This is a genomic window from Mucilaginibacter kameinonensis (genome assembly GCF_003675385.1).
Lineage (GTDB): Bacteria > Bacteroidota > Bacteroidia > Sphingobacteriales > Sphingobacteriaceae > Mucilaginibacter > Mucilaginibacter kameinonensis.
On record NZ_RCWZ01000004.1, the window covers coordinates 980,414 to 1,159,670 of the forward strand.

At 43.1% G+C, this 179,257-nt stretch carries 135 protein-coding genes, 2 tRNA genes and 1 pseudogene (1 of these 138 only partly in view); 50 read left to right on the forward strand and 88 right to left on the reverse strand.

From position 1 onward, the window contains the following. The 4 genes from EAH55_RS22440 to EAH55_RS22455 all read right to left on the reverse strand — a co-directional run. Window positions 1–2,058, reverse strand: partial view of a tetratricopeptide repeat protein gene (locus EAH55_RS22440; RefSeq protein WP_121811609.1) — the 5' portion only. 1,281 nt of this gene lie to the left of the window's left edge; 2,058 of the gene's 3,339 nt are visible here — the first part of the coding sequence; it begins with the start codon at window positions 2,056–2,058; its stop codon lies off the left edge, out of view. Between the two features lie 14 nt (window positions 2,059–2,072). After that, complete coding sequence (locus EAH55_RS22445) at window positions 2,073–3,431, reverse strand: sugar porter family MFS transporter (protein WP_121811610.1); 1,359 nt, start codon at window positions 3,429–3,431, stop codon at window positions 2,073–2,075. Window positions 3,432–3,551: 120 nt separating this feature from the next. Continuing rightward, window positions 3,552–5,513 carry a glycoside hydrolase family 97 protein gene (locus EAH55_RS22450; RefSeq protein WP_121811611.1) on the reverse strand — a complete coding sequence of 654 codons (1,962 nt, stop codon included), beginning with the start codon at window positions 5,511–5,513 and terminating at the stop codon, window positions 3,552–3,554. After that, the gene (locus EAH55_RS22455) at window positions 5,510–6,544 is read right to left on the reverse strand and encodes an aldose epimerase family protein (RefSeq protein ID WP_208644906.1); all 1,035 of its coding nucleotides are present in this window, start codon (window positions 6,542–6,544) and stop codon (window positions 5,510–5,512) included. The genes EAH55_RS22450 and EAH55_RS22455 overlap by 4 nt, the downstream gene beginning before the upstream one ends. Window positions 6,545–6,773: 229 nt before the next feature. Between EAH55_RS22455 and EAH55_RS22460 the strand changes: the two genes are divergently transcribed. Together EAH55_RS22460 and EAH55_RS22465 are read left to right on the forward strand one after the other, a co-directional pair. Next, window positions 6,774–7,670, forward strand: a complete 897-nt coding sequence (locus tag EAH55_RS22460) for an AraC family transcriptional regulator (protein WP_121811613.1) — start codon at window positions 6,774–6,776, stop codon at window positions 7,668–7,670. A gap of 49 nt (window positions 7,671–7,719) precedes the next feature. Then, window positions 7,720–8,253 (forward strand): DUF6886 family protein, encoded by a 534-nt coding sequence (locus tag EAH55_RS22465; protein WP_121811614.1) that lies wholly within the window; start codon window positions 7,720–7,722, stop codon window positions 8,251–8,253. A gap of 338 nt (window positions 8,254–8,591) precedes the next feature. Here the strand turns inward: EAH55_RS22465 and EAH55_RS22470 are convergent, their stop codons facing one another. The 5 genes from EAH55_RS22470 to EAH55_RS22490 all read right to left on the reverse strand — a co-directional run bounded on the left by EAH55_RS22470 (window position 8,592) and on the right by EAH55_RS22490 (window position 19,336). Then, window positions 8,592–9,803 carry a DUF5000 domain-containing lipoprotein gene (locus tag EAH55_RS22470; RefSeq protein WP_121811615.1) on the reverse strand — a complete coding sequence of 404 codons (1,212 nt, stop codon included), beginning with the start codon at window positions 9,801–9,803 and terminating at the stop codon, window positions 8,592–8,594. 20 nt (window positions 9,804–9,823) lie between these two features. Continuing rightward, window positions 9,824–11,050 (reverse strand): DUF4959 domain-containing protein, encoded by a 1,227-nt coding sequence (locus EAH55_RS22475; protein ID WP_121811616.1) that lies wholly within the window; start codon window positions 11,048–11,050, stop codon window positions 9,824–9,826. 53 nt (window positions 11,051–11,103) lie between these two features. Continuing rightward, window positions 11,104–13,023: a RagB/SusD family nutrient uptake outer membrane protein gene (locus EAH55_RS22480; protein ID WP_121811617.1), complete on the reverse strand. Its 1,920-nt coding sequence runs from the start codon at window positions 13,021–13,023 to the stop codon at window positions 11,104–11,106. A gap of 21 nt (window positions 13,024–13,044) precedes the next feature. Then, window positions 13,045–16,332, reverse strand: a complete 3,288-nt coding sequence (locus tag EAH55_RS22485) for a SusC/RagA family TonB-linked outer membrane protein (protein ID WP_244228301.1) — start codon at window positions 16,330–16,332, stop codon at window positions 13,045–13,047. Window positions 16,333–16,870: 538 nt separating this feature from the next. Then, the gene (locus EAH55_RS22490) at window positions 16,871–19,336 is read right to left on the reverse strand and encodes a TonB-dependent receptor domain-containing protein (protein WP_121811618.1); all 2,466 of its coding nucleotides are present in this window, start codon (window positions 19,334–19,336) and stop codon (window positions 16,871–16,873) included. Window positions 19,337–19,736: 400 nt separating this feature from the next. Here EAH55_RS22490 and EAH55_RS22495 point away from each other — a divergent pair, with 400 nt between their 5' ends. Genes EAH55_RS22495 through EAH55_RS22505 form a run of 3 tightly spaced genes read left to right on the forward strand, consistent with a single transcriptional unit; the run spans window position 19,737 to window position 22,070 of the window. Then, window positions 19,737–20,870 carry a sensor histidine kinase gene (locus EAH55_RS22495; RefSeq protein WP_121811619.1) on the forward strand — a complete coding sequence of 378 codons (1,134 nt, stop codon included), beginning with the start codon at window positions 19,737–19,739 and terminating at the stop codon, window positions 20,868–20,870. After that, entirely contained in the window at window positions 20,867–21,607 is a 741-nt protein-coding gene (locus EAH55_RS22500) for a LytR/AlgR family response regulator transcription factor (RefSeq protein WP_121811620.1), read from the forward strand. The genes EAH55_RS22495 and EAH55_RS22500 overlap by 4 nt, the downstream gene beginning before the upstream one ends. Window positions 21,608–21,647: 40 nt before the next feature. Beyond that, the gene (locus EAH55_RS22505; RefSeq protein WP_121811621.1) at window positions 21,648–22,070 is read left to right on the forward strand and encodes a DUF1801 domain-containing protein; all 423 of its coding nucleotides are present in this window, start codon (window positions 21,648–21,650) and stop codon (window positions 22,068–22,070) included. A 163-nt stretch (window positions 22,071–22,233) separates the two neighbouring features. Here the strand turns inward: EAH55_RS22505 and EAH55_RS22510 are convergent, their stop codons facing one another. Continuing rightward, the gene (locus tag EAH55_RS22510; protein WP_121811622.1) at window positions 22,234–23,676 is read right to left on the reverse strand and encodes an aminotransferase-like domain-containing protein; all 1,443 of its coding nucleotides are present in this window, start codon (window positions 23,674–23,676) and stop codon (window positions 22,234–22,236) included. Between the two features lie 91 nt (window positions 23,677–23,767). Between EAH55_RS22510 and EAH55_RS22515 the strand changes: the two genes are divergently transcribed. From EAH55_RS22515 to EAH55_RS22570, 12 genes are all read left to right on the forward strand, one after another. Then, a complete protein-coding gene (locus EAH55_RS22515; RefSeq protein ID WP_121811623.1) occupies window positions 23,768–24,235 on the forward strand; it encodes a GNAT family N-acetyltransferase in 468 nt (155 codons plus the stop codon). A 5-nt stretch (window positions 24,236–24,240) separates the two neighbouring features. Continuing rightward, entirely contained in the window at window positions 24,241–25,443 is a 1,203-nt protein-coding gene (locus EAH55_RS22520) for an aminotransferase class V-fold PLP-dependent enzyme (RefSeq protein WP_121811624.1), read from the forward strand. A gap of 275 nt (window positions 25,444–25,718) precedes the next feature. Then, window positions 25,719–26,576, forward strand: a complete 858-nt coding sequence (locus tag EAH55_RS22525; protein ID WP_121811625.1) for a helix-turn-helix domain-containing protein — start codon at window positions 25,719–25,721, stop codon at window positions 26,574–26,576. 67 nt (window positions 26,577–26,643) lie between these two features. Further along, window positions 26,644–27,216 (forward strand): DUF417 family protein, encoded by a 573-nt coding sequence (locus EAH55_RS22530; RefSeq protein ID WP_121811626.1) that lies wholly within the window; start codon window positions 26,644–26,646, stop codon window positions 27,214–27,216. A gap of 20 nt (window positions 27,217–27,236) precedes the next feature. After that, window positions 27,237–27,776, forward strand: a complete 540-nt coding sequence (locus EAH55_RS22535; RefSeq protein ID WP_121811627.1) for a carboxymuconolactone decarboxylase family protein — start codon at window positions 27,237–27,239, stop codon at window positions 27,774–27,776. A gap of 14 nt (window positions 27,777–27,790) precedes the next feature. Further along, window positions 27,791–28,192: a nuclear transport factor 2 family protein gene (locus tag EAH55_RS22540; RefSeq protein WP_208644907.1), complete on the forward strand. Its 402-nt coding sequence runs from the start codon at window positions 27,791–27,793 to the stop codon at window positions 28,190–28,192. Between the two features lie 107 nt (window positions 28,193–28,299). Then, complete coding sequence (locus EAH55_RS22545) at window positions 28,300–28,902, forward strand: DUF1684 domain-containing protein (protein WP_121811628.1); 603 nt, start codon at window positions 28,300–28,302, stop codon at window positions 28,900–28,902. 485 nt (window positions 28,903–29,387) lie between these two features. Beyond that, window positions 29,388–29,987, forward strand: coding sequence for an RNA polymerase sigma factor (locus EAH55_RS22550; RefSeq protein WP_121811629.1), 600 nt, complete (start codon window positions 29,388–29,390; stop codon window positions 29,985–29,987). A 73-nt stretch (window positions 29,988–30,060) separates the two neighbouring features. Then, on the forward strand, window positions 30,061–31,002 hold the full coding sequence (locus tag EAH55_RS22555) for a FecR family protein (protein ID WP_121811630.1): 942 nt from the start codon (window positions 30,061–30,063) through the stop codon (window positions 31,000–31,002). Between the two features lie 121 nt (window positions 31,003–31,123). After that, window positions 31,124–34,474: a SusC/RagA family TonB-linked outer membrane protein gene (locus EAH55_RS22560; protein ID WP_244228303.1), complete on the forward strand. Its 3,351-nt coding sequence runs from the start codon at window positions 31,124–31,126 to the stop codon at window positions 34,472–34,474. A gap of 26 nt (window positions 34,475–34,500) precedes the next feature. Beyond that, on the forward strand, window positions 34,501–36,039 hold the full coding sequence (locus EAH55_RS22565) for a RagB/SusD family nutrient uptake outer membrane protein (RefSeq protein ID WP_121811631.1): 1,539 nt from the start codon (window positions 34,501–34,503) through the stop codon (window positions 36,037–36,039). Window positions 36,040–36,173: 134 nt separating this feature from the next. Further along, on the forward strand, window positions 36,174–37,520 hold the full coding sequence (locus EAH55_RS22570; RefSeq protein ID WP_121811632.1) for an alkaline phosphatase family protein: 1,347 nt from the start codon (window positions 36,174–36,176) through the stop codon (window positions 37,518–37,520). A 176-nt stretch (window positions 37,521–37,696) separates the two neighbouring features. On the opposite strand, the gene EAH55_RS22575 is transcribed toward EAH55_RS22570, so the two are convergent. From EAH55_RS22575 to EAH55_RS22595, 5 genes are all read right to left on the reverse strand, one after another. Continuing rightward, a complete protein-coding gene (locus EAH55_RS22575) occupies window positions 37,697–38,701 on the reverse strand; it encodes a basic secretory protein-like protein (RefSeq protein ID WP_121811633.1) in 1,005 nt (334 codons plus the stop codon). Between the two features lie 15 nt (window positions 38,702–38,716). Further along, a complete protein-coding gene (locus tag EAH55_RS22580; RefSeq protein WP_121811634.1) occupies window positions 38,717–39,670 on the reverse strand; it encodes a hypothetical protein in 954 nt (317 codons plus the stop codon). Window positions 39,671–39,739: 69 nt separating this feature from the next. Continuing rightward, window positions 39,740–41,557: a RagB/SusD family nutrient uptake outer membrane protein gene (locus EAH55_RS22585; protein ID WP_121811635.1), complete on the reverse strand. Its 1,818-nt coding sequence runs from the start codon at window positions 41,555–41,557 to the stop codon at window positions 39,740–39,742. A gap of 19 nt (window positions 41,558–41,576) precedes the next feature. After that, on the reverse strand, window positions 41,577–44,735 hold the full coding sequence (locus EAH55_RS22590) for a SusC/RagA family TonB-linked outer membrane protein (RefSeq protein WP_244228305.1): 3,159 nt from the start codon (window positions 44,733–44,735) through the stop codon (window positions 41,577–41,579). 51 nt (window positions 44,736–44,786) lie between these two features. Continuing rightward, window positions 44,787–45,338 (reverse strand): discoidin domain-containing protein, encoded by a 552-nt coding sequence (locus tag EAH55_RS22595; protein ID WP_121811637.1) that lies wholly within the window; start codon window positions 45,336–45,338, stop codon window positions 44,787–44,789. Window positions 45,339–46,027: 689 nt separating this feature from the next. On the opposite strand from EAH55_RS22595, the gene EAH55_RS31310 reads away from it, so the two are divergent. Beyond that, window positions 46,028–46,231, forward strand: a complete 204-nt coding sequence (locus tag EAH55_RS31310; RefSeq protein ID WP_244228307.1) for a hypothetical protein — start codon at window positions 46,028–46,030, stop codon at window positions 46,229–46,231. 98 nt (window positions 46,232–46,329) lie between these two features. Then, window positions 46,330–46,914, forward strand: a complete 585-nt coding sequence (locus EAH55_RS22600; RefSeq protein WP_244228318.1) for a dienelactone hydrolase family protein — start codon at window positions 46,330–46,332, stop codon at window positions 46,912–46,914. A 54-nt stretch (window positions 46,915–46,968) separates the two neighbouring features. Here EAH55_RS22600 and EAH55_RS22605 read toward each other — a convergent pair whose 3' ends face one another. From EAH55_RS22605 to EAH55_RS22620, 4 genes are all read right to left on the reverse strand, one after another. Next, complete coding sequence (locus EAH55_RS22605) at window positions 46,969–47,238, reverse strand: DUF4342 domain-containing protein (protein ID WP_112573530.1); 270 nt, start codon at window positions 47,236–47,238, stop codon at window positions 46,969–46,971. An 82-nt stretch (window positions 47,239–47,320) separates the two neighbouring features. After that, the gene (locus EAH55_RS22610; protein ID WP_121811638.1) at window positions 47,321–48,439 is read right to left on the reverse strand and encodes a Gfo/Idh/MocA family protein; all 1,119 of its coding nucleotides are present in this window, start codon (window positions 48,437–48,439) and stop codon (window positions 47,321–47,323) included. 129 nt (window positions 48,440–48,568) lie between these two features. Next, the gene (locus tag EAH55_RS22615) at window positions 48,569–49,816 is read right to left on the reverse strand and encodes a dipeptidase (protein WP_121811639.1); all 1,248 of its coding nucleotides are present in this window, start codon (window positions 49,814–49,816) and stop codon (window positions 48,569–48,571) included. 221 nt (window positions 49,817–50,037) lie between these two features. Continuing rightward, window positions 50,038–50,433 (reverse strand): DoxX family protein, encoded by a 396-nt coding sequence (locus tag EAH55_RS22620; RefSeq protein ID WP_121811640.1) that lies wholly within the window; start codon window positions 50,431–50,433, stop codon window positions 50,038–50,040. A 234-nt stretch (window positions 50,434–50,667) separates the two neighbouring features. On the opposite strand from EAH55_RS22620, the gene EAH55_RS22625 reads away from it, so the two are divergent. The 3 genes from EAH55_RS22625 (at window position 50,668) to EAH55_RS22635 (ending at window position 53,366) form a co-directional block, all read left to right on the forward strand. Then, window positions 50,668–51,564: a helix-turn-helix domain-containing protein gene (locus EAH55_RS22625; RefSeq protein ID WP_121811641.1), complete on the forward strand. Its 897-nt coding sequence runs from the start codon at window positions 50,668–50,670 to the stop codon at window positions 51,562–51,564. Window positions 51,565–51,652: 88 nt separating this feature from the next. Then, window positions 51,653–52,558 carry an oxidoreductase gene (locus EAH55_RS22630; protein ID WP_121811642.1) on the forward strand — a complete coding sequence of 302 codons (906 nt, stop codon included), beginning with the start codon at window positions 51,653–51,655 and terminating at the stop codon, window positions 52,556–52,558. Between the two features lie 142 nt (window positions 52,559–52,700). After that, on the forward strand, window positions 52,701–53,366 hold the full coding sequence (locus tag EAH55_RS22635; protein ID WP_121811643.1) for a DNA alkylation repair protein: 666 nt from the start codon (window positions 52,701–52,703) through the stop codon (window positions 53,364–53,366). Window positions 53,367–53,445: 79 nt separating this feature from the next. On the opposite strand, the gene EAH55_RS22640 is transcribed toward EAH55_RS22635, so the two are convergent. The 6 genes from EAH55_RS22640 to EAH55_RS22665 all read right to left on the reverse strand — a co-directional run bounded on the left by EAH55_RS22640 (window position 53,446) and on the right by EAH55_RS22665 (window position 62,934). Next, window positions 53,446–54,348, reverse strand: a complete 903-nt coding sequence (locus EAH55_RS22640; protein WP_121811644.1) for a metallophosphoesterase family protein — start codon at window positions 54,346–54,348, stop codon at window positions 53,446–53,448. A 23-nt stretch (window positions 54,349–54,371) separates the two neighbouring features. Then, window positions 54,372–56,126 (reverse strand): RagB/SusD family nutrient uptake outer membrane protein, encoded by a 1,755-nt coding sequence (locus tag EAH55_RS22645; RefSeq protein WP_208644908.1) that lies wholly within the window; start codon window positions 56,124–56,126, stop codon window positions 54,372–54,374. A gap of 24 nt (window positions 56,127–56,150) precedes the next feature. Beyond that, complete coding sequence (locus tag EAH55_RS22650) at window positions 56,151–59,558, reverse strand: TonB-dependent receptor (protein ID WP_162997002.1); 3,408 nt, start codon at window positions 59,556–59,558, stop codon at window positions 56,151–56,153. 247 nt (window positions 59,559–59,805) lie between these two features. Further along, window positions 59,806–60,960 (reverse strand): FecR family protein, encoded by a 1,155-nt coding sequence (locus EAH55_RS22655; protein ID WP_121811646.1) that lies wholly within the window; start codon window positions 60,958–60,960, stop codon window positions 59,806–59,808. A gap of 82 nt (window positions 60,961–61,042) precedes the next feature. Beyond that, entirely contained in the window at window positions 61,043–61,615 is a 573-nt protein-coding gene (locus EAH55_RS22660; RefSeq protein ID WP_121811647.1) for an RNA polymerase sigma-70 factor, read from the reverse strand. 176 nt (window positions 61,616–61,791) lie between these two features. Further along, a complete protein-coding gene (locus EAH55_RS22665; RefSeq protein ID WP_121811648.1) occupies window positions 61,792–62,934 on the reverse strand; it encodes an alkene reductase in 1,143 nt (380 codons plus the stop codon). Window positions 62,935–63,111: 177 nt separating this feature from the next. Between EAH55_RS22665 and EAH55_RS22670 the strand changes: the two genes are divergently transcribed. The 3 genes from EAH55_RS22670 to EAH55_RS22680 all read left to right on the forward strand — a co-directional run bounded on the left by EAH55_RS22670 (window position 63,112) and on the right by EAH55_RS22680 (window position 67,259). After that, window positions 63,112–64,584: an aminotransferase-like domain-containing protein gene (locus EAH55_RS22670; protein ID WP_121811649.1), complete on the forward strand. Its 1,473-nt coding sequence runs from the start codon at window positions 63,112–63,114 to the stop codon at window positions 64,582–64,584. A gap of 337 nt (window positions 64,585–64,921) precedes the next feature. After that, window positions 64,922–66,106 (forward strand): alginate lyase family protein, encoded by a 1,185-nt coding sequence (locus tag EAH55_RS22675; RefSeq protein WP_162997003.1) that lies wholly within the window; start codon window positions 64,922–64,924, stop codon window positions 66,104–66,106. A gap of 229 nt (window positions 66,107–66,335) precedes the next feature. Continuing rightward, complete coding sequence (locus EAH55_RS22680) at window positions 66,336–67,259, forward strand: S1C family serine protease (RefSeq protein ID WP_121811651.1); 924 nt, start codon at window positions 66,336–66,338, stop codon at window positions 67,257–67,259. 10 nt (window positions 67,260–67,269) lie between these two features. Here the strand turns inward: EAH55_RS22680 and EAH55_RS22685 are convergent, their stop codons facing one another. From EAH55_RS22685 to EAH55_RS22705, 5 genes are all read right to left on the reverse strand, one after another. Further along, window positions 67,270–67,668: a nucleoside deaminase gene (locus EAH55_RS22685; RefSeq protein WP_121811652.1), complete on the reverse strand. Its 399-nt coding sequence runs from the start codon at window positions 67,666–67,668 to the stop codon at window positions 67,270–67,272. An 80-nt stretch (window positions 67,669–67,748) separates the two neighbouring features. Next, on the reverse strand, window positions 67,749–68,621 hold the full coding sequence (locus tag EAH55_RS22690; protein WP_121811653.1) for an alpha/beta fold hydrolase: 873 nt from the start codon (window positions 68,619–68,621) through the stop codon (window positions 67,749–67,751). A gap of 117 nt (window positions 68,622–68,738) precedes the next feature. Further along, window positions 68,739–69,299 (reverse strand): TetR/AcrR family transcriptional regulator, encoded by a 561-nt coding sequence (locus EAH55_RS22695; RefSeq protein ID WP_121811654.1) that lies wholly within the window; start codon window positions 69,297–69,299, stop codon window positions 68,739–68,741. A 202-nt stretch (window positions 69,300–69,501) separates the two neighbouring features. Continuing rightward, on the reverse strand, window positions 69,502–70,704 hold the full coding sequence (locus tag EAH55_RS22700) for a PQQ-dependent sugar dehydrogenase (RefSeq protein ID WP_121811655.1): 1,203 nt from the start codon (window positions 70,702–70,704) through the stop codon (window positions 69,502–69,504). 99 nt (window positions 70,705–70,803) lie between these two features. Further along, window positions 70,804–71,481: a MarC family protein gene (locus EAH55_RS22705; protein ID WP_208644909.1), complete on the reverse strand. Its 678-nt coding sequence runs from the start codon at window positions 71,479–71,481 to the stop codon at window positions 70,804–70,806. Between the two features lie 246 nt (window positions 71,482–71,727). Between EAH55_RS22705 and EAH55_RS22710 the strand changes: the two genes are divergently transcribed. Then, window positions 71,728–72,132, forward strand: a complete 405-nt coding sequence (locus tag EAH55_RS22710) for an ester cyclase (protein WP_121811656.1) — start codon at window positions 71,728–71,730, stop codon at window positions 72,130–72,132. A gap of 52 nt (window positions 72,133–72,184) precedes the next feature. Here EAH55_RS22710 and EAH55_RS22715 read toward each other — a convergent pair whose 3' ends face one another. Further along, entirely contained in the window at window positions 72,185–72,640 is a 456-nt protein-coding gene (locus tag EAH55_RS22715; RefSeq protein WP_121811657.1) for an SRPBCC domain-containing protein, read from the reverse strand. A gap of 337 nt (window positions 72,641–72,977) precedes the next feature. Here EAH55_RS22715 and EAH55_RS22720 point away from each other — a divergent pair, with 337 nt between their 5' ends. Continuing rightward, window positions 72,978–74,183, forward strand: a complete 1,206-nt coding sequence (locus EAH55_RS22720) for an acyltransferase family protein (protein ID WP_208644910.1) — start codon at window positions 72,978–72,980, stop codon at window positions 74,181–74,183. Between the two features lie 133 nt (window positions 74,184–74,316). Here the strand turns inward: EAH55_RS22720 and EAH55_RS22725 are convergent, their stop codons facing one another. Next, window positions 74,317–74,796, reverse strand: coding sequence for a hypothetical protein (locus EAH55_RS22725; RefSeq protein WP_121811658.1), 480 nt, complete (start codon window positions 74,794–74,796; stop codon window positions 74,317–74,319). Window positions 74,797–74,903: 107 nt separating this feature from the next. Next, window positions 74,904–74,977 (reverse strand) — tRNA-Asn (locus tag EAH55_RS22730). Between the two features lie 320 nt (window positions 74,978–75,297). Here EAH55_RS22730 and EAH55_RS22735 point away from each other — a divergent pair. Both EAH55_RS22735 and EAH55_RS22740 read left to right on the forward strand, forming a co-directional pair. Next, a complete protein-coding gene (locus EAH55_RS22735; protein WP_121811659.1) occupies window positions 75,298–79,626 on the forward strand; it encodes a cache domain-containing protein in 4,329 nt (1,442 codons plus the stop codon). Window positions 79,627–79,766: 140 nt separating this feature from the next. Next, on the forward strand, window positions 79,767–80,333 hold the full coding sequence (locus EAH55_RS22740; RefSeq protein ID WP_121811660.1) for a dihydrofolate reductase family protein: 567 nt from the start codon (window positions 79,767–79,769) through the stop codon (window positions 80,331–80,333). A gap of 67 nt (window positions 80,334–80,400) precedes the next feature. Here the strand turns inward: EAH55_RS22740 and EAH55_RS22745 are convergent, their stop codons facing one another. The 6 genes from EAH55_RS22745 to EAH55_RS22770 form a co-directional block, all read right to left on the reverse strand. Further along, window positions 80,401–81,924 carry a glycoside hydrolase family 32 protein gene (locus EAH55_RS22745; protein ID WP_121811661.1) on the reverse strand — a complete coding sequence of 508 codons (1,524 nt, stop codon included), beginning with the start codon at window positions 81,922–81,924 and terminating at the stop codon, window positions 80,401–80,403. Window positions 81,925–81,943: 19 nt separating this feature from the next. Next, window positions 81,944–83,545: a glycoside hydrolase family 172 protein gene (locus EAH55_RS22750; RefSeq protein ID WP_121811662.1), complete on the reverse strand. Its 1,602-nt coding sequence runs from the start codon at window positions 83,543–83,545 to the stop codon at window positions 81,944–81,946. A 69-nt stretch (window positions 83,546–83,614) separates the two neighbouring features. Further along, window positions 83,615–85,336, reverse strand: coding sequence for a RagB/SusD family nutrient uptake outer membrane protein (locus tag EAH55_RS22755; RefSeq protein WP_121811663.1), 1,722 nt, complete (start codon window positions 85,334–85,336; stop codon window positions 83,615–83,617). Between the two features lie 11 nt (window positions 85,337–85,347). Then, window positions 85,348–88,467, reverse strand: coding sequence for a SusC/RagA family TonB-linked outer membrane protein (locus EAH55_RS22760; RefSeq protein WP_121811664.1), 3,120 nt, complete (start codon window positions 88,465–88,467; stop codon window positions 85,348–85,350). A gap of 24 nt (window positions 88,468–88,491) precedes the next feature. Next, window positions 88,492–89,391, reverse strand: coding sequence for a carbohydrate kinase family protein (locus EAH55_RS22765; RefSeq protein WP_121811665.1), 900 nt, complete (start codon window positions 89,389–89,391; stop codon window positions 88,492–88,494). 11 nt (window positions 89,392–89,402) lie between these two features. After that, on the reverse strand, window positions 89,403–90,728 hold the full coding sequence (locus EAH55_RS22770; protein ID WP_121811666.1) for a sugar porter family MFS transporter: 1,326 nt from the start codon (window positions 90,726–90,728) through the stop codon (window positions 89,403–89,405). A gap of 327 nt (window positions 90,729–91,055) precedes the next feature. On the opposite strand from EAH55_RS22770, the gene EAH55_RS22775 reads away from it, so the two are divergent. Next, window positions 91,056–93,827 carry a substrate-binding domain-containing protein gene (locus EAH55_RS22775; protein ID WP_121811667.1) on the forward strand — a complete coding sequence of 924 codons (2,772 nt, stop codon included), beginning with the start codon at window positions 91,056–91,058 and terminating at the stop codon, window positions 93,825–93,827. Window positions 93,828–93,965: 138 nt separating this feature from the next. On the opposite strand, the gene EAH55_RS22780 is transcribed toward EAH55_RS22775, so the two are convergent. The 21 genes from EAH55_RS22780 to EAH55_RS22880 form a co-directional block, all read right to left on the reverse strand. Next, window positions 93,966–95,195, reverse strand: a complete 1,230-nt coding sequence (locus EAH55_RS22780; RefSeq protein WP_121811668.1) for a DUF4998 domain-containing protein — start codon at window positions 95,193–95,195, stop codon at window positions 93,966–93,968. An 18-nt stretch (window positions 95,196–95,213) separates the two neighbouring features. Then, on the reverse strand, window positions 95,214–96,446 hold the full coding sequence (locus tag EAH55_RS22785) for a DUF4959 domain-containing protein (RefSeq protein ID WP_121811669.1): 1,233 nt from the start codon (window positions 96,444–96,446) through the stop codon (window positions 95,214–95,216). Between the two features lie 46 nt (window positions 96,447–96,492). Next, entirely contained in the window at window positions 96,493–98,406 is a 1,914-nt protein-coding gene (locus EAH55_RS22790; RefSeq protein WP_121811761.1) for a RagB/SusD family nutrient uptake outer membrane protein, read from the reverse strand. A 16-nt stretch (window positions 98,407–98,422) separates the two neighbouring features. Then, a complete protein-coding gene (locus EAH55_RS22795; protein ID WP_244228309.1) occupies window positions 98,423–101,938 on the reverse strand; it encodes a TonB-dependent receptor in 3,516 nt (1,171 codons plus the stop codon). Between the two features lie 188 nt (window positions 101,939–102,126). Continuing rightward, on the reverse strand, window positions 102,127–103,281 hold the full coding sequence (locus EAH55_RS22800) for a FecR family protein (RefSeq protein ID WP_121811670.1): 1,155 nt from the start codon (window positions 103,279–103,281) through the stop codon (window positions 102,127–102,129). Between the two features lie 133 nt (window positions 103,282–103,414). After that, the gene (locus tag EAH55_RS22805; RefSeq protein ID WP_114939122.1) at window positions 103,415–104,005 is read right to left on the reverse strand and encodes an RNA polymerase sigma-70 factor; all 591 of its coding nucleotides are present in this window, start codon (window positions 104,003–104,005) and stop codon (window positions 103,415–103,417) included. A 225-nt stretch (window positions 104,006–104,230) separates the two neighbouring features. Then, window positions 104,231–105,814: a glycoside hydrolase family 43 protein gene (locus tag EAH55_RS22810; protein WP_121811671.1), complete on the reverse strand. Its 1,584-nt coding sequence runs from the start codon at window positions 105,812–105,814 to the stop codon at window positions 104,231–104,233. A gap of 13 nt (window positions 105,815–105,827) precedes the next feature. After that, a complete protein-coding gene (locus EAH55_RS22815) occupies window positions 105,828–106,724 on the reverse strand; it encodes an AraC family transcriptional regulator (RefSeq protein WP_121811672.1) in 897 nt (298 codons plus the stop codon). Between the two features lie 27 nt (window positions 106,725–106,751). Beyond that, entirely contained in the window at window positions 106,752–109,697 is a 2,946-nt protein-coding gene (locus tag EAH55_RS22820) for a discoidin domain-containing protein (RefSeq protein ID WP_121811673.1), read from the reverse strand. Between the two features lie 397 nt (window positions 109,698–110,094). After that, complete coding sequence (locus EAH55_RS22825) at window positions 110,095–112,536, reverse strand: TonB-dependent receptor (RefSeq protein ID WP_121811674.1); 2,442 nt, start codon at window positions 112,534–112,536, stop codon at window positions 110,095–110,097. Window positions 112,537–112,650: 114 nt separating this feature from the next. Beyond that, window positions 112,651–114,579: a M56 family metallopeptidase gene (locus EAH55_RS22830; RefSeq protein WP_121811675.1), complete on the reverse strand. Its 1,929-nt coding sequence runs from the start codon at window positions 114,577–114,579 to the stop codon at window positions 112,651–112,653. Window positions 114,580–114,603: 24 nt separating this feature from the next. Then, the gene (locus tag EAH55_RS22835) at window positions 114,604–114,987 is read right to left on the reverse strand and encodes a BlaI/MecI/CopY family transcriptional regulator (protein WP_114939132.1); all 384 of its coding nucleotides are present in this window, start codon (window positions 114,985–114,987) and stop codon (window positions 114,604–114,606) included. 145 nt (window positions 114,988–115,132) lie between these two features. Beyond that, window positions 115,133–115,411: a 2Fe-2S iron-sulfur cluster-binding protein gene (locus EAH55_RS22840; protein ID WP_121811676.1), complete on the reverse strand. Its 279-nt coding sequence runs from the start codon at window positions 115,409–115,411 to the stop codon at window positions 115,133–115,135. A gap of 136 nt (window positions 115,412–115,547) precedes the next feature. Continuing rightward, window positions 115,548–117,749 (reverse strand): M56 family metallopeptidase, encoded by a 2,202-nt coding sequence (locus EAH55_RS22845; RefSeq protein ID WP_121811677.1) that lies wholly within the window; start codon window positions 117,747–117,749, stop codon window positions 115,548–115,550. Continuing rightward, window positions 117,746–118,084, reverse strand: coding sequence for a BlaI/MecI/CopY family transcriptional regulator (locus tag EAH55_RS22850; RefSeq protein ID WP_394339794.1), 339 nt, complete (start codon window positions 118,082–118,084; stop codon window positions 117,746–117,748). The genes EAH55_RS22845 and EAH55_RS22850 overlap by 4 nt, the downstream gene beginning before the upstream one ends. A gap of 283 nt (window positions 118,085–118,367) precedes the next feature. Next, complete coding sequence (locus EAH55_RS22855) at window positions 118,368–122,057, reverse strand: ABC transporter permease (protein ID WP_121811679.1); 3,690 nt, start codon at window positions 122,055–122,057, stop codon at window positions 118,368–118,370. 108 nt (window positions 122,058–122,165) lie between these two features. Beyond that, window positions 122,166–122,504, reverse strand: a complete 339-nt coding sequence (locus tag EAH55_RS22860) for a hypothetical protein (protein ID WP_121811680.1) — start codon at window positions 122,502–122,504, stop codon at window positions 122,166–122,168. Window positions 122,505–122,579: 75 nt separating this feature from the next. Then, entirely contained in the window at window positions 122,580–124,022 is a 1,443-nt protein-coding gene (locus EAH55_RS22865; protein ID WP_121811681.1) for a hypothetical protein, read from the reverse strand. 17 nt (window positions 124,023–124,039) lie between these two features. Then, on the reverse strand, window positions 124,040–124,966 hold the full coding sequence (locus tag EAH55_RS22870; RefSeq protein WP_121811682.1) for a hypothetical protein: 927 nt from the start codon (window positions 124,964–124,966) through the stop codon (window positions 124,040–124,042). A 164-nt stretch (window positions 124,967–125,130) separates the two neighbouring features. Continuing rightward, window positions 125,131–125,562: a DUF1281 family ferredoxin-like fold protein gene (locus tag EAH55_RS22875; RefSeq protein WP_121811683.1), complete on the reverse strand. Its 432-nt coding sequence runs from the start codon at window positions 125,560–125,562 to the stop codon at window positions 125,131–125,133. A gap of 64 nt (window positions 125,563–125,626) precedes the next feature. Further along, window positions 125,627–125,700 (reverse strand) — tRNA-Asn (locus tag EAH55_RS22880). A 305-nt stretch (window positions 125,701–126,005) separates the two neighbouring features. Between EAH55_RS22880 and EAH55_RS22885 the strand changes: the two genes are divergently transcribed. Continuing rightward, the gene (locus EAH55_RS22885; RefSeq protein ID WP_121811684.1) at window positions 126,006–126,920 is read left to right on the forward strand and encodes a PfkB family carbohydrate kinase; all 915 of its coding nucleotides are present in this window, start codon (window positions 126,006–126,008) and stop codon (window positions 126,918–126,920) included. Window positions 126,921–127,152: 232 nt separating this feature from the next. Here the strand turns inward: EAH55_RS22885 and EAH55_RS22890 are convergent, their stop codons facing one another. From EAH55_RS22890 to EAH55_RS22905, 4 genes are read right to left on the reverse strand one after another with little or no spacing between them, the layout of a single operon-like run. Continuing rightward, entirely contained in the window at window positions 127,153–127,395 is a 243-nt protein-coding gene (locus tag EAH55_RS22890) for a cytochrome b5 domain-containing protein (protein WP_121811685.1), read from the reverse strand. After that, on the reverse strand, window positions 127,392–128,072 hold the full coding sequence (locus tag EAH55_RS22895; RefSeq protein ID WP_121811686.1) for a lycopene cyclase domain-containing protein: 681 nt from the start codon (window positions 128,070–128,072) through the stop codon (window positions 127,392–127,394). The genes EAH55_RS22890 and EAH55_RS22895 overlap by 4 nt, the downstream gene beginning before the upstream one ends. After that, window positions 128,069–128,614, reverse strand: a complete 546-nt coding sequence (locus EAH55_RS22900) for a hypothetical protein (protein WP_121811687.1) — start codon at window positions 128,612–128,614, stop codon at window positions 128,069–128,071. The genes EAH55_RS22895 and EAH55_RS22900 overlap by 4 nt, the downstream gene beginning before the upstream one ends. Then, the gene (locus EAH55_RS22905; protein WP_244228311.1) at window positions 128,614–129,465 is read right to left on the reverse strand and encodes a phytoene/squalene synthase family protein; all 852 of its coding nucleotides are present in this window, start codon (window positions 129,463–129,465) and stop codon (window positions 128,614–128,616) included. Before EAH55_RS22905 ends, EAH55_RS22900 begins: the two co-directional genes overlap by 1 nt. A gap of 80 nt (window positions 129,466–129,545) precedes the next feature. On the opposite strand from EAH55_RS22905, the gene EAH55_RS22910 reads away from it, so the two are divergent. Then, on the forward strand, window positions 129,546–131,027 hold the full coding sequence (locus tag EAH55_RS22910; RefSeq protein WP_121811689.1) for a phytoene desaturase family protein: 1,482 nt from the start codon (window positions 129,546–129,548) through the stop codon (window positions 131,025–131,027). Window positions 131,028–131,225: 198 nt separating this feature from the next. Here the strand turns inward: EAH55_RS22910 and EAH55_RS22915 are convergent, their stop codons facing one another. After that, window positions 131,226–131,762, reverse strand: coding sequence for an RNA polymerase sigma factor (locus EAH55_RS22915; RefSeq protein ID WP_090528721.1), 537 nt, complete (start codon window positions 131,760–131,762; stop codon window positions 131,226–131,228). Window positions 131,763–132,025: 263 nt separating this feature from the next. Then, a complete protein-coding gene (gene murB / locus EAH55_RS22920) occupies window positions 132,026–133,063 on the reverse strand; it encodes a UDP-N-acetylmuramate dehydrogenase (protein WP_262707310.1) in 1,038 nt (345 codons plus the stop codon). Window positions 133,064–133,350: 287 nt separating this feature from the next. Between murB and EAH55_RS22925 the strand changes: the two genes are divergently transcribed. From EAH55_RS22925 to EAH55_RS22945, 5 genes are all read left to right on the forward strand, one after another. After that, window positions 133,351–133,761: a BlaI/MecI/CopY family transcriptional regulator gene (locus tag EAH55_RS22925; RefSeq protein WP_244228312.1), complete on the forward strand. Its 411-nt coding sequence runs from the start codon at window positions 133,351–133,353 to the stop codon at window positions 133,759–133,761. A gap of 5 nt (window positions 133,762–133,766) precedes the next feature. After that, window positions 133,767–135,758, forward strand: a complete 1,992-nt coding sequence (locus tag EAH55_RS22930) for a M56 family metallopeptidase (RefSeq protein WP_121811690.1) — start codon at window positions 133,767–133,769, stop codon at window positions 135,756–135,758. Between the two features lie 87 nt (window positions 135,759–135,845). Further along, window positions 135,846–137,534, forward strand: a complete 1,689-nt coding sequence (recN, locus tag EAH55_RS22935) for a DNA repair protein RecN (protein ID WP_121811691.1) — start codon at window positions 135,846–135,848, stop codon at window positions 137,532–137,534. 28 nt (window positions 137,535–137,562) lie between these two features. Then, on the forward strand, window positions 137,563–138,330 hold the full coding sequence (locus tag EAH55_RS22940) for an energy transducer TonB (protein WP_121811692.1): 768 nt from the start codon (window positions 137,563–137,565) through the stop codon (window positions 138,328–138,330). A gap of 34 nt (window positions 138,331–138,364) precedes the next feature. After that, window positions 138,365–139,177 carry an enoyl-ACP reductase FabI gene (locus tag EAH55_RS22945; protein ID WP_114939146.1) on the forward strand — a complete coding sequence of 271 codons (813 nt, stop codon included), beginning with the start codon at window positions 138,365–138,367 and terminating at the stop codon, window positions 139,175–139,177. Window positions 139,178–139,250: 73 nt separating this feature from the next. Here EAH55_RS22945 and EAH55_RS22950 read toward each other — a convergent pair whose 3' ends face one another. After that, on the reverse strand, window positions 139,251–139,652 hold the full coding sequence (locus EAH55_RS22950) for a hypothetical protein (RefSeq protein ID WP_114939147.1): 402 nt from the start codon (window positions 139,650–139,652) through the stop codon (window positions 139,251–139,253). A gap of 146 nt (window positions 139,653–139,798) precedes the next feature. Between EAH55_RS22950 and EAH55_RS22955 the strand changes: the two genes are divergently transcribed. Further along, complete coding sequence (locus tag EAH55_RS22955) at window positions 139,799–140,908, forward strand: carboxypeptidase-like regulatory domain-containing protein (RefSeq protein ID WP_121811693.1); 1,110 nt, start codon at window positions 139,799–139,801, stop codon at window positions 140,906–140,908. A gap of 147 nt (window positions 140,909–141,055) precedes the next feature. Here the strand turns inward: EAH55_RS22955 and EAH55_RS22960 are convergent, their stop codons facing one another. Beyond that, a complete protein-coding gene (locus EAH55_RS22960; RefSeq protein ID WP_112573332.1) occupies window positions 141,056–143,590 on the reverse strand; it encodes an ATP-dependent Clp protease ATP-binding subunit in 2,535 nt (844 codons plus the stop codon). Between the two features lie 525 nt (window positions 143,591–144,115). Here EAH55_RS22960 and ettA point away from each other — a divergent pair. Next, window positions 144,116–145,798, forward strand: a complete 1,683-nt coding sequence (gene ettA, locus EAH55_RS22965; RefSeq protein WP_112573330.1) for an energy-dependent translational throttle protein EttA — start codon at window positions 144,116–144,118, stop codon at window positions 145,796–145,798. 167 nt (window positions 145,799–145,965) lie between these two features. Here the strand turns inward: ettA and EAH55_RS22970 are convergent, their stop codons facing one another. The 7 genes from EAH55_RS22970 to EAH55_RS23000 form a co-directional block, all read right to left on the reverse strand. Next, the gene (locus EAH55_RS22970) at window positions 145,966–146,775 is read right to left on the reverse strand and encodes an SDR family oxidoreductase (RefSeq protein ID WP_114939152.1); all 810 of its coding nucleotides are present in this window, start codon (window positions 146,773–146,775) and stop codon (window positions 145,966–145,968) included. Window positions 146,776–147,103: 328 nt separating this feature from the next. After that, window positions 147,104–148,426 carry an MFS transporter gene (locus EAH55_RS22975; protein ID WP_244228313.1) on the reverse strand — a complete coding sequence of 441 codons (1,323 nt, stop codon included), beginning with the start codon at window positions 148,424–148,426 and terminating at the stop codon, window positions 147,104–147,106. A gap of 224 nt (window positions 148,427–148,650) precedes the next feature. Further along, entirely contained in the window at window positions 148,651–150,030 is a 1,380-nt protein-coding gene (locus tag EAH55_RS22980; protein ID WP_121811694.1) for a M20/M25/M40 family metallo-hydrolase, read from the reverse strand. Window positions 150,031–150,146: 116 nt separating this feature from the next. Next, the gene (locus EAH55_RS22985; protein ID WP_114939154.1) at window positions 150,147–152,027 is read right to left on the reverse strand and encodes an ABC transporter ATP-binding protein; all 1,881 of its coding nucleotides are present in this window, start codon (window positions 152,025–152,027) and stop codon (window positions 150,147–150,149) included. A 150-nt stretch (window positions 152,028–152,177) separates the two neighbouring features. Next, window positions 152,178–153,164 (reverse strand): glycosyltransferase family 2 protein, encoded by a 987-nt coding sequence (locus tag EAH55_RS22990; protein WP_162997004.1) that lies wholly within the window; start codon window positions 153,162–153,164, stop codon window positions 152,178–152,180. Continuing rightward, window positions 153,157–154,170 carry a glycosyltransferase family 9 protein gene (locus tag EAH55_RS22995; protein ID WP_121811696.1) on the reverse strand — a complete coding sequence of 338 codons (1,014 nt, stop codon included), beginning with the start codon at window positions 154,168–154,170 and terminating at the stop codon, window positions 153,157–153,159. The genes EAH55_RS22990 and EAH55_RS22995 overlap by 8 nt, the downstream gene beginning before the upstream one ends. Before the next feature lie 339 nt (window positions 154,171–154,509). Beyond that, window positions 154,510–155,799, reverse strand: a complete 1,290-nt coding sequence (locus tag EAH55_RS23000) for an aminopeptidase P N-terminal domain-containing protein (RefSeq protein ID WP_121811697.1) — start codon at window positions 155,797–155,799, stop codon at window positions 154,510–154,512. A 148-nt stretch (window positions 155,800–155,947) separates the two neighbouring features. On the opposite strand from EAH55_RS23000, the gene EAH55_RS23005 reads away from it, so the two are divergent. From EAH55_RS23005 to recG, 4 genes and pseudogenes are all read left to right on the forward strand, one after another. Beyond that, window positions 155,948–157,312, forward strand: a complete 1,365-nt coding sequence (locus EAH55_RS23005; RefSeq protein WP_114939158.1) for an OmpA family protein — start codon at window positions 155,948–155,950, stop codon at window positions 157,310–157,312. Window positions 157,313–157,450: 138 nt separating this feature from the next. After that, window positions 157,451–157,594 (forward strand): DUF6728 family protein, encoded by a 144-nt coding sequence (locus tag EAH55_RS31035; protein ID WP_162997005.1) that lies wholly within the window; start codon window positions 157,451–157,453, stop codon window positions 157,592–157,594. Then, window positions 157,591–157,968: a RidA family protein gene (locus EAH55_RS23010; RefSeq protein ID WP_112652792.1), complete on the forward strand. Its 378-nt coding sequence runs from the start codon at window positions 157,591–157,593 to the stop codon at window positions 157,966–157,968. Before EAH55_RS31035 ends, EAH55_RS23010 begins: the two co-directional genes overlap by 4 nt. A gap of 160 nt (window positions 157,969–158,128) precedes the next feature. Further along, window positions 158,129–160,237 (forward strand): annotated as a pseudogene (gene recG, locus EAH55_RS23015) (ATP-dependent DNA helicase RecG); the annotation flags it as partial. Between the two features lie 55 nt (window positions 160,238–160,292). On the opposite strand, the gene EAH55_RS23020 reads toward recG, so the two are convergent. Genes EAH55_RS23020 through EAH55_RS23030 form a run of 3 tightly spaced genes read right to left on the reverse strand, consistent with a single transcriptional unit; the run spans window position 160,293 to window position 162,680 of the window. Then, window positions 160,293–160,658: a CoA-binding protein gene (locus EAH55_RS23020; protein WP_112573306.1), complete on the reverse strand. Its 366-nt coding sequence runs from the start codon at window positions 160,656–160,658 to the stop codon at window positions 160,293–160,295. After that, window positions 160,651–161,133, reverse strand: a complete 483-nt coding sequence (locus tag EAH55_RS23025; RefSeq protein ID WP_121811699.1) for a DinB family protein — start codon at window positions 161,131–161,133, stop codon at window positions 160,651–160,653. The genes EAH55_RS23020 and EAH55_RS23025 overlap by 8 nt, the downstream gene beginning before the upstream one ends. After that, the gene (locus EAH55_RS23030) at window positions 161,130–162,680 is read right to left on the reverse strand and encodes an NAD(P)/FAD-dependent oxidoreductase (protein ID WP_121811700.1); all 1,551 of its coding nucleotides are present in this window, start codon (window positions 162,678–162,680) and stop codon (window positions 161,130–161,132) included. The genes EAH55_RS23025 and EAH55_RS23030 overlap by 4 nt, the downstream gene beginning before the upstream one ends. Before the next feature lie 504 nt (window positions 162,681–163,184). On the opposite strand from EAH55_RS23030, the gene EAH55_RS23035 reads away from it, so the two are divergent. From EAH55_RS23035 to EAH55_RS23055, 5 genes are all read left to right on the forward strand, one after another. Continuing rightward, window positions 163,185–163,760 carry an RNA polymerase sigma factor gene (locus tag EAH55_RS23035; protein WP_223818106.1) on the forward strand — a complete coding sequence of 192 codons (576 nt, stop codon included), beginning with the start codon at window positions 163,185–163,187 and terminating at the stop codon, window positions 163,758–163,760. Window positions 163,761–164,005: 245 nt separating this feature from the next. Then, entirely contained in the window at window positions 164,006–164,587 is a 582-nt protein-coding gene (locus EAH55_RS23040) for a LemA family protein (protein ID WP_121811701.1), read from the forward strand. A gap of 102 nt (window positions 164,588–164,689) precedes the next feature. Next, a complete protein-coding gene (locus EAH55_RS23045) occupies window positions 164,690–165,124 on the forward strand; it encodes a TPM domain-containing protein (RefSeq protein WP_112573297.1) in 435 nt (144 codons plus the stop codon). A gap of 12 nt (window positions 165,125–165,136) precedes the next feature. Next, complete coding sequence (locus EAH55_RS23050) at window positions 165,137–165,925, forward strand: TPM domain-containing protein (RefSeq protein ID WP_121811702.1); 789 nt, start codon at window positions 165,137–165,139, stop codon at window positions 165,923–165,925. Between the two features lie 185 nt (window positions 165,926–166,110). Further along, window positions 166,111–166,662: an NUDIX hydrolase gene (locus tag EAH55_RS23055; protein ID WP_121811703.1), complete on the forward strand. Its 552-nt coding sequence runs from the start codon at window positions 166,111–166,113 to the stop codon at window positions 166,660–166,662. Window positions 166,663–166,666: 4 nt separating this feature from the next. On the opposite strand, the gene EAH55_RS23060 is transcribed toward EAH55_RS23055, so the two are convergent. The 4 genes from EAH55_RS23060 to EAH55_RS23080 form a co-directional block, all read right to left on the reverse strand. Next, the gene (locus EAH55_RS23060) at window positions 166,667–167,128 is read right to left on the reverse strand and encodes a nuclear transport factor 2 family protein (protein ID WP_121811704.1); all 462 of its coding nucleotides are present in this window, start codon (window positions 167,126–167,128) and stop codon (window positions 166,667–166,669) included. Window positions 167,129–167,166: 38 nt separating this feature from the next. Beyond that, on the reverse strand, window positions 167,167–169,560 hold the full coding sequence (locus tag EAH55_RS23065; protein ID WP_121811705.1) for a TlpA family protein disulfide reductase: 2,394 nt from the start codon (window positions 169,558–169,560) through the stop codon (window positions 167,167–167,169). 105 nt (window positions 169,561–169,665) lie between these two features. Then, on the reverse strand, window positions 169,666–171,090 hold the full coding sequence (dnaA, locus tag EAH55_RS23070; RefSeq protein WP_090528828.1) for a chromosomal replication initiator protein DnaA: 1,425 nt from the start codon (window positions 171,088–171,090) through the stop codon (window positions 169,666–169,668). Window positions 171,091–171,774: 684 nt separating this feature from the next. Further along, window positions 171,775–172,305, reverse strand: a complete 531-nt coding sequence (locus EAH55_RS23080; protein ID WP_121811707.1) for a DUF7935 family protein — start codon at window positions 172,303–172,305, stop codon at window positions 171,775–171,777. A gap of 91 nt (window positions 172,306–172,396) precedes the next feature. Here EAH55_RS23080 and EAH55_RS23085 point away from each other — a divergent pair, with 91 nt between their 5' ends. Then, window positions 172,397–172,744, forward strand: coding sequence for a HesB/IscA family protein (locus tag EAH55_RS23085; RefSeq protein WP_112573281.1), 348 nt, complete (start codon window positions 172,397–172,399; stop codon window positions 172,742–172,744). Window positions 172,745–172,814: 70 nt separating this feature from the next. Here the strand turns inward: EAH55_RS23085 and EAH55_RS23090 are convergent, their stop codons facing one another. Both EAH55_RS23090 and EAH55_RS23095 read right to left on the reverse strand, forming a co-directional pair. Then, window positions 172,815–173,393: a TlpA family protein disulfide reductase gene (locus EAH55_RS23090; protein ID WP_121811708.1), complete on the reverse strand. Its 579-nt coding sequence runs from the start codon at window positions 173,391–173,393 to the stop codon at window positions 172,815–172,817. A gap of 27 nt (window positions 173,394–173,420) precedes the next feature. Then, window positions 173,421–174,254 (reverse strand): peroxiredoxin family protein, encoded by an 834-nt coding sequence (locus tag EAH55_RS23095; RefSeq protein WP_121811709.1) that lies wholly within the window; start codon window positions 174,252–174,254, stop codon window positions 173,421–173,423. A 163-nt stretch (window positions 174,255–174,417) separates the two neighbouring features. On the opposite strand from EAH55_RS23095, the gene EAH55_RS23100 reads away from it, so the two are divergent. Beyond that, a complete protein-coding gene (locus EAH55_RS23100; protein WP_121811710.1) occupies window positions 174,418–175,656 on the forward strand; it encodes an ABC transporter permease in 1,239 nt (412 codons plus the stop codon). A gap of 71 nt (window positions 175,657–175,727) precedes the next feature. Here EAH55_RS23100 and EAH55_RS23105 read toward each other — a convergent pair whose 3' ends face one another. From EAH55_RS23105 to EAH55_RS23120, 4 genes are all read right to left on the reverse strand, one after another. Then, window positions 175,728–176,468, reverse strand: a complete 741-nt coding sequence (locus tag EAH55_RS23105) for a tyrosine-protein phosphatase (protein ID WP_121811711.1) — start codon at window positions 176,466–176,468, stop codon at window positions 175,728–175,730. Between the two features lie 3 nt (window positions 176,469–176,471). Then, window positions 176,472–177,527 (reverse strand): dTDP-glucose 4,6-dehydratase, encoded by a 1,056-nt coding sequence (gene rfbB / locus EAH55_RS23110; RefSeq protein ID WP_121811712.1) that lies wholly within the window; start codon window positions 177,525–177,527, stop codon window positions 176,472–176,474. Window positions 177,528–177,539: 12 nt separating this feature from the next. Further along, window positions 177,540–178,562 (reverse strand): UDP-glucose 4-epimerase GalE, encoded by a 1,023-nt coding sequence (galE, locus tag EAH55_RS23115; protein WP_121811713.1) that lies wholly within the window; start codon window positions 178,560–178,562, stop codon window positions 177,540–177,542. A gap of 113 nt (window positions 178,563–178,675) precedes the next feature. Next, window positions 178,676–179,257, reverse strand: a 582-nt coding sequence (locus tag EAH55_RS23120; RefSeq protein WP_121811714.1) for an NAD-dependent epimerase/dehydratase family protein, incomplete at its 5' end; no start/stop codon positions are given.

Sequence of the window (179,257 nt, forward strand, 5' to 3'; positions counted from 1 at the left end):
GGCGTTGCTATAGTCAAGGGCATACTCAATGTAATTTTGGTAGTAACCTCGTGACAGTTTGGTTAGTTCGTTAAGGCTGTTCATGGCTTTTTCTTCATTACCCAAAGCCTTGTAAGCGTAAACCAACTCAAACAAAGCACCTAAATTAAACGCATCCCTTTTTATAGCCGCTGTAGCTATTTCAACAGCCTCTTCAAAACGCCCCAGCTTGCGGAAAGCCGCCGAACGTAAAACATAAGCCTTGCTGTTATTGGCGTTTCTATCCAGTGACGATAACGAATGGTCAAGCGCCAGTTCGTAATCACCATTTTCCAGGTCAATCTGAGCTACCGAAAAATAGCCGCTGTCTTTCCAGGCATTGCTCCAGGTAGCTTTATAGAATGATTTATAAGCCTCATCTTTTTTACCCAGGAACTTCAAGGCCAGTCCTAAATTGTAATAGCACTCGCTATCATAAGGGTTAGGATTACGCTGTGTGATGATTTCAACCGCTTTGCGGAAATAAGGTTCGCTTTTAGCAAACTGCCCGCGGCGCAGATACCATAAACCTAAAGCATTGTTATTGCGGATATCCTTGGCATCGCGGCGTAAAGCTTCTTCATAATATGGTACCGGGCTATAAGTAGCATGACGATACTGCTCCAAATGCTGAGCGGTTAAAAACAACTGCTCGTTATTTTCTACATCGGCAGGCATCAAGGCCGGTTTGGCCGCTTCGGGAATGTTATTGAGCTTATTGCTTGCCGCATCATACTTAATCAGTTCTTTGCCCGCTGCCGAGTGTACGGTAAGCAATAATAAGTTCTCATTGATATCTTTAATGGCTATCTCGCGGGTATAAACCTGTTCAGGTACAATGCAAACCTGCTCACTTAGCAATACCTTCCCATCGTGCTGTAGTTTGAGGTTCAGGTTGTTTTGCTCACCGGTTACGTAAACTTTTAATAATAGCTTACCATCAGCGTAGTCAAGCGCCAGCAGGATATCTTTTGTAGCATTTTTAATTACACCAAGTTCGCGGTATGGCATAAAGTATTGGGTAAAATGCTTTTCCTCATGCGGCATCAGCCAGGTAAAATCGGGCTGATTATCAGTAAACATGCCGGTCATGAGCTCAATGTATGGGCCGTCTTCGTCGGTCAGGTTCCTGTCCCAGGCCACACCGAAATCGCTATGCCCCCAGGTCCACTGTTTTTTACCGGGTGATACATGGTGATTAGCTACATGCAGTAAGCCTGCCTGCGAATCATGCTCATATCCGCCCACAAAATCATAATTAGAGTTGATAGCCATGTACGACGTTGGCACCGGGATATTTTTATACCTTGAGATATCGGTACCCGGCGAATAATCAACTTTATAGTAAGTACCTGTAGCTATAGGGAAGGTTGATACATCGCGCTTGCCGTGGTCAAAAACCGCGTTCACATCCGGTGGAAAAACCGACTGGTAATCGTCATTAACCTTTACTGCCGGGTTGGCCCACCATAAAAAGGTCTGCGGCAAGGCAGAGCGGTTATAAAGTTTAGCTTTTATTTCGATGTATGCCTTATCAGGATGCAGCGTAAAACCGGCCATGCCCTTGGTATGGAACATGCGCTCTACCTCGTTAACCCAAACGGTTTTGCTGCCATCGGCGTTTTCTTCGGTTTTATAATCAACCGGTTCAAACGTACTTGGGCGGTGATGCTGCGGCCAGTTAAACTCGATGCCGCCCGAAATCCACGGACCGGTTAAACCTACCAGCGCCGGTTTAATTACCTGGTTGTAATAAATAAAATGACGGTCCTTGATCTTGTCATAAGCCATCTGGATCCGGCCGCCAAGTTCGGGCAGGATCAGCACTTTGAGATATTTATTCTCCAGGTACAAACCTGTGTATTCTTTATCTTCTTTTTCGTCGTAAATTTTTTCGATAACAGGGTTTGGATATACCTTGCCGCTGCTGCCCTGGTAAACACGCTTTTCAAAAAACATGGGGTTTTTATCGGGCTTGCCTATACCGTAGGTTGGGATGATTACCTTCTCTTCCCAAACATTTACATACAAATTATTCATGTAGCTTATAATTATTAATGTCTTATTAAATTTTCTTCTAACTCTTCAAGGGTCTGGCCTTTGGTTTCTTTTACCTTCTTCAATACAAACACGAAGCCTAAAAAGCATATCCCGGCGTACATATAAAACGGCCCGTAAGTGCCCAATACCTTAGCAAGGATGGGGAAGGTAAACACCAGTATAAAATAGGCGCCCCATAACGATACAATGGCTACTGTTGATGCAGCGCTGCGAATTTTATTAGGGAAGATTTCGGCAATAAGTACCCAGGTAATAGGCGCAAGCGAAAGCGCGTAGGTGCTGATGGCAAGCAGTACAAATACAGATACCAATTTGGCCGATAAATGGTTTTGCAACAGGTAAGCCAACACAATATAAAATATCGAAAGCCCTAAGGAGCCGATAAGCATTAACGGTTTACGGCCAAGCTTATCAACCTGCCACATAGCCAGGAGCGTAAATACCAGGTTAACTATACCAATGGAAACGGTTTCAAACAGTTGCTGATTAAGACTTGAGCCTACCGAGGCGAAAATGGTTGAAGTGTAGTTAAACACTACGTTGATACCACAAAATTGTTGAAATACAGCGAGGGTGATGCCAATCAGCACAGCCGGTCGAACAGCCTTTTCAAATACAGCACGGTACGACTCTTTGCTCGTTGCCCCTTTCAGTGATTTTTGGATAGCCTGCTGAGTAGAGGTAACAAATTCTTCGGAACCTATTTTGTAAAGTACCTTTTCGGCATCCTCATGCCTGCCAACTTTCATGAGCCATCTCGGGCTTTCGGGCAGGAATAATACGCCCAGCATAAAAACAAGCGCCGGTACGGTGCCTAAGCCAAACATCCAGCGCCAGGCGTTATCACCGGCATCGGCCAAAAAGTAGTTGCACAGGTTGGTGATCAGGATGCCCAGTACTACGGTAAGCTGATTAATGGCTACGTTACGCCCGCGCACCTTGGCCGGCGAAATCTCGGCAATGTACATGGGGCACAGCATCGATGCCATCCCTACTCCAATACCAGCTGCGAAACGCATTGTAATAAAGTAAGCAAGCCATGTTGAAAATGAAATGGCTAACGACGATACCGCAAAGATGAACGCGGCAAGCATCAGCCCCGGCTTGCGGCCAAATTTTTCGGCAATACTACCGGCAATGATACAGCCCACAATACAGCCCAGCGCGAGCGATCCGGTAAGAAATCCCTCCCAAAGCGGATCAAGCGCGAACTCTTTGCGAAGGAACGGCAACGCGCCAGATATTACGGCAAAATCAAAACCGAACAGGTAGCCGCCCAGTGCCGAAATAAAGGATATCCCTATAATGTAGCTGCTGTTAAACTTAACTTCTTTTTTTAAATCAGTGATCATTTGTTATTGATTAGCTTCTTCTTCTCTTTATAAATTTACTTAATTAACATCGGTTACTTAAAGCGTTCCGTTTTTCTACCTTTCACCTTTATCCTTTTACCTAACTTCTATCCTTTCACCTTATTTCCCGTGCAAATGCACAACCGCGCCGCCACCCGGTGCCAGTTTCAGGTTCAGTTTGGTTGAGCGATTAACGGTGATGGTTTTATGCTCGTATTTCTCGGCATTCTTATCCGCGTCGGCCGCATCGCTGTACAGGTCGGCGGTATAATTGACACCGGCAGGCAAAAAAGAAAAATCAACATTGATATCCCTCGCGTCCCAGTTGGTCATGGCGCCAACATACCAGTCGCTACCTTTCTTTTTTGCTATCGCGATGTATTCGCCTACTTTGGCATCAAGCGGTTTTGTTTCGTCAAAAACGGTTGGCACGGCTGATAAATATTGTTCGATATCCGGGTACTTTTCATACTCGGTAGGCGAATCGCAAAACACCGCCAGCGGCTGATCAAACACCACAAACATGGCCAGTTCGTGACAGCGGGTGCCCTGGGTGGATGGCAATCCCTCGGCTATCGGTTTAAAAGTATCTTTTGATTTGTTGCGCATAGATCCCGGTGTATAATCCAGCGGACCGCCCAGCATCCTGATAAAAGGAAATGTAGTATGATGCACCGGGTTGGTGGTAAAATCCCATTTGGAACATTCCTGTCCGCGTACTGCCTCGTAATTAACAATATTGGGGTAAGTGCGCTGCAAGCCTGTCGGTTTTGAGCAGCCATGGAAATCAACCATCAGGTGGCGTTTGGCAGCTCCTTCGGCAATTACCTGCAGCCATTTAATGGCTTGCTGATCGTCACGGTCAAAAAAATCGACCTTAATACCAACCGCGCCAATGTCTTTTAAATAATCAAGACTAGCATCCAGGTCTTTTAGTAGCGGCGCAGCCACACACCAGACAAAAATGCCTACATGCTTTTCATTAGCATGCTGAATTACCGCACGGATATCTGTTTTTTGCAAACGCTTTTTAACATCGTAATTATCGCTCCAGCCGGCATCAATCATCATGTATTCCAGGTGATTTTTGGCTGCGAAATCGGTATAGAAATTATACAATTGCGTGCTTCGGTTTTCCATACCCGATGGGATTGGCGCGCCGGGCAAAATGGCGTCATGCCACCACTCCCATGCTGCTTTTCCAGGTTTTATCCAGGCTGTGTTTTCCAATACTGAAGGTTTTGATAACTTATAAACCAATTGGTTATTCAGTAAAGTTTTATCATCATCCGTAGCAATAATTACCCGCCATGGATACTCTTTTTTACCCGGCTCTTTAGCAATATAGTTTTCGCGGGAGGTTACTACCGATACAAAATCGCCCCAACTGCCCATTTTGGTTGTGGCCGGGTAAGCAGCCCACTCACCGGTCATGTTTCCGTTTCTCTTTTTAATATACATACCGGGATAGTCAAACAGATCAGCTTCTGCAACAACCAGTTTTACGCCGTTGTTATAAGCATACAAAGCCGGGGTAATAGCATGTTTATCTTCCTTTATTTCGCCGATAGATTTGTACTGGTTATAAGCCAGTTCCCAGGCCGTATAATTATCTGTTTCGGCAATGGTTGCGCCGGGGTTTCCTTTCAGGTTAAAACCAGCCTGTTCGCTTATTACTTTAACCGAATCTTTTAAGTCGGTAACAAAGCGATAAGCTACACCTTCATTGTAAGTGCGGATAAGCAGTTTATAATTCCCTGCAAAGCTAATGGCCAGTTCATTATAATTATCGGTAAGCATAGCTGCTTTACCATACAGCGGGCGGATAGTTTTATTTACCATTGATGGCTTAGCGCTCAACACTTTGCCATTCGTGCCAAGGGTGGTTTTATCCAGCTTTAGACCAATAGCCGATGACGAGATCAGCTGATTATTTTTGTAGCTCAAGGCATAGCTAATGCTGTCATTTACCTTAAGTTCCAGTTTCAGGTTATTATCGGGCGATTTAACCGTGTAGCTTTGCGCCGAAATACGAAGAGTAAAAGCAGATAGAATAAAAAATATCAGGGTAGTTTTTTTCATATAGTACCAAACTTGTATAAAATGCTTTGATCGTAAACATCGCCCACCTGTAAAATGGCCTGCGGAAAATTAGGATAGTTAATGCTATCGGGATAATGCTGGCATTCGAGGCAAAGCGCGTCGAATGGTTTTGCCCGATTACCGGTATGGGTTGGCGAAGTACTGGTTAAATAATCGCCGGTGTAAAGGAACACGCCTGGATAATCGGTATAAACTTCAAGGCTGCGGCCCGATGCTTCATCAATTAAGAGGGCCGCATTGGTCAGGGCACGTTCTCCGGCTTCTTTGTTGATAATATAAAACAAGTTAAGTCCTTCAACCCGAGTTTCATCTATCTTAAATTTATCGCTCAGCTTATTATTGTTAAAAGCCTTTTGTTTGGCAGGTATAATAGCCCCGCTCGGCGTATAATCTTCATACGAATCCACAATATTATCCGATAACAAGGTAAGCTTGTGGTTATAGATCTTGCTTTTAAATGCTGAGAGATTAAAGTAAGCATGATTGGTAAAATTAGCTATGGTGTTTTTATCGGTGGTGGCTTTGTAATGGATCAGCAATTCATTGTCGGCGCTCCAGGTGTAGGTTACGGTAAGTATCAACTCACCGGGATAGCCGCCATCTCCATCCAGACTGGTAAGCGTCATCACTACGCCGTTATCAATTGTTTCAGAAGCAAACACCCTGTAATTAAAACCGCTTTTGCCCGCATGGTTAGCGTTTTTGCCATCGTTGATATCCAGATAATAGATCTTATCATCCAGCCTGAAACGGGCATTGCTTATGCGGTTGGCATAACGGCCTATGGTTGAGCCTATGTAACAGGTATCATTCAAATATCCATCCAGGTCAGGAAAACCCACTACCAGGTTCTCAAATTGTTGTTCCCTGTCGGGCACCACAACCGATACAATGGCTGCGCCGTAGTTGGTAAGCTCAACGTAAGCCCCGCTTTCGTTTTCTATCCTGAAAAGGAAAACATCGGCGCCGTTAACCTGTCCCCATAACCGGGATGAAGTTTTAACAGCCACGTGCATATTGATATTTAAATTGATGCTTCATGTATTTACTTGTAGTTGGGCAGGCAATAACCTGTTTTAGTCCCTAATTGGTTTTGGTAAACCTACTATGAAACGGCGGTTAAAAAAATGGATATTTTTCAAAAAGTGATGGATAATCCTATCATCAATACATCGTTTTTGAAAACTTGTATTGATCAAAAAAATAAATACCTTTAAACACCAATTATGCTGTAATGTTATGAGTGCCGTAGCCGAACCCAAAAAGCGGATCAAAGAAGGCTTTATAGGTCAAAAAATGATCGTATTGCCGCCAAACATTAAAAAACCCATCACCAACAATGCTTTGATCAAGGGCTTTTACCTTACCGCTATAGGCTACTATCCCAAAGCGGCCTATCATGACCGCGAGCGCCGCACGGGCAGCAGTGAATATATCCTGCTTTATTGCATAGATGGAGAAGGCTATGTTTATTTAGGCGGCCAGGACCATGTACTTAAACCCAATACTTTTTTCATCATTCCGCGCAACGTTGCCCATCGTTACAAAAGCTCCGAAACTAATCCCTGGAGTATTTATTGGGTGCATTTCAGCGGTTTAAACTCGCAGCTCATTTATGAACGCTCGCTTGAAAACGGACAGCCCACAGTGCAATCCGTTCCGTATGACAGCAGTCGGATTAAACTGTATGAACAGATCTATGCCGTGCTTGAACACAGCTATCATGAAAAGGAAATGGAGATCGTGAACATCAATCTGCTCAGCTTCATCTCCTCATTGGTGTATTACAAACAAACCAACCCGGTTGATTATGATAATGATTTTGTGAGCAACTCCATCGCTTACATGAAAAAGCATATCAGCAAAAAGTTTGAGGTAATGCATTTGGCTAAGCAGCAGGGCATTTCGGCATCGCATTATTTGCGGCTATTTAAACAGAAAACAGGATCATCGCCCATTAACTATTTTAACCTGCTCAAGATCCAGGCTTCATGCCAGTATTTATATTTTACCGACAGAAGTATCAAGGAGATCTGCTCAGATCTGGGTTTTGATGATCCGTATTATTTTTCGAGGTTGTTTACTAAGCTGATTGGCATGTCACCGTCTAAGTATCGGAAAACGCATAAGCGATAGTTCCTTTCTTTAAAACTTACGAAGTTTTAAAAACTTCGTAAGTTTGGCTATGCGCCCGACCGTTCCAAGACTTTTCCATATCAGCGAACAACCGGGCATCAGCATATTTACTCCCCGCCCTTCCCCATCACATTTTGATAATGTTACTGGCGATGTTGTTTTTGCCATCAGCGATCAACTGCTACATAATTACCTGCTGCCTCGCGATTGCCCGAGGGTAACATTTTACGCAGGTAAAAACACAACCGACAATGATAAAAACCAGTTTATGGGCAATACAACAGCTCATTATGTTATTGCTGTTGAAAATGGTTGGTATCAACAGATAAAGGAAACTATCCTATTTCGCTACGAATTTGCTCCCGACGATTTTATGCTGATAGATGAGTGCGCGGGCTATTATGTATCCTATAAACCGGCTTTGCCGATAGCGGTTACGGTTATTGATGATATTATGGCGGCATTGTTAGGCAGAAATATTGAACTGCGGTTTATGCCATCATTGATTGGCATAGCAGAAGCTGTCCGGGATTCCAGCCTGCAGTTTTCACTAATCAGGATGCGGAATGCGAAAGAATGGTAATGTAATAAGCATCTGCCGACGCTCGGCTCCAGCCGAGTGTCAACTATTTCACGGCCTCTGGCCGGCGAAGCTGGAGAAGCTGGCCAGAGGCCTGGGGATATGAGCCACTCGGCTGGAGCCAGGCGGCGGCGGGAAAAGAAAATGAAGGAAACGAACAAACCATGTCGAGCGAAGCCTGACAATCACACAGAAGCATGGCCTCTCTGTATAGCTACGAGATTGCTTCGTCGTTCCTCCTCGCAATGACATAATTTAAAAACACACTCCCCAAAAACTACAAATCCCGCTGCTTCAAATGAAACAACGGGAATTTGCCATTATTAAACCAAACCAAGTTTTTATTTATCCACTTTGTACATCGTTAGTTCTATGAGGTGGAAATAATTTGTTCCGCCCCAGGTTTCCAGAACCTTGAACCTGATGTAACGGTAAGCAGGCAGATCGGCAGGGAAAGTGAAGGGCTCACCGGCGGCTGCAAAGTCGGCATCGGCCTGCGTGGTTTGCCCTGTTGGTAAGCCCGATGGCTTAACCGAGGTAAAGCTTGCAAGTTTTGTCCAACTGTTGTAACTACCATCTGCAGATGGACTGTTACTACCATAGATCTCGAACCGTTTTGGGTTACCATAATTGTACAAGGCCGAAGTACGTTGCCAGATCTTCATTTTGGCAAGCGATGCCTGCTGCCCCATATCAAATGTAAACCATTGCGGCATGCTTGTTCCCGGTGTATGGAACCCCGGTTCATTGGTGCTCTTATCCCACAGGTAATAAGTTTCCCAACCATAGGCCGACGGAATATCGGTAGGCAGGTTATATGGTTTAAACAACGATTTATCACACTCTACTATCCCATAGATCTTCGGAAAATCATCGAAAGCCGGAGCATTGAAAACGTCAACCGCATCGGGTGTTGGTTTGTATGATGATCGGTACTGGATAGCTGTCCCCAGTTTAAGATCGGTTAGGGTTATGCCGGCACTATCCGCGCTAAGCTCTTTTGTTGCCTCGGCTCCGGCCGTATTGGTGTACTTGATAGTAGTTGACACGTTACCGGTATCAGCCTTAATAAAAAACAACCTTACCGAGCCGTTATCATTTACCAGGAACGGATTAGCCGTGTTGTACGACCTGTTTAACAATGCCGACTGGTAAGCCGAGCCATAAACACGCACATTATTAATATCCTGCCCTACCGAGGTATTGCCGGCATTGTCACGTGCCACCAGCCTGAAGCTGTACACATACTCCTTCAAATTAGGGATTGATACACTGATCGAGTCGGCAGGGCTATGGCTTGAGGCATCAACAATTACCGAGTCTGTGGCATTGTTCCAGGTTATTTTATAATTTTTAATACTTGGATCGGGACTTGGGTGCCAAACCAGCACCGCCCTTAAATTACCCGGATGAAAGCTAACTTTAGTTGCCAAACCCGGATAAGTTACCTCATGGTTATTTAAAAAGCCCTTATAATCGTTATCATACTTTTTACAGGCAAATATTGCAATACTCGCCAAAAAGAAAGCAGCTATACTATATCTGATCTTCATGTCTTTAATTTTTAATGGTACTACAATGGGTTGCCATACAATGAAATCTCCAGCGCGTTCACATAATCCAGACCGCCCCAGGTTTGTGTACACTCCAGCCTGATAAATTTGGTAGCAGGCGCGTTAATGCCAATTTTGAAATTAACACCGGCAGCCACAAAAGCGATGTCGGAAGCGTTAGCCTGGTTTGGCGGTAAGCCCGATGGCGGGTTAGGATAAGTAAAGTTGCCCAGGTTAACCCAGTCACCAGATACAGTACCCGGAGCCGAGTTTTTAGGCAACACAGAGTCTTTAGGTGCATCGCTGCTGGTGCCCCAGAGTGTTAGCTGCCTGATATTTTGATAGCCGAACACGCCGCTTAACCTCTCCCACAAAACAAAACGGCTCAGCTTGGCATTCACGCCAAGGGCAAAGGTGCCCTGTTTGGTAGGTGCACTTAGTGTATGCCAGCCGGGTTCGCCTGTATTACCGTCAAACAGGTATTTGAACTCCCAGCCGTAGCCAATAGGGCTGTCGCTATCCAGGTGATAGGTATAAAACTTACTCTTGTCCAGCAGGGTTTCAAAAAGTGGTGTAAGGGTTTTATACACTGTGTCCGAAACATTGCCAAACCTATCTGTAGTATATACGCCAAACTTTTTAGGCGTAGCGTCGTATCCACGTACCGAAAAATTTACCGAATCGGTATTGATGTACTGCGGGTCCTGCTCGTCATATTTATTGGTTTTATCATTTAACGACAGCACGTGCACCGCAATTGGCACTTTGTTAGGGTTTAAACCGAAGAAATTTGCGCCGCCAAAATCAGGAGTAATATCCAGGTTATCATTGATCAGCAAATAGTTGGGCGTTTTAGGGCTAACCTTTATCACCACAGGATCTGATTTAATATTGGCCCTGCTTACCGCATACAACGTAACTTCATATTCTTTAGCCCTTGCAAAACCATCGACTGTAATGGTATCGGTATAGTAGCTGGCCTTGGTTTCCCTTGTAGTTTTATCGTTGATGTTATAGCTGGCCAAAACGTACAGCAGATTTTTAGAGTTGGGCAGCGTATAGGTAAGCCTTGCCGCCCCGTTCAGGTTCTCGACCTTTACGTTGGTTACTACGCCGGGCTTGGTGGTATCATTGGATACCACCTCGATGTTCGATTCGCTCTTTTTACAGGAAACGATGAGCATGATGAGCAAAACCGGGATAAGCATTAAACCGGTAAGCCATCTGCGATTATTAATCTTTTTCATAATTTATATCTCTATATTAAATTATCTAATCTTTCAAAAAAAACAGGATGATCCTACCAGTAAGGGTTTTGGGTAAGGTTATTATTCACTATCAGGTCGTTGGTACTGATAGGCCATAAATAATCTTTAATACCAAATACCGGCTGTATGATGGTTTGCGGGCGATAATAATTAGCCGCTGTACCTTCGTAAATATTCCATCCCTGTATTGGCTTGCTTAACACATCCTGCAGTTCTTTCCAGCGGCGAAGGTCCCAGCCGCTTTGCGCTTCAAAACAAAGCTCAATCCGGCGTTCCTGGTGAATGATGGCCCTTAAGCCATCTTTAGAGTTTGGCTTGGATGGATTTTTTGAGTAGTTGCTCCAAGAGGCTTGCACACCATCTAAACCGGCTCTTGCACGAACCTTATCTATATACGAGTAAACCTCTGCAGTTGGCCCCTGTACTTCATTCAAAGCTTCGGCGTACAGCAGGTATAAACCCGACAGGCGCATTACCGGCAAGTGATAATTTTCGGTAGTGAAGATATTATCATAAACCGACAGATAATTAGCCAGTTTTTTAGGCCAGTAACCGGTGATATTGGTAGCGCTGATACTTTTAGGGCCGGCCAATGCGTACGGACCGCGGGCCTGCACGTAATAAGCAGTACTTTCGTCGCGTTTGCCATTACCAAACCAGATACCGCCATCAAAACCGATATCAGCATAAAACCTTAGCTCGCGGTTAAAGTGGGCTTTGGCAGTTTCGTAACCACTCATGATCAGCGGCGCACTTGAGTCATCGCCCATTTGTGTTGAATTACGATTGGTATAATCCCAGGTTTTATCCTCATTAATCGGCACACCTTTATCGGTATAAAACAGATCGGCTGTCTGGATAGGCACCGCGAAAGTACCCGGGTTGGTAGAAGCCAGGCCTACAGCCGCCGAAGTCATCCTTGGGATGGTGAAGTTCTGGTAAGTAAAACCATAGTTTAGCGCCCAGATCAGCTCAGGGTTTTGCTCCCATTTTTCGGTGATATCATTTTGCAGGGTTAAAACTTTTTTCAGCTTGTCCGATACATTACCTACACCTACTGTTGGTGGAGTGGTGTATAACTTAAGTCCCTGCGCTTCACATTCGGTTATAGCAGCCTTACAGGCGTCAGCAGCTTTTTGCCATTTGCCCGCGTCATAAGTTGCAGAAAAAAGGCTTTTGCCGTCATGATCTTTAAAACCTGCATAATCAGGATTACCATTAAACAGCGGACTTGCAGCTGTAGTTAGGATCTCGGCTTTAACGGATAGCGCTATAAATTTGGTGATACGGCCAAATTCCGTAGCCTGGTTATCAATAACCGGTGGCAGATCTGGAATAGCCTCATCAAGCAATGACACCACGTAATCAAAACCCTCATCAACAGATGAGCGCTTACGTTTTACCTCTTCTGCCGATGCGTTGATCGGGAAGTTTTCTTTAATGAGCAGCATCGGGCCGTACATCCTGATGAGATAATAATGATAATATGCCTTTAGGAATTTGGTTTCGGCAATCCACCTTTTCTTTTCAGATGCGCTCAGGTCGATAGGTTTATCAATGTTCTCAAGCATGATATTGCATCGCCTTAAAGCCTGAAAAATAGCCAGACCACCGTTTGCGCCATCCCAGTAGTTAAGGCTCACGTTCGAGTTGCTTTGCAGCCCGCGGATCAGGTTAAAACCTGCCTCGTTAAAGTAATGATCGTTCAGTGTGTTGGGATATACAATCTCCGATGAGTACACAAAACCCGGATTGTTCACCACATCATTTAAATGCTGCATGGTTGAGTAGCAGGTAAACAGGTAGTCCTCCGCTTCGTTGCGGTTGCGGAAGGTATAGTCTATCGTGGCCACATTATCAGGAGTGATATCCAGGTACTTTTTGCATGACTGGCCCATGATAACCAAAGCGGCCAGCATAACAATTTTATAATATGATCTTATATTTTTCATCTCTCTAAAATCCGTTTACGGTTATAAATTCACGTTTAAGCCCAGGTTAAACACTTTCTGTATCGGATAAGCAAAGCCGTTACCACCCTGCTCAGGGTCCCACATTTTGAAGGGGCTCCAGGTAAGCAGGTTAAGGCCGTTAAAGTAAATGCGGCAATTGGTCAGGTGCATTGCTTTTGATATGCTTTTTGGCAGTGTATATCCCAACTCTACCGACTTGAGCCTCATGAAGCTACCATCGCGCAGCCACCAGGTGCTTGGCTGCAGGTTGTTAAGTACCGTGGTTGAAGTAGTGCCAAGGCGCGGATACAAGGCGTACAGGTCCTGGTGTTCTTCGCTCCAGTGACTATCGGCAAAAGCCTGCAACACCTGGGTATTTCCGTAGATATAGGGATCATTACTTGGGATGAAAGGACTAACCTTGTTTGGATCGATAAAGAATGATACCCTTGCCTGGCCCTGGAAAAAAGCCGAAAGATCAAACCCTTTAAATCCGGTTGAGAAACCGAAACCATAAACAATTTCGGGCGTTTGCGGATAGCCTAAAAATGCCTGGTCAAGATAATCTATTTTACCGTCGCCGTTCAAATCACGGTACTTGATATCACCACCTTGTGGCAAAATACCATTGGTACCGTTAGCGCTGAAGATCTGTGTGGGCGAGTTGCGGGCTTCCTGATCGTCAACAAATAAACGCTCGGCTATGTAACCATAACCGCGACTTATAGGCTGACCAATAAAATGCCTCCAGGGCTCTTTATAATCGGGCTCTTCAATGTATTTATACCTGTTGGTGGAGTAGGTGAAGTTACCGCGGATAGATGCCCATGCACCATTGCTGAAACTCTGCTTATAATCCAACGAAAGATCAACGCCTTTTGAGTTTACCTTGCCTAAGTTGGCGCTGGTTGTTGACTCCAAACCTTCGCTGGTGGGGGTGTTGGTACGCTCCTGCAAAATATTATAGCGGTTGTTCCGGTAAAACTCGGCCACTACATTGAAGTTTTTCAGAAAGGTAGCCTCAACCGCGATATTGGTTTGTTTGGACGTTTCCCAGGTAACATCAGGATTGGCGTAGTTATTAATGAACACACCTTTACGCTCGTACTGGTTATTGATACCAAACTGGGCATAGTTAGGCCCTGCGTTCAAGGTAACATCCGATTGGTAGAAGAACCTTTGATTGCCAATAGCATCATTACCCACCAAACCATAGCTGGCCCTGATCTTTAAACGATCAAGGATATTAGGGTTCCAGAATTTTTCGTTTGATACCACCCATGAACCACCAATGGTTGGGAAAAAGCCATAACGGTGATTTGCCGAAAAACGCTCCGAACCGTTGTAACCAAAGTTAGTTTCGATAAAATACCTTCTCAGGTAGGAGTAGGTTAACCTGCCCGCCAAACCTAAATTGCGATATGGCAATGAGTAAGGCAGCGTAGTAGTATTTGTTTTTGGGTCCTTGGCGCTTGAATAAAGCGTTTGCTGCGCTGTACCAATTAATGTTGAGCTGATATTGTGCCCTTTACCGAATGGCTTATTATACTCAAGCGCGGTTTGCAGGTAAAAGAAAGTATTGGCGTTAGGCTCATTACGGCTGTAGTTCAGATATTCGGTTGCTACGTTGTTGCCTGTAGGCTGCGGGTTAAGCCAGGTTAGGGTGTATTTATTACTATCCTTATCGTAGCTGCCAACATTGTAATAAAACGGCGAATAAGCCAGCTGTGAATCAAAGTATGAATACCTGTTGGTATTGAAGATGCTCTTGAACTTTAAACCATCAGTAATAAATTTCAGATCCTGGTTTAACTCAAACTGGGCCGACATTCTCGACTCCGACGAGTTTTTATGGCCCCTTAATAAAGCAGCGTACGGGTTATTGTACTGGATACTGTTACTGGTAGTACCTGACGCCAAACCTACGTTACCAAACAAGATGTGCTGTGCATTGGCATTAGCCGCGTCTGGCTCATAATAGGCCGGGAATAAAACCGGGCTGGTATGGATGGCCACATTATAAAGATCGGATGCAAAAGAGCCATCGGAAGTAATAGGACCATTATACTCACTGAAAGTACCCGATAAACGTACAATAACCTCGGTAGTTTTGGTAAGGTTAACATTTACGTTTGAGCGCAGTTGATAGTTTTTGAACTTAACGTTGTTGTTATTGTTGTTGCGGATATCTTCACGCAAAACGCCATTATCAATATTATATGAACCGGCAATATAATAACGCGCTGTTGGGCCGCCGCCGCTAACGCTTAAATCGTTACGCTGGGTGGTAGCTTGCTTTTTAAATAACAATCCCAACCAGTCAACCGCCGGATAAACATAAGGGTTACTGCCCGGCGTGTGGTTAATGGTGTTAATAGTATTGTTAATTTTTGTTTGAGGAAAGGGAAGCGGTAACGTAGGATCGCGTGTTAACGATGCCTCGTTATACAGGTTCATGTACTGGATAGGATCAACCAGTTGTGGGGTTTGGGTTGATTGCGACGAAGAAAACTCCGACCGGAAATTGATCTTGGCCGGACCTTGTTTACCTTCTTTAGTGGCAACTAAAATTACGCCGTTGGCACCGCGGGCACCATATAAAGCGGTAGCGCTTGCATCTTTCAATATCGAAAAACTGGCGATATCATCCACGTTTAAACGGGCAAGGTCATTGGTTGATAGCTCAACGTTATCAATCAAGATTAACGGATCGCGTTTGTAGCCGAAAGTGGTTACCCCACGGATAAAGAACGAGGCGTTATCCTGCCCGGGCTGGCCGCTGCGCTGATAAGCAATAATACCCGCTGCCTGACCAGCAAGCGCGTTGGTAAGGTTACTTGCCGGGATCTTTAACTCGCCGGGCTTGATACTGGTAACCGAACCTACCAGGGCCTCCTTACGCTCCTTTTTACCAAAGGCGGTTACCACTACCTCTTCGGCCAGAAGTTTTTGTTCTTTAAGCCTGATAGTGATATGCTGATTATCTGAAGTTACCACCATATGCTGATCGATAAAACCAACAAACGAGATTTTAAGACTGATACCTGCCGGCACTTCGAGCACAAACCGGCCATTTATATCGGAGGTTGTGCCTGTGTTTTTAACATTTTCGGCAGTAATGTTGGCGCCGGGTATTTTTACGCCAAGGGTGTCGGTTACCTGCCCCACAACCGTGATCTTGTTTTGCGCATGCACATTAATGGCAAAACACGATAGTATCAGAAGCATTAATAACCGCCCAATAAAAAGATGGCTTTGCTGCCTGCCCCTCTTCACCGGAAATTGATCATAATTGTAAAATGGTTTCATAAAATTGGGTTCATATAAATTTTTTAGGGTTGTTAGCCGGGTTTTAAATTCAATTTGCCCTTAGTTTAAGTCCATAACATTCCTATGTCGGCAGGCTTAACCAGGGGTTAAATGGCTAAGCGACCACACCAAAAGGAAAAACTAAATAATGGCTAATAATATCATTTGAGTAAAATGACCCAATGACTTGCCAGACTTATCCAGGCTCCGTGAATTTTAATTGTAGCAACGACAGTTTCGCCGTATTAAGGGAGTAGCACTTCTTTTCATAATTGTTTGCGTTTGATTTTACTAATTGGTTTTGTAAATCTATAAGTGTGCCGCAAAATTTAAAATGGATAAAACACATAAAAAGATGGATAATATTATCTTTCATGATACTCCATTTCGAAGTGAACCACAGGCAATTAACCAAACTTTCCGGACCGATTTAATCAAATAAACCCGCACCATTTTTCGAGCATTATAAAAAGAATAAGGCCGCGTCGCGACCTTGATAAAAATGAACAATATTGCTTTTTACTATTGCAAAAACCTTTTAGTTATTCTTAAGACGGTTACGCTCTTCTTTCAATCCATTTTCCTGTTTACTACGATTTGCCGACCCGGTGCCCCCAAATGATTTTGTATAAGTAAGCTTAATCACCGGGAAACGCCTGGTTTCGGTATTGACAATCACATGGCTTTTTATATCAAAAGCTTCGCGTGTAAGCGTGCCATACCTTACGTGAATCTGCGATGCACTTAACACGTCGGCTACTGCCAATTGCAAACTGCCCCTATTATTTTTCAACTCTTTTTTTATCCCAGCATTGATCACCCCAAAACCATCAACCCGGGTTGTACCATTATATGAGAGGGAATTGTACTGCCCCGATACTTCCGCCGAAAAACTACCAGGCAACTTAAACAGCTGGTTAAAATTGAAGGAATAGCCGAAATATGATTTGCTTAAGGGATTCAAAGTGTAATTTTCCTTAAACTGCCTTAATCCCCCCACAAAACTATAGGTCATTTCCCACCAGTTGCCCACCTTAAACGGGGCATTTACCTGGAAAGTCAGAAAGTTTTGGCGTGACAAGTTTTGAGGCGAGATAAATAAAATATCGTGGTTAGGACTTTCGCTAAGCTGATAACGGGCGATGGCATTATCATCCCGGCTGTAAAGCAGGGAAAAACTATAATCGCCGTAGTTATATCCCAATTTTATGTTATTGGTGATAGTTGGTTTCAAAAAAGGGTTACCGGTGTACACCGCGGTTGGATCACTATAGGCAAAGTACGAAGCCAGGTCGTCATATGATGGCCTTGCTATTCTTTTGGTGTAGGATAACTGCAACTCCGAGCGGTCGCCCAGTTTAGCAGTAAAAAGTACCGTCGGGAATAGTTTTCCTAATTTGCGGTTTACGATGTTGCTGCCGGTTTGCGGGTTATCCATATTGGTGTACGAGTATTCATATCGTGCCCCGGTATTCAGGCTTATGCCTTTGGCCAGTTGCCAGTTAAGGGAAAGATAAGTGGCTCCGATATCCTCCTTCATATAAATATTAGCAGCGGTTTGCATGTTTCGCTCCCAAATGCCATTGTTAAAACTCTCAATGCCTGAAGAGCTCGAACTGCCGGTATGTGTTCCTTTAATACCTGTTTCCAGTTTTAATAAAGATGATAACTGATTGGTGTAATCGGCCTTGAATACGCCTACGTTGATAGTGGTATTGGCAAATCCGCGCTGTTGTTGAGCGCTTACGCTGTTATTGGCGTATACCTGCTCGCCATGTTTGTTGATAAAGGAAGTATTAACTACCGTTGGGCCATCGCTGTTGTAATGGATATAATCACCCTCCATGCTAATCTTCTCCCCTTCCTTCAGTACCCGCTCCATACTAACTGAACTTATGAGGTTATCAATACCATCCCTACCGTTAACATGCCCGATATATCTGATCAAAGAATCCGGAAGGACATTGTAACCGGCGTTGCTATAGGTATAAGTTGGCGAATGAATATTGTTATAGCTCACATTTCCGCTTAGGGTAGTTTTGCTGTCCAGCTTAATATCAGCCCCCAAATTGGCATTATGGTTATTGCTCACCCGTTTGGTTTTGGTATAAAATTCCACTTCAGCATCACCGCCAAGAAAGGGCATATTTTGACTACCCGTAATAAACAGATCGGTATAAGTTCTGTCATGCTGAAAAGTGTAAGAGCCGTACAGGTTAACATTTTGCGTATTGTGATTGAGATTGATGCTGGCCGTACCTTTTTCGCCCATGCCATAGCCCCCGGTTAAAGAATAGGAGCCGTTAGTTCCCTGCTTTTTACTTTTTTTCATCACAATATTAATGATCCCGGCGCTGCCCTCGGCGTCATAACCGGCAGGCGGGGTGCTCAGCAATTCTATCTTTTCAATATTATCGGCACTGGTACCGTTAAGCAGGTTCATGACCTGCGCAAGCGGCATCCGCACCAGTTTTCCGTTAATCATAACTGTAGCACCACTTTTGCCATTCAGGGCAATTCCGTTATCCCTATGATCGATAGCTACCCCCGGCGACCGCTCCAATACCTGCAAAGCAGTACTGCCTTTGGTAAGCACACTGTTTTCAACGTTTACCACCAATCCGTCGCTGCGTTGCTGGTATAACGGTTTGCCGGCCCTAATCACCACTTCACCCAATTGACGGGTATCCTCCTTCATTACAATAACAGCAAGGTATTTTACCTCTTTGCTGCCGCTGATAGCAAAAGGCGATGAAAACCAGGTTTGATAACCTATACTGCTAAGCTTAAGACGGTAATTTCCGGCAGATACTTCGGCAATATTATAACTACCCTGCTCAGTAGTGAGCATACTTTTAACCGATGACGAATCGGCCGTTTTAACGAGCGATACGGTTGCGTATGCTAAAGGCTGACCGTTGACTGTAGTTACCCGGCCAGATACCTGCGCTTTCACCACTTGTAAAAGGCAAATAAATAACAGACTGATACTTAAAGTTTTCATAAGTTTTCACAACCTTTTTAGCGGTTATACCAACAAATAAAAACCGGTTATTAATCTTTAAAAAACTTCAGTGATGAGTAGCTGTGGATAATTGATAAGATACCGAAAAAGCGGGCTAATAAGGTAAAACCCTAAACTATATCAGCTTTTTCACTGCTTATACGCCAAAGTCTGCATTTGGTCAATTATTTAACCCGCTTGATATAATAACCATGTATAAATCAGTGCTATTGCCGTATCTTTAGGTATGACGTTAAAAAAACACTGTATGAAAGTATAAAAGCCGTCATTACGAGGAACGAAGCAATCCCCGATTGGCAGAGCCACTCTGTATAGTTTGGGATTGCCTCGTTCCTCGCGATGACGGTCGTTTTTTTGTTTGTCCTTAACTATATCTGATATGACCAGATTATCCGTAGATACTTTAAACCAGAACTGGTTGTTTAAATACAAGCTGTACCACATTCCGTTTTGGTGCGTGTACCATTATTTCTGGTTCACTATAGCGGTGGCTAATCCCGTAGCTGCTGCCAAATCCATGTTTTTTTCGGCTTATAGTGTTAAGATGCTGGCTTATGTGGTTTTGCAGGCATTTGCGGTTTATTTCAACCTATACTACCTCATGCCCAGGTATATGAAAAAGGGCAGTCTTACAAAATACGTTATCTACCTTTCGTTAACGGCAATTTGCGCGTCGTCACTTATTAATGGAGGTTATTATTTGAGCGCATTCTTCGCGGGCTGTTCGGTTAAAACAATGTTTGGGGTTGATCCGGATAACTTCATGTATTTCTATAATACATCGTTTCCCTCAACCATAGCCAGCATGACCTTAGGTATGAGCATCAAGCTGACTAAAAACTGGCTGCAAACCCAGCATCGCCAGCAATTACTCGAAAAAGAGAAACTGGAAACCGAACTCAAATTCCTTAAGTATCAGTTTAACCCGCACTTCCTGTTCAACAGTATCAACTCTATATTTTTCCTGATCCATAAAAATCCGGGAATGGCATCCGCTTCCCTTGCCAAATTTTCGGAGTTGTTGCGGTATCAATTGTATGAATGCAACGATCATCAAATCCCCCTGGGAAAAGAACTCACCTATCTCGAAAATTTTATCGAACTGGAAAAACTCCGCCAAAACAATAATGTACATGTCACTTTTGAGGCCGATGAACCCATGCCAGGGCATTTAGGGATAGCCCCCTTCATACTCATGACCTTTGTAGAAAATGCCTTTAAACACGTATCAAAAGATGCGGGGCAACCCAACTGGATTGGTATTAAACTCGGGCTAACCAATAATCAGCTTGACTTTTCAGTCGCCAACAGTACATCCAACGAACCAGGTACCGAGGTATTGGACTACGGCGGCATCGGTCTGAAAAATGTAAAACGCAGACTTGATCTGATCTACCCCGATCTTCATAAACTGGAGATTCAAAATACGGGTAACCGCTTTGAGGTACACCTGCAATTGACTTTGGCCGAACTGGAACAATCGGCAACAACCCTTCAAATGGCCACCCTATGATGAACTGTGTAATAATTGACGATGAACCTTTGGCCAGGGAAGGATTGGCCAGCTATGTACGCGAGGTAGATTTCTTGACCTTAACAGGCACGTGCGAAAACCCGCTTGAACTGATCAAACTGCTCGACCGTGAAGCCATTGATCTGATATTCCTGGATATCCAGATGCCCAAAATGAACGGCATTGATTTTTTAAAGATCATGCAAAAACCGCCCATGGTGATCATCACTACGGCCTATCCAAGTTACGCGCTGGAAGGTTTCCAGCTCAATGTACTTGATTACTTACTGAAACCCATTACGTTCGACCGCTTTTTCAAATCGGCCAATAAGGCTAAAGATTATCACCGGCTGCTTTGTAATTCGGTCCAGCCCGGCGCGCCAAAAACAGAAACTGATGAGGGATATTTTTTTATCAAATGCGGCAACAAGTATGAGAAGATCTATTTTGATGAGATACTGTACGTTGAGGGCATGCAGAACTATGTGACCATTTTTACCACTAAAGCCAAATACGTTACGCTGTTAAACCTTAAAAGCCTGGAGCAAAACCTGGATAGTAAATTATTTATTCGCGTGCATAAATCATACATTGTATCTACCGGTAAAATTGATGGTATTGAAGGGAACGATATTTTTATCGGCCAGCATCGTGTGCCCATAAGCCGCAATTACCGCGAGCAGGTGATACAGCAGGTTGTTACCAATAAACTATGGGATAAAATAAAATTTTCATGATATATTTATATCAGTTTTAAACCTTTGTCCGCATAATGCCATGGCCAAAAACACCAATAAAACCACCGAAAACGAAAGCAGCGTTGCCGATTTCATTAACACCATAGCCGATGAAACTAAACGCGCTTACAGCTTTAAACTTGCCGAACTGATGGAAGAAGCCAGTGGACAAAAAGCAAAAATGTGGGGACCGGCTATTGTGGGTTTTGGCAGCTATCATTACAAATATGAAAGCGGTCGCGAAGGTGACGCACCGCTCATCGCTTTTTCACCGCGCAAGAGTTCCCTCACACTTTATCTTCCAAGCTTTGAGAGCAAAGAACAGCTGCTTCAAAAATTAGGAAAACATAAGCAAAGCGGCGGTTGTACACATATTATTAAGTTAACCGATGTTGATGCCGCTGTGCTAACGCAATTGCTTAGCGAATCGTTTAAGCACGCCGAAACAACGCACTGTAAGTAAAAAAATCATTACCGTTGGTTTTAACCAACGGAATAATGAATAGCAAAAGAGGGCTTCAGCCCAAATTCGCTTGCTTAATTGGGCTAAAGCCAGAACTTTTTTCAGCTTTTATTCCGTTGGTTAAAACCAACGGCAATGAATATACTTCATTTTTAAACTACCTTTAAGAAAGTTGCTTTACCAATTTTCCTAATACCCTGAAACTCTCTTCTACCACATCATCAAAAGCTAATCCAAAGCTAATGCGGATAAAATTGTTAAAACGCCCGTCTACACTAAAGATCTGGCCGGGAGCTATACTGATGTTATGCTCCATAGCCGCCTGATAAAGTTCAAAGGCGTTAACCTTTTTATCCAGCTCAATCCAAAGGGCATAACCGCCCTGGGGCCTGCTTATTTTTGTACCCGCCGGAAAGTGTGTCGCTATAGCCTGCGTATACCTCAGGCATTGGGTGTATAGCGCTTTACGTAGGTGCCGCATGTGCAGGTCATACCGTCCGGTTTCAAAAAAATGACCGATAGCTGCCTGCGTGGGGGTAGCGGAGGCTATACTATGCATCATTTTGATATTCAGCACCTGCTCCTTAAACCGCCCGGGGATGCACCAGCCTACCCTATAGCCCGGCGCTATAGATTTGGAAACTGATGAGCACAGGATCACCAGGCCTTCAGTATCATAGCTTTTGCAGGTTCGCGGCCGGCTTTTGCCAAAATAGATCTCGCCATAAATATCGTCCTCAATTAAGGGAACTTGTTTTTTGGCCAGCAGGCGAACCAGTTGTTGCTTGCGCTCGTCGGACATGCAAACACCTATGGGGTTGCTGAAATTGGTAACAAACAGGCATACCTTTACAGGCACTTCTTCCATTGCCCGCTCCAGGTATTCCAGGTCGAGTCCGGTATCCGGTTTTACAGGAATCTCCAATACTTTCAAATCGAGGCTCAGCATCACATTGAAAATGCCGAAATAGGTAGGGCTTTCAATAGCGATGGTGTCGCCCGGTTTGGTAAGTGCCCGCAGGCAAAATATCAAAGCCTCCAGGCAGCCTTGTGTGGTAACCACATCATCCCCGGTAATGTTGCCGCCCCAGTTAAAGGCATTTTTTGCCACTTGCTTGCGTAAAGCTATGTTACCCTGCGGATTTTCATAAGTAATATTTCCGGTGGGACTGTTACGAATAGACTCGAGCATGGATTTACTGAGCTTAGTCATCGGAATCAAACTCAGGGGTGGGGACGAGCGGGACAACTGTATAACGCTGTCTTCGGACATGTTGCGGTAAACCATGGCAATCATTTCGGCAACGCCAACCTGCTCCACTTTACTGACCGGGGGCTTGGTTTCCGGAACGCTCGTAAAACGGGCGGGCAGATATTTTACATAATAACCCGATTTGGTACGGGCCTCTATCAATCCCATATTTTCCAACTCCACATAAGCCTTATAAGCCGTACTCAGGCTAATGCCCTGCTCCTGGCTCAACATCCTTACCGATGGCAGCTTATCGCCGGGCTTGAGCAGGTTTTGTTTGATCTGTTTCTCTATACGGGCAGCTATCTGCGCATACAAAAAATCATTATCTGTACTGATTACCGGGCTTTCCATACCAAATCTGTTATGCTCAAAATTAACAAAACTGCATCTGTTTTTCTATTGCCGGATACTTTTATTTTGTATCGATCAAATAATTAAGCACATGGAACTACAGGTTATCGATTATCAGCCCCAACATGCCCCCTACTTTGAAAAATTTAATAAGGCATGGCTTGAAGAGTATTTTACCGTTGAGCCTTTTGATAAATGGGTTTTGGAAAATCCGGACGAGGCCATCATCAAAACTGGCGGAAGTATTTACTTTGTTACTTCAAACCAAAAAATTATTGGAACCGTAGCCCTGCGATATATTGAAGACGGCGTTTATGAGCTTACTAAAATGGCCGTTGATAAAGATCATCGCGGTGCGGGTGCGGGTCAGTTTTTGTGTCAAACGGGGATTGATAAAGCCCGGGAGCTTGGCGTAAAAAAACTGATCTTATTTTCGAGCAGGGTATTGGAAAATGCCATCCACATTTACCGCAAATTGGGTTTTACCGAAATACCGGTTGAACCGGGCACCTACAAACGTGCCGATATCATGATGGAAATAAATTTTATTAACAACTAAGCTCAATGGAAAATATACTAACCGAACAGGAAATACAACAGCTAAGGGCCGAAACCCGGGGTACCGAGAAAACTATCCATTTTAACAATGCAGGTTCATCATTGCCGGCCAATGCAGTGGTTGATACAGTGATAGATTACCTGTACGAAGAAGCGCAAAATGGGGGCTATGAAACCGAATACACTTACCGCGAGGAGTTGGAAAATACCTACAACCTGATAGCCAAACTTATTAACGCCCGCAAGGATGAAATTGCCATTGTTGAAAACGCCAGTATTGGCTGGTGGCTGGCTTTTAACGGTATTGACTTTAAACCCGACGATGAGATCATTACCTGCGAAATGGAGTATGTAACCAACCTGATTGGTTTACTTCATGCACAAAAAACATTGGGCGTGAAGTTTAAAGTGATCCCGAACGATGAGCATGGCAATTTCCCACTTAAAGCTTTTGAGGAAGCCATCGGCCCTAAAACAAAACTGATTGCGGTAACCCATATCCCATCCACAGCAGGAGGAATGATTCCCGTTGTGGAGATTGGCAAAATAGCCCGGAAGCATAACATCCTATACCTGCTTGATGCCTGCCAGAGCGTTGGCCATGTACCATTAGATGTAGAGGATATAGGCTGCGATATGCTGGCGGTAACCGGCAGGAAATATCTGCGCGCACCGAGGGGCACCGGCTTTTTATATGTACGCAAAGAGGTGCGGGATAAACTAAAACTGTTTTTCATGGACGGCTTTACCACGCAATGGGTAACTGAAACTGATTTTAAACCGCGTGACGATGCACGTCGTTTCGAGGTTTATGAAAAAAACCGTGCCCTAACCCTGGGCCTCGGAAAAGCCGTTGAATACGCGCTTAATCTTGGCGTTGAGCGTACCTGGCAGCGCGTTCAATATTTAGCGGGATTGCTGCGCGATAAGCTAAAAGAAGTTAACGGCATAAAAGTTCATGATTTTGGCGACCAGCTATGTGGTATTGTTACTTTTTCTGTAGACGGCACGGATGCCGCAACCGTAAAAAACAAACTGGCAGAGCGGCATATCAATGTATCGGTTGGGAAAGCAGTATCAACACTCATCTACATGAATAAAAACCACCTGAGTAATATTGTAAGAGCGTCGGTGCATTACTATAATACTGAAGAAGAGATTGGTATTTTGTGTGAGGTGTTGAAAGGGATGATTGGCGAGGCAGTTTAGTTTTGTATTTCCTCCGCAAGATTAAGCGTCTACGCTTGATCGTTACCCTTATAGAGCGTCCACGCTCCCGTATTGCGTTATAAACGTAAGCGTGGACGCTTACTTTAGTCATAGTTCAAGCGAAAGACGCATGAACTTACATGTAAGAAATGTCAACAAAACAGCTGCCTCTATTGGTATTTTGTAATTTTTTTGAGCCAAAACGTCGCCCATAAAAATTGCTGCCGGGGTATAGCAGCGTATATTTTATATTAGCGGCCTAAACCACAAGCGTTTTGAAGGAAATCCGCGATAAATCAGGAGAGTTTTTACTTGGGCTGAAAGAACCACAGGAAGACATTTTGTGTACACCTGCCCAGTTTTCAGAATATACCGTTTACCTGGTTCCGGAAGGCTCGGGTATTTTTCATGCCGATTTTGGCGCGTTTCCCTTTACTGGCCCGGTGCTGCTGTTTTCAACCCCGCTTCAAACTATTTATATAGATGAATGCCGCGCTATAAAAAGCAATCTATTACAGTTTCACAGCGACTTTTACTGTATTGAGTACCACAGGGAAGAAGTAGCCTGCAACGGGCTGTTATTTAACAACATTTATCTTGATCCCATTGTCCCGCTTAGCCCGCAGGATGTAAAGGTTTTTGAACTGCTGCTTATGCAGATGGACGACGAATTTATGCAGCCGCAACCGTCTGAAATTGTGCTGCGGGCCTACCTTCAGCTTTTTTTGGCCAAAGCCAGCAGCATAAAAATGAACGCCATCAATACCGATCAGGATAAACCTCAGAAAGATGAGCTGATGGAAAAGTTCCGTACGCTACTCAATCAGCATTTTCTTGATCTGCATAAACCATCAGATTACGCGTCATTACTGGCCATATCGTCTGATACCTTAACCAGGCGCTGTGCCAGATACTTCCATAAATCCCCCTCTCAACTCATACAGGAGCGCCTCATTCTCGAAGCCAAAAAACAGCTTCACCTCACCAGGCAAAGTATTAAAGAAATTGCCTATAACCTTAAATTTCAGGACGAATTCTATTTCAGCCGGGTATTTAAAAAGTTCACCAAAGTATCACCACAAACATTCCGCGATAAAACAGGAATTTCCATCGTAGCGGATTTGTACAAATAAAACCCTTTTTTGTCCATGTTGGGGGAGTACGTGGCGTTGTAATTTTGCTTCATCAAAAAACAACAACATGAAAACTTCAATAATAAATACCATAGCAAACCTTGATCAGCTTGGTAAAAAAGCCGTTCGTTTCGGCATCGTAGTCGTATTCCTTTGGATTGGCGGTCTTAAGTTTTTCGCTTATGAGGCCGATGGTGTAGTACCCTTTGTGGCCAACAGCCCGGTAATGTCATTCTTCTATAACCACCCAACCGAATACAAAAAACACGTAAACAAAGAAGGTGAACTGATTGCTGCCAATCACCAATGGCACATCGAAAATAACACATACGGTTTTTCCGTGGGACTGGGGATCTTCCTGGTAACATTGGGTGTTTTGGTTGCCCTTTATAAAGTTATACCAATACCAAGTATGATTGCCAGCATCCTGGTATTTATCATGACCCTGGGTACATTATCATTCCTGATTACCACCCCCGAAAGCTGGGTGCCACACTTAACCGATAACCAATGGGGCTTCCCTTACCTGTCAGGCCGCGGTCGTTTAGTAATCAAAGATATCGTGATCCTTGGCGGCGCTATTATCACTATGAGCGAGACTGCGCAGCTTTATCTTAAACGTAAAACAACAAGTAAATAATCTTAAACCATAATATAATCATGAAAACAATAACAGTTCCAACCCGCGACCAGGTAAGTGCCGAATCGCAGGTTATGTTTGATACTTTCACAAAACGCGTTGGTAAAGTGCCAAATTTGTACGCTACCATGGGCTACTCTGCTCCTGCTCTTAAAATGTTTATGGATATGGAAGATGACATGGGTAAAAGCGTATTTACCCCTAAAGAAAGGGAAGCTATTGCCCTTATCGTATCCGAAATAAATGGCTGTGCCTACTGTTTAGCCGGTCATAGCATGTTAGCCATAAAACGCGGGTTTACTAAGGAGCAAACCCTTGACATTAGAAGAGGGCATACTGATGATGAAAAATTAAACGCCATTGTTGGCTTAGCAAAGTCAATTGTTGAAAATAAAGGTAAAGCCGATGAAACCTCACTAAATGACTTCTACGCTGCAGGCTTTGACGAAGCTGCTTTAATGGAGCTCATCGCCTTTATTACCATACGCGTTTATACTAACTATGTATTCGCCAACACCGAAATTCCTGTAGATTTTCCTGCCGCCGATCCTATTAACTAAAACATTCTAACCACATGAAAACTACCGAAGAAGTAAAAGAGCAATTGGCCAATAAGTTTTTGACCGGCTTAAAGAATCGTGATTGGGAACTCATGCGCTCAGCCCTTACCAATGATGTTACCTGGACACTGCCTGGAACAAGCTTATTATCTGGGCCGGCAGTTGGTGCCGATGCTGTAATAAAACGGGCCAATCAGTTGCGTGATTTTGGGGTAATGGTTCAGCTTAATCATATTTTATATGGTTTGGATAGCGTAGCGTTGTCGCTGCACAACACAGCCAGCCGCGGCGATTTGATCCTTGATGAATACGTAGCCATAGTTTGTGATATTGTTGACGAAAAGATCAGCCGGATAACTACTCATTTGAGCGATGTGGAAGGCATCAACAAGTTTTTTATTGAAGGGGTGATTTAACCCGTTTAACATACAATAATAAAATCGTCATTGCCGGAAAATGAGGCAATGGCGATTTTTTTTATAAGGTTTCTGCGTTAACTTTGAGCCAAATCCCTGCGGTACATATGAAATATTTGAGCATCATTTTACTTATCTTCTTCGCCGGTCAGCGTGGTTTTGCGCAAAGCCATAAAGAACAAATCGCCTCTTTCAGGCAAAATTATAAAGATGATTTTTTGAAAGATCCGCGTTCACCGCTGAAACAGGATGATCTGCAATATTTAAGATTTTATGATGCCGATAGCACCTACCGGGTTACAGCCAAAGCCGAACTGCTCACTAACCAATCGGCATTTGTAATACCGGCATTTGATGGCACGGCTAAACAGTATGTACGTTACGCTTTGCTTTCGTTCACTTTAAGAGATAAGCCTATGCAGTTAACCATTTACAAAAGTATAGCGCTGTCTCAAAATCCCGCGTTTAGCAATTACCTGTTTTTGCCTTTTACCGATGCTACCAACGGAACAACAACCTATGGCGGTGGCCGCTACATTGATCTGACCACCCGCGACATTAAAAACGGCTCAATAGTCATCGACTTCAATAAGGCCTATAATCCTTATTGCGCGTTTGCAAGCGGCTATTCATGCCCTAAACCACCCGATGAAAACCGGATAGATTTGGCCGTTGAAGCCGGTGAAAAGAGTTTTGGTAAAGGACATTAACGATAATCCATTTTTTGCAATTGATATGATAGCCAGATCATATCGGGCCTAAAGAGAAATATCATCTCTTTTGTAAACTCGTTATGCAAGCTTTGAAGCGGATGCATTTATCGTCCTTTTTCATCAGATAATGGGTTTATACAACTTTATCATATGCGAATTCCCCGTAGGGGATACCTGTTTGTAGAAAAATAAAAGCAACAGTCTTTTGCCTCGTAGAGGCTACCCGCTCCGCATTGATTATAAGCATCGCTCTCTTAGGGTAGCACCTACGGCGCAAAAACGGCGGTTATATTTTTCTACAAACAGGTAGCGCCTACGGCGCATATTAGCGTGATGCCTATGCTACAATAAAAAGGAATAGACCAATTCAGTTTATTTTTTCAAAACTATTCTATTAATAACAGGCCTAAAACATTCCTAAATCGTTTTCCAGCAACCGATTTAAAATTAAGTTAACATTGACGGTATAACTTTGGCCGGAAATGCTCACGGAAAGTTCGCCTGATAAAACGTTATTACTGCAAATTAAAGAAGACGATAGTTTTGCTTTCGACTTGTTGTTTGAACGCTATTGGGAAAAATTATACCAGGCGGCAAATGCCAGGCTTAATGATGATGCTATTGCGCAGGATATAGTACAGGAGATTTTCATCAAATTATGGCAGCGGCGTAAAGTACTGGAAGTACAGCTATCGCTTGAATACTATTTACTGAGTGCCGTACGATTAAGTGTAATGGGACATTTCCGGTCACAAAAAACAAATGATATCCGGATGCAGGATGCCCTGAGACGCGTCACCTATCTGGAAGATTCGATAGAAAGCCATACCGACTACCTCGAACTTGAAAGAACCCTGGAACACGCCGTTAACAGCATGCCCGAAATGCTGCAGCGTGTTTATCAGCTCCGTAGTGAAAACCTATCTGTAAAAGCTATAGCAGGTCAGCTCGGTCTCGCCGAGCAAACTGTAAAAAACTATATTTCAGAAGTTTTAAGGCGGTTAAGACAAACCATCATCGAAAAACATCCCGAAAAGCATGTTACCTATATAGCTGTTTTAGCGGCACTACTTCACAAATAATTAATATAAACTTAACTGGAATTAAAAGTACCTCCGGGCCTTTTTAGCAACTATAAGCTGAAAACACCCGCGAATGGATATATATAAATTCAGAAAACAGTTACGCCGCTACCTTAAGGGTACTGCCAACGAAACCGAAAACGCTATTGTTGAGGCCTGGTATAAATCATACCAAAACGAAAGTAATCAGCAATTACCTCAGGAAGAACGCGAACGCATAAAAAACAATATCCATGCGGGCATCAAAGCGGCCATAGCTCAGCAGCGCAACCGTTCGTGGTATGTTTACCGCATAGCGGCAAGTGTACTGCTTGTATCCGGTTTATCATTGGCAGCATATTTTGTTATCCGTAATAAGCTGCCCCAAAACCAAACATTTACAATCATCCAAACCCATGCGGGCGAAGTAAGGCAGATTACGCTGCCCGATAGCTCGGTGATCTGGGTAAATGCTGCAAGCCGCATCCGGGTACCGGCTTCTTTCAACGAAGACATCCGCCAGGTATACCTTGATGAGGGTGAGGCTTTTTTTAAAGTAAAGCATGATGCTACCAAGCCGTTCCGCGTAAATGCCGCTGTTTTAAAAGTGCAGGTATTGGGTACATCCTTTAACATCAGTGCCTACAAACAAATGCCGTTTATTAAGGTGGTTGTTGCTACAGGCAAAGTTTCGGTAAGCCATGGAGATAAAACCCTTTCGGTGTTAACGCCGGGACAGCAATTAACCTATTTACCTGCTAAAGATACCTACAGCAATGAGCAGGTTAACATTGAAAACAGCCAGAGCTGGAAAGATGGCAACACCAGCCTTAACCAGGCGGGTTTTGACGAGTTGGCGCTTGTTTATAAAAACCTGTTTAATATTAATCTTCATGCAGGTAACGCGCGGGCAAAAGGCTATCGCTTTACCATCCGCATAAAGCAAAATATACCGCCTGATGAAACGCTGAAAGCCATCAGCCAGTTACATAATACGCATTTCAGAAAGGAGGGCCATGAGGTAACCCTCTATTAACAAAAAAACCGGCTCCGTTACAGCGGCGCCGGCCTTAATTAATTTAAGCGGGCACAGGGTTTCCCTCCCTTACCTGCTAATGCTAAGCAACATTTTCACTCATTACAAAGCCATCAAAAATATGAATTTCTATACACAGTTATGGAGGCAGTTTATGCGCATTACATTTTTACTAATTTCAATATCAGTTACAATAGGCCTGGTATCCGTACAGGCCGGGGAGCTTAAGGCACAGGCCCTGGGTACGCCCGTTGATATCTCTTTCGGAAAGGAAGACCTGTCATCGGCCATCAAAAAACTGGAGAAAAAAACCAATGTATCCTTTGCCTATGACGAGGACTACCTTAAGCTTAATGATAAATATACCAGCCCGGCAAAATTTACCAATCAGCCGTTGCAGGATATTTTAACCGTAATTTTTAAAAACCAGGGTATCGGGTTTAAAGAACAGGCAGGTAACATCACTTTGTTTAAGCAAGCCTCGGGAAAATTAACCGGTAAAATAACTGATGATCGTGGCGAAGCCCTGCCCGGCGCGACAGTAAGGGTAGCAGGTACTAACCTTGGCGACATCAGTAACTCACTGGGTATGTATAACATCGCTATTCCCGAGGGTACTTATACCATTGAAGTAACTTTTATAGGCTATAACAAGCTCGAATCAAAAAATGTAACCATAACCGGCAACCAAACCTCGGTTTTAAACCTGAGCATGACCGGCGGCAGTATGCTTAAAGAAGTAGTGGTGAGTTACGGTAAGCAACGCGCCCGCGAAATTTCAGGCTCCATTAGCCAGGTTGATGCAAGCCAGCTACAGGATATGCCGGTGATGCAGTTTGCACAGCAATTGCAGGGTAAGGCTGCCGGTGTTCAAATAGCACAAAGCAGCGGTCAACCGGGCCGTGGTGTTGAATTCCGTATCCGTGGCGCGGCATCGTTTTATGCCAGCAACCAGCCGTTATTTGTTATCGACGGTATCCCGGTTACGGGCAGCATCAATAACATTAACCCGTCCGAAATTGAGAGCTACAGTATTTTAAAGGATGCATCGGCTACGGCGCTATATGGTTCGCGCGCGGCAAACGGCGTAGTGCTTATTACCACCAAACACGCCAAACCCGGCGAATCAAAAATTGAGTTTAACTCAAGCTATGGCATCCAAAAAATCCCCGGCAACAGGGTACCTAAAATGATGGATGCTCATGGTTTCGCTCAGTACATGAACGAAAAATTTGCCGATTCGCGCAAATATGAACCGGGCTTCACTACTGCTACCCCAGCCGATTACCTGGATCCCAATCAGTACGGCAAAGGTACCGATTGGTTTAAACTGTTAACCCGCACGGCGCCTATCCAAAACTATGACCTGACTATCCAAACCGCGCGCGAAAAATCAACATCTACGGTTATCGCCGGTTACCAGGAGCAGCAGGGTGTTTTGATCAACACAGGTACCAAACTGTTTTCATTACGTATTAACCAGGACCTTACTTTATCAAACAACAAGCTAAAAATAGGCTTCAGCGTAGCGCCCAGCTATCGTTTGGATCATAACAACCGTTTAACAACCGACGGTGTTGGTGGTCTTTTTGAAAGGATCTTTGAAGCCAGCCCGCTAAAATCACCTTATAATGCCGATGGCACCTATAACCGCGATACTTACTCGCCGGGCATGGTGGCATACATTAACCCGCTGGCCCAGTTTAAGCTTACTAACGATGATTATAAAACTACCCGCATACTGGCCAACGCCTATCTAAACTATGAGTTTTTAAAAGGCCTGAGCCTCAAAACCAATGTAGCTGTTGATAAAGGCAGCGAGTCGCGCCAGTATTTCCAGTCGGGTGTAGTGGCTTCAAACGTTGGCCAGGCCACAGGCTTAAGCAGCTTTGCCGATAACGGCTCATACACCGCCGAAACCAATTTAGATTACCACAAAAGTTTTGGCGATCATAACCTGGAGGTATTAGCAGGTTATTCGGCACAAAAATATAGTGGCACCAATAACTCCATTACCGGTTTAGGTTTCCCGAGCGATGATATCCCTTATATTTCGGCGGCAACAAGCATTTCGGCTTTTGGCGGCGGTTACAGTGCATACTCCTTGCTATCGGGCATTGCACGTGTAAACTATAACTACAAGGGCAAATACCTGTTGCAGGGCGCAGTACGCCGCGATGGCTCTTCCCGCTTTGGTGAAAATCAAAAATACGGTACATTCCCATCGGTATCGGCGGGCTGGGTTATCAGCGACGAAAAGTTCATGAACAGGTTTACGTTCATTGATCTTTTAAAACTACGCGCCAGCTATGGTGTTACCGGTAACAACTTTTTTGGCAACTACGACGCGCTTGCAACAACCGCTAAATACTATTACGCTTTTGCCGGCGCTTTAGCTGCCGGGCAAACCATCAACCGCCTGCAAAACGATGAGTTAAGATGGGAGCGCAACAAACAATTCGATATCGGTTTTGACCTGTCCTTATTCAATAACAGGCTTAATATTACTTATGATTATTACCACAAGATCTCTGATGGTTTGATTATGCAGCGCCCCATCCCTAAAGCATCCGGCTTTACCAGCATACTGGATAACGTTGGCGTGCTTGAACTTTGGGGGCATGAATTTTCGGTAAACTCAACCAACCTTACCGGCAAATTTAAATGGAATACCAGCTTCAATATTTCGTTTGACAGGAACATTATTAAAGACCTGGTTAGTCCGGGGTATATCCGTCGTAACAACACGGTTTCGTCCGATTATTTCCGTCAGCAGGAAGGTCATCATTTGGGCGAATTCTATGGTTTTGTTTTCCTGGGATTGTATAAAGATGCCAACGACCTGGCAAATTCTGCCCAATATGGTAAAGCATCTGATGTAGGCACCATCAAAGTTAAAGACATTAATGGCGATGGTGTAATTGACGATGTTAACGACCGTACCTTCATCGGCGACCCTACCCCTACTTTTACAGGTGGTATCACCAACAATTTCAGCTACAAAAACTTTGATCTGAATATCAATATGGCATTTTCCGTTGGCGGCCAACTCCTCAATGCTGCCAAATGGGCTTATCAAACCAATCTTGATGGTTCGAGGGTGATGCTGGCTGCCGCGGCAGATCGCTGGCGCTCTCCTGACGATCCGGGCTCAGGCATTTATCCGCGTACAAAAACCGGAACTACCGCTATGGGCCGCCAGGTTAACTCGCAATGGGTCGAAAACGGATCATACCTAACTGCCAAAAACATTTCCCTCGGCTATCGTATCAACATGCCAGAGAAGTCGATGATCAGGAATATCAGGGTTTACGGTTCGGTACAGCAGGCCTTTGTTATTACAGGTTACAGCGGTATGAACCCAGAGATAAACTTTGCCGGTCTTGACCCTACACTGGGCATAGGTGTTGACGAAAACGCTTACCCTATACCAAGAACATTCTCGTTAGGCCTTTCGGCAACATTCAAATAGTTTGATCCCCATAAATTAAAATCAACATGAAAAAGATATATATCCTGATTGCCTTGCTTGCCATTACAGCAACCGCCTGTAAAAAAAGTTATATCGATCTTAATCCCGAGGATTCCTATACCGGGGCCAACTTTTACATCACTGCCGATCAATTTAAACAAGCAGTAATAGCAGCTTATGCCCCGCTGCGTGATGTTTTGGTGAATGACTATTTCACCTCCGAAATGCGGTCGGACAATACCATCTATCAGCCTTACCCAAGTAACCGGGGCACCGCGTATATCTATCGCGAAAATATATCCGACTTTACCAATACTTCAACCAACGATTACGCGAATGCCGTTTGGCAGCACTGCTATACCGGCATATCGCGCACTAACATTGTTATTGAAAGGTTAGCGGCTTCAACTACTATTGATGCAGCTACAAAAGCTCCTATTGATGGGCAGGCCAAGTTTTTACGTGCCTGGTATTACTTTAAACTGGTAAGGCTTTACGGCGGCGTACCATTATTTTTAAAGGAGGTTAAAAAAGCTGATGATGCTTTTTTAGGCCGTTCGAGTGCCGATGAGGTTTATAACCAGATAATAGCCGATGCCAAAGACGCCATCAGCGAACTTGCCGCTCCTGCCAAATTCCCGCAAACGGGTGAGGCTACCAAAGGCTCGGCTACGATGTTGCTGGCAGATATTTACGTTACCCAAAAGAAATGGGCCGATGCCGAAACCCTGCTTACCACACTTGCCGGTATGGGCTACGGTCTTAACGCCGACTATGCAAACGCGTTTGTACCTACCAACAAAAACAGCAAGGAATCGTTGTTTGAGATCCAGTACTTAGAAGGTCTCGATGCAACTTCAACACCTAACGTGATTTCGTTTTACTTTTTGCCGCGCAGCACCAATACATCCATTATCACAGTTACGGCTGTGAATAACAGCAGCACCGGCGGTTGGAACACCCCAACCCAGGATTTGATCAATACTTATGAACCGGGTGATAAACGCCTTGATGCCTCTATCGGTATTGTTGAGGGTGCTTATAATGCCAGCGACCTGTTTGTTTACTCTGCTAAAAAAAGTGTGATTGGTTATGTGCCTGCCGCCGGTAAAATTGGAGTACCATACATTAAAAAGTATGAACATGGCCTAAATTTCAACACCGGCTCAAATGATAATTTCCCGATATACCGTTATGCCGATGCTTTGCTGTTGTTGGCCGAAGCTAAAAATGAGCAAGGCAAATCGCCTTTAACCGAGTTAAATACTGTACGCGCTCGCGCCGGTTTAGCTGCCACAACTGCTACCGATCAGGCTTCATTGCGTGATGCTATTTTGCACGAACGCCGGGTTGAGTTAGCCTTTGAAAACCACCGCTGGCATGACCTTACCCGCTCAGGTAAAGCTATTGAAGTAATGAACGCATTTGGCGCTAAGTTAAAACAACAGGTTTCATACCTCTCGCCCGATGCCTATACCGTAACCGCCAATAAATTGTTGTTCCCGATACCGCAACCCGAGGTTGATCTTAACCCGGGTAAGATGGTACAAAACCCTGGTTATTAATTAATAACAGTTTCAATTTCTTGTAGAGACACATAATTGCGTCTCCCGTATGCAAATCAAGCAGTTAAAAGCCTGGCAAAGCGGGAGACGCAATTATGCGTCTCTACAATTATTATTCTCTTAGAAAATCATTTATGAAGATATTTTTTAAAACCCTGCTTTTTATTTTGGCAGGTACTTGTACCGCTTGGGCGCAAAAGCCTAAATACGTGGTCATGATAAGCATTGACGGCTTCAGGCCCGAGTTTTATAAAGACCCAAGCTGGGGCGCTATTAACCTGATGGAAATTGCCGCCAATGGTGTTTATGCCGATGGCGTGCGCGGCGATATGCCAACAGTAACTTATCCTTCGCACACCACCATTATTACCGGTAAATATCCGGCAAAGCATGGCATTTTTTACAACAATCCGTTTGAAACTACCGAACAGGCCGGAGAGCTGGGCTATACCGATGCCCGCCGTATAAAAACCGAAACACTGTGGGAAGCCGCTCATAAAAAAGGCTTAACAACGGCTTCGGTACTTTGGCCGGTATCTGTACATGCTCCTGTTGATTATAACATGCCCGATGCCGCACGCGATACTAAACTCCCCGATCCGCTAAGCCCGTTCCGTAAGTATGCTACACCTGCGGGTTTGTTTGAAGAACTGGAACAAAACGCCACCGGCAAATTGTACAACTGTGATCTGGATGGCCACTTAAGTACCGACGATAACCTGGCCCGCATGGCCTCCTACCTTATCGAAAAACATAAACCTAATTTAATAACCGTTCACCTGGTTTGTGTTGACCACTATGCTCATGCCGAAGGACGTATGGGGCCAACCGTTCGCAAAGCGGTTGCTAATATCGACCGTAACATAGGCCGCATCATTGAAGCTACTGAACGTGCGGGTATTAAAGACAGTACCGCCTTCCTTATCGTGGGCGATCATGGCTTCGTGAACATTCACACGCAGCTTGCCCCAAACGTATGGCTGGCAGGTGCCGGGCTGGTTGGCAAAAATCTGCAAAACGGCGACTGGAAAGCCCAGTTTTTCCAACAGGGCGGCACAACTTTTCTGTACGTGAAAAACAACGATCAAAAGGTATTGAAACAGGTGCGTACGCTTCTTGAACAAGCCCCTGCACCTCAAAGAAAACTTTTCAGGATAATTGAACGTAAGCAACTGGATGAACTGGGGGCAGATCCGCAGGTATCATTGGCATTGGCAGCTATTCCAGGAGTATCATTTAACAATGCTACGGATAGGAACTCATTACGCAGCGGCAGCGGTGGTACTCACGGCCACTTCCCCGATTTTAAGGAAATAGAAACAGGATTTGTAGCATTTGGTGCAGGCATCAGCAATCAAAAGATCATTCACCAGATGGGCCTGGAAGACATAGCCCCGATGGTGGCTTCTTTGCTTGATCTGCAGCTTACAGATATTGATGGCGTGCTTTATCCGGGGATTTTGAAACAGGTGAAAAAATAGATACCAATTACAACGTCATTGCTGTAAGGTACGAAGCAATCCTCACCACCCCGTCATTGCGAGGCACGAAGCAATCGCGAACTGTACAGGGGGATTTGCATAACCGCTCTGCCAATCGGGGATTGCTTCGTGCCTCGCAATGATGGTGTGGTGGAGGGATTTGATTTCCGCTTTTATTATGCTCCCTTTTTACCCTTTGCCTTATCGCTGTAAGTTAACTCCACGGCGGGGTTTTGGCTGTAAGCTTCCCAAAGCGCGTCAAGGTTTTTGCCGGTTAAGGTTACCCATGATTGATCGTTGTATTGATGCGCACGCAACAATACATCCAGATCGGCAATTAAACCCGGTTTAACATTTTTTTCCAGCCAAACAAAAAAGCGGGCGGTGATACGGTAGCTGTTGGTGTAGCTTTGTTTGCTGTTAAAAGCAGGTAAATACCATTTTGAACCTACGTTATCAACACCATATTTATACCTTACGTAATCGGCAATACCTTCCGTTAACCAAACCGGCCCGGCGCTGTAGCCGTAGCCCTGTACAAGGTGCATGGTTTCATGTGTTACCACGTCAATATCGGTTGGATGGGCTTTCAGGTATTTGGTGCTGAAAAGGATCCGGTTGCCGCTGGCCTCGGCTACGCCACCATAAGCAGTATCGGTCACAAACACCACGCTTTTAGTTGTTTTTTTATTGAAGGTTTTGATCAACACCGGAAAAATCTCAAAGTAAGTATCAATAAGGCTTTGCTGTACAGCCGGATCAATGTGTTGGTTCTTGTTGATAAAAACCAATTGAAAACCCCTCTTTTTAATGGTATCTGCCGATACCCAATTTTTTGCCAGCGCTGCTTCCATCGCTTTCTCCAGTTTCTTTTCAGACAGATCTTTAATTACGGCAGCGCTGATCTCCATTTTACCGTCTCCGGCAGTAATTGCAGGACTATCGGAAAAAGTAACCGATAGATGTTTTTTAGTGTGATAGCTATTGGCCCGGGCAAAGTCGGGATAAATTTTGTAGAACGCTTTGGTAAGCTTTTCTTTTGATTTTGCATCTAAAGCGCTGCTATCTGCAGGCAGGTTTAAGTGGTATTCTTGCAAATCGTTTTCTTTCTCCTTATCCTGCGCGAAGCAGGTGCCTGCAGCGCATAACAGGGCGAGGAATAATAGTTTTTTCCTGATCATTTTTTAAGTTTTGTATTAGTAAATAATGCCCGGAAAATCTGTACGGGCCTTTTCAAGCTGTTTAACCCAATCGTTTCCGTGCTCATCTTTATCACCGAAGGCACTCAATGCAAGCGGCTTCAGATCGGTACCGGCAGCGCCGCTCCAGAAATGGATAAACTCTCCCATGTTCAAATCCCTTGAATATTCGGGGTAGCTTTGTTTTCCATTGTTAAAGTTTTGCTTAGGGAAATATTTGGCCAGCAGCACAAAGAAATTGTTTAAGGCTTTGGTTTGCCCGTGCTGGGTATAGATGGGGTAAAACCAATCCTTGAACCAATGGGTGCCCGCGCGCGGAAAATCATCAGTGGTAGTCAGCTTCATATTTTTCCAGCGTGCGGCATCATCATCACGACCAAGGCCGAGGTAAACATCGTACTGGTAAATTTCCATCCACTTGCTATCATGCCAGATACCAAAAGCAGGCGAACCATGTACGCCCTTTGCAGCACCTTCAACAATGTGACCGATCTCGTGGGTTGAAAGGTCGATATCGTTACCCACCCCCGATGTCCAGGCGTTTGGATCTGATGAACCACAGTCGGTTACGTTGTGATAATCATGACTGTCGTCCATATAGGTAGAGGGGTGCCCGCCGGAATATTTACCGGCATGAAACGCCGCATATAGGCGAGAATCTGCGCCAAAGTTTCCGTAAGTTTTTTTGGTATAGTTCCAGGCCTGCGCCATATAAGTTTTAGGCCAGGTAACAGATGGTTTCACATCGGCATCATAATATACTACAACGCTGGTATCATAATATACCCGGTTAAGTGTTTGCGCGTGTTCAAACCAGTGCTCTTTCCAGGTAGCGGCAGGCGCCGGAACATCGACATTAACAACGGGCTGCTTGGTATGCGTGGTTGTTTTCTGGCTGCAACCGGTTACCGCTACACCCAAAAGGCACATTAAATAAAATGTTTTTTTCATTTTGGCAGATTTCTAAAAAAGCCCCGCGTTAAGCGGGGCCTGATTCAATAATATCAATAAAAAACCGGATTACCAGCCTGGATTTTGAACCATATTGTTATTTTTCAACACCTCATCGTAAGGAATCGGGAACAGGTAATCTCTTTCTTTCCTGAATATCCTGGTTTCCAATTGCGTTTTATTGTAAAAGCTATTATCGCTTTTGCTCAGATCCATTCCGAAGAACGGCCCGGCATCGGTAGTTTCGGCTATTTTCCACCTGCGGGTATCAAAGTACCGGGTGTTTTCAAAGGCCAGCTCGACACGGCGCTCCCTGCGGATAGCATCTTTCATAGCGGCTTGGCCCGACGGCACGGCAATAGCGCCGGTACCTGTACCATATTGAGGTACACCGGCACGTTTGCGGATCAGGTTCAGATATTTTACGATATCAGCATTTGACGGATCTGATTCGTTAAGCGCTTCAACATAATCAAGGTATATGTTAGCCAAACGCAGTAATAATGCACCTCTGTCGCCGCCATCATTGGCTACATTTTTACGTACCACATAGCCTGTTGGTGTTACGTCTGAAGTACTTTGCGATCTGCCCGAGTTACCATTAAAAAAGAAGTTAGAGACAATCTCGCTGTTGTTTTGCTGGTTTAACCAAAGACTGTTGTTATAGGTAATGCCTACATAAAAGCGTGGTTCACGATTTACCCATGCGTTGTAAGTACTTCTTAGTTTAGTATCAAACGGAGCCTTAAAATCAGAAAAACCAGATGCTACGTAGCCAGATTGAGGATCGTTGATCGGCAGGCCATTAGCCATTAAATATGCGTCGACCATGGTTTGTGTGGCACCTAATGATCCCGCACCCTGGTAGCCCGAATCGGTATAAGGGGCTCCGACATGTTTAGGAGTACGGTCATACTGCGTGTAATTTGTGCTTCTTGATCTGGCAAAGATCCATTCTTTATTCCAATCGTCGGTCATTACATAACGGCATGCATTATAAGCCGCCATAAATGGATCGGAATCATTATCTGTATAAAGATCATAGGTAGTAGGTACAAATTCGTTGATAAACTCCTTAGCCGCTGTAGCCGCCGCAGCCCATTTGGTTGCATCATACGTTTGGCTGATTAAAGCAGTACCGTCAACATTTTTTAAAGATGCAAAACCGGTGTTACCATTATATAGCGGGCTTGCTTTTAATAACAGAGCCTCTACCTTGTAAGCCTTGCAAATACCTTTGTTGATACGTCCAAGTTCCCGTTGAGCAATTGTAACAGGAACATCCTGGTAAGCTGCATCGAGCTCTGAAACTACATAATCAATGCCCTGATCAAAAGTAGCCCTTGACAAACGCAGATCCGAAACAGGTGCATTAATATCCAGCACCTTCTCTCCAATAAGAGGTACCGGCCCATAAGTGCGTAATAAAAAGAAATAATATAAAGCCCTTAAACCACGGGCCTCCGCCTTGTACACCTTTTTATCAGATACCTGGATCTCCCGCGGATTGGCGTTATCAATGTTTTGCATAAAGAACGTAGCATTCCTTATGGCTTTATAATAGTTATTCCAATAAAAGGCAACATCACCATCCGTTTTTTTCCAGGTGCTGCTGTTCATGTTGTTGCTATAGTTAAAATCCCAGTTGTATTTTGCTTCATCTGAAGAGGCTGTCCAGGGCCCTGAATCGTCCTGGCCATTGTAACGCTGTCTTAATTCGTTGGGCAAGCTGTGATAAACATTAGCCAGGAAACTCTCTGTGTTGGTTTTTGAGGCAAAGATCTTATCAACCGTGATCACATCATCCGGCACCTGGCTAAGATATTTTTTACATGAGCCCATGCTTAACATAAGCAGGCCCAATCCTATATATTTAATTTTTTTCATCTGTAAATTCCGTTTTTAATTAAAAATTAGCTTGTACGCCAAGTGTTGCAGTCCTTACGTTTGGATAAGCGGTACCATTGCTTGTGTTAAGCTCCGGGTCCCATAATTTGAAAGGACTCCAGTATAAAAGGTTAAAGCCTTGCAGATAAACCCTTGCATTTTTAAGGCCGATGCTCTTCAATGTACCTTTAGGCAGATTGTAGCCAAAATCGGCAGTTTTTAAACGTATGAAGCTGATATCCTTAACCCACCAGGTTGATGCTGCCGAGTTATTTTTGTTGGCGCTGTTACCGTAAGCCAAACGAGGGTAAAACGCGTTAGGATTTGGGTTTTCAGGTGTCCAGCGGTCTTCTGCTACCGCGAATAAGTTACTGCGCTCTGGGCCTGTACTGTTGTTAAACGGAATAATACCATCGCCATTCAGCAGCCTGTCGGCACCGGCAACACCCTGGAAGAATAAACCAAAGTAGAAGTGTTTGTATTGAAGGTTAAAGCCTAAACCATAGGTAGTTGTAGGGACATCGCCGTTACCGATACGGGTACGGTCGTTTTCATCAATTTTGCCATCGCCGTTGAGATCTTTGTACCTGATATCGCCGGGGCGCACAGTACCAAAGTAGTTTGACTGGTTAGGGCTGCTATCAATTTCCTGCTGATTTTGGAAAAGGCCTGTAGCCACATAACCAAACGTTGAAAGGTAATTTACTCCCCTGGTATTCATATATGGGTAAGGCTGGATCGGACTATCATCCTCAATCACCTTATCGCGGTTGTAAGTAAAGGTACCACGCACATCTAATGTAAAGGCACCTATTTTGGTTGGATTAAGCTGAACCGTTGCGTCAATACCCTTGTTGGTTATGATACCAAAGTTACCCAGCGGGTTGGCGTTAAGACCCACAATGGCAGGCAAAGATCCCCTTTGCAAGAATACGCCACTTCTGCGCTCGTGGAATAAATCTACAGTTACAGATAATGCTGATTTAAGCGCGTAAAACTCGATACCAAGATCTTGTTTATGCGAACGGGCCCATTGCACATCAGTACCGTAGCTGGTAATATAAGTACCTCCTATTTGATGGCTCGCGCCGCCATCGCCAAAGGTGTACCCGTTGTCGTTATCGCCTGTTTTAACAAGGGTAAGGTAACCAAAACGGCGACCGCCATTACCACCATCACCCACAACACCATCCGAGTAACGAATTTTGAAATAGTCAAATACCTGCTTTATTGGCTCATAAAACTTTTCGTTTGATAAAACCCAGCCCACACCAAATGACGGGAAGAAACCGAATTTTTTGCTTGGAGCAAAGTTTTCAGAACCGTTATAACCAAAGTTAACCTCGCCAAAATATTTGTCGCGGTATGAGTACGTTGTACGGCCTACCAAACCCTGGTTGCGGTATGGTAACGACGAGGTAACATCATCAGCAAATTGCTGGGTAATTTCACGCTGGTTAAAAAGCGCTAATGCCGTGATGTGGTGATCTTTGCTGAAGGTATGATCGTAGTTGATTGATGCCTCAGTATAAAACTGGCGGTTACCATCGTTATAACGGCGATATGATAAGTTATCTGATCCATCGCTCCTGATGATGTTCAAATTGATATCCCCATTATCATCATAAGGGTCGGCACGGTTAATTAAATACAGGTTACGGCTACGGTACCTGCTGATGCCATGGGAGTTGTTAACGTCAAAAGAGTATAAGGCAGATATCGAAAGGCCTGGAGTTAAAAACTTCAAATCCTGGGTAAGCCTCGCGTTGGTATAGATCTGGTTACTGAACAGGTTGGTATAACCTCTTTGTGTTGCAAGGTCCCATGGGTTTTCCTGCGCACCCTGGTTACTTACACCTGGAACCAGATTACCCGGGTAAATTTTAGGGTACAGTACCGGGTTGGTTTGCATTACCGCGCTAAAAATATCCTGAACGCTTTGATAAGGGTGATCAAGGTTTACTGCGGGGTAATTGGTGTTGGAGATATTACCTTGTACACCAAGCTCAAATTTGGTAGTGCTTGTCCAGTTGGTAGTTACGTTTGACGTAAAGTTGTAACGTTTAAAGCTGGTGCTTGCATCATAGCTTTGTGATGGATCTGTTTTCAGTAAACTTTGCTCATCATAATAAGCTCCGGAGATGTAATACGTAGAATTGTCGGTACCGCCACGCGCGCTGAAATTGGCTCTCCTGTTATACGCGGTTTTACCGTATAACTCTTTCATCCAATCCACATTAGGATACAAGTAAGGATCCTCATTTTTAATGGTTGAGTTGATGTAGTTATTACTGTACTCCTTGCTTTGGCCGCTGGCTAAACGTGCCTCGTTCCGGAGCATCATGTAAGTTACACCGTCTGTTAACTCGGGGCGTTTGGTGAATGAGGTGATACCTTCATTATAATTGAACATCAGGTTGGGTTTACCGGCGCCACCTTTTTTAGTGTTTACGATAATTACACCGTTTGCACCGGCAACACCGTAAACCGCTGTGGCCGAAGCATCTTTCAAAACGGTGAATGATGAAATATCTTCAGCATCCAGGTTATCAATATCCCTGCCCTGAACACCATCAATAACGATAAGCGGTGCCGCGCTGTTTTGTGAGTTAAAGGTGGAGATACCACGGATCCAAAGATCGGCTCCGTTTTGACCCGGCAGACCAGAACGCTGTACGCCAACCAAACCGCTGATACGGCCGGCCAGTGTGGCGCTCAGATTAGCAACCGGCTGCTTGATATCTTCCAGGTTAACCGTTGATTGCGCGCCTACTACACTGATCTTTTTCTGCTGACCGTAGCCTACAATAGCAACCTCATTTAAGCTGTTAGCTGCCGCCTGCAGTGTAATATTGAAATTGATCTCGTCCTTAACGGCAAAGGTAAAAGTCCTGAAACCGATAAAGCTAACGGCTATTGAATCGCCGCGGCTGGCCTGGATACTAAAGCGGCCTTTATCATTAGTAACTGAGCCTGTTTTAGTTTTAAGGTTACGTACAGTTACACCGGGCAGTGTTATGTTAAATTCATCCTTAACCGTACCGGTTACAGGTATTGCCTGGTGGGTTTCCTGCGCCCGTACGTTCATAACAAAGGCCATGCACACCAAAGCGATATACATAAGTTTGTTATTCTTTAAGCTTGCAAGAAATACTTTTAAGAGTCGATTTTTTGACATAGTTTCTTATTTGATAATTGAAAAGTATTTTGATTGATTATGGGCCGGTACTTACAAAGGCACGTTAGTTACCCGCCACTCGGCTAACTGGAACAATGCACTCCCACCGTTAGCTGTTATGCCAAGCTTGTAGTAAGTGTATGTTTTAGTGTTATCAAACGCATAGTTTTTGGTTAGGCCACGGGAAGCAAAGGTTTGATTGGTTTGCGTATCCAGATCTGTCCAGGCCGCGCCGTCGTTTGAGCCGGAAAGTGTCCAGCTTTTTGGGTCCCGCTCCGGAGCATCATTAGCCGAGGTAAGGGTATAGCTGGTGATGTGCTGCGCCTGTTTGAATTTAAGCTGAATAAAAAAAGTAGGCTTGTAAGTAAAGATCAGGAATTTAGTATCGAGCAGGCCGTCGGTTACCCTTATTGACCCTTCCGTTGCCGAAGGCCCTCCTGTATTTTCAATATTTACGGAAAGCGCGCCCTGGGCAGTTACATCTTCCGGGTCGGGAGGTAATAAGGCGTAAGTACGCTGCTTTTCCTTTTTGCAACCCGAACAAAAAACAAGGGCTAAGCAAAGCATTGCCAATGCCCGCCTGGTTAGTTTTAAAACATTCATAGATTGATTGATTGTAGGTTAGAAATTTGAAACATATATATTATTAATTAATAAGCTGTTATAAAAAATACTTATCATAAAATAAAGGCAATAAAAATCCCTGTTCGCTTTTGACGAAGTATTTTTGGGTTATTCTTTATGGTTAAAGAATAAATATTCCGGCTGAAAGAAAAGAAGGTCTGTTACAACCTAAGCTATTGTGAAAATATGTCATGGCGATGCCATATCAGTATTTTTATCCTGATGATAAAGGGCATAATATCACAATAGAAACTTGCGTGAAAATTAAAACAGATACCTGTAGTTTAAAATTGCTCTCATTGGGTGACGATGGTTAAGTTTAGTGATGAAAAACAATTGCTTTTTAATATGCGATTGATAAAACGATTTATCAATTATAAAAAATGAGTGATATGCAACACATTCTTCATCAACAGTAAAACTAATAAAATAATAACATTAATAAAACGTTTTATCAATTTTTATTAATATATCATAATCTTTTATTGACTCTGTTGTCAAACACTTAACACTATACCATTTTTAAGCTATTGCCTCACAACTGATATGCAGCAATTTAGAGCGGTTATCAAACAACAAACAATCTTGCATGAAACATTACCGGTAACGAGACTGTTACAACTAAAGCAAGCCCTAACAGTTAAATTTGAGTACAGCCTTCATCAATTATGACCCAAATCAATAAAGAAGACATCAAACAGGAAGTATTTGACCTGTATGATGATTACGCGCATAACCGCCTTGACAGGCGCGCCTTTATGCAAAAACTGTCTATTTATGCGGTAGGTGGCCTAACGGTACCATCGCTCATGAGTTTCCTGATGCCAACTATCAAACTACCGCGCAGGTTAAACCAGATGATCCCCGCTTAAAGTCAGGCTATATCAATTACCCTTCACCTAAAGGCGGCGGCACCATTAAAGGATTACTATCCGAGCCTGCCGATGCAAAGCAAAAACTTGGAGGTATTATAGTAGTTCACGAAAACCGGGGCCTAAACCCATATATTGAGGACACAGCGCGAATAGCCGCCCTTGCCGGATTTATTACGCTCGCGCCCGACGCCCTTTCACCGCTTGGTGGTTACCCCGGCAATGACGACGAAGGCCGTACCATGCAAGCCAAACGGGATAAAGGCCAAATGGAAGAGGATTTTATAGCCGCATATGAATACCTTAAAAACCATAAGGATTGCAATGGCAAAGTAGGCGTTGTAGGTTTTTGCTATGGCGGAGGCATTGCCAATATGATGGCCGTACGTATTCCGGATCTGGCAGCAGCTGTTCCATTTTACGGAAGTCAGCCCGCCGCTGAAGATGTTCCTAAAATTAAAGCGCCGCTGTTATTGCACTATGCGGCATTAGATACCCGCATCACCGAAGGCTGGCCTGCATATGAAAAAGCGTTAAAAGAAAACGGCAAAAAATACCAGGCTTTTATTTATGAAAATGCCAATCATGGTTTTCATAATAACACTACTCCCCGCTATGACAAAGCAGCCGCGGAATTAGCCTGGAAACGGACGATTGACTTTTTTAAAGAAAATTTAAGCTAATAAAAATGGCCGGATATCCGGCCATTTTTATTGTTCGATAGTATAAGAGATACCCTATTCTTTTGGGCCTTCTTCTTCTTTGTCTTCCTCTTCCCGTTCAACGGTTATAGTACATTCTGTAACCAATGCGGCCAGGGTACCCACGGCGGCAAATACAGGCGCCAGTATCATCCCAAAAAGGCCTACACTAAGCGGAAAGGTCATTAACTCTTTACCTTCTTTATTCGAAATGGTAATCCTGCTGGCTTTACCCTCGGCAATTATTTCTTTTATCTTTCCCAATAACGCCTCGCCGTTAATTGAGAATGTTTCTTTTGTGCTCATGTTTTTGATAAGTTTATAATTTAGATGAGCATATTATTACGTTGTTACAGGTTTTGCCAAATATGACAATACAGGCAAGCCTCTAGATGCTTACTTCAACCTTTTTTCCAGTTTTGACTGCCTGGTAAATAGCATCAATAAGTTTAAGGTCTTTTACAGCTTCTTCTCCATCCACAGGCACTACCGGTTTTTTATTGTTAAATATAATCTCGGCCATTTCGTCCATCTGCACTGTTTGATGAGTTGTTACCGGTTGATTAAGCTCTCCCAAATGAGTACGCCCCCTGATTGGCCCGTAACCAGTAGAAGGTTGCATCTCGGCGAAGCCTTTTTCGCCATCCAGGAAAAAGCGATCGAGGTTGTTCATATTGTAGGTAGACAAACAAGAGGCCACCGTCCCGCTCGGAAAGCCAAACTGGAACATGATGGTTTCATCAACCCCTTCCTTAAACTTTACCGGATCTGTCTTGATTTCCTGCGCGGTAACCCATATAGGCTCTTCGCCTGTCATATAACGCGAGCCATTGATGGCATAAATACCAATATCCATCATGGATCCTCCTCCGGCCAACTGTTTGTTTAACCGCCATTGTGTTGGATCGCCAATAGTGAAACCGCATTGCCCCTGAAAAAACCTGATCTTTCCAAACTCCCCGCTTTGCCTCATCCTGATCACTTCTAACGTTTTAGGTTCAAAGTGCATGCGGTAACCAACCAGCAGTTTTACATTGGCTTTTTTGCAGGCGTCAACCATTTCCTGCCCTTCTTTGGCATTAACGGCCATTGGCTTTTCGCATATGGCATGTTTACCGGCGGCAGCTACCCGCAATACAAAATCACGGTGCAGGCCGTTAGGCGTAATCACATACACCGCATCGATGTCGGGGTTATTTTTGATATTATCGAAATTCTGATAGTTGTAGCAATTTTTTTCGGGGATACCGTATTTAGCCTGCCATGTTTTAATTTTTGAGGGTGTGCCGCTTATCAGACCTACCAGTTTAGCTTTGGTGCATGAGCGCATGGCTTCTGCAACCATACCACCGTATCCCCCAAGGCCCAAAATAGCTACACGTAACATTGGGCCGTCATAGGCCGGTTCAATAGTTTTTGTTTCAGCAGCCCAGTTTGATAAGGGTGCGAGCTGAAGGGCCAGGGCCGACAAACCCAATTTCTGTAAAAAATCACGACGAGAATTCATAGGTATGTTTTTTGGTTTACGACAAATTACATAATTCCAAAAAACAAACCTACAAGTAATCTGATTTTTACTAAGATGTGCTATAATCCTATCATACTGAATTATAATATATAAGCGTATTTACCAACATCAATGACGGCCAGATGTAGCAGCATCAAACACACGGCAGAAATTGCCGCCCCCTATTTTACCGATCTCTTCTGCCGTAAAACCGGTTTTTAACATGGCGTCAACCACGGCATAGTAAAAACCTGCTTTTTGATCCTGCCAGGCTTCGTTGGTACGCTCGCCTACCCTGCCTTTGTTTTGACCACCTCCGGGACCTTTGCGACCATCATCGCCAGGCCCTTTATCATGACGACCATCCGGAGCGCCTCCCGGCGGCGGACCAGGATTATTTGGCCGCGGGCCAAATCCGCCCGCACTTCTGTAAGGCGGGGTTAATTTAGTATCGGTACCAATGCAAACATGGTCAACCCCAATAACATCAACCAAAGCACGAATATTTTGAGCATACACCAGTGGGGTATCGGCTAAATGTGTCCATACGCCAATCACACCACCAGCATCTGCAATAATTTTAGCCTGTTCTTTACTGATCAATCTCGGGCGCATCATCTGGGCCATATTGGGGTTACTTCCAAGCTGTGTATCCAAACCGGTATGCGAAACAATAACAGGGCTTGCGGCCAGCTTAAGCGCGGCGGCGATAGTTTCGCCGTTAGCGTGCGCAAGGTCAATCAAAATGCCCAATCGGTTACACTCTTTTATAATATCCGCACCAAATTGGGTTAACCCTCCCCAGCGAGGAGCATTGGTATAAACATCGCCCAATGGCACCGATGCATCATTGTCATGAAGTAGGCCAAGATGCCTCAATCCCCGGTCATACGCTACACTAAGCCTGTCCAACTTTCCTTCCAGGAAGTGACCGCCCTCTATCGATTGAATAACCGTAGGTTGATGCTGCTCGTGGGCTTTACGAAGATCGGCCAAATTCAAAGCCCGTTTCATCCCATTATTCTTTAGCTGCTGATCCATGGCGGCGAGCCCATTCAAAAACCGCTCGTAAGCTTCGCCAGGGTTAGTTAGCTTTTGATAATCAAGCGCGAAGGTCATACAGATTGCAGACAAGCCAGATTTCTTCATTTCACTGGCGAGATCAATATCAGGGCCGGGCACTTCGGCAGTGGCGAGGGGGACATCGATATGATTATGCGTATCGATGCCTATTGTAGCGGCTACAATTGCCGCCACTCGTGGATCTATCTCATCAATGGCCCAGGTTGTTAATGGGTTTAACATTATTGCGGCACCTGTTCCAGCAAGAGCGGTAATGAAGCTTCGACGTGACCATGCAGATTGGGGTTTTATCATGATATTAATGCTTACTATAAGTTGAATTATTCAAATATAACCTGCCAATCATATACCCGCCGGAACAATCGGCGTTCGGCTGCTTTTCACCGACCAAGCTTGCTAATCATCGGATATATAGCAGACACAGCTTACGTTATTGCAAAAAAAGAGGCTACCCTTTTTGGATAGCCTCCTGATAAATATCGATAGTCTGATGTGACCGATAGTTGAATATCCGCTTATGCAATGGCAGGTTTTACATATGCTGCAGGATACAATTTACGGAACATAATGTAAGTTACTGATACCATTATGAATGCTACGATAGCATCTGCGGTAGCAGCGAAATTAAGAACGGCGAGTTTAGATAAAAAGGCAAAGATGATATCGAAGAAGATACCGGCAAATACCCATTCTTTTAACCTAAGGAACTTGTTTGGTGTTAAAAGTACTGCTACGCCTGTAAGTTTAGCAACACCAAGGATATAAATAAAGTGCGGAGGGTAGCCCAATTTCAAGGTGATGTCCCATACAAATTGATTTTTGGTAAGTTCGCCAAAACCGCTTGCTGCAAACCATAATGAAGTTAATGCTGCTCCTATCCAATAGATTGTTTTTACTTTTTTAGTTGTCATGATATTTAGTGTTTGATTTGTTTGATGACTCAAAATTGCGTCAAAAACAGGCAAAACCTAAGTGCTTTCAGTATGAAGCAGACAAACTAAACCGCCGGCCGGACAATCCTGAACCTGAGTACATTTGTACCATTTATATCATCAATAGGCACATCAATGTAAATTAACACCCGTGGCCCGTACTTGTGAAATTCATGATTGTAAATTTGCACGCACAGTGTTATTGATTTGTATATGACTACATTTTTGAAGCTCGATTCATTTTATAGTAAAGTAAACGCTGATTCGGATCCGCAGGGGGCGGATACCGGCCATTTCAATATCATCAGGGTTGAAGACTTATCTGTTTCGGGTAATAAACCGCCGGTGTATAGCCGCCGCGATTACTACAAAGTAAGTTTGGTAACCGGGCACAGTAAAATTCACTATGCCGACAGGTGTTACGAGATCAACGAAAGCGCGTTAGTTTTTACCAATCCGATGGTCCCTTATCATTGGGAACCTATTAGCGAGATACAAACAGGGTTGATATGTATTTTCACCGAAGCATTTTTTAACAATTTTGGCAGGCTGCAAAACTATCCTGTTTTCATGTCGGCCGAAAACGCGGTTATCACATTAACCCCAGCTCAGCTGCAGCAGTTTCAAGATATTTTCAGCAAAATGCAGGATGAGCTAAATAGCAGCTACGCTTACAAATATGATCTGTTGCGCAATTTATTGATGGAAACCGTTCATGAAGCGCAGAAGCTTCAGTCTGCTTATGGCAAACCATCGCTTGGTGCCACTGCTCATGAACGTATTGCTGTTTTATTTTCCGAATTATTGGAACGGCAATACCCTATCGAATTAAACAACCAAAGAGTAGCGCTCACATCCGCCTCTGCTTTTGCAGATAGCTTAAATGTTCATGTAAACCATCTCAACAAAGCGTTGAAAGAAATTACCGGCAATTCAACTTCGCAACTTATCAGTAACAGGATGCTGCAGGAAGCCAAAACGCTTCTAAAAAACAGCGACTGGGCAGTAAGTGAAATAGCGTGGTCGCTTGGTTTTGATGAATCCAATCATTTTTCCGCATTTTTTAAGAGGCACACTGGTTTTAGCCCCAAGCAGTTCAGACAATCATAAAGTTGATTGATTATTGTATGTAATGGTTTGTTTCGGGTACGTCAGTATCCTCTGTATCGGCTGATCTTTGCTCTCAAAAAGAACAGATATGTGGACAAAAGAGAATATCCCTGATCAAAGCGGTAAAATAGCCATAGTTACAGGTGCAAATACGGGTATAGGTTTTGAAACAGCGCTTGCCTTATGTGAGGCTGGAGCACGGGTAGTTATCGCGGGACGGGACATCGAAAAAGTTAAACAGGCAGTAAGCGAGATCAACAATCGAGGCTTTAAAGGCATCGCGGAAGAGGGGGTAATTGATCTGGCAAGCCTTGAATCGGTAAAAGCATTTGCCGAAGCTATCAAAGCAAATTATAATAAAATTGATATCCTTATTAACAACGCCGGCGTTATGATCCCCCCTGCGGGCCAAACCGCCGAAGGTTATGAATTACAGTTTGGCATCAACTTTCTCGGCCATTTCGCGCTAACCGGTCATTTATACCCTTTGTTGAAAAACAGCCCCAGCACAAGGGTTGTAACAGTGAGCAGCGGCGCGCACAGATTTGCCGACAATATAAATTTCGAGAACCTCAAACTCGAGCAATCATACGATCCATACAGGGAGTATGCTATCAGTAAATTAGCCGATCTGCAATTTACAATTGAGTTTCAACGGCGATTAAATTCATCAGGTATTGATCTACTCTCGGCAGGGACGCATCCCGGAGTGACTGAAACAGAGCTTTCAAGACACATGCCCGAAGCCGATTACCAGGCGGCCCTTGAACGGTTTAAAACGCTCATGCCGGCATGGCAAGGCGCACTACCTACCCTGTTTGCCGCAACAGCTAACGAAGTTAAAGCAGGAGGCTATTATGGGCCTGATGGCGAACATGAACTACACGGCTACCCGGCACCTGCCAATATCAGTGAAGCTGCTAACGATGAAAATCAGGGTACCCAATTATGGGAATTTGCTGAAAAGGCGACCGGATTGAAATATCCGTTTTAGCATTGAAGATTATTCTTTTACAGGGAACCATGTTATCATAGTTCCCTTTTTTATTTGATCACTTCTGTACGGAACGTTTTTTCACAATAAAGCATAAGCTATTCGTCAATAACCTAACTTCGGATAATTAAAATCCTGCGATATGACGACCGCTGAAATCCTAAAAAAACTTGAATCTCTCGGAAATGAAAAAATGCGCCTTCACAATAAAAAGAACGGAGCGCATGATAATCAGTTCGGTGTAAAGCTTGGAGATATCAGGAAAGTAGCGGATACGATCAAAAGCAATCATGAATTGGCTAAGGCATTATGGGAAACCGGTAATGTTGAAGCCCGGCTATTGTCAACGCTGATTATTGTACCAAAATTACTGCCGGCCGAAGAGTTGGATAGCATGGTGCGCTCGGAGCGGTTTACACAGGTTATTGACTGGCTTTACGCCTATGTAATTAAAGAATATACAGAGCGCGAAAAGTTGCGTGAAACATGGCTGCTTTCTGATGATCCGATGACCTTACGTTTGGGTTGGAGCCTTACCAGCGGACGAATAGCAAGAAGTCCCGAAGGTATTGACATACCCGCTATACTTGACAGGATTGAAGAAGAAATGCCCAATGCCGCGCCCGAAGTACAATGGACTATGAATTCTGCCCTGGCACAAATTGGGATCAACCATCCCGTTTATCGCGAGCGTGCTATCAATATCGGAGAACACCTGGGGATCTATCGTGATTATCCCGTATCAAAAGGCTGTACTTCGCCCTTTGCGCCTATCTGGATCAATGAGATGGTTAAACGGCTGGACTAAGCATCCGCATCATAAAAAAAAGTGTGTACATCCTTCCGGATATACACACTTAAAAATAAACATGCTTTATAACTTATCCTTAAAACGGATGTGGCTTATAAACATTTTTAACACTGCCATCTTGGTATAGCTCCAAAATCGCATAACCCGGCGGAGTTTCTTCATAATAACCTTCTCCGGCAGATTTTTCATCGCCTTTGCCCCACCAAAAGCCGCTCATGGCACCATTACAAAAATATTGGGTGCCGTTATAAGAAGCGGTATCCAGCAGGTGGTTGTGCCCGCTCAAACATACTTTTACCTTATCCCGATGCTGATAAAACAAGGCTTTTAGCTTTTTATAATCAGAGTGCATGCCCCCTTCCCAGTATGGGGTTACGCCCAATATCGGGTAATGCGACATCAGCAACACCGGTGTATTTGCGGGTAATTGTTCCAGTTCCTTTTTTAACCAGTTAAACTGCTCATCATCCAGCGTAATGGACGGATTATTGCCATCCAAAATAATAAAATGCCAGCCCGATTTGCTGAAGCTGTAATACCTGTTAGGGATTCCAAGCCTTTTCACTACGTAATCTTTTCCGTACATGGCATCCGAATGATCTGGTGCGGCCCACCAGTTATCATGGTTACCGATACAGCTGTGCACCTCGTATCCTTTCAGGCTTTTCATGCAGTCATCCCATATACTCCATAATTCAGTAACACGTTCACGTTTTACGTTATCATAGGATGCATCAAAGATGGAATCGCCGCCATTCAGGAAAAAGTCTACCTTTTCAGTTTTAATGGTTTCAAGGCATTTTTTAAATTTTTGAGGGGCATCCAGGTCGGGTCTGATGTGCACATCAGTAATGTGGGCAACCTTTAATACCGGTTTTGCTTTTATATTTTCGGCCGCGTTTGCAACGCTGCTACCGCGTGTAACCAATCCGGCTGCTGCAAGGATCCCCGCGCCTTTTAAAATCTCTCTTCTTTTCATATCAAATTATGCTGAGGATGGTTTTACCAGCCCGGGTTTTGGGTTAAATTTTTGTTGAGTAATAACTCCGTGGTTGGAAGCGGGAAATAATAGTTTTTAGGATCGGTAAATGTTTTAACCAACGTAGGGTTAACCACCACATTACCGCTATTGCCATTGCTTAAATAGATATCCTTGCCTACCACAAAGTATGATACATTAGGCAGCGTAGTGGCCGGTTTAGCCGTTACCAAGCTTACGTCTGGCTGTCCGTCGCCATCAATATCATAGCTGCCCAGGCCAGGGAAATACATACCGGTAAACGTTTGCGCCAGTAATGCACCGCTTTTCCAGCGCATCAAATCATCATAACGGAAGTTTTCACAGGCCAGTTCCACACGGCGTTCCCTGCGGATCTCGAGCAACACGCCTTGCAATGAGCCCGATACGTTAGGATAAGTAGCCGCCAGTACGGGATCAACAGTTGCAGCCATGGTTAAGTGTGGCATACCTACCCTGTCGCGCAACAGGTTTATAGACATATCCAAATCGCTTTGGCTAAAGCTGCCTGTTCCGGCGGCCGCAAGTTCAGCTTTCGATTCAGCGTAGATCAGTAGCATTTCCGCATAACGGAACACAATGCCCGCATTGTAGTTGGTATTGTATGTAGGTGTAGCCGGATCATAATATTTGATCTGCTGGTAACCGGTTGGCGCAGGTCCCAATATACGTGTACCTTTTAAATCGCCATAAGTTACCGTAGGCGGTAAAACGGTTTGCGCCATCCGCGGATCACGATTGGTGAACTCGTCTTTGATCATCTGTGTGGCATAGCCCGCGGTAGATGTATAAGGCGTTCCGTTTTTAGTGAGGTAGGTATTTAACAGGCTTTTGGTAAGGCTTAAACCATAAGCCCTCATATTACCGTCAAGCGCGGTGGTAACATGCAAGGTATTGCTGTAATAGTAGCCAAGCATCACCTCAGTATTCTGCGGATCAGTAGGCGCGTAAAACAAAAACAGGTTCAGGTAATCCTTATCTGGGCTACCGGTGCTGTACAATTTAAATGTGCCGCTTTTCATAACGGCCATTGCCGCGTCGTTAGCAGTTTGTAAAAATGGCTGCCAGCCGTCTATACCGTGATATTTTCTGAAAGTACCTTCATGTAAGCCAACACGGGCTTGCAATGCCAGAGCTGCCCATTTGGTAATGGTTCCCGATGGGCCGGTTGGATTAATATGTGCAGCGGCAAAGCTCAGATCGGCCATTACCGAATCCATTACCAGCTTGCGCGGATCCCTGCCTTTGTATAATTCGCCGTTATCATTTGGCAAAATGGTTGCGCCGTACCATGGCACGTCGCCAAAGCGCTTTACCATATCAAAATAAAACCAAGCCCTGAAAAAACGGGCTACCCCAACATAATGGCTTTTTACTGCTTCAGAAGCATTGGCTTTCTGATAATTCTGCAAAAAGTAATTTACCTGGCGAAGGTAAGTCCAGGTCCATCCGGCCTGGCTCGCGCTGGTAGGCAAAGGAAGCTGACCGGCTACAACTTTGTTAAAAGGGTTATTTTCGTAGTTATCACTTTGCTGATCGCCTAAGGCTATGGTATTAATACCCGGCAGATAAGAATACAAACCATTGCAATAGGTATTGAGGTCATTGGCGTTAGCAAAAAAGTTTTGCTGCGTTAAGCTGGATACCGGGTACCTGTTTAAAAAATTATCTTTTTGACAGGATGTTAATGATAAGCAGCTTATCATTAAAAACAGTATGATGATGTGAATATTTTTCATTTTAATGAGGAAAAACATGATGCATTAAAATTTAGCGTTAATACCGAACGAATAGCCACGCTGGAAAGGATATACTTTACCAGCCCCCCAATCACCTTTCAACCCTTCGGGATCAAAGCCTTGCGGCAGCTTATCTGATTCCCAAAGGTCTTCGCCGCTGAAATACAACCTCAAGCGGTCTACACCTATCTTTTTAAATACAGGGAAATTGAATGAATAACCCACAGTCAGGTTTTTAAGACGGATATAAGCCGCGCTGTATGTATACCTGGTTTGTGGTACGGCAAGGTCAATCCATTGGCCGGCATCACCAGCGCGCCAGCCTTTCAGACTTGGGTAAAAGGCGTTGGGGTTTTGAGGTGTCCAGGTATTGCCCACAATGTTTTTGTAAACATTATCCCATGGCGAGAAAAAGCTGCTCCAGTAATAACCGCTTGTACCAGGCCAAAACGACTGCTTGCCTACACCCTGGAAATAAATACTGAAGTCGAAATTATTCCATGAAAAATTGCCGCCGAAACCAAAGTTGTAACGGGGAGTAGTGTTACCGATCACATGCGCGTCGCCCGAATTGCCGATAGTGCCATCGCCGTAATTAATTTTACCATCATGGTTCAGATCAGCATATTGCAGCTCACCTGCTTTGTTCCAGGCATAATAACCCTGTAGTTTTGATTGATCTGGTGCTGCTTTAGCTGCGGCATCTGTCTGGAAAATGCCTAAAGTGGTTAAGCCCATGATATCACCAACATGCTGCCCTACATAGTAATCGCCGCCAAACCAGAATTTATTAGGGTTATTATAACGGGTAATTTCCGTTTGCGCATCCCAGATGTTGGCGCGCACGCCAAATACGAAAGGCTTACCTGCCAATAAAAACTGGTCGGTGTAGGTTAGGTTTAACTCCCAGCCTTGCGTACGCAGGTCCGCCGCGTTTTCTTTAGGTTGTGTGGCCCCCAATACAGCAGGAAGCTGGAACCCTTTGGTGATCATGTTTTTTGTATCGCGCTGATACCAGTCGAACGTAGCATTCAATTTACCGAAGAGCGTAATATCTATTCCGGCATCTTTACTATAAACTTTCTCCCAGGTTAGTGCCGGTGAAACAAGGGTTGCAGGGTAAACCGCAGTTGGCTGTGAGCCGCCTAATATATTGCCGATCTTGCTGGAGCTTAGCGTCGAGATAAAATCATAGTTACCCAAGCTTTGATCATTACCTAATGAACCGTAAGAAGCGCGCAATTTCAGGTTGTTAACTACTCCTCGCAGCCCTTTAAAAAACGGCTCTTCAGATACCCGCCAGCCTGCAGATGCAGATGGGAAGAAAGCATAATGATCATTAACCGGGAAACGAGAGGAACCATCGTAGCGGCCATCTAACTCTAAAAGGTATTTGTTATCATATGAATAGTTTAAGCGGGAAAAAACACCGCGCACCGCCCATTGATAGCCATTACCACTAACCGAAGGCGTAGCTCCTGTAGTCACATCAAGGTAGCCTACCTGGTCGCTGATCAAATCATTGTTCTGGGCCGAAAAGTAATTGTATTTATTCAGCTCCTGGTTATAACCAACCATTCCCTTAAAGTAATGCTTGCCAAAATTCTTTTCATACTCGGTGTATATGTTAACAGCCTGGTATGAATTATCATCCGAATAAGCGGAAGCATCGCTATGGCCGGCATAAGATATCGGCTGGTTGGGGCCGGTTTCATAAGGCAAAGCCACATGATACGCCTGGTTGTAATTATTAGTCGACCGGAAAGTGTAATCGCCCTTAACCCGCCAGGTATTATTAAACCACGATGTAGTAAAGCCAATGGTATTTTGAGGCTGATTGGTAACGGTATTGCCCCTGCCGCCACCTTGCAAAAAGCCAAGATACGTACCATCAGAAGTGTAAGAACCATCAGGGTTTCTTGGAACAGACAATGAATTGGAGCGACCGATCTGGTGATACAAATCACCTGAGGTCCAGTCCGATGTCCATAATGACGGGTAATTATAAACTGTGCGGTTATAGGCCGTATTGGTATAGATATGCATCCATTCGGTAACCTTAAAATCAAGCTTTGCCCTCATATTAATGCGGTCGTAGCGATCAGGATTGTAACGGAATACACCGTTTTGTCTGTTATAATCTGCCGAAACATAATAGGTGATCCGGTCGCTGCCGCCGCTTACGCTCAGGTTATGCGTTTGGCTTACGTTATTAGGTTTATATAATTCATTAAACCAGTTGGTAGCGCCAAAATAATCGTAAACATTAGGGTTAGTAGGGTCAACTATAACTGCAGGCAAACTTGGATTTTTTGAACGCTGCTGCGCGTAATCAACCGCGGCGGTATTATACAAATTGACACCATAGTAGGCTGAATACGCCTGGTTTTTAAAATCGATCACAGTTGCCGGATCGGTAACAATATCGGGCAGATTGGTAATTTTATGAATGGCTACGTTATTGCTGTAGCTTACTTTTGCTTTACCATTACTTTGTTTTGAACCACTTTTAGTAGTGATCAGGATAACGCCGAATGCCGCCCTTGAACCGTAAACCGCGGCAGCAGCGGCATCCTTCAATACCGTAGCGCTTGCAACATCATCTGGGTTAATATTGTTGATATCAGTGGTAACACCATCTACCAATACCAAAGGACTGCCTCCGTTAATTGATGTAAACCCGCGGATGTTGAAAGTAGTAGCCCTTCCCGGCTGCCCATCGGATGAAGTAACATTCAACCCGGCTAACTGGCCCTGTAAGCCGCGACCAACGTTTGGTATTGGCCTGTCTTCCAAAACACTTCCGCTTACTGTGCTTACAGCCCCGGTAAGGTTCACTTTTTTCTGGCTGCCATAACCTACAACAACTACGTCGTTCAGTTTGGATTGATCCATTTCCAGTGCAACATTGATCTCCTGCTGCCCGTTAACAACCACTTCCTTTTTCTTGAAGCCCACAAAAGTAAAAACTATCACCTCGTTGCTTTCCGCAATAACCTTGTAAAAGCCATTAGCATCTGTTGCGGTATGCTTTGAGGTACCTTTGATACTGACATTAACACCCGGCAATGGTGAGCCTTTATCGTCTGTTACTTTACCGGTAATAGTTTGCGCCCAGGGTAAAGTGGTTGCCGATGTCGGTTTCTCATCTATCACAATAGTATTATCGGTGATGGTATAAACCAGGCCCAGATCTTTTAAAACAATATCGAGCGCCTGCTGAATAGTTCCGTTTTGGAGGTTTACACTTACCGTACCAGCATGTTTAAGTAATTTACTCTCATACCAGAATGCGAAACCGCTTTGTCTTTTGATTTTGGCAATAACTTTTTGGATAGAGGTGTTTTTTTCCGATAGATTTATATTTTGCGCATAGGTACTGGCCGATGCACTAAGGCAAAATAGAAATATTAAAAATATCGTGATTTTCATGATCATGAAAATTTTGACTAATTGTCTTCGATTATCACGCAGAAGACATGGGTGCGTATAAAAATTCATACTTTTGTTTGTTTGGGTTTAATACATAAATGTCTGTCGCAAGATTTTTTTTTCGCTTCGGCGAGAGGTGAACCCAGCATCCGCCGGTAGTGTTTCCAGCACTTCCGGCTTTTTTATGAGTTCCCTAAAGGGTGCTTATTTCTCCATATCAATTCATTAGGGGTTAAATATTTAGTTTTTATTGTTTTACAATGAGCCGCTTACCTTCCAGCGTAAAGCGGATATGGGTAAGGGTTAATATTCTTAACAGTTCGGATAGGTTTGATTTCCTGGAGATAGACCCGGTAAACAACCGACCTGAGGGCTGCCCCTGGTATTCTACATCCACATCGTACCATCTGGATACCATGCGCATAATGGTTTTGATATCGGCATCTGAAAAAGAGGTTATCCCATTTTTCCAGTTTACAGCTTCATCTTCATTAGCATCTGTAACAATAATATCCTCACCGGATATAGCCTGCTGATGTGGCCTTAAAAATTTAGTGTTGGTTCCATCGGTAATTTCCACCGATCCTTCAAGCAACGTGGTTACAATATGGGCTTCTTCGGGATAGGCCATCACGTTAAAATGGGTACCCAAAACAGTAATGGTTTGCTTGCCGGTGGTAACTGTAAAAGGCTTGTGCTTATCCTTGGTCACTTCAAAATAAACCTCGCCGGTAGTTTCCACATTTCGCTCATTACCCGAAAAAGCGACAGGGAAACGGATAGATGAAGCAGCGTTAAGCCATACCTGTGTTCCGTCGGGCAGGATGACTTTGTATTCGCCGCCGCGTGGCGTTGTAATGGTATTATATTCAGGTGCTTTAGCTCCGGTTTCGGTTTGCTGATTGCTGTTATCGCCCATCAGGTAGGAAATAAGCCCGCTACCCGCCTTGTGTACCGTGGTAGCTCCCTGTTTCGCAAGGTTTCCGTTTTGTGCGTTGTTAAGGGTAATCTGGTTACCGTTTGCCAGGGTAAGTACGGCCTTATTACTACCGGGAGCAACATCGCTTTTAATGGCACTTAGCTGTGCAGCGGTTGGCCTTGTGGGCTTTAAATAAAAGTAGGTCCCGATACTTAAGAAAGCCAGGATTACCGCGGCCGCCGCGATGTATCGTGTAAAATAGGAAATATGCCTACCCGGGGTTGCAGAAATCTCCTCATTCATCTTCAACCTGATATTCTGCAGCATCAATTGCTTCAAGGCCTGTTCTTGTTCGGAAGTGAGAGATGATGAGGTATCCTCCGATAGCCTTTTATAATATTCTTCTAACAAGGATTGCTCCTGGGCTGTTGCTTTCCCTGCTATGTATTTATCTATGAGTTCAAAAAAAATGGGCTTTTCCATGCTGCTTTGATCTTAAGTACCAAAAACAGGTGGACACCCTACGGCAAAAATGTTTTTTTTTTAAAAAAAAAGATTTAATCGGCTAAACGCAGTGCATAATAACTGCCACACAGGTACCCACAGTTAAACCATTGCGGATATGGTTTAATGATTTAGATAAGCGCTTTTCTACTGTTTTTTCGGAGATACCTAATTGAAAAGCTATTTGTTTGTAGGTCAAATTTTCTTCCCGGCTTAAATGGTAAGCCTCCCGGCAATCGGCCGGCAGGGTATTGATCAGCCTGTTTAATAAAGCTTGTTGTTCTTTATACAACAGAGGATTATCATGAATGATCTCTACGGTAACCTGGGCAAGGCGTTCATAAAAGGCGTCATTTACTTTTTGCTCCCTGATTAATTTAAATACCGCGAAACGTACAGCCTGCTGCAGGTATGCCTTTAAATTTTGGATTTCCACATCGGCACGTCGCTGCCAGATGCTGATAAAAACGTTTTGAACAATATCTTTTGCCAGTTCATCATTGGCCAATACACTATTGGCACTATTGTACAAAAGCTTCCAGTACCTGAGGTAAATTTCGGTAAAAGCGTCTTCCCGGCCTTCTTTTAGTAAGGAAACCAGTTCGGGATCGGTAAGGGATTGTAAGGCCGCCATTTCAGTGCAAAGTAAATATAGCGATATTACCTTACTGTTAAATGCGGTAAGCAATTAAAAACATTTATACTAAACAGGAAAGGGGGCACATAGCCCCCCTCTCCTGATCAAAACAACAATGATGATCTTCAAATACTTATCATAACGATGGGTTTAACGCACCGTCGGCATTTGACTTAAGCGCTAAGCCGTTCCTCGTAAACAGGATAGTCGATGTAGCCGCGGGCGTCACCTCCATAAAAAGTGTTACGGTCATAGGCATTTAATTCAAGACCGTTTTGTAAACGGTAAACCAAATCAGGATTGGCAATAAAATGACGTCCATATGCAACCAGGTCGGCAGTACCTTTTTCAATAATGGCGTTACCTTTTTCAAAATCGAAGCCACCGGCAGCTATGATTGTTCCTTTAAATATTTTGCGCAAATGCTGAGCAGCAACCGGTTCCAGACCCTCCACTTCTTCAACAGCACCTTTAATGCGCGGCTCAATAATGTGCAGGTAGGCCAAACCAAATTTATTCAACTGTTCGGCTACATAGCTGAACAGGGCGATAGGATCACTATCATGCATGGAAGCAAAAGTACCGCTTGGGCCTACACGTACCCCAACCTTATCAGCTCCCCAAACAGATACTAAAGCCTCAACAATCTCCATCATAAAACGGGCCCTATTCTCAATTGAACCACCGTAGATATCTGTTCTCTTATTTGAACCATCCTGTAAAAACTGGTCAACCAAATAACCGTTTGCACCATGCAGTTCCACACCATCAAAACCGGCTTCTTTAGCCCTTATAGCAGCCTGGTGGTATTCTTCTACCCTTTGCTTAACTTCTTCAGTAGTCATTTCGCGGGCGAGATCTGCAGGTAACCAGCCCGTTGGGGTATAAACAAAATCTTCAACCTTAACTGCTGAAGCACCTATCGGATCGGCATGGTTTGGCTGCAGGCTTTTGTGCGACTGACGGCCTACGTGAAATAGCTGATCAAAAATGATCCCACCTTTGGCATGAACGGCGGCTGTTACATTTTTCCAGCCTTCAACCTGCTCATCGGTATAAATACCCGGAGCACCGTAATAACCGTGACCGGTTTCTGAAACTACCGTGCCTTCGGCCACTATATAGCCACCTTCGGTAGCACGTTGTGTGTAGTACTCAACCATCAGATCGTTAGGAATAAAGCGGTCATCGTAAGTACGCATGCGGGTTAGCGGTGCCATTGCCACGCGGTGCGAAAGTTTATACGGCCCTAATTGGACCGGGGTAAAAAGTTTATTTTCATTTACGGCTGTTGCCGCGTTTTTTGCAGTTTGCATTGTATTGATATTAATTGAGTTACTTTTAAATTCTGTCTCAAACAACCTTTTGTTTGATTTGATAAATCAAAGGTCGGGCTCAATTCAATGCAGAAAAAGATACAGTCGGTATCGAAAAAACAATAACAGTTTGGCCTGCTTATGTTTGCTAATTGCAATACTATCAGCTAACATAGCATGCTTGCCCGGATAAGACTTATCTTTGATATCAAGGTTTTTATCATGATCAATAAATCATTCCGGTACGAGCAGGTGATTCGTAAAATTGAAGAAACAATCACAGGTCTTCAATTGCAACCTGGCGATAAACTACCTTCTGTTCGTAAAGTAAGCGACGAATTGAAAGTAAGCCTTACTACGGTAAACCAGGCCTATGCCATACTGGAGGCAAAAGGATCCATTATATCGCGTCCCGGCTCCGGATTTTATATCAATACAGTCAGTAAGAACGTATTAACCACCAAACGCTTTATTCCCCTACCCGAAAAGGTTGAGGTAAGCAGCATGGCTGCCGCCATGATGAAGAACACGAATAAGTATAGCGTTATAAACTTTTCATCACTGGCACCAATAAACGAGTATCTGCCTATAACCAAGATCAACAAGGCGATGCAGGCTTCTATGAAAGAAGAATCCGGCATATACCAATACAATTTTCTGGAAGGACATCCCCGTTTAAGAAGACAAATTGCCCTGCAATCGTTTGACTGGGATAAAAGCATTAAACAGGATGAGATCCTGATTACCAATGGCTGCATGGAGGCTATAAACCTTTGCCTTGATGCAGTTACTCAGCCCGGCGATATTGTGGCCGTCGAATCGCCAGTTTATGCGGGTATCCTGCAATGCCTTGAGAGTAAAGGACTCAAAGCTTTGGGCATTAATACAGATCCGGTTACCGGACTTGACCTTGATGACCTGGAAAACGCGCTTAACAACAACAAGGTAACAGCCTGCATTTTCATGCCGGTTTGCCAAAACCCCTACGGATGTTCTATGCCCGAAGAAAGCAAGATCAGGCTGGTGAAAATATTGGGGGAACGAAATATTCCGTTAATTGAGGATGATGCCTTGGGCGAGCTTTACTTTGAAAAATCACGGCCGCTCCCGGCTAAAGCTTACGATACTTATGACAATGTACTTTATTGCTCATCCTTTTCTAAATCCGTAATGCCGGGTTTCAGGATTGGCTGGGTTGCGGCAGGGAAATACATGGCAGAAATTGAGAAGCTGAAATTTGCAGAGAATATCTCCACCAACGGCCTTTTGCAGGATGCGATAGCCCGATTCCTGGAGAGTGGCACCTACCAACCACATATTAAAAAACTACGCCAGTTTGCCAAAAAACAGATCTGTCAATACAGAAATGCCATATTAAAATATTTCCCCGGAGATGTAAAAATAACCGAACCGGCAGGTGGTTACAGCTTATGGGTTCAACTGCCCGAAAATGTTAACGCGTTAACCCTTCAGCGCGAAGCATTAAAATTTGGCATCGGTTTTTGCCCCGGGCAGATCTTTTCGGCCAACAATCATTTCCAAAATTTTGTGCGGATAAACTGCTGCCCCATGTGGACTACCCGCATTGATGATGCGTTAAAAACATTAGGAAAACTGACCGCTTCAATCAACAACAGGCAATTACAATAACTTTTTGTTGGCTATTACTGTTGTATATCAACCTTAACTATACCTTTATTACGTGCACAAACCGTATCATGCAAAAAAAATTTAATTTTTTTTGCTGTTAAAACAGCCCCTCCAGCAAGAAGCGCCTTTGCGCACAAAGCGTATCGAACGATCTACATCTTGCTTTTAATCAATAGTTTACAATAGATTTGCTTTTATCAAACCAATTATCCGGTATCACCTGATACAACAGTAAGACCGTATGCTAAGCAGAAAAAAGCCGGGCCCGACAGCCCGTAAACGGCTCGTTTTTATGGCCTCATGCCGGGTAAACAATTGTAAACTAAAAAGCCAATTTATGAACAACAAACCAAAAACTACCTTTGCAACCCTATTGGGCCTGGCACTTTTCGTGGCCTTATTTTTTACTTATTGCACCAAAAAACAGGTTTCGCCGGCAGCGCAAGATGATGCAGCTGCTAAACCTGCGTTAAAAACTCAGGCTACCGGCTTTATCCATCCGGGGATCCTTAACACGCAGCAAACCCTTGATTACGTAGGCCAACAGGCTAACTCAAATGATGCTAACCGGTTGGCGGCTTACCAGTTTGTGCTTAACTATTGCAATAACCACAGCCCAAGTGGTGCCTATAAAGCCACCGTACAGGTAGCAGGCGGCGTTACCACTCCTGATGAAATTGCTTTTAAAGGCGATGCCTTGCTAAGCTATGCCCTGGCGCTGCGCTGGGCTAAAACCGGCACAGCAGCATATGCCACAACCGTAAAACAGATTCTTGATGGCTGGGCCAATAGCTTCCAAAACTTCAGCGTAACCGGCTCGCAGCCTAACCAGGCTTCGCTTGAGGCTTCATGGGCTGCTCCTACCTTTGCTGCAGCTGCCGAAATCATCAAATACTACATCCCGGCCAGCGGTGTTGGCGGCGGCTGGACCACCGCCGAAAACACGCAGTTTGTAAACTTTCTGAACAACATGAAAGATAATTACATCAACAACGTGCCTAACTTCAACAACAACTGGAATGTATCTGCAGGTTATGCTAAAATGGCTATCGGCATATTTGAAGACAGCCAGACTGTATACCAAAACGGCGTTACTGCGGTAAAAACCGTATTGCCAAACGTAATTGCTTCTGACGGTTCAATGAATGGCGAGATCTGCGGTTCACATAACGATTATGTGCACTACCAGTACTCACTTACCGGTTTAAGCTATGCAGCCAATATTGCCGGGATCCAGGGCGATCTTTCTATTTATTCGGCCAGCAGCAGTCGTTTGTTAACCGGATTTAACTACCAGTATAAGCTGATGCACGGCACCGTATCGCCACCATGCTCACCTAATGGTAATGTTAACAATCCAATCTGGCCGGGTATAGAGGTAGCTAACCGTCATTATGGTACTACCGAAACCAGTTATATTGCCAGCAATTACGTATGCGACAGCAATGGTTTGCCTAACGGCGATATCGGTTTCCTTTGCTGGACAAACTACACCCATAACAACGTGCCAACTACTTTTTAACAAAGCACTATCCTAATTAATTATATTTTACAAGCCGCCCCGGTTAATGGCATCAGCCATAACCGGGCGGTTTTGTTTTTCGCCAATAGCTCCATTCTATTAAATGGTAAACTGCCATAATAACCAGATGCTGAGCAGTAAACAGACAAAAGGACGTAAAACGAACGACGATTGATAACCTTTTTAAAGAGGGAATGCAATTTGAGGCGGGCTTTTTGAAAGGATTATTATGGATAGCTATTCAGCTACAATTATTAACGCTGTTGACAAGGTGAAGACAGCGGTTGTAAAAATTGAAATTTTCAGTAATGTAAACGGCAAGGAGCAGGCTGCCGGGACGGGATCGGGTTTTTTATTTTCTTCTGACGGGTATCTTTTTACCAACAGCCATGTGATACATAGCGCCAAAAAGATTACCGTAAAAATGCATGACGGTACAACTCACCCGGCAGAACTTATTGGCGAAGACCAGGACACGGATTTAGCCATTCTCAAGATTAATGGAGCCGAGTTTACCCCGGTAAAATTTGGCGATGCCGATCAATTGCAGATCGGCCAGCTGGTGATTGCTATCGGCAATCCATTAGGGTTTCAGCATACCGTAACGGCGGGTGTGGTTAGCGCTCTGGGGAGAACGCTGGAAGGTCAGGGTGGTAGGTTGATGGACGGCATGATCCAAACGGATGCCGCGTTAAACCCCGGAAATTCCGGCGGACCATTAGTAAACGGAGATGGTGAGGTAGTAGGTGTAAATACAGCGGTGATCAGAGGCGCTCAGGGGATTTGTTTTGCTATCAGCATTAACACGGCCAAGGATATCGCCAATCAGCTTATCAGGTTTGGCAAAGTTAAAAGGGCCTACCTGGGTGTGGTTATGCAGCAGATTGATCTTGTACCCAAACTCCGTGCAATTCATGAGGTGTCAAATAAACAGGCGCTGTTTGTTTCGGAAGTTGCTGCCGGAAGCCCTGCCGATAAAGCCGGCATCCTAAGCGGCGATATCATCTATTCATTCAACAGCCAACCCGTCGAAACGTCGGACAATCTGTTTAAAATGCTTACTGAAGATAAGATAGGACAATTTCAATACATCGGCATCCTTCGGAACAGCTATAAAACCGAGTTCAGGATAACGCCGGTGCAAAAAAATTGATGAAGGCTTATCAAGGATATTGAATAACCTCAGGGGCCATTGCCCATGATTTTACATCGGCAGTCAAAATCGGGAAGCGGGGACCGGTTCCCCCTAATTCGCCGCAGGCTTTGGTGAAAACTACCTGCTTAATTTTGTGATGCCTGATTACGTATGAACAAAGGATGCAGGGCTCAACGTTTGAATAGAGAACGGCCCCTTCGCAACTGCCGTGATCTTTAACAGCGTTTAAAACAGCTAATGTTTCGGAATGGCGGGTAATATCTTTTAGCTTACGGCTCTGCTCAAAAGCTTCGCCGATGATTACGCCGTCTTTAACAATAACGCAGCCTACAGGGCTTTCGCCTTCGGCAGCGGCTTGTTCTGCTAATTGAAGGCAGCGTTGCATGTATCGTTCATGATCATTCATAAGTATAAGATGTGTGGTCAAAAATAAAGCCTGCTATAGCAAATTTTTATGGCAGGCTTTATTTTTTTCAGGATTAGTTTTTACTTGCCTGTCTTTTTATCCAGGAACTGCCTGATAGTAGCGGCTATTTCGTTACCGTGGCTTTCCAGGGCGAAGTGGCCTGCATCATATAAATGGTATTCCAGATTTTTAACATCTTTTTTGAAAGCCTCCGCACCTGCTACCGGGAATATATAATCGTTTTTGCCGTATACGATCAACATTTCGGGGTTTTGTGTGCGCAGGTATTCCTGCCATTTAGGATATAAATCAACATTAGTGCGGTAATCATAGAACAAGTCGAGTTGGATTTGGTCATTTTCGGGCCTTTCCAAATGGCGCAGGTCTATCTCCCAGTTATCAGGACTAATCAGGCTGGTATCAGGCACGCCGTGGGTGTATTGCCATTTCAGGCCGTTAGCGTCATGAAAAGCCCTAAGTGTGGCTTCCGCTACTTTGTCATTATGGTCTTTCCAATAAGCTTTGATCGGGTCCCAGAATGTTTCCAGCCCTTCATCATAAGCACAACCATTTTGAACAATGAGGGTTTCCACACGTTCGGGATTAGCCGAGGCGATACGCCAGCCAACCGGTGCACCGTAATCCATAAGGTATAAGCTGTATTTACTGATCTGGAGCTGGCTCAGCAGTTCGGTAACAATTGCGGCAAAGTTTTCAAAAGTATAAGCAAACTCTGCAATTGGGGGCTGCTCGCTTCTGCCATAACCGGGATAATCGGGCGCGATCAGGTGGTATTTGTCAGACAGATCATTGATCAGGTTCCGGTACATGTGCGATGAGCTTGGATAGCCGTGCAGCAATACCAATACAGGTGCGTCTTTTGGCCCGGCTTCGCGATAGAAAATGTTCACGCCATTGATCTTAATGAAGTGATGTTGTGTTTGATTTTTCATGATGTTTAGTTTTAGTATTCGTTTGATTTTTGATTTATTTTACCGAACGTTCGGTAATTTTTATAGATAAAAAAATATGTTCTATTCCTTACGCCTATCGGCGCTATGTTTATTTAATTATGCTGTTAATAGTTCGGGGATTCTTTCAAGGCTGTTTTTAAAATAGCTTTTATCGCCTGTTGCCCCGGTAAGCACAAGCGAACCCTGAATAGTTTGGTTAATGAGCCTGGCATTTTGCTTAGCCTTATCCGGCAACAGGCCTAACTCAATGGCCACGTCTGTAAAACCGTCAGCAAGTAAGTTAAAGCAATTGGTCACGCTTTCTTTAAAGGCATTTGCATCTGTACCGATGGATAATGTACGAAGCAGGCAATTATTAGCGCCGCCGTTATATAGTTCATCAACGGAGGCAATCATCTTTTTTAGTCTTGCCGATGCCGGTACATTTTTATTCGCTGATTCTGCTACAATATGTTGCAGAATCCAATGCTCAACAATTTCCAGGGCATGTTTAGCCATTTCCTTTTTACCATTAGGAAACCGGTGATACAAGCTGGCCTTTTTTAAACCGGTAGCCTTTGCCAGGGCTTCCATCGATGCGCCGTCGTACCCTAATTCGCTGAAGGTTTCAAACAACTTCAGGTCTACATTTTCGGGGTTAACTTTTTGAGTGCGCATGCTTTTAAATTTATCAGTATCGGTGTCTTGTTTCTAATTATGATTCAAATATACCGAACGTTTGGTAAAATAAAAATAAATATTAAAACATCTCTGATTTATGCCACAGATTCGATAAAAAGTACCATAAACCGTCGCTGTTTCAATAAAAAACGCAGGGCATTACTGCCCGGCGTTTTATCAATTGATATTCTGAAGCAAGTTACTTACCTATCCTATACAAATTGCCGTTATCTGTTACGCCGTATAAAGCACCATCCTTACCGGTAACCAGCGAACGCCAGCGTTCGTTTTTATCTTTCAACAAACGCTCTTCGGCAACTACTTTGTTATTTTTAATGACCAGCCTGGCAATATGCGAACCACCAAGTGCACCTACAAACAGGTTGTTTTTCCACTCGGGGATCAGGTTGCCGGTATAAAATGTGATACCACATGGTGATATACTTGGGTCCCAATAGTAAATAGGTTGCGTTACACCTTCTTTTTGTTGTACACCATCTCCTACTTTTTGACCGCTATATTCAATGCCATAAGTAACCACAGGCCAACCATAGTTTTTACCGGCACGGATGATATTAATCTCATCGCCTCCGCGCGGGCCAAATTCGGCTTCCCATAGTTCGCCTGTTACCGGGTTGGTGGTCATACCTTCTGGATTTCTTAAACCATAAGCATAAATCTCGGGCAGCACACCGCTTTTGCCGGCGAACGGTCCGCCTGGAACGGCTTTACCATCTCGGGTGATGTGAACAACCTTACCTACCGCGGCACCCAGGTCCTGCGCTTTCATGCGGATATCCTCTGCGCCGTGCTCACCGGTGCTTACAAACAGGTTTCCTTGTTTATCAAATACCACGCGCGATCCAAACTGCAAATGCCCGTTGTAGGCCGGTTTGGCATGATAGATCACCTGTACATTTTCCAGTTTGCTATCATCGGCAGATAATTTTCCTTTGGCCACGGCCAACTGAAAGCCGCCTTCCACCTGCTCAGAATAAGTCCAGAATAGCGTCCTGTCTTTAGCAAACGATGAATCGAAATTCACATCCAGCAAACCACCCTGGCCACCAACGGCTATAGCCGGCAACCCTTCAATATTTTTATCAAAACTGCCATCGGCTTTCAGTATCCGCATGGTGCCACCCTTTTCGGTGATCAGGAAACGGCCGTCGGGCAAGCAACGTAAAGCCCATGGTGATTTAAGTTGATGATTGATTATAGTAACGTTTAGCTTGGTTTTGGTTTGGATACCGCCAATGCGGGTTTGCCCGGTAAAAGCAGGTTTGTATTCGCTGTTGGCCTTTTGTGTTTCAACAGGCGGCAACGACTGCGCGTTTACCCGGCCTATTAATGTGCCAAGCCCCATGGCGGCCAGCAAAATCGATTTATTGGTTATAGACATATTGGTTGGTGATAGTTTTCAAGTTTAAACAGATTTCCGAAGGTAAAGTTCTGCTGAGTTATATACGCCAGGTAAGCGCTTTTTTACAATCTATTCAAATTATAATTTGAATAAGCTTTTTATACCGGTAAAAGCAATCTGAAGCCCCACGCAGAATATCAAAAATGAGGTGATCCTGTTAAATATTTTTTCGCCATTTGAACCCAGAAAAGCGACAAGCGTTTTGGTGTTCAGGTAAAATATGTAGATGAGCACACACATAAAAATGATAGAAAGCATGATAGCGCCGGTATTAATAAAATAGTCTTTCATGTCGGGCGAGGCGCTGTGCGCGCTAAGCGTAAACAATACAGAAATTGTACCGGCCCCTGTTGTGATGGGGAATGTGATGGGGTAAAATAGCTTGTCTTCTATATTATGATACCCGGACGGCTTTGCACCATCAACCGGACTTTCCTGTGGATCGCTATCCTGTTTATCCGACGATAAAAACTCCCAGCCCATTTTGCAGATCATAATCCCGCCTGCCAGCTGAATTACGGGGATAGAAATGCCAAACAATTCCAGGATCCAATGCCCCGCAAACAATGAAACCGTACAGATTGAAAAAGCATACACTGTAATTTTATTCACGGCCTTTCGCTTTTCGGCAGTATCAAGATGGGCAAAGTAAGGTAGGATTATCAACGCCGAACCTATAGGGTTTACAACGGGAAACAACGCGATAATACCTATAAAAAGCAGGTGTATAAAGGAATGGAAAAACTCAGGCATCATGAAAAATCAATATGATAACGATATAAATATAACAAGAATAGCACATTACCCGCCTTATGCTTCATTATTGACAATACCGTGTTAAAAGACGCGAATTACCTGCTGAGAATAGCCGAAACAAACAAATATTTACTCGTTTAAGCTTAGCATTTAAAGCTCAATTTTTATTGTTAAAGTTTGATAATTAAATACTTACATTAGTATACTTATAAAAATCCAATCTCATTAATACTTAAACCAACAGCCATGAACAACACAAACAAAGACTTTATCACCCGCTGGTTTACCGAAGTATGGAATAACAGCAACCCGGCAGTTATGGACGAAATGCTGCACCCCGATGTTAAAGTACACGGAGTAGGCGAGACATTTACAGGGGCAAATATCTTCAAAGATTTTTATGACGATTTCAGGAAAGTATATTCAAACCTTAAGTTTGATATTGAAAAAATGATATCCGAGGGCGATGAAATTGCCGCCTTGGTTAATGTATCCGGGATACATACAGCAACGGGTAAACAGGTACATTTCAGCGGCGTTACAATCGCGAAAATTGAGGACGGCGTTCTCACTTCAGGTTGGAACTATTTTGATTTTTTAGGTTTATCGAAACAGGTAGGCAATTTGGAGCCGGAGCAATTACGCAAATAGCATTGCGTTTTTGCAGCCCCGGCTACCAAAAGCATCAGACATTGTTGCCTGCCTATACCGCTTTAGTCGCAGTGGCTGTAGCTATCCAATTTGGTAATTGCTGCTGAACATATTGTGTCCAGGCTGGTGCACAATCGTTATAACATTCAAATTCCGGAACCAGGCCCATATGCGTAAATACAATTTTTGTGGCATCGCCCTCGGCCGAAATGTCAAAAGATAGTTTTGTGCCGGTCCATTCCGTTTGGTTGGGTACAAAGGTTAATTTACTATCTGTTACCAACCAGGTTATTTTTTTGGAGGGAACCAGTTCAACAAGTTTATGTTTAGTATAGTGCGCGCCATCTCCGGCAAAAAAAGAAAACTCATCGCCAAGTTTGTCTGATTCGCCTTCAAAGCTTTCGGCATACAGTCCTGACCACCAGCCGCGAACGTTTTTTATGGCATCAAAAACTTCTTCGGGTGTTTGATTTACCAATAAGGTTGTGCTAAAATCTGTTGTTGTCATTTTTTTGATCTTTTAGTTGAATAATTGATTATTTATTGGCTTTCGATCTCATATTCAGAGCCCGTCGACTCCCCTGTTGTTATTCCGGATATAAAACAGGTTGCGCATCAAATAACCTTTCAATAATAGGTAACTCATAAGTTACATAAAGATATAGGTAACTTATGAGTTACGCAATTTTTTATTAATTTTTTTCTTCTCCCCCGAAACCAACCATAAAAACATGTCGATGAAAATATATCGTATATCATCTCCAGACAGCCATTCCCTGTTCGAAGGAGATTTGCAGAACTGTTAAAAGAATGATACCTTGAAAGGAATATTTCAAACGCCGATTATGAAAAAAAGTACAGGGGCTAATCCTGCCCTTCCTGCCGGCAGAATTGCTTCAGTTGATGTTTACCGAGGTTTAGTAATGTTGCTGATGATGGGGGAAGTTCTTGCCTTTCAGGATGTAGCGAGTTTGCAGCCTGACAACCGCTTTTGGGCAATTCTCGCTTTCAACCAGTCGCACGTAGCCTGGACCTGGCTGAGCCTTCACGATATGATCCAGCCCTCCTTTACTTTTTTGGTGGGTGTGGTGCTTCCTTTCTCCCTGGCCTCCAGGAAAAATAAAGGCGCTACCAAAACAGCGCTCCTTACGCACGCCATTAAACGGTCGCTGATCCTGATATTTCTCGGGATCTTTTTAAGATCGTTAGGCAAACATCAAACCTATTTCACTTTTGAAGATACCTTAACCCAGATAGGTCTTGGCTATACCTTCCTCGTCATACTCGGTTTTTGTTCCCGCAGGATACAAATCGGGGCACTCATTGTTATATTATTGGGCTACTGGCTTGCTTTTGCGTTTTACCCATTACCGGGCCCGGGTTTTAACTATCCGTCTGCAGGCGTAAGTCCAACCTGGGAACATAACCTGCATGGGTTTGCGGCGCACTGGAACAAAAACACCAACCTGGCATGGGCTTTCGACCGTTGGTTTCTCAATTTATTTCCGCGCAGCTCACCCTTCCTGTATAATGATGGCGGATATTCCACACTAAGCTTCATTCCAACTTTAGGCACTATGATCCTCGGGCTTTTAGCCGGTGGGGTTTTAATGAATAATGCTCAAAGTGGCACAAAACTGAAATCGCTCATCATTACCGGCGTCAGTCTCATTGCCTTCGGGATTTTGCTACACCTGACAAACCTCAACCCAATAGTAAAAAGAATCTGGACTCCCGCCTGGGCAATTTTCAGCGGAGGGATCTGTTTTTGCTTCCTGTCATTGCTTTATTTCATCGTTGATTTAAAAGAATACAAAAAGCCGTTATTCTTCCTTAAGGTAATCGGCATGAATTCCATTGCGGCATACGTCATGTCAGACGGAGGCGTGCGTCAATACATAACAGATAATCTTTACATACATCTCGGGGCGGATTACGACCAGGTTTTCGGAATAGCCTATGCTACACTCGTTAGTGGCGCTTTAGCACTGTTTGCACTATGGCTGATATTGTACTGGATGTACAAATCGGGGATATATATTAGAATTTGACGTTGAAAGACGTTTGAGCATCATCACCATATCTGGAAGGCTATGTTTATACATTTTCGTAACTGTGCTAAATTCGAGCCAATTAACCAAGCAACCGTCATTGCTAAATGTATAGAATGAAATCGAGAAATAGCTATCGTGCTTTGACAGGATACTCGAAATCATAATAGCTAAAAATATCAAGATCCGTTAAGTCAGACGCTAAAGTTCCCCACCTACTTCTATTTCCAAATCCGAAAAACCACTCATCTGTTTCTATCATTTTATCTTTCTCATCAAAGTTATCTTTACCTGATTTCTTTGATTTCCAGAAAAAGTTATAGGTGCCTAATATTTCTGTTTCTAATTGAATCTTAGCGGTGTCGAAGTCAAATTGCCTTAATAATTCCTCAAAATCCAAAATAAAAAGATCCCAATTATCTTCGATTGACTTATATGTGGCCCCGAAAGATATTACAGGGTCTTCATAATAAGTGTGTCGAGAAACTCCCAAACCGAACATTTCTGTTCTGAGTATCCCGGGGCCATCACCTAAGGAATTTATTACTGCTCTCGCCCTATCAAGGTTATTTTCAATAACAATTCTTCCAAATACAATTGATTGATATCCCATATTCTCTGTCTCTTTAAATCATAAATATATTACATCAGGTACTGTATAATTGAATCAATAACAACAAAAAAAGCCCTGCAATTTATGCAAGGCTTTATATTTTTTAGCTCCTGAGGCTGGGCTCGAACCAGCGACCCTCTGATTAACAGTCAGATGCTCTAACCGGCTGAGCTACTCAGGAGTGTTGTCCGGTTTGGAGTTTGCAAAAGTATAATTTTCATTGATATTTCACAATTTTATTCAATTTGTTATCGGGTAATATCTTAACATTATACAACCTCATCTATAACTCACTAATTAACAAGCCGAAACGTAAAAACCGTTATAAAAAAACGTAAAAACACGCTTGTATTAGCCATCAACGCCAATTACTTTTATAAAATACTCATTATCAAAATAGTATTACAAAGCCGATATCCTGTTGACTGTTTACACCTCCTATTTTCACTGACACACGCTGGTTTAGCTCTGGTTTTACAATTTTTCTTAAAAGCCTAAATTATGTTCAAATTTCCTGCTATAGGTAAAAACCAGGTGGTTGCTATTGTCACTTTCCTTACATTGATCATGTTAGGGCTAAGTTACTTTTACATATACATACCGGCTAACGAAAAAGTTGTGCAGGAGCGACGATTTCGATGTTTGCAAAATATCAACATTAATATTCATTCAAAAATTATAAATAGCACCTGGATGCTGAATAACTTCCTGAAAACCTTTCCTAATGATGATCAGCTGCAGGATTACCTTAGTAACTATCCTAAAACCAACTTTACCCTGCTCCCGGTGTCAAGCCGCCTTAGCGGGCCGCAGATAAGGCAACAACTGCAAGGAGGTAAAGTTAAATGGGTTGACAGTTCTGTTAGTATCCGCACAAATGTAGCGGTACAGCAGTTAACCATCTTCCTTAACAAAACAATAACTATAAGCGGGCCGACCGATACCTTAAAAATGCGCATGGGTATCCGGTATAACTTTGATCATTTTATTAAACCCCTGCTGGTGCCCGACGTTTTTGACAACTATATTGTTTTTGAAAGCGACGCCTCAGACAAAGGCAAAACCGACGATAATATCATTTATGAAACCTTCCCTTCGGGCTTAAGCTATCAATCAAAAGATTCACTATTAACCTTTAAAAATAAGGTAAGCAGCCCGGGGCTTCGTAAGCTGAGTATCGGAGGTAAAGATTACAGAGCATTTTCACAACCGGTTAATCTTGATGGTAAAAACCAATTGATTGTTGTAGGCCTGGTGCCGGGAAAAAGCTATGACCAGGAGCGGAAGCGGCTACCGCTTGTTGTTGTGCTGTTGCTGTTAACATTCGCCACAGGCGCTATCGTATCATTGCCCTGGATAAAACTGTATCACACGGGCAATAAGGATAAACTCAATGCTGCTGATGGTATCGCCTCTGTACTGGTATCGATACTGATGATGGCGCTCATGTTTTTTGTGTTTATGTATTTTATACTTTTCGCCAATACGCATGGTAAAATATCAGCGTCATCAACATCATTGGCCAATGGTATTTCAAACGCCTTATCAACCGAGTTGGAAAACGCGTATCAGACACTCAAAAATTTCGATTCGCAATCTCATCTGTTTGCCAATGATGATATCGCCAATTTGGGTAAATCAAATTTAAAGTTCAGAACCCTATCATCGCTGGATACAAATTATAAACCGTACAGAGATCAACTAAATGCCTTTGCTAAACCAACCGCTTTAGAGGAGGCCTTTTGGATCGATTCGACCGGAAAAGAACTTCTTAACTGGAGCACCGATAGCGCGTTTACCCCTCGAAGCAACCTGGGCTGGCGCGATTATTTTAAAAAAATCAGGAGTAACAATACCTACAGTTTTAATGGCCATGAACTATATCTGGATCAAATTTTTTCTGTCACCAACGAAACCTTCAGATCTGTACTGGCTATAAAATCAACGTCAAAACTAAGTCAGCCGGCGGCTGTGGCAGCTATGACGTTTACGATGAAAAGCTTAGACCATGTTACAACGCCCGATGGCTACCAGTTTGCCATTATTAACAACAATGGAAAGGTATTGTACCATAGCATCACCAACAGAAATTTAAACGAGAACCTGAAAAATGAATTTGCTGATAGTACCAGCCTGGTAAGCTGCCTGGAAGCAAAATCAGACACCGGTTTTACCGCAACCTATTATGGGCGCGAACTCAATATTAAAATTAAGCCGGTAAAAGGTCTGCCTTATTTTGTAATAATTTTTGAAAGCCAGGAGTATAATGATAATCGGGATATGCAGGCCTATGCCTTCACCATAGCCATGTTGATATTTCTGCTGCTATTTCTCATCACACAGTTCGCCATAGTATTTTTTGTATCCGCCAAACGGTCGTTTTTTAAGAAGCAACTCTTTGAAACCTCATGGATAGGGCCAAAGAGATGTTTTCACAGGCAATACAATCTTATTATAGTTATCAATATAGTAGTTATTATATGTATGCTCGCAAGTATCGATCAGAATTCATTCCTTAAATCACTGTACCTCATCCTTTTTTCCATCACTTTCATAGGCATTTACCCCAACGTTTTATTTGCTATTGATTACGGCAGAAACCAAAGCTATAATCTGAATTTTAAGCTATATGCTATTGCATGGCTGCTTGCATTTATTCTGCTGGTTGACGGGGCCGCGCTTACTACACTTACGGCATACCACTTATATATGCTTTTTTTATATGAAGCAGGATTAATCTTCTTCGCGCTTATAGTTACCTCAGCCATTTATATCAGGCCGCTTAGTAACTGGTTAATGAGCAAAACCCAGCAACATTTTTTCCAATTGTTTATAACCATCAAATCGCTAAAAAAAACAGAAACCTCTTTCTGGACCTATACCCACAGCTTTGCATTTATGGCTACTACGCGCCTGGTTATAACCAGCGGCATCCCTGTGGCCTTCTTTTTTATATATGCCTCTAATTACGAACAGAATTTAGAGACCCGGTATAAACACTTCCACTTTGCTAAAGATCTGGTTCAAAAAATGCCGAAGAATACCATTGAGCAAGGCAAGCTCCCCGTTGGTGCATACATTGATAGTTCGTTCATCAATAATTATGGCATAGTTTCGGATCAAAAGCTAATTGACAGCGTTAAACAATACGGGCGGTATTTTAAAGAAGACTTCCTGACTGTGCAATTATTGAATGCTTTTAAACTGCAGGTAAAAGATATCGAAATAAGAAGCAGTAACATGGTTTATGCCAATGTAGGTTCCGATACTTTTTTCAACAAGCTTACCAACACAAATGACATATCAACAAATACGATTTACAAACTGACCGAACGCTCGTTCCTCGGCCTCGGTTCGGCTGCCCTTGGCTATCATCCCTCATTTGAGGCTATATTTGATTTACATTATTTGATACCGGTGATTCTACTCAGCCTTTTGGTTGTTGGTTTCTTTTACATGATCCATAATGTGATAAGAAAATTATTCGCTTTAGGGCTCCCCTCGCAGGATGGCTGGCGGGAAATGGATGAACAATTGCTGCTTGATGATAAACTTAACTCCCTGTTGTTAATAGTTGGGCCTCCGGGTTCAGGCAAACTAAAGAACATCCAGAATAAAATAAAAAGCAGGTTATTTAAAGACAAACACGGTAAACCCTTATTGTACAGTGAGGGCACCAGGCCCGACGATAATGTATTCGTAGCTGATATGATCAGGATTCCGACAGAAAATGATGATGAGGATTGGAAAAAATGCAAAGCAGATGCTTTAAAAAAAAGCAACAAACTTGTTATCATAAACCACTTCGAGTACAACATTAAAGACTCACAGACCAACAGCATAAAGCTCAATTTTCTGGAATCGTTGATGTTACAGGGTAAAAGTAAGATCATGATCATATCAACGGTGCACCCGCTTACTTTCCTTGATTCATTTACAGAGGAGCAAAGAAAAAACAATGCTGATAAAGCGCAAACCGCGGGCACTGCAAGTGCCGATTCATCTAAACGCGACGGCAATGTATCAGAAAGTGAACTGGAACGCTGGCATGTATTGTTAGGGCATTTCCGGATCATTATACAGCCATTGCAGGGCACAGGTGTACGGTTGCGGAAGAAAAAGAAAAACGCCGTTACAAGGGTACGCAGCAAAGCATCTGAGAGAGAATGGCGTCTGCATTTTGCGCGCCGGGTAAAACTAAAAGCAACGCCCACTGCGCCACATTTACCAAAGAATATCAAGAACTTAAGGCACAGCATTACAGAGGAAACACGATATACCCACTACTTGCACGATATGAAAGAAAAAGCGATGGACACCCTACCATTGCTCAATGATGAAGGCATAGGCATTGCAACCGATACCCTGATTTTTAAAATGCAGATCAGTTCGCATTATTTTTATACTTATATCTGGCAGTCGCTCACCAAGGAAGAGAAATTTTTGCTTTATGACCTGGCCGAAGATGGCTTGGTTAATCCTTACGATGATTATAACCTGAGCATGCTGATATACAAAGGACTGATCACCAGGAGCCAGGGCACCCTGATGCTGTTTAACAAAGGGTTCCGTAATTATATCCTGACCGCTATTGGCAACAGCGAGGTTGAACGCATCAAGGCCCAGGTAAAAGATACCGGTAACTGGAGCAGCCTGAAGGTGCCATTGAACCTATCGATAATAGGCATATTGATCTTCCTGATCGTATCGCAACAGGAAGCTTATAGTCAAATATTAACTTACATTACTGCACTTGGCGCCGGCATACCTGCTGTGTTAAAAGTGCTTTCTATGCTTGGTAGCAATAGTAATACTCAGAAAACTGCTTGAGGTTTAGCAAGTCTGTTAATACCTATCATTTTTTGCCGCAAATCACCTCTTGTTAGTCGTGATTACACCCGCCCTGTTACAAGGCCTTTAATGATCTTTGTTATGAACAAAACAACGATCATTTATTAAAAACTATTTATATGAGAAAGTTAAAATTACAGATACAGATAAGCATTGATGGTTTTGCAGCCGGTCCAAACGGCGAAAACGACTGGGTATTTCTTTCCGGCGGAGATGAAGCCGGTCTTCAAAAAATAGTAGATCTGGCCGACAGCAGCGATACCCTTTTGCTGGGCAGCAAGCTGGCCAAATCGGGATTCATGGATCACTGGAAAAATGTAGCCGATAATCAACCCGATGGCCCTCAGCGAACTTTAGGGCAATTGATTGTAAATATGCGTAAAGTTGTTTTTAGCAGTACGGAAACTGCTGTAAAGGGTGATAATGTAGAAGTTGAAAACGGAGACCTTGCTACCGTTGTAAAGGCACTCAAAAACCAGCCCGGCAAAGACATCCTTGTTTACGGGGGCATCGATTTTGTGAGCTCATTAATCAGCCTAAACCTTATCGACGAATATTTTATTTTCACATGTCCGGTTGCCATCGGAAGCGGACTATCCATATTTAAGGAGAGAAAGATTCTAAAATTGGAAAGCTCAGTAGCTTACAACAACGGGAAGGTGCTTAATAAATACCTACCGGTATAGGCTGACAAAAAGAAAAGCCGGTGTATCTTTTCAAGAAACACCGGCTTTTTACAGGAAACGATCTGTATTACTTTACATCGTTATTCAAATTCCACAATTTTAAGTTTTTAATAGCCGCCTCGCCATCGGCAAAGGCCGATAAACCTGTCGCTTCTTTATCCGGGTAGATCATTGTTGAAATTACTTTCTCACCATCGTTGCCAAATACTTCCAGCGAAGACCTGTCAACCAAGACCTTGATCTTAACAATTCCGCCGGTTATACTCATCGGAGCTGTTTGCACCAGGTTTTCGGGCGATTTATTATTCTTTTCGGAGCCGGTGCAGTCAACAAAGAGTTGTCGCTTTTCGGCATCATAGCCTACTACCACCTTTTTATCGGTACCAGCTTTTTCAACCACATTAAATCCAACCTTTTTGGCGTTTTTAATATCAAACTCCGCATCTATCCAGTATGCATTACCATCGCCTGGAAGTTTCAAACCAGAATTGCCAATAGAAGCATTCCTTTTTTCAACAGGCTTTCCTTTTGCATATTTAGGCAAAGCTTTGGTTACAAACACCGATGGCAGCTGGTTAAGCACCAATCCTTCACTTGTAGTTTTTAAAGAAAGGTCATGCGGGATAGACATCTGGCCTTTCCATGGGTAAGTTTCCTGTCTTCCGTTTTGCAGCCAGCCTAACAGGATCTTTTTGTTTTGAGGGGCATCACGCCAGGCTATGGCCGCGTAAAATGCATCGCCATAATCCGTTTTTAAAATTTTGCTGTTATCGTTGATGTTTTTGAAAGTTGTACCGTCAAAATCGCCTACAAAATACTGGATCAGCGGACCATGCTCGCCTCCCAGCGATACAAAGAGCACCCACTTGATATTAGCCGGATTACCATCAACTACCAACGGAAGTATAGACGGACATTCCCATCCGTTTTTGGTAAAGCCTGCCGGACCAAAATCACTTAGCTTAGTCCAATCCTTCAGGTTTTTTGAGCCGTAAAACCTAACCATATGTTCATCAACCATCGAAACGGTCATTACCCATTGTTTTGACTCCTCGTGCCAGAACACATTCGGGTCACGAAAATCATGCATATTCAAATCGATGACCGGGTTTTTAGCATACTGCTTGTAGCTTAAACCGCCATCGTTACTATAGGCGATAAATTGCGATTCCTTTTTCTGCTTAGGTTGATCGGCAGTGAAAATGGCTACCAATGGCGGTTTTCCGTTTACGCCAAAACCACTGGTATTATTTTTATCCAATACTGCCGAACCTGAATAGATCCAGGTAGTTGTGTCTTTTGTAACCACTTCGGGAATGGCAACGGGCAAATGTTTCCAGCTGATCAGGTCCTTACTGGTGGCATGCCCCCAGCTCATGTGGCCCCATTTGTTTTCGAATGGGTTATGCTGGTAGTATAAATTGAATTCTCCGTTTAAAAATATCAGGCCGTTAGGGTCATTTGTCCAGTTGTTTTGTGGCGTAAAGTGATATGTCGGTCGCCATTGCGGAGTTGGCACTCCCTCCTCCTGGGCAAAGGCGCTGCCTGTCATCGTGATTAATCCCAGGCATAATAATTTAGCTTTATTCATATACTATAATTTATCTTGGTTATTGTTTAGTTGTTGGTAATAGTGTTGGCTGGCTTTGTTTTTCGGCTACCTTGCTTTTTGCATTTTTGAACCCGTACCAGTAGGTAGTTGCCGCAAAATCGGCGGTTCCGTTTTCCCAGCCAATCATTTCCAGGCTGTACCTAAAATTCTTTTCAAAAGGAACAGCATCCAGGTTGCGGGTGCGTGTAAAGGTATTGTGCCCAAATGAATCGGGGTTATCTGCGCGCGGGGCGTTAGCAAACGGGGTTTGGTATAACACTACAGGAGCCCAGGAAGTATTGTAATAATCTTCTGTACCGGTGCCAAACTCGGCAGGAAAACGCTCACCATCAACCCATAGTTTCTGATCACCCTCGCCATACCATTTGTGCATGTGGTTATAAACCGCCAAAGCATCACCAATAAAAACTCCTTTGCCATTGATAGCGTTCAAATCCCATTCAATTGGTTTATTTTCTTCGTTTTGTTTAATAACAACGTTTTCTTCGCTTTTCCAGTTAGCATGAAAATACATGGATTGCGCGTCCCATGCCCATTTAGAAGTAACGGTCTGTACAGAAACACTCACCGGTTTATCCCCAGTATTAAGCAAGGAAATTCGCGCTGATGAACGATAAGGCATCACCCAGCGGCTAATCAGCGAGCTATCTTTACCGATGGTACGGTACCAGCTTTGCAATGGCTTTGCTCCTACTCCGCTCCCGGCGAAATCACCTACGGGGCACCATACGGTTTGTTCGCCATCAAATTTTATCTGCAATATGGTTGAGCGAAGCGCCTGTTCGTAATCTTCATTGTTAGATGTTTTTAGTTTTATTGCAAGGTAGCGCACAGCTGCCGATCCTTTGGGCAAGTCAATAGCAACCTGTTTACCTGGGGCAATCTCATGGTTGGCATTGATTCGCTTACCTGCAACTGCATTATCCGGATGCAATAGTTTCCCGTTAACATCATCTACCAATTTTCGGGCCTGATCAAGCTGTTGCAGGCTGAAAGTTTTAACGCTGGTACCTGCCACGTAACTACGGTAATTTACTTGATAATAGCGGGGCTGGTTATCGGGGTCGTTATCTTCAAATGTAATTTTGCAGTGTTTGGCGTAGGGCATTGGCAAATAAAGCGTACTTCCGCCCTTTTCCTTAGGCTCATAACTCGAATGCGCCTGCAACAATGCCGCACCCAGATTTAAGCCACTTTTCATCAGATCATAAGCCGGAACAGTAATAGCAGGTTCTTTGCTCCCGTCAAAATAGATCCTGATATTGCCATTACGTTTAAAAGTAGTAAGCCAAAAACGTACAATAGCACCCGGGCCATCAGCATCCATCATTACCAGTTCCCGGCGTCCGTTCACTGTTTCAGTTCGGATGTATTGTGATCTGTCGTCATTGGCGAACCAACCAGGCTGCCCGGGCAATACCGATTTACGGTCGTAACTGCTGACCTGCATCTCCTTATAATAAGGACGGGGCCAGCGGGCAACAGCACTAAAGTCGGCCTGTTCACGCAATAGCGAAGTAAGCGTAACTTCCTGCGCAAAGCCGGTTGTGCTGGCCACAAAGGCCAACAGGCAAACCGCCAGATATTTTAATTTAATCATATGATATCAATAATGAGAACCGCTCCGGTGTTTCGGAGCAGTTCCCGGTAAATTAAAACTACCTGCAATTTACCATCCGGTATTTTGTTTATACAGGCCTTTGCTATAATTTATTTGGTTTTGGGGAATAGGGAGATATTCATCACGATTTTTCTTGAAAGCCGCTCCCGAAAGATGCGGCGTGCGAGTTTTCTCGACAGCAAAATAACCATTGATAAAGCTATCGGCAATACCCCAGCGTACCAGGTCAAAGAAATGGTATCCTTCCATGGCAAACTCCAGCCTGCGTTCAAACCGTAATGCCTGGCGGGCAAAATCATTATTCCAGGTGCAGTTTACGCCAGGTTTATAGGTATCCATCAGGTAATTTGATGTCGCGGAGCCATCGGCTTGCTTCAGTAGGCCAGTGCTGTTTTTGGCCCGGGTCCTGACCATATTGATCAGCGGCAAAGCTTCCGACTCGCGGCCAAGCTCAATCAGCGCTTCGGCCTTCATCAGCAATACTTCGGCATAACGAATTACCGGCCAGTCTTTTGAACTCGACATAAACGGCGGGTACTTCATAAATGTAGGGTCGGTATAAGCCACCACTTCCTTCAAACTCATAAACTGATTATAAGTGGCCGGGTCGCGGCACCAGGCCGCGGCAAACACCAGGTTAGTTTGGTATTTGTACGGGTGCCCAGGAATTGCCGCCGTGTGATCTAACCTCACATCAAACGAGTTGTTTTTATAATCGGCCGAAGGCACAATGTCATGATCATTGAAAGTGGTGATCATCGGCAAACCTTTGGTATCGGTTTTAAAGGCATTAATCAGGTTGCTGCTTGGCTGGTGAAAACCACAGCAGCCGTATTCCACATTCATCGGATAGTTTACCCCCACACCTGCATCAATACGCCCTTCGGGGCTGCCATCACTTTTTGAAAACTGGATAGCAAAAACAGATTCGGGACCGTTTTCATATTGTGAAAGGAAATTGTTGGCAAAATCGGCAGATAAACCGTATTTGCCCGAGTTGATCACACTATCGCAATAGGTGTTTACCTGCTGCAATTTAGCCTGATCGATAGTGGTTACGTTGTTTTGGTCGTCCTGTTTATAGGCCTGATAAAGCAGCGTTTTAGCCAGGTATGATTGCGCGGCACCTTTGGTTATCCTGCCAACCTGCGTTTGCGTTACAGGCAGGTTATCAGCTGCAAATTTAAAATCGTTTGCAATTTTAGTCCATAGGCCATCACTTGAATAACTGCGGTTTGAAATGGTATCGTATTTGGTTTTCGGGATACTTTCGTCAATATAAGGGATCCGGTTAAACAAGATCTTCAGCAGAAAATAAAAGTGCGCACGTAAAAATCTCACCTCGGCCAGGCGCTGCTGCTTTTGAGGATACTCTGCCGTACTCATGCCGTTAATAAGGGTAAGCGCGGTATTACAACGGGCTACACCAATGTAAAGCCTGTACCAGGTGCCGTCAGATTCACCAATATCTACCCTGTTAAGCGAAAACAACTCATAAGCGTTAACATCACTTTGGTCTCCGGTACCGCCGCCGCCTTTGTAGGCATCTCCACCTCTTACGCTTCCGTAAGCCCACATGGTGGTATAAGGCACGCTCCAGTGGTCGTTTCCCAAAGCCGAATATGCTGCTATTACCATAGCATCAACATTGGCCGGGGTTTCCAGGGTTTCGTTAAACACTACGCCCTGCGGTAATTTATCCAGACTTTTTTTACAGGCGGTAAAGGCCAAAAGCAGTACCAGCGCTGTTATATATTTTATTTTTTTCATAGTTGTAATGATTAGTATGATAAATTGATGCCGATGGTGGTAACAACCGGAATTGGGTAAGCATTACCGGGATTTTCCGGATCGGGCGCTGTATACGATGAGCTTTTGAACCTAAGCAGGTTTGAAGCCTGTACATAAATTTTTGCTCGTGACAGCTTCAATTTCTTAAGCGCGTTTTTGAGATCGTAACCCAATTGTACATTCCTGAGCTTAAGGTAGCTGCCCGACTCCAGGAAGTACGTTGATGAACGCCCCTCGTTATTGGCACCGGCCATTGACAAAGCAGGAATAGTTGAAGTTGGGTTTTGGGGTGTCCACGCGTCAAGTACCCTGGTACCCCAGTTGGCACCCGGCGCAAGCGAAGTAAAATCTGTTAAGCTTTTATAGCTGTTAGATACCACACCACCTTTTACCCCCTGGAAGAAGAACGACAAGTCGAAGTTTTTATAGTTGATGGTGGTATTTAAGCCGTAAACAAAATCAGGGTCAGATGTGCCGATGTATTTCTGGTCGTTGTTATCAACTACGCCGTTGCCATCCAGATCCGCATAACGGATACGCCCCAAACCTTTGCCCGGCTGCTCGGGTGAATTATCAACCTCGGCCTGTGTTGTAAATAAGCCCTCGGCTACCCAACCATAAAAAGAGTGCGGTGTACGGCCAATGATAGTGTTGGTTGTGCCGTTGCCGGGGTAACCAATAATAGCATTATTAGGCAGGTAAGTAATTTTGAGTGCATTATGCGCTATGTTGCCAGTTAAAGCTATCGAAAGGTCATTATTGATTTGCTTGCTGTAAGATATGATGGCTTCGATACCTTTATTTTGAAGTGAAGCACCGTTGATCCACTCGTTTCCACCCTCACCTACAACACCTAAATATGGTGGGTTCAGTAAAATGTTCTTGGTGTTTTTGATATAGTAATCCAATGAACCGGTGATGGCGCTGCCGAACAAACCGAAATCAATACCAAAGTTTGATTGCGTGGTGGTTTCCCATTTCAGATCGGGGTTACCGGTTTGGGTAGCCGTAAAGCCCGATGGCAGGGTGCCTGTTCCGCGGCCGTCAATGTCATAGGCGCTGCCTGCACTTGGGTTCCAGGTAAGGTCTGTAGCGTAGATTGATTGGAACAGGGAATAAGTTGCATATGCCGGGATACTTTGGTTACCGGTTTGTCCCCAGCTGTAGCGCAGTTTTAAATCAGATATGGCAGGTATAGCTTTCATAAACTTCTCCTGGCTAATGCGCCAGCCTGCCGATGCAGCAGGGAAGTAAGCATATCTGTTATTGGCACCAAACTTACTTGAACCATCCCTCCTGATAGTACCCGACAACAGGTATTTATCGTTGTAGGTATAATTTACTTTAGCAAAATATGATTGCAGCGCATCAGCATTTCCGCTACCATTTGCCAGGATGCTTGAAGTACCCTGGGTAAGATAAGCGTAATCAATATCGGCAACTGCCAAACCCTGTGCGCTGGCGTTAAAGCCCTGGTTGTGGTTATTGATACTTTCGGCACCTAACAAGGCATTGATCTTATGCTTGTTGTGCAGGGTAACATCATAGGTTAATATATTTTGCCAGGTGAGCGAACCGCTGTAGTCAAAATCGGTATTAACCTGCGCAATGGTGCTTGATAAAAAGCCCGACTGGTATGGCTTCAGCAGGGTTCTATAATAACTACCGGCATAATCCACATCAAAGCTTGTTTTAAAGTTCAAACCAGGCAAAATATTCAGGTCGATATAGGTACTGCTCAGGATCCTGCCAAAGTTGTTATGGTTTTGTTGGTTATCATAAATAAGCCTTACGGGGTTTTGCCGGTCATCCATACCTGCCACCGGACCACCCCAGCCACCATTAATGGTATGCACCGGGATTATCGGGTTTTCGATGATAGAAAGATTGGTAATATCGCCTGTTGGCAGTATGGCATCTTTAAAGTATGTGGCGTTCAGGTTTTCACCAATCTTTAAACGACCGTTAAAGAAGTTATAATCAACATTGGCACGGGCCGTTACCTTTTGGCTCCTTGTTTTTTTGATGATCCCCTGGTTATCAAAATAACCTAAAGAAAGGAAAGAGGTACCATTTGGCCCGCCATTAGATGCAGCTATATTGTACTGTTGTAAAACTGATGGCTGCGAAATTTCATCAAACCAGCTTGTATTTGCCGACCGCATGGTTTTGGCAGCATCTACAAACTCGGGGATAATTACTTTATTTAAAACCGGATTTTTATAGTCCTTGTTCCAATCGTATTTATAAACGCCGTTGGTTGTTGACGGATCATAAGGATTTGCCGAGGCCGGGCCAAACAAATCGTCATTCACTACAGCCTGCCAGTACGCACGACCATGTTGCTCGGTATTTAAAACCGAGATCTTGCTGTTGTAATATTGAATTGAGGTAGAAGCATCAACATCTATCCTTTTGGTTCCGTTCTTGCCTTTTTTGGTAGTTACAATAACTACGCCCGCAGCAGCCCTTGAACCGTAGATACTTGCTGCCGATGCATCCTTCAAAACCTGGATAGACTCTACGTCGTTCTGGTTAATCTCCTGCAGGCCACGCTGCGTCGGGATTCCGTCAATCACATATAAAGGGTCGCTGCTGATGTTGAGCGTGGTTTGCCCACGCATCCTTACGGTTACAGAGCCATTTGGCGAACCATCTTGTGTAACAGTTAGCCCCGGTACCCTGCCCTGCAAGGCTTTGATGGGGTTGCCTGCCGGGATGTTCTGGATATCGGCCATTTTTACTACGGTTACAGCGCCGGTGAGGTCTTTCTTTCGCTCGGCGGTATAGCCGGTAACCACCACCTCGTTAAGATCGTTAGCCCCAAGGTCAAGCACTACGCTCAAATTCTCGGTATTTTTAACAACAACAGTTATGGCTTTGCTGCCAACGTACGAGAATTTAAGGGTTTGACCTACGGAAGCCTGAACGCTGAATTTACCCTTGGCATCCGTTAGGGTTGATGATTTACCGCCTTCTACCGTTACGGTAACTGCCTCCAGCGGAACGGAGGCTTTGTCGGTCACAGTGCCGGAAATTGTCCGGACCTGTGCGTAGCTGCTTATTGCTATCATAAGCATGATACAGCAGGTTAGTAATAGTTTTCTCATTATAGATTTATTTTGGTTAAAAATTTATTGGCTTTTGAATTGTAAGAAATCGGTAATCTGGTATTCGGGGCAACCTCCTTTCCTTGTGGCTACAAATGCGCCCATGGCGGCAGCGTTATCGATCACTTCCTGCGGGCTGTAATGATAGTGTAAACCGGCAATGAATGCGGCTAAAAAAGCATCGCCGCTACCAATGGTATCTACCACCCTAACAGGAGGGCAAGAACCATGATAATAACCCGATCTTGAATAATAGGAAGCACCGGCTTCGCCCTTGGTGACAACTACTTCGGGTATGTTAAAAGTTTCCCGCAAAAACATGATCTGATCGTGCTCCTCGGAAAATTGGCTTCCGAAAAGTGTATTGCAGCGCTTTAGTTCCGAAAGGTTGAATTTTACGATATCGGCCTTGTGCAGCAGTTCTTTCAATATCTCCTTTTTTACATAAGGTTCGCGCATGTTAATATCCAGCACCCTGGTTGCCCCGGTTTCCAACAACTCAGATAGGGTATCGCGCGAGGTTTTATTGCGGGACGATAAACTTCCGTACACCAGGAAAGAGGCTTCGTTAACTTCATTGGCTGTCTTATCATCTTTATTAATAAAATCCCAGGCAACGGGGTATAATATTTCGTACGAGGCATCATTCTCCTCATTCAGGATCACCCGAACCTCACTGGTGTCATATTCACTATCGTACTGAAGCAAGCTTTGGCCTACCCCCCACTTTTCCAGCAGCTTTATAAGCTGATATCCGTTGATATCCTCACCTACTTTACTGATAATACCGGTACTTACACCCAGTTTGTTTAAATGATAAGCCACGTTAAGCGGCGCTCCGCCGGGCTGAGGGCCATCGGGCAGTACATCCCAAAGTATTTCTCCGTAGCAAATGGCGTGATGATTGTCTTGAACTTCATTCATGGCTTTGAAGATTAATGCATAACCATATTAGTTTCAATCTGCTCCAGTGAGCGGCCTTTGGTTTCGGGCATAAACCGCCACACAAAAACCAGCTGGCATACCATCATGATGCAGAAAAAGGAGAAGGTAACAGCGCCGCCAAGCGACTCGGCCAGGTAAGGGAAACAAAACGCGATGATTGCAGCCATGATCCAATGGGTTGAGCTGCCGAGCGTTTGTCCCTTGGCCCTAACCTGGTTAGGAAAAATCTCGGATATAAATACCCAAATCACGGCCCCTTGCGAAAAAGCGAAGAAAGCGATGAACACCATCATGTACATAGGGATGGCGAAACCGTTGAAATGCCCGGAGTAAAACGTTAAGGCTACTAAGAAGAGGGATATGATAAGGCCGAATGAGCCAACCAGCATCAGGGTTCGGCGGCCAACCTTATCAATAATATTGATGCCCAGCAAGGTGAATATAAAATTCACCATCCCTATCCCCACGGTTGAAAGCAATGATGAATGCGCGCCGAGGCCTGCCATTTCAAAAATGCGCGGCGCATAATAAATGATGGCATTGATGCCCGAAACCTGGTTAAAAAATGCAAACAATACCGCCAGTATAACAGGTGTTTTGTATTGCCCCGAAAAAAGACTGGTGTCGGTGGCACCGTCATGCAGATTAGAGGCCTGGATGGCTGCAAGTTCCTGCTCACAATCAAGCGGGTTAATGATGCGCAAAATCTCCAAAGCCCTGGTAGTTTCCCCTTTTTTGAGGATAAGCCAGCGCGGACTTTCCGGTATAAAATAGATCAGCACAATAAACAACAATGAAGGAATTGTCTGTACGCCCAGCATCCATCGCCATGAGGCATCCCCGCCCTGGCTGAGCAGGTAATTAGATAAATACGAGATGAGGATACCTAATACCACATTGAATTGAAACAGGCCAACCAAACGGCCGCGACGATCAGCGGGTGAAACTTCGGAAATGTAAATAGGCGCGGTTACTGATGATACCCCTACGCCAAGGCCACCCAATAACCTGAAAACCAAGAAAACATACCAGTTATCGGCCAGCGCGGTACCTAAGGATGATAAGAGATAAGCCGCAGCCACAAAGTACAAGGTATTTTTCCGCCCGAAAATATCTGAAGGGCGTGCGCCCAGCAAAGAGCCAATAACGGTGCCTATTAAGGCTATTGAAATGGTAAGCCCATGCTCAAAAACAGAAAGATGCCAGAACTGCTGGATTGATTTTTCGGCCCCGGAAATTACAGCCGTATCAAAGCCAAACAAGAAGCCGCCAAGGGCTACGACCATGGACCACGCCAGGACGGAATGTTTATTCATAAATAGTTGTTTATTATAATTGGTTTAACTGGCCGCAAAATATTGCCGTACCGCCTGGCAGCGATAGCGAAATAGTATCAAAAACGTTTGAAATCGTTATTTAATTTATGCAACTAATAATCAAGCACTTATTAAGAAACATCGGATTAAATTACCGGGTACTTCCAATTCTGTATCATCAATTCTTCGTTATTGTACCATAAGCGGCATTGCCCTTTCGTAAAAATGTCAGTACAACATTTGTTGGGTTGAATACATTATCCCTAATTTTGATGCCGGAAGCCATTCCAACCAATTATTACCTATGTAAACCTTTATTTCGTTAACATGTATCAACAAAACCGCCTTGTTCATTTATCGGGCTTGTTATTGTGTTTGTTCCTGGTAGCTATAAGCAACCTGGGCTGTAACAAGGCGCCTAAAAACCAAACCTACACCATTGGCTTTTCGCAATGTACCGGGCTTGACCTGTGGCGTAAAACCATGCTCAACGAAATGAAGACCGAGCTATCATTGCATCCCGGTGTAAATTTCATTTACGCAGATGCCCATGGCGACAGCAAAACGCAGGTAAGCCAGGTATCAAAAATGCTTCAGGATAAAATAGACCTGCTCATCATATCACCCAACGAGGCACAACCACTTACCCCTATTGTTGACGAGGCTTACCAAAACAATATCCCGGTAATTATTATCGACAGAAAAACTTCATCATCATTATATACAGCCTATATAGGAGCCGATAATTATGAACTGGGCAAACTGGCAGGGCATTATTTAGGAACTACACACAAAGGCAATCTTAACCTGGTTGAGGTTATGGGGTTGCCGGGCTCATCACCTGCGATTGAAAGAGACCGGGGTTTTATGGACGGTGTTAAACAGTTCCCGAATATCCATGTAAAAACCAAAATTTACGGCGATTGGCTCAAGGCAAATGCCGAAAAACAGCTATTAAAAATCAAAGATCAGCTAAGCGATGTAAACGCCATATTCGCCCATAATGATAACATGGCTTTGGGTTCACGTACTGTGCTTAACACTATAAAATCTGTAAAGCCGGTTACTGTAATTGGCGTTGATGCCCTACCCGGCATTGGTGGCGGCATGGAGATGGTTGATAATAAATTAATTAACGCCAGTTTAGTTTACCCAACAAGCGGAAAAGAAGCCATTGTAACTGCCTTTAAAATACTCAACAAAGAACCTTTCCTGCGCGAAAATATATTGCAGTCGCTGGTTATCGACTCAACCAATGTGCAGCTGATGAAAATGCAGGTTAATAAAATAAACAGCCAGCAAAATGACATCATTCAGCAGCAAAGCCTGCTTAAAGAGCAGCAGTTAGTGTATAAAAGCCAGCAGGTGGTACTCAACATCATTGTTATTTTACTGGTGATGGCTATTGTTTTGGGCGGACTGGCATTCTACTCCCTCATGGAGAACAGGAAGATCAATAAAAGCCTTGAAGCTAAAAATAATGAGATCCAATTACAGCGTAATCAGCTGATCGAAATGTCGGCCAGGGCACAGGCTGCAACCGAGGCCCGGCTTAACTTTTTCACCAACGTTACGCATGAGTTCCGTACACCCTTAACGCTGATGCTCTCCCCGCTTAATGATATGCTGAAAGATGAAAGGCTCAGCGACGTAGCGGGTAACGGCTTAAAAATGGTTAATCAAAACGCGTTCAGGCTATTGAAGCTGGTTAACCAATTAATTGATTACCGGAAAATTGAGGTAGATAAAAACACGATCAAAGCATCAGAAAACAACATTGTTGCCTACGTACGTGATATTATTGAGAGCTTCAGGTTCCATGCTAAAAAATTAAAGATCCAGTTTTACCTGGTACCTACAGAAAAAAACATCCCTGTATGGTTTGATGTGAATATGCTTGATAAGGTTTTCTTTAACCTTTTCTCCAACGCCATTAAGTTTATATCGGGCGAAGGAGCGGTAAAAGTTTACATCCGCAGAGATAAGGATTTTGTTTATATAGATATCCAGGACAATGGCGTTGGTATTTCCGAAGAAGACGCCGCGCTCATATTCGATCAGTTTTACCAGGCCGACAACGCACCGCGTGTTGGATCGGGTATCGGTTTATCGCTGTCAAAAGAAATTATCCTGCTGCACCATGGTAGCATCGAGGTTGTAACAAAAAAATGGGAAGGCACCACCTTTAAAATAACCCTGCCATTGGGCGATGCTCATTTAAACGATAACGAAAAAACGGAAAGCAGGGAAATATGGCCGGATATGGACGAGCAATCAAAAGCATACCAGGCAGATATCGACAACCTGCAAACCGACCTGGAGATAGACCTGAGTACCGAACCAAAGGAAATATCAATTCTGCTTGTTGAAGATAATCCCGATCTGCTGCAATACCTGCATCAAAAGTTCAGCGATCATTTTGAGGTATTTACTGCTGCCGATGGCAACCAGGCATTCACGCAGGCTTATGAAAAAGTGCCCGATATTATTATTTCGGACGTGGTGCTACCGGGATATTCGGGCAAGGAAATTGTGCAGCGTTTAAAAACCGATCTCCGCACCTCGCACATACCGGTTATACTGCTTACGGCGCAGAGCAGCGACGAGCAAAAAATTTCGGGCATGCACTCCCTCGCCGATCTTTATATATCCAAACCATTCAATTTTGATTACCTGTTGGCTGGTGTACAAAACTTGTTGAAAAACCGGAAAATATTGAGGGATCATTATTCGAGCGATATAACTGGCCCCGAAAAGCTGACAGCGGCTAAAACACTGGATAAAAAATTCATTAATGATTTTGCGGGCATCGTTGAAAAGAACCTCGCAAATGAAAACTTCAGCGTTGAGGATATTTGCAAACTTATCGGCATTTCCAGGATCCAGCTATACCGCAAAATAAAAGCACTGTTGGGCTGTACTGTAAATGAATATATCCTGAACCGCCGGTTAAAAAAAGCAAGCTATTTACTCATTAACGAAAACCTGAGCATTGCCGAGGTTACTTACAAGGTGGGTTTTTCGAGCCCGAATTATTTCTCAACGGCATTCAAGGCAAAATATGGTTGCCCACCATCAGAGTATAAAACAACAAAATAACTGTTAAAGTTTTCGGTAGTGCGAGGGGATCTGGATGGGAATAAAAAAAGGCCGCATAGTGTGCGGCCTTTTTCGTTTTTATAGTACCCTGTGTGTATACTTAAAAGCAGAACGCAAGGCAATAATTGATAAATCGGATCATAAACTTCTCAGCTTAACGCCCTTAAACTGCAGGTACGTATATGACTGTGTATTAACCACCCAACCAATAGTAACCGTAGTTGTTAACGAAAGGGTGAAGTTAAGCGTATGTGTACCGCCAATATTATTCTGATCGCCTTTATAAATAGCCAACGGGCTACCCAGATTAGTGATATCCGGCAAACTGTTACCAACGGCAACTATTTCGTTGGCAGTAAGGGTACCTCCATATCCGGCAGTTTCAATATCAAGCGCGTAGGTGCCAGCAGGTAAGGTAACGGTTTGATAAACCTTACCATTATTTACGCCATCACCACCCCAGTCTTTTGATTCAAAATGGATACAGCCGTTATTATCCCATGACCAGCCGCCGCCTTTACCACCATCCTGGTTCAACACATTGTTGTTGTACTGCCAATCCTTTGGCGTGCCCCATTTGTTAGTGCCATTATCGCCCCGTTGAAAAGGATAGCCTGCATTTTTGATATACAATGACGTGATATCGCCGATACGCCTAACCCTCGGAAAAAGCGTAGGAGCGGCAACGGTAAAAGTATCAATAGCGCCTCTGAAAGGCAGGTAGCTTGACTGATAAGTAACATCGGTACCAAACTTAAAATCATTAATAGTTACTATCGAATCGGCGGGCTTGAGCAGTGTGGTTTGCGTTTTACCAGCATTATCAATGTAGGTGATCACCGTTTTAGTGTTTACGGTTACCGAATCAAGCGTAATCTGGTTGAAATTTAATTTAACTACCCCCGTGGCGATATCAACCGTAAAGGGATTATCTGCGTTGTAACCACGATTAAAGATACCTCCGGCGTAAATAGCGCCGTAAACCCTAACCCCGTTAATGGTTTTTGAAATAGAGATATGCCCGTCACTATCAACAGAATTTATGCTGAAGTTATAGGTGCCTTCTGTAAGGTTTGATACAATCACCTTTACGGTATCAAGCGGATCATGGCTCGTAGCATTTACAATTAACGAATCCTGCTTGTTGTTCCAGTAAACTTTGTATTTAACAATTTTAGGATCCGGACTTGGGTTCCATACAAGTTGAGTACGCAGTTTACCTGCCCTGTAATTGGCATTGGCAATTACACCGGGGTAATAGATCTCGCCGCCCTTTATCAGCTCCTTATAATTTTCGTTCTTTTTTGAGCAGCCCCACACGGCCAGTAGTAACAGCAGCCATGTTATATTTTTTATGTTGATCTTCATTTGTTTGTCGCTTAAAAATTATTGAGGGATTCCGTAAAAAGACATTTCTTCAATGTAGGTATAGTCTAACCCAAACCAGGTTTCGCTTACCACAACCCGCAGATATTTTGCAGGCGGGCTATTAAACGGCACATCAAAGTTTACACCGGCTTCAACAAAGGCCTGGTCGGCGGAGTTGGTTTGCCCTTGCGGCAGGCCCGATGGTGGATCAGGGAAACGGAAGGTACCTAACACTGTCCAATCGCCACTGACGGTACCTGCCGGTTTGCCACCTGGCGTAACAGCATCGGCAGGGTTATCTTTATTTGATCCCCAAATGCTGAATACTTTAGGATTTGCATAGCCATACCCTCTCGGCCACATCACAAAGTGGCTCAGCTTATAGCTCCTGCCTACGCCAAATGTGCCCTGTACCAGTTTTTGCACCGGGCCAATAGTAGTTTGCCAAGGCGCGGCACCGCCAACTTCCTTGGTAAAGCCATCCCATAAATATGGCAGGATACCGCCATAGCCTATGTAGGCATCGCTTGGTGTGAGGTATTGGAAAAACTTGCTTTTATCAAGCAATTCTTCATATAAAGGCGTTAGGGTAACCAATAAAGTATCAGAAGCATTACCGAACTGATCGGTTACGAAGGCACCAAATTTTGCAGGCGTAGTACTAAATCCCCTTACCGCGTAGCTTATGGTATCGGTGCTGGTAAAGTGCCTGTCTTTAATGTTGAATTTATTATCGGCCGGATCAATAGTGATCACATTTATGCCGATTGGCCTTTTGTCTTTATTAATCGTTGATAAATGGATCCCGCCAAAATCGGCCGCTATGTTAAGGTTTTTCCGGATGAGCTGGTAGTAAGGCGTATCCGGATGAACGGTGACCGTAACCGGGTCCGACTCCACATTAGCTCTTGTTACCGCATGCAGGGTAACCGTGTAATCCTTAGTGCTTTGAAAGCCATCCACCCTAATTGTATCCAAAAAATAGCTGGATTTGGTTTGCCTTGTGGTGGTGCCGTTAATATTATAATCGGCAACTATATAAAGCAGGTTTTGTGACGATGGTAAAGTATAGGTTAAAACAGCGCCACCATTAAAATTGCGCACTTTAACGTTGGTTACAACGCCGGGTTTCGTTTTATCGGTACTTTCAGGAAGTTTATAGTTATCGCTTTTTGAACATGAAAATAAACATGTTGTTAAAAGCGCCAGCACACATAAAAAGTGTACAGGCTTTATATGATTATAGCTCATAATATCTCTTCGTTAATTATTTATCTAATTAAAAACCAGTTAAATCCTACCAGTAAGGGTTTTGAACAAGGTTATCGTTCACCACGATTGAATTATTCCAGATAGGCCACAGGTAATCCCTGGTGTTAAATACCGGAATCTCCACATTGCGGGCACGGTAATAGTTAATGGCTTGTTCTTCATAAATACTCCAACCTGTTAACGGGGTGCTTAATACGCCCTGTAACTCCTTCCAGCGGCGAAGGTCCCAGCCGCTCTGGCCTTCAAAACAAAGCTCAATGCGGCGCTCCTGGTGAATGATAGATCTTAAACCCTCTTTAGTTGTTGGTTTCGATGGATTTTTTGAATAAGCTGCCCATGAATTAACAACGCCATCCAAACCGGCACGCGCCCTGATCCTATCCACATAAGATATAGCTTCGGCAGTAGGGCCATTTACTTCATTCAATGCCTCGGCATACAACAGGTATAAACCCGCCATGCGCATAACCGGCATTGAAAAATCTGTCCAGTTAAAGCCATCATCATATACGGTAAGGTAGTTGGCCAGCTTTTTAGGCCAGTAACCGGTTATATTTGATTTTTGCAGTGTTTTAGGACCGGCAAGCGAGGTAACACCACGAGCAGGTACATAGTGCGCAATTTTCGCGTCCAGGATCCCATCACCAAACCAGATTCCTCCATCAAAACCTATACTGCCGTAAAAGCGCGGCTCGCGATCAAAATGAGCTTTAACGGTTTGGTAGCCCTGCTTTATGTAGAAAAAGTTCGCGGCATCACCGGTACGCAATTGGTTACGGTCGGCATAATCCCAGCTTTTATCTTCATCAATAGGTACACCTTTATTGGTATAAAACAACTCGGTAGTTGAAATAGGCACCGCGTAGTAAGCCGGGTTCTGGTTATCGTTTTGATTGGCCTTTTGGGTTAACCGGGGTATGCAATACTCCTGCCCGTGCCAGATATTACTTAGCGACCAAATCAACTCAGGATTTGTATCCCATTTTTGCGTTAGCGCGTTTTGGCAGGTTAACACCCTTTTTAATGAATCGGGCAAATTTGAAACACCTGGCGCAGGCACAAAATTGGTATTTAAATGCAAGCCAGCTGCCTCACAATAATCAATGGCAGTTTTACAAGCAGCGGCCGCTTTTTGCCATTTGGTAGCATCAAATGATGTTGGGAAAAGGTTTTTGCCGCTTTTATCTTTAAAATTGGCATAATCAGGATTGCCGTTAAATAAAGGGCTTGCAGCTGTCATCAACACCTCGGCTTTAATGGCGGCGGCAGCGGGCTGGGTTATCCTGCCCAGTTCTTTAGCCGGATTGTCAATAGTTGGAGGCAGATCCGGAATAGCCTGGTCAAGCAAACCAACAATATAGTTAACCACATCATCAACCGGCTGGCGTTTAACTTTCACCTCCGCAGTTGAAGCCTCAACAGGCAAATTGGCATCAATGATTGGGATTGGCCCATACATCCGCATCAGGTAATAATGATAATAAGCCTTCAGGAATTTAGTCTCGGCAATCCATCGTTTTTTCTCAACCGCAGTTAAATCGGCCGGTTTATTGATGTTTTCGAGCATGGTATTGCATCGTCTTATGGCCACAAACATGGCTGTGCCGTTAGCCCTGCCATCCCAGAAGTTTAAACCCGGTTCGCCAACATTTTGCGTGCCGGTGATCAATGTGTACCCGGTGATATCCAAAGGATTGTTAGCCAGGTTAAGCGGAAAAATGATCTCGCCGGAGGTGGTAAAACCGGCACTCCTGTTCAGGTCATTCAATTGCTGAACAGATGAATAACAGGTAAAAAGATAGTTTTCAGCTTCGTTTTTACTCCTGAAAGCATAGTCAATTGTGCCCACATCAGGCGGAACAACGTCAAGGTATTTTTTGCATGAGTCGCTTAATACCATTAAAAGTAATAAGCCAATATGTTTATAGTTAAATTTCATGATACTCTTCATCTCCTTATAAATTAACATTCAAACCAATGTTATACACCTTCTGGATAGGATAGTTAAACCCGTAACTGCCCAGCTCCGGATCCCAGAGTTTAAATGAGCTCCAGGTAATGAGGTTAAGGCCGTTAACATACAACCTCAAACTGCGCAGGCCAAGCCGCTTTGAAACCGACGTTGGTAAGGTATACCCAAACTCGGCCGATTTAAGCCGCATAAACGCGCCGTTGCGCAACCACCAGGTACTTGGCTGTAAATTGTTTTCGATGATGTTACGGGTTGTTCCCAAACGAGGATAAGTGGCATACAGGTCCTGGTGCTCCTCGCTCCAGTGGCTATCTGCAAATTGTTGCAGCAGCTGGGTATTACCGTAAATGTAGTCCTCGGTACTTTGCACAAAGGGGCTAACCTGGTTGGGGTCAACAAAAAATGAAACCCTTGCCTGCCCCTGGAAAAATGCCGAAAGGTCAAAGTTTTTGTATTGTGCGGATACACCGTAACCGTAAACAATTTCCGGAACCTGCGGATAGCCTATAAAGGTTTGATCCCGGTTATCAATAATACCATCGCCGTTTAGGTCGCGGTATTTGATATCCCCGCCTCTTGGCGCTTTGCCGGTAGTTGAAAAGATTTGCGTAGGCGACGCGGCGGCTTCAGCATCGTCAACAAATAACCTGTCGGCAATGTAGCCGTATCCGATACGAATTGGCTGACCTACAAAATGGCGATAAGCTTCGGGGTAATTAGGCTCTTCGTAATAAGTATATTTATCGGTTGCCAGCGTAAAGTTACCACGGCCTGATACTATCCATGAGCTGTTGATAGTTTGCTTATAATCAAAAGAAAGATCGATACCTTTTGAATTTGCCTTTCCTAAGTTGGCATAAATATCGGCCTCAAGCCCTGAAGTACTTGGAATATATGAGCGTTTTTGCAGGATATTGTACCTGTTATAATTATAAAATTCGGCGGTTATATTCAGGTTCTTGAACAGGGTCATTTCCAGTGCAAGGTTTGCCTGTTTTGAAGTTTCCCAGGTTACGTTAGGATCAGAGTAATTAAGGATTGTGGCACCGTTATGCGCGTAACCTGCGTTTGTACCAAAGGCTGCATAAGCACCGCCATTAAGGTTTACGTTTGATGCGTAAAAGAAACGCCTGTCGCTGATGGCATCGTTACCTACCAAACCATAGCTGCCGCGTACTTTTACCCTGGTAAAAATATCAAGCAGCGGCTCAAAGAATTTTTCGCCGGATACCAGCCAGCCGCCGCCAATGGTTGGAAAAAAGCCATAACGGTGCTCGGTTGAGAACCTTTCAGAGCCGTTGTAGCCGAAGTTAAACTCCAAAAAGTATTTGCTTTTATAGTTATAACCGGCACGACCCGCCAAACCAAGGTTACGGTGCGGCAAGGCATATTGCAAATCGGGTTGGTGAGTTACCGGGTTGATGGCATTTGAATAAACCGTTTGCTGACGGGTTAACACCATTGTTGCCGAAACGTTATGATCGCCAAATTGGCGGGCATAATCAAAGTTGCCCTGCAGATAAACCTGGTTACTGATTGTTGGCGTTCCGGGAAAGTACTCCAGGTATTCAATGGCATCACCGGGCTTTTGGTTTAGCCAGGTTAAGGAGTAGGTGTTACTGGTTTTGTCATAACTGCCCACATTGTAGTAAAAAGGCTTATAAGCCAGGTTGGTATCAAAATATGAATACCGGTTTGCACTGAAAATACCATGAAAATTAAGGCCATTGGTAATAAAGTTCAAACCCTGGTTTAACTCAATCTGTGCCAGTACCCGCGACTCGGACGAAGTTTTGTGCCCCCTGAGCAACAAAGCGTAAGGGTTGTTATATGGCACACCCGGATCTGCCGGAGCACCAAACAAAATGTGCTTGGTGTCGCGGTTTGCCGAATCGGCCGGGAAATAGGCCGGGAACAACACCGGGCTGGTGTGCAAGGCTATTTTATAAACGTCAGAATTAAATGAACCATCAGTAGTAAGCGGACCATTATAATCGCTGAAAGTACCCGAAAAACGCAAAATGGCCTCAGTAGTTTTGGTAAGATTAAGGTTTACGTTTGAGCGTAACTGGTAATTGGTAAATTTAATGTTGTTGCTATTGTTATTGGCAGCGTCTTCGGCCAGGTTACCATGGTCAACATTGTATGAACCAGCAACGTAGTAACGGGCAAACGGCGTACCGCCGCTAACGCTCAGGTTACCCCTTTGGGTTGATGTGCGTTTTTTCAACAACAAACCCAACCAGTCTACAGCAGGATATACATAAGGGTTATAGCCCGGGCCTTTAGCCAAAGTATTTTGTGTGTTGATGATCTTGTCAGGATCAAATGGCGTTGGCTGATACGGATCGCGCGATAAAGTAGCCTCATTGTAGAGCTTCATATAAGTGATAGGATCAGCAATTTTAAGCGATTGCGTATTTTGCGATACCGAGTTTTCCGCACGGAAACTGATCTGCGGTTTACCTATTTTACCTTGCTTGGTAGCCACCAAAATTACACCGTTGGCACCACGTGCACCGTAAAGAGCGGTAGCGCTTGCGTCTTTCAGAATTGAAAAGCTGGCGATGTCGTCAACCTGTAAACGGGCAAGGTCATTGGTGGTAAGCTCGATGTTGTCGATCAGGATCAGCGGGTCAACCTTATAACCAAAGGTGGTTACCCCCCTTATAAAGAACTGGGCATTATCCTGACCCGGTTGTCCTGTACCCTGAAAGGCGATGATCCCCGCCGCCTGGCCGGCCAGCGCCGTGGTTAAATTGCTCGCAGGAATCTTCAGTTCGGCAGGTTTAATGGTAGTAACCGAACCAACAATGGCTTCCTTACGCTCCTTTTTGCCGTAAGCGGTAATAACTACCTCTTCGGCCTGCCTCACATCCTCAACCAAAACAACATTAAACAGCTTATTGTCGGAAGTTACAGTAAAGGTTTGCGTAACAAAGCCAATAAACGACACCCGGATCACCGAGCCGCTTTTTACATCGAGGATAAACTTGCCATTATTATCGGACACCGTACCGCGCTTGGCGTCATTCACCACGGTAATGCTTACGCCGGGGAGCGTTACGCCTTTTGCATCGCGCACAGTACCCGTTACAGTAATATCAGCTATGTTTTCGGTTTGACTGTTATTAGCTCCGGCGGCTTCCTTGATAATGACCGATTTACCATCGATAGTATAGGTTAAAGCTGAGTTTTTGAGGCTGATCTTCAGCACCTCTTCCAACGGGGTGTTTTGAAAATTAACATCCAGCGGAGGCACGTTTTTTATGCTCTTTGCCGACCAGAACAGATTGTAGCCGGTTTGTTTATTTATTTCATTGAATATCTGTTTAAGCGTTGCATCATTCTGTTTATAAGTGATTTTTTGTGAAAAAACCGCTGCACTTGCCTGCATGAATGCCAGGAAGAGTATAAACGTCGTTATCTTCATGATGAGCAGAAATTTCTTAGGGTAGCACGAAGGCGTACAAATGTTTGTAGTAAAAATTTTATACATTTGTTAAAGGCTGTTTTAAGTTGAAATGTTACGACAATTACATTCAGGCTTTAAAAGCTGATTGGAGCAGGGGCATCGGAAGTGCCTCTGTTCTGCTTTTTATAAACCGCTGATCTGCTATAAGCTATGGGTAGGTATTGGTTTTTCTCATACTCTTCTGTTTAGTTTAAATTGGTTTATTGGGATGGTTATTTTCTTTTGCTTACGGTTATGGTATTGCCCTGAATGCTAAACCTGGCATCGCCAGTTTGCTCCATCATTTTTAGTAGGGTTGTGATATTGGCAAAGCGGGTGGTTACGGCGCCAAAGGTTTCCTTTTTCAGGCTTTGATCTTCAAAAACTACATCTACATTGTACCAGCGCGATACGCTGCGCATAATGTTTTCCAGCTTTTCATCATCAAAATTGAAATAGCCGTTTTTCCAGGCTATGGCTTCGGTGGTATTGGCCTCGCTTACATCAAAGGTGTTGGTTAGTTTAGCCTGCTGACCGGGAATCAATATAACTTTACTGCTGGCAGTGGTAACACGTACCGATCCCTGTAATAAAGTTGTTTTGGTAACCGCATCGTCAGCATACGCGTTAACATCAAAGTGAGTACCCAATACCTCTACTGTTTGGCGGTTGGTTACCACACGGAATGGCAGCTCCTTGTTGTGCGTAACTTCAAAATAAGCTTCGCCACTCAGTTCAACGCGGCGCTCTTTCTGGCTATTAAAACTTACAGGGAATTTTAGTGAAGTATAAGCATTAAGCCAAACCTTTGAACCATCGGGCAAAACCACCTGGTACTGGCCGCCTTTTGGCGTTTCGATGGTATTAAAATCAGATGTGTTAATTTGGTTGCTGCCTGCCGCACCCGGTAAGTTTTCAGAACGGTCAATAATGGTATACACCAACTGACCATTTGCTGCCTTTGTTACCTTGATTCCGTTTTGATTGGCTATTTGCCCATTGCCGGCATCAGTAAGAGAAATCTTTTTTCCGTTGGCCAGGGTAAGGATAGCCTTATTACCACCAGGCGGAATATCATTTTTAGTCAATTGCTGAGTAGCTGCCTTGTTACCGGTAATTTTAGAAACAAACACACCGGCAATACCTAATATCAGCACTACTGATGCCGCCGCAACCCATTTAAAGTAATGCACTTTGGTTTTAACCGGTTTGGTTTCACGGTTGAGCCGTGCAAGCATGGCCTCACCTACCGCCTCTTCATTTTCGGGAAACTCGGCGTCCTGGTACGCGTTTTCGCGATACCATTTCAGCAGTTCATCACGCTCGGCTGCCGTAGCAGTATTTTCCCGATACTTTTTAATTAAAATGTAAATACGTTCCTGGTCCAATTGGTTTTGGTGCTTATATATGTGAGTACATTAAAAAGCACCATACCCTATATGGATTTTTAATTTTTTTGAAAATTAACTGGATTAGCTAAAAGCGTTGTGAAATCGCAATAATGAGCGATCTTAAGGGATGCTATTTTAAAAGCGAAATGATGGTGTGCAAAGCCACAACTATGCTCCAGCCATAGTTTTTCAGTTCGCCACGGATAATTTTAAGGGCGCGGGTAAGGTTGGCCTCAACACCTTTTTCGCTGATCTCTATCCTTTCGGCAATCTCGTTGTTTTTTAAACCCATATCACGGCTGTAGCGGAATACGAGGCGGCATTTTTCGGGCATTTCCTCAACGATACCGTTGATATACTCCTGTAGAAAAAGCGCGTCGAGTTTGTGCTCGTCATGGGTTATATCTGTAAACTCGTAGTTTTCTTTGGCGAGGTCGGCGCGGCGCTTTTCCTGTTGGTAGTGTTTGAAAACGCTAAACTTTACCGCGGTGGCTAAAAAGGCAGCGACACTTTGTATTTCAACAGTACCACGACGCTCCCATAATGATAAAAAAACCTCATGTACAAGGTCTTTAGCACCGGCAGTATCTTTACAGTGGTTCCAGGCAATGCCGAGCATCTTTTTCCAGTACCGCTGGTAAATTTCGGTAAAGGCATCATGATCATCTGCCTGCAGCAATCCTGTTAATTCCTGATCTGTATATGTACTGTACTTTGACATTTGCCCCGTTCCGGAGATTCGCGCTCTAATTGGTTACCGGTATCGTCAACAGCGGGAACTGCTCCAAAACCTGGTTACAAATATGCAATATAATTTCAATGAAAAAACTATTTTAACATTATCAATAAATCAAGGGTTTAAGTGTTAAAAACTATCGATGTAAGCAGTTTGTAGAAAATTCCTATTATCCAAGTAAATGTCTTAAACTCTTTAATTTTCTTGTTTTTATAATCCGCCGTCCGGTCCGTCACGCAAATAATTAAACCAATCAAATAAAGCCGTACCGCCAGGTTGTTTAGTATTGTACGAAAACAGCCCCGGCCTAACCGCTTTCCAATAGTTATAATTTGATAGTGTGCACGCCTCGCCTAACTGGGTAAATATTTTACCATCCAAGCTATATTGCATTACCGTGATATGATCAAGATTGATAACCAGGCGAAGAAAAACTGTCTTCTGCCCAATGGTAATTCCCTGTTGGAACTTACCATTATTATCGGCATAAACATTTAAACCGGTATCTGTTTTAATCAAACCTATTTCATGAATGTAATTGCCCAGCAAGCATAAACCGGCTTTTTGCCCCGGCGTCATCTGGTCGGCATTTAATGCCGTGGTTATCATTCCGTTTCGGCCCATAAGCTTTTGGTTTATGGTGTTCCTGGCGTATTTATTATTACTGGCCTGCATAGCCGTAAGTGTTAAGTATCCTTTATGAGTTTTCAGCGACCACTTATCATTTACCGGATTATGGTTCCATTGCCATTGCAGACCCAGCGTTGTTTTATTAAACTGATCAGAAGTCTGTAAACCAGTTTTGACAGGAAACTTGTTAACCTTCGGTTTAGGATACGTACTTACCGGTTCCCCGATACCATTGCCGTCGTTATCAATACCTATAAACGGCCAGTCGTTTTGCCATTTTACGGGTTCAAGGTGGCAAACGCGGCCGATAGCGCCTGCATCCTGAAAATGGATAAACCATGCCTCACCATTATCCAGTTCAACTATTCCACCTTGGTGCGGGCCATTGATATTGGTTTTCCCCTGCTCTAAAACAATCTTCCGTTCGTAAGGACCATAAATGCTTTTACTGCGTAATGCAGTTTCGTAGCCAGTACCTACCCCTCCCTCAGGAATAATGATATAGTAATATCCGTTACGCTTATAAATCTTGGTTCCCTCGGCAACCGGGCCCTCATAAACGGTTTTACCCGAATCAAGCAGGTGTTTGCCATCGGCACTCATTTTATGTATAATGATAGGGCCCGCCCCTAAACGGCTATGCCCCAGGTAAGCCTGCCCGTCGGTATCCCAAAACGGGCATGGATCTTCCCAGCCGCCTGTTCGTTTTACTTCTGTAAGCGGGCTCCATTTGCCTGTCGGATTGGCAGCGGAGCTCATATAAAGTCCTTCATCAGGTGTACAGAAATAAACATAAAACTTACCGTTATGATAACGAAGCGATGGCGCCCAACTGCCTGCGCCATATTTTTCCATAGTGTTGTACTTTGGGTCAAGATCTAACCTGTTGTACACTTGCCCTATAATTCTCCAGTTCACCAGATCGGCCGACTGGAGTACAGGCATCCCCATAAAGTGAAAATCGGAACAGACCATGTAGAAACTACCTCCAACCCTAATTACATCTGGGTCGGAGTAGTCGGCGTTAATAATGGGATTTTTATAGGTTCCGTTGAGCTGATCGCCCCAGGCACCGGGGTGCCTTTGTTGTGCATGAAGTTGATTATTAGCGCTGGTCAGCGTTAAAAACAAAACAGTTATTCCTGTCAGCAGGGTTCTTATCATATGGTTTATACGGTTAGGCAATATCGTTATGTTTACGAAACTTCTGCCTGTATTTTGATGGTGATAGGCCGTTTATCTGGGTAAATAACCTCGAAAAATAATATTGATCGTCAAAGCCCAGGTCGGCGCAAATGCTTTTGATATTACGATTGTCAAAACTCAGGTACCCGGCCGCCTTCTGGATCTTAAGCTTATTAAAATATTTTATGGGCGACATGCCCGTCTCCTTTTTAAACCGCGCCGAATAATAGGCTGGCGGCAAACCCTGCTGGGCAGCCAGTTCTTTTACCTCATATTTTTGACCGATGTTGTTTCTCATGAAGACGATGGATTTGCTGATGGCATCCGCATCGCGCTCAATTTGTTCCTTTTTTTCATGATAAACCAGCGAAGTAATGAAATGCAATAAGTAAAAATTCATTTTCTCTATCTCCCGCTGATCATATCCTTTTTCGGAGATGCGGCAGATCTCGTCAAAAACCTTGATGCGATTTTCATCATAAGGTACCCAATGAACCATTTGCCGCCCGTTTAAAAGTGAGCGGTTATAAAGTCCGGCCGCCAGTTCCCCTTTAAAATTTACCCAATATATACTCCAGGGATCGGCAGCCGAACTTTCATACCGGTATGGCGTTTTGGGAGGAATGATTATAAAATCATTCGACCGCAATTCATATTCCTTGTCTTTAAGGTTAATTGTTCCGGTGCCCTCCGTGCAATAGATCAATGTATAATCATTACTGCCCGATCTTCGCCCAGGGGAATTATTAACCGCCCGGGGGAAATACCCTGCGGCGGTTAATAACATATTCCTGTTCATGGGGTTATCGGCAACCTGTTGTTTGATATGCGCAGGCAACACCACCAGTGCGTGGCCCTTTACCTTCTTTCCTTTCGCTGCAATTTCCATTCTTCAACAGGCTAAACGGCACTCCGGTTATTTGGTATTATTATAAGGTTCGGCTATCAGCTTTATACCATCGTTACCCAAAGCGGCAGCATCAAATTCAATTTTAACTGTTTTGGTTTCGCCTTTCAACAACATGAAATAATTATCGCTCATAATAGCCGGCAAAATTTGTTCGCCGTTAGATGTCCTTATTGCCTGCACCCTGATGCCAAAAGCTACAGCCTTTGATGATGCAGGATTAGTTACCTGGGCCGTGATGTAATATTTACCATCGGCTTTAACAGTTTTATAACCGGTTTTCAAATCAACCTTTGGCAAGGTGTTCAAAGCTGTATAATCTTTACGTTTGTTACCTCTCCAGTAAAAATTATCAGACACCGGTTTACCCGCATTATCGCTAAGTTTTAACTTGATAAAGTGCACATCCGAAAGACCTTCGCTGGCTACATCGCCCTGGTAAACTTCAAAATTGTAAAGCGAATAGCCCCAGTAGGTAGCACGTTCAACGCCCTGCATTTTTACATAACGCGCGGTTACTTCCGGAAACATGATCTTTTGCTCGCCCTGCCTGCCATCATCGGTGCCATAAACATCATGCCAGTGGCTGGCATCGGTTGATACCTGGATTTTGAAAGCTTTCGCATAGGCATCTTCCCAGCTCAGGCCAACACCATTAACTACCTCTTCCTTCCCCAGATCAATGTAAACCCACTCACCATCGCTGTAACGGCTTGCCCAGCGTGTACCAGGGTTACCGTCATTTATTGCTGATGCATCGCCGTTAGTTGATGATGAGCTCACCACTTTTTTGTTTTTAGCAAGATCGGCCTTATACTGGTTAAATTTCAGATCAAAAGCCGCACCCGAGCTATTGGCCGGAGCATCAATTGTTTTTGACTGGCTGTACTGCTTTACAAGGGTACCATCCAGGTTATAAACATCGGCGCTGGCGGTTAAACCATCAACATCTTTACGGGTTGTGTTGATTACTTTGATGGCATTGGTTACCGGGTTCCATTGGATATGCACCGGCTCACAAGCCTTTTTTACACCCCAGTACGCGCCGGTAAGATCATAGTAATAATCATAAGTTTGCCATACCATTGATGGGTATGCCGACTGGCTCATCCAGGTCATGATACCCGATGCATCTTCGCCCATGGCATCCTGCCAGCCTTCATACATGGCTTTATTGCTTTCCAAACTTACAAACTGGGCTTTGCGGCAAAAATCCTCGATGCCTTTTGGTGCGCCATAACCATTGGCGATGCTTGCTTCGTAGGTATCAGGCCCGGCATTAAATGCCCGCGGACCAAAAAAGTGCTGGTCCCACATCTCATTGCGCGGCCACCAGTTTTCTTTCGGCATAAATTTTTTGAAGCTTTCAAAATTCACAAACACGGCTGTGCCCAGTTCGGTACGTAAACCCCAGCCTTTGTTGCCTCCTAAACCGGTTGGATAAGCGGTGAAATAATAACGCGGGTCTTTAGCATCCCAAGGGCCACTGCCAGTAAGGTTTTCGGCATGTGAGTTGGGCTGATACCAGCGGTCACCGCCATCAAAAGTTGAAAGGTCTTCTTTAAGCCATGCGCTTAAAGGTTGCTCAGGCCAGCCCTCGTTATCGGCACACCAAACGGCAATTGAGGGGTGGTTTCTGAAACGCTTAATTTTTTCAATGGCGTTAGCATTAAATGTAGTAATATCGGCAGGGAGGTTAGGATTGGCGTTGAGCCAGAAGTCGTCCCAAACCATGATGCCGTATTTATCACAGGCTTCATAAAATTCTTCATCAGTTGTTGACCCAATCCAGTTACGGATCATGTTAAAGTTCATCTCCTTATGCAGCTTCACTTTATAATCATACTCTGCACCACGGCAACGCAGCATGTATTCGCTCATGCCCCAGTCACCGCCCTTTATAAATACCTTGGTGCCATTGATAGCTAAATGCAGTACATGGCCTATGGTATCATAGCTATACCGCTTAATACCAAATTTGATATTCTGTACATCCGATACTTCATCGCCAATGCTAACACTCAGCTTGCAGTTATACAGATTAGGTTCACCATAGCCATTTGGCCACCAAAGTTTAGGGCTGTTGATCATCAGCTGTTCAAAATCGCGTTTGTTGAGCTTAACATCAGTAGTGCCATTGGCATCAACATAAACCTTTTTCTGGAACTCGATATTACCGGGTGTTATCACGCCTTTTATAATAGCCGCCTGTGAGCTTGAAGTATTATTTTTAACCTCAAGCGCAATTGACAGGTCGGCACGGGCATTTGTAGGTAGGTTAGCGCGAATCCAAGGATTTTTAATGGTGACATCGCCGGTATTGCTCAGGTAAACATTATCTGTAATGCCCGAGTTAAGTCCCGGCACATATGGCATCCAGTCCCAGCCGGCACTTGACACATAATTGGGGCTGCCCACATTGGCCAATGGTTGTTTTGGTATATAAACCAAAGCGGTAAGCACATTTTTACCATTACGATTTATTAACGCGGTGATATCAAAATGACCACGCTGCATAAAACCATCAAGCGTACCCAACAACGTGCCGTTAAGGTAGATATCGGCTTTACGGTTAACGCCCCGAAAATTGAGCCAGGTAGTTTTTTTAGTATAATTTGCCGGTATGCTAAACTCGGTACGGTACCAAAAACTGCGGTCATATTTTGCTTTATCAACCTTATAAATATTATCGCCAAAGTTTGGGTCTTTCTCTAAACCGGCGGTCACATATGAGGCAAATGTGGTGCCGGGCACAATGGCGGTAACCCAGCTTTCGGTATTATAACCGGCATCTTTAATTTTTGAAGCATCGGTTATGTCGGCCTGGGGCTTTACCTTCCATTGCTGACTGGCCGAACTATTGAGCGATACCTCATTGCTTTGCGCCCCGGCAGCCGAATAAAAACATGTAAGAATGACAATTAAAAGTCGTGATAGTGTGATGCGTTTAATCATTAAGTTTTTAATTAATTTAGGTTGAACTCCGTGCCTGACCCGGTATGGTTAAATTTATAGCAGGCACCTCCATTAAAGGCCTTTGGTTACAAGCATGTTTAAGCAATAATTTAGTTAGTTATCGCCTATATGTACATCGAATTGTGCCTTACCCTACATGAAAAGAAAATAATTTCGGGAATGATGTATTTATATACAGTTAAAAGGTTCAGACAGATACGATTCCGCTGAAAGCGTGGATTTTTATATTATGTTATTAAATTCCCCAAAAGTTACGGGCATAAAAAAGGAAACGCTTGAAATTAACGTTTCCTTTTTTCTCTGGAGGTTGGGCTTAATTCAAATCAATCGACGGTTTTAAACGAATTACGAAGTGCGCAAAAGTGGATCATAAAAACTAATTCTTTACCCTGTTTTGTTCACTTTCGGCCCCATTGGCATCGTGCTGCCGCTGGCCGGATATGGCTTTCCCAAAACGGTAACTAAGTGATAGTACCCCGGTGCGGGTGTCATTCAGGTTACGCCAGTTGGCCTGGGTTTGATTTAAGTTATTGATTACGCCGGTGTTTTTAAATGTGTAAAAAATATCATTTACCACCAGTTTAAGCGTTGTTTTAGCCGAAAGCTTTTTGGATACAGCCGCATTTACCTTACCCCTGCTGCCACTTACAAACTGGGCGCTGGTAACCTTGCTCTGGTAACCGCCATCAAGCTGAGCAGTCCAATCCTCAGGCAGCTTAAAGGTAAGAATGGGCCTGATAAAGAAATAAGTGCCCTTGCTATCCAGTAAACCGGTATAAAAATTACTTACCGAATGGATTTGAGATACCCTTCCGCTAATGTGGAAGTTAAACCATTTGGCAGGATCAAATGTGCCATCAAAAGACAGTGTTTTGACCGTATAGGTTCCAATGTTACCGGGGCGACTGTAGTAAATGCCATCAACAATTTCAATGGTTTCTTCTACATCATCCCTCGACCGGCTATAGCTCAAAGTGGTGGTGAACCTGTTTTTATAAATATGTGATAACTCAAAATTATCGGTAAAAGTAGGCCTTAAAAAAGGGTTGCCTGTATAGTAGGTAAACTTATCAAGCGGAGAAAGAAATGGATTGAGGTCCTGGTAGTAAGGACGATCTATACGGCGGCCATAGTTCAGGCTTAATTGATTCCGGTTAGCAGTATCCAGCTTGTATTGCAGATAAATAGTGGGGAACAGGTTAGTATAATTACGTTTAAAGGCCGAATCCGGCTTTTGCGCATTGCCTAATTGATGCCCGTTTGATATGGTATTTTCTAAACGGAGGCCTGCCTGTACCGACAGTTGCTTATAATCCTTGGTTGCATTGATATAAGCCGCGTTGATATTTTCTTTGTAGATAAAATGATTGGTTTTCCCGTAATCCGGAGTCATGGCGCCCCCTGTAGAATAAAAGTAATCGGCAATGTTATCGGTATGGGTATAGCTTGATTTTAACCCGGTTGAAAGCTTCAGACCGTTTTTCAATGGGTGATCGTAATCAGTCTTGGCCGAATAGATGTGGATATGCGCAGGTAGCATCCCTGTCAGTATCTCGTTGCCAACCAGCGTACCGTCGGGTAGAAAGCTGCTGTTGTTGAATAATTGGTTATTGTTGGTGTAGTAATCGAGATAATCAAGATCTGCAGAAAACTCATGTCCGTTTTTATCAAACTGGTGGCGGTAGTTTAGGTTAGCACCTCCATTTCTAAAGGTACCGTGCTCCTGGTTATGGGCAATAATGGTAGAGTCGGGCTGGTTAGCCGCGTTTGAAAACTGACTGGTTACCGGGGTTTTGGTATTGTATGGATTGTAAATTCCGGTAAGGTTAATACCGAATGTGCTTTTATCCGAAATGTAATAATCCACACCTATCTTAGCAAAATAATTATCGCTCTTACGTCTGATGAAGGAATTTTGAAGAAAGTTAGAGGTAATATCACCCTGTGCATTTTCAAAGTGGCGGTTGATATTCAGATCGCTGAAACCGTTGCCCTTGTTGTAACTCAAATTACCAAATATGTTTACCCGGTTATTGCGGTAATTAAAGTTGAGGCTATTATTGGTTTTGGCATAGCGTCCCTGCGTATAATTAAGGTTTAAACTGCCATTAAAGCCTTTAACCTTGCTTTTCTTAGTACGGATATTGATCACCCCGCCATTACCCGAGGCATCATATTTTGCAGGTGGATTAGGCATAAGCTCAATCTGATCGATAGCGGCAGCAGTTAACGATCTGAGGTAATTTTCCAGGTCTTGTCCTGACAGATAGGTGGGCTTATCATCTATAAAAATAGTCACACCCTTTCCTTGTAAACTTATAGCAGCATTTTGATCAACGATAACGTCGGGCGCTTTTTCCAATACCTCAAGCGCGGTGCTTCCGCTGTTACTAATCAATGCTTCCGGGCTAATGATCGTCCTGTCTATCTTTTGTTGTACAAACGGCCTTTGAGCGCTAACACTCACCTCTTTAAGGGTTGTGCCAACCATCTGCAAAATAATAGGCTCCAAAACCTTATCCTGCTCCAATAGCAATACGGCCGATTGGTATCGTTTATACCCCATCATAGTTACCGATAACTTGTAACTGCCTGGTTTCACTTTAAAACTATAAGCTCCTGAAGCATCAGCAAGGGCGGTTTTAACTAATGCCGAATCCCGGGCATTGAGCAGGTAAACCGCCGCGCCATCCAAAGGTTTATTATCCGCGCCTTCCACTTTACCGCTAAGGTTAACGGCGATGTTTTGAGCTGATGCAAAAGTTGAGGCAATAGTTATCCAGGCGACTAAAAAAGCCGCAATTTTTATTTTCATCATAAGGTGTATGGTTAAGTTTTAAATGCCGATCATTTGTTCGTTTATGGCAATAGCTATCCTGTTCATGCTTTGAAGCACAATCAATTAAGTCGATATTAAATTTGTTGATTATTGTTAATGATCGCCGGCGTCCGATTCCGTCTGTTCTGTATAGTTGTACATCCAGCTCCAGCTTCCCTGCTTACCTTTTTCGGGTTGTTTTACGTATGCTTTTTTAAATTTTTGGTAAATGTTGTCGGGTATTCTTTTACCGTTAACAATAAACTCTGTGTCGCTTAATTTAAATGAAGTCAGTTCATCGCTGCTATGAATAATGCCTTCGGTAATGAGATCATCGGTCAGCTTTGCCCGGTTGGAATCATCATGATAAGCTTTGTAATTGGCCGGATAAGGATTGACAGCGCTATAATTTGCGGCAGTGGCATTATAGGCTTTACTGCTTGCATCATAGGTACTCAATTTTGACTTAAGACTGCCAAGGTTTCCATTAAGTTTTTTTAAGCCCGCCTGACCAGTTGTACTGCTGGCCGCCCCATTGGTATTTATCGGGGTTATAGGGTCAGGTTGCCGGGCTACCTGCGCAGCCTGTGCAACAGGAGCAACTGATGCAACTACCGGTTTGTGTTGCATTTCCTTATCAACAACAAGCAAATAAGGTGCATATTCATTTGGCCGGATAGTTTTGCCATTAACCTGCATGGATGTAACGCGACCGTTCAGCGTGTTCACCTGGTATAATACACCATCCACCTTGAGCAATCGGGTTTGCACACCGCCATTAGGTAATGTTAGGGAGGTGTGGTCGCCTACCTCATCGGGGCGGTAGATCCTGAACCGTGAGGTATCCAGCTCTGTTTTATAGGACGTATCCTTTGCCACCTGTGAAACTGCGTGCAATTTTTTTTCAATGGTTTTGGACTTTGCAGGGTTTGCCGGCTGTTTGGCTTGCTTGTGAGGTACAAGTGCCGTTTTACCGGCATGCACCATCTTGTTAACCAGCTGATCTATGTTTTCTTTATGTGAAAAAGCCGTAGTGAGCAGGATTGTAGCAACCAGGGCAACAGCAAGCATTGACCGCTCCATTACGTTTAACGATTGATTATTATCAGAAAGCATCCGCTTTACCCGACCCATCAGTTGATTTTTGCCACCACTAAGCGCCATCGCGTAAGCAGGTGCGGCCAACTGGTATTCCTGGCAAGCTACCAGCGCTTTAATATAATTGACCTTATTACCGGTGTGGCTAACCACCATATCGTCGCAGCAATTTTCGCGTTCGGCACGGATGAGCGATGCTATCCAAAGTACAGCGGGGTTAAAAAAGAAAACAACCTCCATCATGCTTACCAACAGGTTCATGATATAATCGCGCCGGCGAATATGCGCCAACTCGTGCACCAGTATGGCTTCGATCTCTGCCGGGGGCATGGCAGTCATCAGTCCTGCCGGGATCAGGATCAGCGGCTTTAAATGGCCTATCACCATAGGCACTTTAGCCATGCCGGACTCGGCAATGCCAACCAGCCGTTTAATACCTAATTGTAAGGCCAGCTGTTTTACGTGGCTTTCCCAATCCCTGCTTACAGCCAGTATTTGACGGCGACGCAAGTAATAAAGACTCTGTAAACCGGTCATTAACTGCAAAGTGCGCGCCATCACCACCAAAAACCAGATAAAAACAATGCTATTGGAATGCTCATTTAAAAAGCCGGAGACTGCTTTATAATCGCTTACTTTTGGACTTGATTGAGGCTGCGCAGCAACATTTGAATGGATTGTGATCTGCTGACCGGTTACCACAGTCTGAACCGCCTTTGCCTGGTTTACCTCGTATACAAAAGTGGCTGCAACCGTGCAGGCAAAAACTGCCAGCCCTGCAATTAACAAATTATACCTGCTGGCCGAGCTCGAGCGGCGGGTGCAAACTATAATGATGCCTGCCAATGCGGCAAGTAACACGCCCTGCCACAAGGATTGGATCAGCGTACTGCAAAGTGCTTTAACCAGGTAATCGGGCAATGCTTTTACAATGGTAACATCCATAACGGTTTGGTTTATTGAATTTAACTATTCTTCCAGTTTTTTGAGCAGGTCTTTGATCTCCTGTAATTCCTCCTGCGAAGTTTTTTTGTTCCCCAATAGCTGCATCACCAATTTACCGGCCGAGCCTTTATACATGGTATCCACAAACTTATCCAGCAGGTGTGCCTTGGTTTGCTGCTCCTCCTCCACTACGCTGTAAATGTGCTTCATCTGGCTTTCATCGCGTTTCAGGATCCCTTTATCGGCCATGATCTGCATGAGCTTTAAGGTTGTGGTGTAGTTTACATCCTTTTGCTTCAACAACTCGTCATTTACCGAACGTACAGTTAATGGGCCTTTCTCCCATAACACCTGCAGTATTTCGAGTTCAGATTTAGTAGGTTCTATCGGTTTGTTTGGTGCGTTCATATCTATCTCCCAAACAAAGGTAGAAAATTTTTCGTACGAAACAAATATTAGTTAGGAAATTTTTCGTAGGTTTTAAATTTAAGATACAATAAACCTGAGGATCAACCACATTGAGGTGGTTTTAATATTGCAGTGCATTCCCATTTCAATAAATTTTATCGGGTATTAAAACTATCTTATTTGCCAGTTCATCGTTCACCAATATGCCACAGGCCAAAACACTTCTCTTAATGTTTGACCCGGCTGAGGTAATTTGCACCACACAGGTACCGCAACTTCCCATCCCACAACATAACCCAAACCCCGGAATTGCCAGCTGATCCGCTATCAACGACATCAGGCTGTGATATTGCCCGGGAGCAACCTGAACCATTTGATTTTCATCCAGGTAATGAAGTGTCAGCATGATAGTGTTATTTGCCATGATTATGCAATATAGGGAACAATATCGAGCCGTTTACAGTATCGATATAACCATGCTATCGCCCCAAAATTACAGGCATAAAAAAAAGGAAACGCTTGCAATTAACGTTTCCTTTTTGTGCCTGAGGCTGTGGTGCTTAATTACTCCGCCCAAACTTGAACATCGGCTTCATATCGGGTACCGCCAGTTCGCCAACATACTTTCCGGCCATCAAGTATCCATTGAGCGATGGGCGATATTTCTTCTCGGCTACACAAAACACTATGGCTATGCTGTGCCTGCCTGCCTCATCGGCAACCGGCAATTTATAAGATTGGAGGGCATTTACGGCCGCTTCGTCAAAGCCATTACCCCCACCCTGTTCAACTTTAATATCGCTGATCATCCCGCTGCCATTTAAGTTAAAACCTAAAATAACCACGCCGCCTTTAAGTGCTTTTTTAGCTTGCTCCGGATAAACGATACTATCAATCACATGATTATAAAATTGACCGGAATAGGGCGTTGCTAAATAAGATGTAGCATCATAAATATAGGCAAGCTTGCTCTTCTTTACATTTTCCGGATGCATAAATTGAATAACAGAAGTTGATGCTGAAGGAAAAGTATAGCCATATTTATTTTTTAGCAGGCTGAAATCATCAGCAGTACATTTGTTCTGATAATACCATTGCCCCTCGCCATCTTTATCATAAATGATCACCCTCCCCTGCGGTTTACCGTTTACAATATATCCAGGCCCGGCGGGGCTTTCATCGTACTCATATCCTTTGCTGGTTATACTAATAGGATATTTATAGTTTGTTATAATCAGTTCTCCGGCAAATTCAGGATCATTACTCAACGAGTCCGTTTGAAAAATTGAATAATCGTGCGTAAAAAAATAAACGACTATTTTATAGTTACGCCCCGGGTCATCATTCACAATTCCTTTATATGACCTAAATCCATCCAAAGCAAGTGCATCCAATTTAGCGCCGCCACTTTTAACAATTTTTGCGTCGGTTATATGGCGGTTATTATCAAGGCCAAATCCAACTTCAACCAAGCCTCCCCTTTCGTCTTTTGATGCATTGAAGTTAATATGCTTGTGTAAAAAGCGATCCATCTGATAGTATCCGTCTACGCCTACTACCGGGAGCATCAGCCTACCATCAGTTGTGGTAAATACCGTGCTATCTTCAACAACCTCTACTTTCATGTGCTGCTTTTTAGATAACAATAATTTCTCTTCTTCGGTAATTGAGTTGGCCGTATAAAGTACTTGCCCATTTGCCTGGTTCACAGCAAGCTGATTAGTTATGGTAGTTACACCATTTTGTGTTACTTTCAGCAATTTCTGTTTACCATGGTTAAGATGATTGGAATTATATCTTCCGGTCATCTTTTTCTTTGCCGGATCAAGATCAAACCAGCCATAGTTTTTACTAAAAACAAGTGTTGATGAGCATAGTAACAATAAACACACCGGGATAGTGACCAGGTATTTCAGCCTTGCTAATTTACCTGAACGTTGTTTGTTTAGCATAATGAGCCTCTTTTTTAATAGGTTATTGGTGAAAAACGATTGCGTAATTGATGGTCCGCCGGTGCCGTAGGCATTATTTAGCAAAAAAGTGGCGTACGCAAACCTATCTGTTGTTTCAGACGCGGTTTGTTCATCGGCTATATACTCATGTAAAGTTCTCAGGCTGCTTTGCAGCAGGTACAAAAAGGGGTTGAACCAATTAATTATTTTAAAAAACTCCAGCAACATAATATCGGCCGAATGTTTTTGCCTAATATGTACCAGTTCATGCCTGATGATTATTTGCGATGCTGATGCAGTGGTTCCGATAAAAAGATAGTTAAAGAAAGAAAAAGCTTCATCACTGCCAGGCAAATAAACTATTTTATATTTTCTGTTTTTTGAGTACGGTTTGTTTCGGGCCAACCTGAACAACGTAAACATTTTTAACAGGAATAAGATGAGTGTAATGCCCACACCAGCCAAATAGGCGTACCAAATTCCATCTTCAAAAGTAAATGGCTCTTCGATTATGGGCGCGGCTTTGGAAGGAATCGCGATCTCCTTGAATGAAACTGAGACTGGCTGCTGTTGAATTTTTGCGGGTTCAGTTGGTATGGTATAAACCATATAATTAGTAACCGGAAGTTCCCGAGCAGGCCTTAGTGCACCAACTTGCAAAACGGGTAGTATGTATGCCACTACACAGCCGAACAGTATATAAAATCGCTTTAACTGGTAATGCGTATCTCCCCTCATTAACAACCATTGAACCATGTAAAAAATTGAGAGATAAATGTTCGCTTCTGCAAGGTAGTGTAGCCAGTTCATTTCTTTTTGTTTTTAAGGTCTTCCAATAAGTCACTTAGTTCATCCAGTTGCCGGAGATCCAGCTTTTTTTCATTGGCAATAAAAGAAACCAGGCTTTTATAAGAATTGCTGAAATAGTTATTCATCATCTTATCGAAAGTAAATTTCTTGTATTGCGCTTCACTGATGAGCGGAAAATAAACATGGGTATTTCCATATGCTTTATGGTTAACAAAACCTTTGCCCTCCATTACCCGCACAACGGTTGATACAGTATTATATGCAGGTTTGGGATCGGGCATTTGCTCAATTATTTCCTTTACCATTGCCTCGTTCAATTGCCACAATATTTGCATTACCTGTTCTTCCGCTCTTGTAAGTTCTTTAGCCACCATATCAAACTAATAATTTAGTTAAACAAACTTACAACTATTTCCATAGTTTCAAAACTATTTTTATAGTTATTTTTAATTAAAAAAACATAAGGGGTGTTTGAGCGGGAATTTTAGTTAAGTATAGATCCTTAACAGGTTGGAATTGGAAGCATTTCCCGGAGAAAATGCTTCCTTTAAACGGATTAATATGTTTTTAATGAACCCTTAGCAGATGTCTTTCAAAGGATTTGTTTGCCATATCAATTTATTCGTTGCGCAAACTCTTCACCGGGTTTGCCATACCTGCCTTAATGGTTCGGAAACTTAGAGTAAATAGTCCGGTAAGCAGCATTCCCGCGCCGCTGACAACGAATACCCACCAGCTAATAGCTACGTGGTCGGCAAAGCTTTCCATCCATTTATTTACGGCATACCATGCAATTGGCGTTACTATAACAAAAGCCAGTAAAATAAGCGATATCAGTTCGGTTGACAGCAGAATAACTATTTGCGCAACACTGGCACCGAATACTTTGCGTATGCCAATTTCCTTGGTCCGTTGGTTGGTGGTGTAAACGGCAAGTCCTAACAACCCAAGACAACTGATCAATATTGAGACACCTGTTGCCCAGGTGAGCAGGGTTGAGGTGTGTTGTTCTTCGTAGTAAAACCACCCTATCGTTTCATCGTAAAAATGGCAATCAAAATCATCGTCGGGATAAACCTTCTTCCAGGCCTTTCCCATATTTGTGATGGCGGTTTGCCACTCGTTACCGCCTGGGGTTTCAGGTTTCAAACTAACATGGATCGTCACCATTAAGTGAGGACCGGGACTGCCAGCTATTATAGCCGTAGGATAAATAGGCGAATGCAATGACCGCTGGTTAAAATCGGCAACAACGCCAATAATATTTATATTTCGGCCACGGCCACCACGCCAGTTTAACTGCTTTCCGATAGCATCATGGGGATCAGTAAACCCTAATAATTTAGCATAAGTATTGTTAATAATGACAGCTTTCCCGGTGTCGGCCTGGCTTATATTTCTGCCGGCAAGCAATTTTAGCTGGTATATATTGAGGTAGGTTTCATCAGCAACCGATTTAAATATTACTTCATCTGTTGTTATCTGCTTTTTTCCATCATTATAAGTACCGCGCAGCCTATTGTATAAAATTGACGAAGGCGGATCGCTACCCAAACCCACAATGGCAACCTGGGGCATCGCCCTAAATTCGTTTAGCAGTACCTGATTACTGCTGGCCTTGCCGTTTTCCCATGGTGAATTAATAACAAGTATGGCATCCTTTTTGAACCCCAGGTTTTTATGTATGGCGTAATAAATTTGCCTGCTTACCAAAATGGTTGCCATTATAAAGAATTGGGCTACAACAAACTGCGAAACTGTAAGCGACTTACGGAACCAGGCGTTCCGTGTTTTATTACTATTGCCCTGCACCTGATTTTTTAATACCGATACCGGCTTGTAGCCCGATAACAAAATTGCGGGATAAAAACCCGACAAAACACTTATCACTATAGTTAAAATCAACAGAAAGAGCATCACATCCGGCCTGAACATATTGGCGTGAATATCCGGAGATATAACATCGGCAAACATTTTTAAAATAACCGGCGCAAGGAATACCGAAATACAAACCGCAAAGAAAGTTATAAGTAATGTTTCGCTTAAAAACTGGAATACCAATTGTACGCGGCTGCTCCCCAAAGTTTTGCGGATACCAATTTCTTTTGCCCTTTGAGCAGACTGTGCGGTAGTTAAATTCACATAATTGATACATGCCAGCAACAACAAAAAGATACCGATAGCCAATAATTGATAAAGTGTTGTTTTGCTGGCCGGTGATGAGAAATTAAAAATATTATACTGAGGATTAAAGTGAATATCGTCCAATGGTTGTAAGTGCACATCAACCTTATCCGAAAACTCTTTTACCCCGGTATGCGGCGGGTTATTTTTTTCGAGAATGGTGTTGATCTGTTTTATAATCCCGGCTATTGGAGCTCCCGGCGCCAACTTTACCAAAATCTGAGCCCCTGAAAAGACGCGGTTCCAAACGTTGATATGTAAATCATCAGAGAAACGCTTGTTAGTTGTAACCGTACTAATGGATACAAAGTCATGAAAGCTAAAATCTGTATTTTCGGTAAGTGTTTCAACTACGCCGCTAACGGTTGCCTTAAGGGTATCATAAGTGACTACCTTACCAATTATTTGATGATATGATAACGACGGGAAATAAAGCCTTGCCTGCTGGGATGTTAACACCACATGGCCGGGCGCATCCAGCGCGTGTTGTGATGAGCCAGCAAGCCATACATAATTAAAAATCTTAAAATATTGCTGATCGGTAAAGGTAATCCTGTCCGGATCTCTGAACCGCTTTTGCGCATTTTTATCTTTATCGATATAAACAAAATGTGGCGAAAATATATTTATAGGCGCAATTTCTTCTATCCCTGTGGCTTCGCTTTTAATGGCCCCAGCCAGCGGGCCCGGTACTCCGCTTGAGTAGTTTACATTTCCCTGAAATGACAGGTTCATTACAACACGATAAATCCGGTCGCTGTCCTTGTGAAATTTATCAAACGTAAAATCGTGGCGTACAATAAAGTAAATGGCCAGGAAAGCGCTTATGCCTATGGATAAACCAATAACATTTATCAGTGTAAATAGCTTATGCCTCCAAAATCCGCGGAATGCAATTTTAAAATAGTTTTTTATCATATGACTGCCGGTTAATTTTCCATGTGTCCACCCCGCAGGGTTTACATGGCTCAATATTAGCGGCATAGGTTGGGTAAAACCTCTCAAGTTATAAGATGGGAGAACTTTTTGAAGGTGATTTTTATATTCCAGAGGGGTTTTGCCGGTAAACTGCTTAAAAATACGGTGAAAGCTGCTTTGTGAATTGAAGCCCGATTCATACGCAAGACCAAGAAGCGTGATATGATCATAAGAGGAATCCTGCATTTTGAGTGCAACCTCACGTACACGGTATTCATTAATAAAATCGTTAAAGCTTTTTTTGAAAACTGTATTAATGATCCGGGATACTTCATGCGTATGCAAGCCGAGTTTTTCGGCAAGCGAATTCAGGCTTAATTCTGCATCCCGGTAATATCCCTGCTCTTTGACTTCCAGTTTTAACCAGGAACCTTTTTGCTTCAGATCTGCCGGCAATAGTGGCTTTATCGTAACATCAACGGTCGTGACAATTTCTGTTTCCAAATGGCTTTTCGCCGCGATCCAAATGATCGCGGATAGCAAAGGAAGGTACAAGGGATAATAATGCTGTATGCTTAGTCCATTACGGCAATAAAAATAATCAACTGCGGTAAACGGTATCCATAAAAACCATAGTATGCCAAGTCCGGTAACCGATCTGTCCAACCAAAGCAACTCGTTCCGGTAGCGATCGCCCTGATGAAATTTTTTATTCAGGTAAAAGCGGCCAATCTCTGCATGGGATAAATACAAATAAATAGCAACCGATAGAAATGCGAGTAGCTGCAACGTAGTGTTACATTTACCGTAAATAACGTCGCCTGTATTTATGTTTTGTATTCCCGCAAATACCTGAAAACCTATTTCAGGTAGTACGGGTATAAAGTGCAGCAGGTTCTTGCGACGGAAGGTATACTTTGGCTGGGCTATCTGCCTCACGTAAAAATAGATCAAAGGGCCAATTGCCAACGAAAACCGCAACGGTAAGTAGTTCAAGATTGGACTGTATTTTGCCAGATCAATATCGGCCGACAAAATCCGGATCATCCACAAAGCAACAATGGCCATTAAGATAGCCAACCATCGGTTTGCAGACCTGTTCTCTTTAGGGGCAATCCATAGGAATAGCGATAGCGTTAAGCTGATAAATACAGCACCTAAAAACGCAATGTCATAAAGGGTAATATGGAGTGTAAATGGTATCAAATAAGTTTAGGCGCTTGTGGCTTTCTCAAACCTACCAAAATGCTAATACAAATTCAAGAATACTTTGCTAAGCTCCAGTACCAGGTGTAATTCAAAGCATTTAATTGATCAAATGATCCGATTGGCTTCTTTGTAAACGACGGTTTCGTCAGGCTGACCAAAAGCCGGATGCCAAGCAGCATATATGCCGGAACGCGGAACCTTAATCTTTTCCTGTTCCAGGCGATGGGCTTTGGTATAAACGTAATAAGTAATGAGCGGTGTACGTCTCTGCGTGTCGGCGATGGATTTGTAATAGGGATTGATCCACAATTTACAGGCCGGGCAGAGATCAGTTTTTTGGGTAGGATATTTTTGATAAAGCGCCTTCACATAAGTGGCATTGGGAGCCTGGGCACTCAATAAGAGCGGGAATAATAAAAGATGTATCAGGATAATGCGCTTCATGGAAGCAACTAAGATAAGAAATAGCGAAGCCCGAACAATTGCCGGGCTTCGCTAATCATGAGAAAGTAGAAAAAATTATTTGCCGCCTGACATGAATGTAGGCAAAGCTAAACTCAGGCTTAAACCAAAAGAAAATTTGTCCCGGTTACGTTCATAGGTTTGCTTTTTGTCATCGTCATAGCGAATGATCGGTTCAATAGTTATCGCTTCTTTCGCTGCTGATATCGAGAAGAAAAATCCTGCATGCGCATTAAAATCAGTGGTGCCATGATTGAACTTTAATCCGGTGCCAATATCTATCCCATAACCTTTGGTCCAATAAAACATGAATGGGAGATTTACGCCCCAGTTCCATTGCGGGTTAACAAACTCTTTATAAAAGCCGGTCGATTTGATGGATTGCACATTCGAAACTCCAGCCGGTAAAGGCTGCGGTATTGTTACGGTAAGTGAATCAGCGGGATCAAAAACTCGCGCGTTACTTACTGTAATTCCCGGATAGACCATCCATTTAAACTTTTTATATGACCAAAGCCTGTTTGCAGATAATGTAGCACTAAAGAAATAGTCACTTTGGGTTTTGGTGTAGGAGGCGGCAGCATTATTCGGATCATAGATTGGATAATCCGTTTGATTAAGTTTAGGTGCAAAGCTTACCCAGGTAAAACGGTAAACACTGAATGGTGCGGCTGTTTGCAGTGAGTCTAAAACTTTTAATTCGCTTACTTTTCTGACATAAGGAATTAAGGTTTTTTGATTGGTATTTAACTCATCAATGAATGCGCCAACTTTCGCTTGGTCAGTGGTGTCAAGGTCGGTTGGAAAGAAAGCTTTTGTTTTTTCCAGCAATAAATGAAGCGCATGCGCAGCGGTAAAATGCTGCTTATATTCAGCGGCCGTACTTGGGGTTACGGTAAAATAAGTTGGGTAATCCGTTGTTTTAAACTTTACCAGGTCAGCGATGGCCGTTTTGTAATCTCCATCTGCTTTATCCAGGCTGGTCTGCAAAATATCATCCGCATCGCTTAGGAAATATTTGAATGGTTCTCGCTTTTTCGTTGGATACTTGGCGGAACCCCAGATAAACCAGTTGAAATTAAATCCCCCTGTCAGGGTTTTTCCGAATTTATCCCCCGTAAACACATTAACAATACCCTTGTCAGCAGTGCCCGTGCCACTCACCTGCACACTGAGCCATTTTAATTTAATGGGAAGCGCGTAATTCACCGTCAAGCTTTTATCATCCGCGATGGCCGAAATACTTTGTATCTGCCCGCCTTTTAATACTACGCCGCTAACCTGACGAAGAAAATTTTGCAGTGAATCGTTAAATTTATAACCGGTAATCAATTTGTCTGTGCCTTTTGGATTGGCAATAAAAGCTTTTACTTGTTTGTAATGATCATTGACCACCGGATCTTCTTTCACAGTATTTTGCGCGAACGCAAATTGCACTGCAAAAAAAGTCAGCAATGTTAACAGGCAGATGCTGGAATGTGTAGGTTTAATTTTTTTCATATGTGTAAGTAAGGTGGTTAAACGCCGATATAGCTGCTGATCTTAGGCATAAGCGCGCCGAGCGCCACGCCGATATTAAAGGATGCGGTGTAGTTGACCGTATTTGTCTTTACGTTCCCCTGGTTATCGGTGCCATTCGCATCTACTCCGAACTGCATAAAGCGATTAGCGATACCGGTTAGGAAGATAAATGGGCAATCATACAACAGCCGGATCAGGCCGTGAGTAGATTCCATCGAACCAATTGGCAAGCCAAGGTTTGCATCCGTGATGGCTTTCATCGCGGCAGGGTCAGATTTCGGGAACTCCTTATAATCGGTGACATTGACCGAGCTTAAAGCTACATAGTTGATGTCCCACAAAAACTCGATGGTATCTGCGGGAAAGAAGTACGGCTTCAGCAGGTTCTGCGCGATGGCTTTTTTGGTGGCGGAATCGATGCTGTCGAAAAATGCAGGCGCAATCGCCGAGGCGATGAGCTGATCGGTGTGCGCGGGGTCAGACCAGTTACTGTCCGGGTTAGGGTTTAGCGGGTCAGCGTGGTAATTATGAATGAATACATTGGAACCCATGACCACGCAGCCATTATGATTTTCCAGTTTGGAACCGTATGCACCTGTTCCGAGGGCCACGGTCAGACTTGGCGGTTCAGGGGAGTAATTCAGGATCTTGGGCATATCCAGCGCCTTGCCCTCCGAACTGGATGGGTTCGGTTTGGAAATCATCAGGTCTTCGATACACCATAATTCGAACTGCTGTCCGGGAAAGGCAGTCCAGACAGCCCTTGGCAACACGGTGCCTTTGGGTTTATTCCAGGGATAATAAGTTAAGGAGGACGGATCGGGGTCAGGAAAATTAGCCGGTCTGAACAATTTATGCACCAAGGCATTCAGGATCGGCTCGACTTCAAATTGCTTATTGGCAATGAGCAGGATACGTTTCATGATAAAAGGGTTAAAGGTCCCACAATATATAGTTTTAACCGCTGATTATCAAATCCCTACAAAATAGAAAAGCCCAAGCAATCGCTGCCGGGCCTTTCCAACCTAAACCTTATCACATGCCGGCTGGAAGCCGGCTGAATATAACGGCAAGTTAATCAAAATTATTATCGTTTCAGGTTCCTGACCGCTTCTTCGGCAGGCGGGTCAGGTTTTACGGTGTAGATATCTTTGGGTTTGATGTCCAGCATACCTACCAGTAGTTCCTTGAATGTGGCATACGTATTTCCCTTATGTTCGTATTTGTCATTCATAAGCGCGTTCACATAGTCATCATAATCCTCTTTGCCGTTCAGGAATACATTGGAATAATTACCCTCTTTATATTCTGCCCGCCCATAAATGAACATATCCAGTTCCTCGTAGCGGTGTACAAAATCCAGCCCGAGGTGCACCCCGATCTGCAGTATCACATCTTGGTTGGGCACCCAACTGGTACGGTAACTTACCCGGTCATCTTCACGACTGATCTCAACCATTTGGCCATGGTCACTTTTTACAAAATCCGGCAAAATAACCTTTCCTTTTCGTAATTGCATCAATAGGCCATTATATGGAAATAAAAAAGGGTAAGCGACCATTAAAATGTGCTTACCCTTAGTGCTCCTGAGGCTGGGCTCGAACCAGCGACCCTCTGATTAACAGTCAGATGCTCTAACCGGCTGAGCTACTCAGGAATCTAATCCGGTTTGGAGTGGGGCAAAGGTAAAAACTCGTCCGATATTTCACAATTTTTATTCAAAAAAATTTCAAATATTTTTCACGATGCTTTTTTTGTGCTGATTATGTGCCATTTATAGGTTAAAACGTATTATCATTTTTTATCGTCTGCCTAACTTTTCATTCCTTTTCCCTTTTTGCCAGTGTTTAAATTATCAAATTATGCTTTCCCTGATGAAAATCCGTGTCACAAATCAGCATCGATGAATGATTATCCCTTATTTTTCGCAATATTTGCGCCGAAAAATATAAATATCTTTACATGAGTTTGTTAGTTATTGGCACTGTGGCGTTTGATGCCATTGAAACCCCTTTTGGTAAAACCGATAAAATAGTAGGCGGCTCTGCAACTTTTGCAAGTTTGGGCGCTTCTTACTTTTATGATAAAATAAAAATTGTTGCTGTTGTTGGCGACGATTTCCCTCAGCACGAAATTGAGGACCTACAAAACCACAACGTTAATACCGAAGGCCTGCAGATAAAACAGGGCGAAAAATCATTTTTCTGGAGCGGTCGTTACCATAACGACATGAACAGCCGCGATACCCTGGTAACCGAGCTTAATGTACTGGAAGCCTTTGATCCTATTATTCCGGATAGCTATCAGGATTGCGAATACCTGATGCTGGGCAACCTGTCGCCACAAGTACAGCAAACAGTAATCAGCCGACTTAAAAATCGCCCTAAGCTTATTGTAATGGACACCATGAACTTTTGGATGGACATTGCCCTTGATGAGTTGTTAAAAACCATACAAATGGTTGATGTTTTAACCATCAATGATGCCGAGGCACGCCAATTATCAGGCGAGTTTTCACTGGTTAAGGCTGCACGTAAAATATTAACCATGGGCCCTAAATACCTCATCATTAAAAAAGGTGAGCATGGTGCATTATTGTTCCATGAAAATCAGATCTTCAGCGCCCCGGCCCTTCCATTAGCCGAGGTATTTGACCCTACAGGTGCCGGCGATACGTTTGCAGGTGGTTTTATTGGCTATATGGCCAAAGTGGGTACCGTTAACTTCAATAACATGAAAAACGCTATCATTTTCGGCTCGGCCTTAGCTTCATTCTGCGTTGAAAAGTTTGGATCTGAAAGGTTAAGAAACCTGAGCGAAGAGGAAATTGCCAATCGCATCCAGGAGTTTGTTGGCCTGTCTAAATTTGAATTGTAACGTCCCTTTCCTCTATTTTTAGGATCTACTTATATTACAGAAAATGTCATTTCGATAGAGCGGCGGCGGGCTGAGAGATGGAGCGAAAGAGAAATCTTATACAACTATGCCAGTACAAGCAGGGTGTAGAAGATTTCTCCTCACCTCCAATGCCCCCCTACCCTTGGTTCGTCGAAATGGCATTTTTTATTTACTTAGGAAAGACTCAAAACCAAGCCCCATATGCATAAGTTTATGCAGGCCTTAGTTTTCCTACCTTTACAAACTTCTCAAATACTGTTTCGGTATGCGGGGCGTCTGGAAGTTCATCTGTCAGATCCTGACCAGCCCAGTGCTCATAATGTTTACCATTACGCCATAGGCGACTTTCGGTAACATCATAAATATCACCTTTATAAGCTACCCAAATCTGTGGTTTATCCTGACCGTTACGCAGGGCCAACTGTGATTTTGTATATATCGGCAGCTCAATCATCGACTTAATTTCCGTTGTTTAAAATACTCAAAGAAACCAATATTCATGAGCAATAAGGCCATCAGGTAAAAATGATCTTCAAAAGGGATAGTGCCTACACGTTTTCCTATATTCTCGGCATTATTATATAGCACAATGGGTACCGAAGTTAATATGCCATTCACAATATAAAACGGCAGAAGCGCTACAAAGTACGCCAGGTAATACCGGTTAAGCCAATCAGCCTTAAAAACATACTGAATCAGTAAAACTAATACCGGCAACAAACCGAAAGTAACCGTGGTATAAAGCCGGTCATGATAAAATATAAGCATCATTATGCTCAGCAATATTACCATGCTGCTTATAATACTGGTGAGCCTGTATGGCATCAGCCATTTAAGGTAATGATTTAGACATGCATAAATGAATATGCAAGCAAAAGGCACCGTTAAAAAAAACAGCATTTCCTCTAAGGGCAAACCAAAAAACTTGATACCGATGATATAAGCCGGATTAAACGACCAAACGCCATGGATGGTAAAAAGCACATCCCAAAACAAAAAAAACAAACCTGTAATTGCCATGCCCGGCCAAATAAACTTCCAGCTTTTATAAAAAGCTACCCTTTTATCAAACGAAAGCACCACAGGAAAAAACACCGTGAGCAAATTGATCAATAAATAGGCGTATCTCACGTAAGTTCGGTTAAATGTTTATTTAATACCTGGTTTTGTGCCGGTGTACATCTTTTGGAATGGATCAGGAATTTGATAATCGCTATGGTTAATTCCTTATCGGCCGAACCGTAGTTCTTTCTATCAAGCTGGGCTATGATATCTTCACTATCTACAGCAAGATCTTTATTAAACCCTAAAATTGAAGGCACATTATGCTCGATAGAAAAGCGCATGAACCTGATCTCGATATTATGCGGATCGGCGGTTACGGCCAGCTTAAATACCTTTTCTGATCTGTTCAGGTATTTTACTTTCGAATATGGGTTCCAGGCATGTTTGGCTTTCAGCGCCAGTAAAGCACCTATGAAACCATTTACGATACCACTTTTCTCTTTGATACTATTAAGGCTATTATACAATGAGTCGGTCAGTTGGCTTTTATCAATGGCGATAACCATTTGTTTGCGCAGTACTTTAAGATTAGGTTCTTCGGCCTCAACTGATTGAAAAATGAATACCAACGCCAAAATATTGACGATAAAAAAAATCTTCCTGAACATTAAATAACATTTAACTTTTGCTGCAGCACAGCCTTGATATATAAACTCATTTTGCGTGCATCCGATACCCTGATGCGTTTTTGTAGTATGACGTTGGCAGGTGTATAACTTATTTTTTTAAACAACTGCAGGTAGTAAATATAAGCAATGTAAACCCCAAGCCGCGTACCAACCGGTAGACGTTTTATCCCTTCAAAAGCCTCATCAAAGTTGTGCTTAATTTCGGCTTCAATGGTAAGTTTATCTTGCTCGGTAAAATTATTAAAATCAATCCCCGGAAAATAGGTACGGCCGCGTTCGGTATAATCGGCCTTAACATCACGCAAAAAATTAACCTTCTGGAACGCTGCCCCCAGGCTTCGGGCTTTAGGAATTAATGACTGATATAAAGCATCATCGCTTGTAAATACCCTCAGGCACATCAAACCAATAACCTCCGCCGAGCCGTAGATATAAGTCTGATAACTTTCTTTATCATAGGCCTTATTATCCAGGTCCATCGCCATCGATCGCAGAAAAGCCCTGATCAATTCATGATCAATATGATACTGATTAACAATTTGCTGAAAGGAATGAATAACCGGGTTGGTACTGATCCCCTCTTTGATAGCCCGAAATGTTTCGTCGCTGAACCTGTTTATCAGTTGCTGCTGATCGTAATCATGAAAGGTATCCACAATTTCATCGGCATAACGTACAAAACCATAAATGGCATAGATGGGATACCGGAAACTTTTATCGAAAGTTTTAATGCCGAGACTAAATGAAGTGCTGTACTTTTTAGTTATCAGTTTACTGCATTCAAAACAGGCTTCATCGTACAGGTTCATCATTGGCCTTCGCGTGGTCATTTTCAAAAGTACAAATTCAAAGCCGTATTGTTTTTTAATGGGCCTAAAACAATTTGCTTACCTTGGGCTTCACATTAAACATGAGCAGCAGCAAGCATATTATTGTTATTGGATCGGGCTTTGCAGGGTTATCAGCAGCCTGTGTTTTAGCTAAAGAAGGTTATAAGGTTACCATATTGGAAAAGAATGATCAGCCCGGCGGTCGTGCCCGGGTTTGGGGACAGAACGGCTTTAGGTTTGATATGGGGCCAAGCTGGTACTGGATGCCCGATGTGTTTGAAAACTTCTTCGCGCTGTTTGGTAAAAAAACTACCGACTATTATCAGCTCAAAAGACTTGATCCCGGCTATCGCGTTTATTACGGTCAAAATGAGATACTTGATGTACCGGCATCCATGACCGAGCTTGAAGCTTTATTTGAACAAATAGAGCCTGGCAGCAGCACCGCTTTACGCCAATTTTTGAACCAGGCAAAGTATAAATATAAAGTAGGCATGGGCGAATATGTTTTCCGCCCCTCCCACTCTATTACCGAATTTATCGACTTTAACCTCATCAAAAAAAGCTTCAGCATTCAGTTGTTGACCAGCATGAGCAGTCATGTGCGCAAGTATTTTAAAAATCCCAAACTGGTTAAGCTTCTGGAGTTCCCGGTGTTGTTTTTAGGTGCTACCCCGCAAAACACACCTGCCATGTACAGCATGATGAATTATGCCGACCTGTCGCTTGGAACATGGTACCCCATGGGTGGTATGAACGAAATAGTAAAAGCGATGGTAAGCCTGGCTACCGAACTTGGTGTTGAAATTGAACTAAACACAGAGGTTACAAAGATCAACGTAAAAGATAAACGGGTTGACACCATACAAACCAACAAAGGCGTATTTAACGCCGATATGGTAATTGCCGGAGCCGATTATGAGCATGTTGACCAGCATCTGCTTGATGACCCCCATCGCAATTACACGCCTAAATACTGGAACAGCCGAACTATGTCGCCTTCCAGCCTGCTTTTTTATATCGGCACCAATAAAAAAGTACCCGGCATACAGCATCATAATTTATTTTTTGATGAAGATTTTGAACTGCATGCTAAAGAAATTTACACGTCACCGCAATGGCCAACTAACCCATTGTTCTACGTATGCTGCAGTTCAAAAACAGATAACACAGTAGCTCCCGAAGGCGGCGAAAACCTATTTTTCCTGATGCCTATTGCTCCGGGATTAAATGACGACGAAAGCACGCGCGCAAAATACTTTAACCTGATGATGGACAGGTTTGCCCATATTCTCGGGCAGGACATCCGCAGCTCAATAGTAGTGAAACGGAGTTACGCGCTTAATGATTTTAAGAGCGATTATCACTCATTTAAGGGCAACGCTTACGGTTTGGCCAATACACTTGCGCAAACGGCTTTTTTTAAACCAGCCATGCGGGCAAAACACATTAACAATTTACTATATACCGGGCAACTTACGGTACCGGGTCCGGGCGTGCCGCCGGCGATTATTTCGGGGCAGGTAGTGGCTGGGGAAGCAATGAAAATATTAGTGGATTAGCGACTATTGTTTTAAAAAGCATAAAACCATGTCATTGCGAGCGCAGCGCGGCAATCGCACGGAAGCATGGCCGCCCTGTATAGCATGCGATTGCTTCGTGCCTCGCAATGACATTTTTTTATACCACTCCTCTTTACAAACAAAAACCCGCCTCATTGGGCGGGTTTTCTATAATATATGATGGAGTTTAATTGAATATTAATTCTCTGCGTAAACGGGTTTGGCGATTCCGTTATCATATGCTTTAAGATTTTTCTTAAGCAGTTTACGTGCTACGTGAATACGGGTTTTTACTGTGCCGATAGGAATATCCAGGTGATCGGCAATTTCATGGTATTTATGGCCTTCAAAATACATGGTGAAGGGTACATAATAATCTTCAGGCAGCCTGTCTAAAGCTTTTTTAATATCATCCATTACAAATTTGGCTTCGCCCTGGTTTTTGGTTGAACTAAATACCAGGTTAGGTGATGAAATTTCATCACTTTTAGTAACGAAGGTGCTCATTTTAACAAAACGGCGATAGTTGTTGATGAACGTATTTTTCATGATGGTATATAACCATCCTTTTAAATTGGTGCCTTCCTTAAACTTGTTGTAATAAGTTATGGCCTTCAACATTGTATCCTGGACAAGGTCGTTAGCATCGTCTGCGTCGTGCGTGAAGTGTAAAGCGTATGATCTTAAAGAAGTCGCCTGACGTAGTACAAGGGTGTTAAACTCAATCTTTGTCATTTTGTTAAAGTTTTGTGTTAACAATTAGACAAGCATGATGCCACTAACCCAAAATGTGTGGTAAAAACTCTACATTTTAATTTCAGCACCTATTAGCTATCAATGTGTACATCTAACACATTAATAACAATTACATCACTGAAAAACAGGCACTTAAATGATAATACAAGTAAAAACAAGCTTATTAAGACAATTATTTGTAACAGGAATGTTATTTAGAACAAATTTTATTTAAAACAAGAATTCACTTTAAATAAACTTATTTAACTAATAATATTAACCTCACGTTGTAGTGTAACGCCAAATTTAGTGTACACACTGTCTATGATTTGCGACGAAAAACTATACACTTCCTGCCCTGTGGCCCCTCCGTGGTTCACTAAAACAAGCGCCTGGTTCTTCCATGTTCCTGTGTGGCCAACTGTTTTTCCCTTCCATCCGCACTGCTCAATGAGCCATCCGGCAGCCAGTTTTACACCTCCATCTGCAGCAGGATAGTTCACCACATCTGGAAATTTGGCCTGAACCGAGGCAAATTCTTCGGCGCTGATCACCGGATTTTTAAAGAAACTTCCGGCATTACCTATGGTTGATGGATCGGGCAGCTTAGATACCCGGATGTGTGCCACCACCTGCGATACATCTTTTATAGTAGGGTTTGAGATCCCCCTATTTTGCAGCTCCTGTTCAATGGCGCCATACCGGGTGTTGATGCTGGGCACAAGTGAAAGATGAAATTTTACAGATACTATAATATATAGCCCTTTCAGCTCGGCTTTAAAAACGCTTTCACGGTAACCGAACTTGCAATCCTCTTTACTAAACTCCCTGAAAGTACCAGTGGCTATTTCAAAAGCGCGACAGCTATGAAACACATCTTTAAGCTCTACTCCATAAGCACCTATATTTTGTATAGGCGACGCCCCTACCGAACCGGGGATCAGGCTCAGGTTCTCGACCCCGGCATAATCATGGGAAACGCAGTAGTTCACGAGGTCGTTCCATACTTCGCCACCGCCGGCTTCAACATAAACATCGTTATGACTAATGCGATGCTCAATACCGCGGATATTCATCCGTACAACCAATCCGTCAAAATCATTAACCATAAGCATGTTACTGCCGCCACCAAGCACCAGCAATTGTGTTTGCTGCCATTGCGGGTCGGCAAACAGTTCTGCTAATTCGGTTTCGTGGGCTATTTCTACAAAATAACGGGCGCGGGTATCAATACCAAAGGTGTTAAAGTTTTTGAGGGATACGTTTTCCTGTATTTGCAGCATGGTTTCTTTATTTCGGATTTCGGAGGTTCGATTTCGGAATTTTTGATTTTCTGAATCTACCTGGCGCAAAAGTAATTAAAAGATGGTGATTGTTTGGATTTAGGAATTTTGTCTGAACTCGAATTTGTAGAATTAAGGAATTAATAGAATACTGAGCAAATTCTCAAAATTCGTTTAATTCGAGTTCAGACAAAAAATAACCACTCACCTAATCAACCCAATCAACCACTCACTTCTCCCCCAACCGTTAAAATTTGTTAAATATTTTCCAAACCTCTTGCAAATACGAAATTCATCGTAGATATTTGTACGAAGAAATTCGTAATAAAGAGAGACAGATGGAAATTAAACCAACAGAAAGCGAACTTGAAATTTTACAGGTAATCTGGAAAAAGGGCCAGTGCACCGTACGTGAAGTTCACGAGGAGCTTGCTAAAAACAAGGATGCCGGTTACACCACCACCTTAAAACTCATGCAGATTATGCATGATAAAGGGATGGTTGAGCGCGACACCACTTCAAAAACACATTTATACAAAGCTTTATTCACAATGGAGCAGGCGCAAAGCAACGCTCTGGATAAAATCTTGTCTACTGTATTTAAAGGCTCTACTTCCGACTTGGTGATTCAGGCGCTTGGCCAGCACCGCGCATCAAAAGACGAGATTGACGCTATTAAAAATTTTTTGAATCAATTTGATCAGGACAAAAAATAAACGTGATGGAAAATTTATTCTATAATATAAGCCAGGTGTTGGGCGTAACTATTCTGCAATCGGTATGGCAGGGTTTGTTAGTATGGTTTGCCTTAAGGTTAGTGTTTATTTGCAGGCCGCAATTATCGGCTATTAAAAAGCACAATTGGGCCATGGGGGCCATGCTCACCATCAGCGCCTGGTTTATATACACGTTTATCCATCAGTTCAGGCTGCATGAGTGGGTTAATTATACATCCGCCAATGCGCCATCTTTATTACCACGTTTCTACCTGCCGCTGCATGAAGTAGCCGCCAGACCACAAAACAACTATTACGAATACGTTATAAAAGGTTATCTCCCTTATATATCGGCCCTTTATTTTGTTGGTTTGGTATTTAACCTGCTCAAAGTGAGCTTAAGCTGGCAAAGGATCAGCCTGATAAAACGTACCATGGTGCCTGCCGACAGGCTACAGGAATTTGCCGATGAGCTTTGCCAAAAGCTGGGTATTACTAAAAATGTGTGGGTAAACTTTAGCCGTATGGTTGATGCCCCCTGCATGATTGGCTTTTTAAGCCCCATTATTTTGTTGCCGATAACCCTTACTACATACTTATCGGCTACCGAGGTTGAAGCCATTTTATTGCACGAGCTCTCGCACATTAAACGCAACGACTACCTGCTGAACCTGATGCAGCAATTTATTTCCATACTGTTATTCTTTAATCCCTTTGCCCAATTAATTAACCGCATTATTAACCAGGAGCGTGAAAACAGCTGCGATGATCTGGTTGTGCAAACAACGCAACAACCTTTAATCTACGCGCATGCGCTTCTTAAACTGGAGCAAACCAGGCAACAGCATTTACAGCTGGCCCTGGCTGCTAACGGCAAAAAATATCATTTATTAAACAGAATTGAACGCATCATGAAAACGAAGAAACCTATAGGCAATATCCGCCACCTGCTTGTGGCCATTGCTATAATGACTGCCGGCGTTAGCAGCATTGCCTGGCTAAACCCCACTATAAAAGATGGTAAGTTAACTGTTAAAAAAGTTGCTACCCCTGCTGCCTTACACGCCATATTTGTTGATGACACCATCCATAAGGTGAAAGCAAAAAAGGCTGTAACCTATAAAAAGAAAACACAGGCCGAAATTGTTAAAGCCAAACAACGTCACGAGGATTTTGATTACAGCGGCTTTAATGATGCCCAGCTTGAAAAATTAAGCGCCGAAGTAAGTAAACAAGGCGAGCTGATTGGCAAATACTACAGCAGCAATACTTTTAAAAAGCAACAGGAAATGCTTGAAGCAAAAAGTAAAGCATTGCAGGCCTATTATAACTCCGATGGCATGGAGAAAATGAAGCTCGAAATGGAAAAAATGGGCCAGGATTTTCAGAAAGAATATGGCGAAACATCCGAATCAAAAAAACTTGGCGAGCAGATGGGTGAAATTGGTAACAAGATCGGTAAATATTACAGCAGCGCCGAGTTTAAAAAAATGAACGAGGGCCTGGAGAAAAAATACGGCATTCCGCACGATCATGGTTATAACGGCTATAATGACGACAGAGATCCTAACTACAAAAAATATCAGGACGAGCTGCAAAGCAAAATTCCTGCTGAAGTAAAGGAACAAACAGAGCTACTGAAAACCCTGGGCCAGAAAATGCGCAACCGTTATGATTCGCCGGAGTTTATTTCCAAAAGGAACCGCATGCAGGCTATGGGCGATAGCCTGAGGTTGGCTTATGATAATCCTGATATTAAAAAATTACAGGAAGACATGAAAAATATTGGCAGGCAAATGCGTGGTTTCCAGGATAGCCCGGAGATCAGAGCTGCACAAGAACGCCTTAAAGAAGCCAGCAAAAAATTGCAGGAGTATATGAAAAGCCCGGCCTTTAAACAAAAAATGAAACTGTATCGCGATAAAATGGATAAAGACTTTGATTATAAGTTTGATAATGACAAGCTGGAGGATATAAAACCCGATACAGCTGACTAAATAAATTAGCAAAAAGCATTAAAAATATTTTTTAAAGAGCCTTAATTTGTAATTTAGTGTCCTCAATAAAATGAGGACACTTTTTTTATGCTTCAAAAGCTAACCATTAATAACTATGCGCTTATCGACAACCTGGAGATAGGTTTTGATAGCGGTCTGAACATATTAACCGGCGAAACCGGTGCCGGAAAGTCGATCATATTGGGTGCCCTGTCGCTCATTTTAGGCCAGCGGGCCGAAAGCAAATATTTTTTCAACCAGCAAAAAAAATGCGTTATTGAGGGTACCTTTAAAATAAGTGGCTTTCATTTGGCTGATTTTTTTGAGGATAACGATCTGGATTACGAGAGCGAAACCGTGCTTCGCCGCGAGATCTCGGCCGATGGTAAATCCCGTGCTTTTGTGAATGATACCCCGGTAAACCTTACCGTGTCAAAACAAATAGGCGAAAAACTGATCGATATCCATTCGCAGCACGCTACGCTGGAGATTAATGATCCGGATTTTCAGTTGTTAGTGGTTGATTCGGTTGCCCGTCATTCAGATTTGCTTTTTGATTATCAAACCAAATTCAAGGCATATAAAAAGTCATTAAGCAAACTCAACCAGCTCATAGTCGAAAATGACAAGGCCAAAGCCGATCTGGATTATTTCCAATTTCAGTTTGATGAGCTGGAAAAAGGCGCATTAGTGGCCGATGAGCAGGAACTCCTTGAGCAGGAGCTAAACACCCTCAATAACGCCGAAGAAATAAAACGAGCCTTGTTAAACGCCAACTACCTGTTACAGGATGGTGAAGCGGCCGCACTGCTTCAATTAAAAGAAGCGGGACAGGCTTTAGGCTCGATAGAAAAATACAACCCGGCCCTTGCCGAACTGCACCAGCGCATCAGCAGTACCATTATCGAGCTCAAAGATGTAGCTGCCGAAATAGACGCCGTTGAACAGCATACCTTTGTTGATGAAGCACGTGCCGAAGAGGTGAACAATCGCCTGAGCATGATCTACAATCTGCAAAAAAAGCACAGGGTAAGTACTATTGCCGAGCTATTGCAGATACAGGAAGAATTATCAGAAAAGATACAGCAAGCTCTCTTTGGTGACGAAGCCATCGAAAAGCTGCAAAAACAAATCGCTGCCGATAAAGCCGAACTGGAAAAATTAGCGGCGCAATTATCGGCTAATCGCCAAAAAGCTATTCCTGATATCGAAAAACAGGTATTGGCCACATTGGCCGAGATGGGCATGGGTAATTCGAGTTTGAAGATTGAGCAGCATACGACGTCAGCCCCTAAAGAGGGTGCTGATAGTTCTAAAGCCATGCTTACGGCTACCGGGATTGATAACATTAAGTTTTTATTTTCAGCTAATAAGGGTCATGCTTTGGCGGAGATGAGCAAGGTAGCTTCGGGCGGTGAGCTTTCGAGGTTGATGCTGAGCATTAAATCTATCGTGGCACAATACACAGCACTTCCTACCATTATTTTTGACGAGATTGATACCGGTGTATCTGGCGAGGTGGCTAACAAGGTTGGGGTGATTATGGAGCGTTTAGCCCAAAACCTGCAGGTAATAACCATCACACACTTACCGCAAATTGCCAGCAAAGGCCAAAGCCATTATTTTGTTTATAAGGATGATAGCGAAGCAGCTACCTTTACCCGTATTAAACAGCTAAGTAATGATGAACGCGTGTTAGAAATTGCCAAGATGCTGAGTGGTGACAAACCCGGTGAAAGCGCGTTGCAGAACGCGAGGGAATTGCTGAGCATATAGCTTAATAACATATACAACCTAAACCAGTATGCGATCATTTTTGTTTTCGATCCTACTTTTGTTTTCGCTCCAATTATCGGCACAAAAAAACAAGCCTGATACAGTTATAAAACGTGATACCATCAACCTACGGGGATATGTTTATGATCAAACAGGCAAACCCATCAAGTACATAAGATTGCAGTCCACACAAAAATGGATGGATACGCCTTCATGGAATATCGGTGCTACGACAGACACTACAGGTTATTTTCAGTTAAACGGGATCAAATTTAATGACACCTTAACCTTCGAAAAAAATGTATTGTATAACCTTGTGCCCATTTATAATAAAGGCAGCAGATACATGGTCATTTATCTCGCCTCTGCAACTCCTGTAGATATAACCGCTGATGCCCCTATCAAAGTAAATGCTACACGCAAGCACAAAAGAATTACGCCATCATTCGATTTAAATTATAGCCGACAAGCTAATATCGATAATTTCGAGATACATATGATACCAAGGTTTAAGGATGGAAACAAACATTTTGCTGAGCAAATAAAACGACAAATACAATATCCCTCAAAAGCCGTTGACAAGAACATTGAGGGTACAGTTACAATAGGTTTTCAAATTGAAAGAGATGGTACACCGATCAATTTTAAAGTACTGCAAGGCATAGGCTATGGTTGTGAGGAAGAGCTTATAAATGCTATAAAACGTTTAGGTGGATGGATTCCTGGCATTGACAATGGCAGGCCTATATTGATGACACAAACTGTTTCGGTTGAATTTAAACTAACTGATAAATAATTATAACTTTGCTTCAATTATAAAAACTTAACAAATGGCTTATAATTTATTAAAAGGTAAAAAAGGCATCATTTTCGGTGCGCTAAATGAGCAATCAATAGCCTGGAAAGTGGCACAACGCGCTGTACAGGAAGGTGCTGAAATTGTATTATCAAATGCCCCTATTGCTTTACGCATGGGTGAACTCAATAAACTGGCCGAAGAATGCAACGCGCCTGTTATTGGTGCCGATGTTACCAATGGTGATGATATCAATAACCTGTTCACCAAAACCATGGAACATTTTGGCGGCAAGGTTGACTTCATCCTGCACTCGATAGGCATGAGCGTTAACGTACGCAAAAACATTCCATACTTTGAAAACAACTACGAATTTACCCACAAAGGTTTCGATATATCTGCATTAAGTCTTCACCGCATTTTGCAGGCTGCTATGAAACATGACGCCATTAACGAATGGGGATCTGTATTAGCATTAAGCTACATCGCTGCTCAGCGTTATTTCCCAGGCTACAATGACATGGCCGATAACAAAGCGGTATTAGAAAGCATTGCCCGTAACTTTGGTTATGAATATGGCATGGCTAAAAAAGTACGTGTTAACACTATTTCTCAGTCGCCAACCCGCACTACTGCAGGTTCAGGCGTTAAAGGCTTTGACGGCTTTATTGAATTTGCCGAAAAAATGAGCCCGCTTGGTAATGCTGATGCCGATCAGTGTGCCGATTACTGCGTAACCCTGTTTAGCGATTTGACTAAAATGGTGACTATGCAAAACCTGTATCACGATGGTGGCTTCTCATTCACCGGCGTAACCCAGGCGGTTATTGATCAAATGGCTAAGTAATACCATATTGTTACTAAATGAAAAAGGAGCTTTTGCAAATGCAAAAGCTCCTTTTTTATCTGTTCAGAGTGCCTTACGGTACCAAAACTATTTTAAGTTTTAACGGGCCAGGGATGCCTGAGCCGGTAGGAATACTTCCATCAGCGTTTTGAGCATCTATATATAGTGTTCCTTTAGCGTATACAAACCGATAGCTAATTCCTCCATATACATCAGGTAATTGCTCATAAGCTCCATCTTCATCCAAATACACTAAAACAGCACCGTGATTATTGTAATAATCTGTGATTTCAGGCACGGCTAAAGTTGTAGTATAGCCATGAACGCTATTAGGATCGGAAGTATTGTCAAGCACAAAATTTGGCGTGGTATCAAAAATGGTAGTTGCGCTTGGGCTTGTGGTTACATACTCCTTTTTACACGATGTTGCGGCAAGTACAATAGTGCAGCAAATTAAAGTCAAGATTTTTTTCATAAAGTATTGCGTTAGTTATTATAACTGTATGAACAAAAAATTGTTCAAAGGTTTAAACGTTTTTTAAATTATTTTATTTCAAATATTATTTCAGCCCTTTTTTGCGACACGCATTGATAAACTAACATTTTAGTTTAATTTTAGCTATGCGTAAATCCCTGTTGCTTTTGTTGATATTATTACCTGCTTGCTGCTTGGCCCAGGTAAAAATTACCGGGAAAGTGATTAACATGACAGATACCAAACCGGTACCTAATGCCAGCGTATTTTTAAATAATGCCCAGGTGGGCAATAAAACAGCCGAGGATGGTACATTCACGCTAAGTAATGTAAAGCCAGGCAAATATGATTTTATCATATCCATAGTAGGCTACGAAACCTATACTTACAGCCTTCAGGCGGGCAGCTCCAATATCGATCTGGGTACCATCAGCATTATTCCTAAAACTTTTCAGCTTAATGAGGTTAAGATCAGGCCAGATCCTAACCGTGAAAAATACTACAATATATTCAGGCAGCAATTTTTGGGAACATCCGATAATACAGCCCAATGCAAGATCCTGAATTCTGATGTACTTGATTTTGATTACGACGATGTAACTTATGTGTTAAAAGCATCTTCGCATGATTTTCTGGAGATCGAGAATAAAGCCTTAGGCTACCGGATCAGGTATAAGCTAACTAACTTTAATTATAATCCTGCTAAAGCCATGCTGTATTACGAGGGAATCTCCAACTTTGAAGATCTTAAAGGCAGCGAAAAACAGAAACGCAGATGGCACAAACAAAGGCAAATAGCCTATCTGGGTTCAAGCATGCATTTCTACCGGGCAGCGATTAAGGATAGCCTCAGCAAAGAAAATTTTGTTGTCATGCGCCTGATCCGTAAACCTAATCCCAATTATCATGGCGGACCAAATAATAAATACCAGCAAAGTCTTGTCAACAAGCCTTTAGACAGGCCCGATTTTTTCTATACAACAGACCAGGAAGGCCTATTTGCCATAGGCTTTACCGATTGCCTGTATGTGATGTATACTAAAAAAGGTCAGGACCCATCCGCCAGTAATATCCAGGCGTTCAATATGCCTAACAACGCTACAACCATTATTTCCTTCGATGAGCCACATGCTTTTTTTGACAACAACGGCATAGTAGCCAATCCCCATTCAATTGTATACGAAGGTGATTGGGGCATACGCCGCGTTGCCGAAATGCTGCCGGTTGATTATGAGCCGGTGGTGGAGAAGAAATGAGTCTGAACTCGAATTAAACGAATTAAGAGAATTTGTTTTGCATTCTACCCATTCATTTAATTCAAAAAATTCGAGTTCTGACAAAAACAAAAGCCCCGTTTCGAAAAATCGAAACGGGGCTTTGATATTATTTATAGGATTACAAAATTACTTTTGTTCTTCCTGTTCTGGCTTTTTGCTTTCGCCTTTCCTGTCGGAGATTTTGATTTCCTTGGTTTCGGTATCAAAATCAACTACCATTACATCACCTTCGGCTAATTCACCTTTAAGGATCTCTTCGGCAATTGGATCTTCCAGGTATTTCTGGATGGCGCGTTTAAGTGGCCTTGCACCAAATTGCGAATCGTAACCTTTATCGGCAATGAAATCTTTAGCTGCTTCGGTAAGCTCAATTTTGAAACCTAAGCCATTTACACGGCTAAACAGGTAAGCAAGCTCGATATCGATGATCTTGAAGATCTCTTCTTTACCTAATGAGTTAAATACGATAACATCATCAATACGGTTCAGGAATTCAGGTGCAAAAGCACGTTTCAAAGCATTCTCGATAACACCGCGTGAGTGGCTTTCGGCCTGTAAAGTTTTAGCGTTGGTACTGAAACCTACACCCTGACCAAAGTCTTTCAACTGACGGGCACCAATGTTTGATGTCATGATAATGATAGTATTCCTGAAATCAACCTTACGGCCCAATGAATCGGTAAGCTGACCTTCATCCAATACCTGTAACAGGATATTGAATACATCAGGGTGAGCTTTTTCGATCTCATCCAATAAAACTACCGCATATGGTTTACGACGTACTTTTTCGGTTAACTGACCACCTTCTTCATAACCTACGTAGCCCGGAGGCGCACCTACTAAACGAGATACCGCGAATTTCTCCATGTACTCGCTCATGTCAATCTGGATCAGCGCATCTTCAGTATCAAACATAAAGCGGGCAAGCTCTTTGGCAAGCTCGGTTTTACCAACACCTGTAGGACCTAAGAATATGAATGAACCAATTGGCTTTTTAGGATCTTTCAAACCTGCACGTGTACGTTGTATAGCACGGGTCAGTTTTTTGATAGCTTCATCCTGACCAATGATCTTGCTGGCAACAGTATCGCTCATATGCAACAGTTTTTGGCTGTCGGCCTGACCAACACGTTGTACCGGGATACCGGTCATCATTGAAACCACTTCGGCAACATTATCTTCGGTTACGGTGTAACGTTTAGATTTTGTTTCGGCTTCCCAAACAGCTTTTGCCTGGTCAAGCTCAACTAAAAGGTTTTTCTCAGTATCGCGCAGTTGTGCAGCTTCTTCATATTTCTGGCTGCGAACAACTTTGTTTTTCTCAATCTTGATCTGCTCAATCTTTTGCTCAATATCCAGGATGTTTTGAGGCACGTGGATGTTGGTTAAGTGAACACGTGAACCTGCTTCGTCAAGCGCATCAATAGCTTTATCTGGCAAAAACCTGTCGGTGATGTACCGGGTAGTTAAGTTAACGCAAGCGTTGATTGCTTCAGGAGTATAAGTAACACCGTGGTGCTCTTCATATTTATCCTTAATGCGGTTCAGTATCTCAATAGTTTCAGTCGGTGTAGCCGGCTCAACCATTACTTTTTGGAAACGACGGTCCAAAGCGCCATCTTTTTCAATGTACTGGCGATATTCATCTAAAGTGGTTGCGCCAATGCATTGTATCTCTCCCCTCGCCAAAGCTGGTTTAAACATATTTGACGCGTCAAGCGAACCTGAAGCACCACCAGCACCTACTATAGTATGGATCTCGTCAATAAATAAAATTACATCAGGTGATTTTTCCAGTTCGTTCATTACCGCCTTCATACGCTCTTCAAACTGGCCACGGTATTTGGTACCTGCAACCAATGAGGCTAAATCAAGTGTAACTACACGCTTATTGAACAATACACGTGATACTTTGCGCTGAACAATGCGCAATGCAAGACCTTCGGCAATGGCCGATTTACCTACACCCGGCTCACCTATTAATATAGGGTTGTTCTTTTTACGGCGCGATAGAATTTGTGATACCCTTTCGATCTCTTTTTCACGACCAACAATTGGATCCAACTTGCCATCTTCGGCGGCACGGGTTAAATCGCGGCCAAAGTTGTCAAGCACCGGCGTTTTTGATTTAATGTCAGATACTTTTTTAGGCTGACTAAATGACTCTTCTTCCTTAAAGTCATCGTCGCCACCTGTAGGTGATCCCGGCATTTCGTCAGTAACATCGTTTTTATGTGATTCAACTTCGCCTTTAAATACTTCGTAGTTCACGTTGAACTGTACAAGTATTTGAGAGGCAATGTTGTCTTCATCGCGAAGAATAGACAGCAGCAGGTGCTCTGTACCAATCACATCGCTTTTAAATATTTTGGCTTCCAGATAAGTTATCTTCAATACTTTCTCGGCCTGTTTTGTTAACGGGATGCTGCCGATATGTACGTTTGTTCCAATAGTTCCCTTTACTGCATCCTCAACGGCGCGGCGAAGTTTTGCGGTATCAACGTTCAATCCTTTCAGCAATTTAATTGCTACACCATCCCCATCGCGGATAAGCCCCAGCAAAAGATGTTCAGTACCTATATAGTCATGCCCAAGACGTAATGCCTCTTCCCTGCTATATTGAATAACATCTTTTACCCTCGGCGAAAATTTAGCTTCCATATATACCTTTCTAATTATTGAACGCCCTAATGTATAAATTATGTCTTTATAAATTACGACGCCTGTTTTACTTTCATCAACAATATTGCCAACATTTAAAGCTTTGCAGAAACAGACATTGTTATGATACGCAATGTATCAAAGATTAGTGCCAATCAACAGTTTTTACCTCAAAAGCCCACTGCTAAGTGTTTTTTTTACAATATACGAACGAAACTTACCTGTTTGATATAAATATCCTAAAAAAGTTTAAACAAATTTCAAATATTTAATAACATTTCCACCAATTACGGCATTTCGTCATAAACATGACAATTAGGCATTAGCCTTGTAATTATCGTCATATATACTATATACGGTGAATGCCCGGCGAGGGTTGTGTAACTTCGTTTAAGGTTCAATTAAATTTAAATTAACATTATAACTCAAAAATCAGCCTAAAATTACTACTCCTAAACATTAATCTGCGACTGCCGTTTCATCTATTTTATCCATATTTGAATTTCTATTTATTGATCAATTATAATGGCAGACGAAAAGATAATTTTTTCAATGGCCGGGGTTAGCAAAGTTTATCCCCCGCAAAAAACAGTATTAAAAAACATATACCTGTCGTTTTTTTACGGCGCAAAAATTGGCGTTATCGGCTTAAATGGTTCTGGTAAATCGTCATTGCTTAAAATTATTGCAGGCATTGATAAAACCAATATAGGCGAAGTTGTTTTTTCTCCGGGCTACACCGTTGGCTATCTGAGCCAGGAACCGGAACTTGATCCTGAAAAAACTGTACGTGAGATAGTTGAAGAGGGTGTTGCCGAAACCACCGCCTTACTGAAAGAGTACGAAGAGATCAACGAGAAATTCGGTCTTCCGGAGTATTACGAAGATGCCGACGCCATGGAAAAACTCATGAACCGCCAGGGCGAATTGCAGGATAAAATTGATGCTGTAAATGCATGGGAACTGGATAGCAAACTGGAACGCGCAATGGATGCCCTTCGTTGCCCTGAGCCTGACACCAAAATTTCGGTATTATCGGGTGGCGAGCGTCGTCGTGTGGCTTTGTGCCGCCTTTTATTAAAAGAACCGGATGTTTTATTGCTTGATGAGCCAACCAACCACCTGGACGCCGAATCTATTGATTGGCTGGAACAACATTTACAACAATATAAAGGAACAGTTATCGCTGTAACGCACGACAGGTATTTTCTTGACAATGTTGCAGGCTGGATCCTGGAACTTGACCGTGGAGAAGGTATCCCATGGAAAGGAAATTATTCCTCATGGCTGGATCAGAAAGCCAAACGTTTGGCGCAGGAAGAAAAGAGCGAGAGCAAACGCCAGAAAACCCTTGAACGCGAGCTGGAATGGGTACGCATGGGCCCGAAAGGCCGTCATGCCAAATCAAAAGCTCGTTTAGGCAATTACGAAAAACTGGCTTCCGAAGAAACCAAAGAACGCGAAGAAAAACTGGAGCTGTTTATTCCGCCGGGGCCGCGCTTGGGTAACGTGGTAATTGAAGCCAATAACGTAAGCAAATCATACGGCGATAAACTATTGTTCGATAACCTGAGCTTTTCATTGCCTCCGGCCGGTATTGTTGGCATCATCGGCCCTAACGGTGCCGGTAAAACCACGCTGTTCCGTTTAATCACCGGGCAGGATCAGCCGGATGCTGGTACCTTCCGTGTTGGTGAAACCGTAGCTTTGGGTTATGTAGACCAGATGCACGACGACCTTGACCCTAACAAATCTGTTTGGGAAAACGTAACCGGCGGCCTGGAAACCATTATGGTAGGTAACCGTCCGTTAAATTCAAGGGCTTATGTATCCAAGTTTAACTTTAACGGTGCCGATCAGCAGAAAAAAGTGGGTGTACTATCGGGCGGTGAGCGTAACCGTGTTCACTTGTCCATTACCCTCAAAAAAGGATCAAACGTATTGTTGCTGGATGAGCCTACCAACGATATCGACGTAAATACTTTACGCGCGTTGGAAGAGGCCCTGGAAAACTTTGGCGGCTGCGCCGTAGTGATCAGCCACGACCGCTGGTTCCTTGATCGTATCTGTACGCACATCCTGGCCTTTGAAGGTAACTCACAGGTTTACTTCTTTGAAGGTAACTATTCTGATTACGAAGAAAACCGCAAAAAACGCTTAGGTGATGTTGCTCCGAAAAGGATCAAGTATAAGAAGTTGACGGCGTAAGGCTTTCAGAAAAAATGTCATTGCGAGCGAAGCGTGGCAATCGCAAGGAAGTAAAGCCACTCTGTATAGCATGCGATTGCTTCGTCGTTCCTCCTCGCAATGACATATGGTTGTAAAAGAAATGCCACCCAAACCGGGTGGCATTTTTTATATCAATTAAGTATATCTTACTTTATCCCGTAATGATCATTCATCAGTTTCTCGAACAAACCACCCGGTAATATCGCTTTAAGCGTAGGCACAATGGTTTGACCAACTTGCCCAACCAGGTAACGGTGTTTAGGGCTTGACGATGCTACTATCGAAACCAGCTTTTTGGCTAACGACTCCGGACTTGGGGCAATGCTTTCGTCTTTTTCCATGGCAGCAACTGCAGCGTTGTATTCGGTTTCCAGCTTATCGTTTTTGATAGGGAATTTAACTTTCGCGCGGTTCTGGCTAAAGTCCGATTTAAAGTCGCCCGGGTTAAGCAGGGTTACTTTAACACCAGTGTTACGTAGTTCCATCCTTAAGCTTTGTGAATAACCTTCAATTGCATATTTTGAAGCGCTGTACATGCCCTGGTAAGGCAAACCGAATAAGCCGGCCAACGAGCTGATGTTTACGATAAGGCCTTGACCTTTTTCGATCATCGTAGGTAATACCGCAGAACTAACACGGATCACGCCGAAAAAGTTAACCTCAAACTGTTGCTTGGCGCTTTCAACAGGCATAGCATAAGCCGGACCAGTTACGCCGTTACCAGCATTGTTCACCAGTACATCAATTTTACCCTCTGCCTTAATAATAGTATCTATTGCTGCCTTTACCGAAGCATCGTCGGTAACATCAAGTTGAACAGGTTTAAATGATACGGATTTCATACGGTCGAGATTACGCGATGAACCGTAAACCGTATGGCCGGCCGCCTGCAGTGCATTAGCACAAGCTAAGCCAATACCAGAAGATGCTCCTGTTACTAATATTACCTTTTTCATTGTTTGTAAGGGTGAGTTGTTTGTTTGATTGTTTATTGGTTTGTTGATGCCGTTTTCCGGCAGCGTAAAGATGTGAATTTATAATGCAGCAAAACAAGCAGATAAATTAAAATTAATGTTACCTGTATAAAAAATTCATGAGGATTGGATGGAAATTGATAACATCGGCCTGTCAGTCTGAGCCTGTCGAAGACTCGCGCGCAGAGGCCTACCCACCATGCTTCGACGAGCTCAGCATGACACCTCTTTTAAACTGTGTCTGAATCTTCACCCCGGCGCACAGTCACCCTCAGCCCTATCGAAATCACAACCTGTTAAATATTTTCCCTTACGCTTCCTTGATTCCCTCTTCGCCTGGCGCATGGATCTGCTGCAGGGATAATGGGATCAGTTTTTTAGTTTTAAGGTAAGTAATGCCAACGATAAGCATGGTCATACTGCCGCCAAAAATTACCGACGGAACAGTGCCCAGTAATTGAGCCGCCGTACCCGATTCAAATGCGCCAATTTCATTTGATGACCCGATGAACATCTGGTTTACTGCCGATACCCTGCCACGCATATGGTCAGGAGTTAAAAGCTGCATCAGCGTACCACGGATGATTACACTGATGCTATCAAAAGCACCTTCGGTAAAAATGAATACCAGCGACAAGTAAAAATTTGTTGATAAACCGAAACATAAAATTGACAGGCCGAAACCGGTTACGGCAATAAGCAGGTTACGCCACGGCTTACCCATTGGCGAAAAACGCGTCATGACCAGCATGGTAAGTACCGCACCCAATGATGACATGGCCCTCATGACACCCAACCCCTCTGCACCTACCTTTAATATCTCGTTGGCAAAAACCGGTAACAAAGCAACCGCGCCGCCAAAAAATACCGAAAACAGGTCAAGACTCATAGCGCCTATCATCATTTTATTACTAAACACAAAATGGATCCCCTCCGAAAGGCTTTTCCAGATACTTTCTTTAGGAACATATTGTGCAGGATATTTTCTGAGCATGAAAACCAATACCAATGATACCAGCAGCAAAAACAAAATACAGCCAAAAACAGCCGTAATACCTGTTAAACCGGGCACTATCTTATCAGCATAACCATATATCAAACCACCCGCGGCCGGACCTAAAATAGATGCCACCTGCCAGCTGCTGCTACTCCAGGTACTACCATTAGGGTATAATTCTTTAGGGATACTGTTAGCATAAATGGTAAATGTAGCCGGGCCATAAAAAGCGCGGGCCACACCATTGCAAAATATCATGCTATACATGATGGGCACTATCCAGGCTGCATGAATAATATTGCCCATGCTTTTTAGCGTAACAGTAAACATCACCAGGGATGTAAGTAAAACGCCGCTAAAGATCAGCAAAAGCATTTTTCGCTTTTCTGATTTATCGGCAATATAGCCGCCGTACAAAGCAATACCGATAGCCGGAATAGCCTCGCACAAGCCAATATAGCCAAGCGCTATTTTACTATGAGTAATGCTGTAGATGTAAAAGCCGAGGACTACGGCCTGCATGGAATATGCAAAGGTGAAACAAAAACGCATGCCTATGTAAGATCTGAAATCTTTATAACGCAATGCTGCAAAGGAGTCTACTTTCTGGGGTTTACTATCGCCTTCTTCGGTCACTTGTATAGTTTTTTATGATGTGCCGCAAAGGTAGATATTTTTTTGAACCTTGATTAGCAGGATTAAAGGATGAGCTTGAGATGAAGACCGTCTGAACTTGAATTTGGGGGAATTAAGGAATGAACAGAAAACTAATCAGATTCAATAAATTCTTTAATTCGTTTAATTCGAGTTCAGACAACATCATGGTCATCCTCTAATCCTAATAATCATGGTTCAGGTGTTTACAACCCGTGCTGATCAATCAGGTAAATTAATGCTGCCATACCAGCCGCGCCAAGTTCAAGCTCGCGCTTGTTTACGTTTTCGAAAACATCTTTGGCGGTATGGTGCAGGTCAAAATAACGTTGCGAATCCGGGCGGAAGCCAATCAGCACCACGCCTGGCAAAGTTTCCTTCATCGGCTCAATATCGGTACCGGCACCACCTATGGTCAATTTGTCAACATCATAAGGCTCCAGAATTGATTTAAAGTTATCATTCACCTTTTTGATAAAATCTTTCGATACATCGGCAAAGCTGAAACCGCGGGGAGTAAAACCACCTTCGTCGGTTTCAATAGCCGCTATATGCTGCTCCTTGTTTTGGGCAGCCAGTTCGGCATATTTAGAGCCGCCTTTATGGCCGTTCTCTTCATTCATGAAAAGCACAGCGCGTACCGAATTTTTAGGTTTGTATCCTACAGTTTTAAAAATCCTCAGTACTTCAACAGACTGCATTACACCAGTACCATCGTCATGCGCTCCTTCGGCCAAATCCCATGAATCCAGGTGACCGCCAACGGTGATAAATTTGTTCGGATTTTCGGATCCGGTTATCTCGCCAATAACGTTGTATGATTTCACATCGGGCAATAGCTCACAGTTTTGTTTAAAGTAAAATTTTGCCGCAGGGAATTTTCTCAGTTTAAGCATAGCGCTCAATTTATTCGCCGCCTTGGTTGAGATAGCCGCCGCCGGAATTATTTTACTGCCCGGGGTAGCAAGTGTAGCGCCGGTATGCGGATAATCGTCAATAATTTCGGTAAGGGAGCGTACTATTACACCGGCCGCACCAAGTTTGGCAGCAACAGCAGGCCCCATAAAGCGCTGATCGCCGGCGGTACCATAGGCCATACCTGTTTCAATAAAACGAGGATCAAAAGCACGATTAAAGAAAACTATTTTTCCCTTTACCACATTTTCGCCAAGGGATTCAAGCTCTTTGATACTTTTAACTTCTATAACATTGGCAGTGATGCCTGCTTTTGGTGTAGCAATGCTCATCCCCAAGGCAACAATTGGAACCGGGATGCGGGTTTTACCGTCAATAATTGCGGCCTCCTCTTTTGCTCCGCGTACCCAGTGTGGCACCATTACTTCCTGCAGGTAAACTTTGTCAAAGCCGTAGCTATCCATCAGTTTTTTACTCCAGTCAACGGCTTTTTGCGCATTGTCCGAACCACTTATACGCTGGCCAATATTTTTACACAGGTAATGCAGGTTTTCATAACACTGGCCATTAACCAGTGCCTCGTCATACATTTTGCGGATAGCTAATGAATCCTGTGCTTTTACTTGTGCGCACAGTAACACGGCAGAAAATAGAAAGGAAAATTTCTTCATATAAATAGCGGGATCAGTTTCAACAAATATATTATTTGAGCGCTAAAGGACGAACCTGTAATAAAAGAAATTGACCGCCATAAAAAGTGCGCTTACCTCACTTGCAAACTACCAATCTACTCCGCGCTGTTAAAAGCCTGCATATCTATCAGCTTTTTGTAGAGGCCATTGTTTTGTAACAGCTCCAGGTGCGAACCGCGTTCAACAACCCTGCCGTTTTCAAGTACGATAATGGTATCGGCGTTTTGGATTGTGCTTAAGCGGTGAGCTATAATAAGTGAAGTGCGGTTCTTCATCAGGTTATTCAGAGCTTCCTGCACCAGTTTTTCAGATTCGGTATCCAGTGCCGAAGTCGCCTCATCCAGTAGCATAATCGGCGGATTGTTGAGTACAGCGCGGGCTATACAGATCCGTTGACGCTGCCCCCCGGATAATTTGGTACCACGGTCACCTGTGTTAGTTTGGTAACCGTTTGGCGTTTCCATAATAAAATTATGGGCGTTGGCTATCCGCGCGGCGGCTTCAACCTCCTGCTGCGTTACTCCAGTTTTACCAAAGGCTATATTATTAAAAATGGTATCGTTAAATAATATCGACTCCTGGTTAACTACCCCCATTAATGACCTTAATGAATTGGCAGTAACACTCTTGATGTCATGACCGTCGATAGAAATAATACCCGATTGCGGTTCGATAAAGCGCGGCAACAGGTCCATCATGGTTGATTTACCTCCGCCCGACGGGCCAACCAGTGCTACCGTTTTTCCCTTAGGTATTTCAAGGTTTAAATCATGTAACACGTATTTTTCTATCGAAGCCAGCGGCTTGTCATTTTGATCATCCTCTTTTACATCGGGCTTAATGGTATAAGCAAATGATACATTTTCAAATTTGATCTTATCTTCAAAAGCTGAAAGCTCGATGGCGTTAGGTTGATCTACAATTTGTGGTTTCTCATCAATTAAGCTTAACACGCGTTCACCTGCGGCAATGCCCGAGTGAATGTTACTAAATGAATCGGAAATGGCCTTAGCAGGGCGCATCACTTGTGAAAACAAGGCGATGTAACCCACAAAACCTGCCGCCGTGAGTGAGCTTTGATGGCTTATGATTAAAGAACCTCCATATAAAACAATACAGGATACCATCAAAACCCCCATAAATTCAGATACAGGCGAGGCCAGCTGCTGACGCCTGGCCATACTTTTAGTTATCTGTGAATAATTTACGTTTTCATCGTTAAAGCGTTTCTTGATAAAATCCGTTGCATTAAATGCTTTTATTATTTTAACCCCGGATAATGCCTCATCAAGATAGCTGATCATATTGCTATATGTTTTTTGTGAAGCTATGGCCTGTTCCTTTAATTTTTTAACTATTCGTGATATAACAAAGGCCGAAACGGGGATCACCAGCATGGAGAATAACGTAAGTTGATACGAAATCCAGAATAAGCTTGCCAGGTAGGCTATCAGTTGCAATGGCTCTTTAAATATTACCTGTAAAGTTCCTGTAACCGAAAACTGTACAACCTGTACATCGGCAGATATCTTGGCTATGATGTCGCCCTTACGTTCGTTACTAAAATAGCCCGTATGCAGATCCATCACATTGTTAAACACCGTTTTGCGCAAGTTTAGTAACGTATAAATACGCAGGTTTTCCATTATCCTTTGCGACAGATACCTGAATATGTTGCTTAGTAAAACCGAGGCAACAATAATTAAACATACAAACTTCAGCGCACCGGTTTGTCCGTAAGTATGGTTAGCCAGTGCAGCATAATAATCAAAGTTTGCCGACAGGTCTACCCAATGGGCTGGCTTAACAAGTGCTTTATTATGCGATTTTTCGTCAAAAAGAGTTGAAAGAAGTGGCGCGAGCAAAGCAAGGTTTAATGTGCTGAATATTACTGTGAATATAGTACAAATGGCGTAAGGAAATGCGAATTTGCCAATTGGGCGGGCAAACGACAAAAGCCTGAAATAAATCTTCATTAAATAATTTTAAAAGTACAAAGCTAACAGTATTTAATAAATAATGTGAATAGCCATCAGCTTGTGACATTGCAACCAACCACGTTAGCATCCGTTATCTAACGAAACAATAGACGGTAATGCTATTTTTTACCGGTGATTTATTTGTAATCAGGAGGAAAGCACCTGATCGATAGCTGTCCTAATGTTTTCTTTAACCCGATCATAAGGCACATACCTGCCTTTATTAACTGCCTTTTGTTTAAATGCCTGTTTATAAGTTTTCATTGCGGGCAGCTTTTTTAAGTACTGGCGGTATGCATTAAAGTAATAAAATTTACCGCCCATCCATTTCACTGATAGCGACAGGAAGGTAATTAACGACCACAAGTGCAGCCGTATGCCATTCAGGTGAAAAAAATGAAGCAACAGCCTGTTCCGGGTGCTGATAGTTTTGATCTTCTTTTTTGAACTGTGCGATTTTATAGTTGCCGAAACCGCATGGAAGCAAACAGCATTATGCTCATAATAACATTGCCAGCCATTTTCCCAGGCCCTCAACGACAGGTCAAGATCTTCATGGTAAAACGGCGAAAATATTTCATTAAAGCCGCCAAGCTCGTTCAGCTTTTCCCGGTTAACCAATGCGTTGGCGCCGCTTAAATAAAAAGAGTATACCGGGCTATCAGTATTAACAGGTATGTTTTTAAAATGATTGATCTTAAAATAGGAAGGCAACGGATACTTGCATGATTCGGCAACATCGCCGGTACCTTCATCAATGATTTTGCCCATTACACCAAAGGTGCCGGGGTTGTCAAAATATTTTAATTGCGTATCAAAGTAATGTTCATCAAGTTTAATATCGCTGTTAAGCAACAGCACCAGTTCAAGTTTTGCAGAAGCTATACCTTTGTTAATATTGATTGAAAAACCGCTGTTTTCCCGATTTTCGATTAGGATAACATCCGGGTAGTTGGTTCTGACAAATGAAACACTCTCATCGGTAGATGCATCGTCGCTTATTATAACCTCATAAGGGAGCCTGCTGTTTTTTAAGGCCTGGTATACGGAATGAAGGTTTTTACTTAATAGTTTAATACCATTATAATTGGGTATTACAACAGATATTCCTCCATTAATATTGGTATTATCCATTAATAATAAATTTATTATTATACCACGCATTAATTTTTTCGCTTACCATATCTGTAGTTATGCCATTAAGATCAATTGTTTGGCTTTCCAGGTAGCTTGCTTTTTTACCCAACGGGGCCCAGCGTTCGGGATGGATTGGCCGTACAGACGGAAACAATCCAAGTGTATTTATACCAGATGCCGCCGCCACATGTAAAGGGCCCGTGCCCGATGCTAAAAGTCCATCAGCGTTTGCAATAAAGGCAATCAGTTCGTCAAGCGACATTTTGCCTGTCATGTCTGTAACAGTTTCAGGAAGGCCTTTTATCCAGTCGGCCAGTAATTGTTTCTCCTTATCCGATCCGGTAATGATGATATTAAACTTATCAGCAGGCAAACCGGCGATTAGCTTGCCGTAATTCTCAAGTCCCCATTCCATCCCACTCCCGTGTGATTTTGGATGGACGATCAGGTTAAATTTATTTTGATCAAACACATTGCTAAGCGCTTGCGGTAATACAGTCCTGCTCTTAAACTCGTTATGTTCAATTACTGCAGCAAGCGGTTGCACCTCCTTCAGGCCAAAAGGCTGCAGCAAAATAAGGTTAAGCTGGGCTTCATGCAGATTGGATTTTTTACGGCTCAGTTTCACCAGTTTATTACAAGTATACCAATGAAAAACGCGATTAGTCGTTCCTATACGTAATTTAATGCCTGCCCGCCTGCTTAATGTGGCTACGTGTTTATTTGGAAAAACGTGGATTACCGCATCAATGTTTTTCTCCTTTAAATAGGTAATCTGCTCATCAGACGGCAGCTTTTTAAGGTCGTCGTAATTAATAAAGTTATCAACCGCGGTACAACTGTTTATTACAGGCTTTGTATAGGTACGGCCCAAAAATGACACGGTGCTGCCCGGCAAAAGCTCCTTAATATATGCCGCCATTGGCAAGGTAAGCACCACATCGCCAATAGCATCAACTCTGCTTATTAAAACATGTTTAATTGTAGTGTGGTCAATCTGCATTACGGCTTCAGTTACATTTGTATAAAACTGCAATAATAACGATATATTAACTCATGTATTGATAATTTTATCGATTGTTTTTTAAGGCATCTATTCCGCGATATATTAAATCAGGACTGATGTAAATAGAGGCTGACCGAAAAAGCATACAAAGCCTTGAATACAGGATAATGGAAATATGCATAAAAAAAGCTTCAGCCCGATATGGCTGAAGCTTTAGATGAAATAAGCTTTAATCTGTATAGTTTTGTGGATACCTATTGTATAGTATTTGTTTAGTTTAATGTAAACAAAAGATAATCCTTTGCAGATTTGTTTATATTTTATTAACCACAAACACTAACTATTCATGATCTCTTCAATATGATCTGCCTCAACGGGAATGTCACCCATTAAGTCGGTATTGCCATTGCCAGTTATCAGGATATTGTTTTCGAGGCGGATGCCTAATCCCTCTTCCGCAATATAAATCCCAGGTTCGCAGGTTAATATGTTTCCAACTTCAAAAGATTTATATCTGCTTGCGTAATCATGCACATCAAGCCCCAGATGGTGTGATGTGCCATGCATAAAATACTTTTTATACAAGGGTGCGGTTTTGTCCTGCTTTTCAACATCATGGCGGTCAAGTAAACCGAGGCCAATGAGTTCGCTGGTCATGATTTTACCAACCTCATCCTGGTAGTCGTTCCATACTGTGCCTGCCACAATAAGCTTTGTAGCCTCACGCATTACATTTAAAACTGCATTGTAAACCTGGCGCTGGCGTGGGGTAAAACGACCGTTAACCGGTATTGAACGGGTCATATCGGCGTTGTAATTAGCATACTCTGCACCAAAGTCAAGCAATATCACATCACCATCCTTACATACCTGATTATTATCGTTGTAGTGCAATACAATGGCATTTGGCCCTGATGCAATAATAGGGTTATAGGCGTGGCCAGTAGCACGCTGGCGGATAAATTCGTGAATGATCTCCGCCTCTATTTCATATTCAGTTACACTAGGTTTAGTGTATTTTAAAACACGAACAAAAGCATCACGGGTGATGTTGCAGGCCTTTTGAGTGAGCTCAATTTCAATGTCGGATTTGATAACTCTCAGATCGCGTAAAATTGGTGCAGAACGAGTGTAATTATGAAGAGGATACTTTAATTTAAGCGCTTCATACATACGGTAATCACGATAAGGCACAGTATGCGCATACCGGTCATTTTCGTTAGTATTAATGTATATATTTTCGGCATAGTTAATAATGCTATGCAGTATTGTATCATACTCCTGCAGCCAAAAAATGTTCTCAATCCCTGATGCCTCACGTGCTTCTTCTTTGGTGTACTTGTGGCCTTCCCAAATGGCAATATGTTCGTTGGTTTGTCTTAAAAAAAGTACTTCCCTGTATGCTTTATTAGGACAATCCGGATATAAAACCAGGATACTCTGTTCCTGATCTATGCCTGTCAGGTAAAAAAAGTCAGGGTTTTGTTTGAACATAAATGCCTGATCGCCACTACGCGGAAATTCGTCATTGGCATGAAAAATAGCGATGGAGTTGGGTTTTGTTCGCGAAACGAAATTTTTTCTATTATTCGTAAATAAGCTATTCTTTATCGGCAGATATTTCATATTTATCGGTTGAATATTTTATTAAATCATTTTTTTTTAGTTATTTGTGTAACTATTACAATTTTTGGAACAATGTTTGGTCATGGATTCAAACATAATTACTAAATTTGAAAAAAATCACAATTAAAATCGTTTAATCTTAAAAACTATGAATTATTCTACATTAAAGAAAACAGTCGCATTGTCTTTTGCTTCTTTGATGGTTGCGGGTTTGGCTAACGCCCAGTCCGATTCAACCAAAACAACGGCAACTACAACGTCATCTGAAACCACAACAGCCAAGGTATTTGGTGGTTTGGGTCAGTACAGGAAATTTAGCATCGGTATAAACGGTGGCGCAACTTCACAGTCACTGGCAACCGGTGGTTCAACCGATTTCCAAAACAAAAAAATCAGCCTTGGTTACGGTATCTCATTCAAAGAGCAATTGGCACATTCATTTGCTTTGCAATTAGACCTGAACGGTGGTAAAATTAAAGGTGAAAACCCAGTTTCAGCTGCTGGTACTTACCGTGATACTTATGTTAGCTACGATACCAAATTTTGGCAAGCAAGCTTAAGCGCGGTTGTTAACGTTGCTACTATCGATTTCATCCGTCGTAAAAACGCTGTTAACTTCTACTTCAAAGCAGGTGGTGGTTTAGCTTTCTATGATCCAACAATCACTCGTAATGACGGTACTTCTACTTTCACTGGTCACTTTAAAAACAACGGTACCGATGGAACTCACTACGTGAAAGAATTAGTTATCCCTGTAGGTGCAGGTGTTAAATTCCGCTTAAGTGATGTTGTTGCTTTAGATTTGGGTTATACTCAAAACTATGTTGACGGTGACAACTTAGATGGTTTCAAAAGGGCTTACCCTACTAAAGACCACTACTCTTACGCTTACGCTGGTTTAGACTTCACTTTAGGTTCAAAATCAAAACCAGTATTAGAGTGGGTTAACCCAGTAGCTATGATGTATGACGAACTGTATGATGCAGCTTTACGTCAGGAAGTTGAAGCGTTAAAAGGCCGTGTTGCTAACGTTGAAACTGCTGTTAATGACCTGAAAAAAGATTCTGACGGTGACGGTGTTGCTGATCAGTTTGACAAATGCCCAGGTACTGCTGCAGGTAGCGTAGTTGATGGTTCTGGTTGCGTTATCGTATTCCCTAAAGATACTGTTGCTGCTCCAGTTGCTACTGCTTACTCAAACATCCAGTTTGAATTTGATAGCTCAGTATTACGTACTTCATCTTACCCAGTGTTAGATGCTACTTCTGCTGACTTACGTTCATCTGGTGCTGCTGTTGAAGTTGATGGTTTCGCTTCATCTGAAGGTACTGCTGCTCACAACTTATCATTATCTAAAGACCGTGCTAACTCAGTAAAAACTTACTTAGTTAACTCTGGTGTTGATGCTAAGAAAGTGAAAGTAAAAGGTTACGGTGAAACTAACCCAATTGCTGACAACTCAACTGAAGAAGGTCGCGTACTTAACCGTCGTGTTCAATTCAAAAAGAAATAATATCTAATTAAAATATTATTTGCGAAGGCTCCGGATAACCCGGAGCCTTCTTTGTTTTATGCGGTTTTGTGCTCAATAGTTATACCTTATATAATAGGTATAGGTTTACAGCGGCAAAATTTTGCGTAAGTTTGTGTAATGTATTTCTTCAGGAAAAAAGATCCAAACCGTCCCGACAATTTCAATTTGCGGGTGATGCATTTTATAAATGCACTGGCTATTATTATGTTCCTGGCCGGGATCATCTGGAAACTGGTACAGGTATTTATACTTAAAAAATGAAAACAATCATCAATACCAACAATGCACCTGCCCCTATCGGGCCATATAGCCAGGCTACTTTAGCTGGTGGTTTTTTATTTGTTTCGGGCCAGATCCCTATCGATCCTTTGAGCGGTGAGCTTATCAGCAGTGACATCAAGGCAGAAGCAACACAGGTAATGGAAAACATTAAAGCTATTTTAACCGAAGCAGGTTTAGGCTTCGATAACATTGTAAAAACCAGTATCTTCTTAACCGATCTGCAAAACTTTGTACAGGTTAATGAAGTATACGGCACCTATTTTACTACCGATTTCCCAGCCCGCGAAACTATCCAGGTATCTGCTTTACCTAAAGGGGTAAATGTTGAGATCTCGGTTATCGCGGTTAAATAATATTTTGATTTCAGAATTCGGGGTTTCGATTTCGGATATTGGCTGAATCGGAATTAAGAGAATTTATTGAATGAGCAGCATGCTCAGCAAATTCAATAAATTCTCTTAATTCATTTAATTCGAGTTCAGACAATATTCTGTAAATTCTGATTCAGACAACTACCAATCAATGAATCCTTTTCAAACGCCACTTGTTTATTTAAAAGGTGTAGGCCAGTCAAGGGCCGAAGTTTTGAAAAAGGAACTTGAGCTGCACACGTTTGAAGACTTGCTGCGGCATTTCCCGTTCAGGTATATTGACCGCACCCGGTTTTATAAGGTAAGGGAAATCAGGGAGGAGTTACCTTACGTGCAGGTACTGGCCCGGATAGTGAGTAAAGAAGTTGTAGGCGAAAAACAAAGCCGCCGCCTGGTAGTAAAGGCTAAAGACGATACCGGTATTATAGAACTTGTATGGTTTAAGGGCATTAACTGGATTGAGAAAACCATCATCCCCGGCAAGGTTTATATACTGTTTGGCAAGCCAGGCTTTTTTAATATGATGCCCCAAATGGCGCATCCCGAAATGGAATTATATGTGCCGGGAGCCCAGAAACAAGGTAATCTTTCTTTACAACCTGTATACAATTCAACAGAAAAGCTCAAGCAATTTTCGCTGGATACCAAAGGGATCCAGAAGTTAACCGCCTCATTGCTTGACCAGCACGCTAAGGACATTCGGGAGAACCTGCCTTCATATATTATCAACCAGTTTAAACTGCTCGACCGGGCCGATGCTTACCGTAACATCCATTTTCCGGGTGATGCTACTTTGCTTAACGAAGCCTTGATCCGTTTGAAGTTTGAAGAGTTGTTTTTCCTTCAGCTCAAATTACTTAAGAATAAGCTGTTGCATACCCAAAAGTTTAAGGGAAATGTGTTTGATAAGGTTGGGCATTATTTTAATGAGTTTTACCACAACAAACTACCTTTTACGCTGACTGATCCGCAAAAACGGGTATTGAAAGAGATACGACAGGATACCCAGCGCGGTATACAAATGAACCGCCTTTTACAAGGAGACGTAGGCAGCGGTAAAACCGTAGTAGCATTGATGAGCATGCTTATTGCTATTGATAATGGTTTTCAAACCTGTATCATGGCGCCTACCGAGATCCTGGCCACTCAACACTATCAAACCATTAAAAGTTTGGTGGGCGACGATTTTATTGAAGTTGCATTGTTAACCGGTTCTACCAAACAGAAAGACCGTAAAGTACTGCATCAAAAACTTGAAGACGGCGATCTGAAAATACTTGTTGGCACGCATGCGCTTATTGAGGATAAGGTGCAGTTTAAAAACCTTGGCTTTGTGGTAATTGATGAGCAGCACCGTTTTGGCGTTGAACAGCGCTCAAAGCTTTGGCGTAAAAATATCATCCCCCCACACATCCTGGTAATGACGGCCACTCCTATCCCGCGCACGCTGGCCATGACATTGTATGGCGATCTGGATGTTTCGGTAATTGACCAGTTACCTGCCGGGCGTAAGCCAATTAAAACCGTCCATTTTTTTGAAAACCAGCGACTGCGCATGTTTGGTTTTATGAAACAGGAGATAGCATTGGGCAGGCAGATCTACGTAGTATATCCGCTGATACAGGAGAGTGAAAAACTCGACCTGAAGAATTTGGAAGATGGTATCGAGGCCATGTCGCGCGAGTTCCCATTGCCCAACTACCGATTGAGTATTGTTCACGGCAAAATGAAGCCTGCCGATAAAGATTTTGAAATGCAGCGTTTTATTAAGCACGAAACGCAGATCATGGTGGCCACCACCGTTATTGAGGTAGGCGTGAATGTGCCTAATGCCTCAGTGATGATCATTGAAAATGCCGAACGTTTTGGCCTATCACAGCTACACCAGTTAAGAGGCAGGGTTGGGCGTGGTGCAGAGCAATCCTATTGCATTTTAATGAGCAGTCACAAACTGAGTAACGATGGCAAGATCAGGTTGGATACGATGGTAAAAACCAACAACGGTTTCGAGATTTCAGAGATAGACCTGCAATTGCGTGGCCCCGGCAATATTGAAGGCACCCAGCAAAGTGGCGTAGTTGATTTAAAGCTGGCCAACCTGGCCACCGATCAGGAACTACTTTTTAAAGTACGCAAATGTGTTGAAACCATATTTGAGAAAGACCCACAACTGGCACATCCCGAAAACCAAATATTGCACCACGCTTTTGAAGTAAAAAGCGCAGGGCTAAGCTGGGATAAGATATCATAAAGCGATTAGTAGATTCACTACATTGCTCCATTCATCACAATAACAACTCGTTTTACTAATACTCTCCTATCGATAGCATTACCAGCGTACAGGCGTAAGCTGTTTCGATGCCCTTTTCGTTGGCTTTGCGCCGCAGTTCGGTATTTTCGGTACCGGGGTTAAATATTATTCGTTTGGGATTGGTGTTCAGGATGTAGTCATAGAGCGGCGGCTGATTTTGCGGGCCAACATACAGCGTTATGGTATCAATATCATGATGTATAGTTTCAGGCCTTTCAATAGGCACACCTGCTACCTCTCCCGTTTTTATGCCGACGTTAACAATGGTATGCCCCCGTTCAACCAAACGGGTAGCCGCAAAATTGGCATACCTGCTGGTATCGGGTGTGGCCCCTAATATTAATGTTTTCTTATCAGCCATTGATCATCCTGTTTAATAAAGCAATTTGCGCGGAATGATAAATATGATGCTGTATCAAACCCGCCACCTGATACTCGTAAGTTTCGCCCATTTCGTCAGCTCCCGACTTACCGGCAACAGGTTCACTCCACCTCTCCTCCGGAAAATTCTGAATAAAGCCTGCCAGGTTTACATTCACCAGCTTTAAATCTTCAACAATCCATTTCCACTTTTGTTCTTCGGGCAGGCCGGGCTCAGGCCAATCACCACGCACGGGCATTTGAGCATCCATGCCGTTCATGCGATCCATTACCTCCTCGGTCCAACCGGTCATGTGCAAAATAATAGCGGCAATATTATGTACCGAGCCCGCAGGCTTTTCATAAGCGGCTTCAAAACTGATGCTATCAACAATACTGTAAACAGACGGGCCATACCATGGGTTGCCCGACAGTACATTTTCAAGCTCGGCGGCTAATTTTTGAGATGTTGTCATGATAATATTTTTAAAGCAGCATTTGCACAGTTAATACCATCAATTGCAGCAGAAATTATACCACCGGCATAACCCGCGCCCTCACCACATGGAAAAAGCCCGGTAACCTGCGGATGCTGCAATGTTTCCCTGTCGCGCGGTATTTTTACAGGCGATGACGTACGCGATTCAACGCCTACCAAAATTGCCTCGTTGGTATAATAGCCTTTCATTTTTTTACCGAACACAGGTAGAGCCTTCCGCAAACGCTCGTTGATCCAGTCCGGCAAAACCTCCTTGAGCTCCACACTCTTAGTCCCCGGCAGATATGAGTTAACCGGTAAATCGGTTGATAAACGGTTTTGCACAAAATCAACCATGCGCTGACCGGGGGCAACCAGGTTACCGCCGCCAGCTGCAAAAGCAGCCTGCTCTACCTGTTTCTGAAAGTTGAGCATTTTAAACGGATCGTTATCGTCGCCGGCAACATCTTCCAGGTTAATTTGTACTACGGTACCTGAATTGGCGAAAGGATTGTTTCGTTTTGAAGGACTCCATCCGTTCACCACAATTTCGCCAGCTTCGGTTGAGCACGGCGCTATGATACCGCCGGGGCACATACAAAAAGAGAACACACCACGATCATCAACCTGCTCAACCAGGCTATAGTATGAAGGCGGCAGATCCGGCCCACGGTATTCGCAATGATATTGGGCTCGGTCAATTATTTCCTGCGGATGCTCAATCCTTACGCCCAGGGCAAAAGGCTTGGCCTCGATCAAAATACTTTGACTGTGCAACATCTCAAACACATCCCTTGCCGAGTGGCCCGTAGCCAGGATCACGGCATTGGAAGTGATCTTTTCACCAGCCGAGGTTTTTACTCCTTTAATCTTTCCAAAATCAACCAGCAATTGGGTTACTTTGGTATCAAACATAATTTCACCACCAGCATTCAACACGGTTTCACGCATTGCGGTGATAATTTGAGGCAATTTATTGGTGCCGATATGTGGCCGCGCGTCAATCAGGATATCTTCTGCTGCGCCATGGGCTACAAACATTTTTAATACCTGGTTCACGTCACCTCGCTTGGTTGAGCGGGTATATAGTTTACCATCGGAATAAGTGCCTGCACCACCCTCGCCAAAACAATAGTTTGATTCGGGGTTTACAAGGCCTTGTTTATTTATATTGGCCAAATCGCGGCGGCGTTGTTTTACATCCTTGCCCCTTTCAATAACAATCGGTTTCAGCCCCTGCTCGATACATTGCAAAGCGGCGAATAACCCGGCAGGGCCTGCGCCTACGATGATTACCGGTCGGCCAAATTGCACGTTGGGGTAATTGATGGCAAAAACTTCGGGCTGATAAGCCTCCTGCATAAAAACCCTTACCTGCATGCGATAAACCACACGGCGGCCACGCGCATCAATAGAACGCTTTAGGATTTTTAATGCCGAAATATTTTTCAGTGGAATTTTCAGGGCTGCTGACGCCAGTTGCTTTAAAACGGCCTCATCTTCCTGTTGTCCGGGAGGACAAACTATCTCTGTTTCTTTTGTCATGACTGATGCCGGGTTTTTATCCCGGATAACACAAAGTTAAGAAACCCTCTCTAAATCTCTCCAAAAGGGGAAACTTTGATTAGCAATTTTCACCTGCGCTCATTTTCATCTTGAGGTTTTATGATGATCAAGATCACCCTCTTTTTAACTTATTCGGATACTTTAAGCAACCTATAGTTTTTAATAGGATAGAATCTACTAACAAAGGGGGGGGGGTAACAGGGTTAACACAATCAGGGGTTAACATTTACATACGTAACTAATAATCAAATAATTGAACGTTTTTATGTCAAAAAAAGTGTTAACCCCCATTGTGTAACACAAACTACATTATTTCCCCCATTCAAATGGTGTTCAATCCACTCAAAACCGTTCGGGTTTGCACAATGACCGTACGCTATCGAACAGTTTTAAAATTCAATAAAAAATAAATATCTGAAAATCAAATAATTACAAAATGGCACTCAGATTGGCATGCACCTCATGTATTTAAATAATAAAAAAATGACTACCGCCGACGAACGCTTACACACAATATGGAATGGCTGCCTGAGTAACGACAGAAAAAGCCAGGAACAATTATACAGGTTATTAGCACCCCGCATGCTTGCAGTTTGCATGCGTTATGCAACCGATAAAGACGAGGCACAAGATATATTACAGGAAGGTTTTATCAAAATGTTCCGCAACATGAAAAACTACCGTGGCGAAGGGAGTTTGGAAGGATGGATCCGCCGCATCATGGTACATTGCGCCATATCACGCTACCGCAAATTAAAACCAATGGTTTTGGTTGATGATTTTGCAGCAGAAGAGGCTTCGGCTGTGCCTATCAGCAGTTCATACAACGATAACGGCCTTGAGGCTAAAGACCTGATGAAACTGGTACAAAAATTACCAAAAACATATCGCTCTGTTTTTAACATGTACGCTATTGAAGGTTACTCGCACCAGGAAATCGGCTCATCACTGGGTATGAGCGAATTGCTATCACGCACTACCTTACACCGTGCCCGTACACTTTTAAAAGAAATGGTAGCCAAACTAACCATGCGCGAAGAACATTGCCTGGCAGGATAAGCCGGCCCTGCCATTAACCTTACACAAATCATTTACAAAGCTGCAGCCCCTGATGGGGCTTTCTGCTTTTATAAGTATTCAGATACTGTGCAAATTTTCTCATATCGTACGTTGCATAGCTCACACCCTTTTTTAACTTACCGAAAAGCCGTATCTTGACACCTTGTCAGCATATGCCTTGTTTGTAACAACGGTACGTGATTTGCACTCTAACCCGAAACATCACATAAATACACGAAAAACAAATGAAAAGATTATTCTCTGCTATATTAGTTATAGTGACAGCCATGTCCTTAAGCTCATGCAGCTATAACAGCATGGTTAAATTAGACGAGTCTGTTAAAGCAAAATGGGGAGCCGTACAAAGCGATTACCAGCGCCGTAGCGACCTGATCCCTAATTTAGTTAATACTGTAAAAGGCGCTGCCAATTTTGAAAAAAGCACCTTAACCGCTGTTGTTGAGGCCCGTTCAAAAGCAACATCGGTACAGGTTGACCCAAACAAACTTACGCCCGAATCTATTAAAGCGTTCCAGGCCTCACAAGGCGAATTGAGTGCAGCCCTTGGTAAATTGCTTTCTATTACCGAAAACTATCCCGACCTGAAATCAAACTCAAACTTCCACGACCTGCAAATTCAGCTGGAAGGTACCGAAAACAGGATTAACGTATCCCGTAAGGATTTTAATGATGCAGTTCAAGAGTACAACAGCAAAATCCGCTTGTTCCCGGCCAATATAACTGCCAAAATGTTTGGTTTTTCTGCAAAAGGTTATTTCACTGCCGAGCCAGGTGCCGACAAAGCCCCTAAAGTAGAGTTTAATTAATTATTGAATTAATGAGGTATTGAGTTATTGAATTGCAACTTGCTATTTCAATAACTCTACATTCAATAATCCATCAAATCAATAATTCAATAATTAAAAAACATGGCTGTATTTAACGAAGAAGAACAGCAGCGCATCCGTAAGGCTATTGAAGAAGCCGAGCAGCGCTCATCGGGCGAGATCAGGGTCTGCATTGAAAAAAGATGCAGCGAGAATGTGCTTGACCGTGCGGCAAAATATTTCGTGCAGCTTAATATGCACAAAACCAAGCTAAGGCATGGCGTGCTGGTATACGTTGCCACTGTCGATCGTAAGTTTGCGATTATAGGCGATGCAGGAATCAACCAGGTAGTTCCTCCCGATTTTTGGGATACCACACGCGATGATATGCTGCAGCATTTTAAATATGGCGATATTGTTGAAGGAATTGTTACAGGCTTGAAAATTGCCGGCGAACAACTTCAGAAATACTTCCCTCATCAGGATGGCGATCAAAACGAACTTCCGGATGATATTGCCTTTATGGATGGCGATTAAAAACTAAAAAACATGTTCAAAAAGTTTATACTGTTCTTCGGATTTATACTTTGCGTTGTTGCAGCAATTGCGCAGGATTTTCCGGAACGCTCCAATACCCTTGTTACCGATTATACCAATACCTTAAGCCCGGCTGATAAACAACAGCTGGAAACTAAACTGGTTGCCTTTAATGATTCTACCTCAACGCAAATAGCGGTGGTGATACTGAAATCTGTCGGTAACTATGATATCAATGACTATGGCGTTCAGTTGTTACGTAAATGGGGTATTGGCCAAAAAGACAAGAATAACGGCGTATTGGTACTTGTTGCCATAGGCGACCGTAAAATGAGTATCCAAACCGGTTATGGTGCAGAAGGTGCCCTACCTGATATTGTTACACAGGATATTATTCAAAACGACCTTAAACCACATTTTAAACAAGGCGATTATTACGGTGGGCTTGACGCCGGTACCAACAGCATTATTAAAGCCATGAAAGGCGAATATAAAGCCGATAGAAAATCAAGCAAAAAAGGCAATGATGGTGGCCCTGCCGGTTTTATCATTATTATAATTGTAGTAGTGATCCTGATTATAATCTTCCGCAACCGGGGTGGAGGCGGTGGCAGGCAGATCATCGGTCGCCGGGGTGGTGCAAGCCCATTCTGGTGGTTCCTGGCAGGCAATATGCTTGGCGGCGGCGGTCGCAGCAACGGAGGCGATTGGGGAGGTTTTTCCGGCGGTGGCGGCGGAGGTGGATTTGGCGGTTTCGGCGGTGGCAGCGGCGGCGGCGGTGGTTCAAGTGGCAGCTGGTAAACGCAGAACCATGATTGGCCTGATTTAAGGATTAAAGGATATGATTATTGCAACTCCCTTTCAATCCGAAGAATATCAACATTTACTATCAAATAAAATTATTAACGGACCCTTGTATATTAGAATTGGCTTACCCTCATTGTAATCCTAAATCCTAAAATCAGGGTTCAAATCTATAAACATTAATGAGTAAAGATCTCACCTGGAAACTACTTTCATCATCATATATCCATAAAGGCCCCTGGGCTACACTCCGCATTGATAAATGCGAAATGCCAAATGGCAAAATTGTTGAAGACTACTATGTACTTGAATATTCAAACTGGGTTAACGCGGTAGCAATAACAGACGATAACAAGGTATTGATGGTAAAACAGTACCGTCATGCGGCAGGCATTATTTCGCTCGAAATTCCGGGCGGTGTAATTGACGCCGGCGAAGATCCGGTAAATGCTATCCGCCGTGAGTTATTGGAAGAAACAGGCTATCAGTTTGATGAATTTGAATTGATCTGTACAGTTTATGGCAACCCATCAACAGCCAACAATCAAACTTTTACTTACTTTACCAAAGGCGGCAAAAAAGTACAAGGCCAGCACCTTGACGAACTGGAAGACCTGATTGTTGAGGAATATACCATTGAAGAGGTAAAGCAATTGCTGCTCAATAACGAAATAAAACAAGCCATGCATTGTGCCGGTTTGTTTTATGGCATGATGAAGCTGGGAGTGATATAAGCTATCACTCCGGGCAATTATCTTTCCGGCGGGTATCAACTATATAAATGATTTTCCAGCCATTTGCGGTTTTCATCAGTTGAAAAACATCTACACCACAATGGCTGTATTTATCATCTAAATAAAACTTATATGGCGCCCAAACGCTGGCCAGGGCGCCATCGATCTTAATATCGGCAAAGGTTACACGCTCGTCATAAACACCTTTATGCGGGGTTCCAATCAATTTTATGAAATCATCAGGATTTTCAATTTCCAGACCTACCGAACCGTCTTTTTTGTTGGCTACACTATGAAATGCTATTCCTTTGGCAAAGGTTGATCTGAGCATGGTGCTATCGCCTTTGCGCATGGCATTAAACATGGTATTGATAGTTTGTTTAATAGCATCCTGCTCGGTTTGCTGAGCAAAGCATGATGAAGCCATTCCGAAACAGGCGATTAAAACCAGTAATATTTTTTCCATAATTAAAGATAGCTATACCTAACGATAAACCATAGCTATCAATTTGCTGGTACTACTTCGTTAAATCGCTGAACAATCGCTCTCCAGTCATCACCAAATTTCAAGGGCAGCATTTTGCCATCCGGCGATATAATCACTTTTGAAGGATAACTTGAAATACCATACAGCTTCTCAATGTTCGCGTCGGCCATCGCAGCAGGCAAATTAAACTTACTCGCTTCAAAATAAGCCTTAACATTAGTTTCATTGTCGCGGCAGGCAATACTCATAAAAGTGATGCCATTGTGCTTCCCATCGTTAATTTCCTGGTTAAAGGTATTTATATCGGGCATTTCACCCCGACAGGGCGCGCACCACGTTCCCCAAAAATCAAGCACCAGCCACTTGTTTTTAAAATCGGCCAAAGCGTAATCTTTGCCATCAAGCCCTTTCAGCGTGAACACAGGCGCTGCTTGCCAGGAATCAAGTACTTTAGCTTTAAAAAAATCCGCGAAGCTTTTTCCAGGTATGTGCTGCTGATAAATCTTCTGCATCTCATCAAGACTTACAGGTTCAGCATTAATGTGATCTGCAAAAATGGCAAGGGCTTGTTGCTCATCGCCGTTATTAAAAAGGCGTTCGATAAACTCGTCCCTATATCCTTCTTTGGAATGTAGAAACACCCTATCGTAAAAACTGGCATAGGCTTTTTCTTTGCTGTTATATGGTGAATACTGTGCTGCTTTAGAGAGATATTGAAGCGCTTTAACCGAATCTGTTAGTTTAGCCCTGGTGTATTGCAAATAGTAAGCATATGCCAATATATTCTGATCGGCAAAGCGATTGGTATTAAGGGTATCCGCTGTGTATCTTTCAAGATTTTGGATGGTTTTTACAAGTAATGCTTTAGCTGCAGTCTCCTTTTTAGCATTAATAAGCAGCTTATATACCAGCAACGCATACCTGCCACCGTTTCCCTGTTTCATATAGGCATCATCCATATTCATGAATGCACTCGCTGTTTTATTTAAAACGCCTGCATCATCAGCACTGTTTGCCTTTTCCCAAAGGTATAGTGCATTGATCTTTTGCTGCATTAAGGGATCTTTATCATTATGCAACAACTCCAGCAGCTGCCTGGCTGTACTATTTCCTGCAAGTCGTTTTTTATTTTCCTCAGCTATCATCTTTCTCGCGTCTTCATCACTCATGTTCTTTTCCTGCATGTTTTTCCTGAAGCCATCGTCCTTCAGCATGTCATCTATATCAAAAGTCAGGAAACTTTGCGCGTATGATTGTTGAATCAGCCCGTTAAATCCAGGCTGTTTATACATATACCGGGCAACCTCGTAGGCCGATTGGGCAGAGCTATCGAGTATGCTGTTAAATTTGTTAAATAAATGAGATTCTTCATCTTTTATAAAACGGGTAGGAGTTTTCATTAACTGATGGCTGTATTTTATATAATCGCCTGAGCCCTGCAGCAGGCGAAGCTTTATTACCGCATAATATTCATCATTGGCAAATGCATCATCATGCGCTTTTAAATAGCGTTGTACTTTTACAGAGTCCATCTCGGTACCTGATTTAAATGCCTTGCCAAAAGCGGTATGGGTTTTTACAACCATATTAATCCAGGCGGTATCAGGCAAATGTTTCTCCGCGCCATAACGAACAGTTTGTCTACGATAAAATACCGGCAGGAGCTGCTTTTTGCCATCAATGGCGATTTCAATTTTAGACGGGCTACTATTTTGTAATTGCTCAGTTAAACCTGTTACTTCATTGAAAACTATATTACCGCTAACATCGTCGCCCTGGCTGTCCGGAACTTTAATACCAGTAGTAGTGATATATAGCAAAGCCCCGTTGATAGCAGTAACCTTATACCTCGTATTAGGGCTCGACCATTCGCTTTTATAAGCTATACGTTGTTGCGGCAAGGGCAGGAACAAGCTTCCTATCACATCTTTAGGAAAATATTTCGAATTATCTTTGAGCTGATTAGCGATATCATCTTTTAACATCCAGCGAGTTATAGCATCCTGTATTGCTTCATCAAAACCGGTGACGCTCAAAAACTCGCCATGCGGGCCTATTGTTACCTTTAAGGGTTGATGTAGGAGTGCCAGGGGCAACAGTGAAGTTGTTGTATTAAGCCTGAAACCACGAACCGTATCGGTGTTTAAAATACTGTTAGCAAAACTGTACCTGGTAAATTTTTCGGCATAAACCACTTTAACCAATTTACAATCGAAAATGGTGTTAACTCCATCCCGATCTCCTGCTTTAAACCAAAAAGTATATTTATAGTCGTTTTGATTGTCGGCCGTGTTGGTCACGGTATGAGCCTCTATCTCAAACTCCTTGCCTTTTTCAAGGGTAACCGATTGGGCGAAAATATTGGAAAAGCCTGCGAACAGCAGGATAAGGAGTAGGTTTAGCTTTTTCATGTAAGGTTTAGACGATGTAATCTCTTAAAGTTACAGTTTAAACCTGATAAACAACAAAGGCCGGTTAATTAACCGGCCTTTGTATATCTTAAAACAGCGCAAATATTAGCTCATTTTTAATTTCTTCTGAATATCGGCTACGTAGCCTTTAAATTTCTTATCGGTATCAATTAAGTCCTCAACAGTTTGGCAGGCATAAATCACGGTTGAGTGGTCGCGACCGCCAAAGAAATGACCAATTGATTTAAGAGAGCTTTTGGTATGGGCTTTTGCCAGGTACATTGATATCTGACGGGCCTGTACAATTTCACGTTTGCGTGTTTGTGATTTCACCATTTCAATAGGCACTTCAAAATACTCGCACACCAGGCTTTGAATATACTCCATCGAAATTTCTTTAGATGAGTTCTTCACAAAGTTTTTCAACATTTGTTTAGCCAGGTTCAGGTCAATTTCCTTACGGTTAAGGGTTGATTGTGCCAGTAATGATACCATAGCACCTTCCAGCTCACGTACGTTATTGTCGATGTTATGAGCAACATACTCAATCACATCGTTTGACAGATCGATACCGTCCTGATAGATCTTGTTTTTCAGGATTGCCATACGCGTTTCCAGATCAGGGATCTGCAAATCGGCAGACAGGCCCCATTTAAACCTCGAAAGCAGGCGTTCTTCCAAACCGGCCAAATCCTTAGGCGCTTTATCTGATGTAATGATCAGCTGCTTGCCTGACTGGTGCAGGTGGTTAAATATATGGAAGAAGAAATCCTGTGTTTTTTCTTTACCGGCAAAGTTGTGCACATCGTCCATGATCAGCACGTCAATGGCCTGGTAAAAGTTCACAAAGTCGTTGATGTTGTTATGCTTTAAGGCATCAACAAACTGTTGCGTAAATTTTTCGCATGATACATACAGTACCAGTTTATCGGGCAGGGTGCGCTTGATTTCGTTACCGATGGCTTGTGCCAGGTGGGTTTTACCTAAACCCACACCGCCATAAATCATCAACGGGTTAAATGAGGTACCACCGGGTTTAGCAGCTACCGCGTAACCGGCCGAACGGGCCAGGCGGTTACAATCACCTTCAACAAAGTTTTCAAAGGTGTAGTTACGGTTAAGCTGAGGATCTACGTTCAACTTCTTAAGCCCGGGTATAACAAAAGGATTTTTGATGTCCTTGTTAATTGAAATAGGTATCGGCATACTCTGATGTTTTGAATCAGCGCCATTTCCGTTTGAAGGCATGTTAGTTGTGTATGGTTTACTTGATGATTGCTCAACAACTATATTATACTCTAAACGTCCTTCATCGCCCAATTGTTTCTTAATGGTTTTGCGCAGCAACCCTACATAGTGCTCTTCAAGCCACTCGTAAAAGAATAAACTTGGTACTTGTATGGTTAATACGCTTCCTTCCATCCTCAAAGCTTTTATCGGCTCAAACCAGGTCTTAAAACTCTGGGCCGGTATGTTGTCTTTGATGATCTGAAGGCAGCTATTCCAAACGTTCGTACAAGTTTTTTCCATATAGATAAAAGTAAAATATTGATTTCCAACCCCCAGCGAAACAACTTTTGGCCTTGCTACGGAACATCGAATATTGCCAAAAAAAGCTTATAAAAAAATTAAATTTTCACTTTTTTAACATTTGGCTTTTTATTAACAAATTCGATTTTTCAATGAAATTTTTGTATGGATAACATAATTTTTGGTATAAAAATCACAATCCGGATATTTCTTCATTATTTTTTTCTTTTCTTGAAATTTCAAAAAAAAGAAGAACAAAACCACCTGTTACAACCCTTAATTATACGCCAAAACACAGGCAATGTTTGCGCCTTTTCTACGGTTATCGCAAACAAAAAATTAACACACTGGTTTAGTGTCTTATAAAAATAAAAACCAAGTTTTTTTGATTTGTGGCACGCTAAAAACACATGCAAGGAAGCCACATCACGATGCCCATACGCCCCAAAATATTGGTGATTTCCCGGAGATAGTATAGCTTTCAACCGAAGTTACGATAAAACGCGATAAGTTTTAGGTACAAGGCGCCTCTATTCCCAAAAGATGTAAACTTTTCTCAGCACTTTCTCGTTGCCCTTTCCCGATAGCTCCCACGATTTTCACAAATTATGTTTTATGAAAGATTTCCGGGCTTAGCAATATAAGAACAGGCATCATCACCTGTATTAAAGAAGGTAGAAAATATTAATATAGCTCTTCCATATCCTGCCTGATGAGGCCTAAAGCTACATCATAAGGATTATCTTCCAGCTTGCTTAAATGCACCAGGATAACTTTACTTAGTTCAAGCGCAGAGGTATCAGGAGGCAATGCCTTCACCGCATTGTTGATCAGGCTAATGGTATCGTCCTTTACCCTTTTTACCACATTCCAAACCCGGGCGCTCACATAAATTTGCTGGGTAATATTATGCTGAAACTCGTTACGTACCTCATTAATAATTATTGCGTGTAGTTCGGCGGCGGTATCGGCAGATCCGTTTAGGCGGATGAGCAGACTTGCCGGGTTAACCCTTTCAATGAAAAGTACAACCCGCTCATAGGCCTGTAACCGCAACGGCAGGGTTTGATTACTGATGGTACGCTTTAACTCCAATAACTGGATACTTTCTGATTTATCAAGATATGGTTTAAACAGGTAAAAAGCGATATATACAACGCCCAAACCCGAAACAGTATACTTTAAAATATCAAACAAAAAAGGCAGAGCCAGCATATTTATAAATGTTATATAGCGGTCATAAAATTATGACATTAACAAAAATCTGCATTTTACGTTATATTTGTGTAGAATAAATAAAAATAAGATGAGTATAGCTGTTGAAACTGCTCCGGTTTCTTTTACACCGGGTGCCGTAAAAGAACTGTTTAAATTAAAAGACCAGCAAGAAATAAACGAAGAGTTTGGTTTACGGGTTGGAGTTGAAGGTGGTGGCTGCTCGGGCATGAACTATATTTTAGGCTTCGACATGAAAAAAGACGGCGACCAGGAATACATCATTGATGGTATAAAGGTATTTATGCATAAAGCTCATGGCTTATACCTTGCCGGCATGCAGATCGATTACCAGGATGGATTAAATGCCCGTGGTTTTACTTTCAACAATCCTAACGCTGCCAGCACTTGTGGCTGCGGCTCTTCTTTCTCAGTTTAAAACAGGGACTGTTAAAATATTAAAAGCCGTTTCATAAAAATATGAAGCGGCTTTGTTTATAACTGAGTGGCTATTTAACCTTTTCCAGGGTTTCCTTTATCCCATCTGGTATCGATGCAACCCTCAATCCCTTCGTGTTAAAAACAATCTTCCCGTCGCGGTCAATTATCAGGCTAAGCGGACAGCTTTCTATTTGATAATAGTCAAAAAGCCTTTGTCCATCACCTATCATTTGATACTTAAAAACTTCCCTTTTTAAAAACTCGCGTAACGCCCCGGCCTTGTCATTTGATATCGCTATAAAAACAATGTCCTTATTAGCTTTATAATCATCTGCTATTTTATCCAGCTGCGGAATCAGGTACCGGCATGGTGGGCAACCAATAAACCAGAAATCAAACACTACGATTTTCCCTTTCAACTTTTCAAGGTCAATCTTATTACCGTTTATATCTGCCGAAACAAAAGGAGGCATTTTATTCCCTACAGCCAATTGATATAAATCACGTTGATTTGATTTTTTTGCCGATGTATCAATACTTAAATGTAAAATGCCCGGCCATAAAACGTTAGGGGCAATAGTTTTATAATTTGCGTTAGCGTTTAAAAAAGCAATAACAAATGCCCCGATAAGAAAAAAGCTTTTCATACTTAAAATATTTTATTGGAGAACACTCTATTTCAACCCGTCATTAATTGTCTTTCTCATCCAATACGGCGAATTTACTGCAAAGCCAACGGTATGAAAAGCAACCTTTCCTTCCTTATCTAAAATAACGCTGGTTGGATAAAGTCCGATTTTATAACCGGAAGCTATATACCGGCCATCATCTATAATATCATACTTAAACTCCGTCTGCTTCAAAAATTTCTTCAGCTCATACCGATCATCCAGTGCTATTGCCAGGAAAACCACGTTGGTGTTATTCTTATAATCATCAACCAGTTTGTTTAACTCCGGAATCTCCTGCATACAGGCCGGGCAGCCTATAAACCAAAAATTCAACACCACTACTTTGCCCCGCAAATCTTTTAATTTGATTTTATTACCATTAATATCATGCGTACTAAATGGCTCCATAACCTCGCCTGTATTAAAGTAAGAAGATTCATAGGGTTTGGGAAGCGAAGCCATATACTGCTCTTTGGCCTCTTCGGGCGATAGTTGCTTTGGCGTATTTGCCGGAGTTCCGGCTGAGGGCGCAGCGGTCTCTGAGTTTATGTATTGAACCTGCCGCGTATCTTTCTTTTTAAGTATAAACGCGGTGTTAGCATCTTCCATATTCTCCGGCCATAAAACATACTTCCTGGTACGCATCAGATCGCTCCACTCTTTATAAGTAAATAGTTTTCCGGTTGAATCTTTTACAACGGAATGGTTATCGATATTAAAAGAGCGTTTAACAACTTTATGCAGAAGCGAATCCTGCGCCCAGCTATTGAAACTCAACGCAATTAAGAAAAGCAATAGCGTAAAATATTTCATGATATGGTTTAGTATTAATTTCATAAATATACAATACAGATATTTAATTATAAAGCATCAAACTGTAACAAACAAGCAAAACAATTAGCGGGCGGATTATACTATCTATTAAAAAGTTTATTGAGTAATAACTGTAACAAATAGGCATGGTGCTTAGTCATACCGACAAGTTTTTTATATTTATACCATGCCGGTAAAAACCTCTTACAAAGAAAACATTTCTATTGCATTACAGTCCATAGCCGGCAACAGGCTGCGTACCTCATTAACAGCGCTTATCATAGCTATAGGAATTATGGCGTTGGTTGGTATTTTAACGGCCATTGAAGGGATCAGGCAATTTACCAATGACGCGTTTGCCGATTTAGGGGCTAATACCTTCACGCTACAAAACCGTGGCGAAGGCTTAAACTTCGGCAATGGAGGCCATCGTAAGGTTTATCCGGCCATTACCTATGACCAGGCTGTACGTTTTAAAAATACTTTTAAACTACCTGTAGCTGTAGCCATTAATTTAGAGGTAACCGGCACAGCAGTGGCTAAATACGGCAACCAAAAAACCAATCCAAACATATCTATTTCAGGCTCGAATGAAAACTACCTGGTTACAGCCGGCAAGAAACTGGCTTTTGGACGTAATTTTTCGGCTTCGGAATTGGAGCATGGCTCAAACGTGGTAATCATTGGCGATGAGATCAAGAAGAAATTATTCAAAACCGAAGACCCGATCAATAAATCAGTATACCTTGGTACCAACAGGTTCAGGATAGTTGGCGTGTTTGCATCAAAAGGCTCAAGCTCATTTGGCGGCGATAAATTTTGTGTGATCCCGGTACTAAAAGCCAAACAAATTGACAGCACCAAAAACGCTTCATTCACGGTAACTATTAAAGTTGCTACTCCCGGCGCGCTTGATGCAAGCATCGGCGAAGCCACCTCACTATTCAGAAATGTAAGGGGGCTTAACGTTATTAACCAGGATAACTTTGAAATAACCCGGAGTGATTCTATTCAAAAAGAACTTTCTGGTCAACTTGCAGGAATTACAGCTGCCGGTTTTGCTGTAGGTATCATCACACTCATTGGCGCGGCTATCGGCCTTATGAATATCATGCTGGTATCGGTAACAGAACGTACCCGCGAAATTGGCGTGCGTAAAGCCATCGGCGCAACTCCCGCTATTATTCGCAAACAGTTTTTGATAGAGGCCATAGTAATCTGCCTAATAGGTGGCGCGGCCGGCATGATACTGGGCATGGCTGCCGGAAACCTTATCGCGGTACAAATAAGTGGCGCGTTTGTAGTACCATGGGCTTGGTTATTTTTTGCCATAGTGCTTTGTACCTTTATCGGTTTAATATCCGGCTATTACCCGGCAAAAAAAGCGGCAAGGCTTGATCCGGTTGAGGCATTGAGGTACGAATAAAGCAGATACAAAACGAAAATCTTATATAAAAAGAGAGGGGCACAAATTGTGCCCCTCTCTTTTTATATCTGCTAAAACAGCATCTTATTTTTAAGCGGATAATCAACCAGCACTTTTTCAATATAAGTTGTTCTGAGTGCATCTCCAAGCGCCGCAGCGTGCTTTAAGTGGTGCATATCGCTTGAGATATAGTCTATCAAACTGTTATCGATCAGATCTTCGGCCATCTTTTTTATATCCTTACCATAGTACCCTGTAAGCGATATGGTATTAAGCTGAAAATCAACACCCCAGCTATGCAGGTTTTTCAATTTATCCAAATCAAGATACTGATACCGCTCAGGGTGGGCCAAAATAGGTTTATACCCTTTATCATGAAGCTTTTGGATTACGCTATAGGTATTGGGCGGTTGATTTATAAATGAAAACTCAAATAACACATGGTTATCCCCCATCGTCATCACCGGGCCGTTCTCTACACGTGCTTCAAACGTTTCATCAAAATAATGCTCGGCAGCGGCTTCAACAGGGATATCTATTCCTTGTTTAACCAGTTCGGCTTTCAGTAAAGTAAGCGCATTACCTATAGTTTCGGGCGTATTGCGATAAAAATCTATCATGATGTGGGGTGTGGCAATAACTTTTTTTATGCCTAATGCCATCATCTTTTTGATCAATTCCACCGATTCTTCCGGCGTTTTGGCGCCATCATCAATTCCCGGTAATACATGCGAGTGCATATCAACCATGATCCCCTCATAGTTGAGGTTTACTTCCCTTACTTCCTTCTTCTTCTTAAAAAGCCCGAACATTTTCTATCTATCGTTATACTGACTGCTGTAATATTGCTGGTAATGCCCTGATGTTACATCATTAAGCCATTCTTCATTGGCCAGGTACCAATCTACAGTTTTTTCCAAACCTTCCTCAAAAGTTATGCCCGGCACCCAACCTAAATCATTTTTAAGCTTTGTTGCATCGATGGCATATCTTAGATCGTGGCCGGCCCGGTCTGTTACAAAAGTGATCAGTTTAGCCGATTCTCCCTCGGCCCTGCCCAATTTTTTGTCCAATATACTGCAAAGCAATTTGATCAGGTCAATATTTTTCCATTCATTGTGGCCGCCAATATTATAAGTTGAGCCAGATTTAGCATTATGGAATATAACGTCAATAGCGCGGGCATGGTCTTCAACCCAAAGCCAATCGCGAATATTTTCGCCTTTTCCATACACAGGCACAGGTTTATTTTGTTTGATATTATTGATTGCCAGCGGAATAAGCTTTTCCGGAAAATGGAACGATCCGTAATTATTTGAGCAATTTGAAATAACGGTATCCATACCGTAAGTATCCTGGTAAGCGCGCACAAAATGGTCTGACCCTGCTTTTGAAGCCGAGTAAGGTGAGTGCGGATCATAGGCTGTTTCTTCGGTAAACATACCATCTTCGCCAAGTGTACCGTACACCTCATCGGTAGATACATGATAAAAACGGGTTTTATCATATCTGCCTTTCCAGTGCTCGCGGGCGGTGTTCAATAAATTTACTGTACCTACCACATTGGTCATCACAAAATCAAGCGGGTTGGTGATTGACCTGTCTACGTGCGATTCGGCAGCAAGGTGGATCACTGCATCAGGGTTCTCGGCTGCAAAAAGCTCATTAATAAAAGCAATATCAACAATATCGCCTTTTACAAACTTATAGTTAGGTTCGTTTTCGATATCTTTTAAATTAGCAAGATTACCAGCGTAGGTAAGCTTGTCTAAATTAACAATGCTGTAATCGGGGTAGCTTTTTACAAACCTGCGCACTACATGCGAGCCTATAAAACCCGCGCCACCCGTAATAATGATCTTTTTTTTCATTCCCTGCTATTATTAATTGAACGGATTTTGAGCGATATATTTTTCCCACGCCCAGGCAGATGACATCATTTCGCCAATGCCGAGTTGAGCTGTCCAGCCAAGTTTAGTTGATGATTTGGTAACATCGCCCCAAACCTGCTCCACATCACCTTCACGGCGTGGACCAATTTCGTAGTTCAGTTTTTCGCCGGTTGTACTTTCAAAAGCGTGAATTACCTCTAATACCGAAGAACCATTGCCGGTACCCAGGTTAAATACGTCATAACCTTTAAAGTCGTCTTTTTCGGCAAGCCTTAACGCGGCTACGTGTGCTTTAGCCAAATCAACTACGTGAATATAATCACGGATACAGCTACCGTCAGGTGTGTTATAATCATCACCAAAAACAGTGATTTTTTCGCGTTTGCCTATAGCTGTTTGGGTGATGAAAGGAACCAGGTTTTGCGGTACGCCAATTGGCAATTCGCCAATCAGGGCCGATTCATGAGCGCCTACCGGGTTAAAGTAACGTAACGATATTACTTTATAATCGCTGCCAGAATTTACCATATCAACCAAAATTTCTTCGGCTATTTGCTTGGTATTGCCGTATGGCGATTGTGCCGGCTGTACCGGAGCATCCTCGGTAACGGGCAATTTTTCCGGCTGGCCGTAAACTGTACAGCTTGATGAAAATACAAAATTGATAGCTTTACCGTAATACGCTTCCAATAAGTTGATAAGCGAGTAAAAGTTATTCCTGTAATATTTCATTGGCTTTTTTACCGACTCCCCCACAGCTTTAAAAGCCGCGAAGTGGATAATGCCGCCTATTTCGGGCTCGGCAAGCGCAAGCGACCTAACACCAGCTTCATCACAAAGATCAAGTTTATGAAATGTTGGAGTAAAGCCTAAGATTTTGGTAAGCTGATCTAATATTTTAGGATCTGAGTTTGATAAATCGTCAACAATAACGGGATCATAACCCGCGTTAACCAGCTCAACAACGGTGTGCGAGCCAATAAAACCCAAACCGCCTGTTACTAATATTTTCATAGTTTGTATAGAGAGTATATTTGATTGTTCAGCAAAGTAAGCAGATTGTAACAAATCAATCTACTTTTATATTATAAACAAGGCCAAAAAAGTTAATTTTCGGCCTTGCTACCTTATTTATTGTAGTAAGAAAAGTCTTTGTGATGTATTTCCTGCTCAGGTAACGACTTGAAGTATTCTAATGTGATCTTCAAACCTTCACTCCGCGATACCTTTGGCTCCCAGCCCAATATGGCTTTAGCTTTGGTGATATCCGGACGGCGTTGTTTTGGATCATCTGTAGGCAATGGCAGGCTGATCAGCTTTTGATCGGTACCGGTCAACTTGATGATCTCCTCGCCAAATTGTTTGATCGTGATCTCATCCGGGTTACCAATATTTACCGGCTGGGCATAATCGCTCAGCAACAACCTGTAGATACCTTCTATCAAATCATCCACATAGCAGAACGACCTGGTCTGTGAACCGTCGCCAAACATCGTCAGCGGTTCGCCTCTCAGTGCCTGACCGATGAAAGCCGGTAATACCCTGCCGTCATTCAGCCGCATCCTTGGCCCGTAGGTATTAAAGATCCTCACGATCCTGGTTTCTACACCATGGAAGGTATGGTAAGCCATTGTGATGGCTTCCTGGAACCTTTTGGCTTCATCATATACACCTCTCGGACCTACCGGGTTCACATTGCCCCAGTATTC

Excerpts from the sequence above, each read along its gene's own strand:
- EAH55_RS22445 (WP_121811610.1), bottom strand. The coding sequence starts at position 3,431 with ATGATCACTGATTTAAAAAAAGAAGTTAAGTTTAACAGCAGCTACATT.
- EAH55_RS22450 (WP_121811611.1), bottom strand. The coding sequence starts at position 5,513 with ATGAAAAAAACTACCCTGATATTTTTTATTCTATCTGCTTTTACTCTT.
- EAH55_RS22460 (WP_121811613.1), top strand. The coding sequence starts at position 6,774 with ATGAGTGCCGTAGCCGAACCCAAAAAGCGGATCAAAGAAGGCTTTATA.
- EAH55_RS22465 (WP_121811614.1), top strand. The coding sequence starts at position 7,720 with ATGCGCCCGACCGTTCCAAGACTTTTCCATATCAGCGAACAACCGGGC.
- EAH55_RS22470 (WP_121811615.1), bottom strand. The coding sequence starts at position 9,803 with ATGAAGATCAGATATAGTATAGCTGCTTTCTTTTTGGCGAGTATTGCA.
- EAH55_RS22475 (WP_121811616.1), bottom strand. The coding sequence starts at position 11,050 with ATGAAAAAGATTAATAATCGCAGATGGCTTACCGGTTTAATGCTTATC.
- EAH55_RS22480 (WP_121811617.1), bottom strand. The coding sequence starts at position 13,023 with ATGAAAAATATAAGATCATATTATAAAATTGTTATGCTGGCCGCTTTG.
- EAH55_RS22485 (WP_244228301.1), bottom strand. The coding sequence starts at position 16,332 with ATGAAACCATTTTACAATTATGATCAATTTCCGGTGAAGAGGGGCAGG.
- EAH55_RS22490 (WP_121811618.1), bottom strand. The coding sequence starts at position 19,336 with ATGAAAACTTTAAGTATCAGTCTGTTATTTATTTGCCTTTTACAAGTG.
- EAH55_RS22495 (WP_121811619.1), top strand. The coding sequence starts at position 19,737 with ATGACCAGATTATCCGTAGATACTTTAAACCAGAACTGGTTGTTTAAA.
- EAH55_RS22500 (WP_121811620.1), top strand. The coding sequence starts at position 20,867 with ATGATGAACTGTGTAATAATTGACGATGAACCTTTGGCCAGGGAAGGA.
- EAH55_RS22505 (WP_121811621.1), top strand. The coding sequence starts at position 21,648 with ATGGCCAAAAACACCAATAAAACCACCGAAAACGAAAGCAGCGTTGCC.
- EAH55_RS22510 (WP_121811622.1), bottom strand. The coding sequence starts at position 23,676 with ATGGAAAGCCCGGTAATCAGTACAGATAATGATTTTTTGTATGCGCAG.
- EAH55_RS22515 (WP_121811623.1), top strand. The coding sequence starts at position 23,768 with ATGGAACTACAGGTTATCGATTATCAGCCCCAACATGCCCCCTACTTT.
- EAH55_RS22520 (WP_121811624.1), top strand. The coding sequence starts at position 24,241 with ATGGAAAATATACTAACCGAACAGGAAATACAACAGCTAAGGGCCGAA.
- EAH55_RS22530 (WP_121811626.1), top strand. The coding sequence starts at position 26,644 with ATGAAAACTTCAATAATAAATACCATAGCAAACCTTGATCAGCTTGGT.
- EAH55_RS22535 (WP_121811627.1), top strand. The coding sequence starts at position 27,237 with ATGAAAACAATAACAGTTCCAACCCGCGACCAGGTAAGTGCCGAATCG.
- EAH55_RS22540 (WP_208644907.1), top strand. The coding sequence starts at position 27,791 with ATGAAAACTACCGAAGAAGTAAAAGAGCAATTGGCCAATAAGTTTTTG.
- EAH55_RS22545 (WP_121811628.1), top strand. The coding sequence starts at position 28,300 with ATGAAATATTTGAGCATCATTTTACTTATCTTCTTCGCCGGTCAGCGT.
- EAH55_RS22550 (WP_121811629.1), top strand. The coding sequence starts at position 29,388 with ATGCTCACGGAAAGTTCGCCTGATAAAACGTTATTACTGCAAATTAAA.
- EAH55_RS22555 (WP_121811630.1), top strand. The coding sequence starts at position 30,061 with ATGGATATATATAAATTCAGAAAACAGTTACGCCGCTACCTTAAGGGT.
- EAH55_RS22560 (WP_244228303.1), top strand. The coding sequence starts at position 31,124 with ATGAATTTCTATACACAGTTATGGAGGCAGTTTATGCGCATTACATTT.
- EAH55_RS22565 (WP_121811631.1), top strand. The coding sequence starts at position 34,501 with ATGAAAAAGATATATATCCTGATTGCCTTGCTTGCCATTACAGCAACC.
- EAH55_RS22570 (WP_121811632.1), top strand. The coding sequence starts at position 36,174 with ATGAAGATATTTTTTAAAACCCTGCTTTTTATTTTGGCAGGTACTTGT.
- EAH55_RS22575 (WP_121811633.1), bottom strand. The coding sequence starts at position 38,701 with ATGATCAGGAAAAAACTATTATTCCTCGCCCTGTTATGCGCTGCAGGC.
- EAH55_RS22580 (WP_121811634.1), bottom strand. The coding sequence starts at position 39,670 with ATGAAAAAAACATTTTATTTAATGTGCCTTTTGGGTGTAGCGGTAACC.
- EAH55_RS22585 (WP_121811635.1), bottom strand. The coding sequence starts at position 41,557 with ATGAAAAAAATTAAATATATAGGATTGGGCCTGCTTATGTTAAGCATG.
- EAH55_RS22590 (WP_244228305.1), bottom strand. The coding sequence starts at position 44,735 with ATGTCAAAAAATCGACTCTTAAAAGTATTTCTTGCAAGCTTAAAGAAT.
- EAH55_RS22595 (WP_121811637.1), bottom strand. The coding sequence starts at position 45,338 with ATGAATGTTTTAAAACTAACCAGGCGGGCATTGGCAATGCTTTGCTTA.
- EAH55_RS31310 (WP_244228307.1), top strand. The coding sequence starts at position 46,028 with ATGACCCAAATCAATAAAGAAGACATCAAACAGGAAGTATTTGACCTG.
- EAH55_RS22605 (WP_112573530.1), bottom strand. The coding sequence starts at position 47,238 with ATGAGCACAAAAGAAACATTCTCAATTAACGGCGAGGCGTTATTGGGA.
- EAH55_RS22610 (WP_121811638.1), bottom strand. The coding sequence starts at position 48,439 with ATGAATTCTCGTCGTGATTTTTTACAGAAATTGGGTTTGTCGGCCCTG.
- EAH55_RS22615 (WP_121811639.1), bottom strand. The coding sequence starts at position 49,816 with ATGATAAAACCCCAATCTGCATGGTCACGTCGAAGCTTCATTACCGCT.
- EAH55_RS22620 (WP_121811640.1), bottom strand. The coding sequence starts at position 50,433 with ATGACAACTAAAAAAGTAAAAACAATCTATTGGATAGGAGCAGCATTA.
- EAH55_RS22625 (WP_121811641.1), top strand. The coding sequence starts at position 50,668 with ATGACTACATTTTTGAAGCTCGATTCATTTTATAGTAAAGTAAACGCT.
- EAH55_RS22630 (WP_121811642.1), top strand. The coding sequence starts at position 51,653 with ATGTGGACAAAAGAGAATATCCCTGATCAAAGCGGTAAAATAGCCATA.
- EAH55_RS22635 (WP_121811643.1), top strand. The coding sequence starts at position 52,701 with ATGACGACCGCTGAAATCCTAAAAAAACTTGAATCTCTCGGAAATGAA.
- EAH55_RS22640 (WP_121811644.1), bottom strand. The coding sequence starts at position 54,348 with ATGAAAAGAAGAGAGATTTTAAAAGGCGCGGGGATCCTTGCAGCAGCC.
- EAH55_RS22645 (WP_208644908.1), bottom strand. The coding sequence starts at position 56,126 with ATGAAAAATATTCACATCATCATACTGTTTTTAATGATAAGCTGCTTA.
- EAH55_RS22650 (WP_162997002.1), bottom strand. The coding sequence starts at position 59,558 with ATGAAAATCACGATATTTTTAATATTTCTATTTTGCCTTAGTGCATCG.
- EAH55_RS22655 (WP_121811646.1), bottom strand. The coding sequence starts at position 60,960 with ATGGAAAAGCCCATTTTTTTTGAACTCATAGATAAATACATAGCAGGG.
- EAH55_RS22660 (WP_121811647.1), bottom strand. The coding sequence starts at position 61,615 with ATGGCGGCCTTACAATCCCTTACCGATCCCGAACTGGTTTCCTTACTA.
- EAH55_RS22665 (WP_121811648.1), bottom strand. The coding sequence starts at position 62,934 with ATGCAAACTGCAAAAAACGCGGCAACAGCCGTAAATGAAAATAAACTT.
- EAH55_RS22670 (WP_121811649.1), top strand. The coding sequence starts at position 63,112 with ATGCTTGCCCGGATAAGACTTATCTTTGATATCAAGGTTTTTATCATG.
- EAH55_RS22675 (WP_162997003.1), top strand. The coding sequence starts at position 64,922 with ATGAACAACAAACCAAAAACTACCTTTGCAACCCTATTGGGCCTGGCA.
- EAH55_RS22680 (WP_121811651.1), top strand. The coding sequence starts at position 66,336 with ATGGATAGCTATTCAGCTACAATTATTAACGCTGTTGACAAGGTGAAG.
- EAH55_RS22685 (WP_121811652.1), bottom strand. The coding sequence starts at position 67,668 with ATGAATGATCATGAACGATACATGCAACGCTGCCTTCAATTAGCAGAA.
- EAH55_RS22690 (WP_121811653.1), bottom strand. The coding sequence starts at position 68,621 with ATGAAAAATCAAACACAACATCACTTCATTAAGATCAATGGCGTGAAC.
- EAH55_RS22695 (WP_121811654.1), bottom strand. The coding sequence starts at position 69,299 with ATGCGCACTCAAAAAGTTAACCCCGAAAATGTAGACCTGAAGTTGTTT.
- EAH55_RS22700 (WP_121811655.1), bottom strand. The coding sequence starts at position 70,704 with ATGTCTATAACCAATAAATCGATTTTGCTGGCCGCCATGGGGCTTGGC.
- EAH55_RS22705 (WP_208644909.1), bottom strand. The coding sequence starts at position 71,481 with ATGATGCCTGAGTTTTTCCATTCCTTTATACACCTGCTTTTTATAGGT.
- EAH55_RS22710 (WP_121811656.1), top strand. The coding sequence starts at position 71,728 with ATGAACAACACAAACAAAGACTTTATCACCCGCTGGTTTACCGAAGTA.
- EAH55_RS22715 (WP_121811657.1), bottom strand. The coding sequence starts at position 72,640 with ATGACAACAACAGATTTTAGCACAACCTTATTGGTAAATCAAACACCC.
- EAH55_RS22720 (WP_208644910.1), top strand. The coding sequence starts at position 72,978 with ATGAAAAAAAGTACAGGGGCTAATCCTGCCCTTCCTGCCGGCAGAATT.
- EAH55_RS22725 (WP_121811658.1), bottom strand. The coding sequence starts at position 74,796 with ATGGGATATCAATCAATTGTATTTGGAAGAATTGTTATTGAAAATAAC.
- EAH55_RS22735 (WP_121811659.1), top strand. The coding sequence starts at position 75,298 with ATGTTCAAATTTCCTGCTATAGGTAAAAACCAGGTGGTTGCTATTGTC.
- EAH55_RS22740 (WP_121811660.1), top strand. The coding sequence starts at position 79,767 with ATGAGAAAGTTAAAATTACAGATACAGATAAGCATTGATGGTTTTGCA.
- EAH55_RS22745 (WP_121811661.1), bottom strand. The coding sequence starts at position 81,924 with ATGAATAAAGCTAAATTATTATGCCTGGGATTAATCACGATGACAGGC.
- EAH55_RS22750 (WP_121811662.1), bottom strand. The coding sequence starts at position 83,545 with ATGATTAAATTAAAATATCTGGCGGTTTGCCTGTTGGCCTTTGTGGCC.
- EAH55_RS22755 (WP_121811663.1), bottom strand. The coding sequence starts at position 85,336 with ATGAAAAAAATAAAATATATAACAGCGCTGGTACTGCTTTTGGCCTTT.
- EAH55_RS22760 (WP_121811664.1), bottom strand. The coding sequence starts at position 88,467 with ATGAGAAAACTATTACTAACCTGCTGTATCATGCTTATGATAGCAATA.
- EAH55_RS22765 (WP_121811665.1), bottom strand. The coding sequence starts at position 89,391 with ATGAATGAAGTTCAAGACAATCATCACGCCATTTGCTACGGAGAAATA.
- EAH55_RS22770 (WP_121811666.1), bottom strand. The coding sequence starts at position 90,728 with ATGAATAAACATTCCGTCCTGGCGTGGTCCATGGTCGTAGCCCTTGGC.
- EAH55_RS22775 (WP_121811667.1), top strand. The coding sequence starts at position 91,056 with ATGTATCAACAAAACCGCCTTGTTCATTTATCGGGCTTGTTATTGTGT.
- EAH55_RS22780 (WP_121811668.1), bottom strand. The coding sequence starts at position 95,195 with ATGAAGATCAACATAAAAAATATAACATGGCTGCTGTTACTACTGGCC.
- EAH55_RS22785 (WP_121811669.1), bottom strand. The coding sequence starts at position 96,446 with ATGAGCTATAATCATATAAAGCCTGTACACTTTTTATGTGTGCTGGCG.
- EAH55_RS22790 (WP_121811761.1), bottom strand. The coding sequence starts at position 98,406 with ATGAAATTTAACTATAAACATATTGGCTTATTACTTTTAATGGTATTA.
- EAH55_RS22795 (WP_244228309.1), bottom strand. The coding sequence starts at position 101,938 with ATGTATAAAATTTTTACTACAAACATTTGTACGCCTTCGTGCTACCCT.
- EAH55_RS22805 (WP_114939122.1), bottom strand. The coding sequence starts at position 104,005 with ATGTCAAAGTACAGTACATATACAGATCAGGAATTAACAGGATTGCTG.
- EAH55_RS22810 (WP_121811671.1), bottom strand. The coding sequence starts at position 105,814 with ATGATAAGAACCCTGCTGACAGGAATAACTGTTTTGTTTTTAACGCTG.
- EAH55_RS22815 (WP_121811672.1), bottom strand. The coding sequence starts at position 106,724 with ATGGAAATTGCAGCGAAAGGAAAGAAGGTAAAGGGCCACGCACTGGTG.
- EAH55_RS22820 (WP_121811673.1), bottom strand. The coding sequence starts at position 109,697 with ATGATTAAACGCATCACACTATCACGACTTTTAATTGTCATTCTTACA.
- EAH55_RS22825 (WP_121811674.1), bottom strand. The coding sequence starts at position 112,536 with ATGATGAAAATAAAAATTGCGGCTTTTTTAGTCGCCTGGATAACTATT.
- EAH55_RS22830 (WP_121811675.1), bottom strand. The coding sequence starts at position 114,579 with ATGGATGTTACCATTGTAAAAGCATTGCCCGATTACCTGGTTAAAGCA.
- EAH55_RS22835 (WP_114939132.1), bottom strand. The coding sequence starts at position 114,987 with ATGAACGCACCAAACAAACCGATAGAACCTACTAAATCTGAACTCGAA.
- EAH55_RS22840 (WP_121811676.1), bottom strand. The coding sequence starts at position 115,411 with ATGGCAAATAACACTATCATGCTGACACTTCATTACCTGGATGAAAAT.
- EAH55_RS22845 (WP_121811677.1), bottom strand. The coding sequence starts at position 117,749 with ATGAACTGGCTACACTACCTTGCAGAAGCGAACATTTATCTCTCAATT.
- EAH55_RS22850 (WP_394339794.1), bottom strand. The coding sequence starts at position 118,084 with ATGCAAATATTGTGGCAATTGAACGAGGCAATGGTAAAGGAAATAATT.
- EAH55_RS22860 (WP_121811680.1), bottom strand. The coding sequence starts at position 122,504 with ATGAAGCGCATTATCCTGATACATCTTTTATTATTCCCGCTCTTATTG.
- EAH55_RS22865 (WP_121811681.1), bottom strand. The coding sequence starts at position 124,022 with ATGAAAAAAATTAAACCTACACATTCCAGCATCTGCCTGTTAACATTG.
- EAH55_RS22870 (WP_121811682.1), bottom strand. The coding sequence starts at position 124,966 with ATGAAACGTATCCTGCTCATTGCCAATAAGCAATTTGAAGTCGAGCCG.
- EAH55_RS22875 (WP_121811683.1), bottom strand. The coding sequence starts at position 125,562 with ATGCAATTACGAAAAGGAAAGGTTATTTTGCCGGATTTTGTAAAAAGT.
- EAH55_RS22885 (WP_121811684.1), top strand. The coding sequence starts at position 126,006 with ATGAGTTTGTTAGTTATTGGCACTGTGGCGTTTGATGCCATTGAAACC.
- EAH55_RS22890 (WP_121811685.1), bottom strand. The coding sequence starts at position 127,395 with ATGATTGAGCTGCCGATATATACAAAATCACAGTTGGCCCTGCGTAAC.
- EAH55_RS22900 (WP_121811687.1), bottom strand. The coding sequence starts at position 128,614 with ATGTTCAGGAAGATTTTTTTTATCGTCAATATTTTGGCGTTGGTATTC.
- EAH55_RS22905 (WP_244228311.1), bottom strand. The coding sequence starts at position 129,465 with ATGACCACGCGAAGGCCAATGATGAACCTGTACGATGAAGCCTGTTTT.
- EAH55_RS22910 (WP_121811689.1), top strand. The coding sequence starts at position 129,546 with ATGAGCAGCAGCAAGCATATTATTGTTATTGGATCGGGCTTTGCAGGG.
- EAH55_RS22915 (WP_090528721.1), bottom strand. The coding sequence starts at position 131,762 with ATGACAAAGATTGAGTTTAACACCCTTGTACTACGTCAGGCGACTTCT.
- EAH55_RS22930 (WP_121811690.1), top strand. The coding sequence starts at position 133,767 with ATGGAAAATTTATTCTATAATATAAGCCAGGTGTTGGGCGTAACTATT.
- recN (WP_121811691.1), top strand. The coding sequence starts at position 135,846 with ATGCTTCAAAAGCTAACCATTAATAACTATGCGCTTATCGACAACCTG.
- EAH55_RS22940 (WP_121811692.1), top strand. The coding sequence starts at position 137,563 with ATGCGATCATTTTTGTTTTCGATCCTACTTTTGTTTTCGCTCCAATTA.
- EAH55_RS22945 (WP_114939146.1), top strand. The coding sequence starts at position 138,365 with ATGGCTTATAATTTATTAAAAGGTAAAAAAGGCATCATTTTCGGTGCG.
- EAH55_RS22950 (WP_114939147.1), bottom strand. The coding sequence starts at position 139,652 with ATGAAAAAAATCTTGACTTTAATTTGCTGCACTATTGTACTTGCCGCA.
- EAH55_RS22955 (WP_121811693.1), top strand. The coding sequence starts at position 139,799 with ATGCGTAAATCCCTGTTGCTTTTGTTGATATTATTACCTGCTTGCTGC.
- EAH55_RS22960 (WP_112573332.1), bottom strand. The coding sequence starts at position 143,590 with ATGGAAGCTAAATTTTCGCCGAGGGTAAAAGATGTTATTCAATATAGC.
- ettA (WP_112573330.1), top strand. The coding sequence starts at position 144,116 with ATGGCAGACGAAAAGATAATTTTTTCAATGGCCGGGGTTAGCAAAGTT.
- EAH55_RS22970 (WP_114939152.1), bottom strand. The coding sequence starts at position 146,775 with ATGAAAAAGGTAATATTAGTAACAGGAGCATCTTCTGGTATTGGCTTA.
- EAH55_RS22980 (WP_121811694.1), bottom strand. The coding sequence starts at position 150,030 with ATGAAGAAATTTTCCTTTCTATTTTCTGCCGTGTTACTGTGCGCACAA.
- EAH55_RS22985 (WP_114939154.1), bottom strand. The coding sequence starts at position 152,027 with ATGAAGATTTATTTCAGGCTTTTGTCGTTTGCCCGCCCAATTGGCAAA.
- EAH55_RS22990 (WP_162997004.1), bottom strand. The coding sequence starts at position 153,164 with ATGGATAATACCAATATTAATGGAGGAATATCTGTTGTAATACCCAAT.
- EAH55_RS22995 (WP_121811696.1), bottom strand. The coding sequence starts at position 154,170 with ATGCAGATTGACCACACTACAATTAAACATGTTTTAATAAGCAGAGTT.
- EAH55_RS23000 (WP_121811697.1), bottom strand. The coding sequence starts at position 155,799 with ATGAAATATCTGCCGATAAAGAATAGCTTATTTACGAATAATAGAAAA.
- EAH55_RS23005 (WP_114939158.1), top strand. The coding sequence starts at position 155,948 with ATGAATTATTCTACATTAAAGAAAACAGTCGCATTGTCTTTTGCTTCT.
- EAH55_RS31035 (WP_162997005.1), top strand. The coding sequence starts at position 157,451 with ATGTATTTCTTCAGGAAAAAAGATCCAAACCGTCCCGACAATTTCAAT.
- EAH55_RS23010 (WP_112652792.1), top strand. The coding sequence starts at position 157,591 with ATGAAAACAATCATCAATACCAACAATGCACCTGCCCCTATCGGGCCA.
- EAH55_RS23020 (WP_112573306.1), bottom strand. The coding sequence starts at position 160,658 with ATGGCTGATAAGAAAACATTAATATTAGGGGCCACACCCGATACCAGC.
- EAH55_RS23025 (WP_121811699.1), bottom strand. The coding sequence starts at position 161,133 with ATGACAACATCTCAAAAATTAGCCGCCGAGCTTGAAAATGTACTGTCG.
- EAH55_RS23030 (WP_121811700.1), bottom strand. The coding sequence starts at position 162,680 with ATGACAAAAGAAACAGAGATAGTTTGTCCTCCCGGACAACAGGAAGAT.
- EAH55_RS23035 (WP_223818106.1), top strand. The coding sequence starts at position 163,185 with ATGACTACCGCCGACGAACGCTTACACACAATATGGAATGGCTGCCTG.
- EAH55_RS23040 (WP_121811701.1), top strand. The coding sequence starts at position 164,006 with ATGAAAAGATTATTCTCTGCTATATTAGTTATAGTGACAGCCATGTCC.
- EAH55_RS23045 (WP_112573297.1), top strand. The coding sequence starts at position 164,690 with ATGGCTGTATTTAACGAAGAAGAACAGCAGCGCATCCGTAAGGCTATT.
- EAH55_RS23050 (WP_121811702.1), top strand. The coding sequence starts at position 165,137 with ATGTTCAAAAAGTTTATACTGTTCTTCGGATTTATACTTTGCGTTGTT.
- EAH55_RS23055 (WP_121811703.1), top strand. The coding sequence starts at position 166,111 with ATGAGTAAAGATCTCACCTGGAAACTACTTTCATCATCATATATCCAT.
- EAH55_RS23060 (WP_121811704.1), bottom strand. The coding sequence starts at position 167,128 with ATGGAAAAAATATTACTGGTTTTAATCGCCTGTTTCGGAATGGCTTCA.
- EAH55_RS23065 (WP_121811705.1), bottom strand. The coding sequence starts at position 169,560 with ATGAAAAAGCTAAACCTACTCCTTATCCTGCTGTTCGCAGGCTTTTCC.
- dnaA (WP_090528828.1), bottom strand. The coding sequence starts at position 171,090 with ATGGAAAAAACTTGTACGAACGTTTGGAATAGCTGCCTTCAGATCATC.
- EAH55_RS23080 (WP_121811707.1), bottom strand. The coding sequence starts at position 172,305 with ATGCTGGCTCTGCCTTTTTTGTTTGATATTTTAAAGTATACTGTTTCG.
- EAH55_RS23085 (WP_112573281.1), top strand. The coding sequence starts at position 172,397 with ATGAGTATAGCTGTTGAAACTGCTCCGGTTTCTTTTACACCGGGTGCC.
- EAH55_RS23090 (WP_121811708.1), bottom strand. The coding sequence starts at position 173,393 with ATGAAAAGCTTTTTTCTTATCGGGGCATTTGTTATTGCTTTTTTAAAC.
- EAH55_RS23095 (WP_121811709.1), bottom strand. The coding sequence starts at position 174,254 with ATGAAATTAATACTAAACCATATCATGAAATATTTTACGCTATTGCTT.
- EAH55_RS23100 (WP_121811710.1), top strand. The coding sequence starts at position 174,418 with ATGCCGGTAAAAACCTCTTACAAAGAAAACATTTCTATTGCATTACAG.
- EAH55_RS23105 (WP_121811711.1), bottom strand. The coding sequence starts at position 176,468 with ATGTTCGGGCTTTTTAAGAAGAAGAAGGAAGTAAGGGAAGTAAACCTC.
- rfbB (WP_121811712.1), bottom strand. The coding sequence starts at position 177,527 with ATGAAAAAAAAGATCATTATTACGGGTGGCGCGGGTTTTATAGGCTCG.
- galE (WP_121811713.1), bottom strand. The coding sequence starts at position 178,562 with ATGAAAATATTAGTAACAGGCGGTTTGGGTTTTATTGGCTCGCACACC.